Origin of the sequence: Streptomyces pyxinicus, from assembly GCF_024753135.1 — a bacterium.
Taxonomy (GTDB): Bacteria; Actinomycetota; Actinomycetes; order Streptomycetales; family Streptomycetaceae; genus Streptomyces; species Streptomyces pyxinicus.
The window spans coordinates 1-162,086 of record NZ_JANUGP010000018.1 but is presented as its reverse complement, the minus strand read 5'-3'; the positions used below and the strand labels follow the sequence as shown (position 1 = coordinate 162,086).

Genomic DNA, 162,086 nt, shown 5'->3' with positions numbered 1-162,086 from the left:
CGAGGGCATGCCGCGCCGGTACGCCGACTACCTGGCGGCCGACGGCTTCACCGCCCTGAACACGGTCTCGACCATCAGTTCCTTCCTGCTCGGCCTGTCGATCCTGCCGTTCCTCTACAACGTCTGGAAGACGGCCAAGTACGGCAAGCCGGTCGAGGTCGACGACCCGTGGGGCTGGGGCCGTTCGCTGGAGTGGGCGACCTCCTGCCCGCCGCCCCGGCACAACTTCCTCACCCTGCCGCGGATCCGCAGCGAATCCCCGGCGTTCGACCTGCACCACCCTGAGATCGCCGCGCTCGAACAGCTTGAGCACGCCGGTCACGGCACCGCCATCGCGGGCAGCAAGGAGGCCGGCAAGTGAAGATCCAGGGTCGGATGTTCATCTGGCTGAGCGTCTTCATCCTGATCATGGCCATCGTGTATGGCGTGTGGTCGAAGGAGCCGGCCGGCACCACCGCTCTCTTCCTGGCCTTCGGCCTGAGCATCATGATCGGCTTCTACCTGGGCTTCACCGCCCGGCGGGTCGACGCGGGCGCCCAGGACGACAAGGAGGCCGACGTCGCGGACGACGCGGGCGAGCTGGGCTTCTTCAGCCCGCACAGCTGGCAGCCGCTCATGCTGGGCTTCGGCGGCGCGATCGCCTTCCTCAGCATCGCGGTCGGCTGGTGGCTGATCTACTTCTCCGCGCCGTTCATCGTGATCGGCCTGTTCGGCTGGGTGTTCGAGTACTACCACGGTGAGAACCGCACCCAGTAGGACGCGCGCACCCGCACCGGAAGCCCGGACCCCTCGTCAGAAGGGTCCGGGCCTCCGTCGTTTCCGGCACCGCCAGGCGGGTCGTTCCTTTGCCGCGTGTCGGTCCCTCGTACGGATTACCTGCCGCGCCGGTACGGTCTTCCTCTCATAGCGTGATCGTATGAACCACACTCCGCGGACCCGCACCGTCGTCAGCTGCACCCTGCTGGTGACCGCCCTCGGCGCGGGCGTCACCGCTTGCGGTGCGGACGGCAACCCCCTGTCGGCCAAGCCGTACGACGCGGCGGACCTGATCTCCTTCAGCGGCCCCACCGACACCGGGAAGCAGGCCGATCCGGACAAGCCCCTGGAGGTCGACGTCAAGGACGAGGGGCGTATCACCGACGTCACCGCCCAGGACTCCACAGGGCGCTATGTGGCGGGCGAACTCGCCGCCGACGGCAGCAGGTGGCACAGCACCTCCCCGCTGGCCGCCAACGCCCACTACACGGTCACGGTGAGCACGGAGGACGACGACGGGGCGCCCGGCCGCAAGGTGCTCGTCTTCGACACCAGCAAGCCCACCAGCAAGAAGCGTCTGAACGTCACCTTCGGGCCGGACAAGGGCACCTACGGCGTCGGGCAGCCCATCACCGCCACGCTCGATCAGGACATCAGCGACAAGGCGCAGCGCGCCGTCGTGGAGCGCGCCCTGCGGGTCGACTCCGCGCCGGCCGTGCAGGGCTCCTGGTACTGGGTCAGCGGCAAGGAACTGCACTACCGGCCCAAGGAGTACTGGCCGGCCCACACCACCGTCCGGGCGTACAGCAACCTGGACGGCGTGAAGATCAGCGACCGGCTGTGGGGCGGCAGGTCCAAGGAGCTGAAGCTCACCATCGGCGACCGCGTCGAGGCGATCACGGACGCCGCCACGCACCAGCTGACGTACTACAAGAACGGCGAGCAGGTCGAGCAGATCCCGGTCACCACCGGCAAGCCGGGCTTCGAGACCCGCAACGGCGTCAAGGTGGTGCTGGAGAAGCAGTACTTCGTACGGATGCGCGGCAGCACCGTCGGTATCGCCGAGGGCAGCTCCGACTCCTACGACCTGCCGGTCTACTACGCCACCCGGGTCACCTGGTCCGGCGAGTACGTGCACGCCGCCCCCTGGTCCGTCGGCTCCCAGGGGTACGCCAACGTCAGCCACGGCTGCACCGGCATGAGCACCTCCAACGCCGAGTGGTTCTTCGACAACGTCCACGAGGGTGACGTCGTCAAGGTGATCAACTCCGACGGCGACCCGATGGAGCCCTTCGGCAACGGCTTCGGTGACTGGAACCTCGACTGGAAGAAATGGCGCGAGGGCAGCGCCCTGACCGCCGGCACCCCCGAGACCCAGCCCCAGGCCGACACGGTAAGACTCCAGCCGACGGCCGTTTAGAGCGCCCCGAAGGGGCGCGGGGAACTGCGCGACAAGCCACGAAGAACCGGCACTCGCGCACGCTCCTCGCGCCCCGAACCATTAGGCGCTCATGCCCCGATCAGCCTCTTCCGCCGCAGCAAAGACGCCAACGCGGACGCGAACTCCACCGGATCCACCGGCAAGGTGACCGCCGCGTCCGCCCGGCTCCACGTCGCCAGCCACGCGTCCTGCGGCCGGCCCATCAGCAGCAGCACCGGCGGCGCCTGGAACACCTCGTCCTTGATCTGCCGGCACATCCCCATGCCCCCCATCGGCACGGCCTCGCCGTCGAGGACACAGACGTCGATGCCGCCCTTGTCCAGCTCGGCCAGGACCGCGGCGGGCGTCGCGCACTCCACGAACTCGACCTGGGGCACGTCCGGAGCCGGTCGGCGCCCGGTGGCCAGCCGTACTTGCTCGCGGGTGCGGGAGTCGTCGCTGTAGACCAGGACCGTGGCGGTCGGCTGCATGGTTCCTCCGGGACGTCGGCGTCGTACGGACGGGACGGACAGGGCCGTTCGGGCGGGATGTTACTCCCCTGAACACCACGTCAGCACCGGTTCGGCGGGCAGCAACACTCCGAACGGCACCCCCCGGAGTGAGGGCGGGATAAGCGACCGACATAATGTCGGTCGTGGCGACAGCAACGACAGTAGAAACCGGGCACGCGCACCCGTCGGTCAACCGGCCGAACCTCACCAGCGTCGGAACCATCATCTGGCTGAGTTCCGAGCTGATGTTCTTCGCGGCCCTCTTCGCGATGTACTTCACCCTCCGGTCGGTGACCGGACCGGACCACTGGAAGGAGATGGCGCACGCCCTCAACGTGCCCTTCTCCGCGACGAACACCACGATCCTGGTGCTCTCGTCCCTCACCTGCCAGCTCGGCGTGTTCGCCGCCGAGCGCGGCGACGTGAAGAAGCTCCGTGGCTGGTTCATCCTCACCTTCATCATGGGTGCGATCTTCATCGGCGGTCAGATCTACGAGTACACGGAGCTGGTGAAGAAGGACGGCATCTCGCTGTCCTCCGACCCGTACGGCTCGGTGTTCTACCTGACCACCGGCTTCCACGGCCTGCACGTGACGGGTGGCCTCATCGCCTTCCTGCTGGTCCTCGGCCGTACCTACATGGCCAAGAGGTTCACGCACGAGCAGGCGACCGCCGCGATCGTCGTGTCCTACTACTGGCACTTCGTCGATGTGGTCTGGATCGGCCTTTTCGCCACGATCTACCTGATCAAGTAGCCGGGACCGCTCCCGCACATCCAGAAGCATCGACGCAGAAGATCCTGACACCGGGGTAATCCGTGAAAAAGCTCTCCGTACGACGACGCCATCCGCTGGCGGCGGTCGTCGTCCTACTCCTCGCGCTGGCGGCCACCGGGGGGCTGTACGCCGCGTTCGCGCCCGCGAGCAAGGCGCAGGCCGATGAAACCGCCCAGTCCCTGACCATCAAGGAGGGCAAGAAGCTCTACGAGGTCGGCTGCGCAAGCTGCCACGGCACCGGTGGCCAGGGCTCCTCCGACGGGCCGAGCCTCGTCGGCGTCGGCGCCGCCGCGGTCGACTTCCAGGTGGCCACCGGCCGTATGCCGGCCGCCACCTCGCAGGGCCCGCAGGTCGTCAAGAAGAAGAACATCTACACGCAGGCCCAGATCGACCAGCTCGCCGCGTACATCGCGTCGCTGGGCGCGGGCCCGAACGTGCCGACCGAGCAGCAGTACGGCCCGGAAGGCGCGGACATCGCCAAGGGTGGCGAGCTGTTCCGCACCAACTGCGCGCAGTGCCACAACTTCACGGGCAAGGGCGGTGCCCTGACCAAGGGCAAGTTCGCCCCGACCCTGGAGGGCGTCGCCCCCAAGCACATCTACGAGGCCATGCAGACCGGCCCGCAGAACATGCCGTCCTTCCCCGACACCACGCTGTCGGAGAAGAACAAGAAGGACATCATCGCGTACCTGCACGCGGTCAACGGCAGCGATACAGAGAACCCGGGTGGTATGGAGCTGGGCGGCCTCGGGCCGGTCAGTGAAGGCCTGTTCGCCTGGATCTTCGGACTGGGCGTGTTGATCGCGGTCGCCGTCTGGGTCGCCGCTCGGACCGCAAAGGCCAAGAAGTCATGAGTAGCCAAGACATTCCAGAAGAGAACCTGCCCGCTGAGCAGGACCACGCCCATGGCGCGGTGACGGTCGCGGACGAGGAGAACCCGTTCGCCGACCCGGGTCTGCCGCCGCACGAGCACCGGATCCAGGACATCGACGAGCAGGCCGCCCGGCGGTCCGAGCGCGCGGTCGCCCTGCTGTTCACGCTCTCGATGCTGGCCACCGTCGGCTTCATCGTCTCGTACGTCGCGATCCCGCACGACAAGTCGATCTTCGTCTTCCCGATCGGTCACATCAGCGCGCTGAACTTCGCGCTGGGCCTGACCCTCGGCACGGCCCTGTTCTGCATCGGCGCGGGCGCGGTCCACTGGGCCCGCACCCTGATGTCCGACGTCGAGGTCCCCGCCGAGCGGCACCCGATCGAGGCCCCGGCCGAGGTGCGTGCCCAGGTCCACGCGGACTTCCGCCAGGGCGCCAAGGAGTCGGCGCTCGGCCGGCGCAAGCTGATCCGCAACACGATGCTCGGCGCGCTCACCCTGGTGCCGCTGTCCGGCGTCATGCTGCTGCGCGACCTCGGCCCGCTGCCGGGCACCTCGCTGCGCCACACGCTGTGGGCCAAGGGCAAGCGCCTGGTCAACATGAACACGAACCAGCCGCTGCGTCCCGAGGACGTCGCCGTGGGCTCGCTGACCTTCGCCAAGCCCGACGGGCTGGAGGAGAAGTCCGAGGACTTCCAGAACGAGATCGCCAAGGCGGCCCTGATGATCGTCCGGCTCCAGCCGGGCAACATCAAGGACAAGCGCGAGCTCGACTGGGCGCACGAGGGCATCGTCGCCTTCTCGAAGATCTGCACCCACGTGGGCTGCCCGATCTCCCTGTACGAGCAGCAGACGCACCACGTGCTGTGCCCGTGCCACCAGTCCACCTTCGACCTCTCCGACGGTGCCCGAGTGATCTTCGGCCCCGCCGGCCACGCCCTGCCGCAACTGCGCATCGGTGTGGACAGTGAGGGTTACCTCCAGGCGCTCGGCGACTTCGAGGAGCCCGTCGGTCCTGCATTCTGGGAGCGCGGATGAGTACTGCAGACAACCAAGAGTCCCGCGCGCGCGGGAAGGCACCGGCCGGCGAGCGCGTCGCCGACTGGGCCGACGGCCGGCTCGGGATCTACTCCCTGGCCAAGGCCAACATGCGCAAGATCTTCCCCGACCACTGGTCGTTCATGTTGGGTGAGGTCTGCCTCTACAGCTTCATCATCATCATCCTGACGGGTGTCTATCTGACGCTGTTCTTCCACCCGTCGATGAACGAGGTGGAGTACCACGGCAGCTACGTCCCGCTCCAGGGACAGCTGATGTCCGAGGCGTTCAACTCGACCCTGCACATCTCCTTCGACGTGCGCGGCGGTCTGCTGGTCCGGCAGATCCACCACTGGTCGGCGCTGATCTTCCTCGCCGGCATGTTCGTGCACATGATGCGCGTGTTCTTCACCGGCGCGTTCCGCAAGCCGCGTGAGATCAACTGGCTGTTCGGCTTCCTGCTCTTCGTCCTCGGCATGTTCACCGGTTTCACCGGTTACTCGCTCCCGGACGACCTGCTCTCCGGCACCGGTGTCCGCTTCACCGAGGGCGCGATCCTGTCCATGCCGATCGTCGGCACGTACATCTCGTACTTCCTCTTCGGCGGCGAGTTCCCGGGCCACGACTTCGTGGCGCGGTTCTACTCGATCCACATCCTGCTGCTGCCGGGCATCATGCTCGGTCTGGTGGTCGGCCACCTGATCCTGGTCTTCTACCACAAGCACACGCAGTTCGCGGGCCCCGGCAAGACCGAGAAGAACGTCGTCGGCATGCCGCTGCTGCCGGTCTACATGGCCAAGGCCGGAGGCTTCTTCTTCCTGGTCTTCGGCGCCATCGCGGTCATCGCCGCGATCGCCCAGATCAACCCGATCTGGGCCATGGGCCCCTACCGTCCGGACCAGGTGTCCACCGGCGCCCAGCCCGACTGGTACATGGGCTTCGCCGAGGGTCTGGTCCGCTACATGCCGGGCTGGGAGATCAACTTCTGGGGCCACACGCTGGTCCTGGGCGTGTTCATCCCGCTGGTGCTCTTCGGTGTCGTGCTGGGCGCGATCGCGGTCTACCCGTTCATCGAGTCCTGGGTCACCGGCGACAAGAGCGAGCACCACATCCTGGACCGCCCGCGCAACGCCCCGACCCGTACCGGCTTCGGTGTCGCCTGGATCACGGTCTACATGGTGGGCCTGGTCGGCGGTGGCAACGACCTGTGGGCCACGCACTTCCACCTGTCGATCAACGCCGTCACCTGGTTCGTCCGGATCAGCTTCTTCGTCGGACCGGTCGTCGCGTTCATCGCCACCAAGCGGATCTGCCTCGGCCTGCAGCGCCGGGACCACGAGAAGGTGCTGCACGGCCGCGAGACCGGCATCATCAAGCGGCTGCCGCACGGTGAGTTCATCGAGGTGCACGAGCCGCTCAGCCAGGAGCAGCTGCACACGCTCACCGCGCACCAGCAGTACGCGCCGGCCGAGATCGGCCCGACGGTCGACGAGAACGGTGTCGAGCGCAAGGTGAAGGGCTCGGAGAAGCTGCGCGTCAAGCTCTCCAACGCCTACTACGGCGAGGACAACCAGATCCAGAAGCCGACCGTAGACGAGTACAAGGAGATCACGAGCGGCCACGGCCACCACTGATCCCCGCGTCGCCACACCACGCAGAAGGGCCCCGTCCGCACCCCGGACGGGGCCCTTCGCGCCGCCCGGGGCTGGATAGGGTGGTGCAGGACTTTCCGGAGGACTCTCCGCAGGATTTCTGTTGGACTCCCAGATCACCAGGAGCGGCTGATGAGCGCTGTGACCCCCGCTGGAGGCGACACCGCGGCGGGCCGTTCCTGGCCCGCCCTGCTGAACGGCCTGCTGGCCGGCCGGGACCTGTCCGCCGACGAGACCGCGTGGGCGATGGACCGCATCATGCGCGGCGAGGCCACCGACGCCCAGATCGCCGGCTTCATGGTCGCGCTGCGCGCCAAGGGCGAGACCGTCCAGGAGATCTCCGGACTCGTCCGCACGATGTACGAGCACGCCAACGTGATCGAGGTGCCCGGCCCGGCGGTGGACATCGTCGGCACCGGCGGCGACGGCGCCAAGACGGTGAACATCTCCACGATGTCCGCGATCGTCGTCGCCGGCACCGGGGCGAAGGTCGTCAAGCACGGCAACCGCGCCGCGTCCTCCGCCTCCGGCTCCTCCGACGTCCTGGAGAAGCTCGGCATCAACCTCGACCTGACCCCGCGCCGGGTCGCCGAGGTCGCCGAGGAGGCCGGCATCACCATGTGTTTCGCGGTGCGCTTCCACCCGTCCCTGCGGCACGTCGCCGCGGCCCGCGGCCAGCTCGGCATCCGTACCACCTTCAACGTGCTCGGCCCGCTCACCAACCCGGCCAGGGTCGGCGCCCAGGCGGTCGGGGTCGCCGACCCGCGGATGGCGCCGATCGTGGCCGGCGTGCTCGCCGAGCGCGGCAACTCCGCCCTGGTCTTCCGCGGCGACGACGGACTGGACGAGCTGACCGTCACCGCCACCTCCCGGGTGTGGGCGGTCCGCGACGGCAAGGTCACCGAGGAGACCTTCGACCCGCGGGACGTCGGCATCGACCTGGTCCCGGTGGACGCCCTGCGCGGCGCCGACGCGGCCTACAACGCCGAGGTCGCCCGCCGGCTGCTGGACGGCGAGCGGGGGCCCGTACGGGACGCCGTGCTGCTGAACTCGGCCGCCGCGCTGGTCGCGCTGCGGCCGACGGACGCCTCCCTCGCCGACCAGCTGCGCGCCGGCATGGCCAAGGCCCGGGAGTCGGTCGACTCGGGCGCGGCCAAGCGGGCCCTGGAGCGCTGGGTGGCGGCCAGCAGGGCCTGACACCGGCGGTCGTCGTCCCGCGATCCGGACAGGGGTTGCGGGGCGACGATCATTTCGCGTACGTTCCCTTCCAGGTCATGAGTGACAGTCATGAGGCCCCGGCCGACTGTCCGGCAACCCTCCGTCCGTGGCGGGGTGCCCCGGGTGAAGACCAGGCCGTGGGCAGCGAGGTCCGCGGCAAGCGCGGACCCCTCGAACCCCAGGGGTCCTGGTCGTCGAGGGAGCCTCCCGTGAGCAAGCGAATGCGATAGGGCCGCAGAGCCCCGCCTCCGCACACCCCTTTCACCTCATCTCCGTACGCCTCTTCGCGCGTACGTCCTCACGGGAGTCCACCCATGTCCGTCTCCACCGCTGCCGCCGCCCAGACCGTTTGTGCCCCGCTGCCCGTTCTGGGCGGAGATGTCACCGTGCCGCTCGTGACCGGCGGCGAGGTCGCCTACGCCGCGCTGGACTACGCGGCCAGCGCCCCCGCCCTCCAGCGCGTCTGGGACGACGTCGCCGCCTACGCCCCGTACTACGGCAGCGTCCACCGCGGTGCCGGCTACCTCTCCCAGCTCTCCACCGACCTGTTCGAGAACGCCCGCCGGACGGTCGCCGGGTTCCTCGGCTGCCGGGAGGACGACCAGGTCGTCTTCACCCGCTCCACCACCGACTCCCTGAACCTGCTGGCCCGCGCCCTGCCGGCCGGCTGCCAGGTCTTCGTCTTCGAGACCGAGCACCACGCCTCGCTGCTGCCCTGGCAGGACGCGGAGGTCACCTACCTCGACGCCCCGCGCACCCCCCGCCAGGCCGTCGAGACCCTGGAGCGCGCCCTCGCCGACCGCGACCCGTACGGGCCGGCCCTGGTCTGCGTCACCGGCGCCTCCAACGTCACCGGCGAGCTGTGGCCGGTGCGCGAGCTGGCCGCCGCCGCGCACGCCCACGGCGCCCGGATCGTCCTCGACGCGGCCCAGCTCGCCCCGCACCACCCGGTGTCCGTCACGGAGCTGGACGTCGACTGGATCGCCTTCTCCGGGCACAAGCTGTACGCCCCCTTCGGCTCGGGCGTGCTGGCCGGCCGCGCCGACTGGCTGGTGGCCGCCGAGCCGTACCTCGCGGGCGGTGGCGCCAGCCGCCGGGTGACCCGGCGCACCGACGGGGGAGTGGACGTGGAGTGGCACGAGAGCGCCGCCCGGCACGAGGCGGGCTCCCCGAACGTCATCGGCGCCTACTCCATCGCGTCGGCCTGCAAGGCCCTCACCGAGGCCGGCTGGGAGGGCCTGGTGGCCCGGGAGCGGCACCTGATCACCAAGGTCCGCGAGGGGCTCGCCGAGGTGCCCGAGGTGCGGGTCCTCTCCCTGTTCGGGGACGACGCCCCGCGCGTCGGCGTGCTCTCGTTCGTGGTCGAGGGTTGGAACAGCTCGCACTTCGCCGCCGCCCTCTCCGCCGAGTACGGCATCGGCGTCCGCGACGGCCTGTTCTGCGCCCACCCGCTGGTGCGCACCCTGCTCGGCAGCGACCCCGAGACCCAGGGCGAGTGCGGTGCCCCCGAGGCGGCGCCGGGCGAGAAGTCCCTCAACGCCATCCGGGTCAGCTTCGGCGCGGGCACCCCCGACGAGCACGTGGACCGCTTCGTCGCCGCGGTGCGCGAACTGGTCGCCGAGGGCGCCAAGTGGCGGTACCGCACGGAGGAGGGCCGCTGCGTCCCGGCGGTCTGACCGGAGCCGACCCCTGGGGGCCGCTTCGCGGAACGGCTAGTTGTCGAGGCCGATCGCGAACGCGGCCTCCAGGTCGTGCTGGGAGTAGGTGCGGAACGCGACGTGCGTGTCCGTGCCCTCCACGCCGGGGATCTTGCTGATGCGGCCCGGGATCACGTCGGCCAGGTCCTCGTGCCGGCTGACCCGCACCATGGCGATCAGGTCGTAGGTGCCGGTGACCGAGAAGACCTCGCTGACGCTCTCCAGCGCGGCGATCCGCTCCGCGATCTCGGGGATCCGGTCCACGCTGGTCTTGATGAGGACGATCGCGGTGATCACGGCTGGTTCTCTCCCTCGGGTGCCGGGGCGGGTGCGGACCTCACTCTAGTGCGCTCGTCTCCCGCCACCGTCTCCCCGAGGCCGCCCCGCGACCGCCCCGGCCGGCCGTAGCGCAGCCAGGCGTAGCCGAAGCCGAGCCCGAAGCCCACCAGGTGGGCGAGGTAGGCCACGCCGGGCCCGTCGGAGGCCTGCCCGGCGGCCAGCCATTGGAGGGCCGCCCAGAAGGGCAGCACCACCCAGGCCGGGAAGCGCAGCGGCAGAAAGAACAGGAACGGCAGGAGACTGGTGACCCGGGCGCGCGGGAACAGGTAGAGGAACGCACCGAGGACCGCGGAGATCGCCCCGGAGGCGCCCACCAGCGACTGCTGGGAGGTGGCGTTCGCGGCCGCGTAGCCGACCAGGGCCAGGTAACCGCAGCCGCCGTAGAAAAGGGTGAACCGCACCCGGCCCATCCGCTCCTCGGTCATCGCCCCGAAGACGAAGAGGAAGAGCATGTTGCCGAGCAGATGCACCCAGCTGCCGTGCACGAACAGGGCGGTGGCCGGGGTGAGCGCCTCCCGGGCCGCGCCGTCGAACAGCTCGTCCGGGACCACGCCCCAGCGGCGGAAGTACGCGCGCTGCGCGAGCGCCGGCGCGTTACCGGTGCCGTAGGCCGGGGTCAGGCCGGAGGCGGGGCCCAGGACGAAGATCAGGCCGCACAGCGCGATGAGGCCGTACGTCACCGGCGCCGAGGTTCCCCGCACCGCTCTGAGGGCTCTGCCGGCCGCCGTGCTCCAGGTACCGATCATGACTACAGAGCATGACGTAACAGGACGCAAGCTGACAGACCGCCTCGCCGCCGTGGACGGACGGGCGGCGGGCACCCGGCAGGCCGTAGGGTTACGAGCCACACGCGCCGGCCGGCGGCGCTGACCGAGACCAGAAGGAAGCGGATCACCACGATGACGGTTCCCCTGCCGACCGCCACGACCCGGTGGCGCTGCACCCTGTGCGGCAATCTGACCCGGTTCGACGTGACGCGCTCGTCCAAGGTCGTCGAGTACGTGCACCTCGACCTGGCCGGTGAGCCGGACGTGGAGGAGCGCGAGGTGGTCAGTGAGACCATCGAGTCGGTGCGCTGCCGGTGGTGCAACGCGGTGGACCAGGTCGAGCTGGTGGACAGGCCGGGCGCCGGTTCCTGAGCGGAGCCGTCCGGAGGCGACAGAGGAAGTAGTGGGGTGTGACGGATGGTGGAGACCGCGGGCGGGGGGCCGGGGGACGGCACCGCCGAGGTGCTTGACCGTCCGCTGCCCGACGGCGTGCGCCGCCGGGTCGTGCAGATCGTGGCGGACGCCTTCGGCGGCCTGACCATGGCCGAACTGCCCGCGCAGCTGCGGCAGTACGCCCGGTTCGCCCCCAATCGCCGGGCGAAGTTCGCCGGCAACGCGATGGCGGCGGCGCTGGAGACCGAGCCGGTGTTCCGGCAGCGGATCGGCGAGAAGTTCAGAGAGGCGCAGCCGGAACTCGCCGGCGCCCTCGACTCCGGCTCCCCGCCCCCGGCCGCGGACCCGCTCGACGTGGCGGCCGCGGCCTACGTACTGCGTCCGGCGGACTGGGTGAAGCTCGTCACCGCGGCCGGCGAGGAGGCCCAGCGCGCGGACGCCGAACGCGCGGACGAGGAGAGCCGGGCCGAACTGGAGCGGCTGCGCGCCGAGCTGGCCCAGGCCCGCGAGCACACCCGTGCCGAGACCGAACGGCTGCGCGCGGAACTGGAGTCGGCCAAGCGGGAGAGCGAGGCCCTGCACCGCAAGCTGCGGGCCGCGCTGAGCGACGTCCGGCGCGGTGAGGCCGCGCTGCGCAAGGCGCGGGCCGAGGCCGACGCCGCCCGCGCCGAGGCGCAGACGCGGGTGTCGGCCGCCGAGAGTGAGTCCCGGCGGCTCAAGGCGCGCCTGGGCGAGGCCGAGGCGTCCCTGGAGGCCACCCGGCGGGCCGCCCGCGAGGGCCGCAGCGTGGAGGACATGCGGGTACGGCTGCTGCTGGACACCCTGCTGGACGCCACCCAGGGCCTGCGCCGCGAACTCGCCCTGCCCCCGGTGTCGGTGCGTCCGGCGGAGACCGTGGACGCGGTCGAACCGGGCCGGATGACCCCGAAGGACATCGCCGCCCGCGCGCTGTCCGAGCACGACCCGGCGATCCTGGACCAGCTGCTCGCGCTGCCGCAGGCCCATCTGGTGGTCGACGGCTACAACGTCACCAAGACCGGCTATCCGCAGATGCCGCTGGAGAAGCAGCGCCTGCGGCTGCTCGGCCAGCTCTCCGCGCTCGCCGCGCAGACCGGCGCCGAGGTGACCTGCGTCTTCGACGGCGCCGAACTGGCCGCGCCGGTGCTGCTGGCGCCGCCGCGCGGGGTGCGGGTGCTGTTCTCCAAGCCGGGCGTGACGGCGGACGAGCTGATCCGCCAGCTGGTGCGCGCCGAGCCGCCCGGGCGTCCGGTGATCGTCGCCTCCACCGACCGCGAGGTGGCCGACGGCGTCGCCAGGGCCGGTGCCCGGCCGGTGGCCTCCGCGGTGCTCCTGAAGCGGCTGTCCTGAAGCGACTGTCCCGAAGGTCCAACGGGCATACGCATTGCCCGAATTGGCCGTATCGTCACGCAACGTAGCGTCAACCCGGCATCACTGCACGTGCGTTCTGTGCAAAGAATGCATTGCGTGACCGGGTTTTTTGTCGTGAGGATTTGAACTGATCACAACTGGGTCACTAGGGTCGGGCCTCGAACCTCCGAACGGGTGAACACTCACAAGAAGGAGTTCGTCCTCAGTGGCGTCCCACCGTCGACCCAAGCAGCCGAGCCGCACGCGTGTCACCGTGCTGACCACCGCAGCCGCCGCTGCCGTCGCGCTCAGCGCGAACGCCGCCAACGCCGCGCCCACCGAGAAGCCGGGCAAGGACGAGGTGAAGGCGAAGGTCGACAAGCTCTACGAGCAGGCCGAGCAGGCCACCGAGAAGTACAACGGGGCCAAGGAGAAGCAGCAGAAGCTGCAGAAGGAAATCTCCACGATCCAGGACAACGTCGCCCGGGGCCAGCAGGACCTCAACAAGCTGCGCGACGGCCTGGGTTCGCTGGCCACCGCCCAGTACCGCTCCGGCGGCATCGACGCCTCGATCCAGCTCTTCCTGTCCTCGGACCCGGACGACTACCTCGACAAGGCGTCCACGCTCGACCAGTTGAGCGGCCAGCAGGTCGACGCGCTGAAGAAGATCCAGGACAAACAGCGCGAACTCGCCCAGGAGCGGGCGGAAGCCACCGAGAAGCTCAAGGACCTCTCCGCCACCCGCACCCAGCTCGCGGAGAAGAAGAAGGAGGTCCAGGGCAAGCTCGGCGAGGCGCAGAAGCTCCTCAACACCCTGACCGCCAAGGAAAAGGCCGCGCTCGCCCAGAAGCAGCAGCGTGCCGACCGCTCCTCCAGCGAGCGCGTGGACCTCGGCGACGCCCCGCCCGCCTCCGGCCGTGCCTCGGCGGCGTTCTCCGCCGCCCAGAGCAAGATCGGCTCCCCGTACGTGTACGGCGCCACCGGCCCCTCCTCCTTCGACTGCTCGGGCCTGACCTCCTGGGCCTACGCCCAGGCCGGCGTCTCCATCCCGCGCACCTCCGAGGCCCAGGCCCAGACGGGTACCCGCATCTACAGCCAGGGCGACCTCAAGGTCGGCGACCTGGTGTTCTTCTACAACGACCTGCACCACGTCGGCCTCTACGCCGGCAACGGCCAGGTGCTGCACGCCCCGCACACCGGCGCCGTGGTCCGCTACGAGGCCATCGGCAACATGCCCTTCCAGTTCGGCGTCCGGGTCTGACCCACGCCCCGGCGCCCGGCGACACGGAAGCGCCCGAACGAGCGAATCCGCGAAACCGGAACTGACTCCCCGCCCCGCCGTTGACCTGCGTCAGCGGCGGGGCGTCACCGTGTGTTGACGCCGGGGTCTTTGGTCCGGACCCGTCCGCGCGGCTACTGTCTGGCCCGCTTCCCCGACGCCGGGGCCTCCCCGTCCCCAGGCGCCGGGGCGGCACTCCCGTCCGCCAGCAGAAGGACTGCCGTGGGGTCCCACCGCCGCCTTGCCCCCTCCGGATTCGACCGGGGCGCGACCGCACTGTGCGTGCTGTCCGCCGCGACCGCCGCCCTCGGTGCCGTACCGGCCCACGCGGCCCCGCACGGCCACACCCGCGCGGAGGTGGACCGGCTCTACGAGGAGGCCGAGCGCGCCACCCAGGCCTTCGACAAGGCCGCCGAGCGGGCCGGGACGCTGCGCCGCGAGGTGCGCGACGCCCAGGACCACATCGCCCGCGGGCAGTTGCGCGTCAACGACCTGCGCGAGCGGCTCGGCTCGTTGGCCGGGGCCCAGTACCGCTCCGGCGGCATCGACCCGACCGTGGCGCTGCTGTTCTCCGACGACCCGGCCGACTACCTCGACAAGGCCGCCACCCTCGACCGCATCGGCGCCCAGCAGGCCGGACAGCTCCGGGAGTTGGAGAACGCGATGCGGGAGCTGGCCCAGGAGCGCTCGGAGGCGGCCGGCAAGCTCGCGGAGCTGGAGCGCAGCCGCAAGGCCGTCGCCGCCCACAAGCGGACCGTGGAGCACAAACTCGCCCAGGCCCGCCGGCTTCTCAACGGCCTGCCCGCCGCCGACCGGGCCGCCTTCGACCGGGCCTCGCGCGGCAGCCGCCCCGACCTGACCTCCGCGGTCGCCCCCGACGGCCGCGCCGCCGCCGCGCTCGCCGCCGCCCGCACCGCCCTCGGCCGCCCCTACGTGTGGGGCGCCAACGGCCCCTCCGGATTCGACTGTTCGGGCCTGATGCAGTGGGCGTACGCGCACGCCGGCATCCACCTGCCGCGCACCTCGCAGGAACAGCGCTTCGCCGGCCACCAGGTGCCGCTGTCCCAGGCCCGCCCCGGCGACCTGGTCGTCTACCGCGCCGACGCCAGCCATGTCGCCATGTACGCCGGTAACGGCCAGGTCATCCACGCCCCCTACCCGGGCGCCGCGGTGCGCTACGACCCGGTCGGCATGATGCCCGTCTCCTCCGTCACCCGGCCCTGACCGGCCCGCGCACCGTACGATCGGGAAGTGGCCGGTCGAAGAGGGGCGTGTCGAAGCGGGGGGTGCCGGGGCGGGGCGTGGAGCGCGGGGGCCGTGGCGCTCGGTCTGCTGCTGCCGCTCGCCGGCTGCGCCGGGCACGGCACGGCGTCCGACCCCGCCCGCGCCGAGGTGCAGCGGGTCCTCGACCGGCGCGCCGGGGCGTTGCTCGGCCACGACGCGTCCGCGTACGGCGCGACCGGCACCCGCACCGGGTACACCCGGCTGCGCGCCCTGCCGCTGGCCTCCTTCGCCTACCGGGTCACCAGTGTGCGCCGCACCTCCTCGGGCGCCGTGGCCGCCGCCGACCTGCGCTACCGCGTGGCCGGCTACGACACCGCCCCCGTCGACGCCCGCCGCACCCTGACCCTCTCCCGCACCGCCGACGGCGCCTGGTACGTCAGCGCCGACCGGCCCGCCGCGCACGCCGAGCAGCAGCTGTGGGACCAGGGCACGGTGACCGCCGTCCAGGGCGCCCACAGCCTGGTTCTGGGCGCCGGGCAGCCGGCCGCCGCGCTGCGGCCCTACGCCCGGCTCGCCGACCGGGCCGTCCCGGCGGTGACCCGGCGGTGGGGCACCGGCTGGAGCCGGCGGGTCGTCGTGCTTGTCCCCCGCACCCTCGCGGGCATGGCCGCCCTGCTCGGCTCGCCCGCCGCCAACTACCGGGGCATCGCCGCCGTCACCACCGGCGAGGCCGCCGCCTCGGGGCGGGCGCCCGCGGACCGGGTGGTGGTCAACCCCGAGGCGTACAGCGGACTCGGCGACCTCGGCAGACAGGTCGTCCTCACCCACGAGACCACCCACGTGGCCACCCGCGCGCACACCACCGCCGCCACCCCGCTGTGGCTCTCCGAGGGCTGTGCCGACTGGACCGGCTACCTGGACACCGGCCGCACCCCCACCGAGATCGCCCCCGAACTGGCCCGCGCCCTCGCGGACGGGCAGACCCCGGACGCGCTCCCCACCGACAAGGACTTCGGCTTCACCAGCGACCCCACCGAACTCGCCGAGGCCTACGAGGGCGCCTGGCTGGCCTGCCGTCTGATCGCCGACCACTGGGGCCCGTCCCGGCTCATCGCCTTCTACGACGCGGTCGGCACCCACACCCGGCGCACCGGCGCCGTCGAGGACGCCCTGAAATCGGTCCTCGGCACCACCCCGGCGGACTTCACGGCCCGCTGGCGCGCCTATCTGGCGGCCCAGCTCGGCTGAGCGCCGCTCAGGACGAGACCGGGGTCTCCTCGGTCCGGGTCTGCCGGGGCGGGAAGGGGATCGCGGGCCGGGCGGGCACGGTCGCCCGCCACAGGCGCCGGCAGGCCACGAGGGCCGCCGCCAGCAGCAGGCCGTTGCGCAGGAACATCAGGGCGACGCCGTACCCGTCGCTCACCACCACGTGCGCGAAGCCGAGCGGGAACTCCAGCACCGTCACGAGGGAGGCGGCCACCACCAGCAGGGCCGGCGGCCCCATCCGGCTCGCGCGGGCGGTCAGGCAGACGGCGGCCACGCCGATCAGCCACACCAGGTACTGGGGACTGATCACCCGGCTGGTGACCGTGAACAGCAGCACCGCCGTGAAGGCCGCGTCGGCCAGGGTGTACGGCGAGACGCGCGTCGCCCGCAGCCGCCACAGCAGCAGCCAGCCGAACGCGCCCGCGGTCAGCGCCAGCGCGGCCGTGCTGACCTCGGCCACCCCCGGACCGACGAACTCGATCGAGCCGTAGTTCAGCAGCACCTGGCCGCTCCAGCCGAACTGCCGGGCCACATGGAAGACCAGGGCGCCCACCGACTCCACCTCGGTGCCCCGGTCCCGCTGGAAGGTCAGGAAGGCGAACGCGCCCGGCATCGACACCGCGAACAGCGCCGCGAGGCCCGCCGAGGTCACCGCCGCCGACGCCCACGCCCGCCGCCGCACCGCGCCCACCAGCAGCAGCGCCGGCCACACCTTCAGCAGCGCGCCGAGGGCCGTCAGCGCGCCCAGCACGCGGGGCCGCTGGACGCCGGCCAGCAGCGCCGCCACGGCCACCGCGGTCACCATCACGTCGTAGCGGGCGTACACCGTCGGGCCGAGCAGCGGCACCCCGGCCACCCACACCCACAGCCCGCGCCGCGAACCGTCGGGGCGCCGGCCCGCGTGCGCCAGCAGCGCCAGCACCACCAGGTCTGCCAGCGCGGCCAGCACGAAGAAGGCGTGCGGGTACGACAGGAAGGGCAGCGCGGCCGGGGACAGGACCGCCAGCGCCGCCGCGGGCGGGTACTGCCAGGTCACGTCGTCCAGCGGAAACGTTCCCGTGCGCAGCACCTCGTACCAGCCCCGGTAGATCACCGACACGTCGGAGGTGACGTCCGGACCCGGGAACAGCAGTACCCGGAAGACGAAGAGCAGCAGGACCGCGCGCGTGACACCCCAGGTCACCAGGGGCCCGGTCAGGGACCGCCGGACGGCCTTCGTCTCCACGTCCACCCCTGCCGTTCGTTTCCCGTCGCGTCCTGCGTGCCGTTCGATTCCGCCCGCCCATCATGTCCCGGACACCGCGCGCATGCCAGGGACCCGCCCGCGCACCAGGCCGCGGACGGCCGATTGGGTAGGGTCGGCGTCGATGCACAAGACCCTGATCGTCACCAACGACTTCCCGCCCCGCCCGGGCGGCATCCAGGCCTTCCTGCACAACATGGCGCTCCGCCTGGACCCGGACCGGCTGGTCGTCCACGCCTCCACCTGGAAGCGCGGCCGGGAGGGCGCCGAGGCCACCGCCGCGTTCGACGCCGAGCAGCCCTTCACCGTCGTACGCGACCGGACGACCATGCTGCTGCCCACCCCGGGGGCGACCCGGCGCGCGGTGGGACTGCTGCGCGAGCACGGGTGCACCTCGGTGTGGTTCGGGGCGGCGGCACCGCTCGGCCTGATGGCACCCGCGCTGCGCCGGGCCGGTGCCGAGCGGCTGGTGGCCACCACGCACGGGCACGAGGCCGGCTGGGCCCAGCTGCCCGCCGCCCGGCAACTGCTGCGCCGGATCGGGGAGTCCACGGACACGATCACCTACCTCGGCGAGTACACCCGCTCCCGGATCGCGACCGCCCTCACCCCCGAGGCGGCCGGACGGATGAGGCAACTGCCGCCCGGCGTCGACGAGAAGACCTTCCACCCGGGCTCCGGCGGCGCCGAGGTGCGCGCCCGCCTCGGCCTCACCGACCGCCCGGTCGTGGTCTGTGTCTCCCGGCTGGTCCCGCGCAAGGGCCAGGACACCCTGATCCGGGCCCTGCCCCGCATCCTGGCGGCCGAGCCCGACACCGTCCTGCTCATCGTCGGCGGCGGCCCCTACGAGTCCGACCTGCGCCGGCTGGCCCGGGAGACCGGCGTCGAGGCCTCGGTCCGCTTCACCGGCGCCGTGCCCTGGTCCGAGCTGCCCGCGCACTACGGCGCCGGCGACGTGTTCGCCATGCCGTGCCGCACCCGGCGCGGCGGCCTGGACGTCGAGGGACTCGGCATCGTCTACCTGGAGGCCTCCGCGACCGGCCTGCCCGTCGTCGCCGGCGACTCCGGCGGCGCCCCGGACGCGGTGCTGGAGGGCGAGACCGGCTGGGTCGTCCGGGGCGGCTCGGCGGAGGAGACCGCCGACCGTGTCACCGTCCTCCTCCAGGACCCCGGGCTGCGCCGCCGCATGGGCGAGCGGGGCCGCAGCTGGGTCGAGGAGAAATGGCGCTGGGACCTGCTGGCGGAGGACCTGAAAACGCTGCTGTGAAGACCGCCCCGAAAGGGGCGCGGGGAACTGCGCGAACCACCACGACGCACCCGTGGCCGGGCACGCACCCGGCGCCCCTACTTGGCGTAGATCGCCTCGATCTCGTCCGCGTAGTCCTTCGCCACCACGTTCCGCTTCAGCTTCAGCGACGGCGTCAGGTGCCCCGACTCCTCCGAGAACTGCGAGGACAGCACGCGGAACTTGCGCACCGACTCCGCCTTCGACACCGCGGCGTTGCCGTCGTCCACCGCCGCCTGGATCACCGCGCGCAGCTCCGGGTCGTCCCGCAGCGACGCGGCGGTGGAGTGCGCCGGCTTGCCGTGCTCGGCGGCCCAGCGGCCCAGGAACTCCTCGTCGAGCGTGACCAGCGCGCCCACGAACGGCCGCCCGTCGCCCACCACCATGCACTCCGCGACCAGCGCGTGCGCCCGGATGCGGTCCTCGATCACGGCCGGCGCCACGTTCTTGCCGCCCGCCGTGACGATGATCTCCTTCTTGCGGCCGGTGATCCGGAGGTAGCCGTCCTCGTCCAGGGTGCCGATGTCCCCGGTGTGGAACCAGCCGTCGGCCAGCGCCTCCGCCGTCGCGCCCGGGTTGTTCCAGTACTCCTTGAACAGGTGCTCGCCGTGCAGCAGCACCTCGCCGTCGTCCGCTATCCGCACCACCGAGCCCGGCAGCGGCTGCCCGACCGTGCCGATCTTCTGCCGGTCCCAGGGGTTGAACGCGGTCGCGGCGCAGGACTCGGTCAGGCCGTAGCCCTCCAGGACGGTGAAGCCGATGCCCCGGAAGAAGTGGCCGAGCCGCTCGCCCAGCGGGGCGCCGCCGGAGATGGCGTACTCGCCCCGGCCGCCGAGGACCGCGCGCAGCTTGCCGTAGACCAGCTTGTCGAAGACCTTGTGCTTGAGCTTCAGCCCGAAGGACGGGCCCGAGGCGGAGTCCAGCGCCTTGCTGTAGGCGATCGCGGTGTCCGCCGCCCGGTCGAAGATCGCGCCCTTGCCGTCGGCCTGCGCCTTCGCCCGCGCCGCGTTGTAGACCTTCTCGAAGACCCGCGGCACCCCGAGGATCAGCGTCGGCCGGAACGCGGCCAGTTCGTCGGTGAGGTTCTTGATGTCCGGGACGCAGCCCAGCTTGATCGGCGCCATCATCGGCGCGACCTGCACCAGCCGCCCGAACACATGGGCCAGCGGCAGGAACAGCAGCACCGAGCACTCACCGGTGCGGAACAGCGGACGCAGCCGCTCCACCACGTTCCCGCACTCGGCGAAGAAGCTGCGGTGGGTCAGCACACAGCCCTTGGGCCGGCCGGTCGTGCCGCTCGTGTAGACGATCGTCGCCGGGTCGTCGGCCTTGGCGAGCGAGCTGCGCTCCTCGACCGTCTCGTCCGACACGTCCTGGCCGAGCCGCCCCAGCTCCTCCAGCGCGCCGGCCTCGATCTGCCAGACGTTCTTCAGCGCCGGCAGCGTCTCGCGCACCGCCTCCACGGCGGCCGTGTGGGCGTCCAGCTCCACGACACAGGCCGTCGCGCCCGAGTCGGACAGGATCCACTGCACCTGCTCCGGGGAACTGGTCTCGTACACCGGCACCGTGACCGCGCCCGCGCTCCAGATCGCGAAGTCCAGCAGCGTCCACTCGTACCGGGTCCGGGACATCAGGCCCACCCGGTCGCCCGGCCGCACCCCGGCGCCGATCAGCCCTTTGGCGGCGGCGCGCACCTCGGCGAGGAACTCCCGGGCCGGCACGTCCTGCCAGACCCCGCCCACCTTGCGGGCGATGACGGCGACGTCCGGATGCTGCGCGGCGTTTCTGCGGACGATGTCGGTCAGATTCCCGTCCGCGGGGACCTCGTACAAAGCCGGAAGGCTGAACTCGCGCAAGACTGCTGCTCCTCATAGGGCGCCGGCGCCACGACACTGTGTGATGCGACGGTGCGGTCCAAGGCTCGGGCAAGTGCTCGGGGATCCCGGATGGCGAAACCCGGAGCACGACTGGACTGCCCGGACGTTACCCGCCGGTATGGCGTCTTCGACAGGGGGTTCCCGCGAGATGTTCGCTGCGTCACACAGGCTGACGTTCCTTCGCGCACAGTAGTCCACGGCCGAACCGACCGGCGAGTAACCGCAGGCCGGGCCGACACTGTTCACGCCGAGCGCACAGGCCTACGCTTGATCACCATGTCATCCACACCCTCCGGCGGCCGCAGGACGCGTGTCCACGTGGTCAGCGACGTGCACGGCAACGCCCGGGACCTGGCCCGGGCCGGCGAGGGTGCCGACGCCCTGGTCTGCCTCGGCGACCTCGTCCTCTTCCTCGACTACGCCGACCACTCGCGCGGCATCTTCCCCGACCTGTTCGGCGAGGAGAACGCCGACCGCATCGTCAAGCTGCGCACCGCCCGCCGCTTCACCGAGGCCCGTGAGTTCGGCGCCCGGCTGTGGGCCGGCGTCGGCTCCGACCGGCGGGCGGCGATCGAGGGGGCGGTGCGCAAGCAGTACGCCGAGCTGTTCGCCGCGTTCCCCACCCCGACGTACGCCACCTACGGCAATGTCGACATGCCGCCGCTGTGGCCGGAGTACGCCCGGCCCGGCACCACCGTGCTGGACGGCGAGCGGGTCGAGATCGGCGGCTGGACCTTCGGCTTCGTCGGCGGCGGCCTGCGCACCCCGATGCGCACGCCCTACGAGATCGGGGACGAGGAGTACGCGGCCAAGATCGAGGCGGTCGGCGAGGTCGACGTGCTGTGCACGCACATCCCGCCGGAGGTGCCGGAGCTGGTCTACGACACGGTGGCGCGCCGCTTCGAGCGGGGGAGCCGGGCCCTGCTGGCCGCCATCCGCCGCACCCGGCCGCGCTACTCCCTCTTCGGCCACGTCCACCAGCCGCTGGTACGGCGGATGCGGATCGGGACGACGGAATGCGTCAACGTCGGCCACTTCGCCGGGACGGGCCGGCCCTGGGTGCTGGAATGGTGACCGCCCCCGCCCGACCGCCCCCCGTGGGTCCCCGGCACCCGGGGACCTGGGGTGACGGCGGCGCGGCGGGGGCGCGGTAGCCTTCACGCTGCACCCGTGTGCGCGGCCCGGCGCACACGGGAACACCCACACGGCGCGCATCCGGAGGAGCCACGGCGATGGCGGAACACACCAGTTCGAGCATCACGATCGAGGCGGCCCCCGCCGACGTCATGGCGGTGATCGCCGACTTCGGACGCTACCCGGACTGGACCGGCGAGGTGAAGGAGGCGGAGGTCCTCGCGACCGACGCCCGGGGCCGCGCCGAGCAGGTCCGCCTCGTGATGGACGCCGGCGCCATCAAGGACGACCAGACCCTCGCCTACACCTGGACCGGCGACCACGAGGTCTCCTGGACCCTCGTCAAGTCCCAGATGCTCCGCTCCCTGGACGGCTCCTACCTGCTCAAGCCGGCCGCGTCGGGCGGCACCGAGGTCACCTACCGGCTGACCGTGGACGTCAAGATCCCCATGCTCGGCATGATCAAGCGCAAGGCCGAGAAGGTCATCATCGACCGTGCGCTGGCGGGCCTGAAGAAGCGCGTCGAGTCGGGCGAGTAGCCGCCCGGGGCGGACCCGCCCCCGCCCCCCGCCTCGGTTACCGTTCACCCTCATGCGCACCATCCTGATCACCGGCCCCGGCGGCAGCGGGCGGACGACGGTCGCCGCCGCCACCGCACAGCGTGCCGCCGCCGAGGGCAGCCGTACGCTCCTGCTCAGCGCCGACCGCGCCGACACCCCCGGCGCGGCCCTGGGCACCGGGACAGGACCCGCCCCGACCGAGGCCGCACCGGGCCTCACGGCCTGGCGCCCCGACGCCGCCGACCGCTTCCGGCAGGACCTCACCGCCTTCCAGACCCGCGCCGCGAGCGTCCTCGACCTGCTCGGCGCCGCCCGCCTGGACACCGAGGAGGTCACCCCGCTGCCCGGCGCCGGGGAACTGTCCCTCCTGCGCGCCCTGCGGGACGCCGCCCTCTCCGAGCGCTACGACCTCCTCGTCGTCGACCTGCCGCCCCTCCCGGACGCCCTCGCCCTGCTCGCCCTGCCCGAGGAACTCCGCCGCTATCTGCGCCGGCTGCTGCCGGCCGAGCGGCAGGCGGCCCGCGCCCTGCGCCCCGTCCTCGGCCGGCTGGCCGGCGTGCCCATGCCCGCCGACTGGCTCTACGACACCGCCGCCCGCTGGGACCTCGAACTCGCCGCCGTCCAGTCCGTCCTCACCGACCGCGGCACCACCGTCCGGCTGGTCGCCGAACCCGGCCCGGCCGGCGCCGAGGCCGTCCGCACCGCCGTCCTCGGCCTCGCCCTGCGCGGCCTCGGCACCGACGGCCTGATCGCCAACCGCGTCCTGCCCGACGCCCCCGCCGACGCCTGGCTCGCCGGCCTCGCCGCCCAGCAGGCCAAGGCCCTCGACGCGTGGCAGCAGCAGCCGTACCCCGTCCACCCCGTCCGCCACCTCGGCCGGGACCCGCACGGCCCGGACGACCTCGCCGCCCTCGCCGTCCCGCCCGTCAACCCGGCACCCGCCCCGGTCGAGTGGCCCGTCACCGACCGCATCGCCGAGGACGGCGTCCTGGTCTGGCACATTCCGCTGCCCGGCGCCCTGCGCGACGAACTCGACCTGGTCCGCCGCGGCGACGAACTCCTCGTCACCACCGGTCCGCACCGCCGGATCGTCCCCCTCCCCTCCGCCCTGCGCCGCTGCACGGTCGCCGGCGCCGCCCTGCGCGACGGCGAACTGCGCATCCGCTTCGCCCCGGACCCCGGTCTGTGGCCCGGCGCCGGACGCTGAACGCGGTACGCCCGTTCGGGTAACGTCGAAGGTGCGACCGGAGTCAGGAGTCCGCCATGAGTGATGAGCGTGCCGCCAACGAAGCCGCCGGGGACGAGCCGCGGACGGTCGACGCCGACGCGTGGGCCGACGCCTGCGCCGAGGACCTGGCGGGCGAGAAGGCCCGCCGCCGGACCGAGCACGGTCCGCCGCCGGGCTCGGCCGCCGAGGAGCTGAAGCGGCTCGTGGACACGGTGGCCGACCGGCTGTCCGGTCTGCAGTCGCCGCTGCTCGGCTCCCTGGGCGGGCCCGCCGCCCAGCAGGTGGTCCGGCAGGTCGTCCAGCAGGCCAAGGCCGCCGTCGAGCCGGTGATAGAGCGCAACCCGGACGTCTTCGACCATCTCGCCGCGGCCGGCGGCGAGCTGCTCGCCGCCTACCGGTCCGCCGTCCAGGCCCAGGAGCGCCGCTGGACCAAGGGGCCGGCCGACGTGTCCGGGGAGTGGCGAGAGGACCGGCACGGCCCGGATGACGGGGGCGCGGGCACCGGTCCGGGGGAGCGCATCGACCTGGACTGAAGCCCTGGCACCGCAAGGGCTCGGGTACGGTTGGCCGTAGCGGGGCTCGACCGGAACTGAGGGATTCATGGGACTCACCATCGGCGTCGACATCGGCGGCACGAAGATCGCGGCCGGCGTGGTCGACGAGGAAGGCAACATCCTCTCGACCTTCAAGGTGCCGACCCCCACCACGCCCGAGGCCATCGTGGACGCCATCGCCTCGGCCGTGGAGGGCGCGCGTGCCGGACACGAGATCGTCGGCGTGGGCATCGGTGCCGCCGGTTACGTCAACCGGCAGCGCTCGACGGTGTACTTCGCGCCGAACATCGACTGGCGCACCGAGCCGCTGAAGGAGAAGGTCGAGGCGCGCACCGGCCTCCCGGTCGTGGTCGAGAACGACGCCAACGCGGCGGCCTGGGGCGAGTACCGGTTCGGCGCGGGCAAGGGCCACCGCAACGTCATCTGCATCACCCTCGGCACCGGCCTCGGCGGCGGCATCATCATCGGCAACAAGCTGCGCCGCGGCCACTTCGGCGTGGCCGCCGAGTTCGGCCACATCCGGATGGTCCCGGACGGCCTGCTCTGCGGCTGCGGCTCGCAGGGCTGCTGGGAGCAGTACGCCTCCGGACGCGCCCTGGTCCGCTACGCCAAGCAGCGCGCCAACGCCACCCCCGAGAACGCGGAGCTGCTGCTCTCCCTCGGCGACGGCACCCCGGACGGCATCGAGGGCAAGCACATCTCCATGGCCGCCCGGCAGGGCGACCCGGTGGCCACCGACTCCTACCGCGAGCTGGCCCGCTGGGCCGGCGCGGGCCTCGCCGACCTGGCCTCCCTGTTCGACCCGTCCGCGTTCATCGTCGGTGGCGGCCTGTCCGACGAGGGCGAGCTGGTCCTGGACCCGATCCGCAAGTCCTACAAGCGCTGGCTGGTCGGCGGCAACTGGCGTCCGGTGGCCGACGTGATCGCGGCCCAGCTCGGCAACGAGGCGGGCCTGGTGGGCGCGGCCGACCTGGCCCGCGAACCCGACCCGATCATGTGACTCCGGTGCGCTGATCCCCGGCGGACGCCGCCGGACAAGGGGCGCGAGAGGGGTACGCGACCGGCTGTGGGCCGCGTACCCCTCTCGCGCCCCTGGCCGTGGGCGTACTGTGATCCACATGGCGCCGCTCCCCAAGTCCACGACAGAGCCCGACGGTTCGGCCGTCGTCCGCGTCCTGAGCTACAACATCCGCTCGATGCGCGACGACACCGACGCCCTCGCCCGGGTCATCGCCGCCTGCGCCCCCGACCTGGTCCTCGTCCAGGAGGCCCCGCGCTTCTTCCGCTGGCGCAAGAAGCTCGCCCGTCTCGCCGCGGCCTCCGGGCAGGTGCTCCTCACCGGCGGCGCGACCGCGGCGGGCCCGGCGATCCTGTGCGGTCTGCGGACCACGGTCGAGCGGACCGAGGACGTGCTGCTGCCGCTCACCCCCGGCCTGCACCGGCGCGGCTTCGCCACCGCCGTCGTCCGCTTCGGCGCCGTCCGCCTCGGCGTGCTCAGCTGCCACCTCAGCCTGCAACGCGACGAGCGGTACGAGCAGGGCGGCATGCTCCTCGACCGGCTGGCCGGCCTCGGTGTGGAGCACGCGATCGCGGGCGGCGACCTCAACGAACGGCCCGACGGCCGCACCTTCCGGCGGCTGTCCGAAACCCTCCAGGACTGCCGGGTCACCGCTCCCTGGGGCGGCGACCTCACCTCCACCCCGGCCGACCCGCACCAGCGCATCGACGCCGTCTTCGCCACCAAGGGCGTGCAGGTGCTCGGCTGCGGCGTCCCCCCGGATCTGCCGGGCGCCGATCTCATCGCGGCCACCGACCACCTCCCGGTGCTGGCCGCCGTCCGGATCCCGGCGGCCTGACCGGTCAGACCACGGCACCGCGCCCGGGGTCGTCGTCCTCGTCGTCGTCCGTGCGCATCCGCGTCACCAGCGTCGCGAAGCCGCCGAGGAAGCCGCCGACAGCCAGGGTGGTCAGCCACCAGGTCATCTGCCAGCCCAGCAGCACCGCGAGCAGCAGCAGGACCGGGCCGCCGACCACCCCGAGCCAGGCGAACCTGGCGGTGGTGTCGGTCTCCGGCAGCGGCGGCGGCTCGGGCGGCACGAAGTGGCCCTCGTCATCCTCGTCGAAGTCGTCCTCGGAGGCCTCCGGCGCCGAGTGGTCGCGGGGGCCCACACCGGGCGCGAAGGAGACCGAGCTGCCCAGGGGGCGGGCGGGCCGCTCGGCCGCGTCCTCCCGGTCGCCCTCCGCCTTCTTGGGGCCCTCGGGGTCCTTCTCCAGCAGCGCCAGGTCCTCGACCGCCTTGAAGGGCTTGGCGCCCGGCGGGTCCGGCGGCTCCTCGCCGTACCCGGCGACGATGGCACGCCAGGCGGCCGCCTCGTCGAACGGCACTCCCCGCTCGTCCGGCTCGCGCTCCTCGGGCTTGTCGCGGTCGGAGTCGTGCTCAGCCAACTGCGGCCGTCCCTTCCTCGCCGACACCAGGTGCGAGCCGGCCGATGAAACCGAGGCTCTCCTCGAAGATCCGGTCCGCGTCCTGGTCCAACGTCGCGACGTGGTAGCTGTGTTCCAGCACGCGCTCGGTCACGTCCGTGGACGACACCCGGCTCAGCACCCGCGCCGAGTCCGCCGCAGGCACCACATGGTCCCGGGCGCTGCGCAGCAGCAGCAACGGCTGGGTGACCTGGGGCAGCTCGCCGTCCAGGCGGCGCAAAAACACCCGCAGTGAGTGCGCGGCGTGCAGCGGCACCCGGTCGTAGCCCAGCTCGGCCGCGCCCTCCTTCGCGATGTCGCTGGCGATGCCCTTCGTGGTGCGCACCAGGTGCCGGGCGACGGGAAGGGCGTACGCCGACAGGCCGTGCACCTTGTTCGCCGGGTTGACCACCACCACGCCGGCCACCCGGTCGCCGTGCCGGGCCGCGAGGCGCAGCGCGAGCGCGCCGCCCATGGACAGGCCCGCGACGAACACGCGGGAGCAGCGCTCGGCCAGCAGGCGCAGCTCGCGGTCCACCTCCGCGTACCAGTCCTGCCAGCCGGTGAGCTGCATGTCCTCCCAGCGGGTGCCGTGGCCGGGCAGCAGCGGCAGCGACACGGTCAGGCCGTGTGCCGCGTGGTGCTCCGCCCACGGGCGCAGTGACTGGGGGGAACCGGTGAAGCCGTGACAGAGGAGGACGCCCACCTCCCCGCCCTCGTGGCGGTACGGCTCGGCTCCAGGGAGAACCGGCACCTTGGGACACTCCTGTCCTGGCGGGCCCCGTCCGATGTCCGGCCGGGGCGGGAGGAAACGCGCGGATGTGCCTCACCGTACGCGACCGTACTGACACCGACCAGGGTCGTCGGAGCCTTCGTCGGTCCGCCGGGTTAAGGTCTGTGCGACGGAAACGGGAGGCACACGGGTGTTGTACGGCACGATGAAGGTAGCCATCGGCGGGCCGCTGAAGGTCGCCTTCAGGCCATGGGTGGAGGGCGCGGAGAACATTCCCGCCGAGGGTCCCGCCATCCTGGCCAGCAATCACCTGTCCTTCTCGGACTCGTTCTTCCTGCCGACGATGCTGGACCGCAAGGTCACCTTCATCGCCAAGGCCGAGTACTTCACCACGCCCGGCGTGAAGGGCCGCCTGACCGCCGCCTTCTTCAAGGGCGTCGGGCAGCTCCCGGTGGACCGCTCCGGGGCACGCGGCGCCGGCGAGGCCGCGATCAAGAGCGGCATCGAGGTGCTGGAGCGCGGCGAACTGTTCGGCATCTACCCGGAGGGCACCCGCTCGCCCGACGGCCGGCTCTACCGGGGCAAGCCCGGCGGCCTGGCCCGGGTGGCGCTGGCCACCGGCGCGCCGGTGATCCCGGTCGCGATGATCGACACGGAGAAGATCCAGCCGCCCGGCAAGGTGATGCCGAAGCTGATGCGGCCCGGCATCCGGATCGGCGAGCCGATGGACTTCAGCCGCTACCAGGGCATGGAACACGACCGGTTCGTGCTGCGCGCCCTGACCGACGAGGTCATGTACGAGATCATGAAGCTCTCCGGCCAGGAGTACGTCGACGTCTACGCGACCGCGGCCAAGCGGCAGCTCGCGGAGGCGGCGAAGGCGGCCAAGGAGGCGGAGAAGAAGCAGGCCGGGGCCTGAGCGACGGCCGGGGAGGCCAAGGGGGGACCGGGGGAGATGCCGAGGCGCGAGCGCGTCCTGCGGATGTCGGTGGAGCTGCCGCTGTGGCGCGCGCTCGCCGGGTACCGCGTGCTGACCATGCTGTACGCCATCGGCCTGTGCGCCACCGCGTACGCCCACTTCGCTCGCCCCTGGGTCGCCGTCGCCTACTACGCCTTCCTGTCCGGGTGGACGCTCGCCACCCTGCCCAAGGTGTCGGGCGCCGCCGCCTGCACCAAGCGCTTCCTGGCCGCTGACCTGACCGTCGCGCTGACCGGAATCCTGCTCACCCCGCTCGCCGACAACCCCGAGCGGATCGCGAGCGGCGGCCCCACCCTGCCGTCGATATGGACCGCCGGCGCGGTGCTGGCCTTCGCCATCAAGGGCGGCTGGCGCTGGGCGGCCGTCGCCTCCACCGCCGTCGCCGTCGCCAACCTGGTCGAGCGCGGCCATCCCGCCCGCGACACCGTGCACAACGTGGTCCTGGTCTGGGTGGCCTCCATCGCCATCGGCTACGTCGTGGAGGTGGCCCGCGCCTCCGAACGCACCCTGGCCCGCGCCCTGGAGATCGAGGCCGCGACCCGGGAGCGGGAGCGGCTGGCCCGGGACATCCACGACAGCGTGCTCCAGGTGCTGGCGATGGTGAAGCGCCGGGGCACCGCGCTCGGCGGTGAGGCGGCCGAGCTGGGCCGGCTGGCCGGGGAGCAGGAGGTGGCCCTGCGCACGCTGGTCTCCGGCGGCCTGGTGCCGGTGTCCCGGGTGTCGGAGGACGCGGCCGAGGGCGCCGTCGTCCGGGTGGTGGAGGAGCCGGACGACACGGGTCCCGCCGACCTGCGGCACCTGCTCGCGCCCTACGCGAGCGGCCGGGTGAGCCTCGCCGAGCCCGGCGCGCCGGTGGAGCTGGCGCCCGCCGCGGCCCGGGAAGTCGCCGCGGCCGTCGGGGCGGCGCTGGACAACGTCCGCCGGCACGCGGGCGAACAGGCGCGGGCCTGGATCCTGTTGGAGGACGAGCCGGACGCGGTCGTCGTGACGGTACGGGACGACGGGCCCGGCATTCCCGAGGGCCGGCTCGCGCAGGCCGAGGGGGAGGGCCGGCTCGGGGTGGCCCAGTCGATCCGCGGCCGGCTGCGGGACCTCGGCGGAAGCGCCGAGCTGCTCTCCGTCCCCGGGCAGGGCACGGAGGTCGAGTTGACGATACCGAAGGGCGCCGTACGGGCGCGGGGGAAGAGAGCGGAACAGCGATGACCGAACAGCAGGCGCCGATCCGGGTCATGGTGGTCGACGACCACCCGATGTGGCGGGACGCGGTCGCCCGGGACCTCGGCGAGTCCGGCTTCGAGGTGGTCGCCACCGCCGGGGACGGCGAGCAGGCGGTCCGCCGGGCCAAGGCCGCCGCGCCCGACGTCCTGGTGCTCGACCTCAACCTGCCGGCCAAGCCCGGCGTGCTGGTCTGCAAGGAACTGGTGGCGCACAACCCGGCGTTGCGGGTGCTGGTCCTGTCGGCGAGCGGCGAGCACGCGGACGTGCTGGAGGCGGTCAAGTCCGGGGCGACCGGCTATCTGCTGAAGTCGGCGTCCACCGCGGAACTGGTGGACGCGGTGCGCCGTACGGCGGTCGGGGACCCGGTGTTCACGCCGGGCCTGGCCGGGCTGGTGCTGGGCGAGTACCGGCGGCTGGCCTCCGAGCCCGCGCCCGCGCCGGACGCCGACGAGCCCGGGGCGCCCCGGCTGACCGACCGGGAGACGGAGGTGCTGCGCCTCGTCGCCAAGGGCCTGAGCTACAAGCAGATCGCCGAGCGCCTCGTCATCTCCCACCGCACGGTGCAGAACCACGTCCAGAACACCCTCGGCAAGCTCCAGCTCCACAACCGCGTCGAGCTGGTGCGCTACGCGATCGAACGCGGACTCGACGACGAGTGACGCGGCGGGCGCGATACGGCCGGAAGGTCATTTCCGGCAACGCGTAACGGATTCACCCTTCTCGCCTCTCCCGGTGTGACGCGAATCACCATTAGCGTGACCGTGCGTCAGGCAACTGCGGCGAAGGGACATTTCCATGCGGGTCGGAGTACTGACCGGAGGCGGTGACTGCCCCGGACTCAACGCCGTCATCCGGGGCGTCGTACGCAAGGGCGTGCAGGAGTACGGCTTCGACTTCGTCGGCTTCCGGGACGGCTGGCGGGGTCCACTGGAGAACGACACCGTCCGTCTCGACATCACCGCGGTGCGCGGCATCCTGCCCCGCGGCGGCACCATCCTCGGCTCCTCCCGGACCAACCCCCTCAAGATCGAGGGCGGCATCCGCCGGATCAAGGAGAACCTCGCCAAGCAGGAGGTCGAGGCGCTCGTCGCGATCGGCGGCGAGGACACCCTGGGCGTGGCCGGGCGCCTCGCCGACGAGTACGGCGTGCCCTGCGTCGGCGTGCCCAAGACCATCGACAACGACCTGTCCGCCACCGACTACACCTTCGGCTTCGACACCGCCGTCAACATCGCCACCGAGGCCATCGACCGGCTGCACACCACCGCCGAGTCCCATATGCGGGTGCTGGTCTGCGAGGTGATGGGCCGGCACGCCGGCTGGATCGCCCTGCACTCGGGCCTGGCCGGCGGCGCCAACGTCATCCTCATCCCCGAGCAGCGCTTCGACGTCGACCGGGTGTGCGCCTGGGTCACCTCCCGGTTCAAGGCCTCCTACGCCCCGATCGTGGTCGTCGCCGAGGGCGCGACGCCCAGGGACGGCGAGATGGTCCTCAAGGACGAGTCGCTGGACTCCTTCGGGCACGTCCGGCTGTCCGGGGTCGGCGAGTGGCTGGCCAAGGAGATCGAGCGGCGCACCGGCAAGGAGTCCCGCACCACCGTCCTCGGGCACATCCAGCGCGGCGGCACCCCCACCGCCTTCGACCGCTGGCTCGCCACCCGCTTCGGACTGCACGCCGTCGACTGCGTCCACGACGGCGACTTCGGCAAGATGGTCGCCCTGCGCGGCACCGACATCGTCCGCGTCCCCATCGCCGAGGCCACCGCGAAGCTCAAGACGGTGGACCCGAAGCTCTACGAGGAGGCCGGGGTGTTCTTCGGCTGACCGGCGGCCGGGTCGCGGGGGGCCGTATATTCGGCCGGAGTACGGCCCCGGTGACCGACAGTGCGGGAGAAGCCCATGGAGATCCTCGCGTTCGGCGTCCAGGCCGACGAGAAGCCCCTCATCGAGCGCGCCTTCGCCGCCCCGCACGCCGTGCGGTGCCTGGAGGTGTTCCTCACCGAGGACACCGCGCCCATCGCCGCCGGCCACGAGGTGATCTCCAGCAGCGTCAACGACGACCTGAACGCGCGGGTGCTGCGGGCCCTGGCGGCCGGCGGCACCCGGATGGTCGCCCAGCGCTCCACCGGCTACAACAACATCGACCTGGACACCGCCGAACGCCTCGGCATCACGGTCGCCCGGGTCTCGTACTACTCGCCTCACTCGGTGGCCGAGTTCGCCTGGACCCTGGCGATGGCCGTCAACCGCCGGGTGGTGCGCGCCTCCACCCGCACCCGCGACTTCGACTTCCGGCTCGACGGGCTGATGGGCCGCGACATGCACGGCCGCACCGCCGGCGTCCTCGGCACCGGCAAGATCGGCGCCGTGTTCGCCCGGATCGCGCACGGCTTCGGCATGCGGCTGCTCGGCTGGGACGCGGCCGAGAACCCCGTATGCCTCGGACTCGGCATGGAGTACGTCCCGAAGGACCGCCTCCTCGCCGAGTCCGACCTGATCAGCCTGCACGTGCCGCTGATGCCCGAGACCCAGCACCTGATCGACGCCGCCGCGCTGAAGGCGATGAAGGACGACGCGATCCTGGTCAACTCCAGCCGGGGCGGCCTGGTCGACACCGAGGCCCTCGTCGCCGAGCTGCGCGAGGGCCGCTTCACCGGAGTCGGCCTGGACGTCTACGAGCTGGAGGCCGGGCTGTTCTTCCTGGACAAGTCCCTGGAGGCCATCGAGGACGACACCCTCGCCCGGCTGATGACCTTCCCGAACGTCCTGGTCACTTCCCACCAGGCGTACTACACCGAGGACGCCGTCACCCAGATCATCGACACCACGGTGCGCAACGTCCTGGACTACGAGGCCGGGCGCCGCTCGCAGAACACGCTCGTGCCGCGCGGCTGACCCATCAGCTCCCGCACGATCTGCGCCCCGTTCAGGGTGAGCACCGACTCCGGGTGGAACTGCGTCCCGGCGAAACCCGGCCCGCGCAGCGCGTGCACCTCCCCGTCGGCCGCCCGGCTCACCTCGATCCCGTGCGCGGCCAGCTCCCGGGCCGCGTCCTCGTCGCAGCGGGCGACGAAGCTGTTGTAGAAGCCGACGGTCTCCGGCCGCCCGAACAGGTTGACCGTGGTCTGCGCCCCCTGGTACGGCACCGCCTTGCGCACGATGTCCAGACCCAGCTCGGCCGCGATCAGCTCGTGCCCCAGGCACACCCCGAGCACCCCGTGCCGGTGCCCGGCGAGCACCTCGGCCGTCAGCGCCCGCAGGAACCGCATCCTCGGGTCGGCCAGGTCGCCGGGGTCGCCCGGACCGGGCCCGAGCACCACCGGACCTTCGTGCCCGCGCACGGCCTCGCGCAGCCCCGGCTCGTCGAAGCGCCGTACCGTCACGCCGAGCCCGGCGGAGCGCAGCACATGGGCCAGCATGGCGGTGAAGGTGTCCTCGGCGTCCACGACCAGGGCGTGCCCGGTCAGCTCCCCGGTCCGCTCCCGCATCCGCAGCCAGAACGGCGCGAGGGCCGAGCGGCGCCCGTCCAGCGCGGCCCGCACCCGGGGGTCGTCGGCCAGCCGGGGCAGGTCCCGCTCCGCGCGCGGCCGGGCCGGTCCCACCCCGAGCGCCGCCAGCACGCCCGCCGCCTTCGCGTGGGTCTCGGCGACCTCGCCGGCCGGGTCCGAGCCGCGCACCAGCGTCGCGCCGACCGGCACGCGCAGCCGGCCGCCGGCGTCGATGTCGGCGGTGCGGATCAGGATCGGGGAGTCCAGCGTCTGCGCACCCCCGGCGTCCCGGCCCAGCAGCGCCAGCGCGCCCGCGTAGTAGCCCCGGCCGCCGGTCTCGTGCCGCTGGATCACCCGGCACGCGTTCTGCACCGGCGAGCCGGTCACCGTCGCCGCGAACATCGTCTCCCTGAGCACTTCCCGGGCGTCCAGGGAGGACTTCCCGCGCAGCTCGTACTCGGTGTGCGCGAGGTGCGCCATCTCCTTGAGCCGGGGACCGACGACGACCCCGCCCATGTCGCCGACGGTGCACATCATCTTCAGCTCCTCGTCCACCACCATCGACAGCTCCTCGGTCTCCTTGCCGTCGGCGAGGAACCCGAGCAGGTGCTCCGGGGTGGGGCCCTCGGCCGGGTAGCGGTACGTCCCGCTGATCGGGTTCATCACGACCGTCCCGCCGGACATCCGGACGTGCGCCTCGGGGCTGGCGCCGACCAGCGTCCGGTCCCCGGTGTGCACCACGAACGTCCAGTACGCGCCGCGCTCGCCCGCCAGCAGCCGGCGGAACAGCGCGAGCGCGTCGGCCCGCCCGAAGCCGGGGATCTCCCCCCGGTAGGTCCGCCGGATCACGAAGTTCGCGCCCTCGCCCCGGCCGATCTCCTCCGCCAGCACCCGCCCGACGATCTCGCCGTACTCCGCGTCGCCCACGTCGAAGCCCCCGCCCTCGACCCGCACCGCGTGCCCGGGCAGCTCGGCCAGCGCCCGGCCGAGGGGGACCTCGTACGACTCCTCGGGCGTGAGGACCAGCAGCGGGGTGCCGTCGTCGCGGACGTCGAAGCCGCGCTCGCGCAGCTGCCGGAACGGCACCAGGGCCAGGCCCTCGTCGGGCAGGTCGGCCAGCCGGTCGCGGCGGGTCACCGGGCCGAGCAGGACCTCCACGGTGTGCTCGTCGCGGCCGGGGGTGCGGCGGCGCAGCAGCGCGACGGGGCGGGGGTCGGTCAGCAGGTCGTTCAGGTGCACGGGTCGGGCTCCTTCTCGGGCGTCGGACGTCGGCGGACGCGTCGGACGGAGAGGAACGGACCCCGGAAACGCCGAAGGCCGCCCTCGGGCGGCCTTCGCGAAGTCTGTGGGAGCTGCGCGCGATCAGTGGGCCGCCGAAGAAGCGGTCCACCACCAGTTCCGGATACTGGTCGGGGTCGAAGGCGCGAACATGCCGGGAACCCTACCGCACCCGCCGACCGTCCACAGGGCAGTCACCGCGTCTCACTCTTCGAGCCGGAGGAAGGGAGACCCGACCCGACCCCGTAAGGTTTACGAGGTGACCGTGAACGCTAAGACCAGCGCGAGCGCTGGCAACACCTGGCGAGACCTGCCCGCGGCGCAGCAGCCCGAGTACCCCGACACCGAGGCTCTGCGCGCAGTGATCGCGGACCTCGAGTCGTATCCGCCGCTCGTCTTCGCGGGCGAGTGCGACCAGCTGCGCGCCCGGATGGCGGCCGTCGCCAAGGGAGAGGCGTTCCTCCTCCAGGGCGGCGACTGCGCCGAGGCGTTCGACGGGGTGTCCGCCGACCACATCCGCAACAAGCTGAAGACGCTGCTCCAGATGGGCGCCGTCCTCACCTACGCCGCCTCCGTGCCGGTGGTGAAGGTCGGCCGGATCGCCGGCCAGTACTCCAAGCCGCGCTCCAAGCCCACCGAGACCCGGGACGGCGTCACCCTGCCGGTGTACCGGGGCGACTCCGTCAACGGCTTCGACTTCACCGAGGCCAGCCGCATCCCGAACCCGGAGCGGCTCAAGCGCATGTACCACGCCTCGGCGTCCACGCTGAACCTGGTGCGCGCCTTCACCACCGGCGGCTACGCCGACCTGCGCCAGGTGCACGCCTGGAACCAGGACTTCGTGCGGACCTCGCCGTCCGGGCAGCGCTACGAGCAGCTCGCCCGCGAGATCGACAACGCGCTGAACTTCATGCGGGCCTGCGGCACCGACCCGGAGGAGTTCAAGACCGTCGAGTTCTTCGCCTCCCACGAGGCGCTGCTGCTCGACTACGAGTCCGCCCTGACCCGGACCGACTCGCGCACCGGCAAGCTGTACGACGTCTCCGGGCACATGGTGTGGATCGGTGAGCGCACCCGGCAGCTGGACGGCGCGCACATCGAGTTCGCCTCCAGGATCAGCAACCCGATCGGCATCAAGCTCGGCCCGAGCACCACGGCCGAGGAGGCGCTCCAGTACATCGACCGCCTCGACCCCGAGCGGGAGCCGGGCCGGCTGACCTTCATCGTCCGCATGGGCGCCGGCAAGATCCGCGACAAGCTCCCCGAGCTGGTCGAGAAGGTCACGGCGTCCGGCGCGACGGTGGCCTGGGTGACCGACCCGATGCACGGCAACACCTTCGAGGCGGCCTCCGGGCACAAGACCCGCCGCTTCGACGACGTGCTGGACGAGGTCAAGGGCTTCTTCGAGGTCCACAAGGCGCTCGGCACCCACCCGGGCGGCATCCACGTGGAGCTGACCGGCGACGACGTCACCGAGTGCGTGGGCGGCGGCGACGAGATCTTCGTCGACGACCTGCACCAGCGCTACGAGACGGCCTGCGACCCCCGGCTGAACCGCAGCCAGTCGCTGGACCTGGCGTTCCTGGTCGCCGAGATGTACCGGGACCAGTAGCCCTCCCGGCAAGCGGTTGGGGCGCGGATCACAAGCGATCCGCGCCCCTCGCACTTTTGCGGTCTCCCCGGTATGGGTAAGGTTAGGTTTGCCTCACCGAAATACGGGATGGCAGCGAGCGATCCCGCAGGGAGGTGCGACCGCGTGTACGTGTGCAGCTGCTTCGGTGTCACCGAGGCGCAGGTCCGGCAGCACGCGGCGGACGGCGCCTGCACCCCGCGCCAGATCGCCTCGGCCTCCAAGGCGGGAACCGACTGCGGCGGCTGCGTGCGGCGCATCCAGGCCCTGCTGGGCCGCGGTACCTGCCCCCGCCGGGAGCTGATCGACCGGCACGCTCCCGCGCTGGAGCAGCTGGACGACGCCGCCTGACGCCGTTCCCCGCCCGGCTCAGTGGGTGGAGAAGCCGCCCGTGCCCGGGCCCGAGGGGTCCGGCTGGCTCTGCTCGATCACCGTCGACAGGTAGAGCGCCTCACCCAGCTTGTCCACCAGCTCCAGCTGGGTGTCCAGGTAGTCGATGTGGTGCTCCTCGTCGGCCAGGATCGCCTCGAAGATGTTGGCCGACGTGATGTCGTCCTTCTCGCGCATCACCTGCACGCCCCGGCGCAGCCGGTCGATGGCCTCGACCTCGATCTGCCGGTCCGCCCGGAACATCTCGGCCACCGTCTGGCCGACCTGCACGTGGAAGAGCCGCTGGTAGTTCGGCAGGCCGTCCAGCAGCAGGATGCGGTCGGTGAGGACCTCCGCGTGCCGCATCTCGTCGAACGACTCCCGCCGGGTGTACTCGGCGAGCTTGGTCCACCCCCGGTGGTCCTGCAGCTTGGAGTGCAGGAAGTACTGGTTGATCGCGGTCAGCTCGGCGGTCAGCTGCTCGTTGAGAAGTTCGATGACCTCGGGGTCGCCTTGCATGGGATGGCACTCCTTCCAGAGGGACCGGATGGACCAGACGGACCAGATGGACAAACCCGGCCGATAGCGCCGCATGATTGCACCGGCGGGAAAGATCGTCCAGTAAGTGCGTGCTTAGTAAGTACGCCCTGAGTAAACGCCTCTTGTCCGGTTCCCCGGAGGCTGGTCAAGGGCATCACCCGAGGTCTGTCAGGATGGATACATGGGGCATCCGGTGGAGCGAGGGTCTGGAGCGACGGCGGGGTCGGTGCTTCCACCGGGACAGCGGCTCCAGCGCGGCTGGCCGGTCACCCACTACGGGCCGGTGCCCAGGTTCCGGCCCGAGCGCTGGGAGTTCCGGGTCTTCGGCGCCACCGCCGACGGCGACAAGCGCACCTGGAACCACGAGGAATTCACGGCCCTGCCCTACACCACTGTGGTGGCCGACCTGCACTGCGTGACGAAGTTCAGCATGACCGGCGCGGAGTGGGGCGGCGTGCCGGCCGCCGCCGTCCTGGACCTGGCGCCGCCGGCCCCCGATGTCACCCATGTGATGGTGTGGGCGGAGTACGGCTTCAGCTCCAACCTGCGCCTTGCGGACTTCGCCTCCGACCGCGCGATCTTCGCCACCCACAAGGACGGCGAACTCCTCACCGCCGAACACGGCTTCCCGGTCCGTTTGGTGGTGCCCCACCTGTACGCCTGGAAGGGCCCCAAGTGGGTGCGCGGCGTGGAGTACATGACCGCCGACCGGCGCGGCTTCTGGGAGGAGCGCGGCTACCACAACGTCGGCGACCCCTGGAAGGAACAGCGCTACTCCTACCAGGAGCAGCCGGGCGACGGCCCCGAGCTGTGAGCCCTAGCCGTCCCGCAGCCGCTTGAGGCGGGCCACGTCCGCCGCGTGGCCGTCCTTGCCGCCCGGGGTCTCGATGACCAGCGGCACGCCCTCGGTCGCCGGGTGGGTCATCAGGGCGCGGAACGGGTCCTCGCCGATGTGGCCGGCGCCGATGTTCTCGTGGCGGTCCTTGTGGGCGCCGACCACGTCCTTGGAGTCGTTGGCGTGGATCAGCTTCAGCCGGCCCGGGCCGACCGTGTCCACCAGCAGGTCCAGCGTCTGGTGCATGCCGCTCGGACCGGTCAGGTCGTGCCCGGCGGCGTAGACGTGACAGGTGTCCAGGCACACGCCGAGCTTCGGGTGGGCGTCCAGCGCCTCGAAGTACGGGCCGAAGTCCCAGGTCCGCGAGCACAGCGAGGCGCCCTGCCCGGCGGTGGACTCCAGCAGCAGGAACGGGTCGTCGTCGTGGGTCAGCTCGTCCAGCAGCGGCAGCAGGTGCGCGCGCACCTGCTTCAGCGCCACCTCCCGGGTCTGCCCGCCGGTCGCGCTGCCGGTGTGCACGACCACGCCGAGCGCGCCGATCTCCCGGCCGCGCCGCAGCGAGTGCCGCAGCGACTCCGCGGACCGCTCCACGGTCGCCTCGGTGCCCGAGCCGAAGTTGATCAGGTAGGGCGCGTGCACGTACGCCGGGACGGACTCCTCGGCGCAGGCCGCGCGGAACGCCTCGTCCTGACGCGGGTTCCCGGCCGGGGTCGCCCAGCCGCGCGGGTTGGCGACGAAGACCTGCACGGTCTCCGCCCTCAGCTCACGGGCGTACGACAGCCCCACGGAGTGCAGACCGCCGGCCACCGGGACATGGCCGCCGACGGGGTTGCGGGGGAGCGGGGAGGGAACGGGACTCACCCGTTCAGGGTGTCATGTCCGCCCCGGCCCCCGGACCACGGCCCCGGGTGAGCCCGGTCACCGGATGGTGATCGTGACCGTCGACCCCTTGGGGGCGTTCTTCCCGCCTTCCACCGACTGCTTCTTCACCGTGTCGCCGAACAGCCCGAGCAGCCCGCGGTCCTCGTCCACCGTGAAGCCCGCCTTCTCCAGGGCGTCGTGCGCGTCGTCCACGCTGTCCCCGACCACGTCCGGGACCGGCACCAGCTCCGGGCCCTTGGACAGCGTCAGCGTCACCGTGTCGCCCTCGGCGGCCCGGCTGCCGTCGGCCGGGGTCTGCCGGGCGACCTTGCCCTTGTCGTACTCGGAGTTGACCCGCCCGGTGGCCACCTCGACCTTCAGGCCCGCGTCCGTCAGCTCCTCCCGGGCGCTGTCCGGGTCGTCGCCGGTCACGTCCGGCACCTCGATCGGGCTGCCCTTGCTGACGACCAGCGCGATCGCCGACCCGGCGTGCCGCTTGGTGCCGGCCGACGGTGTCGTCCGGATCACCGCGCCCTTGTCGACGTCCTCGCTGAACTGCCGGGTCACCATGCCCGGCTCCAGACCGTCCGCCTTCAGGCCCGCCCGCGCCTCGGCGAGCGGCTTGCCCGACACGTCCGGCACGTTCACCGTCTCCGGGCCGAGCGAGACGACCAGCGACACCGAGGCGTTCTCCCGGATGCGGGCGCCGGGCGCGGGGTCGGAGCCGATGACCGCGCCCCGGTCCACGGTGTCGTCGTACTTCCGCTTGACCTGCCCGACGTCCAGACCGGCCGACTCCAGCCGCTCGCGGGCCTGCGCCTCCGTCCTGGTGACCAGCGGCGGCACCTTGGTGAACTGACCCGAGTTGATGTACCAGACCCCGGCGCCGACGCCGAAGACCACGAGCACCGCCGCGAGCACCGTCAGCAGCAGCCGGCGGGAGCGGCGCGGCGGCACCGGCGGCGCCTGGAGGCGGCTGGTGTGCCCGGCGGCGTCCCCGGGACGGTCCTCGCCCACCGGCAGCGGCCGGGGCACCGTCAGGGAGCGCGGGATCACGCTCGTGCGGTCCTCCGCGTTGTCGTGGCCCGCGTCCAGCGCCCGCGGCGGCAGCGCGTCCAGCTGCTCCCCGGTCAGTGCCGCCCGCGCCGCGCGCGCCTGCCCGAGCAGCGTCACCGCGTCGTACGGGCGCAGTTCCGGGTCGCGGGCGGTGGCCGAGGCGACCAGTTCGTCCAGCTCGTACGGCAGCCCCGGGACCAGTGCCGAGGGCGGCGGCACGTCCTCGTGGACGTGCCGGTAGAGGATCTGCGCGGGGGATTCCCCGGCGTGCGGCTTGCCGCCGGTCAGCATCTCGTAGAGGACCACACCGCACGCGTACACGTCCACGCGCGCGTCCGTGGTGCCGTGCTCGACCTGCTCGGGCGCCAGGTACGACACGGTGCCGAGCACGGAACCCGTCGTACTGGTCACGGCGTCCACCGAGCGCACCAGGCCGAAGTCGGCGACCTTGACCCGCCCGTCGTCGCCTATGAGGACGTTCTCCGGCTTCATGTCCCGGTGCACGAACCCGGCCCGGTGCGCGGCGCCCAGCGCGGCCAGCACCGGCTCCAGGATGTCCAGCGCGGCCCGCGGCTGCAGCGCGCCCCGCTCGCGCAGCACGTCCCGCAGGGTGCAGCCGGCGACGTACTCCATCGCCAGGTACACGTACGACCCGTCGGTGCCCTGGTCGAAGACCTGCACCACGTTCGGGTGGTCGAGCCGGGCGACCGACTTCGCCTCCCGGATGAACCGCTCGACGAAGGACCCGTCCACCGCGAGCGCCGGGTGCATCACCTTCAGCGCGAGCACACGGTCGAGGCGGGTGTCCAGGGCCCGGTAGACCGTGGCCATCCCGCCCGCCGCGATCCGCGCGTCGACGCGATAACGGCCGTCGAGCACCTGCCCGACGAGAGGGTCCTGAAGGGTCGTATCCACGTCAGGGAGTCTACGAGGGGCCGCGGACACTCCCGTCCCCCGTGCCCGGGCCGGGGGCGGAATGCAGCAGAGCTGTGACTGTCGTATCGCCGTCCGGTCAGAAGGCGGGGCGCTCGGGGTCCAGGTGGGCGCGGCCCTGCGTGGGCGAGGAGGCCTCGGCGAAGTGGCGGCGCGGGATGCGGCCCGCCCGCCGGGCCAGCCGGCCCGCCTCCACCGCGTGCCGCATCGCCGCCGCCATGGTCTCCGGCTCCTGGGCCCGGGTGACGGCCGAGGCGAGCATCACACCCGCGCAGCCCAGCTCCATCGCCAGCGCCACGTCGGAGGCCGTGCCCGCCCCCGCGTCCAGGATCACCGGCACGCGCGCGTGCTCCGTGATCAGCTGGAAGTTGTGCGGGTTGCGGATGCCGAGCCCGGACCCGATCGGCGAGCCCAGCGGCATCACGGCCGCGCAGCCGACGTCCTCCAGCTTCCGGGCGAGCACCGGGTCGTCGTTGGTGTACGGCAGCACCGTGAACCCGTCGTCGACCAGGGTCTCCGCCGCCTCCAGGGTCTCCACCGGGTCCGGCAGCAGCGTCCGCTCGTCGGCGATGACCTCCAGCTTGACCAGGTCCGTGCCCAGCGCCTCCCGGGCCAGCCGGGCGGTCAGCACGGCCTCCCCGGCGGTGAAGCAGCCCGCGGTGTTCGGCAGCACCCGGATGCCCAGCCGCTCCAGCACGGACAGCACCGAGCCGTGCACGGAGGCGTCCACCCGGCGCATCGCGACGGTCGTCAGCTCGGTGCCGGAGGCGATCAGCGCCCGCTCCAGCACCTCCAGGCTGGGCGCGCCGCCGGTGCCCATGATCAGCCGGGAGCCGAACGGCACCCCGCCCAGCACGAAGGGATCGTCGGCCATGGTTCAGCCTCCTTGGACGGCGGTGAGGACCTCGACCCGGTCGCCCTCGGCGAGCGCGGTGGCACCCCACCGGGTGCGCGGGACGACGGTCTCGTTGACGGCCGCCGCCACCCCGGAGGGCGCCGCGGTCAGGGTCCGGACGACGGAGTCGAGGGCGGTGCCGGACGCGATGTCCCGGCGCTCGCCGTTGACGGAGATGGTGACGGTGACGGACGGGGTCATACGGGCTGCTCCGTGAGGACGGCGGCGCCGAAGCGCGCGGGGGTGAAGGTCCGGGCCAGCTCCGGGAGGTCACCGGTGGCCAGCACGTGCGCCAGCACGTCCCCGGTGACCGGGGTGAGCAGTACCCCGTTGCGGTGGTGCCCGGTGGCCAGCAGCAGCCCGTCCAGCGCGGACGGCCCGAGCAGCGGCGCGTTGTCGGGCGAGCCGGGGCGCAGCCCGGCCAGGGTCTCGGTCAGCGGCAGCTCGGTGATGCCCGGCACCAGCTCGTGGGCGTCACGCAGCAGCTCGTACACGCCGCCCGCGGTGACCGTGGTGTCCCAGCCCATCTCCTCGCTGGTGGCGCCGATCACCAGGTCGCCGTTCTCGCGGGGCACCAGGTAGACATGGCTGCCGCGCACCACGGCCCGCACGGTCCGGCTCAGGAACGGCGCCAGCGGGCCCGGCACGGTCAGCCGCACCACCTGCCCCTTCACCGGCCGCACCGGCGGCAGCGCCGCCGCCGGGACGCCCGCGAGCCGGCCGCTCATGCTGCCGGCGGCCAGCACCACCCGCTCCGCGGCCAGCGCGGTGCCGTCCGCCGCGGTGGCACCGGCGGCCCGGTCCCGTACGACGTCGAGACGCTCGGCCGGTGTCCGGTGGAACTCCACCCCGGCCCGCTCGCAGGCGGTCAGCAGGGCCGCCGCCAGCCGGCGCGGGTCGATCTGGTGGTCCCCGTCGACCCGCAGCCCGCCGCGCACCCCGGGCGCCAGCATCGGTTCGAGACGCCGGCACTCGCGCCCCGACAGCCACTCGGAGGCGAGCCCCGAGCGCTGCTGGAAGGCGTGCAGCTCGCGCAGGCCGGCGCGGTCGTCGGAGTCGAGGGCGACCGCCAGGGTGCCGCACCGGCGGTAGCCCAGGTCCTGCCCGGTGGCCTCGGTCAGCTCGGCCGCGAAGTCCGGGTAGCGGCGCGCCGACTCCAGGTTCAGCGCGAGCAGCGTCTGCTCGCCGTAGTGCAGTTCGGTGACCGCGGCCAGCATCCCGGCCGCGACCCGGGCGGCCCCGCCGCCGGGCTCGGGGTCCAGCACGGCCGTGGCGAGGCCCTGCTGCGCGGCCCGCCAGGCCGTGACCAGGCCGATGATCCCGCCCCCGATGACGAGGACGTCGGACGTACGTGACGGCATGGGCGTCCTGCCCCTCCCTTCGCCGGCATGACCCGGATCAGGTTCGTACGGTCGGAGGCCGCCAGCCTCCCTCTCAGCCCGGTGCGGCCGGGCTCCCGCGAGTGCTTGTACGGTGGCCAGCCTAGCCCGCGGCCCACGCCACCCGTAAGGGAGCCCCGCCCATGCCCCGGTCGCTCGACGGCCTCGTCCTCGCGCCCGTGGCCGGCCAGGCCCCCGGCCAGGTGGGCACCCGCGACGGAGACCGGCTGGACTTCCGGTATGTGCGGCTCAGGATCACGGAGCACACCCTCCTGACTGACGCGCTGTCACTGTCTATGGTGATCAGGTGAGCGAGCAGACAGCGGACAAGAGCCCGGCACAGGTACGGCGCGTGGTCGTGGCCGGCGCGGGCATGGCCGGGGTGCAGACCGCCGTCGCCCTGCGCGAACAGGGCTTCAAGGGCACCGTCACCGTCATCGGCGCCGAACCCCACCAGCCCTACGACCGGCCACCGCTGTCGAAGGCCGTGTTGCTCGGCAAGGCCGAGGGGTCCGCCTTCGACGTCGACTTCGAGGCGCTCGGCGTCGAACTGCGGCTCGGCTGCGAGGTGCTGGGTCTGCGCCCCGCCGCGCACGAGCTGGACACCGAGGCGGGCCCGGTGCCGTACGACGCCCTGGTCCTGGCCACCGGTGCCGAGCCGGTCACCCTGCCCGGCACCGAGGGCGTGCCCGGCGTGCACCTGCTGCGCACCCTGGACGACGCGGAACGGCTGCGGCCCGTCCTCGCCCGCCGGCACGACGTCGTGGTCGTCGGCGCCGGCTGGATCGGCGCCGAGTTCGCCACCGCCGCCCGGGAGGCCGGCTGCGCGGTGACCGTCGTGGAGGCCGCCGACCGGCCGCTCGCCGGCGCCCTGCCCGCCGAGGTCGCCGCCCCCATGACCGCCTGGTACGCCGACAGCGGTACCGAACTGCGCACCCACGCGCGCGTGGAGCGCGTCGAGCCCGGCGCGGTGGTGCTCTCCGACGGCACCCGGCTGCCCGCCGGCGCCGTCGTCGTCGGCATCGGCGCCCGCCCCGCCACCGGCTGGCTCGCCGGCTCCGGCGTCGAGCTGGGCGCGCACGGCGAGGTACTGGCCGACGCCGGGCTGCGCACCAGCGTGGCCGGCGTGTACGCCGTCGGCGACTGCGCGTCCTTCCCCTCGGCCCGCTACGGCGAACGGCTGCTCGTCCACCACTGGGACAACGCCCTGCAAGGGCCCCGCACGGTCGCCGCGAACATCCTCGACGAGACCCCCGCGGTCTACGACCCGGTGCCCTACTTCTGGTCCGAGCAGTTCGGCCGCTTCGTCCAGTACGCCGGCCACCACGCCGCCGCCGACCGGCTCGTGTGGCGCGGCGACCCGGCGGGCCCGTCCTGGTCGGTGTGCTGGCTGCGCGAGAGCCGCCTGGTGGCCCTGCTGGCGGTCGGCCGCCCGAGGGACCTGGCACAGGGCCGCAAACTGATCGAGGCCGGCCGCCGGATGGACGCCGGGGCGCTGGCCGACCCGGCCCGCCCGCTGAAGGACGCCACGTCCGACTGACCTGCGCGAGGGCGCGCGGACCGACCCGGGGAGGGGCGCGGGGCGCCGGCATGAAGCGGCACCCCCGGCCGAGCGCCTACGCTAGGACGCGTGACCGAGATTGACGCAAAGATCGATGCTCTCGTCCCCGCCTGGCTCACCCTCCCCGACATCGCCGAACAGCTCGGCGTCGAGGTGACGCGCGTGCGGCAGCTGGTCAAGGAGGGCCAGCTCATCGCCGTACGCCGGGGTGAGAACCGGGCGCTGCACGTCCCCGCCGCCTTCATCGACGGGGACAAGGTCGTCAAGGGCCTGACCGGCACCCTGACGCTCCTGCGGGACGACGGCTTCACGGACGACGAGATGATCGAATGGCTCTTCACCCCCGACCCGACCCTGCCGGGCACCCCCGCACAGGCCCTGAGTGAGAATCGGGGCACGGAGGTGAAGCGCCGAGCCCAGGCGCTGGCCGTCTGAGCCGCGCCGCACCGGCGCCGGCCCGCCGGGCCGAACTGTAGGAGACAGGGGTGGCGTGCGGCCAGGGGTGCCGCCCGCCGCCCGCCCGTGCCGTCCGGCACACCGACACCGGGGGGATCCGCCCATGCCCGACACCGCCCGCGCCGCGCTCGCCGACGCCCGCCTGTACCTGTGCACGGACGCCCGCAAGCGCCAGGGCGACCTCCCCGAGTTCCTGGACGCGGTGCTGGCCGGCGGCGTCGACATCGTGCAACTGCGCGACAAGGGCATGGAGGCCGGCGAGGAGCTGGAGCACCTGGCGGTGTTCGCCGAGGCCTGCGCCCGGCACGGCAGACTCCTCGCCGTCAACGACCGGGCGGACGTCGCGCACGCCGCCGGCGCCGACGTGCTGCACCTCGGCCAGGGCGACCTGCCGGTGGCCGCCGCCCGCGAGATCCTCGGCGACGGCGTGCTGATCGGCCGCTCCACCCACGCCGAGGCGGAGGCCGCCGACGCCGCCGTCCAGGACGGCGTGGACTACTTCTGCACCGGCCCCTGCTGGCCCACCCCCACCAAGCCCGGCCGCCCCGCGCCCGGCCTCGACCTGGTCCGGTACACCGCCGCCCTCGGCACCGAGCGCCCCTGGTTCGCGATCGGCGGCATCGACCTCGGCAACCTGGACCAGGTCCTGGACGCCGGCGCCCGCCGGGTGGTCGTGGTCCGCGCCCTCACCGAGGCCACCGACCCGGGCACCGCGGCGGCCGACCTGGCGAAGCGGCTGCGCGCGGCCCACTGAGGTCCACGAGGTGTCGCCCGTGTCCACCTACTGGACGGGAAAGCGACAAATGGGGCGATTTCCCAGTGTCCGGTTGGGAGACCGCCCACCCCTGGCTAACCTGCGGGTATGGCCCTCGGAACCGCGTCCACCCGGACGGATCACGCACGCACCGTGCGGGAGATGCTCGCGACCGGCAAGACGACGTACTCGTTCGAGTTCTCGGCGCCGAAGACCCCCAAGGGCGAGCGGAACCTGTGGAACGCGCTGCGCAGGATCGAGGCGGTCGCCCCCGACTTCGTCTCGGTGACCTACGGCGCCGGCGGCTCGACCCGCGCGGGCACGGTCAAGGAGACCCAGCAGATCGTCGCCGACACCACGCTCACCCCGGTCGCCCACCTCACCGCGGTCGACCACTCCGTCGCCGAACTGCGCAACATCATCGGCCAGTACGCGGACGCCGGGATCCGGAACATGCTCGCCGTGCGCGGCGACCCGCCCGGCGACCCCATGGGCGACTGGCCCGCGCACCCCCGGGGCCTGACCTACGCGGCCGAACTCGTGCGCCTCATCAAGGAGTCGGGCGACTTCTGCGTGGGCGTCGCCGCGTTCCCCGAGATGCATCCGCGCTCCGCCGACTGGGACACCGACGTCGCCCACTTCGTGGCCAAGTGCCGCGCGGGCGCCGACTACGCCATCACACAGATGTTCTTCCGCCCGGAGTCGTACCTGCGGCTGCGCGACCGGGTGGTGGCCGCGGGCTGCGAGACGCCGGTCATCCCCGAGATCCTGCCGGTCACCAGCGTGCGGATGCTGGAGCGGCTGCCCAAGCTGAGCAACGCCGTCTTCCCGGATGCCCTGAAAGAGCGGATCCTCGCAGCGAAGGACGATCCGGCGGCGGTACGCTCCATCGGTATCGAGTTCGCCACCGAGTTCTGCGCACGGCTGCTGGCCGAGGGAGTGCCCGGACTGCACTTCATCACGCTCAACAACTCGACGGCGACCCTGGAAATCTACGAGAACCTGGGCCTGCACCATCCCCCGCAGGCCTAGACCGGCCGCACCGCCATACGCCACACTGCGGAGCGGCCACTGGGAGAGGGGCGTACATGGGCTGGACGGTCCTCTACATCGCGTTCGGCGTCGTCGCGCTGTGGCTGCTGGGCGAGGTGCTGCTGCAGTACAAGGCGCGGCTGCGCTGGCGGCTGCTCGCCTTCGCCGGCTTCGTCGGCGTGGTGGTCGGCGTGCTGATGCCGTCCGTCATCGTGATCGGCCTGGGCGCCATCGCCTTCGCGACCGGGCAGACCTACGTCACCCTGTCGTTCCGGCGCGGCTTCGCGGCCGGCTGGGCGGTCAAGCGCCCCGAGGCCGGCACCCCGGCAGGCGGCGGCAGCAAGCGCCGGCGCGGCCGGACGGAGCGCCCCGCCCCCGCCCCCGAAGGGGCCCCCGGCCCCGCGACCGGCGAGCTGCCCGCCCACCTGGACACCGGCTACGACGACGACTACGACCGGGACGACGTCTTCACCCCGGCCCGCCCCGCCGACCCCTCCGCCGCGGAGAGCACCGCCGTCTACGCCCCCCAGCCGCTGCCCGACGACACCGGCAACTACGGCGTGTACGGCGACACCTACGCCGGCGCCGCCCCGGCGCAGGGCGCCGACCAGAACCACGCCTACGACTACCCGGCCTACGGACAGCAGGACTACGGCTACGACGCCGGCGGCCAGCAGGCCTACGCCAACTACTCGGACCCGTACATCGGCGCCCAGCCCTACGGCGACGCCTCCTACGACCCCGGCTACGGCCAGCAGCAGTACGACCGGCAGGGGTACCCGCAGGAGCCGTACACCGGCGGCTACGACGGGACCCCGGCCGGCGGGGTGTGGGTGCCGCAGCAGCGCACCGACGAGGCCCCCGGCGGCGAACTCCCGCAGGAGCAGCCCCACCCGTACCAGCAGGACGGCCGGCCGCAGCAGTCCGGCGCCGGGTACGACGAGCGGTACCGCTTCTGAGACCGGGCTCCCGTCACTGCGAGCCGCGGAACTCCGGGCCCTCCACGATCAGTCCGGCCACCAGCGCGCCCGACATGCCCGCGTGCGGCAGCCCGCCGCCCGGATGGGCCCAGCCGCCGGCCGCGAACAGGCCCGGCAGGTCCGTGGAGTTGGCCGGGTGCAGCGCGCCCCCGGGCCCGGCCAGCGCGGGCGGCGGGACCGCCCCGCCCGTCGCCCCCGTCTCCCGCTCGGTGTCCAGGGGCGTGCGCACCTCGCGCCACAGCAGCCGCTCGCCGAGCCCCGGCACGGCCCGCCCGGCGGCGGCCGTCAGCCGGTCGGCGAAGGCGTCGGCGGCGCCCGGCGCGGCCCAGTCGTACTCCGTCGCCGCCGGGACCGTGGCCGTCAGCACCACCGACTCGTGCTCCGCGTCGGGGCGCAGCGCCGGGTCGTCCGGACGGTCCACGACCACCGTCGGCCGCTCGGGGAGCAGACCCTCGCGGAACGGGCCGAGACCTCCCTCGCCGTGCACCACCGTGCGGTGCGCGGCGCCGGGTTCACGCGCCCCGCGCAGCGCCAGGCACACCACCATCCGGCCCGGCCGGCGGTCCTCCGGCACCGGCCGCACCGCCCCCGCGCCGTACAGCTCCCGGCCCGCGGCCAGGCCGGCCAGCCGGAAGGGGCCCGTGCCGACCACGAGGTCCGCCTCGGCCATGGCGCCCCCGGCCAGCTCCACCCCGGCCGCCCGGCCGTCCTTCTCCAGCACCCGGACGACCTCGGCGCCGAAGACGAACTCCACCCGCCGCTCCACACAGCGCTCGTACACCGCGCGGGCCAGCTCCCGGATTCCGCCGCGCACGTACCAGGTCCCGAAGGCGTGTTCCATGTACGGCAGCACGGCCGCGCTCGCCGGGGCCGTGCCGGGATCGAGGCCGTACGCCAGGGCGTGGCCGTCGAGCAGGGCCGCGAGGCGCGGGTCGCGCAGCTCCCAGGCGCCGATCTCGGCCAGCGTGCCCGCCCGCCGGGTGCGCAGCAGCCGCTTGTGCGGCACCGCGGGATAGGGCTCCTGGCCGGTCAGCACCTGCCAGTCGGGCCACAGCGGCTCCTCCAGCAGCGGTCTGCGGGTGCGGTCCCAGGCCTCGCGGGCCCGCACCAGGAAGTCGCCCCAGCGGGCGCCCGCGCCCGCGCCCAGCGCCTCGTCCAGCGCCGCGACCACGCCCGCGCGCGAGGCGTTCGGCAGCGCCACCTCGGTGCCGTCCGCGAACACGTGCCGCGCGGCCGGGTCGACCTGGACCAGCTCGACGCACTCCTCCAGCGGCTTCCTGCCCGTCTTGACGAACAGGTCGCGGTACACGGCGGGCAGCGTCAGCAGCCCCGGGCCGGTGTCGAAGCCGAACCCGCCCCGCTCCAAGCGGCGCACCGCACCGCCGTACGTCTCCGTACGCTCGTACACCGTCACCCGGTGGCCCGCGACGGCCAGCCGGGCGGCGGACGCCAGCGCGCCGAGCCCGGCGCCGATCACCGCAATCCGTGCCATGACCGCGACTGTATCGACCACCACCGACAGTCCGGCCGCCGGGCGGCTGCCGCGCAGGTCAGGGCAGCCGTGACGCCAGGCGCCGCTCCTCGCGCCGCTGCGCCCGGCGGCGCAGGAAGCGGCGGATCCGGGAGATCAGGAACAGCAGTATCAGCAGCCCGCCCGCCAGCAGGACGCCCGCGACGACGGCCGCCGCCACCGGGTGGAACATCGCGAACGCCACCACGGCGCCCACTCCGAGGTCCTCGGCGAGGCTCAGCACGATGTTGCTGAACGGCTCCGGGGAGGCGTTGACCGCCATCCGGGTCCCGGCCTTGACGGTGTGACTGGCCAGGGCGGTCGAGCCGCCGAGCAGGCCGGCCGCCACGTCCGACAGGGAGCCGCTCTGCCCGGCGAGCAGCGCGCCCACCCAGGCGCCCGCGAGCGGCCGGACCACCGTGTGCACCGAGTCCCACGCGGAGTCGACGTACGGGATCTTGTCGGCGACCGCCTCGCACAGGAACAGGGCGCCCGCGACGATCAGCACCTCGGGGCGCTGGAGCGTGGCCGGGACGTCGTCGCTCACCCCGGTCGCGCCGAACAGGCCGAGCAGCAGCACCACCGCGTAGGCGTTGATGCCGCTGGCCCAGCCGCTGGTGAAGACGAGGGGGAGTACGGACACGGAGGCGATCGTAGCCAGTCGGCGGCCCGCCGTCCCGGGCACGCGCGCGGGGTGGCTGAGTACCCGTACTCAGACGGCGAGATGAGTACGCGCGCGGATGGGGCGGCGGCCCCCGCCACGGGAGAGTGGAGGCACGGCAGGGGGCGTCGCCGGTACCGCCGGCACGGGGCGGCGGAACGGTGCGCGCTCACCGGCCGAGGGGGAGGCCCGTACGGGGGAGTACGGGTCGGAAAGTACGGGGGAGCACGGGGGAAACGGGGAAGGCGCCGGTCCGGCAGTGGACCGGCGCCTTCCCCGTTCCGCGCGTGGCTGGGGTCAGACCCGGCCGCTGACCCGGCCCTGGAGCAGCCGGGACAGGGCCGCGTGCACGTCGTCGAGGGAGCGCTCCGGCTGGAACGACTTCCAGTCCAGCGCGGCCACCAGCACCATCCCGACCAGCGCCGCCGCCGACAGCTGGACGTCGATCTCGTCGCTGAACTCGCCGGCCGCCACGCCCTCGCGCAGCACCCCCTCGACCACCGCGACGGCCTCCTGCCGGACCACCATCAGGGTGGACTGCCAGGCCCGGTTGGTACGCCACAGCTCGGCCACGTACAGCTGCGTGAAGGCCGGGTAGCGGTCGATGAAGACCAGGCCCGCGCGGATCATCGCGTCCAGCGCGTCCACCTTGCCGCCGCCCGCGCGGGCCGTCTCCTCGGCCGCCTCCCGCAGGGACGCGGTGAGCAGCCCCACCCCGTGCCGCAGCAACTCCTCGAAGAGGACCGACTTGCTCGCGAAGTTGTAGTACACCGTGCCCTTCGCGACCCCGGCCCGCTCGGCGATCTCGTCCACCGTGGTCGCGGAGAAGCCCTGCTCGGCGATGAGCGTGACGGCCGCCTCGTAGAGCTTCTGCCGGGTGGCCTCGCGGCGGGTGCCGCCGCCGGCCCTGGCACTGCTGCTTTCCATGGCCCCGATTCTCACAGGTACGCGCGCGTGCCGAGGACCCTTGGCGATCACAGGCTCAGCTCCGGGTGCAGCCGGTCCAGCGTCCACACCTGCCGGCGCCGGGCCGCGAGGGCGGTCAGCGCGAGGGCGCCCGCGGTGAACGCGGCCAGCACGGCGCACGCCTGCCACACCGGGCCGAGCCCGCCGCCCGTGATCAGCCGGCGCAGCGCCTCCACGATGTAGCTCATCGGCAGGAACGGGTGGATCGCGTTGAAGAACGCCGGGCTGGTCTGCACCGGGTAGGTGCCGCCCGCCGAGGTCAGCTGGAGCATCAGCAGGGCGAGCACCAGGATCCGGCCGGCCGCGCCGAAGCGGGCGTTCAGCCACTGCACGATCGCCGCGAAGCAGGCCGCGACCAGGAACAGGAAGCCGATCGTGCCGGCCGCGTGCAGCAATTGCAGCCCGATTCCCCAGTGCAGGACGGCCATCAGGGCGGCCACCTGGGCCACGCCGATCGCGACCACCGGCAGCCAGCCGGCCAGCGCGATCCGCCAGGCCGGGGAACCGGCCGCGAGGGCACGCCGGTTGAGCGGCGTGATCAGCATGTAGGCCACCATCGCGCCCACCCACAGCGAGAGCGGGATGAAGTAGGGGGCGAACCCGGTGCCGTAGTTGGGCGCCTTGTGCAGGTCGTGGGAGGCCAGTTGGACCGGGTCGGCCATCATGCCGGTGTGCTGGTCGCGGTCCTGCTTGTCGTAGTCGGGGATCTTCCGGGCGCCGTCGTGCAGCCCGCCGGCCAGCTTCTCGGAGCCGTCGGACAGCTTGAACAGGCCGCCGTTGAGCGAGTCGGCGCCGGAGCCGAGGGTGCCGATGCCCTTGTGCAGCTTGGCCGAGCCGGTGTGGGCGCTGCCGAGGCCGGTGTGGATCTTCTCGGCTCCGGTGGCGACCTGGTGCGCGCCGCTGTTCAGCTTGTTGATCTGCCGGACCGCGTCGCTGACGTCCTCGGAGAGGTGCGGCGCGCGCTGCTGGAGCGCCAGCGCCTGCGCGCGCAGGGTCTTGAGGTTGGCGCGCATGGTCCTCAGGTCGCCGCGCTGGTCGGCGATGAGCGTGTCGAGGTCGTCGCCGACGGTGGCGACGTCGTCGGCGGCCGTCTTCGCCCGCTTCAGCTCCGGGCAGGCCGGGTCGGGGACGGGCGCGTCCTCGCAGCGCGCCTGGTAGACGTGGTCCAGGGCGGCGGAGGAGGCGTGGGCGGCCTTGGCGGCGCCCGGCGCGAGCTTCATCAGGACGTCCAGGTTGTCCCCGACCGTCTTGGCCGAGTCGGCGACCAGCCTGGCGGTGTCGCCGATGGCCTTCTCGTTGGTCCGCAGGAACGGGCCGGCCTTCGCGTAGACGCCGTTGACCTTGTCGGCGAGCCGCTGGGTGCCGTCGGCCACCTGTCCGGAGCCGGTCTCCAGCTTGCCCGTGGCCGCATCGAGCTTCGCCAGCCCCTGGGTCAGCTTCCCGCTGGCGGTGTCGGCCTGCTCCAGCCCGTCGGCCAGCTTCTTGGAGCCCTGCTCCGCCTTCCCGATGCCGGAGTTGAGCTTGTCGGCGCCCTGGGCGGCGGTGACGGTCTTGTCGTGGATGCCGGAGAACGACACGAAGATCTTGTCCAGGAAGCTCCGGGACGCCTTCGTGGAGGCGGCTGTGCGCACCTCGTTGAAGACGGTGCGGGAGATCTGGCCGACGATGTAGTTGTTGGCGTCGTTGGTGCGCACGCGCAGGGCACCGGCCTCGGGGGAGTCGCCCGAACTGGACGCGATCCGCCGGCTGAGGTCGGAGGGCAGGGTCAGCGACAGGTAGTAGGTGCCGTCCTCGACGCCCTCGCGGGCCTCGGTGTCGCTCACCTCGTGCCACTCGAAGGTACGGCTGTCGCGCAGCCCGGCCACGATGTCGTCGCCGGCGTGCAGCTTCTTCCCGCCCGCCTTGGCGCCCTCGTCGTCGTTGACCAGGGCCACCGGGATCCGGTCGAGGCGGCCGTAGGGGTCCCAGAACGACCACAGGTACAGGGCGCCGTAGAGCAGGGGCAGCACGAGCAGCGCGACCAGGGCGGCGCGCGGCAGCTTCCCGCGCCCGAAGCGCCTCAGCTCAAGCGCGGCCAGCCTCGGTGAGCGCATCGCCGGCCTCCTCCTTCCGCTCGGGGACGTCCATCGGTTCGGTGGCGCCGGCCTCGGACGGCGCCGTCGACACCGTCACGCAGTCGGCGGGCGCCGAGCGGCATACGGCCAGCACGGTCGTCCCCGCGCGCGCGAGTGAGCGCAACAGGTCCCAGGTCTGGGCGCGTTCGGTGTCCGACAGCTTCATGTCGAGGTCGTCCACACCGAGCAGCCGCGGCTTGCCCATCAGGGCCAGGGCGAGCGACAGGCGCAGTTCCTCGGGCCGTTCGAGGTCGCGCACGGCGGTGCGGGAGCCCTTGGGCAGGGTCTCCGGGTCGAGCCCGGCGGCGGCCAGCGCCTCGTCGACACGCAGCCGGGCCTCGTGCGAGCGCCCGGCGCGGGGGCGCAGCACCTCGCGCAGCGAGTCGCCGAACCGGTGCTGGAGCAGGGCGCGTTCGCGCAGGTGCTCGCCCACGGTCAGGGCCGGCTCCAGGTCGGTGACGCCGGCCACGTTGGCCACGGCGCTGACGCGGCGCGCCGCGGCCATGTGCCGGGGGAGTTTGAAGCCGCCCACGGCGGCCACTCCTTCAGTGGGCTTCATCCGTCCCGTGAGCGCGAGCAGCAGACACGTGCGGCCGGAGCCGGACGGTCCCTCGATCGCGATCAGCGAGCCGGGCTCCGCGTCGAAGGTGACGCCCCGGAAGGCCCACCCCCGTGGCCCTTCGAGCCCCAGGCCCTCGGCCGTGACGTGCGCGCCGTCCACAAGCCCCCCTGCGGTATTTGAACTGACTGGTCAGTGCAAAAATACGCCCGAACCTTCGATCGAGGCAAAGCCGCAGGTCAGAATGGATTGTCAGTGGCATACCTCACGATGGGGGCATACGGCACCTGTGCCGTAACCCAGACGACAGGAGGTTCGTCATGGCCAACTCGTCCGCAGCCGCCGCCCGTCGGCGCCGCGCCACCGGCCCTGCCCCCTCACTGACCGGCCCGGCGAGCGACGTGCACCCCGTGCTCCGCCGGGCCACGGCCCCGCCCGCCGCCCTCGACCTGCTCGGCCAGGCCCGCTCCGGCCTGGAGGAGGCCTCCGCCCTCGACGCGCCGAACGAGCGCTATGCGACGGCCCACCTCGCCGCCCTGCGCACCGCCGCCGCCGTGCTCGCCGCCCGGGGCCGCCCGGAGACCTCGTCGCGTCGCCGGGCCCGCATCCGCAGCGCCTGGGAGGTGCTGCCCGAGATCGCCCCCGAGCTGACCGAGTGGAGCGCCCTGTTCGCCTCCGGCGCCGCCCGCCGGGCCCGCGCCGAGGCCGGCATCCGGGGCGCCGCGAGCCGCCGCGACGCCGACGACCTGATCAGGGACGTGGCGGTCTTCCTGCGCCTCGTGGAGCGGATGCTCGTCCTCCAGCCGGTGCTGCCCCCGCCCCGCCGGGAGGCCGGGGAGCGGGCCGGCCCGGACACGCGCGGCGACCTCCCGGACGCGGGCTGACCACCGCGTCGTCCGGTGTGCGGGACGGGGGCCGCCGCGCCCCGCGCGAGGGGCCGGCACGGCGGCGGAGGCAATAGGGTGGAGTGGCCTGAAGCCTTCCAGCCCTGCCGAGGAGTCAACTGCCGTGTCGGACCCGATGCGCCCGCCCGCCTCACCCCAGCACCCCCCGACGGCGTCGCTGCGCTCCGACTCCTCCCGGTCCCGCGCCTCCCTGCGGACCGCCGTCGTCTGGGAGGTGCTCCAGGACGCCCTGGACCGCCGGGTCAAGGCCACCGGGCGGGATGCGCTGGACGTCCTCGACACCGGCGGCGGCAGCGGCAACTTCGCCGTGCCGCTCGCCCGGCTCGGCCACCGCGTCACCGTGGTCGACCCCAGCCCCAACGCGCTGTTCGCCCTGGAGCGCCGGGCCGCCGAGGCGGGCGTCGCCGACCGCGTCAAGGGCCTGCAGGGCGACGCCCTCGGCCTGTTCGACGTCGCCGAGCGCGGCGGGTACGACGCCGTGCTGTGCCACGGCGTCCTGGAGTACGTGGACGACCCGGCCGAGGGCATCCGCAACGCGGTCGCCGCGCTGCGCCCCGAGGGCGTCCTCAGTCTGCTCGCGGCCGGCCTCGGCGGCGCCGTGCTCGCCCGCGCCCTCGCCGGTCACTTCACGGAGGCCCGGCAGGCCCTCGGCGACCCCGACGGCCGCTGGGGCGAGGGCGACCCGGTGCCGCGCCGCTTCACCGCCGAGCAGCTCACCGCGCTGGTCGAGGGCGCCGGTCTGCGGGTCGGTGCCGTGCACGGCGTGCGGGTCTTCGCCGACCTGGTGCCCGGCGTCCTGGTGGACACCGAGCCCGGTGCCCTCGACGCGCTGCTCCAGCTGGAGGCCGCCACCGCCGAGTTGCCCGCGTTCCACTCCGTGGCCACGCAGTTGCACGTGCTCGGTGAGGCGCCGGGTGCCGCCGAGGGCTGAGCGCACCCGGGGCGCCGCTGATCAGGCGCGCGGCGGCGGATGGAGTACGCCACAAGCCCCCCGAACGAGGGGTTTGCGCCGTATGATCGAGGTGCACCACCCGGCATGACGAGTCGGCCACTGGGGAATGGAAGCCTCAGCGAGCCGGGACGGCCAGGTCGGATTCCGGTTGGCTGTATGGCGTAGAGGGGCGGGTTTCACGGGGGCGATTCCCTGCCTATCCTGAAGGGACCCCCCGGGTCGCCCCGGCGACTGCACGATGAGGAGGACTCCGTGCCGCTCTCGGAGCACGAGCAGCGCATGCTCGAGCAGATGGAGCGAGCGCTGTACGCCGAAGATCCCAAGTTCGCGTCGGCGCTCGAGGGAAGCGGGCTGCGTACGTACACCCGGCGGCGGGTCTACCAGGCGGTCGCAGGCTTCCTCGTGGGTATCGCGCTCCTCATGGCCGGAATGGTCGCGCAGCTGATCTGGGTCAGTGTGGTGGGCTTCCTCGTCATGCTGGGCTGTGCCGTACTGGCCGTCACCGGCTGGCGCAAGGCCCCCAAGCCGGGCGAGCAGCCCGCGGGCGCCGTCCGCCGCCAGGCCCGGCCCAAGCGCTCCGTGATGGACCGAATCGAGGAGCGCTGGCAGCGCCGCCGCGACGAACAGGGCCACTAGGCCCTACCGGTCCTCATCGAACTCCGTGACCACCGCTCGGTGGTCACCCCTCACGCATGCCGGGGGCGTCGGGGGCGGCGGTCCATCTGGCACGGCGGGGTGCTCACCTGCCGACCGCCTCGGGGCCGCCACCACGCCACCGTCCGCAGACGGCCGGGCGCCTGTCCCGCGAGTGGTCCGCCCTGCGATCACCAGCCGCTGTCGGCGGCGGGAGTCGCGCAGCCCCGCCGGGCGTCGTCCGGCGCCATGGCCGCACGACCCCGGCGGTCGCCGCCCGACGCCCCGGCCGAACGGCCGCCACCGGCCTCGGCTCGGCGCCCGGCCGCCCGGCGCCCGGGCCCCGCTACCCCCGCTGCCCGGAAGCTCTCCGCAGGGTCGGGCGGAACGCGGTCACTCGGGTGGTGAAGGACGACCAGCGAGCGGAAGCCGTCCATAGGAGGCGGGCGGCCGAGCGGGGGAGGAAGAGGGCCCGCAGGCGGGTGCCGACGCCCGCCGAGGCACGCAGGGCCTCGATCACCCGGCGGGCGTCCCCTGCCACCCCCGTCGCCGGTCGCGGCCGGGGTGCGTACAGCACCTGCTCCACCGCGTCCGCCACCCGGTGCACCGCCTCCCCGGCCGCCGCGTCCAGGCCGCCGAGCCGTACGATCCGGGCCGCCGCCCCGCGTGGCGTCAGCGAGTCGTCGGGGGTGATGCCGTGGTCCCAGGCGCTGTCCGTCAGCTCCTGCCACACGCCCAGGGTGTGCGCCGCCGCGCCCTCCGGACTCCGTGGATGCCCGCCGAGCCGCCGCCCCCGGACCCGCGTCCGCCACAGCAGCGGTGCCAGCGGGACCGCCAGGACGACCAGCGCGCCCAGCGCGGTCAATGCGAGCCACCAGGGGCCCGGACCGTCGTCCCCGCCGGCCGGGACCACCGCGGCGGACGGGCTGTCGCAGGCTCCCGGCTCCTCGTGCGCCGCCGCGCAGCTCTCGCTCGGTGAGGCCGCCGCCGAGGGTGCCGAGGAGGTGTTCCTGGAGGGCAGGCTGTCCTCCGGCTGGGAGGTGCCGGGCGAGTCGGGCACCGTGTAGGAGGGCGTGGTGCCGCGGGTCGGTGTCGGCTCGAAGCGGGTCCAGCCCACGCCTTCGAAGTACAGCTCGGGCCAGGCGTGCGCGTCCCGCTGGTTCACCGCGATCGTGCCGTTCGCCTGCGGGGTGCCGGGCGCGAAGCCCACCGCCACCCGGGCCGGGATGCCCAGGGTGCGGGCCATCGCCGCCATCGCGAAGGAGAAGTGGACGCAGAACCCCTCCTTGTCGCGCAGGAAGTTGGCGATGGCGTTCGGACCGCGCCCCACCTCCACCTGGGTGTCGTACTGGAAGCCGCCGGTGACGGCGAAGTAGTCCTGGAGCTTGACGGCCTCCTCGTAGTGGCCGCGCGCGCCGGAGGTGACCTTCTTCGCGGTACGGGCGACGACCTTCGGCAGCGCGGCCGGCACCCGCGTGTACGCGCGCCGCAGCGCGGCCGACGGCTCCGGCGCGGAGGCCAGCTGGTCCGCGGTCGGCTGCACGTGCAGGCTCGTCACCTGGTAGGTCTGCCCGCGGGTGGTCTGCCCGTGGTCGCCGACGAGGGTCATGCCGACCGGCTCGTAGCGCCAGCGCCCGCTCACCTTCACCGCGCTGGGCGGGTAGGGCATCGGCAGCCAGTCCTGGGCGTACCAGTCCGCCGCCGTGACGGTCGTGGTGACCTTGCCGCGCTTGACGTCCGCGCGCAGTCCGGTCGGCGTCGGCAGGACGTCCGGCACGCCCACGATGTGCCGCTGGGCCGGCTTCCAGGTGGTGCCGTCGAAGTCGTCCAGGGACACTATCCGCAGGTACAGGTCGGAGATGTCGTCCGTGCTGGTCCGCAGGGACAGCACCTGCCGGTCGTTGTCGGTGTTCAGGCTGTCGCGCAGGGAGACCAGCGGGTTGACCGCCGAGATCGTGCCCCCGTCGCCGCTGCCCGCCCCCACGCCGGCGCCGGCCGCGTCCAGCAGCCCGCCCTGCATCGAGGGCAGCGCCAGCGGCACCACCAGGGCCAGGCCGAGGGCGACCGCCCCGATCCGGCGGCCGGTGCGCGCGGGTGCCGAGACCCCCGGCTCACCGGAGCCCGGCGGGCGGGGGCCGCCGCCGAACACCCGGCCCCACTGGGCGAGCCGGTCCCGGCCCTCGGCGAGCAGCAGCGTCAGATAGCCGGCCGCCGCCACCAGGAACCACAGCCAGTCGGCCCCGCCGTCGGACAGTCCTGCGGCCACCGAGTACAGCGCGAGCAGCGGCAGCCCGGCCGGGGCGGCGCTGCGGAAGGTCACCGCGAGCGTGTCCACCAGCAGCCCGATCAGCAGCACACCGCCGATCAGCATCAGCTTGATGCCCTCGGTGAGCGGCGCCGGTATGGCGTACTGGCTGACGTCGTCCGAGCCCTGCCGGAGCAGGTCGGCGAGGAAGCGGAAGGTGTCCGGGCCGGGCAGCAGGCCGGCGATCGCGTGGTCCCGGGCGAAGACCAGGGTCAGCAGCAGCAAGGTGGCCAGCACCTGGGCCGCCACCGTCAGCGGCCGGCCCAGCGGCACCCGCCGGGCGGCCACCCCCACGCCGGTCTGCACGGCCGCCAGCGGCACCAGTTGCAGCAGCCAGGTCGGCTCGGCCACCAGCGGCAGCAGCGCGCACGAGGCCATCAGCGTGGCCACGGCGGCACACAGGGCGAGGCGTGCCCGTCCGCTCATCCCCGGGCCTCCCCGCCGACGGCGGTCAGACCCGACCGCTCCCGCTCCGCCTGCCGCCACAACTCCTCCAGCGAGGCGCCGCGCGGCACGCTCAACGCCGTCCAGCCCGCCTCGCGCAGCATCCGCAGCCGCTCCGGGTGCCGGTCGCCCGCCCGGGGCACGTCGCCCGGCTCCCGGGTCCAAGTGTCCGGGTCCAGGACGAAGGCGACGGCACCGCCGCCGCGGCGGCTCATCTTGGCGGCCGTCGTGGCCTGCTCCTCGTCCAGATCGCCGAGGAAGGCGACCAGCAGGCCCTCGTTGCCGCCGCGCAGCAGGTCGTAGGCCCGGGACAGACCCGCGCCGTCGGAGTGGTCGATCACCGCCAGGGTGTCCATCATCAGCCCGGCCGCCTCCGCCGCGTCCTGCCCGGCGCCCGCGAACCCGTCGGCGCCCTCGCCGGGCACCGCAGCGCCACTGTCCGTCAGCAGCCGTACGGTGAAGCCGCGTTCGAGCATGTGCACCAGCACCGAGGCGGCGCCCGCGACCGCCCACTCGAAGGCCGCGTCGGGGCCCGCGCCCTCGAAGGCGCCGCCCCGGGTGTCCAGCAGCACCGTGCACCGCGAACGCCGGGGCTGCTCCTCGCGGCGCACCATCAGCTCGCCGTAGCGCGCGGTGGACCGCCAGTGCACGCGGCGCAGATCGTCGCCGTACCGGTAGCCGCGCGGGATGACGTCGTCGTCGCCGGCCAGGGCCAGTGAGCGCTGCCGTCCGTCGCCGGGGCCCTTGGCCTCGCCGCCGAACCGCACCGGGGCCAGCGGTGTCACGCGCGGGACGACGGTCAGTGTGTCGTGCGTCGAGAAGGAGCGGGTCAGCTCGCACATCCCGAACGGGTCCGTCAGCCGCAGCTGGAGCGGGCCCAGCGGATAGCGGCCGCGCAGGTCGGAGCGGACCCGGTAGGACACCTCGCGGTGCCCGCCCGGCTCGACCCGGTCCAGCACGAAACGGGGCCGGGGCCCCAGGACGTAGGGCACCCGGTCCTGGAGCATCAGCAGACCGGTGGGCAGCCGGGAGACGTTCTCCATGCGCAGCTGGACCCGGGCCTCGCTGCCGGCCGCCGCGCGCGCGGGGGAGAGCCGGCGGGTCGCCGCCACCCGGTAGCGGGTGCGGTACAGCACGAGCGCGCAGACCAGCGGCAGCGCGGCCAGCAGCAGCCCGACCCGCAGCAGGTCGCTCTGGCCGAGGACGTAGGCGCAGACCGCGGCGGCGATCCCGGCCGCCAGGAAGGACCGGCCGCGGGTGGTGAGCCCCGCCAGGGCCGTACGGACACCGCCCGCCTCTCCGCGGTCGGGCTCCGGCTGCCCCGCCCCCCCGGCGCTCATCACAGACTCCGCGGGGGGTGCTGGGGATAGGCGGGCACGCCCCGGCCGACTCCGCCGAACCCGCTCTGCCGGCCGGGTGCGGCGGGCACCGGGGTGCCCGCCAGGATCTCGCGCACCACCTGCTCGGCCGTGCGCCGGCCCAGCTGCGCCTGCGCGGTGGGCAGCAGGCGGTGGGCGAGGACGGCGACGGCGAGCGCCTGGACGTCGTCCGGCAGCGCGTACTCCCGGCCGGCCAGGGCCGCGGTCGCCTTCGCCGCGCGCAGCAGGTGCAGGGTGGCGCGCGGGGAGGCGCCCAGCCTCAGGTCGGGGTGGGCGCGGGTGGCGGCGACCACCTCGACCGCGTACCGCCGCACCGCTTCGGAGACGTGCACGCCGCGCACCGCCTCGACGAGCTTGACGATCTCGTGCGCGTGCGCCACCGGCTGGAGGTCCTCCAGTGGGCTCACCCCGCCGTGCACGTCGAGCATCTGGAGTTCGGCCTCCACGCTCGGATAGCCGACGGAGACGCGGGCCATGAAGCGGTCGCGCTGGGCCTCGGGCAGCGGGTAGGTGCCCTCCATCTCCACCGGGTTCTGCGTCGCCACCACCATGAACGGCGAGGGCAGTTCGTAGGTCTGCCCGTCGAAGGTGACCTGCCGCTCCTCCATGGACTCCAGCAGCGCGGACTGGGTCTTCGGCGAGGCGCGGTTGATCTCGTCGCCGATCACGATCTGCGCGAAGATCGCGCCGGGCTTGAACTCGAAGTCGCGGCGCTGCTGGTCCCAGATGGAGACACCCGTGATGTCCGAGGGCAGCAGGTCGGGCGTGAACTGGATGCGCCGCACCGAGCAGTCGATGGACCGGGCGAGCGCCTTGGCGAGCATCGTCTTGCCCACCCCGGGGACGTCCTCGATCAGGAGGTGGCCCTCGGCGAGCAGCACGGTCAGGGCGAGCCGTACGACCTCGGGCTTCCCCTCGATCACGCCCTCCACCGAACCGCGCACCCGCTCCACCGTGGCGGTCAGTTCAGTGAGGCTCGCTCGATCGTCATAGGTCGTCACCCGGCCCTCCTCGGCCCGTTCTTTCCGGGCCGACGCTCTGCGATGCGAAACCGGCCCACCCCGAAACACGGACACCACGCGGCAACGGTTCCGCGTGACGTCACACCCGCATTCTTGCCGCCGTTACCGATTCGTGTCACCGCCTGTGGACAACTGCCCGCACGAAGTCGGCCTTACGTGCTTTTCGACCGTGTTTTCGATATAGGGAGGGTGGAGTCCGGAGTGGGCGGCCGGCCGGACCGGGGCGGACGGCCGGACCGGGACGGCCGGTGAGGTCGCGACGGCCGGTGAGGTCGCGGCGACCGGTCAGGCCGGGTCGACCTCGCGCAGCAGACCGGTGCGCACGTCGAAGACGAATCCGCGCACGTCCTCCTTGTGCAGCAGGAACGGCGAGGTGCGCACCCGCTGCATGGACTGCCGGACGTCCTGGTCCACGTCCCGGAAGGACTCCACCGCCCATGCCGGACGCTGGCCGACCTCCATCTCCAGCTCGCTGCGGAAGTCCTCGGTGAGAGCCTCCAGACCGCAGTTCGTGTGGTGGATCAGCACCACGCTGCGGGTGCCGAGCTTGCGCTGGCTGATGGTCAGCGAGCGGATCACGTCGTCGGTCACCACCCCGCCGGCGTTGCGGATGGTGTGACAGTCGCCCAGCTCAAGGCCCAGCGCGGCGTGCAGGTCGAGACGGGCGTCCATGCAGGCCACGACGGCGACGTGGAGGACCGGACGGGCGTCCATGCCGGGGTCGGTGAAGGCCTCGGCGTAGTGCTCGTTCGCCTCCACCAGCCGGTCGGTCACGGCGCCGCCTACCGTTATGGCGCCTTCGGAACCAGTGGGTGCCGCTGCAGAAGTCGTCATACCGACGACGTTACTGGTCACCGGGCAGCCCGGCCTGCTGTGAGAGCGGACAAAGAACGTCATCGTGGCTTGTTGTGAGCTAACCCACACGGGGGCGAACCCGGGCCGGACGAGTGAAACGAGACGAATCGCGGCGTCCACCGCGCGGCGGTGCGCGACGCGCAGGCCGGTTGATTGACCGCGAGACAGGGTGGACTAAAGTGACGCGAAGCGGGAGGCGCGGCGCTCCCTGCTGGTGAAACCCCCGGAGACCCCGGCATCCGCCCGGACAAGTCTCCCCACGTGCGCGGCGCGCACGTACGGCTCGGCCTCCTCCCGCTCCCGGTCGGCTGACGCTTCCGGCGCCGGCGGCCCGCCTCCTCACGAGCGAGCGGGGACCCGGCGGTGCGTGTGCTCCACGCCGGATCCTGAGAGGCCTCCTTGAGCCAGAGTCGACACGTCCCGGTGATGCTCCAGCGGTGCCTGGACCTGCTGGCACCCGCACTGGAGCGCCCGGGAGCGGTGGTCGTCGACTGCACCCTCGGCCTCGGCGGCCACAGCGAGGCGCTGCTCGACCGGTTCCCCGAGGCCCGGCTCATCGGCCTCGACCGGGACAAGGAGGCACTGCGCCTGTCCGGTGAGCGCCTCGCGCCCCACGGTGAGCGCGCCACCCTGGTACACGCCGTCTACGACGAGCTGCCCGACGTCCTCGACCGGCTCGGCGTCCCCCATGTGCAGGGCGTCCTCTTCGACCTCGGCGTCTCCTCCATGCAACTGGACGAGGCCGACCGCGGCTTCGCCTACGCCCAGGACGCCCCCCTGGACATGCGCATGGACCAGACGACCGGCATCAGCGCCGCCGAGGTCCTCAACACCTATCCCGCCGGCGAACTCGTGCGCATCCTGCGCGCGTACGGCGAGGAGAAGCAGGCCAAGCGGATCGTCTCCGCCGTCGTCCGCGAGCGCGAGAAGGAGCCGTTCTCGAACAGCGCCCGACTGGTCGAGCTGATCCGGGACTCGCTGCCGCAGGCCGCCAAGCGCACCGGCGGCAACCCGGCCAAGCGCACCTTCCAGGCGCTGCGCATCGAGGTCAACGGCGAGCTGTCCGTCCTGGAGCGGGCGATCCCGGCCGCCGTGAAGGCGCTCGACGTCGGCGGACGCGTCGCGGTGCTGTCGTACCACTCGCTCGAAGACCGCCTGGTGAAGCAGGTGTTCGCGGCCGGGGCCGCCTCCACCGCGCCGCCCGGGCTGCCGGTCGTGCCCGAGCGCTACCAGCCGAGACTCAAGCTGCTCACCCGTGGTGCCGAACTTCCCACCGAGGAAGAGATCGCCGAGAACCGCCGGGCCGCGCCGGCCCGGCTGCGCGGCGCCGAACGCATCAGGAGGGACGCCGAGTGAGCCACAGGGGTCGGCCGGCCTGTCCAGGCCACGGGAGGAGCGGTGGGTAGGAAACCGCAGCCGAGGAGCGGGAAACCCGAGCTGAGGGGCAGGGCGGCCCGGCTCGCCCGACTTCTCCCGGCCGGCCGCGCGAAGGCGGCCCGCACCCCCTTCGTCCTGCTCGTCGTCCTGCTCCTGGGCGGCGGCCTCATCGGACTGCTGGTGCTGAACTCCGCCCTCAGCGAAGGCTCGTTCAAGCTCGCCGACCTGGAGAAGCGGACGAAGAACCTCACCGACCAGGAACAGGCGCTCCAGCGGGACATCGACGCCTACTCGGCCCCCGACGCCCTCCAGCGCCGCGCCCGGCAGCTCGGCATGGTCCCCGGCGGCGACCCTGCCTTCCTCGGCCCCGACGGCTCCGTCAAGGGCGTCCCGAGCCCGGCCGCCGCCGACCCGGCCGCCCTCACCACCCCGGCGGACCCGCTCGCCGCACCGCCCCCGGCCACCCCCGGGGCCGTACCGCCCGCCGCGACGCCGGCCCCGCCCCAGACCGCGCCCGCCCAGCCGATGCCGGTCACGGCGGCGCCGCTCGCCCCAGTCCAGCCCGCGTCCACCCCGACCCCCGGCAGGTGACGGAAGTGTCCGACAGGGAACCGCCGCGCCGTCGGGTGCCCGCGCCCGCCAAGCCGCCCCGGCCGCGTGGGGCCGTACGGGGGCGGCCCGGGCCCGGTGCCCGGCCGGTTCGCCGGCCGAGTGGCGCCCGGCCCATGCCCCCGCCCCCGTTGCGCCTCGGCAGCCCCCGGCCCCGGCTGCGTCTGGTCGGCCTCGGGCTGACCCTGGTGATGCTCGCCTTCGTCGTCAGGCTGCTCCAGGTGCAGGCCGTCGACGCCGGCGCCTACGCGGCCCGCGCCGAGCAGAACCGCTACGTGGTGCACACCCTGGCCGCCGAGCGCGGTGGCATCAGCGACCGCAACGGCGTGGCCCTGGCCGTCAGCGAGGACGCCTACGACATCACGGCCGACCCGACGATGTTCAGCCGCGAGGAGCTGAAGATCGGCAACGGCCCCGAACAGGCCGCCGCGCTGCTCGCGCCGATCCTCCGCCAGGACCGGGCCGCCCTGGTCAAGAAGCTGCGCCCGGCCAACAAGGACTCCCGCTACGCCCGGCTCGCCAACCGGCAGACCCCGCAGGTCTGGAAGCAGATCAAGGACCTGCGCAGCGCGCTCGCCAAGAAGGCCGAGACCGACCGGACGACCGTCAACGTGCTCGGCGGCGTCTTCGCCGACCCCAGCAGCCAGCGCGTGTACCCCAACAAGGACCTCGCCGCCGGGATACTGGGCTGGGTCAACGCCGACGGCAAGGGCGGCGGCGGCATCGAGCAGGCGCTGAACAAGCAGCTCTCCGGCAAGGACGGCAAGGTCCGCTACGCCCAGTCCGGCGGCCGGCAGGTGCCCACCGCCGGGTCGACGGAGACGCCCGCGGAGCCCGGCGCCGACGTGGAGCTGACCATCGACCGCGACATCCAGTGGGCCGCGCAGAACGCGATCAGCGAGCAGGTCAAGGAGTCCAGGGCGGACCGCGGGTACGTCATCGTCCAGGACACCCGTACCGGACAGATCCTGGCCATGGCCAACTCACCCGGCTTCGACCCCAACGACCTCTCGAAGGCCGACGGCGACGCCATGGGCAACGCGGCCGTGCAGGACGCCTACGAGCCCGGCTCCACGGCGAAGGTGATGTCGATGGCGGCCGTGCTGGAGCAGAACGCGGCCACCCCGCTCACCCACGTCGTCGTACCCAACCGGCTGCACCGCGGCGACCGGCTCTTCCAGGACGACGTCGACCACGCCACCTGGAACCTCACGCTCAACGGCGTCCTGGCCAAGTCCAGCAACATCGGCACCATCCTGGCCACCGGCGAACTCGGCAAGACCCAGCCCGAGGCCAACAAGGTCCTCTACTCCTACCTGCGCAAGTTCGGCATCGGCGAGGACACTGGGCTCGGCTTCCCGGGCGAGACCCGGGGCATCCTCGCACCGCCGCAGAAGTGGTCCACCTCGCAGCAGTACACGATCCCTTTCGGCCAGGGCTTCTCCATCAACGCCATGCAGGCCGCCTCCGTGTACTCGACCATCGCCAACGGCGGAGTGCGGGTCGAGCCGACCCTGGTGCGCGGCACCAAGGGCGCCGACGGACGCTTCACCCCGGCCAAGAAGCCCGAGGAGAACAGGGTCGTCAGCGCCAAGACCGCCAAGACGCTGGCCCAGATGCTGGAGTCCGTGGTGGACGACGAGCAGGGCACCGGCATCAAGGCCCGCATCCCCGGGTACCGGGTCGCGGGCAAGACCGGCACGGCCAACCGCGTGGATCCGGCCACCGGCCGCTACCGCGGCTACACCTCCTCCTTCGCCGGTTTCGCGCCCGCGGACAAGCCGCGGATCACCGTCTACTGCGCCATCCAGAACGCCACCAGCGGCAGCTACTTCGGCGGCCAGATCTGCGGGCCGATCTACAAGCAGGTGATGGAGTTCGCGCTGAAGACCCTCCAGGTCCCGCCGACCGGCGCGAAGGCCGCCAACCTGCCCGTCAGCTACAAGCCCTGATCAGCACCTCGGAAACACCAGGAACCGCCCGTGACAACGATCACTCCCGGCCCCGGGAACCACGGGGACGCCAGTCCCTCACTTCGCTCCGGAGCCCGCACGCCCGGTACGCTCACCGCCGTGCCACATGCTGATCAGTCCCAAACCACCCAGAAGGGCGCTTCCGTGACCTACCCGGGGCCGCCACGACCGGTTCACGTCTCCGCCACCCCCCTCGCGGAACTGGCCGATCAGCTGGGTACCGCCGCTCCGGCCGGCGCCGCCGAGGTCACGGGCATCACCCACGACTCGCGCGCCGTCCGCCCCGGCGACCTGTACGCCGCCCTCCCGGGCGCCCGCCTGCACGGCGCCGACTTCGCCACCCAGGCCGCGAGCCTGGGCGCCGCCGCCGTGCTCACCGATCCGGCCGGCGCCGAGCGCGCCACGGCCACCGGACTGCCGGTGCTGGTCGTGGACGACCCGCGCGCGCGGATGGGCGAACTGGCCGCCACCATCTACGGCCACCCCGGGCGCGACCTGCTCCAGATCGGCATCACCGGCACCTCCGGCAAGACCACCACCGCCTACCTGGTCGAGGGCGGTCTCAAGGCCGTCCGCAGCACCGGGCTGATCGGCACGGTGGAGATGCGCATCGGCGAGGAGCGCATCAAGTCCGAGCGCACCACCCCCGAGGCCACCGATCTCCAGGCCCTGTTCGCCGTCATGCGCGAACGCGGCGTCGAGGCGGTCGCCATGGAGGTCTCCAGCCACGCGCTGGTCCTCGGCCGGGTCGACGGCTGCGTCTTCGACATCGCCGTCTTCACCAACCTGAGCCCGGAACACATGGAGTTCCACTCCGGCATGGAGGACTACTTCCGGGCCAAGGCGCAGCTCTTCACGCCCCGGCGCAGCAGGCTCGGCGTCGTCAACGCCGACGACGAGTACGGCCGCCGGCTCGCCGCCGAGGCGACCGTGCCGGTCGTCACCTACTCCGCCGAGGGACACCCGGACGCCGACTGGCGCGCCGCGGACGTCCAGGTCGGCCCGATGGACTCGACGTTCACCGTGCTCGGCCCGAACGGCGAGCGGGTGCACGCCAGGTCGCCGCTCGCGGGCCCGTTCAACGTGGCGAACACCCTCGCCGCCGTCGTCGCCCTCACCGCGGCCGGCCTCGACCCGCAGACCGCCGCCGACGGCATCGCCGCCGTCCCGGGCGTCCCGGGCCGCCTGGAGCGCGTCGACGCCGGGCAGCCGTACCTCGCGGTCGTGGACTACGCCCACAAGACCGACGCGGTCGAATCGGTGCTCAAGGCCCTGCGCAAGGTCACCAAGGGCCGGCTGCACGTCGTCCTCGGCTGCGGCGGCGACCGGGACAGGACCAAGCGGGCCCCGATGGGCGCCGCCGTCGCCCGGCTCTCCGACACGGCCGTGCTGACCTCCGACAACCCCCGCTCCGAGGACCCCCTCGCGATCCTCGCGACCATGCTCCAGGGCGCGGCCTCCGTGCCCGCGCACGAGCGCGGCGAGGTACTCCTGTTCGAGGACCGGGCCGCCGCGATCGCCGCCGCCGTCGGCCGCGCGCAGCCCGGGGACACCGTCCTGGTCGCCGGCAAGGGCCACGAGCAGGGCCAGGACATCGCCGGTGTGATCCGTCCCTTCGACGACCGCCAGGTGCTCCGCGAAGCCGTCCAGAACGCCCAGGGATGAAAATCCAGAAGACCCACGGGATGAACTTGTGATCGCCCTCTCCCTCGCCGAGATCGCAGCAGTCGTCGGCGGGCAGACGCACGACATACCGGATCCGTCCGTCCAGGTCACGGGCCCGGTCGTCCGGGACTCCCGCGAGGTGGTGCCCGGCAGCCTGTTCGCCGCGTTCGTCGGCGAACGCGTCGACGGCCACGACTACGCGGCGCGGGTCGTCGAGGCCGGCGCGGTCGCCGTCCTGGCGTCCCGCCCGGTCGGGGCGCCCGCGATCGTCGTCGAGGACGTGCAGAACGCCCTCGGCGCCCTCGCCCGGCACGTCGTGGCCCGCCTCGGCGCGACCCTCGTCGCCCTGACCGGTTCGGCCGGCAAGACCAGCACCAAGGACCTCATCGCCCAGGTGCTCCGGCGCCAGGCGCCGACCGTGTTCACGCCCGGCTCGTTCAACAACGAGATCGGGCTGCCGCTGACCGCGCTGTCCGCGACCGCGGAAACCCGTTTCCTGGTCCTGGAGATGGGCGCCCGGGGCATCGGCCACATCCGCTACCTCACCGGTCTCACCCCGCCGCGGATCGGCCTGGTGCTCAACGTCGGCACCGCCCACATCGGCGAGTTCGGCGGCCGCGAGCAGATCGCCCAGGCCAAGGGCGAACTCGTGGAGGCCCTGCCGGCCGCCGAGGACGGCGGCGTGGCGGTCCTCAACGCCGACGACCCGTTGGTCCGGGCCATGGCCTCCCGTACCCAGGCGAAGGTGGTCCTTTTCGGAGAGTCGGCCGAAGCGGACGTACGGGCCGAGAACGTACGACTCACGGACAGCGGACAGCCCGCCTTCAGGCTTCACACACCCTCCGGTGCATGCGATGTGACCATGCGCCTGTACGGTGAGCACCACGTGTCGAACGCGCTCGCCGCGGCCGCCGTCGCCCATGAGCTGGGCATGTCCGCGCAGGAGATCGCCACCGCGCTCTCCGAGGCGGGCTCCCTCTCCCGCTGGCGCATGGAGGTCACCGAGCGCCCGGACGGCGTGACCATCGTCAACGACGCCTACAACGCCAACCCCGAGTCCATGCGGGCCGCCCTCCGGGCGCTCGCGGCCATGGGCCGGGGGCGGCGGACCTGGGCGGTGCTCGGCAAGATGGCCGAGTTGGGGGACGAGGAGCTCGCCGAGCACGACGCCGTCGGACGGCTCGCCGTCCGGCTCAACGTCAGCAAGCTCGTCGCCGTCGGGGGGGTTGAGGCCTCCTGGCTGCAACTGGGCGCATATAACGAGGGTTCGTGGGGTGAGGAGTCGGTGCACGTGTCCGACGCACAGGCGGCGATCGACCTGTTGCGCAGCGAGTTGCGCCCGGGGGACGTCGTCCTCGTGAAGGCGTCCCGTTCGGTGGGGCTGGAGAGCGTCGCCCAGGCGCTCGTCGAGACCGGTGCCGAGGGTGAGGTCGCGGCCCGATGATGAACCAGGTGCTGTTCTCGGGAGTCATCGGCCTCTTCCTGACGCTGATCGGCACCCCGCTGCTGATCAAGCTGCTGGCCCGCAAGGGCTACGGCCAGTACATCCGTGACGACGGCCCGCGCGAGCACGCCAGCAAGCGCGGTACGCCGACCATGGGCGGTATCGCCTTCATCCTGGCGACGATCGCGGCGTACTTCCTGAGCAAGGTCATCACCGGCAAGTCGCCGACCTACTCCGGACTGCTGGTCCTCGGCCTGATGTTCGGCATGGGCCTGGTCGGCTTCCTGGACGACTACATCAAGATCGTCAAGCGGCGTTCGCTCGGTCTGCGGGCCAAGGCCAAGATGGCCGGTCAGCTGATCGTCGGCATCTCCTTCGCGGTGCTGTCGCTGATGTTCTCCGACGCGCGCGGCAACACCCCGGCGTCCACCAAGCTGTCGTTCATCACCGACTTCGGCTGGTCGATCGGCCCGGTGCTGTTCGTGGTCTGGGCGCTGTTCATGATCCTCGCCATGTCCAACGGCGTGAACCTGACCGACGGTCTGGACGGCCTGGCCACCGGCGCCTCCGTGCTGGTCTTCGGCGCCTACACGTTCATCGGTGTGTGGCAGTTCCAGGAGTCCTGCGCCAACGCGCAGACCCTGACCAACCCGGGCGCCTGCTACGAGGTGCGCGACCCGCTGGACCTCGCGGTCATCGCCTCCGCCCTGATGGGCGCCTGCCTCGGCTTCCTGTGGTGGAACACCTCGCCGGCCAAGATCTTCATGGGCGACACCGGTTCGCTCGCGCTCGGCGGTGTCCTCACCGGCCTGGCCATCCTCTCCCGCACGGAGCTGCTGGTGGCCATCATGGGCGGCCTGTTCGTCCTCATCACCATGTCGGTCGTCATCCAGGTCGGCTCCTTCCGGCTCACCGGCAAGCGCGTCTTCCGGATGGCACCGCTCCAGCACCACTTCGAACTCAAGGGCTGGTCCGAGGTCCTGGTCGTGGTCCGTTTCTGGATCATCCAGGGCATCTGTGTGATCGTCGGACTGGGCCTCTTCTACGCGGGATGGGCAGCGGACAAGTGACCTCCACCTCGGCGCCCTTGGACCTCCGGGGCACGCACGTCACCGTCGCCGGGCTCGGCGTCTCCGGGATCCCGGCGGCCAAGGTGCTGCACGCGCGCGGAGCGGTCGTCACGGTCGTCAACGACGGCGACGACGACCGCGCCCGGGAGCAGGCCGCACCGCTTGAGGCGCTCGGCATCACCGTGCGCCTGGGCGACGGGGCCACCCTGCCGGAGGGCACCGAGCTGATCGTCACCGCGCCCGGCTGGCAGCCGGACAAGCCGCTCTTCCGCGCGGCCGAACAGGCGGGCGTGCCCGTCTGGGGCGACGTCGAACTGGCCTGGCGGCTCAGGGGACCGGGCGCGGCCCCCTGGCTCGCCGTCACCGGCACCAACGGCAAGACCACCACCGTCCAGATGCTCGCCGCCATCCTGAAGGCGGCCGGCCTGCGCACGGCCGCCGTCGGCAACATCGGCGTCTCCCTGCTGGACGCGGTCCTCGGCGAGGAGGAGTACGACGTGCTCGCCGTCGAACTGTCCAGCTACCAGCTGCACTGGGCGCCCTCCCTGCGCGCCCACTCCGCGGCGGTGCTGAACCTCGCCCCGGACCACCTGGACTGGCACGGCTCCATGGCCGCCTACGCCGCCGACAAGGGCCGGATCTACGAGGGCAACCAGGTCGCCTGCGTCTACAACGTCGCCGACCGGCGCACCGAGGACCTGGTCCGGGAGGCCGACGTCGAGGAGGGCTGCCGCGCCGTCGGCTTCACCCTCGGCACCCCCGCGCCCTCCCAACTCGGCGTCGTGGAGGGCATCCTGGTCGACCGCGCGTTCGTCGCGGACCGGCACAAGAACGCCCAGGAGCTGGCCGAGGTCGCCGACGTCGACCCGCCGGCCCCGCACAACATCGCCAACGCCCTCGCCGCCGCGGCCCTCGCGCGCGCCTTCGGCGTGCCCGCCGCCGCCGTACGCGAGGGGCTGCGGAACTTCCGCCCCGACGCGCACCGCATCGCGCACGTCGCCGACCTCGACGGGGTCGCGTACGTCGACGACTCCAAGGCGACCAACACGCATGCCGCGGAAGCGTCATTGGCGTCATATGAACCGATCGTATGGATCGCGGGCGGTCTGGCGAAGGGCGCGACCTTCGGCGAACTCGTCACCAGGTCGGCCAAGCGGCTGCGCGGCGCCGTCCTGATCGGCGCCGACCGGGCGCTGATCCGCGAGGCCCTCGCGCGACACGCCCCGGAAGTACCCGTGGTGGACCTCGACCGGACCGACACTGGGGCGATGCTCCAGGCGGTGACGGAGGCGAAGCGGCTCGCGCAGCCCGGCGACACGGTGCTGCTGGCCCCGGCCTGCGCCTCCATGGACATGTTCACCAACTACAACCAGCGCGGCGACGCGTTCGCGGCTGCGGTCCGCGAACTCGGCGCCTGACCCCGGCCGCCTGCCGGGCGGATCTTGGGAGGGACGCGTGGGACGGTCGACGTTCAGTGGAGGCGCCGATGCCCGGTAGCCGTACCGGCCGCCCGCCCGTACAGCGGGCGTCCCGGCGCCCCGTCCTCCCGCGCCCTGCCCGCGAGAACCCCGTACGGCGGTCGTACACCCGCGCGCGCAAGGCCTGGGACCGCCCGCTGACCGCCTACTACCTGATCGTCGGCGCCAGCGTGCTGATCACCGTGCTGGGCCTGGTGATGGTCTACTCGGCCTCCCAGATCACCGCGCTGCAACTCTCGCTGCCCGGCTCCTACTTCTTCCGCAAGCAGTTCCTCGCCGCGGCCATCGGCGGCGGCCTGCTCCTCACCGCCTCCCGGATGCCGGTCCGGCTGCACCGGGCGCTGGCCTACCCGATCCTGGCCGGTGCCGTCTTCCTGATGGCCCTGGTGCAGGTGCCGGGGATAGGGATGGCGGTCAACGGCAACCAGAACTGGATCTCCCTCGGCGGCTCCTTCCAGATCCAGCCCAGCGAGTTCGGCAAGCTGGCCCTGGTGCTGTGGGGCGCGGACCTGATCGCGCGCAAGCAGGAGCGGAAGCTGCTCACCCAGTGGAAGCACATGCTGGTGCCGCTGGTGCCGGTCGCCTTCCTGCTGCTCGGCCTGATCATGCTCGGCGGCGACATGGGCACCGCGATCATTCTCACAGCGATCCTCTTCGGCCTGCTGTGGCTCGCGGGGGCGCCGACCCGGCTGTTCGCGGGGGTGCTGTCGGTGGCCGGCCTGATCGGCGTGGTCCTGATCAAGACCAGCCCCAACCGGATGGCCCGCCTGGCCTGCATCGGCGCCACCGAGCCCAAGTCCGGGGTGGCCGACTGCTGGCAGGCCGTGCACGGCATCTACGCGCTGGCCTCCGGCGGGATCTTCGGCTCGGGGCTCGGCGCGAGTGTGGAAAAATGGGGCCAACTCCCCGAGGCGCACACGGACTTCATCTTCGCCGTCACCGGTGAGGAACTGGGCCTGGCGGGGACGCTGTCGGTGCTCGCCCTGTTCGCGGCTCTAGGCTATGCGGGTATCCGCGTGGCCGGACGCACGGAGGACCCCTTCGTCAGGTATGCCGCGGGAGGCGTGACCACCTGGATCACCGCCCAGGCGGTGATCAACATCGGTGCGGTGCTCGGTCTGCTGCCGATCGCCGGCGTCCCGCTCCCGCTGTTCTCCTACGGAGGGTCCGCCCTGCTGCCGACCATGTTCGCCATCGGGCTGCTGATCGCCTTCGCGCGCGACGAGCCCGCTACCCGGGCGGCGCTCGCGGTGCGGCAACCTCGCTTTGGTAGAAAGCGGGCGGGAGGCTCCGGTGCCGAGCGGGGGCCTCGGAGATGGAACACGATGCGACGGCGTGCCTCGGCGGCGCGTCCGTCCGGAGAGCGGTGAATTTCGGTGCATGTCGTACTCGCCGGTGGGGGGACCGCCGGCCACATCGAGCCCGCGCTCGCCCTCGCGGACGCCCTGCGCAGGCAGGACCCGACCGTGGGGATCACGGCCCTGGGCACGGAACGCGGTCTGGAGACCCGGCTCGTCCCGGAACGCGGCTATGAGCTGGGGCTGATCCCGGCGGTGCCGCTGCCCCGCAAGCCGACCCCCGAGCTGATCACCGTGCCGGGCCGGCTGCGCGGCACCATCAAGGCCGCCGAGCAGATCCTGGAGCGCACCAAGGCCGACTGCGTGGTCGGCTTCGGCGGCTACGTGGCGCTGCCCGGCTACCTGGCCGCCAAGCGGCTCGGCGTGCCGATCGTGATCCACGAGGCCAACGCCCGCCCCGGCCTGGCCAACAAGATCGGTTCGCGGTACGCGGCCCGGGTCGCCGTCTCCACGCCCGACAGCAAGCTGCGCGACGCCCGCTACATCGGCATCCCGCTGCGCCGCTCCATCGCCACCCTGGACCGGGCGGCGGCCCGCCCCGAGGCCCGGCACCGCTTCGGCCTCGACCCCAACCTGCCCACGCTGCTCGTCTCCGGCGGCTCCCAGGGCGCCCGCCGGCTCAACGAGGTGGTCCAGCAGGTCGCCCCCTGGCTCCAGCAGGCCGGCATCCAGATCCTGCACGCGGTCGGACCGAAGAACGAACTGCCGCAGGTGCACCAGATGCCGGGGATGCCCCCATACATCCCGGTAAGTTACCTGGACCGGATGGACCTCGCGTACGCCGCGGCCGACATGATGCTCTGCCGCGCGGGCGCGATGACCGTCGCCGAACTCTCCGCCGTCGGACTCCCGGCCGCCTACGTCCCGCTGCCCATCGGCAACGGCGAACAGCGGCTGAACGCCCAGCCGGTGGTCAAGGCCGGCGGCGGACTCCTCGTCGACGACGCGGAGCTGACGCCCGAGTGGGTGCAGCAGAACGTGCTGCCCGTGCTCGCCGATCCGCACCGGCTGTACGAGATGTCCCGCGCGGCGAGCGAGTTCGGCCGCCGGGACGCCGACGAACTCCTCGTCGGCATGGTGTACGAGGCGATCGCCTCACGCCGTTAGGACCATATGACGAAAGGGTAGTGAGCGTGGCCGGACCGACGACCGCCGAGCGCGGTGAACGCCAGCAGGAGTCGTCCGGCCCGCCCCCCGCCCGGGGCCGCGCACGTCTGCGACTTCGTACGATCGTCATCCTGGCCGTGGCCCTCGTCCTCCTCGGGGCGGGCGGTGCTTGGGCGTTGTACGGCTCCCAGTGGCTGCGTGTCCGGCACGTCTCGGTGTCCGGCACGCTCGTGTTGACCCCCGCCGAGGTGCGCGAGGCGGCGGCCGTCCCCGTCGGGTCGCCGATGGCCTCCGTCGACACCGACGGCATCGAGGCCCGGCTCGCCAGGAAACTCCCGCGCATCGACACGGTCGACGTGGTCCGCGCCTGGCCGCACGGCATCGGGCTGAAGGTGGTCGAGCGCACCCCGGTCCTGCTGGCCCGAAAAGGCGGGAAGTTCACCGAGATCGACGACGAGGGCGTCCGGTTCGCCACCGTCGCGCGGGCGCCGCACGGCGTCCCGACGCTCGAACTCTCCGTCTCCCGCACCGGTTCCGGCGCCGCCGCCCTCCGGCGGTTCGGTACCGGCCGGCTGGTGCGCGAGTCGGTGCGGATCGCCGGCGCGCTGCCGGCCGCCGTGGCCCGCGACACCCGCACCGTACGGGTGCGCTCCTACGACGACATCACGCTGGAGTTGAGCGGCGGCCGCACCGTCGCCTGGGGCAGCGACGAGAACGGGCGCGCCAAGGCACGGACCCTCACCGCTCTCATGAAAGCAGCCCCCGGCGCACGGCACTTCGACGTCAGCGTCCCCACCGCCCCTGCGTCATCGGCGAGTTGACGCACATCAGCGCAGGCCAGCACCCTGGTTGGGCACCGCTATGGCTGATCACATAGGGTGAAAAGAAAAACGGGAGGTTCGGCGTGTTCGTTGAACGGGCGCCACTTGTCGACTTAGTGTCCTGTTCAGAAGACTTAAGGGAACAGACACACTGGTAACCCTAAACTTCAACGTTAGGGTTCGGGTCGGCGCTACGGACCGTCCCATTCGGCATCCGTCGTCCCGGCGCGGGGCAACCGCACCGCGGCGACAACGTAATTCGAGGCGAGAGGCCTTCGACGTGGCAGCACCGCAGAACTACCTCGCAGTCATCAAGGTCATCGGTGTCGGCGGCGGTGGTGTCAATGCCATCAACCGGATGATCGAGGTCGGTCTCAAGGGCGTCGAGTTCATCGCCATCAACACCGACGCACAGGCGCTGTTGATGAGTGACGCCGACGTCAAGCTCGACGTGGGCCGTGAACTGACCCGCGGACTCGGCGCCGGCGCCAACCCGGCCGTCGGCCGCAAGGCCGCCGAGGATCACCGCGAGGAGATCGAGGAGGTCCTCAAGGGGGCCGACATGGTCTTCGTCACGGCCGGTGAAGGCGGCGGCACCGGCACCGGCGGCGCGCCCGTCGTGGCCAACATCGCGCGTTCGCTCGGCGCCCTCACCATCGGCGTGGTCACGCGCCCGTTCACCTTCGAGGGACGGCGCCGCGCCAACCAGGCCGAGGACGGCATCGCCGAACTCCGCGAAGAGGTCGACACCCTCATCGTGATCCCCAACGACCGGCTGCTGTCCATCTCGGACCGCCAGGTCTCGGTCCTGGACGCCTTCAAGTCCGCGGACCAGGTCCTGCTCTCCGGCGTGCAGGGCATCACCGACCTCATCACCACCCCCGGTCTGATCAACCTCGACTTCGCCGACGTCAAGTCGGTCATGTCCGAGGCCGGTTCGGCCCTCATGGGCATCGGCTCCGCCCGCGGCGACGACCGCGCGGTGGCCGCGGCCGAGATGGCGATCTCCTCGCCGCTGCTGGAGGCGTCCATCGACGGCGCCCGCGGCGTGCTGCTCTCCATCTCCGGCGGCTCCGACCTCGGCCTGTTCGAGATCAACGAGGCCGCCCAGCTGGTCAGCGAGGCCGCGCACCCGGAGGCCAACATCATCTTCGGCGCCGTCATCGACGACGCCCTCGGTGACGAGGTCCGGGTCACCGTGATCGCGGCCGGCTTCGACGGCGGCCAGCCCCCGGCCCGCCGGGACAACGTCCTCGGCTCGGCCTCCACCGGCTCCGCCCCCGCCCGCCGCGAGGAGCCCGCCCCGGCCCGGCCGGCCGAGCCCAGCCGGCCGTCCTTCGGCTCGCTCGGCAGCGTCAAGCCGAAGGAGGAGCCGGAGCCGGCGCCCGAGCCGGTCGCCGAGATCCCGGTCGCCCCGCCGGTCACCCCGGCACCGCGCCCCCCCTACTCGGACAGCGCGGCGGAGGAACTGGACGTCCCGGACTTCCTCAAGTGATAGGACGGCGCGAGAGCGTGAGCGGCGCGCACTTCGCCTTCACCGACCGGTGGGGCGGGGTGAGCGCCGCTCCGTATGAGGAGCTGAATCTCGGGGGTGCCGTCGGGGACGTTCCCGAGGCGGTGCGCGCCAACCGGGAGCTGGCGGCGAAGTCGCTCGGCCTCGACGCGGCCCGGGTAGTCTGGATGAACCAGGTGCACGGTGCCGACGCCGAGGTGGTCGAGGAGCCGTGGGGCGAGGGCCCGGTGCCGGCGGCCGACGCCGTCGTCACCGTCCGCCGCGGACTCGCCCTCGCCGTCCTCACCGCCGACTGCGTGCCGGTCCTGCTGGCCGACCCGGTCGCCGGGGTCGTCGCGGCGGCCCACGCGGGACGGCCCGGGATGGTCAAGGGCGTCGTCCCGGCCGCCGTACGGGCCATGACCGCGCTCGGCGCCGAGCCGGACCGGATCGTCGCCCGCACCGGACCCGCCGTGTGCGGCCGGTGCTACGAGGTGCCCGAGCCGATGCGCGCCGAGGTGGCCGCCGTCGAGCCGGCGGCGCACGCTGAGACCAGTTGGGGCACACCGGCGGTCGACGTGAGCGCCGGCGTGCACGCGCAGCTCGACCGGCTCGGGGTGCGCGACCGGGCGCAGTCGCCGGTGTGCACGCTGGAGTCGCACGACCACTTCTCGTACCGACGGGACCGCACCACCGGGCGGCTCGCCGGCTATGTCTGGCTGGACTGATGGGGCATGACGGACCGTAGAGACGAACTCGCCGCGAACCTCGCGAAGGTGGAGGAGCGCATCACGGCCGCGTGCGTGGCGGCCGGGCGCGAGCGGGCGGAGGTGACGCTGATCGTGGTCACCAAGACCTACCCGGCGAGCGATGTACGCATCCTCTCGGAGCTCGGCGTGCGCCTCGTCGCCGAGAACCGCGACCAGGACGCGGCGCCCAAGGCCGCCGTGTGCGCGGATCTGCCGCTTTCCTGGCATTTCGTCGGCCAGTTGCAGACCAACAAGGTGCGTTCCGTGGTCGGTTATGCCGATGTGGTGCAGTCCGTCGACCGGGCCCGGCTGGTGACGGCCCTGTCGAAGGAGGCGGTGCGGACCGGCCGCGAGGTCGGCTGCCTGATCCAGGTCGCGCTCGACGCGGGCGCCGACGGCCGGGGTGAGCGCGGTGGCGTCGCCCCGGCGGGGATCGAGGAGTTGGCCGGCCTGGTGGCGGACTCCCCGGGGCTGCGGATCGACGGCCTGATGACTGTCGCGCCGCTCACCGGGGAATACGCGGGACGCGAACAGGCGGCGTTCGAGCGGCTCATGGTTTTGTCGACCCACCTGCGCCGAACCCATCCGGCTGCGACCATGGTGTCCGCGGGGATGAGTGCGGACCTCGAACAGGCCGTGGCCGCCGGAGCGACACATGTGCGCGTCGGCAGCGCGGTACTCGGTGTCCGCTCCAGGCTCGGGTAACGTCGCCAGGAAGTCGGACCACAGCAGAAAATATGGTCAATGCCCAGGAAGACGGGCACAACGACCACGTGGATCGCGGGCACTTGGCAGTCGTCAGTCGATCCACCACAGAGCGGAGGACTCAGAGCATGGCCGGCGCGATGCGCAAGATGGCGGTCTACCTCGGCCTCGTGGAGGACGATGGTTACGACGGCCGCGGATTCGACCCCGACGACGACTTCGAGCCCGAACTGGACCCGGAGCCGGAGCGGGACCACCGACGGCACGAGCCGTCACACCAGTCACACGGTGCACACCAGTCCCAAAGGGACGAAGAGGTGCGAATCACGCAACCGCCCGCGCCCCGCGAGCCGGTGGCCCGCGCGACTTCGCTCGCCGCGGAATCGGGCCGCCCCGCGCGGATCGCGCCCGTGGCATCCATCACACAAGAACGCCAGTCCCTGGAGAAGAACGCACCGGTGATCATGCCCAAGGTCGTGTCGGAACGAGAGCCGTACCGGATCACCACGCTGCACCCGCGGACCTACAACGAAGCCCGTACCATCGGGGAACACTTCCGTGAGGGCACCCCGGTGATCATGAATCTGACTGAGATGGATGACACAGACGCCAAGCGACTTGTCGACTTTGCGGCCGGTTTGGTGTTTGGTCTTCACGGCAGCATCGAGCGGGTGACGCAGAAGGTGTTCCTGTTGTCTCCTGCTAACGTCGATGTCACGGCGGAGGACAAGGCCCGCATCGCAGAGGGCGGGTTCTTCAACCAGAGCTGAGACGCATCCACCGGATCGAAGTACGGAACAGCACGGAACAGGGGAGAGGGAAGTCCAAGCCATGAGCGTGTTCGCGCAGGTGATCTACATCGCGCTGATGGTGTTCCTCGTCGTGCTGATCTTCCGGCTGGTCATGGACTACGTGTTCCAGTTCGCCCGCTCGTGGCAACCCGGCAAGGCGATGGTGGTCGTACTGGAGGCCACCTACACTGTCACCGATCCACCGCTGAAGCTTCTGCGGCGGTTCATCCCGCCGCTGCGTCTCGGGGGCGTGGCGCTCGACCTGTCCTTCTTCGTACTGATGATCATCGTTTACATCCTCATCTCGCTTACGAACCTCGCGAGATGAGAAGAATATGGACGATACGGTCTTGCCGACTGCCGATGACTACGTTGAGGTGAAGAGATGCCGTTGACCCCCGAGGACGTGCGGAACAAGCAGTTCACGACCGTCCGCCTCCGAGAAGGCTATGACGAGGACGAGGTCGATGCCTTCCTCGACGAGGTCGAAGCCGAACTGACCCGTCTGCTCCGCGAGAACGAGGACCTGCGCGCCAAGCTGGCCGCCGCCACGCGCGCGGCCGCGCAGAACCAGCAGAACATGCGCAAGGGTCCCCCGGAGCAGGAACAGCAGCAGCAGGGCATGCGCGGTCCCGGCGCTCCGGTACCCGCCGGGATATCGGGCCCGCCGCAGCAGCAGATGGGCGGCCCCATGGGTGGCCCGCCCCAGCTGCCGAGCGGTGCCCCGCAGCTCCCCGCCGGCCCCGGCGGTCAGGGCGGTCCGCAGGGTCCCGGCCCGATGGGTCAGGGCGCCATGGGTCAGGGCGGTATGGGCCAGGGGTCCATGGGCCAGGGCGGCATGGGTCAGGGTTCCATGGGTCAGGGCGGCATGGGCCAGGGTCCGATGGGTCAGGGTCCGATGGGCCAGGGCGGCATGGGACAGGGCCCGATGGGCGGCCAGCCGCCCATGCAGCAGCAGATGGGTGGCCCGATGGGCGGCCCCATGGGCGGTCCGATGGGCGGCCCCGGTCAGGGTCCCGGTGGCGACAGCGCCGCCCGCGTCCTCTCGCTGGCCCAGCAGACCGCCGACCAGGCGATCGCCGAGGCCCGTTCCGAGGCCAACAAGATCGTCGGCGAGGCCCGCAGCCGCGCCGAGGGTCTGGAGCGGGACGCCCGTGCCAAGGCCGACGCCCTGGAGCGGGACGCGCAGGAGAAGCACCGCGTCGCGATGGGCTCCCTGGAGTCCGCCCGCGCCACGCTGGAGCGCAAGGTCGAGGACCTGCGCGGCTTCGAGCGCGAGTACCGCACGCGTCTGAAGTCGTACCTGGAGTCCCAGCTGCGCCAGCTGGAGACGCAGGCCGACGACTCGCTGGCCCCGCCGCGCACCCCGGCCACCGCGTCGCTGCCGCCGTCCCCGGCGCCCTCCATGGCCCCGGCCGGCGCGAGCGCCCCGTCCTACGGCGGCAACCCGTCGATGGGCGGCCCGTCCGCTCCGGCCGCGCCGTCCTACGGCGGTCAGCAGCAGATGACGCCGGCCATGACCCAGCCGATGGCTCCGGTCCGTCCGCAGGGTCCGTCCCCGATGGGCCAGGCGCCCTCGCCGATGCGCGGGTTCCTGATCGACGAGGACGACAACTGAGCACCGGGCACGGTGTGTAGTACGCCATAGGCGTCGGCAGCGTTCAGGGCGGGACCCCGGATCATCCGATCCGGGGTCCCGCCCTTTTTACGCGCGTTGCTCCGGTTCTCCCCACGCGAAAGGGCCCGGCCTCCGGGAGCGGAGGCCGGGCCCTTCACCGGAACCGCCGGTCTACGAGGCCTTGCGCAGCCGGAACGTGAGGGCCAGCCCCTCGTCGGTGAACGGCTCCCCGTAGCTGTCGTCGGCCTCGCCCTGGGCGAAGTCGGTCGCCAGGACCTCGTCGGCGATCAGCCCGGCGTGCTCACCGAGCGCCGCGATCACCGCCGGGTCCGCGGAAGTCCACCGCAGCGCGATCCGGTCGGCCACGTCCAGGCCGCTGTTCTTGCGGGCCTCCTGGATCAGCCGGATCGCGTCCCGGGCCAGGCCCGCCTGCCGCAGCTCCTCGGTGATCTCCAGGTCCAGCGCGACCGTGGCACCGGAGTCGGAGGCCACCGACCAGCCCTCGCGCGGGGTCTCGGTGATGATCACCTCGTCCGGGGCGAGCGTGACCGTCTCCCCGTCGACCTCCACCGACGCCGTGCCCTCGCGCAGCGCCAGCGACAGCGCCGCCGCGTCCGCCTGCGCGACCGCCTTGGCCACGTCCTGCACCCGCTTGCCGAACCGCTTGCCGAGCGCGCGGAAGTTGGCCTTGGCGGTGGTGTCCACCAGCGAGCCGCCGACCTCGGCCAGCGACGCCAGCGCGGAGACGTTCAGCTCCTCGGTGATCTGGGCGTGCAGTTCGCGGTCGAGGGAGTCGAAACCGGTGGCCGCGATCAGCGCGCGGGACAGCGGCTGACGCGTCTTCACACCCGACTCCGCGCGCGTGGCCCGCCCCAGCTCCACCAGCCGGCGCACCAGCACCATCTGCCGCGACAGGTCCGGGTCGATCGCCGACAGGTCCGCCTCCGGCCAGGACGCCAGGTGCACCGACTCCGGGGCGCCCGGGGTGACCGGCACGACCAGGTCCTGCCACACCCGCTCGGTGATGAACGGGGTGATGGGCGCCATCAGCTTGGTGACCGTCTCCAGCACCTCGTGCAGCGTGCGCAGCGCGGCCTTGTCGCCCTGCCAGAAGCGGCGCCGCGAACGGCGGACGTACCAGTTGGACAGGTCGTCGACGAACGCGGACAGCAGCTTGCCGGCGCGCTGGGTGTCGTACGCCTCCAGGGACCGCGTCACCTGGTCGGTGAGCGCGTGCAGCTCGGACAGCAGCCAGCGGTCCAGCAGCGGGCGGTCGGCCGGGGCCGGGTCCGCCGCGCTCGGCGCCCACTGCGAGGTACGGGCGTACAGGGCCTGGAAGGCGACCGTGTTCCAGTACGTCAGCAGGGTCTTGCGGACGACCTCCTGGATGGTGCCGTGTCCGACCCGGCGCGCGGCCCACGGGGAGCCGCCGGCGGCCATGAACCAGCGCACCGCGTCCGCGCCGTGCTGGTCCATGAGCGGGATCGGCTGGAGGATGTTGCCCAGGTGCTTGGACATCTTGCGGCCGTCCTCGGCCAGGATGTGGCCCAGGCAGACGACGTTCTCGTACGACGACTTGTCGAACACCAGGGTGCCGACGGCCATCAGCGTGTAGAACCAGCCGCGGGTCTGGTCGATCGCCTCGGAGATGAACTGCGCCGGGTAGCGGCTCTCGAACAGCTCCTTGTTCTTGTACGGGTAGCCCCACTGCGCGAACGGCATCGAACCCGAGTCGTACCAGGCGTCGATCACCTCGGGCACGCGCGTGGCGGTCTTGCCGCAAGCCTCCTGCGGGCAGGCGAAGGTGACCTCGTCGATGTACGGGCGGTGCGGGTCGAGGTCCGACTGGTCGGTGCCGGTCAGCTCGGACAGCTCCGCGCGGGAGCCTGCGCAGGTGAGGTGGTCGTCCTCGCAGCGCCAGATCGGCAGCGGGGTGCCCCAGTAGCGGTTGCGGGACAGCGCCCAGTCGATGTTGTTGTTCAGCCAGTCGCCGAAGCGGCCGTGCTTGACCGTCTCCGGGAACCAGTTGGTCTTCTCGTTCTCCTGGACGAGACGGTCCTTGACCGCCGTCGTGCGGATGTACCAGGAGGGCTGCGCGTAGTAGAGCAGCGCGGTGTGGCAGCGCCAGCAGTGCGGGTAGCTGTGCTCGTAGGGCAGATGCCGGAAGAGCAGGCCGCGCTGCTTCAGGTCCTCGGTGAGCAGTTCGTCGGCCTTCTTGAAGAAGACGCCGCTGACGAGGGGGACGTCCTCCTCGAACGTGCCGTCCGGGCGGACCGGGTTGACCACCGGCAGGCCGTAGGCGCGGCAGACCTTGAGGTCGTCCTCACCGAAGGCGGGGGACTGGTGGACCAGACCCGTGCCGTCCTCGGTGGTCACGTACTCGGCGTTCACCACGTAGTGCGCCGGCTCCGGGAACTCCACCAGCTCGAAGGGGCGCTGGTACGTCCAGCGCTCCATCTCGGCACCCGTGAAGGTCTGCCCAGTGGCCTCCCAGCCCTCGCCGAGCGCCTTGCCGAGCAGCGGCTCGGCGACGACCAGCTTCTCCTCGCCGTCCGTGGCGACCACGTAGGTGACGTCGGGGTGCGCGGCGACCGCCGTGTTGGACACCAGGGTCCACGGGGTGGTCGTCCACACCAGCAGCGCGGCCTCGCCGGCCAGCGGTCCTGAGGTGAGCGGGAAGCGGACGTACACGGAGGGGTCCACGACCGTCTCGTAGCCCTGCGCCAGCTCGTGGTCGGACAGGCCGGTGCCGCAGCGCGGGCACCAGGGGGCGACGCGGTGGTCCTGGACCAGCAGGCCCTTGCCGAAGATCTCCTTCAGCGACCACCAGACCGACTCGACGTACTCGGGGTCCATGGTGCGGTAGGCGTCGTCCAGGTCGACCCAGTAGCCCATGCGGGTCGTCAGCTCGGCGAAGGCGTCGGTGTGCCGGGTCACCGACTCGCGGCACCGGGCGTTGAACGCGGCGATGCCGTACGCCTCGATGTCCTTCTTGCCGGAGAAGCCCAGCTCCTTCTCGACGGCCAGCTCGACGGGCAGGCCGTGGCAGTCCCAGCCGGCCTTGCGGGCGACGTGGTAGCCGCGCATGGTGCGGAAGCGGGGGAAGACGTCCTTGAAGACGCGCGCCTCGATGTGGTGCGCGCCCGGCATGCCGTTGGCGGTGGGCGGGCCCTCGTAGAACACCCATTCGGGGCGGCCCTCGGACCGCTCCAGGCTCTTGGCGAAGACCTTCTGGTCGCGCCAGAAGTCGAGCACCGCGTGCTCAAGCGCGGGCAGGTCGACCTGGGCGGGCACCTGGCGGTACGTCGGCGCTGTCATCTGCGAGCATCCTCCAACGGAACTTGCTGCCTTCCGTCGGAGGGACGAGAGCTGTCCGCGCCGTGTGCGGCGCGCTCCCGCGGTACCACCCTCCTTGGCCCCCGCCGCGCCCTACGCGGTGGTGAGCCCCCTCATTGGGGTCGCGAAACCGGTTCTACTGGCCCTGGCCCTTCGGCCGGGGGCGTTCTTCCGGCGGCTCCGGGGTGATCTTCACGTCGCGCTCGCCCCCGGGCTCACACCGTCCCCGGGTCGCTCTGGGCTGCGTACGCCGCTACTCGTCCCCATCCACGCTTCTCGCTCCGCCCAGTGTACGGCGCCGCGCGGACAGCGGCGGACCGGTTTTCCGGGGGCGCGCGTGACCCGAACGGGCCGGGGCGCGCGCCGGGGCCCGCGCGGGGCGGGCCCCGGCGGATTACCCGGCGGGGAGCTGGGCACAACGGATGCAGGCTCACAGCGTGGGGGGTGCGGGCGGGCGAATCGGGCGGTGTGCCCCGTTGCCGCGGGACTCAAGTCGATTTATCGTCCCAGCACGATTCGCGCGCAAGATCACAATGTGTGAAGGGGCCGCGGCCATGGTGGCGAAGAAGACCGAGGCGGACCGGACCGCGCGGCAGACCGCTGCCGGGACGGCACGGGCGAAGAAAGCACCGGCCCGGCCGGCCGCGGCCGGGCAGGCACCGGCGAAGAAGGCGGCGAAGCACGTGAAGGCAGCCACGGAGGAACCGGCCGCGCGGACGACGGCGGTGAAGAAGACGGCCGTGAAGAAGACCGCTGCCGAGAAGACGGCCGCCGACGGGAAGCCCGTGAGGGACGTCCCGGCGAAGAAGGCCCCGGCGAAGAAGGCGCCGGTGAAGCGGGCCGAGACCGGGAAGACGCAGGCGAGGAAGGCGGCCGCCGGGAAGGCGGCCGCCGCGAGCACGGCCAAGAAGGCGGGCGCGGCGCGGGCCGCGGAGCAGACGGGAGCCACGACGGTGGTTGCGAAGAAGACTCCTGGCACGGCCACGGCGGAGACCGGCGTCCCGAAGGCGCGGGCGGGGGCCGTGGAACCCGGCGAGCTGGCGGTGCGCCCCGGGGAGGACCCCTGGACCCCCGAGGAGGTCGCCGAGGCCCGCGCGGAGCTGGAGTCCGAGGCGGCGCGGCTGTCGGCGGAGATCAGCTCCTCGGAGGCCGCCCTCGTCGGACTGATGCGGGACTCCGGGGACGGCGCGGGCGACGACGAGGCCGACACCGGCACCAAGAACATCACGCGCGAGCACGAGATGGCGCTGGCCGCCAACGCGCGCGAGATGCTCGACCAGACGGAGCGGGCCCTGCAACGGCTGGAGGCGGGCACCTACGGCCTGTGCGAGAACTGCGGCAACCCCATCGGCAAGGCCAGGATGCAGGCCTTCCCGCGCGCCACCCTGTGCGTGGAGTGCAAGCAGAAGCAGGAACGCCGATCCTGAGCGTGGGTCCCCGCCGGGGCGTGCCGTAGTCTCGTCCTCAGTCAGGCACCTAGGCTGAGGGACTCACGTGACAGAGGCGGAGCGCATCATCGGTACGCCGGACACCCCGGACGGCGGCGAGCGGGCGGTACCGGTGCGGCGGCCGGCCGGGCGTGGCCGCCGGATCGCCGTGCTGTTCGCGGTGGCGGCCTTCGCCTACGCCCTCGACCTGGGCAGCAAGCTGCTCGTGGTGGCCAAGCTGGAGCACCGCGCGCCGATCCGGGTGGTCGGGGACTGGCTGGAGCTGCACGCCATCCGCAACCCCGGCGCGGCCTTCGGGTTCGGCGCCGCTTTCACGATCATCTTCACGCTCATCGCGGCCGCCGTGATCGTGGTGATCATCCGGCTCGCCCGCAAGCTGTACAGCTTCCCCTGGGCCGTCGCGCTCGGCCTGCTGCTCGGCGGCGCCCTCGGCAACCTCACCGACCGCGTCTTCCGGGCCCCCGGGATCTTCGAGGGCGAGGTCGTGGACTTCATCGCGCCCAAGGGGTTCGCGGTGTTCAACCTCGCCGACTCGGCGATCGTGTGCGGCGGCATCCTGATCGTGCTGCTCTCCTTCCGGGGCCTCGACCCGGACGGCACCGTCCACAAGGACTGAGCACCGGCGGGGACCTGCCTCGGGCCGGTTTTCCACAGGCTCGTGCGGGGGCGTCCGGCCCGTCCGGCATACTCGACGGGTGAGCACGATTCCCGAGATCCGAACCCTGCCCGTGCCCGACGGCCTGGAGGGCGAGCGCGTCGACGCCGCCATCTCCCGCATGTTCGGCTTCTCCCGCACCAAGGCGGCGGAGCTGGCCGCGGCCGGCAAGGTCCAGGTCGACGGCGCGGTGGTCGGCAAGTCCGAGCGGGTGAGCGGCGGCGCCTGGCTCGAGGTCGAGATGCCGGGGGCGCCCGCACCGGTGCAGGTGGTCGCCGAGCCCGTCGAGGGCATGGAGATCGTGCACGACGACGATGACGTGGTCGTGATCGTCAAGCCGGTCGGCGTGGCCGCGCACCCCTCCCCGGGCTGGTCGGGCCCGACCGTCATCGGCGGTCTCGCCGCCGCGGGCTATCGGATCTCCACCTCGGGCGCCGCCGAGCGCCAGGGCATCGTGCACCGCCTCGACGTCGGCACCTCCGGCCTGATGGTGGTCGCCAAGTCCGAGTACGCGTACACCTCGCTCAAGCGCCAGTTCAAGGAGCGCACGGTCGACAAGCGCTACCACACCCTGGTCCAGGGCCACCCGGACCCGACGAGCGGCACCATCGACGCGCCCATCGGCCGGCACCCGAACCACGACTACAAGTGGGCGGTCACGGCCGAGGGCAAGCCCTCCGTGACGCACTACGACCTGGTGGAGGCCTTCCGCGCCGCCTCGCTGCTGGACGTGAAGCTGGAGACCGGCCGCACCCACCAGATCCGCGTCCACATGTCCGCCCACCGCCACCCGTGCGTCGGTGACCTCACCTACGGCGCCGACCCGACCCTGGCCAAGCGGCTGGGCCTGACCCGGCAGTGGCTGCACGCCGTGCGACTCGGCTTCGAACACCCCGGGGACGGCACCTGGGCCGAGTTCGAGAGCACCTACCCCGAAGACCTCCAGCGGGCCCTGGACCGGGTCCGCGAGGAGACGTACGCGTGAGCGCGGCGTACGGCGTCCGCGTCGCCGAGGACCCCGCCGACCGCGAGGCGTGCTTCGCGGTCCGCAAAGAGGTCTTCGTGGTGGAGCAGAGCGTCCCCGAGGACATCGAGTACGACGCGCACGACGCCGGCGCCCTGCACGTGCTGGCGGTCCGCGCGGACGGCGTGCCGCTCGGCACCGGGCGGCTGCTGTCCGGCGCGGCGGCGGCCGGCAAGACCGGCGGTGACCCGGCGGTCGGCGTGCTCGGCCGGCTCGCCGTCACCCGCGAGGCGCGCGGGCTCGGGGTCGGCGCGGCCCTGGTGCGGGCGATCGAGGACGCGGCCCGCGCGCGCGGCCTGACGGCGGTGGACCTGCACGCCCAGACCCAGGCCCTCGGCTTCTACGAACGGCTGGGCTACGTGGCCTACGGCCCGGAGTTCCCGGACGCGGGCATACCCCACCGGGCGATGCGCCGCGCGCTGTAGCGCCACGCGCTCTCGCCGGGTGAATGGCAGTCTTGAGGCCTGCCGTGTGATCGTCGACCTCCGGAGCCTTGGCCGTGGACCAGTTGGCCCTGCTGTTCGTCCTGCTGCTCGGGGCCCTGGTGAGCGTCCCCGTCGGTGACCGGCTCAAGGTGCCGGCGCCGGTGCTGATGACCGTCTTCGGCGGTGTCCTCGCCGTCGTCGCCTTCGTGCCCAACGTGGACATCTCGCCCGAGCTGATCCTGCCCGGACTGCTGCCGCCGCTGCTCTACGCGGCCGTGCGCCGCACCTCCTGGCGGCAGTTCGCGGCCAACGTCCGTCCGATCTTCCTGCTCGCCGTCGCGCTGGTGTTCGTGACGACGGTGTGCGTGGCCGCCGTAGCCAGCACGATCGTGCCCGGGCTGCCCATCGCCGCGGCCGTCGCGCTCGGCGCCCTGATCGCGCCGCCCGACCCGGTCGCCGCGACCAGCGTCGCCGGACAGCTCGGGCTGCCCCGGCGCCTGGTGTCGATCCTGGAGGGCGAGGGGCTGTTCAACGACGTCACGGCCATCGTGCTCTACCACGTGGCGATCGCCGCCGCCGTGAGCGGGACGTTCTCGCCCTGGCGGGCCGGTCTCGACCTGGTGCTGTCCGCGGTCGTCGCGGTGGCCGTGGGCCTGGTGCTGGGCTGGGGCGCGAACAAGCTGATGGATCTGCTCGGCGACCCGACGCTCCAGATCGGCATGACCCTGCTGGTGCCGTACGCGTCCTATGTGCTCGCCGAGAAGCTGCACGGCTCCGGGGTGCTCGCCGTGCTCACCACGGCGCTCTTCCTCTCCGAGTACGCCACCGACGCCGACGACGTGATGACGCGGCTGGCCGGGCACACCTTCTGGGACATCATCGACACGCTGGTCACCGGCGTGGCGTTCGGGCTCATCGGCCTGGAGCTGCACAACGCCGTCCGCACCGCGCAGGGGCGCTGGGGCGAGCTGCTGGGCTGGGCCGCCGCGGTGGCGGGTGTGGTCGTCGTCGTACGGCTGCTGTGGCTGCTGCCGGCGACCTGGCTGACCAAACGGCTGCACGCCCGCCGGGACTACGACGAGGAGATCCCGGTCAGCTGGCGGGAGACCGTCGTGATGTGGTGGTCCGGGATGCGCGGGGTGGCGTCCGTGGCGCTGGCGCTGGCCGTGCCGCTGGAGACGGACGCCGGGAGGCCGTTCCCGGACCGGGACGTGATCATCTTCATCGCGTTCGGGGTGATCGTCGCCACGCTGGTCCTGCAGGGGCTGACCCTGCCCTGGCTGGTGCGGCGGCTGGGGGTGCGGGCCGACTCCGAGCGGGAGAAGGAGGTCGAGAAGGAACTGGCGGTGCGGGCGGCCAAGGCCGCGCGGGCGCGGTTGCGGGAGATCGAGCAGGTGGAGGACCTGCCCGAGGAACTGTCCGAGCAGATGCTGCGGCGGGCCTTCGACATCGGGATCCGGATCAGCCCGGACATGGGGGAGGAGGAGCGGCGGGAGGCGCAGGTGCAGCGGGCGAAGCGGCTGAAGCGGGTGCGGCGGATCCAGAACGAGATGCTGAGCGCGGCGCGGCACGAGGTGCTGGCGGCGCGCAGCGAGCCGGGCGCGGATCCCGAGGTCGTGGACCGGGTGCTTCGGCATCTGGATGTACGCAGCCTGCGGTGACCTGCGGTCGCTTGCCGGTGCTGGGTCCGTGCTCGGCGTGTGGTGATCTCCCACCCGCGCACCACCCGTTTCCATCGGCTGGGAGGTGGGCGCTCCCCTGCGGCCCCGGCCCGCCGTCGGCGGCTGACCGTGGTCGGCGGGCCGGGTATGGCCGCGCCCCGCGTGCCGAGGTGAGCGGCAGGCGGGGCGCGGGGATCGGGGGCGGGCGGGGGTCAGCCGCGGCCCGTGCGCGGGAAGTCGTAGGCCTTGCGGAGGGAGGCCCGGTCGGGGGGCGGTATGCGGGTCGGGGGGAGGACCGCGTCGGAGGTGTTGACGCGGGGGAGGGCGTAGGGGTGCTCCGCCGAGAGCCAGGTGATCATCTGCTCGCGGACCGCGACCCGGACCGTCCAGATGTCGTCGGCGTCCTTCGCCGTCACCAGCGCCCGGACCTGGATGGAGTTGGGTGTGGTGTCGGTCACCTGGAGGCTGTAGGCGCGGCCGTCCCAGGCGGTGCAGTTCCGCAGGATGTCGCGCAGCTTCTCGCGCATCGCCTCGATCGGCGCGCTGTGGTCGAGGTGCCAGTAGACGATGCCGGTCATCTGCGGGGTGCCCCGGGACCAGTTCTCGAACGGCTTGGACGTGAAGTACGACACCGGCATGGTGATCCGCCGCTCGTCCCAGGTCCGTACCGTCAGGAAGGTCAGGGTGATCTCGTCGACCGTGCCCCACTCGCCGTCCACGACCACCGTGTCCCCGATGCGCACCATGTCGCCGAAGGCGATCTGGAGGCCGGCGAAGAGGTTGGACAGCGTCGACTGGGCCGCGACACCGGCCACGATGCCCAGGATGCCCGCGGAGGCCAGCAGCGACGCACCGGCCGCTCGCATCGCCGGGAACGTCAGCAGCATCGAGGCGATCGCCACGACGATGACGATCGCCGACACCACTCGCATGATCAGCTCGACCTGTGTCCGCACCCGGCGCACCCGCGCCGCGTCCCGGTGGGCGCGCGCGTAGCGGGAGTAGGAGGTCTCCACGATCGCCGCGGCGATCCGGATCGCCAGCCAGGCCGCCGACCCGATGAGGGTCAGGGTCAGGGTACGGCCGACGCCGACCTTGTGCTCCTGGAGCAGTTCCGCCTGGTCGTAGGAGCCTCTCAGGAGTGCGGTGCAGATCACGAGCTGGTACGGGATGCGGCCCCGCCGCAGGAGTTCCCACAGCGGGGTTTCGGGGTTGCGTTCGTCGGCCTTTCGCAGCAGCAGATCGGTGGCCCACCCGATGGCCAGGGTGAGCAGCACCGAGCCGCCGATCACGAGCAGGGGACGGAGTACGGTCTCCATGACTGCGCGCCTAACCCGGCTCGCGGTGCGATGAACATGTGAGTTCTCGGCTCACCTGGGTATGAGCGCGCTGCGGACGGCCGCGCCCGGCTGGCACCATGGCCTCATGAACATCATGCTCTTTCACTCGACCAACGGCCTCAGGCCCGCCGTACGCGCGGCGGCGGACCGGCTGCGCGCCGCGGGCCACGAGGTGTGGACGCCGGACCTCTTCGAGGGGCGCACGTTCGACACCGTTGAGGAGGGCATGGCGTACAAGGACGAGCTGGGCAAGGAGGAGCTGCTCAAGCGCGCCGTGCTGGCCGCCGCGCCCTACTCGGACCGGGGCCTGGTGTACGCCGGGTTCTCGCTCGGCGCGTCCATCGCGCAGACCCTCGCCCTCGGCGACGCCAAGGCGCGCGGCCTGCTGCTCCTGCACGGCACCTCCGACCTCGCGCCCACCGCGGAGGTGGACGAGCTGCCGGTGCAACTGCACGTCGCCGAGCCGGACCCGTTCGAGACGGACGACTGGCTGAGCGCCTGGTACCTCCAGATGGGCCGGGCCGGCGCCGACGTGGAGATCTACCGCTACCCCGGGGCCGGCCACCTCTACACCGACCCCGGACTCCCCGACTACGACGCGGAGGCCGCCGAGGCCACCTGGCGGGTGGCGCTCGGCTTCCTCGACGGTCTCGGCTGAGCGGCCACACCGGTTACACCGGGTCGTAGGTCCGCTCGATCTTCTGGGTGCCGTTGCGGGTGCGGTAGGAGCGGACCCACTTCGAGGTGGCGTCGGCCTTGGTGCGGTCGGACAGCACGTAGTAGTCCATCTGCGCGTGGTCGGCCGTGATGTCCAGCACGCCGTAGCCGTGCCGGTCGGTGTCCAGCCAGTGCACGTGCCGGTTGGCGGCCTGGATGACCGGCGCGGCGATCGCCGAGACCGTGCCCTCGGGGACCTTCACCACGTCGTCGAGGTTGTCGGAGGTCACCGAGGTCACCACGAACTCGGTGGCCGCGGAGGCCGACAGCGGATAGGTGCCCGCGTCCATCGGCACGTCGTTCGCCCACGCCATGTGGATGTCACCGGTCAGGAAGACGGTGTTGCCGATCGCGTTCGCGCGCAGGTGGCCCAGGAGTTCGCGCCGGTCGTCGGTGTAGCCGTCCCACTGGTCGGTGTTGGCGGCTATGCCCTCCTGCGGCAGCCCGAGCAGCTTGGCCAGCGGCTTGAACAGGTCGGCGGAGAGCGAGCCGAAGGAGAACGGCGAGATCATCACGGAGTTGCCGACCAGCCGCCACCTGGTGTCGGAGGCCTTCAGCCCCGCCTTCAGCCAGTCGAGCTGGGCGCGCCCGGTGATCGTACGGTCCGGGTCGTCCACCGAGCCGCTCGCGGTGCCCGCCTGCTGGGAGCGGAACGAGCGCAGGTCCAGCAGGGACAGGTCGGCGAGCTTGCCGAAGCGCAGCCGGCGGTAGGTGGTGCCCTCGATCGCCGGGCGCACCGGCATCCACTCGAAGTAGGCCTGCTTGGCGGCGGCCTGACGGGACGTCCAGGTGCCCTCGGCGCCCTCGGTGTGGTTGACCGCGCCGCCCGACCAGGCGTTGTCGGCGAACTCGTGGTCGTCCCAGATCGCGATGACCGGCGCCTTCACGTGCAGCGCCTGGAGGTCGGGGTCGGTCTTGTACTTCGCGTGCCGGATCCGGTAGTCGGCGAGGGTGAGGATCTCGTTCGCGGGCGCGTGCGGCCGTACGACCTTGCCGCGGGCCGCGTACTCACCGGACTTGTACTCGTAGATGTAGTCGCCGAGATGCAGCCAGGCGTCCAGGTCGGTGCGGGCCGCGAGATGGCGGTAGGCCGAGAAGTAGCCGGCCTCCCAGTTGGCGCAGGAGACCACGCCGAAGCGCAGGCCGGCGACCGGGGCGTCCGCCGCCGGCGCGGTGCGGGTGCGCGCCGCCGGGGAGTCGGTGCCGCCGGCCGAGAAGCGGAACCAGTAGTCGGTGGCCGGTTCGAGGCCGCGGATGTCGGCCTTCACGGTGTGGTCGGAGGCGGCGCGCGCGGTGAGGGACCCCTTGGCGACGATGTCCGTCAGCGCCCGGTCCCTGGCGACGATCCAGCTCACCTCGGTGTCCGGGCCCACTCCGGAGCCGGGCAGGGACTCGGGGGTGGGGGTCACCCGGGTCCACAGCAGGACACCGTCGGGCAGCGGATCGCCGGAGGCGACGCCGTGCAGGAAGGCGGGGGCGTCCGTGGCGGCACGGGCCGGCAGCGCGGCGGCCAGCGGGCCGGCCAGGACAGCGGTCGCCGCCGCGGCCTTGACGACCGTACGGCGGCTGGGGGTGAGGGAGTCGAGGCGCTGCGCGGCCTCGGACGATCTGTAAGGACTGGTCACGGCCGATCAGGTTACTGGCCGGTATGCCGAAAGGGCGGGCGAACCCGGAAAGTTCGCCCGCCCTTCACGTCGCCGCCCGATTCAGGCCGGCTGAGGGGGTGTCAGCCCTTGAGGGCCGCGTCCACCGCCTTGTTGAAGTTCTCCACCGTCATCGGCGCGCCGCCGTCGGGACCGGTGAGCTTCTTGCCGTCCATGATGAAGCTGGGCGTGCCCGTCACGCTGTCCTTGTTCTCGTCGAACGTCTTGGACATGGCCATCGCCCAGGCGTCGTAGGTGCCGTTCTTCACGGCCTTCTCGAACGTGGCGTTGCCCTTCAGCGCGGGGACGGTGTCCGCGACCTTCAGCAGGTAGGCGTCGTCCTTGAACTTGTCGTCCGTCTCCTCGGGGTGCCACTTCGTGGAGTACAGCGCGGCCTTGAAGTCCAGGAAGGCCTCCGGGGAGACGTTCAGCGCGGCGCCGAGGGCGCTGAGCGCGTTCTTGGAGCCCTGGCCGTCGGTGCGGTCGATGAACGTCGCACCCACGAACTGGATCTTGAACTTGCCGTCGTCGATGTCCTTCTTCACGGTCGAGCCGACGGTCTGCTCGAACTGGGCGCAGACCGGGCAGCGCGCGTCCTCGTAGACCTTGAGGGTCTTCTTGGCGGTGTCCTTGCCTATGACGACCGTGGTGCCCTTCGTGCCCGTGGTGTGGGCCGGGGCGGTGACCTTGGCGTCCTTCAGGCCCTCCCAGTAGCTGGGCTTGTTGGCCTGGACGACGGCGTAGCCGATGCCGCCGGCCGCGGCCAGCACGGCCACCACCGAGGCGGCCACGATGACCTGCCGCCTGACCTTGTCGCGCTTGGCCTGCCGCTCGCGCTCCAGGCGCAGCCGCTCCCGGGCCGCCGTCTTCGCCGTCTGGCTGTTCCGCTTGCTCATACCGGTGTTCTCCCTGTGGGACGCGCACGTGCCGTACGCGGGGTAGGTGTGGGGACCGCTGGTGCTCGGTGGCCGCTCAGGCGAGGGCCGCCGGGGAGCACGGCGGCCCGCGCCGTCCCAGGGAGTGCACGAAGAGCCCGTCGCGGACGAGGGCGAGGCGCGGGGCCGGGCGCGGCGGCAGTCGCCGCAGGGCCGGCCGGACGGTGACCGCGGCCACCGCCAGCAGCAGCGGCCGGAACGTGCCCGCGGCGACCGCGCGCAACAGCTGGGCCAGCGCCCGCTCGCCCCGGTGCAGCCAGGCGGCGGCCAGCAGGCCCACGCCCACGTGCGCGGCGAGCAGCAGCCAGGCCGTCGCCGGACCGGCCCCGGCCAGCAGCGCCGGCGCCCGGTCCGCCCCGCCGGCCACCCGGGCCAGCGGGGAGCCCATCCGCCCGTCGCACAGCACGTCCAGGCCGAAGGCGTGCAGGGGGCCCGCCACCGGGCCGCCCGCCCGCCCGTAGCAGGCGCGCTGGCCGGTGGTGAACACGGTGTCGGCCGCCAGCTCCAGCGGGATCAGCAGGGCCGCGATCCGGCCGAAGCCGCGCTCGCGGCCCGCCAGCGCGAACGCGGCGGCGAACACGCCGGCGGCGACCGCGGCCACGGTCGCCGACGGCAGCGGAGCCCGGGACAGCAGCACGTGCGACGCGGTGCCGAGCGTCACGACGAAGGCCGTGAACAGCGCCGCGCGCACGGCTCTGAGGCGGGTCCCGGATATGTCCATAGCGAGAGCAGAGTCTGTCACGTCGGCCGGTAAGGGACCCCTAAAGGGTGCCTGTGAGACCGGTCCGTCACAGCCCCGGGATCCGGCCGTTGCGGAACAGGTCGAGGAAGATCTGGTGATCGGCACGCGCGCGTGCGCCGTAGTCGTGCGCGAAGTCCACCAGGAGCGGCGCGAAGCCCTCCTCGTCGGCCGCGAGCGCCGCGTCGATGGCCCGTTCGGTGGAGAACGGCACCAGGGACTCCCCGGAGGTGTCGTCCGCCGCCGCGTGCATCGTGGCCGTGGCCCGGCCCAGGTCGGCGACGACGGCCGCGATCTCCTCCGGGTCGTCGATGTCGCCCCAGTCCAGGTCCACCGCGTACGGCGAGATCTCGGCGACCAGCTGGCCCGCGCCGTCCAGCTCGGTCCAGCCCAGCCACGGGTCGGCGTGCGCCTGGAGGGCGCGCTGGCTGATCACCGTGCGGTGGCCCTCGTGCTGGAAGTACCCGGCGATCGCCGGGTCCGTGATGTGCCGGGAGACGGCCGGGGTCTGCGCCTGCTTGATGTAGATCACCACATCGTTCTCCAGGGCGTCGCTGTGCCCCTCCAGCAGGATGTTGTACGACGGCAGCCCCGCCGAGCCGATGCCGATGCCCCGGCGGCCGACCACGTCCTTGACCCGGTACGAGTCCGGGCGGGCCAGCGAGGAGTCCGGCAGCGTCTCCAGGTACCCGTCGAAGGCGGCCAGCACCTTGTACCGGGTCGCCGCGTCCAGCTCGACGGAGCCGCCGTCCGGCGCGAAGCGGCGCTCGAACTCGCGGATCTCGGTCATCGAGTCCAGCAGTCCGAAGCGGGTCAGCGAGCGGGCGTCACGCAGCGCGTCCAGCAGCGGACCCTGCGCGGTGTCCAGCGTGAACGGCGGCACCTCGTCGCTCTTGACGCCCGTCGACAGCGCGTGGATCCGCTCCCGGTAGGCCAGCGCGTACACCGTCACCAGCTCGGTGATCTGGTCGTCGCTGAGCGCCTTCGCGTACCCGATCAGGGCGATCGAGGCCGCGAAGCGCTTCAGGTCCCAGGTGAAGGGGCCGACGTACGCCTCGTCGAAGTCGTTGACGTTGAAGACCAGGCGGCCGTTGGAATCCATGTACGTGCCGAAGTTCTCGGCGTGCAGGTCGCCGTGGATCCACACGCGCGAGGTGCGGTCGTCCAGGAACGGGCCGCCCCGCTTCTCCGCGTGCAGGTCCTGGTAGAAGAGGCACGCCGTGCCCCGGTAGAACGCGAAGGCGGAGGCCGCCATCTTCCGGAACTTCACGCGGAACGCGGCCGGGTCGGCGGCCAGGAGCCGGCCGAAGGCGGTGTCGAAGACGGCGAGGATCTCCTCGCCGCGCTGCTCGTCACTGAGCTGGGGTACCGACATCGCGGGGTGCCTCCTGGTGCGTCACACGTACGACAGCTGTTCTGCCGTTCCAACGCATGAAGGTACGCGGGAGTGCCCGGCGCGTGTCAGTGGCGGGGCATAGACTTCGACGCTGTCCCCCAGAGTGTCCGTCCACCCGTCGCCGAGCGTTTCCGTTGGAGGCCGTACCGTGTCCAAGCCGCCGTTCACGCACCTGCACGTCCACACCCAGTACTCGCTGCTGGACGGTGCCGCGCGGCTGAAGGACATGTTCAACGCGTGCAATGAGATGGGCATGACGCACATCGCCATGTCCGACCACGGCAACCTGCACGGCGCGTACGACTTCTTCCACACCGCGCAGAAGGCCGGAATCACCCCGATCATCGGGATCGAGGCGTATGTCGCCCCCGAGTCCCGGCGCAACAAGCGCAAGATCCAGTGGGGCCAGCCGCACCAGAAGCGCGACGACGTCTCCGGCTCCGGCGGCTACACCCACAAGACGATGTGGGCGGTGAACAGGACCGGTCTGCACAACATCTTCCGCCTCTCCTCCGACGCCTACGCCGAGGGCTGGCTCCAGAAGTGGCCGCGGATGGACAAGGAGACGATCTCCCAGTGGTCGGAGGGCATCGTCGCCTCCACCGGCTGCCCCTCCGGCGAGGTGCAGACCCGGCTGCGCCTCGGCCAGTTCGACGAGGCCATCAAGGCCGCCTCCGACTACCAGGACATCTTCGGCAAGGACCGGTACTTCCTGGAGCTGATGGACCACGGCATCGACATCGAGCACCGGGTCCGCGACGGCCTGCTGGAGATCGGCAGGAAGCTCGGCATCCCCCCGCTGGTCACCAACGACTCGCACTACACGTACGCGCACGAGGCGACCGCCCACGACGCCCTGCTGTGCATCCAGACCGGCAAGAACCTCTCCGACCCGGGCCGCTTCAAGTTCGACGGCACCGGCTACTACCTGAAGTCCACGGACGAGATGTACGCCATCGACTCCTCGGACGCCTGGCAGGAAGGCTGCGCCAACACGCTGCTGGTGGCCGAGATGGTCGACACCACCGGCATGTTCGAGAAGCGCGACCTCATGCCCAAGTTCGACATCCCCGAGGGGTACACCGAGGTCACCTGGTTCAAGGAGGAGGTCCGCCGCGGCATGGAGCGCCGCTTCCCGGACGGCATCCCCGAGGACCGCCAGAAGCAGGCCGACTACGAGATGGATGTCATCATCTCGATGGGCTTCCCCGGCTACTTCCTCGTGGTCGCCGACTTCATCATGTGGGCCAAGAACAACGGCATCGCGGTCGGCCCCGGCCGAGGTTCCGCGGCCGGCTCGATCGTCGCCTACGCCATGGGCATCACCGACCTCGACCCGATCCCGCACGGCCTGATCTTCGAGCGGTTCCTCAACCCCGAGCGCATCTCCATGCCCGACGTCGACATCGACTTCGACGAGCGCCGGCGCGTCGAGGTGATCCGCTACGTCACCGAGAAGTACGGCGCCGACAAGGTCGCCATGATCGGCACCTACGGCACCATCAAGGCCAAGAACGCGATCAAGGACTCCGCGCGCGTGCTGGGCTACCCGTACGCGATGGGCGACCGCATCACCAAGGCCATGCCCGCCGACGTCCTCGGCAAGGGCATCAACATCGACGGCATCACCAACCCCGAGCACCCCCGGTACTCGGAGGCGGGCGAGGTCCGGTCGATGTACGAGAACGAGCCGGACGTGAAGAAGGTCATCGACACCGCGCGCGGCGTGGAGGGCCTGGTCCGGCAGATGGGCGTGCACGCCGCCGGCGTGATCATGTCCAGCGAGACCATCACCGAGCACGTCCCGGTCTGGGTGCGGCACACCGACGGCGTCACCATCACGCAGTGGGACTACCCGAGCTGCGAGTCGCTCGGCCTGCTGAAGATGGACTTCCTGGGCCTGCGCAACCTCACGATCATGGACGACGCGGTCAAGATGGTGAAGGCCAACAAGGGCCTCGACATCGACCTGCTGTCCCTGCCGCTGGACGACCCGACGACCTTCGAACTCCTCCAGCGCGGCGACACCCTCGGCGTCTTCCAGTTCGACGGTGGCCCCATGCGGTCCCTGCTGCGGCTGATGAAGCCCGACAACTTCGAGGACATCTCCGCCGTGTCGGCCCTGTACCGGCCGGGCCCGATGGGCATGAACTCGCACACGAACTACGCGCTGCGCAAGAACAAGCAGCAGGAGATCACGCCGATCCACAAGGAGCTGGAGGAGCCCCTCGAAGAGGTCCTCGCGGTCACCTACGGCCTGATCGTCTACCAGGAGCAGGTCCAGAAGGCCGCCCAGATCATCGCCGGCTACTCGCTCGGCGAGGCCGACATCCTGCGCCGCGTCATGGGCAAGAAGAAGCCCGACGAACTGGCCAAGAACTTCACCATCTTCCAGACCGGTGCCCGCAAGAACGGCTACAGCGACGAGGCCATCCAGGCCCTGTGGGACGTGCTGGTCCCGTTCGCCGGCTACGCGTTCAACAAGGCCCACTCCGCCGCGTACGGCCTGGTGTCGTACTGGACCGCCTACCTCAAGGCGAACTACCCCGCCGAGTACATGGCCGCGCTGCTCACCTCCGTCAAGGACGACAAGGACAAGTCGGCGATCTACCTCAACGAGTGCCGCCGCATGGGCATCCGGGTGCTCCCGCCGAACGTCAACGAGTCCGAGTCGAACTTCGCCGCCCAGGGCGACGAGGTGATCCTCTTCGGCCTCTCCGCCGTCCGCAACGTCGGCACCAACGTCGTCGAGTCGATCATCAAGTGCCGCAAGGCCAAGGGGAAGTACGCCTCCTTCCCCGACTACCTCGACAAGGTCGAGGCGGTGGTCTGCAACAAGCGCACCACCGAGTCGCTGATCAAGGCCGGCGCCTTCGACGAGATGGGCCACACCCGCAAGGGCCTCACCGCGCAGTACGAACCGATGATCGACAACGTGGTCGCGGTCAAGCGCAAGGAGGCCGAGGGGCAGTTCGACCTCTTCGGCGGCATGGGGGAGGAGACCACCAGCGAGCCCGGCTTCGGACTCGACGTGCAGTTCTCCACCGACGAGTGGGAGAAGACGTATCTCCTCGCCCAGGAGCGGGAGATGCTCGGTCTCTACGTCTCCGACCACCCGCTCTTCGGCCTGGAGCACGTCCTCGCGGACAAGGCCGACGCGGGCATCTCCCAGCTCACCGGCGGCGAGCACGGCGACGGCGCGGTCGTCACCATCGGCGGCATCATCTCGGGCCTCCAGCGCAAGATGACCAAGCAGGGCAACGCCTGGGCGATCGCCACCGTCGAGGACCTGGCCGGCTCCATCGAGTGCATGTTCTTCCCGGCGACCTACCAGCTGGTGTCCACCCAACTCGTCGAGGACGCCGTGGTGTTCGTCAAGGGCCGGCTCGACAAGCGCGAGGACGTGCCCCGGCTCGTCGCCATGGAGCTGATGGTCCCGGACCTGTCCAACGCGGGCACCAACGCGCCCGTGATCCTCACCATCCCGGCCACCCGGGTCACTCCGCCCATGGTCAGCCGCCTCGGCGAGATCCTCAGCCACCACAAGGGCGACAGCGAGGTCCGGATCAAGCTCCAAGGCCCGCGCAAGACCACCGTGCTGCGCCTGGACCGGCACCGGGTCAAGCCCGATCCGGCCCTGTTCGGCGACCTGAAGGTGCTCCTCGGCCCGTCCTGCCTGGCCGGCTGAGCGGACAGCCGGACAGCCGGACGGCCGGGCGGCCGGCGAGCGACGAAGGGGCGCACCCTCTGCGGGCGCGCCCCTTCTCTGTGCCTGGGCTTCAACTGCCCTTTAGTTGTGGCCGAAGCTCTTACGCTTCTTCGGCTGGTGCACATCATCCGCGGGGCCGCCCGCGACGCCCGCCAGCGAGGAGTCCTGCTCCTCGGCCGACGGACGCTGAGCGCGCTCCTGGGCGCGCTCGTTCTGCTGGGCGCGGTTCTGCGGGCCGGCCTGCTTGCGGTTCTTGTTCTTGGCCATGGTGATCTGCCTCCTGAAGGGGATCTAGGGGCCAGGGCCGGATCCAGATTCACATACGCTGATATCGGGCGCATGTCGGATAATTACCGTGTGTGACAGGGGAGGTGGGCGAGCGGGACCCGGAAACGCCACGCCGAAGATCGAGTTCGGGCCGTTAACCCCCGTGCGGTCGGGCAGACTCGAAGGAAGCCGAAACACAACCTCCCGGGAAGAGGGTGAGTCGCGTGGACCGCTGCATCGTCCTGGTGGACGCCGGGTATCTGCTGGGTGCCGCCGCCAGCCTCCTCGCGGGTGAGCCGTCGCGATCCCGGATCACCGTCGACCACGCCGCACTGATCCAGGCCCTGCGCGAGCGCGCGGAGCTGGAGACCGAGCGGCCGCTGCTGCGCATCTACTGGTTCGACGGCGCCCCCGACCGGGTTCCCCAGCCCGAGCACCGCCGGCTGCGCGTGATGCCCCGGGTCACCGTCCGGCTGGGCGCCCTGACCCGCAGCGACGGACGCTGGGCGCAGAAGGGCGTGGACGCCGCCATGCACGCCGAGCTGACCGAACTGGCCCGCAACCGGGCCTGTTCCGACATCGTCCTCGTCACCGGCGACGGCGACCTGCTGCCCGGCATGATGGCCGCCAAGGAGCACGGCGTCGCCGTACACCTGTGGGCCGTCCAGGCCGCCGACGGGGACTACAACCAGTCCGAGGACCTGGTCGCCGAGGCCGACGAGCGGCGCGTGCTGGACCGCGCCTGGATCACCCAGGCCGTCCGCGTCAAAGAGCTGACCGGCGTCTGCGCGCCCCCGCCCGTGCCCCGGCCGGAGATCGCCGCCATCCTCTCCGCCCCGCTGCCCGAGTCCGCGCCCGGCGCGGCGGCCGAGCGGGCCCCCGAGCAAAGCCCGCACGCCCCGGTCGGTGCCCCGGCCGAGAACGGCGCCCAGGAACGCGCCACCGCGCCCAAGGGCGTCCCCACCCCGAAGGACCTCGCCGCCCTGCGCGCGCCCGGCGTCCAGCCCGACCGGCAGCCCCCGACGGCGACCCTGCGGTGGTCCTCCGACAAGGGCTGGGTCGACCGGCCCGGCACGGTCCCCGAGCCGCCCGAGGTAGCCGCCATGCCCACGCTGGCCCAGCTCACCACCGCCGAGCAGCGCTGGGCCGACCGCGAGGAGGACATCACCACCGTCGGCGGCGATCCCTACGAGGTGGGCCAGGTCTTCGCCCGCCGCTGGATGTCCCGGCTCGGCGACCAGACCCATCTCCAGCGGCTGTCGCAGATGTACCCGCGCATCCCGCACCGCATCGACGGGGAGCTGCTGCGCTACGCGGCCCGGTTCGGACTGCTGGCCCACAAGGACGACCAGATCGACGAGCACGACCGTTACGCCATCCGGGCGGGGTTCTGGCGGGAGTTCGACGTGCCGGCCGCCGCGGAGCACGCGGGGGCGGGGGAGTGACCCGACGGGCGTGACGGGCCGCGGGCCCGGCCCCGCACGGACGGGACAGCGGACCCGAGGACGAGTGAAGGCCCTCGACCCCGTAGTCTCGTCCCTTGTGATGACGCGCGCGGCACAGGCACCTCGACGGGACGAGGCCGTACGCGTGCGCGGGCTCAGCAAGACCTACCCGGCCGTCCGCGGGCGGCGCGGGGCGCCCGGCACCCCGGAGGTGCGGGCCACCGACGGCGTCGAGCTGGACGTGCGGCGCGGCGAGGTCTTCGGCCTGCTCGGGCCGAACGGCGCCGGCAAGTCCACCCTCGTACGACAGCTCACCGGACTGCTGCGGCCGGACGCCGGTCGCGTCGAGATCCTCGGCCACGACATCGTCCGGCACCCCGAGCGGGCCGCGCGGATCCTCGCCTACCTGGGCCAGGAGTCCTCCGCCCTGGACGAACTGACGGTCTCCCTGGCCGCCGAGACCACCGGCCGGCTGCGCGGTCTGGACGTGCGGCGGGCCCGGGCCGAGCGGGACGCCGTCCTGGAGGAGCTGGGGCTCACCCCGCTCGCCGGACGGGCGCTGAAGAAGCTGTCCGGCGGTCAGCGCCGGCTCGCCTGCCTCGCCGCCGCCCTCGTCGGCGAGCGGCCCCTGCTCGTGCTGGACGAGCCGACCACCGGCATGGACCCGGTGGCCCGGCGCGCGGTCTGGGCGGCCGTGGACCGGCGCCGTGCCGAGCACGGTACGACGGTGCTGCTGGTCACCCACAACGTCATCGAGGCCGAGACCGTGCTCGACCGGGTCGCCGTGCTCGACCAGGGCCGGGTCATCGCCTGCGACACCCCGGCCGGGCTCAAGGAGCGGGTCGCCGGCGAGGTGCGGGTGGAGCTGGTGTGGCGGGAGCGGGCGCCGCTGGAGGTGCCCGAGGTCGCCGTGCTGCGCGAGCGGGCCGTCGAGTCCGGGCGGCGCTGGACGCTCCGGCTCGCCCCCGAGGAGGCGCGTGCCGTCGTCGCCACGGTCACCGGCGGTGCCGCCTTCGCCGCCCTGGACGACTTCACGCTCGCCACGCCCAGCCTGGAGGACGTCTACCTGGCGCTGGGCGGCGCGGCGCGGCAGGGGCTGGTGAGGGCGTGAGCGCGCGAACCGTGAACGCGCGGCCGCCGGGGCGCGTAGGGATGTATGCGACTGCCGTAGCGAAGAGGAGCAGTTCGTCGTGAGTGTCGTACCCGCCGAGGTTCTGCCGGGCGCCGTCCGTACCCTGCCGCAGACGGCGGCGCCGGGTGCGGCCGAGCTGGGTCCGCCCGCCCGGCTGTGGCCCTCGCTGGTCGCCGTCTACCGGGCGCAGCTGTCCCGGGCCCGGGTGGCCCGCATCCCGCTGCTGTTCGTCGCGACCTTCCAGTCCGTCGGCATCACCGTGATGATGCGGGGTGTCGTCGACAGCGGCGGTGAGGCGCAGTCCGTGGTGGCCGGCTCGTCCGTGCTGGTCGTCGCGTACGTGGCGCTGAACCTGCTCTCGCAGTACTTCGGGCAGCTGCGGTCCAGCGGCGGGCTCGACCACTACGCCACCCTGCCGGTGCCGCCTGCCGCGGTGGTGCTCGGCGCGGCGGCGGCGTACGCCTCCTTCACCGTGCCGGGGACGCTGGTGACCGCCGTCTTCGGGTGCGTGCTGTTCGGGCTGCCGCTGGCCAACCTGTGGATCCTGCTCGCCGTGATCCCGCTCGCCGGGGCCGCGCTGGCCGGGCTGGGCGCGGCCTGCGGGCTGCTGGCGCCCCGGCCGGAACTGGCCACGCTGCTCGGGCAGCTGGGCATGTCGGCGGCGCTGCTGCTGGGCGTGCTGCCGGCCGACCGGATGCCGGGGATCATCCGGCTGGCCCGTGATCTGCTGCCGTCCACGTACGGCGTGGAGGCGTACGCGCGGACCTTCGGGGCGGATCCGGACTGGGCCGTCGTCCTGGTCGACCTGGGCGTGTGCGCGGGGGTGGGCGTGGTCTCGCTGGCCGTGGCGACCTGGGCGTACCGCAGGGCGGCCGTCCGGTGACGCGGCCCACAGGACGACCTGGCACGATGGCAGGGTGACCGCACCGCTGACTCCGCCTCCGCCGCCGCACGACGACTCCGCGCACCAGGCCTGGGGGGCCGCGCCGCCCGCCGAGGGGGCGGGTGACGGCTCGTACGCGCAGGGTGGTCCCGGGATGAGGACCGAACTGCGGGAGGCCGCCGTGATCACGGTCGCGGTGGCGCTCGGCGGGGTGCTGCTGGGGCTGCTGTGGTGGTGGCTGGCGCCGCATGTGCCGCTGATCGGTGACCAGGTCGACAAGAACTGGGCGGTCTACCTCAAGGACAGCGAGGGGGAGCAGGCGGCGGGGGTCGACGGAACGTTCACTCTGCTCGGTCTGGCGTTCGGGGTGATCAGCGGGGTCGTGGTGTTCCTGCTGCGCAAGCGCGGGGGTGTGCCGCAGGTCGTGGCACTCGGCCTCGGCGGGCTGCTCGCGTCGCTGCTGGCCTGGCGGCTGGGGGTGTGGCTGGGGCCCGAGTCGGACGTGCTCGCGCACGCGCGGGCCGTGGGCAAGGGGGTGACGTTCTCGGCACCGCTGAAGCTCGGGGCGAAGGGGGCGTTGCTGGCCTGGCCACTGGGCGCGTTGCTGGTGCACCTGGGACTGACGGCGCTGTTCGCCCCCCGGGACCCGGAGCTGCCGTGACCGCCCCAGGGGGCTCCGCCCCCTGGGGCCCCGTTTTCCCACCCACCCGCCCGTCTCGGTCGGCTGCGAAGGCACCGTGACGGCACCGGGCCCGGCCCCCGCCGAATCCGCGCCGTCGGCCCGGCTCGGTCGGCCGCGAGACCGCCGTGACGGGGCCGCCTCGACCCCGCCGAGCCCGCACGATACGTCCGCCCGCCCGCGCCACGGCTCCCGCCCCGCTGCCGCCGACAGGGGCCCGCCCGGCGGACGTCGGCTGAATCCTGCCGGGGCGGATGACGGTCGGCCTCGCCCGGTTGATGTGGCTGAGCCTGCTCGGCAGCCGCCGGGTGAGTGCCGCCCGGCGGGCGTCGGCTGAATCCTGCCGGGGCGGATGACGGTCAGCCTTGCCCGGTTGATGTGGCTGAGTCCGCTCGGTAGCTACCGGGTGAGTGCCGCCCGGCGGGCGTCGGCTGAGCCCTGCGGGGCAGATGAGGGGTCAGCCCGGCCCAGCAGATCCGGCTGAGCCCCGCTCGACAACTGTGGCTGGGGCCCGCTCGGCAGCCACCGGGTCGGCCCCGCCCGACGTGCCGGGTCGGCCCCGCCCGGCACGCCGGCTTGGCCCCGCTCGGCTCACGCCGGGTCGGTCCCGCTCGGCTCACGCCGGGTCGGTCCCGCTCGGCTCACGCCGGCTTGGCCCCGCTCAGCTCACGCCGGGTCGGCTCCGCTCGGCGTCCACCGGCACCGGCTCGGCCTCGCCCAGCCGGTGCCGGTGGAGCCCCGCCCGACAGATGCCGACGCGGCCTTGCCCCGTGGAGACCGGGGGGCCTTGCCTCGTGGAGACCGGCGCGGCCTTGCCCCGTGCAGACCGGCGCGGCCCTGCTCCGTGGAGACCGGCGTGGCCCTGCCCCGTGGAGACCGGGCTCGGCCCCCTCAGAGATCGGCGCAGCCCCCAGAGGTCCCCTCAGCCTCGCCCGATAGGCGCCAGCACCGCCCCCGTCAATCTCGCCAAGTCGTCCGGGGACACCTCCACCTCCAGGCCTCGGCGGCCCGCTGAGACGCAGATGGTGGGGTGGGTGGGGGCTGAGGTGTCCAGGACCGTGGGGAGGGGGCGGCGTTGGCCGAGGGGGGAGATGCCGCCTCGGACGTAGCCCGTGGTGCGTTCCGCCAGGGTCGGGTCGGCCATCGTGGCCTTCTTGCCGCCGACCGCCGCCGCGAGGGCCTTCAGGTCCAGGGAGCCGGCGACCGGGACCACGCCGACGACGAGTGCGCCGTCCACGTCGGCGACCAGGGTCTTGAAGACGCGGTCGGGGGAGACGCCCATCGCCTCGGCCGCCTCCTCGCCGTAGGAGGGGTGGGCGGGGTCGTGCTCGTAGGCGTGGACGGTGAAGTCCACGCCCGCCGCCGTCAGCGCCGCCGTCGCGGGCGTGCCGCCGGACTGCTGCTTCTTCGACTTCTTGGCCATCGGTGGGTACGAGTCCTCGGGCTCAGTTCAGGCTGGTCGGCGTCCGCGTCAGCTCGAACGCGGGCAACGACGGCAGCGTACGGATGATGGCCGTCTCGGCGCGCAGGAGTTTCAGTTCGTCCCGCAGCCGCGACGCGGTGTCGGGGGCCTGGAGCAGCCGCTGCTTGGTCGGCGTGTCGTGCACCATCGCCGCGGCCACCAGGTACGACACCACACCCGGGTCGTCCGGCAGCTCGGCACCGGTGGACAGCGAGCGCTCCCGGGCCCCCGCCAGCCGCTTCTGGTACTGCCGGAACGACCGCAGCACCCCCTCGGCCAGCGCCCCCGCCTCGTCCCCGGGGTCCTCGGCCAGCTCCTCCAGCTCCGCCGTCAGGAACGGCCCCGAGGCGTCCACGGAGAGCAGCCGCACCCGGGTGGTCCCGGTGGCCAGCACCTCGAAGGAGCCGTCGGGCCGCTCCCGGATCGTCGCCGCGTCCGCCACGCAGCCCACCGCGTGGAGGGCCTTGAGCGGGTCGGGGCCGAAGCCCTCGGCCGGGCTCCGCTCGGGCTGTGCCGTGGGATCCGGCATGCCCAGGGAGCTGGGCGCCACCTCGTAGCCGTCGCGGATGGCCACGACGGCGAAGCGGCGCGGTTCGTCCTCGGGGGTCTTCAGAAGCTCGCGCATCATGGCGCGATACCGCTCCTCGAACACGTTCAGCGGGAGCACGAGCCCCGGGAACAGCACCGAGTTCAGCGGAAAGAGCGGGAGACGGGCGGTGGTCACGGCGCCCCAGCCTAGTGCTCAACGCCGCGGACGTGCCCGCGGTGCTCGCCGAGGAGCCGTGGCGGTTCGGGTATCAGCCCGGCCGGAACCGGCCCCGGGACCCCCGTCAGCAGGTGCTCGCGCAGCCGCAGGAAGTGGCCGAGCGGGTCGTCCGAGAACCGGTCCCACGGGAAGGACGTGGCGTAGGGGCCGATCAGCCGCAGCTGTACGCGCGCGTCCTCCCGGCGGTCCAGCCGCAGCAGGACGTACAGCAGCTTGTTGCGCAGGGCGGCCGACCACGGGTCGGCCGCCGGGAACCGGCCGGACAGCTCGACCGCCCGGTCCGCCGCCGCGTCCAGCCGCGGGCGCGGCACCTCGGGCCCGCAGCCGTCGGTGAGGTACCCGTAGGCCGCCCGGGCCGGCAGGGCCTGGACGAGCGAGTCGGCCGGCGCGTCCTGCGCGGCCCGGTCGGCGAAGTCGAGGCACTCCCGGTGGGCGCCGTGCCACAGCGCGGCCAGATAGCGCAGCGCGGCCACATGGCAGCCGTAGTGGTGCGGGGCACGCCGGACCGCCGCCTCCCACAGTTCCTCGAAGTAGCGGTGCCCGGCCCGCGAGCCGCGCGCGTGGTCGAGCGCGATCCGCCAGGGCACCGGGTCGCGGACGTCGGCGCGGGCGGCGGCCGTGATCAGCGGGCTGACCTCGCGCAGCAGTTCGGCGCGGGCCGGGGAGTGCCAGACCCGGTCCACGGCCAGCTGCGCGCTCAGCAGCAGCACGTCGGGGTCGTCGGGGGCGGCCGTACGCCACTGCTCCAGCCACTCGGAACGGGAGCGCGCGAAGCCGGCGAGGAGGACCGCGTACCGGTCGCGGTCCTCCCACTCGGCCGCGGCGCGGGTGGCGGCCAGCAGCTCGGCCGCGGCGCCGTACTCGCCCCGGCCGGCCGCGACCAGCGCGGGCGAGAGACGGTCGTCGGGCGCGTCGAGGACGGCCTCGTCCCCGGCCGGCGGCCGGCCGGACGGGTGTGCGACGCGTTTGGCCATCCGGGTGGGGCGGATGAACGAGGGCAGCAGAGCCATGGTGTCGACCATTGAAAGACCGCAGGTCCGAAGCGCGCCAGAGCACCCGGAGAAGTCGCGGAAGGTTGTACGGCCCATGGTCAAGGAAGGGTAAAAGGTGGTTATCGGATCTTCGACCTTCGAGTCCGGCGGAACGGCACTCGCCTCAATTGCGCCGCAGCAATCGCGTCGCCCCCGCCGCCACCGTCGTCGCCAGGACCCAGCCCAGCAGCACCATCGCCGTCGCCAGCCACTGCCAGCCGCCCCGCAACTGCCACTGGCCCACCTGGCCCAGGTCGATCACCGGCAGCAGCAGGTCCAGGGTGAACAGCGCCGGGCTCCAGCCCGGGTGGCCGTCGTGGTTGACCGGTGGATGGGCCGCGTGCGCGAACGCCAGCGTGCCCGCCGCCCACAGCACCGCCATCCACACCGCCGCCCGGCCCGGCCGGTAGCCGTAGGCGACCGTCCAGTCCTGTGCGAAGCCCCAGAACTTGCCGGCCAGCGGCAGCGTCTCGCGCCGCCGGCGCTGCTTGGCGAGCAGCACCTCGCGCGCGTCCTCGTCCTCGCCGGCCGCCCGCAGCACCGAGGCCAGCCGCTCGTACGGCTCCGGCGCGTACTCGGCGGTGGCCGCCCCCACCCACTCCAGCCGCCGGGTCAGCGGGAACGGGCCCCGCGGCACCAGGTTCTCGTAGGCGAACCCGGCCATGTGCAGATTGCCGGGGTCCGGCCAACTGCCCGCGCGGTCCACCAGGTTGACGATCCGCGCGCCGGAGAGCACCACCTTGCCGCGCCCCGGCCGGTCCCCGAGGAAGCGCAGCTCCGGTGTCTGCACCCGGCGCAGCGACAGCTCCTGGTCGTCGGTGAAGACGAACCGCGCCCGCTCCAGGTCGACGGCGTCCCCGAACCGCCCGTCGTCCAGCCGCACCCCGCCCCGGCACTCGAAGCGCTGGACGCGGGTCCCGCGCGCGGGGGTGATGCCGCTCAGCAGCGGACTGCCCACGCCGGCCGGGGTCAGATAGAGGGTGCGCTCCACCGTCAGCTGGGGTGCGTTCAGCGCGAGCCGGGCGTAGGGATTGGCGAGTCTCGCCCCCCGCAGGCTGAGCGAGACGCCGATCTTCGCGCCGCGCAGGCTCAGCTCGCCGTGCGACTCCAGCAGCTCGGCCTGGAGGTCCTGGCCGACCGTCAGGCCGTCCGCCGTGATGGACCGGCCGCCGCGGTCCCGGTAGGCGACCGCCTGGTTGAGCAGCAGGTCGGTGCCTATGTGCGCGTCGGTCAGCCGCACCCCGCCGCGGAACCGGCAGCGCGGCAGATGCAGATCGCCCTCGGTGTGCACCCGGGCCGCCTCCAGACGCGGCACCGAGCAGTCCACCAGGCGCGCGGTGGTGAACCGGGCCTCCGGCAGCCGCACCTCCTCGTCGAACCGGCAGCCGCGCAGCTCCAGGTAGGGCGTGACCGTGCCGCCCGCCAGGTCGACCGTGCCGGTGATCCGCACGCCGACGAGCTTCAGGGCGGCCACCCGGCCCGCGAGCGCCGGCGGGCCGTCCAGCAGCAGCCAGCACACGACCCGCGCCCGCACCGACCGCTCCGGCCCCCAGGGATGGCTGCCGTGCGGATCGTCCACGACCGCGTCCCCGCGGCTCAGGTCGTACACACTGCCGTCCCGGAAGGCCTGCCACATGCCCGCCTCGACCGCGGTCAGGTCCTCCGGCAGGTACCCGGCGCCCCGGCCGGCCCCATCGGTCACCGTTCTCCCGCCTCCCTCCGACTCCTCCGGTGTGCACAGCTTTCGTACAGCCGTTCATGCCCGTGTGTGACGGATCGAACACTCGCGGTGAGGATGACGTGAAGGGGACCTTCCGGATTCCGGCCACGTTCTGTATCAGCCATTGATACGCGCGGACGGCTCCCGACGCCGGTCTGAGAGAATTGGAACCGTGATCTCCCGAATCGATCTGCGCGGCGACGCCCTCCCCGAGGGACCCGCCCTGCGCGACCTGCTGCCCCGAGCCGACTTCGACGTCTCGGCCGCCCTGGAGAAGGTGCGTCCGATCTGCGAGGCCGTGCATCATCGGGGCGACGCGGCGCTGATCGACTTCGCCGAGAAGTTCGACGGAGTACGGCTGGAATCCGTCCGTGTCCCGGCCCGCGCGCTCGCCGACGCGCTGGCCGCCCTCGACCCCGAGGTGCGCGCCGCGCTGGAGGAGTCCATCCGCCGTGCCCGCCTGGTCCACCGCGCGCAGCGCCGCTCGGCGCACACCACGCAGGTCGTGCCCGGCGGCTCGGTCACCGAGAAGTGGGTGCCGGTCGAGCGGGTCGGGCTGTACGCGCCGGGCGGCCGGTCGGTCTACCCGTCCTCCGTGATCATGAACGTGGTCCCGGCGCAAGAGGCCGGAGTGGCCTCCCTCGCGCTCGCCTCCCCGCCCCAGGCCGAGTTCGGCGGGCTGCCGCACCCCACCATCCTCGCCGCCTGCGCCCTGCTCGGCGTGGACGAGGTGTACGCGGCCGGCGGCGCCACCGCCGTCGCGATGTTCGCCTACGGCACCGAGTCCTGCCCGCCCGCGAACATGGTGACCGGCCCCGGCAACATCTGGGTCGCCGCCGCCAAGCGCTACTTCACCGGCCGGATCGGCATCGACGCCGAGGCCGGCCCCACCGAGATCGCCGTCCTCGCCGACGACAGCGCCGACCCGGTGCACGTCGCCTCGGACCTGATCAGCCAGGCCGAGCACGACCCGCTGGCCGCCGCCGTCCTCGTCACCGACTCCGTCGAGCTGGCCGACGCGGTGGCGAAGGAGCTGGAGCCGCAGGTCGCGGCCACCAAGCACGTCGAGGACCGGATCCGCCCCGCCCTCGCGGGCCGGCAGTCCGCGATCGTCCTGGTCGACGGGATCGAGGAGGGCCTGAAGGTGGTCGACGCCTACGGCGCCGAGCACCTGGAGATCCAGACCGCCGACGCCGCCGCGGTGGCCGACCGGGTCAAGAACGCCGGCGCGGTCTTCGTCGGCCCCTGGGCGCCGGTCTCGCTCGGCGACTACGCGGCCGGCTCCAACCACGTGCTGCCCACCGGCGGCTGCGCCTGCCACTCCTCCGGCCTGTCCGTGCAGTCCTTCCTGCGCGGCATCCACATCGTGGACTACGGCAGGGACGCCCTGGCCGAGGTCGCCCATCACGTCGTGACGCTGGCCGAGGCGGAGGACCTGCCGGCGCACGGCGCGGCGATCAAGGCCCGGTTCGGCTGGAAGGTGCCGGAGAGCAAGTGAGCGACACCAGGATCGACGACCTTCCCGTACGGGACGAGCTGCGCGGCAAGTCCCCCTACGGCGCGCCCCAGTTGGACGTACCCGTCCGGCTGAACACCAACGAGAACCCCTACCCGCTGCCCGAGCCGCTGGTCGAGCGGATCGCGGAGCGGGTGCGTCAGGCCGCGCGCGACCTGAACCGCTACCCCGACCGGGACGCGGTCCAGCTGCGCACGGAACTGGCCGGATACCTCACCCGGACCGGCAGGCATCCGCTCGGCACCGAGAACGTGTGGGCGGCCAACGGCTCCAACGAGGTCATCCAGCAACTGCTCCAGACCTTCGGCGGACCGGGCCGTACCGCCCTCGGCTTCGAGCCGTCGTACTCGATGCACGCCCTCATCGCGCGCGGCACCGGCACCGGCTGGCTCTCGGGCCCGCGCACCGAGGACTTCGCCATCGACGTCGCCGCCGCCGAGCGGGCCATCGCCGGGCACCGGCCCGACGTCGTCTTCATCACCACCCCCAACAACCCCACCGGCAACGCGGTCCCGGCGGAGACCGTCCGCGCCCTGTACGACGCGGCCCAGGCGGCCAAGCCGTCGATGGTGATCGTGGACGAGGCGTACGTCGAGTTCAGCCACGGCGAGTCGCTGCTGCCGCTGCTGGCGGGCCGCCCGCACCTGGTGATCTCCCGCACCATGTCGAAGGCGTTCGGCGCGGCCGGCCTGCGCCTCGGCTACCTCGCCGCCGACCCGGCGGTGGTGGACGCCGTCCAGCTCGTCCGGCTGCCGTACCACCTGTCGGCCATCACCCAGGCCACCGCGCTGGCCGCCCTGGAGCACACCGACACCCTGCTCGGCTACGTCGAGCAGCTCAAGGCCGAGCGCGACCGGCTGGTCGGCGAACTGCGCGCCATCGGCTACGACGTCACCGAGTCCGACGCCAACTTCGTGCAGTTCGGCCGGTTCCCGGACGCCCACGAGGCCTGGCGGAAGATCCTCGACCGGGGCGTCCTGGTCCGGGACAACGGCGTACCGGGCTGGCTGCGGGTCTCCGCCGGCACCCCCGAAGAGAACGACGCGTTCCTCGACGCGGTCCGTGAGTTGAAGAAGGAGCAGGGTTCATGAACCGCACCGGACGCGTGGAGCGCACCACGAAGGAGACCTCGGTCCTGGTCGAGATCGACCTCGACGGCACCGGGCGCACCGACATCGCCACCGGCGTCGGCTTCTACGACCACATGCTCGACCAACTCGGCCGGCACGGCCTGTTCGACCTCACCGTGAAGACCGACGGCGACCTGCACATCGACTCCCACCACACCATCGAGGACACCGCCCTCGCGCTCGGCGCCGCCTTCAAGCAGGCCCTCGGCGACAAGGTGGGCATCTACCGCTTCGGCAACTGCACGGTCCCGCTGGACGAGTCCCTCGCCCAGGTCACCGTCGACCTGTCCGGCCGCCCCTACCTCGTGCACACCGAGCCCGAGAAGATGGCGCCGATGATCGGCGAGTACGACACCACGATGACCCGGCACATCCTGGAGTCCTTCGTCGCCCAGGCGCAGATCGCGCTGCACGTGCGCGTACCCTACGGACGCAACGCGCACCACATCGTGGAGTGCCAGTTCAAGGCGCTGGCCCGGGCGCTGCGCTACGCCTCCGAGCGCGACCCGCGCGCGGCCGGCATCCTCCCGTCGACGAAGGGCGCGCTGTAACCCATGACCGGTCTGTCGACCCTCCTGATCGTCGTCGGCCTCTTCCTGGTCGGCGGGATCATCTCCTTCGCCAAGCAGAAGATGCCCGCGAGCCTGATCGTGCTGCTCTCCATCGGCGCGGGCCTGTGCCTGGTCGCGGGCGTGATGCGGCTGGAGGTCTGGAATTGAGCATCCCCGAGGCGGCCGGGAGGGCCCCGAAGGCCGCCAAGAAGGTCGTGGTCTTCGACTACGGCTTCGGCAACGTCCGCTCCGCCGAGCGCGCCCTCGCCCGCGTCGGCGCCGACGTCGAGATCACCCGCGACTTCGACCGGGCGATGAACGCCGACGGCCTGCTCGTGCCCGGCGTCGGCGCCTTCGCCGCCTGTATGAAGGGCCTGCGCGACGCCCGCGGCGACTGGGTGGTGGACCGCCGGCTGTCCGGTGGGCGCCCGGTCATGGGCATCTGCGTCGGCATGCAGATCCTCTTCGCGCGCGGCATCGAGCACGGCGTGGCGGCCGAGGGCCTGGACGAGTGGCCCGGCACGGTCGCCCCGCTGCAGGCCGACGTCGTGCCCCACATGGGCTGGAACACCGTCGAGGCCCCGGCCGGCTCCCGGCTCTTCGCCGGCCTGGACGCGGACGCCCGCTACTACTTCGTGCACTCCTACGCCGTCCACGACTGGACCCTGGAGTCGCACAACCCGCTGATCGAGGCCCCCAAGGTCACCTGGTCGACACACGGGAAGCCCTTCGTGGCCGCCGTGGAGAACGGCGCCCTGTGGGCCACCCAGTTCCACCCCGAGAAGTCCGGCGACGCCGGCGCCCAGCTCCTCACCAACTGGATCGGAACCCTCTAGACCATGGCCAAGCTCGAACTCCTCCCCGCCGTCGACGTCCGCGACGGCCAGGCCGTACGCCTCGTGCACGGCGAGTCCGGGACCGAGACCTCCTACGGCTCCCCGCTGGAGGCCGCCCTCGCCTGGCAGCGCTCCGGTGCCGAGTGGCTGCACCTGGTCGACCTGGACGCCGCGTTCGGCACGGGGGACAACCGGGACCTGATCTCCGAGGTCACCGGGGCGATGGACATCAAGGTGGAGCTGTCCGGCGGCATCCGGGACGACGACACCCTCGCCGCCGCCCTGGCCACCGGCTGCACCCGGGTGAACCTCGGCACCGCCGCCCTGGAGACCCCCGAGTGGGTCGCCAAGGTCATCGCGGAGCACGGGGACCGGATCGCCGTCGGCCTGGACGTGCGCGGCACGACCCTGCGCGGGCGCGGCTGGACCCGGGACGGCGGCGACCTCTACGAGACGCTGGAGCGCCTGAACCAGGAGGGCTGCGCCCGTTACGTCGTCACCGACATCGCCAAGGACGGCACCCTCCAGGGCCCCAACCTGGAGCTGCTGCGCACCGTGTGCGCCGCGACCGACCGGCCGGTCGTCGCCTCCGGCGGCGTGTCCTCCCTGGCCGACCTGCGGGCCCTCGCCGATCTCGTGCCGCTCGGTGTCGAGGGCTCCATCGTCGGGAAGGCCCTCTACGCGAAGGCGTTCACCCTCGAAGAGGCCCTGGAGGCGGTAGCCAAGTGAGCGATGTACGCCGTGTGTCGACCGGAGCGCCCTGGGAGGAGCAGTTCGGCTACTCCCGCGCGGTGGAGCTGCCCAACGGCCTGGTGCTGGTATCGGGGTGCACGTCCGTGGTGGACGGGCAGATCGCCGGGGGCGGCCCCTACGACCAGGCGGTCAACTCCTTCACCGTCGCGCTGGACGCGCTCGCCCAGCTGGGCCTCGGCCGCGAGGACGTCGTCCGCACCCGCATGTACCTCACGCACGCCCGGGACGTGGAGGACGTCGGCCGCGCCCACAAGGAGCTGTTCGACACCGTCCGGCCCGCCGCGTCCATGATCATCGTCTCCGGTTTCGTCGACCCCGGCCTGGTCGTCGAGGTCGAGGTGGAGGCGTTCCGAGGAGTCCCCGCATGACCCTGGCCGTACGCGTCATCCCCTGCCTGGACGTGGACGCCGGGCGGGTCGTCAAGGGCGTCAACTTCCAGAACCTGCGCGACGCGGGCGACCCCGTCGAGATGGCCAAGGTCTACGACGCCGAGGGCGCCGACGAGCTGACCTTCCTGGACATCACCGCCTCCTCGGGCGACCGGGAGACCACCTACGACGTGGTCCGCCGCACCGCCGAGCAGGTGTTCATCCCGCTCACCGTCGGCGGCGGCGTCCGCACCGCCGAGGACGTGGACAAACTGCTGCGGGCCGGCGCCGACAAGGTGGGCGTGAACACCGCGGCCATCGCCCGGCCCGACCTGATCCGCGAGATCGCCGAACGCTTCGGCCGCCAGGTGCTGGTGCTCTCGGTGGACGCCCGCCGCACCGAGTCCGGCTCCTTCGAGGTCACCACGCACGGCGGCCGCAAGGGCACCGGCATCGACGCGGTCGAGTGGGCCCACCGGGCCGCCGAGCTGGGCGCCGGCGAGATCCTGCTCAACTCCATGGACGCCGACGGCACCAAGGACGGCTACGACCTGGAGATGATCGCCGCCGTCCGCAAGCACGTCACCGTCCCGGTGATCGCCTCCGGCGGCGCCGGCCGCCTCGGCCACTTCCCGCCGGCCGTCGCGGCGGGCGCGGACGCGGTCCTGGCCGCCTCCGTCTTCCACTTCGGCGACCTGCGCATCGACCAGGTGAAACAGACCCTGCGGGAGGCGGGACACCCGGTCAGGTAGGCACCGGGGGAGCGGTTCACCCGACCGGCTGCACCAGCTGCACCAGGTTGCCCACCGTGTCGTCGAGGACCGCCGCCAGTACCGGGCCCTGTTCCTGGGGCTTGTGCGGGAAGTGGACGCCGAGGGTGCGCAGGCGGCGGTGTTCGGCGCGCAGGTCGTCCACCGCGAACACGATGCAGGGCAGCCCCGCCTCGTACAGCGCCCGGCGGTACGGCTCGGCGATCGGGCCCCGGCCGGGCTCCAGGAGGAGCTGGAGGTCCGGCTGGGCGCCCTCGGGCGCGCCGACCGTCACGAAGAGGGCGCCGTGTCCGAGATCGCGGTGGACGCGGGTCTCGAAGCCGAGGATGCCGGTGTAGAAGGCGTGCGCCCTCGCCACGTCGTCCACGTAGACGCCCGTCATCGCCACCCGGATCACGGCGGCGCCCCGCTCACATGCCCAGGCGCTTGGACTCGTGCAGCGTCTCGATCGCCGCCGCGTCGCCCGCCAGGTCCACCCGGGCCGCGTCCTGCCGGCCGTACGCGAACAGCAGCAGCTCCGAGGGCTCACCGGTCGCCGTGACCACCGGGGTGCCCTTGTGCGCCACGGCCGTCTGCCCGTCCGGGCGGCGCAGCACCAGGCCCGTCGGCACGCCCCGGCCCATCAGCCGCGCGGTGCGCTCCAGACGCGACCACAGCGCGTCCTGGAACACCGTGTCCAGCTCGCGCGGCGACCAGTCCGGCTGGGCCCGGCGCACGTCCTCGGTGTGGACGTAGAACTCCACCGTGTTGGCGGCCTCGTCCACCTGCTTCAGCTGGAACGGCGAGAACCGCGGCGGACCGGTCCGGATCAGCCGGACCAGTTCCTCGTAGGGCTTGGCCGTGTACTCGCCCATCACCTTCTCCAGCCGCGGCGCGAGCTGCTTGAGCAGCGCGCCGCCGGCCGCGTCCGGGCGCCGCTCCCGCACGATCACGTGGGCGGCCAGGTCCCGGGTGCGCCAGCCCTCGCAGAGGGTCTCGGCGTCCGGTCCCACGGTTTCCAAGAGGTCGGCGAGAAGGAGCCGTTCACGCTTGGCGAAGGTCGACATACGGACAGCGTACGGCCAGGAACCGCGTCCGCGCAGTGGACACCCGCCCGGACCGGCCCGCGTCGCGCGGCACAATGGCACCCATGACCCGTACGACCGGCACCCCCCGGCCCAGCAGCCTCGACCCGGAGATCGCCGCCCGCCTCAAGCGCAGCGCCGACGGCCTCCTGCCCGCCATCGCCCAGCAGTACGACACCAAAGAGGTGCTCATGCTGGGCTGGATGGACGACGAGGCGCTGCACCGGACCCTGACCACCGGCCGCTGCACCTACTGGTCGCGCAGCCGCCAGGAGTACTGGGTCAAGGGCGACACCTCCGGGCACGTCCAGCGGGTGAAGTCGGTCGCCCTCGACTGCGACGCCGACACCCTGCTCGTCCGGGTCGACCAGACCGGCGCCGCCTGCCACACCGGCGCGCGCACCTGCTTCGACGCGGACGTCCTGCTCACGGACGCCGGTTCCGGCGCGTCCGCCGGCGATCAGTAAGGTCAGCGGCCATGGACCTAGAGACCTTCCGCAAGCTGGCCGCCGACCGGCGCGTCATCCCGGTCACGCGCAAGCTCCTCGCCGACGGTGACACCCCGGTCGCGCTCTACCGCAAGCTCGCCGCCGAACGCCCCGGCACCTTCCTGCTGGAGTCCGCCGAGAACGGCCGCTCCTGGTCCCGCTACTCCTTCGTCGGCGTCCGCAGCGCCGCCACCCTCACCGCACGGGACGGCCAGGCGCACTGGCTCGGCACCCCGCCGGTCGGCGTTCCCACCGACGGCGACCCGCTGGCCGCCCTGCGCGCCACCATCCAGGCCCTGCACACCCCGAACCAGGAGGGCCTGCCGCCCTTCACCGGCGGCATGGTCGGCTACCTCGGCTACGACATCGTCCGCCGCCTGGAGAAGATCGGCCCCGGCGACCACGACGACCTGCGGCTGCCCGAGCTGACCATGCTCCTGACCAGCGACCTCGCCGTCATGGACCACTGGGAGGGCTCGGTCCTGCTGATCGCCAACGCGATCAACCACAACGACCTCGACACCGGCGTGGACGAGGCCCACGCCGACGCGGTGGCCCGCCTCGACGCCATGGAGGCCGACCTCACCCGCGCGGTGCCCCAGCCCCCCGCCGTGCTGCCGCCCTCCGAACTGCCCGAGTACACCGCCCGCTGGGGCGGCCCGGACTTCCGGGCGGCCGTCGAGGACGTCAAGGAACGCATCCGCGCGGGCGAGGCCTTCCAGGTGGTGCCCTCCCAGCGCTTCGAGACGCCCTGCGCCGCGAGCGCCCTGGACGTCTACCGGGTCCTCCGGGCCACCAACCCCTCGCCGTACATGTACCTCTTCCGCTTCGACGGCTTCGACGTCGTCGGCTCCTCCCCGGAAGCCCTGGTCAAGGTCGAGGACGGGCGTGCGCTGGTCCACCCCATCGCCGGCACCCGGCCGCGCGGCGCCACCCCGCGCGAGGACCAGGCCCTCGCCGACGAACTGCTCGCCGACCCCAAGGAGCGCGCCGAGCACCTCATGCTCGTCGACCTCGGCCGCAACGACCTCGGCCGGGTCTGCGAGCCCGGCTCGGTCGAGGTGGTCGACTTCATGTCCATCGAGCGGTACTCGCACGTGATGCACATCGTCTCCACCGTCACCGGCAAGGTGGCCGCCGGCCGCACCGCCTTCGACGTGCTCACCGCATGCTTCCCGGCCGGCACCCTCTCCGGCGCCCCCAAGCCCCGCGCCATGCAGATCATCGACGCACTGGAGCCCGCCCGCCGCGGCCTGTACGGCGGCTGCGTCGGCTACCTGGACTTCGCCGGCGACTCCGACACCGCCATCGCCATCCGTACCGCCCTGCTGCGCGACGGCACGGCCTACGTCCAGGCGGGCGCCGGCATCGTCGCCGACTCCGATCCGGTCGCCGAGGACCAGGAGTGCCGCAACAAGGCCGCCGCCGTGCTCCGCGCGGTGCACACCGCCAACCGGCTGGGCACACCGGGGGCCTCGCACCGGTAGGGCGCTTCTCATACGAACCCCGGGTGACGGATCACCCGGGGTTCAGGCGATAGTGGAGTACGTGACTGCTGCCGTTCCCCACCCCCGTTCCGAAGCCGCCGAGGCCGCCGCACCCGCCCGGTCAGGCCGGCGCAGCCTCGCCGTGGCCCTCCTGTGCGGCGCCCTCGGCGCGGCCGTGGCGCTGCTCGCCTCCCGGCAACGCTGGGCGGAGGGCACCGCGTCGGTGGCCGGCGGCGCGTTCCCGCTGACCGTGAAGGGCAGCGACGTCACCGGCGTCCCCGCCGCCCTCGCCATAGTGGGCCTCGCCGCGCTGGTCGCCGTCTTCGCCGTCCGCCGGGCCGGCCGCCTGCTGGTCGCCGCCCTGCTCGCCCTCTCCGGGGCCGGCATCGTCGTCGCCGCGCTCGTCTCCGCCACCGACGACTCGGTGCTGGACGAGAAGGCGGCCCAGGCCAGCGGCGACACCTCCGCCGCCGTCGGCGCCCTCAGCCACACCGGCTGGCCCTACGTCGCCGCGGCCGGGGGCGCCCTCATCCTGCTCGCCGGGCTGCTCGCCCTGCGCTACGGCTCCCGGTGGCCCGCCATGTCCGGCCGCTACGAACGCGGCGAGGACCGGCCCCGGCGCGCGGCGCGACCGGTCGACCCGGAGCGCCCCGAGGAGATCTGGAAGGCCCTGGACCGCGGCGAGGACCCGACCGGCACCTGACCCGCCCCCTGGGTGCGGCGGACCCGCCCACCGGGTGTGGCGAACCAGACGCCACCCCCGCGTCCGCCACGCGCGCGCGTACGGGACAATGGTCGCCGAGCGTCCGGCTCGGACAGTGACGAGCGGGCTCGCAGCCGTACGACACGTACGACGCCTACTGGGCCACGAACACAGCAACGAGGAGCAAGTCATGGCGGGCAGCAGCCACGGTCACACCCCGGCCGCCTGGACCGGTGTCATCATCGCCTTCATCGGTTTCTGCGTCTCGGGCGCGTTCATGGTGATGGCCCAGCCGCTCGGCTTCTGGGCCGGCATGGTGATCGTGGTCCTCGGCGGCGTCGTCGGCGCCATCATGAGCGCGATGGGCCTCGGCATGCCCAAGCAGGCCCCCCTCGCGGTCTCGAACACCCCGGCCGCCACGCGCGAGCCGGCGACCGCCGAGAGCTGAGACCCCGGGGAAGGGGCGGCCGGCATCCCGTGACGGGTGCGGGCCGCCCCTTTCGACGTACGCGGGCGGGCGCCGCACGCGCGCGTGCCCGTGAGGCCGGGCAGAATGCCCCCTGTGAACGACGACAGCCCTGTGGCCCGCTTCGCGTCCTCCGCGCCGGACGCCCCCGTGTGGCGGCGGCTCGCCGTGCCCGCCGGGCTGCTCGCGGCCGTCGCCGGAGCCGTCGCCTATGTGGGCGCCGTCGACCCCAACCAGCCCGGCCACTACCCCGTCTGCCCGCTGTACGGCCTCACCGGCCTGTACTGCCCCGGCTGCGGCGGGCTGCGGAGCGCGCACGCCTTCGTGCACGGCGACCTCCTCGGCGCGCTGCGGGACAACGCGCTGGGCGTCGCCGCCTACCTGGCCTTCGCCGTGCTGTGGACCGTCTGGGCGGTCCGCACCGTGCGCGGCGGACCGTTCCGGCTCGGCCTGGGGCGCGCCCAGCTCTGGGCGGCCGGGGGACTGCTGCTCGCCTTCACGGTGCTGCGCAACCTGCCCTTCGGAGGCTGGCTGCGGCCCTGACGACGCGGCGAAATGTCCAGGTGGTGGGACCGCCCACCACCGGATGCGAGGCCTTCGGGCCTCGGCGGATACCATCGAGTGACGACGGGTTCACCGAACCTGGGGAACCCGAGGGAACCACCGCCAGGAAGGGGGCCGCTCGCGTGAGTGTGCTCGACGAGATCATCGACGGAGTCCGTGCCGACCTCGCGGAGCGGCAGGCGCGCGTCAGCCTCGACGAGCTCAAGGAGCGCGCGGCCAAGGCCCCCGCCGCCAAGGACGGGGTGGCCGCGCTCAAGGGCGACGGCGTGAAGGTGATCTGCGAGGTCAAGCGCTCCAGCCCCTCCAAGGGCGCGCTGGCCGCGATCGCCGACCCGGCCGGGCTGGCCGCGGACTACGAGGCGGGCGGCGCGGCCGTCATCTCCGTCCTCACCGAACAGCGCCGCTTCGGCGGCTCCCTCGCCGACCTGGAGGCCGTCCGCGCGCGGGTGGACATCCCGGTGCTGCGCAAGGACTTCATCGTCACCTCGTACCAGCTGTGGGAGGCCCGCGCGTACGGCGCCGACCTCGCCCTGCTGATCGTGGCCGCCCTCGACCAGTCGGCCCTGGAGTCGCTGATCGAGCGGGCCGTCTCCATCGGCCTCACCCCCCTCGTCGAGGTGCACGACGAGGACGAGATCGAGCGCGCCGTCGACGCGGGCGCGAAGATCATCGGCGTGAATGCGCGCAACCTGAAGACGCTGGAGGTCGACCGCGGCACCTTCGAGCGGATCGCCCCCGAGATCCCGGACACCTGCGTGAAGGTGGCCGAGTCCGGCGTGCGCGGCCCGCACGACCTGATCGCCTACGCCAACGCCGGCGCCGACGCGGTGCTGGTGGGCGAGTCCCTGGTCACCGGGCGCGACCCGAAGACCGCCGTGTCCGACCTGGTCGCGGCGGGGGAGCACCCCGCACTGCGCCACGGACGCGGCTGACCACCCGCTAGGCTGAGCCCGATGACCCCCGCCATGACGACCCTGGACCGCTACGCCGGCCTGGCGCGCGGCTGCCGCCCGAGGGGCTGCCGCGCCCCCGCCCGGCGCGTCCACGGCCGCCGCGTGCGATACGTCATCGGCGACGAACCCGGCCAGGTCAACGGCATGCGATGGCAGCGCGCCCGGAGGGGCGCGGAGAACTGAGCGGTCGGCCGGTTCCGGCCTGAGGCCGCCCGACAGGCTCCGCCCCCACGGCGCGACGTGTCTTTCCCGCACTCACCGTGAGGTTTCCGCATGCCCAGCGAGTTCTTCATTCCCGACCCCACCGGCCAGGTGCCGAGCGCCGAGGGCTACTTCGGCGCGTTCGGCGGCAAGTTCATCCCGGAGGCCCTCGTCGCCGCCGTGGACGAGGTCGCCGTCGAGTACGACAAGGCCAAGGCCGACCCCGAGTTCGCCCGCGAACTGGACGACCTGCTGCTGATCTACACCGGCCGCCCCAGCGCCCTCACCGAGGTGCCGAGGTTCGCCGAACACGCCGGCGGCGCCCGGGTGTTCCTCAAGCGCGAGGACCTGAACCACACCGGCTCGCACAAGATCAACAACGTCCTCGGCCAGGCCCTGCTCACCAAGCGGATGGGCAAGACCCGGGTCATCGCCGAGACCGGCGCCGGCCAGCACGGTGTCGCCACCGCCACCGCCTGCGCCCTGTTCGGCCTCGACTGCACGATCTACATGGGTGAGGTCGACACCGAGCGCCAGGCCCTCAACGTGGCCCGGATGCGCATGCTCGGCGCCGAGGTCGTCGCCGTGAAGTCCGGCAGCCGCACCCTCAAGGACGCCATCAACGAGGCGTTCCGGGACTGGGTCGCCAACGTCGACCACACGCACTACCTCTTCGGCACCGTCGCCGGCCCCCACCCCTTCCCGGCCATGGTCCGCGACTTCCACCGGGTGATCGGCGTCGAGGCCCGCCGCCAGCTCCTGGAGCGCGCCGGCCGGCTGCCGGACGCCGCCATCGCCTGCGTCGGCGGCGGCTCCAACGCCATCGGCCTCTTCCACGCCTTCATCCCCGACGAGGGTGTCCGCCTCGTCGGCTGCGAGCCGGCCGGCCACGGCATCGAGAGCGGCGAGCACGCGGCCACCCTCACCGCCGGCGAGCCCGGCATCCTGCACGGCTCCCGGTCCTACGTCCTCCAAGACGAGGAGGGCCAGATCACCGAGCCGTACTCGATCTCGGCCGGTCTCGACTACCCGGGCATCGGCCCCGAGCACTCCTACCTGAAGGACTCCGGCCGCGGCGAGTACCGCGCGGTCACCGACGACGCGGCCATGCGGGCCCTGCGCCTGCTGTCCCGCACCGAGGGCATCATCCCGGCCATCGAGAGCGCCCACGCCCTCGCCGGCGCCCTGGAGATCGGCCGCGAACTGGGCCCGGACGGGCTGATCGTCGTCAACCTCTCCGGCCGCGGCGACAAGGACATGGACACCGCGGCGCGCTACTTCGGCCTCTACGACACCGACGCCGAGGTCGCCGCCGACGAAGCCCACACCGCCGAGATCGAGGGGGACGCCAAGTGAGCGGGAACATCCAGCTGTTGAGCGACACCCTCGCCGCCGCCAGGGCCGAGGACCGCTCCGCGCTCATCGCCTACCTGCCGGCCGGTTTCCCGACCGTGGACGGGGGCATCGAGGCCGTCAAGGCCGTCTTCGACGGCGGCGCCGACGTCGTGGAGGTCGGTCTGCCGCACAGCGACCCGGTCCTCGACGGCCCGGTCATCCAGACCGCCGACGACATCGCCCTGCGCGGCGGCGTGCGGATCGCCGACGTGCTGCGCACGGTCCGGGAGGCGTTCGCCGCGACCGGCAAGCCCGTCCTGGTCATGACCTACTGGAACCCCGTCGACCGCTACGGCGTGGAGCGCTTCACCGCCGAGCTGGCCGAGGCGGGCGGCGCGGGCTGCATCCTGCCCGACCTGCCGGTCCAGGAGTCGGCGCTGTGGCGGGAGCACGCCGAGAAGCACGGCCTCGCGACCGTCTTCGTGGTGGCGCCCAGCAGCCGGGACGAGCGGCTCGCGCAGATCACCGCGGCGGGCAGCGGCTTCGTCTACGCCGCCTCGCTGATGGGCGTCACCGGCACCCGGGAGTCGGTCGGCTCGCAGGCCCGGGACCTGGTCGAGCGCACCCGCGCCACCGGCACCGGCCTGCCCGTCTGCGTCGGGCTCGGCGTCTCCGACGCGGCCCAGGCCGCCGAGGTGGCCGGTTTCGCCGACGGCGTCATCGTCGGCTCGGCGTTCGTCAAGCGGATGCTGGACGCCCCCGACCACGCGGCCGGGGTGGCGGCGGTCCGCGAGCTGGCCGGAGACCTGGCCAAGGGCGTGCGCCGCCGGGCGTAACGGCGGCAACCTGGAACATTCGGTCACTCGAACGGGTGGACCTGGGACCGGGGAGGCGCGCTGCGCCTCCCCGGTTCGTTCTGGGGGTGTGAGCGAGAAGAACCGTGACGGAAAGCGCACGGCCCGGGAGCGGCTGGCGGCCGACCGCGAGAAGCAGAAGACCACGGAGAAGCGGCGGCGGACGCTGATCGTGGGCGCGAGCGTCCTCTGCGTCCTGGGCCTCGCGGCGGTGATCGGCGTGGTCGCCGCCAACTCGGGCAAGGACAAGGGCGGCAAGGCGGGCCCGGCGGTCGCGCCCTCCGGGGCGCAGGGCAAGGACGGCCTCGCCATCCCGGTCGGCAAGGACGGCGCCAAGGCGACGCTCACCGTCTGGGAGGACTTCCGCTGCCCGGCCTGCCAGGCCTTCGAGACGGCGTACCGGCCGACGCTGCACGAACTGGCCGACACCGGAAAGCTCAGAATCGACTACCACCTGGTCCGCCTGATCGACGGCAATCTCGGCGGCTCCGGCTCGCTGCGCGCCGCCAACGCCGCCGCCTGCGCCCAGGACGCCGGGAAGTTCCGCGACTTCCACGACGTGCTGTACGCGAACCAGCCCAAGGAGTCCGACGACGCCTTCGGCAGCGACGCCAAGCTGATCGAGCTGGCCGGGAAGGTCCCCGGACTGGACACGCCCGCCTTCCGCTCGTGCGTGCGGAAGGGCACCCACAACAGCTGGGTGGACAAGTCCCACAAGGCCTTCGCCGCCGGCGGGTACAACGGCACGCCGACGGTCCTCTTCGACGGCAAGAACATCTACGCGGACCAGACGATGACCCCGGACAAGCTCAAGAAGAGGGTGGAGGACGCGAACAAGGGGTGAGGATTCCTCCTCGCCTCCCGTTATGGAGCCGTTGCCGGACCGCTTGCCGTCCCCACGGCCCGGCACGGTAGCGTCGGACCTGCCATGGAACTTGCCTACATTCCCAGCCCGTCGCACGGGGTGCTGTACCTCGGCCCCATCCCGCTGCGCGGCTACGCCTTCTGCATCATCATCGGCGTCTTCGTCGCCGTCTGGCTCGGCAACAAGCGCTGGATCGCCCGCGGCGGCACGTCCGGCACGGTCGCCGACATCGCCGTCTGGGCCGTCCCGTTCGGCCTGGTCGGCGGCCGGCTCTACCACGTGATCACGGACTACGAGCTGTACTTCAGCGAGGGCCGGGACTGGGTGGACGCCTTCAAGGTGTGGGAGGGCGGTCTCGGGATCTGGGGCGCGATCGCGCTCGGCGCGCTGGGCGCGTGGATCGGGGCGCGGCGCCGGGGCGTGCCGATGCCCGCGTACGCCGACGCGGTGGCGCCGGGCATCGCGGTCGCGCAGGCCATCGGCCGCTGGGGCAACTGGTTCAACCAGGAGCTGTACGGACGCGAGACGCATGTGCCGTGGGCGCTGCACATCACCTCCTCCGAGGGCGGCCGGGTGCCCGGGTACTACCACCCGACGTTCCTCTACGAGTCCCTGTGGTGCGTCGGCGTCGCCCTGCTCGTCATCTGGGCCGACCGCCGCTTCACGCTGGGACACGGCCGGGCCTTCGCGCTCTATGTCGCCGCGTACTGCGTGGGCCGGGGCTGGATCGAGTACATGCGGGTGGACGACGCCCACCACATCCTGGGGCTGCGCCTGAACGACTGGACGGCGCTGATCGTCTTCCTGCTGGCCGTCGCGTACATCGTGATCTCCGCGAAGAAGCGGCCGGGCCGCGAGGCCGTGGTCGAGCGGGGTCTCCCCGAGACGCCGGCCGACGACACGGACCCGGCCCCCGCCGGCCAGGAGACCGCGCCCACGGTCGAGAAGCCCGCGGAACCGGAGAACGCGGAGAAGCAGGAGACTCCGGAGGCCGAGCCCGCCGAACCGGCCCCGAAGAAGAGCTGAGCCACGGCGGTACGACGCCGAGGGCGCCCGGAGCATTCCGGGCGCCCTCGGCGCGTGCGCACCACCACGGGACCGGTGGCGGCCGTCATTCCCGGTGGACCAGGGACAGGGTCCGGTGGGCCATGGCCACCACCGCCGCGTCGATGAAACGGCCGTCGGGCAGGGCCTGGGCGCCGGGATCGGTGGCCGCCGCCTTGAGGACCGTCTCGGCCTGTTCCAGTTCGGCGGGGGTGGGCAGATAGGCCCGCTCGATGACCGGGAGCTGGCGGGGGTGGATCGCCGCCCGGCCCAGGAAGCCCAGGGCGCGGCCGTGGGCGCAGGACGCGGCGAGGCCGTCCAGGTCCCGGATGTCGGGGTGGACGGACTGCGCCGGCGGGGCGAGCCCGGCGGCGCGGGCGGCGACGACCAGCCGGGAGCGCGGCCAGTCCAGGCCCGCGTCGGCCCGTACCCCCAGGTCGGCCCGGAGGTCGGCCTCGCCCAGCGAGACGCCCCGCAGCGCCGGATGCGCCCCGGCGATGGCGTACGCGTGCTCGATGGCGAGCGCCGATTCCAGTAGTGCGTACAGCGGCACCGGCGTGGCCACGGCGACCCGCCGGATCTGCTCGGGCGAGGTCACCTTCGGCAGCCGTAGCCCGCACAGGCCCGGCAGGGTCGCCAGGGCCCTCAGATCGGCCGCCGCCCAGGGCCCGTCCAGGGCGTTGACGCGGACGTGCACCGGAACCGGCCGGCTGGCCGAGAGCAGGTCGGCCGTGGCGTCGCGGGCGTACGCCTTGCGGTCCGGGGCGACCGCGTCCTCCAGGTCGACCACCACCACGTCGGCGCCCGCCGCCAGCGCCTTGGCCACCACATGCGGGCGGTCGCCGGGGACGTAGAGCCAGGTCAGCGGGAACCGGGTCACAGGGCGCCCGCCTCGCGCAGGGCGGCGATCTCGGCCGCCCCGAGGCCCAGCTCGGTGAGGACCGCCTCGGTGTCGGCACCGTGCCGGCGCCCCGCCCAGCGGATCGCGCCGGGGGTCGCGGAGAGCCGGAAGAGCACGTTCTGCATGCGCAGCGGCCCCAGCTCCGGGTCGGCGACGGTGGTGACCGTGTCCAGCGCCTGGTACTGGGGGTCGGCCAGCACGTCCCGGACGTCCTGCACCGGGGCCACCGCGGCCTCCGCCTTCTCGAAGGCCGCCAGCACCTCGTCCCGGGGCCGGGCGGCGATCCAGGCGCCGACCGCCTCGTCCAGCACGTCGGCGTGCGCCGCCCGGTCGGCACCGGTGGCGAACCACGGCTCCTCGATCAGGTCCGGGCGGCCGACCAGCCGCATGACGCGCTCGGCGACCGACTGCGCGGAGGTGGAGACGGCGAGCCAGGTGCCGTCGGCCGTGCGGTAGGTGTTGCGCGGGGCGTTGTTCGCGGAGCGGTTGCCGGTGCGCTCCTGGACGTAGCCGAGCTGGTCGTACCAGGTGGGCTGGGGGCCGAGGACCGCGAGGATCGGCTCGATGATGGCCATGTCGACGACCTGCCCGGCACCGGTGCGCTCGCGCGCGGCCAGTGCCGTCAGCACCGCGCAGGCGGTGGCCAGGCCCGCGACCGAGTCCGCGAGGCCGAACGGCGGCAGTGTCGGCGGCGCGTCCGGCTCGCCGGTGATCGCGGCGAACCCGCTCATGGCCTCGGCCAGGGTGCCGAACCCGGGCCGGTGCGCGTAGGGGCCGTACTGGCCGAAGGCGGTGACGCGGGCCAGCACCAGCCGGGGGTTGGCGGCGGACAGCTCGGCCCAGCCCAGGTGCCACTTCTCCAGGGTGCCGGGGCGGAAGTTCTCGATCACCACGTCGGCCGTGGCGGCGAGCCGCAGCAGGACGTCCCGGCCGCCGGGCGTGGACAGGTCCAGGGTGAGGGTGCGCTTGTTGCGGCCGAGCACCTTCCACCACAGCCCGACCCCGTGCTTGGCGGGCCCGTGCCCGCGTGAGGGGTCGGGCCGCCGGGGATGCTCCACCTTGATCACCTCGGCGCCGAAGTCACCGAGCAGGGTGGCGGCCAGCGGGCCGGCGAACAGGGTCGCGAGGTCCAGGATCCGCAGACCGTCCAGGGCGGGGGCGGCCGGAGCCGTCGGGTCGGGGCCGCTCACGCGGCTCGGGTCCGGGCCGCTCACGCGGTGAACCCGGCGTCGATCTCCGGGCGGTACGGCATCGACGCCGACGCCCCTTCCCGCTGCACCGAGATGGCCGCCGCGGCCGCCGCCCAGGACAGCGCCTCCCGCACCGGCTTCTCCTCGGCGAGGGCCACCGCGAGCGTCCCCGCGAAGGTGTCGCCGGCGCCCGTGGAGTCGACGGCGGTCACCGCGGGCGCGGGCACCACCAGTGGCTCGACGCCCCGGGCCACGTACAGGCAGCCGGTCGCGCCCAGGGTCACGACGACCTCCGGGACCAGCTCCAGCAGGGCGGCGGCGGCCTCGCGCGGGTCGGTGCGGCCGGTGAGGGTGACCGCCTCGTACTCGTTCGGCACCAGCAGGTCGGTCGCCTCCAGCAGGTCGGGCGGCAGCGGCTGGGCGGGCGCCGGCGTGAGGACCGTACGCACCCCGTGCCGGCGGGCGGCCTGCGCGCCCGCGAGGACCGCGTCGAGCGGGATCTCCAGTTGGAGCAGCAGGGCGTCGGCGGAGGCGATCACCCCCTCGTCGCCGGGGGCGAGGTGGTCGACGGTGCCGTTCGCGCCGGGGACGACGACGATGGAGTTGCCGCCCTCGTCGTCCACGACGATGTGCGCGGTGCCGGAGGGGCCCTCGACCGTGCGCAGGAAGTCGGTGTCCACACCGGAGTGTTCGAGGGTCTCGCGCAGCCGCGTGCCGTCCGCGTCGGTGCCGACCGCGCCGATCATCGACACGGTGGCGCCGGCGCGGGCCGCGGCGATCGCCTGGTTGGCGCCCTTGCCGCCGGGGACCGTGCGGAACTCCCGTCCGGTCACGGTCTCGCCGCGCTGCGGGGCCCTGCCGACATAGGTGACGAGGTCCATGTTGGTGCTGCCGAGGACGGCGATATGGGTCATGGGCGGGTCGCCTCCGGGTGCGTGACCTGGTCGGGGAGCTGGTGGGTGAGCTGATGGGTGAGCTGGGCGAGGGAGTCGAAGCCGACGCCGTCGAAGTCGGCGACGCTGCTGGCGAGCCGGTTCTTCAGCGGGGCCCGCCAGTGCTCGGGCAGGGCGGCCGGGTCGCCCGCGAGCAGTCCGGCGACGGAGCCGGCGGTGGCGCCGTTGGAGTCGGTGTCCCAGCCGCCGGACACGGCACGGCGGACGGCGCCCGTGAAGTCACCGTCGGCGTGGGCGAGGGCCGCGACGGTCAGCGCGGTGTTGGGCACGGCGTGCACCCAGTGGTGGCCGGCGCCGTGGGCGGCGTGCAGCGCGTCCACGACGTCGTCGAAGTCCTCGTGCCCGGCCGCCAGCCGCAGGGCGTGGTCGATGGCCCCCGCGAGCCGGGAGCGCGGCGGGACGACCGCCCGGCCGGTGCGCAGACAGGCGTGCGCGTCCTGGCTGCCGGTGGCCGCGGCGGCGATCACGGCGGCCGTGAACATCGCCGCGTAGACACCGTTGCCGGTGTGCGTCAACACCGCGTCCCGGTGGGCCTGTTCGGCCGCCGCTCCGGGGTCGCCGGGGTTGGTCCAGCCGTGCACGTCGGCGCGGATCAGGGCGCCGATCCACTCGCGGAACGGGTTGCGGTGCCGGGCGGTGTGCGGGGGCTCGATGCCGCAGAGCAGGTTGCGGAAGGCGATGCGCTCGGCGGTGAAGGTACGGCCCGGCGGAAGTTCGTCCAGCCAGAGCCGGGCCACGTCCGCGGTGCCGAAGGACCTGCCGTGGCGCTGGAGCAACAGGAGGTTGAGCAGGGGGTAGTTGAGGTCGTCGTCCTCGGGCATGCCGTCGATGTTCTCGGCGAGGGAGTTCGTGGCCGAACGCCGGTTCCACGGGTACCGGTCGAGCAGTTCGGGCGGGACGCCCCGAGCGGTGAAGTACCCGGCGAGGGGCCAGTTGCCGGTGGCCTTCGCGAGGGCGCGGATGCCGGCCAGGGGCAGCTTCTCCACGGGTTTGCCGAGCAGGCAGCCGACCGCCCGGCCGAGCCAGGCGGCCTCCAGCGCGGCCGGCTGCCGGCCCTCGCCGCGCTCGCCGCCCACGGGCGCGGGCCAGTCGGGGCACAGCGCCCTGATGGCGGCGAGGTCGGTCGGCTCGTCCTCGGCCAATCGGCTGGGCAGGTCGGCGAGTTCGTCCAGCAGGTCGTCCGCGAGCAGCCGCAGGTAGCGGGAGACGCGGTGCGCGGAGGCGCCCGCCCGCTCCGGCGCGTCCGGGCCGCCCGCGGCCCGCCACCGCCGCTCGATCGCCCGGGGCTCACGCCCGTCCAGGCGCGCCTGGCGCAGCTCGTGGCCGAGCAGGTCCTCGGGCTGGACCCAGGTCAGTCGGAGCACGGGGAGCCTCCCAGCGCGGCGAACGCCCGCTCGTGCGCGCGCCGGCGCCGGACATCCTTGCCGAAGACCTCCCGGGTGACCGAGGTGAGAACGCGGCCCGGCTCCCACAGGTCGAGGCGGCTGGACTCCGCGACCGTCTTCGCCCACTCCTCGGGCACCGGCGAGCCGAGCGCGCCCGCGACGGCGCCGGCCATCGTGGCGATCGAGTCGCAGTCGCGGCCGTAGTTCACCGCGCCGAGCACCGCGTGCCGGAAGTCGCCGCCCGCGACCAGCACCATGCCGAGCGCGACCGGGAGTTCCTCGACGGAGTGCAGCCGGGAGGGGCGGCGGGCGGCCAGGGAGGGGGCGCGGTAGTCGGGGCCGACCGTGTCGTACGGGGCGACCGCCGCGCGCAGCGGCTCCAACGCCGACTCGAAGTCCGTGTGCCGGGCGGCGACTTCGCAGACCTGCTCGATGGCGGTACGGGTGCCGTCCTTGGCCAGGGCGAGGCAGGCGGCGACGACCGAGTCCGGGGTGGCGCCGGGCGCGGTGGCGGCGGCGACGGCCGCGGCGAGGACACCGGCCGCCTCCCGGCCGTACGACGACTGGTGCGCGCCCGCGATGTCCAGGGCCTCGGCGTAGGCGGCGGCCGGATGCGCCGCGTTGACCAGGCCGACGGGTGCCATGTACATCGCCGCACCGCAGTTGACGATGTTGCCGGTGCCCGCCTCGCGGGGGTCGGCGTGGCCGTAGGCGAGCCGGGCCACCAGCCACTTCTCGGCGAGGAAGACCCGGTGCAGCGGCAGCGCCTCGGCCTCCAGCTCCGGGATCCAGCGGGGGTTGGTCATCAGGTCCGGGACCAGGTGCTCGGCGACCGCGTAGGCGTCCAGGTGGTCGCGGACGGTGTCGTAGACCCGGACCAGCGCGTGCGTCATCAGGGTGTCGTCGGTGACGTGTCCGTCGCCCTTGTGGTACGGCGCGATGGGGCGGGCGGTGCGCCAGTCGTCGCCGTACCAGGGGCCGACGATGCCGTGGATCCGGCCGCCGTGGCGCTCGGCGATCTGGTCCGGGGACCAGCCCTCGACGGGGCCGCCGAGCGCGTCGCCGACGGCGGCACCGACGAGTGCGGCGCTGATCCGCTCGTCGAGGCCGGGCCCGTGGTTTTCCTGCTCCCTGTGGTTTTCCTGTTCTTTGGGCGTCATGCCCCGAATCATCCCCCTGGACGGGCCGGTCGCACCGCTTCCAGGAGTCCGGCGAGTTCCACCAGGTCGGTGCCGGTGAGGCAGGGCAGGGCGCAGCCGGACAGCAGACGGCAGGCGTCCCGCCAGGCGGCGGGGACGGCCGCGCCGCCGCCGAGGGCACCGGTGAGGGCGCCCGCGAGGGCGGGGGCGGAGTCGGCGACTCGGGACAGGCAGGCGGCGGCGGGTACGGCCTCGGCGAGGCGGCCGCGGGCGGCGGTGGCCAGCGCGAGGGCGACGGGGACGGTCTCGGCGGCGGCGATGCCGTAGCTGTAGACGTGGTCGACGATCTGGTGTTCCAGGAGCGGGACCAGGGCGAAGGCGGAGTCGGTGTCCTCGGCGAGGGCCAGGGCGTGGCGGGTGTTGCGGCCGATCTCCGTGTCGGCGGGCAGTTCGGCGAGGGCGGCGGTGACGCAGGTGTCGGTTCCGGCGCCGATGAGGGCGAGGGAGAGGGCCGCGCCCATCGCGCGGGCGCCGTGCACGCCGTCGCCGTCCTGGGTGTAGCGGGCGTCGAACTCCGCCAGGGCGGCCGCGCGTTCCGGGTCGCCGGGGTGGGCGGTGGCGAGGACACAGGCGCGGACGCAGGCGGCGTCGTCGAAGTAGTGCGGGTTGTCGTGGCCGGTGGCGGGCGGGCGCAGGCCGGCGGCGAGGTTGCCGAGGCCGGCGCGGACGGAGATACGGGCACGCAGGGGGAGGACGGCCGACTCGATCTCGGGGGCGCGGTCCGCCGCGGCGGCGACCTCGGAGGCGACGGCGGTCCAGGTGAGGTCGATGGCGGCGCGCATACGGCGGTCCCGGCTGAGGTCGCCGAGGACGTCGTCGTCGCCGGCCCGCAGCACCGCCTCGGCCGCGAACACCGCCCACTCGGCGTCGTCGGAGGGGCCGAGCCGGAGGGGCTCGGGGGGCTGGTTCAGGGCGATCGGCACGGGGAGGGTGGTGGTGGCGTTCTGCTCCGCGAAGGTGTCCAGTTCCCGGGTGAGGCGGCGGGTCCACTCGGGCATACGGGCGGCCCGGTGCCGGGCGGCCGGCCAGCCGGCGGCGTCGCCCGCGGCCAGGCCCAGCAGCAGCCCCTCGATACGACGCGGCTCCTCAGGGCGGCCCGTCACAGCCGACCCTCGCTGCCGGGGTGCCCGGTGTTGCTCGCTTCGACCAGGTGCCCTTCGCCGTGGGGGTACCCGGCGCTGCCCGCCCCGTCCAAGGGGCTCCGCCCCCTGGACCCCCGCTCCTTCGCCCACCCACCACCCGACTCGGTGGGCCGGAGAGTGGACGTGGGAGGCGGCTCCTGGGCAGAACCGGCCGTCCAGGCCTGCGCTGCCCCCGGCTCCTCCTCCCTCACACCCCCGGCCAGGCACTCCTCCTCCACAGCGGGCCGAGCCCCCGGCAAGGCGTCCCCGGCCGCAGCCACCGCGTCGGGGATCGTTGCCGGTGGACACTCAGGCAGAGCCTCCGAACCACCCGCCCGTACGGCCGCCCCCGACGGCTCCGCCACAGCCCCCGGGACGGCCTCCGCTCCCGGCACGGGCACAGCGTCCGGTAGCAGCGCTGCCGTCGTCACGGGCACCACCCCCGGCAGCACCACCCCCGCCCCCCACTTCCCGCCCTCCTCCGGGACCAGGAGTTCGGCCACGTCCAGGATGTGGTGGCCGGCCATCGCGGGGAGGCAGCGGCCGCGGGCGGGGCCGATGGGGGTGGTCCAGGCCGGCGGGATGGCCGCGAGGCCCTGCGTCGCGCCGGACAGCGCGCCCGCCACCGCCGCCGTGGTGTCCGCGTCGCGGCCCATGTTGACCGCCGTCAGCACCGCCTCGCGGAAGTCGCCGTCGGCCGCCGCGTACGCCCCGAAGGCGAGGGCCACCGCCTCCGGGGCCAGGTCGGTCCACGGGTAGCCGCCGATCACGACCGCGGAGCGCACCGCGCGCTCGCCCCGGTGGGCCACCGTCACCGCCCGGCGCAGCGAGCGGGCCGTCCAGGAGTCGTCCGGGATGGCCGCGAGGGCCGCGGCCACCACCACCGGGACCGGCGCCCCCGCCATCGCCGCCGCCACGCCCGCCGCGACCGCCTGGCCGCCGTAGATGCCCTCGCCCTCGTGGCTGACCGAGCCGTCGACCGCCACCAGCCGTGCCGCCTCGCCGGGGCGCCCGGCGGCGAAGACCCCGAACGGCGCCGCCCGCATCGCCAGCCCGTCGCTCCAGGCGTGCCGGTGCTGGGCCGAGATCGGCGCGGCGAGGCCCCGGCGCAGGTTCTCCAGCGTGCCGCGCTCGCTGAAGCCCGCGCCCCGGAAGGGGCCCTCGGCCCGGTCCGCGATCCACTCGTGCCAGGCCGCCTCCACGTGCGCCGGCGTCAGGGCCGAGCCGTGCCGGGCCAGCAGCAGACCGGAGAAGATCGCGTACTCGGTGTCGTCCGTGCCGCACGGCCGCTCGGCGACGTAACCGGTGATGCGGCCCCAGCGGGCGCGGATCTCGGAGGGCCGCAGGTTCTCCGCCGGCGCCCCCAGCGCGTCGCCGACCGCGAGTCCGAGCAGCGCGCCACGCGCCCGTTCCCGCAGTCCGACGGCGTCCCCGATCCTTGCCATGGGTGGCCTCCTTCCGCGCCTTTGCGGATGTGTCCCACGGGAAGGCTTCCGGCGTGCCTCCCGGGCACGTCCATCACCCACTCGGCATCCGAGTAGATAGTGGCTCAAATGAGCAATGAGCCATAAAGCCGCAGGTTAGCCCAGGCTCTCCTTGCTGGCGGGGCGGGAATGATCGGCGTAGATTCTGGGTTGTCAAAAGATAGAACTCGTCCAAAGTTAGCTTCGGCTAACCTTCCCGGGGGTCCGCATGGCGATCATCGACACCGAGGCCGCGCTGCACGAGGCGCACCGCGACAACCACACCCACCGCGACGTCAACGGCGGCTGGCTGCGCCCGGCCGTGTTCGGCGCGATGGACGGCCTCGTCTCCAACCTGGCGCTGATGACCGGCGTGGCCGGCGGTTCCGTCGGGCAGCACACGATCGTCATCACCGGGCTCGCCGGCCTCGCCGCCGGCGCCTTCTCCATGGCCGCCGGCGAGTACACCTCCGTCGCCTCCCAGCGTGAGCTGGTCCAGGCCGAGCTGGACGTCGAGCGCCGTGAGCTGCGCAAGCACCCCCAGGACGAGGAGGACGAGCTGGCCGCGCTGTACGTGGCGCGGGGCGTGGAGCCGGAGCTGGCCCGGCAGGTCGCCCGGCAGCTGTCCGAGGATCCCGAACAGGCCCTGGAGATCCACGCCCGCGAGGAGTTGGGCATCGACCCCGGCGACCTGCCCTCCCCGCTGGTCGCCGCCGTGTCCTCCTTCGGCTCCTTCGCCCTCGGCGCCCTGCTGCCCGTGCTGCCGTACCTGCTCGGCGCGACCGTCCTGTGGCCCGCCGTGCTGCTCGCCCTCGCCGGGCTCTTCGGCTGCGGTGCCGTGGTGGCCCGGGTGACCGCGCGCACCTGGTGGTTCAGCGGTCTGCGGCAGCTCGCGCTCGGCGGTGCGGCGGCCGGTGTGACGTACGCCCTGGGCGTCCTGTTCGGAACGGCCGTAGGATAAGCGAGACGGTACTTATGCAAGGGACTGTATAAGTAGTTGTTACTTGCTGGTTTCGAGGGCCCGCCCATCGGGCATGAGCCGTAAGCACCGCGGGCAATGACGCCTGCCGTATCTCGCAGCACCTCCCGCGGAGGGGGCCGACGACGCCCTCCCCGCCCCCCGGGTCCGACGGACACCGATCCGACCGATCTCGTCCGCGACGCCCCCGTACCTGTTTCGCCGCCGCCGCGCGGCACCCGCGCCGCCCCGTGCGCCACACGGTCACCGACCTTGTGGTGTCCGCATGTTGGAATGCAGTATCCGGTTCCCGAGAACCGACCCATCATGTAACCTGCACGAAATTTTGCACTCCGCAGAGGGCCAACGTCGTCCCTCGGCACCTGCCACATGCCACATGACGACGACGGGAGAGCCGATGCGTACGCCGCGCCAGCCGTCCCAGCAGACCACGAATGGCCAGAACTGGTCGTTCATGGATGCTCGCCCTGCTGCGCAGGGTATGTACGACCCCCGTGACGAACACGACGCCTGCGGTGTCGGTTTCGTCGCCACTCTCACCGGCGAGGCGTCCCACACCCTGGTGGACCAGGCACTCACCGTGCTGCGCAACCTGGAGCACCGCGGTGCCACCGGCTCCGAGCCCGATTCGGGTGACGGCGCGGGCATCCTGTCCCAGGTTCCGGACGCCTTCTTCCGCGAGGTGGCCGGATTCGAGCTGCCCGCCGCCGGCTCCTACGCCGTCGGCATCGCCTTCCTGCCCGAGGACGGGACCGCGGACGCCGTCGCCGCCATCGAGGCGATCGCCGGCGAGGCGGGCCTGACCGTCCTCGGCTGGCGCGAGGTCCCCGTCGCCCCCAGCCTGCTGGGCGCCACCGCCCGCTCCACCATGCCGGCCTTCCGGCAGCTCTTCGTCACGGACGGCGCCGCCGAGGGCATCGCGCTGGACCGCAAGGCGTTCGTGCTGCGCAAGCGCGCCGAGCGCGAGGCGGGCGTGTACTTCCCGTCGCTGTCCGCCCGCACCATCGTCTACAAGGGCATGCTGACCACCGGCCAGCTGGAGCCCTTCTTCCCGGACCTGTCCGACCGCCGCTTCGCCTCCGCGATCGCGCTCGTGCACTCCCGGTTCTCCACGAACACCTTCCCGTCGTGGCCGCTCGCGCACCCGTACCGCTTCGTCGCGCACAACGGTGAGATCAACACCGTCAAGGGCAACCGCAACTGGATGCGCGCCCGCGAGTCCCAGCTCGCCTCCGACCTGTTCGGCCCCCAGGAGAACCTGGACCGCGTCTTCCCGGTGTGTACGCCGGACGCCTCCGACTCCGCCTCCTTCGACGAGGTGCTGGAGCTGCTCCACCTGGGCGGGCGCTCGCTGCCGCACTCCGTGCTGATGATGATCCCGGAGGCCTGGGAGAACCACGCCGCCATGGACGAGGACCGGCGCGCCTTCTACCAGTTCCACTCCACGATGATGGAGCCCTGGGACGGCCCCGCCTGTGTCACCTTCACCGACGGCACCCAGGTCGGCGCCGTCCTCGACCGCAACGGCCTGCGCCCCGGCCGCTACTGGGTGACCGACGAGGGCCTGGTCGTCCTCGGCTCCGAGGTCGGCGTCCTCGACATCGACCCGGCCCGGGTGGTCCGCAAGGGCCGCCTCCAGCCCGGCCGCATGTTCCTGGTGGACACCGCCGAGCACCGCATCATCGAGGACGACGAGATCAAGGCGTCCCTCGCCGCCGAGCAGCCGTACGCCGAATGGCTGGAGGCCGGCGAGATCGAACTGGGCGACCTGCCCGAGCGCGAGCACATCGTGCACACCCACGCCTCGGTCACCCGCCGCCAGCAGACCTTCGGGTACACCGAGGAGGAGCTGCGCGTCATCCTCGCCCCGATGGCCCGCACCGGCGCCGAGCCGATCGGCTCCATGGGCACCGACTCGCCCATCGCCGCCCTCTCCGAGCGCCCCCGGCTGCTCTTCGACTACTTCACCCAGCTGTTCGCGCAGGTCACCAACCCGCCGCTGGACGCCATCCGCGAGGAACTGGTCACCTCCCTGCGTTCCTCGCTGGGCCCGCAGGGCAACCTGCTCGACCCGGGCGCCGCGTCCTGCCGGTCCGTCGTGCTGCCCTTCCCGGTGATCGACAACGACGAACTGGCCAAGCTCATCCACATCAACGCCGACGGCGACATGCCCGGCTTCAAGGCCGCGACCCTCTCCGGTCTGTACCGGGTCTCCGGCGGCGGCGACTCCCTCGCCGCCCGTATCGAGGAGATCTGCGCCGAGGCCGACGCGGCCATCGACAACGGCGCCCGCCTGATCGTCCTGTCCGACCGGCACTCCGACGCCGAGCACGCGCCGATCCCCTCGCTGCTGCTCACCGCGGCCGTCCACCACCACCTCATCCGCACCAAGCAGCGCACCCACGTGGGCCTGCTGGTCGAGGCCGGCGACGTCCGCGAGGTCCACCACGTCGCCCTGCTGATCGGCTTCGGCGCCGCCGCCGTCAACCCGTACCTGGCGATGGAGTCCGTCGAGGACCTGCTGCGCGCCGGCACCTTCATCACCGGCGTCGAGCCCGAGAAGGGCATCCAGAACCTGATCTACGCCCTCGGCAAGGGTGTCCTGAAGGTCATGTCCAAGATGGGCATCTCCACCGTCGCCTCCTACCGCGGCGCCCAGGTCTTCGAGGCCGTCGGCCTGGACGACGCCTTCGTCGCGAAGTACTTCGACGGCACCGCCACCAAGATCGGCGGCGTCGGCATCGACGTCATCGCCCGGGAGGTCGCCGCCCGCCACGCCAAGGCCTACCCGGCCTCCGGCATCGCCCCGGCGCACCGCGCCCTGGAGATCGGCGGCGAGTACCAGTGGCGCCGCGAGGGCGAACCGCACCTGTTCGACCCGGAGACCGTCTTCCGCCTCCAGCACTCCACCCGCTCCGGCCGCTTCGACATCTTCAAGAAGTACACCGACCGGGTGAACGAGCAGTCCGAGCGCCTGATGACGCTGCGCGGCCTGTTCGGCTTCAGGTCCGACCGCGCCGCCATCCCGGTCGACGAGGTCGAGCCGGTCGAGGAGATCGTCAAGCGGTTCTCCACCGGCGCCATGTCGTACGGCTCCATCTCCAAGGAGGCGCACGAGACCCTCGCCATCGCCATGAACCAGCTCGGCGGCAAGTCGAACACCGGCGAGGGCGGCGAGGACCCCGAGCGCCTGTACGACCCCGCGCGGCGCTCGGCAATCAAGCAGGTCGCCTCCGGCCGCTTCGGCGTCACCTCCGAGTACCTGGTCAACGCGGACGACATCCAGATCAAGATGGCCCAGGGCGCCAAGCCCGGCGAGGGTGGCCAGCTGCCCGGCCACAAGGTCTACCCCTGGGTCGCCAAGACCCGGCACTCCACGCCGGGCGTCGGCCTGATCTCCCCGCCGCCGCACCACGACATCTACTCCATCGAGGACCTGGCGCAGCTCATCCATGACCTGAAGAACGCCAACCCCGGCGCCCGCATCCACGTGAAGCTGGTCTCCGAGGTCGGCGTCGGCACGGTCGCGGCCGGCGTGTCCAAGGCCCACGCGGACGTCGTCCTGATCTCCGGCCACGACGGCGGCACCGGCGCCTCCCCGCTCACCTCGCTCAAGCACGCGGGCGGTCCCTGGGAGCTGGGTCTGGCCGAGACGCAGCAGACCCTGCTGCTCAACGGACTGCGCGACCGCATCGTGGTGCAGACCGACGGCCAGCTCAAGACCGGCCGGGACGTGGTCGTCGCCGCGCTGCTCGGCGCCGAGGAGTTCGGTTTCGCGACCGCGCCGCTCGTCGTCGCCGGCTGCGTCATGATGCGCGTCTGCCACCTGGACACCTGCCCGGTCGGCATCGCCACCCAGAACCCGGTGCTGCGCGAGCGCTTCGCCGGCCAGGCCGAGCACGTCGTCAACTTCTTCCGGTTCATCGCCGAGGAGGTCCGCGAACTCCTCGCCGAGCTGGGCTTCCGCTCCATCGAGGAGGCCGTCGGCCACGCCGAGATGCTGGACGTCGAGCGCGCCGTCGACCACTGGAAGGCGCAGGGCCTTGACCTGGAGCCGCTGTTCCACGTGCCGGACCTGCCCGAGGGCGCCGTCCGCCACCAGCTCATCGCCCAGGACCACGGTCTGGAGAAGGCGCTGGACAACGAGCTGATCAAGCTCGCCGCCGACGCCCTCGCCGTGAACGACGCCACCGAGGCGCACCCGGTGCGCGCCCAGGTCGCCATCCGCAACATCAACCGCACGGTCGGCACCATGCTCGGCCACGAGGTGACCAAGCGGTTCGGCGGCGCGGGCCTGCCCGAGGACACCATCGACATCACCTTCACCGGCAGCGCCGGCCAGTCCTTCGGCGCGTTCCTGCCGCACGGCGTCACGCTGCGCCTGGAGGGCGACGCCAACGACTACGTCGGCAAGGGCCTCTCCGGCGGCCGGATCGTCGTCCGCCCGGACCGCGCGGCCGACCACCTCGCCGAGTACTCGACCATCGCGGGCAACACCATCGGCTACGGCGCCACCGGCGGGGAGCTGTTCCTGCGCGGCCGTACCGGAGAGCGGTTCTGCGTGCGCAACTCCGGGGCGCTGGTCGTCTCCGAGGGCGTGGGCGACCACGGCTGCGAGTACATGACCGGCGGCCACGCGGTCGTCCTCGGCCCGACCGGCCGCAACTTCGCGGCGGGCATGTCGGGCGGTATCGCGTACGTCATCGACCTGGACCGCGACAACGTCAACGCCGGCAACGCCGGCGCGGTCGAGGCGCTGGACGCGACGGACCGGCAGTGGCTGCACGACGTGGTGCGCCGGCACGCCGAGGAGACAGGTTCGACTGTCGCGGGCAAGCTGCTCGCCGACTGGGACAACGCCGTGGAGCGCTTCAGCAAGATCATCCCCAGCACGTACAAGGCAGTGCTCGCCGCCAAGGACGCCGCCGAGCGAGCCGGTCTCTCCGAGACCGAGATCACCGAGAAGATGATGGAGGCGGCGATCAATGGCTGACCCGAAGGGCTTCCTGAACCACGGCCGCGAGGTCGCCAAGACCCGTCCCGTCGGTGAGCGCGTCAAGGACTGGAACGAGGTCTACGCCCCCGGCGCCCTGCTGCCGATCATCGGCAAGCAGGCCGGCCGGTGCATGGACTGCGGCATCCCGTTCTGCCACAACGGCTGTCCGCTCGGGAACCTCATCCCCGAGTGGAACGACTACGCCTACCGCGAGGACTGGGCCGCCGCCCAGGAGCGCCTGCACGCGACCAACAATTTCCCGGAGTTCACCGGCCGGCTGTGCCCGGCGCCGTGCGAGTCCGCGTGCGTGCTCGGCATCAACCAGCAGCCGGTGACCATCAAGAACGTCGAGGTCTCGATCATCGACAAGGCCTGGGAGACCGGGGACGTCGCCCCGCAGATCCCCGAGCGCCTGTCCGGCAAGACGGTCGCGGTCATCGGCTCGGGACCGGCCGGTCTCGCCGCCGCCCAGCAGCTCACCCGGGCCGGCCACACGGTCGCCGTCTACGAGCGCGCGGACCGCATCGGCGGCCTGCTGCGGTACGGCATCCCCGAGTTCAAGATGGAGAAGCGGCACATCAACCGCCGTATCGAGCAGATGCGCGCGGAGGGCACCCGCTTCCGTACGGGTGTCGAGATCGGCCGGGACCTGGGCGCCCGCGACCTGAAGAAGCGGTACGACGCGATCGTGATCGCCGCCGGTGCCACCACCGCCCGCGACCTGCAGGTGCCCGGTCGCGAGCTGAAGGGGGTCTACCAGGCGATGGAGTACCTGCCCCTGTCCAACAAGGTGCAGGAGGGCGACTTCGTCAGCCCGCCGATCTCGGCCGAGGGCAAGCACGTCGTCGTCATCGGCGGCGGTGACACCGGCGCGGACTGCGTGGGCACCGCCCACCGGCAGGGCGCGGCCTCCGTCACCCAGCTGGAGATCATGCCCCGCCCGAACGACGAGCGGCACCCGATCGGCCAGCCCTGGCCGACCTTCCCGATCCTCTACAAGGTCACCTCGGCCCACGAGGAGGGCGGCGAGCGGATCTACTCCGCCTCCACCACCCACTTCGAGGGCGACGAGGACGGCAACGTGCAGTGGCTGCACCTGGCCGAAGTCGAGTTCGTGGACGGCAAGTTGACCCAGAAGCCGGGCAGCGAACGCAAGATCCCGGCCCAGCTGGTCACCCTCGCGATGGGCTTCACCGGCACCGACCGGGACAACGGCCTGGTGGACCAGTTCGGCCTCGACCTGGACGAACGCGGTAACATCGCCCGCGACGCCGACTTCCAGACCAACGTCCCGGGTGTGTTCGTCGCCGGTGACGCCGGCCGCGGCCAGTCCCTCATCGTCTGGGCGATCGCGGAGGGCCGCTCGGCCGCCCGCGGAGTCGACCGCCACCTGACCGGAGCCAGCGACCTGCCGGCCCCGATCCGCCCGACAGACCGCGCCCTCGCGGTCTGACGGCCCCCAGAACGTCCCGTACAAAGGCGTACGGGCGGGTCCTCCAGGGGACACCCCCGGACCCCCGCCGACGGCGCCTGCCCACTCGTCCCCGACCGGACACCAGGGCGGGCGCCGCCGCATGTCCGGGTTCGAGGACCACGGCGTAGGCTCGCCCCCTGGACAGCCGTAGGGGGGACACCATGGCCGCGATCAGTCTGGACAAGGTGCTGGAGGCCGCGCCCGCCCTCGTGGGCGCCTACCGATCCGCCGGGGTGTCGCTGCGCAAGCACGGCCTGGACGGACTGCGCGCCGCCGTCTACCTGGTCGTCGACCACTCCGGCTCGATGCGGCCGTACTACCGGGACGGCACCGTGCAGGCACTCGCCGAGCGGGTGCTCGGGCTGTCGGCGCACCTGGACGACGACGGCCGGGTGCCCGTGGTGTTCTTCTCCACCGACGTCGACGCGGTCGCCGACATCGAGCTGGGCGCTCACGAGGGCCGCATGGAGCGGATCGCCGCCGGGCTCGGGCACATGGGACGCACCAACTACCACCTGGCGATGGACGCCGTCATCGACCACTACCTCGACAGCGGCGCCACCGACCCCGCCTTCGTGGTCTTCCAGACCGACGGCGGCCCCACCAGCCGGGCCGCCGCCGAACGCTATCTGTGCAAGGCGGCCAGGCTGCCGCTGTTCTGGCAGTTCGTCGGCTTCGGCGATCCGGACGGCGCGCAGTTCGACTTCCTGCGCCGTCTGGACGAACTGCCGGTGCCCGCCACCCGGGTCGTGGACAACGCCGGCTTCTTCCACGCCGGCCGGGACCCGCGCCGAGTCTCCGACGACGCGCTGTACGACCGGCTCGTCGCGGAGTTCCCGCACTGGCTCATGGCCGCGCGGGCCGCGGGAATCGTGGGCGGTGACCCGGAAAGAGCGGGGTGACCCCTAGGTGTCGCACTCCAGCACCGTCCGGCACAACCCGCACCGTGCCCTGACCCGGCCCCGTACCGGGACCCTGATGCGCTGGTGGCAGGTGGGGCAGGGGAAGGAGACGCGGAGGTGGCCGGAGTCGGGGTCGGGGGAGAAGGTGTAGGGGGCCGTCGGCTGGGTGGCGGGGGAGTGCCGGCGGTCGTGGGCGTAGCGGCGCCGGGCCGCCCAGCCGGCCGCGGTCAGGGGTGGCTGCCGGGTGTCCTGGCGGGCCCGGGCCAGGCCCTTGGTGTAGGCGGTGCAAGCCTCCGCGCTGGTGAACCACACCGCCGGGTCCTCGCCGAAGAGCAGCGCCCGCTTGGCCAGGACGTAGCCGAACTCCTCCGGGGTGAGATAGCCGAGCTTCTGCGAGGAGACCCCGTCCTGCCGGAACGCGTCCAGCAGCAGCCAGCCCGCGCCCAGATATGTCGTCACCGTGTCCGTGAGGATCTCGTTCTCCGCCGTCGTCGGGAAGGCGAGGTCCAGGCGGTGCAGGTAGACGTGGGCCACCTCGTGCGCGAGGGCCGCGCCGATGTCCCGGCGGTGGGTGCGGAAACGGTCGTTCAGCTCCACGAAGTACTCGGGGCCCGCCGTCAGTTCGACGTTCGCCGCGTGCGTCATCTCCCGGAAGCCGACGATCAGCCGGGCGTCCGGCAGCCGGAAGTGCCGCACGACCTCCCGGGCCACCCGCTGCGCGCCCAGGTGCAGGTCGTCGATGTCGCGGAACGCCACGTCGGCCGGGGCCAGGCTGGCCGAGAACGTGCTGACGGTGTCGTAGGACAGCCGCCGGTACAGCGCGGTGATCGCGGCCCGTACCGTCTCCAGGTGCGGGAAGCCGTGCTCGACCGGTCCGCCGTCGGCCACGTCCGCACCCCCAAAGACGCTGGAACACCCCCTCCACTGTAGGCGGGACCCGCTCACACCGGCAGCAGTCGCGGCGGCCGGTCCGCCTCGGTCTCCGCCAGGTCGAGGAGCCACAGCTCGTTCGCGCCCTCGCGCAGCACCGGTCCCGGCACGTACAGGGACCGCTGGGGCCCCGCGGACCAGTAGCGGCCCAGGTTGAAGCCGTTGAGCCAGGCGAAGCCCCGGGTCCGGCCGGGCAGCTCCAGCCGCGCGTCCCCGGCGCCGCGCACGGTCAGCGTGCCCCGGTACAGGCCGGGCCCGCCCCCCTCGGGGAGATCCCGGAAGGGTACCCGCGCCACGCCCTCCTCGAAGGCGTCCAGGTCCAGGCCCCGCGCGCGCACCCGGTGCAGGTACTGCCGCTCGTGCAGGATGCCGCCGGTCAGGCCCTTCGGCTCGCCACCGCGCGGCCCGTAGTTCACCCGCCCCAGCGACTCGACCCACAGCTCCACGCGCGCGGGGCCCGCGACCGGCGCCTTCAGCCCCGGCTCCGCCTCGGTCAGCACCCCGGCCGGCTCGCCGTCGACGTACACCGTGGCGAGGTCCCGGAGCCCGCGCACGCTCAGCGGGTACGGCTGCCGGGGCCCGGGCACGTCCACCGCGTACCGCACCAGGCCCCGGGTGACCCCGAGGTCCTCGAAGGCCGGTGGCATCGGGGTCACGGTCTCCGGGCCGCCCAGCGCCTCCAGTACGGCGTCCAGGGGCGCCCAGCCGGTGAGCGCAGCCTCGGCCGGTGCCTCCAGGACGGCGAGCGGTGGGGGCGGGTCCGGCAGCGGTCCGTCGGCATAGTCCGCCAGCACCTCGCGGAAGCGGTGGAACTTCTCCGTCGGGCGGCCGTACTCGTCCACCGGCGCGTCGTAGTCGTACGACGTCACGTCCGGCCGGAACTCCCCCTCGTGCAGCTCCCCGCCCCGGTTGGCCCCCGCCCAGCCCCCGAAACTGGTGCCGCCGTGCGCCATGTAGAGGTTCACCGACGCGCCGCACTCCAGGATCTCCCGCAGCGCCCCGGCGGCCTCGCCCGGGTCCCGCGCGACATGCTCGCCGCCCCAGTGGTCGAACCAGCCGCACCAGAACTCCATACACATCAGCGGCCCCCCGGGTCGGTGCCGGCGCAGCGTCCCGAACGCCGCGCGCGCGTGGGAGCCGAAGTTCACCGTGGCGAGCACCCCGGGCAGCGAGCCGCCGGTCAGCATGTGGTCCTCGGGGCCGTCCGAGGTGAACAGCGGCACCGTCACCCCCTCCGCGCGCAGCAGCGCGGCCAGCTCCGCCAGATAGCCGGTGTCGCTGCCGTAGCTGCCGTACTCGTTCTCCACCTGCACCATCAGCACCGGCCCGCCCCGGTCGGCCTGCCGGGGGACGATCTCGGGCAGCAGCCGGCCGAACCAGTCCCGCACCGGGGACATCCAGCGGGCGTCCCGGGTACGCGCGCGGGGGCCCGCCTCGCCCGTCAGCCAGGCCGGCACCCCGCCGTTCTCCCACTCGGCGCAGATGTACGGCCCCGGCCGCACGATCGCCCACAGGCCCGCCGCCCGCACCGCGTCCAGGAACCGGCCCACCGCCCCGACGTCCCGGTGCCGCCCCCGGACCGGCTCGTGCAGGTTCCACGGGACGTACGTCTCCACGCAGTTCAGGCCCATCGCCCGCAGCGTCGCCAGCCGGTGTCCCCACTGGTCCTCGTGCACCCGGAAGTAGTGCAACGCGCCGGACAGCAGCCGCACCGGCCGCCCGTCCAGCCGGAACTCCGATTCCCCCACCGTGAACTCGCTCATGCGCCCAGCCTCACCCCTGGCGGTGGCCCGGCGCCATGGACGAAGATCGGCACCGCTTGGACAAACGCACCCGCGCGCACCGGCCCCCCACCGGCGCCCGCGCCCACCCCTTGGATTCAGCAACGGCCCCGGGAGGAGCACCGGTGTACCAGACCTGGATGCGGTTCCTCAGCCCCGGCCCCGCCCACCACCGGCTGGGCCTGGCCTGTCTCGGCGTCGGCCTCCAGCACGGCGCGCTGCCCACGGTCGGCCCCCGCACCCTCGGCCACCACGTGGCCGTCGTCATCAGCGCCGGCCGCGGCTGGTACCGGGGCGCCGACGGCCGCCGGGCGACCGTCACGGCGCCCGCCCTGCTCTGGCTCACCCCCGGCGTGCCCCACCACTACGGGCCCGACCCGGACACCGGCTGGGACGAGGGCTTCGTCGACTTCGCCGGCCCCGCCACCGCCACCTACACCGAACTCGGCTACATCGAACCCGAGCGGCCCGTCGTCCCGCTCTCCGACGCCGCCGCCCCGCGCGCGGTGATCGCCCGCATCGCCCGCGCCGCCCGTCGCGGCAACCCCCTGCTGGAGGTGGAGACCGGCGCCGCCGTGCACGAACTCCTCGTCGCCCTGCGCCGGGCCCGCGCCGACCTCGCCCCCGACGGCGACCAGGTGCTCGAAGCCCTCGCCCGGGACGCCTGCACCCCGATGAGCGTCGCCGACCACGCCGCCCGGCACGGCATGACCCCCGCCGAACTGCGCGGCGCCGTCCGCCGGGCCGCCGGGTGCAGCCCCAAGGACTACCTGCTCGGCATCCGCCTCGGCCGCGCCAAGGACCTGCTCGCCGGCACCGACCTGCCCGTCGCCGCCGTCGCCCGCCGCGTCGGCTACGACGACCCCGCCTACTTCTCCCGCCTGTTCACCCGCCGCGTCGGCCTCGCCCCGGTCCGCTTCCGCGCCCAGCAGGGCCGCACCGTCCCCGGCGGCTGGAGCGACCGCGTCCCCGACCCCGCGCACCCGCCGATGATCCACTCCCCGGACACCCGGTAGCCGGCGCCCGGCGAACCCCTAGGGTTGACCCCTATGACCACCAGCAACACCGGAAGCGGTGACATGGCCTCCGAGGTCCGCCAGGAACTGGAGCGGCTGCGCGACAGCATCGACAACATCGACGCCGCCGTCGTCCACATGCTCGCCGAACGCTTCAAGGCCACCCAGCAGGTCGGCAGGCTCAAGGCCGTGCACCAGCTGCCGCCCGCCGACCCCGCGCGCGAGGGCCGCCAGATCGAGCGGCTGCGGCGCCTCGCCGAGAACGCCAAGCTCGACCCGGCCTTCGCCGAGAAGTTCCTGAACTTCATCATCGCCGAGGTCATCCGGCACCACGAGCGCATCGCCGAGGACACCAACGGCGACTGACCGGCCGGACAAAGGCCGTATACCGGCCCGCCCCTGTGCGCTGTCGGTCCGATCAGGCAGCATGGCCCGCATGTCCGTACTCACGCGCGATGAGGCGCAGCTCCGAGCACAGTTCCTCGCCGTCCACCGCTACACGGTCGAACTGGATCTCACCACCGGTGAGGAGACCTTCGGCTCCCGCACCGCGATCCGCTTCACCGCGCGGTCGGCCGGGGACACCTTCGTCGAGCTGAAGCCCACCGAGCTGCGCGCCGTCACGCTCGACGGCCGGCCCCTCGACCCCGAGACGCTCGCCGAGGGCCGGCTGCCGCTGCGCGGCCTCAGCGCCGGCGAGCACGAACTGCGGGTCGACGCGGTCATGCGCTACTCGCGCACCGGTGAGGGCATGCACCGCTTCACCGACCCCAGCGACGGCGAGACCTACGTCTACACGCAGATGTTCATGGACGACGTCCAGCGGGTCTTCGCCGCCTTCGACCAGCCCGACCTGAAGGCCGTCTTCGAGATCTCCGTGCGGGCGCCCCAGGGCTGGACCGTCCTCGCCAACGGCGTCACCGAGCAGCGCCCCGACGGCGTCTGGCAGGCCGCGCCCACCCCGCTGATCTCCACCTACCTCGCCGCCGTCGCCGCCGGCCCCTGGCACTCGGTGCGCACCGAGCACCGCGGACTGCCCTTCGGCATCCACTGCCGCCGCTCCCTCGCGCCCCACCTCGACACCGACGCCGACGAGATCTTCGACATCACGCGCGCGTGCTTCGACCGCTACCACGAGAAGTTCGAGGAGCCCTACCCCTTCGACTCCTACGACCAGGCGTTCGTCCCCGAGTTCAACGCGGGCGCCATGGAGAACCCGGGCCTGGTCACCTTCCGCGACGAGTTCGTCTTCCGCTCCGCCGTCACCGACACCGAGCGGCAGACCCGCGCCATGGTCATCGCCCACGAGATGGCCCACATGTGGTTCGGCGACCTCGTCACCCTCAAGTGGTGGGACGACATCTGGCTGAACGAGTCCTTCGCCGAGTACATGGGCTACCAGACCACCGCCGAGGCCACCCGCTTCACCGGCCCCTGGACCGAGTTCGCCGTCACCCGCAAGGCCTGGGGCTACGACGCCGACCAGCGCCCCAGCACCCACCCGGTCGCCCCCGAGAACGTCGACGACACCGCCTCCGCGCTGCTCAACTTCGACGGCATCTCCTACGCCAAGGGCGCCTCCGCGCTGCGCCAGCTCGCCGCCTGGCTCGGCGAGAAGGACTTCCTCGCCGGCATCAACACCCACTTCCAGCGCCACAAGTTCGGCAACGCCACCCTGGCCGACTTCATCGACTCCCTCGCCTCGGCCACCGACCGCGACGTGCCCGCCTGGGCCGACGCCTGGCTGCGCACCACCGGCGTCGACACCCTCACCCCCGTGATCGCCGCCGACGCCGGCACCCGCGCGCTCACCGTCGACCGCGCGGGCAGCCGCCCGCACCGCCTCACCGCCGGCCTGTACGACCACGACCTCGCCGACGAGGGCGGCCTGGTGCTGCGCGAACGCGTCGACCTGGACGTCCCGGGAGCCGCCCCGCACCCCCTCGGCAAGCGCCCCGCGCTGCTCCTGCTCAACGACGGCGACCTCACCTACGCCAAGGTCCGCTTCGACCCCGAGTCCTTCGAGGCGCTGCGCACCGGCCTCTCCGGCCTGCCCGACCCGCTCACCCGCGCGATCGTCTGGAACGCCCTGCGGGACGCCGTACGCGACGGCGAACTCCCGCCCGACGCCTACCTGGAGACGGCCCGCGCCCACCTCCCGCGCGAGAGCGACCTCGCCGTCGTCCAAGGCGTCCTCGCCTTCGCCTCCGGGCAGATCGCCGACCAGTACCTGCCGGCCGGGGAGCGCCCGGCCGCGTTGGCCACGCTCACCTCCCTCTGCCGCGACCTGCTGCGCCGCACCGAGGACGGCGACCACCCCGGCCTGCGCCTGATCGCCGTACGGCACCTGATCGCGGTGGCCGCCCACCCGGACACCATCGCCGCCTGGCTCGCCGACGGCACCGTCCCCGGCGGGCCGGAACTCGACCCCGAGTTGCGCTGGCGCATCCTGGGCCGGCTCGCCGTGCTCGGCGCCACCGACGCGGCCGCGATCGCCGCCGAGCTGGAGCGCGACCCGAGCGCCGCGGGCCAGGAGGGCGCCGCCCGCTGCCGGGCCGCCCTGCCCGACGCGGACGCCAAGCGCACCGCCTGGGACGCCATGTTCACCGGCGACGACCTGTCCAACTACCTCTTCACGGCCACCGCCCAGGGCTTCTGGCAGCCCGAACAGGCCGAGCTGGTACGGGAGTACGTGCCGCGCTTCTACGAGGACGCCGTCGCCGTCGCCGCCCGGCGCGGCCCCGCCATCGCCGTCGCCGCCGGCCGCTGGGCCTTCCCGGCCCACGCCGTCGACCCGGAGAACCTCCGCCTCGGCGAGGCCTGCCTCCACGACACCGACCTCACCCCGGCCCTCCACCGCACCCTCGCCGACCGCCTCGACGACCTGTCACGGGCGTTGCGGGTACGGGGGGACGGCGAGTAACTCCGCCGGTTCCGGGGAGGGTTGCCTACCCTCCGGGCCTCCGCAGCACCGCCCGCCGTACCCCGCCCTCCCGCGGGCCCGGTCGGCGGTCGGCCGCGGAGGCGGTCGGGACGTCGGAGTCCAGGGTGAAGCCCAGGGCGCGCAGGAAGTGTTCGCCGGGGGGCCAGCCGGGCGGGACCGTGGCCGTCACGAGGGTGGTGTCCGGCACGCGGGAGAGCAGCGAGGCGGCCAGGGCGCGGCCGAGACCCCGTCCGCGGGCCCAGGGCGCGAGCAGGAACACGCCCACCGCCACGGCCCCCGGCTCCGGGTGGTCCCGCACGGCGTCCACCACGCCGGCCACCACCCCGTCCCGCTCCAGCACCAGCAGCACCTTGTCTCCGGCATCCGCGCCCTCCGGCAGCGCGTAGCACAGGCTCTGCACGTCACCGGGGCCCGAGGGCAGCCCCGTCGCCGCCACGAACCAGTCCTCGCACTCCTCGAACAGGGTCAGCAGCGCTTCCTCGTCGCCCGGGGCGAGGTCGCGTACGAGCACCCGCTCCCCGGGCACGTCGATCCTCCACGCGTCAGCCATTCGAGCGAGGTTAGCGCGCACGGCCCCGCACCCGACATGTTTTCCTCGCACGGCAGTACCCACTTTCGGGTACTCCTTCCCGGCCTTCCGGGACACGCGGCCCGCTTCCCGTACAAGCTGGAAGCCCCGGACAGAAACGTCGGCACGCCGCGGAGGAACCCCATGAGCACGCCGCCGCCCCTCGCCTCAGGGCCCGAAGGCCCCGCCGCCCTGCGGCCGTTGCTCGACACCGTCCTCGACGCGCTCGCGGCCGGCACCCGGGCCCGCCGCGGCCCGCTGCCCGCCGGCGGCCCGGAGGAGGTCGCCGCGCGCCTCGCCCTCGCCACCGGCGACATCCTGCCGGCCACCGGCGACCCCGACGCCCTGCGGATCCTCGTGCACGCCCTCGCCGCGGGCGCCGCCGACCCCGCCGACCCGCTGTGCGCGGCCCATCTGCACTGCCCGCCGCTCGCCGTGGCCACCGCCGCCGACCTCGCCGTCAGCGCCCTCAACCCGTCCCTGGACTCCTGGGACCAGGCCCCGGCCGCCGCCGCCCTGGAAGCCCGGGTCACCCGCACCCTCGCCCGCGCCGCCGGACTCGCCGACGCCCTCGTCACCACCGGCGGCACCGAGTCCAACCAACTCGCCCTGCTGCTCGCCCGCGAGACGCACGGCGCCGGTGTCCGCCTGGTCTGCGGCGCCAACGCCCACCACTCCCTGCCCCGCGCCGCCTGGCTGCTCGGCCTGCCCGAACCGGTCGTCGTCCCGGCACCGAGCGGCACCCTCGACCCGGCCGCCCTCGACCAGGCCCTCACCACCCTGTCCGGACCCCTGCTGGTCGCCGCCACCGCCGGCACCACCGACGCCGGCCTGATCGACCCGCTGCCCGAGATCGCCGCCCTGTGCGCCGCCCACCGCACCCGTCTGCACATCGACGCGGCGTACGGCGGTGGGCTGCTGTTCAGCGACCGCCACCGCGACCAGCTCGCCGGCCTCGAAGCCGCCGACACCGTCACCCTCGACCTGCACAAGCTCGGCTGGCAGCCGGTCGCCGCCGGCCTCCTCGCCCTCGCCGACCCCGGCGAACCCGCCGCGCTCCACCAGAGCGCCGACTACCTGAACGCCGACGACGACACCGAGGCCGGCCTCCCCGACCTGCTCGGCCGCTCCCTGCGCACCACCCGCCGCCCCGACATCCTCAAGATCGCCGTCACCCTCAAGACCCTCGGCCGCACCGGACTCGGCGCCCTGGTCGACCAGGTCTGCGCCCGCGCCCGCGAGTTCGCCGCCCTGATCGCCGCGCACCCCGGCTTCGAGCTGTACGACCGCCCCGCCATCAGCACCGTCCTGTTCCGGCCCACCGACGCCACCGACGCCGAGGTGGCCGCCGTCCGCCGGACCCTGCTGCACGAGGGCCGGGCCGTCCTGGGCCGCGCCCGGCTCGACGGCCGGCTCTGGCTCAAGGCCACCCTCCTCAACCCCCGCACCGGGCCCGACGACCTGGCCCAGCTGCTGAAACTCGTAGAAGGAACGACCACCGGATGACCATCCCCCCACCCGCCGAGCCCGCCTCCCCCCGCGACCTCGTCGGCATCGGCATCGGCCCCTGCAACCTCTCCCTGGCCGCGCTCGCCCACCCGCTCGCCGAACTCGACGCGGTCTTCTACGAGCAGCGCCCCGGCTTCGACTGGCACCCCGGCCTGCTCATCGAGGGCGCCACCATCCAGGTCCCGTTCCTCGCCGACCTGGTGACCCTCGCCGATCCCACCAGCCCCTGGAGCTTCCTGAACTACCTCAGGACCCGCCAGCGGATCTTCCCCTTCTACTTCGCCGAGCGCTTCCACATCCAGCGCGCCGAGTACGACGCCTACTGCCGCTGGGTCACCGAGAACCTCCCCGGGCTGCGCTTCCGCCACCAGGTCGACGCCGTCCGCTGGAACCCCGAGCGGGACGTCTTCGAGGTCGACCACACCCAGCTCGACCCCGCCGGCGAGGCCGAGGCCCTCGGCCGCACCTACACCCGCAACATCGTCCTCGGCGTCGGCACCGCCCCCCACGTGCCCGACCCGCTGCGGCCCCTCGTGGACGCGCCCGGCGTCCCGGTCGTGCACGCCGCCGACTACCTCGCCCACCGCGCCACCGTCCTCGCCGCCGGACACGTCACCGTCGTCGGCTCGGGGCAGTCGGGCGCCGAGATCTTCCTCGACCTGCTCCGGCACCGCCCCGACGGCCAGGAGAAGCTGCACTGGATCGGCCGCACCGAGGCGTTCGCGCCGATGGAGTACTCCAAACTCGGCCTGGAGCACTTCACCCCCGACTACACCCGCTACTTCCACGCCCTCGCCGAACCGGTCCGCGACCGCCTCGTCGCCGCCCAGTGGCAGCTGCACAAGGGCATCGACGCCGGCACCCTCGCCGCCATCCACGACGAGCTGTATCGGCGCACCCTGAACGGCGGCTGGCCCGACGCCGTCCTCACCCCCGGCGTCCGGGTCCGCACCGCCGGCCGGATCGCCACCAGCAAGATCGAGCTGCATCTGGAGCACCTCCAGCAGGGCAGCCGCTCCCGGCTCAGCACTGACGCGGTCGTCCTCGCCACCGGCTACCGCGAGCGCCCCCTCGGCCGCCTGCTCGCCGGCCTCGACCCCTATCTGCGCCGCGACAGCAGCGAACGCCCGCGCATCGACGAGGACTTCCGGCTGGTCCTCGACCCCTCCGTCACCGGCTCGGTGTACGTGCAGAACGCCGAGCTGCACACCCACGGCGTCGGCGCCCCGGACCTGGGCCTCGCCGCCTGGCGCAGCGCCACCATCCTCAACTCCCTGACCGGCAAGGACCCCTACCCGCTGCCGACCCGCACCGCCTTCACCAGCTTCGGTCTGGAAGAGGCCCGGGTGCCGGGATCCCGGCAGGAGAAACGGCTGACCCCGCTCGTCGACGAACGGTGACGAGCGGGGCGGCGGCTCAGAACACGGGGGTGCCGTCCCGCGTCAGCTTCCAGTCCACCGAGGCGAAGTCCTTCGGGTCCAGCACGCCCTTGGCGGTGACCCACTCGGCGATCCGGGTGCGGATCTCCGTCGACTCCGACCACAGCTCCTTCGCCGTGGCGACACCCGGGAAGGCGCCGCCGCCGTTGGCCCGGTAGTTGTTCACGGCGAACACGAACTGCGCCGCGTCGTCCAGCGGGGCACCGCCGCGGGTCAGGTTCCTGATCCGCGAACCGGCCGGCTGGGCGATGTCGATGTCGTACGACAGACCGGAGACGTAGTCGTAGTTGTAGTCCGGGCGGTCCCCGGCGTTGGTCAGCTTGTCCACGTCGACGGGTGCGCCGGCCGCCGTCTGCGTGAAGTACCCCGCCGAGTACTCCAGGTAGGCCCGCACCTGGGCGCCCGTCATCAGCTTGGCGACCAGCGTGTTGTCGTACACGTACAGGCTCGACAGGTCCCGGATCGTCACGTCGCCGGCCGGGATCTGCGAGGTCCGGGAGAACGGCGAGGCCTGCGCGAGCACCGGCAGCGAGGCGTACTCGGTGCCCGCCAGCGCGGCCTTGACCACGTCCTCCTGCACCTTGGTGATCAGGTCGATGATCGGGGCGTCCTTGTACCGCGCCTCGACCGTGGTCAGCGTCTCGGTCGCCCGGCCCACCACCTGGTTGACGTACGCCACCACCTTGGCGTGCTCGTCCTTCAACAGCCGGGTGATCTTCGGGTCGTCGGCGACGGAGTTGGAGTTGCGCAGCGAGGCGGAGACCGACTCCACCTCCCAGCGGCCCCGCTTGTACACCAGCTCGATGTCGAACAGGGTCAGCCGCTCGGCGTAGCACAGCGGCTCCGACAGCACGACCGTCTTCCCGGTCTTCTCGTTGACGACCTTCAGCTCCGGGATCTCCACGTGCGCGTGGCCGACCAGGATCGCGTCGATACCGGGCACCTGCCGCGCCACGTTGGCCGCCGCGTTCTCCACGTACGGCACCTGGTCGCCGTACGAGGAGGTGCCGGACGTGCCCGAGTGCGCGGAGACCACGACCACGTCGGCGCCGAGCGCCCGCAGCCTCGGCACCCACTTCGCGGCCTGCTCCTCAAGCCCCTCGAACTTCAGCTTGCCCTGGACGTAGGCCTTGTCCCAGATGGCGATGCCCGGGTTGGTGAGCCCGAGGACCCCGACCTTGACCGGCCGCGCGCCGGGCACGTGGAAGGTCTTGACGAAGTACGGCGGGAACGCCGGCCGCAGCGTCTTGGCGTCGACCGCGTTGGCGCCGAGCAGCGGGAAGTCGAGCTGGTCCTCGAACGTGCGCAGGGTCTCGATGCCGTAGTTGAACTCGTGGTTGCCGAGGGCCGCCGCGTCGTAGCCGATCGCGTTCATCGCCTGCGCCATCGGGTGCACCGGGCCGCCCTTGGCGGTGATCGGGTCGACCTTGGCGTAGTAGTAGGTCAGCGGGGTGCCCTGGATGGTGTCGCCGGCGTCCAGCAGCAGGGTGTTGCGGCGGCCCTTCTCGGCGCGCACCTGGTTCACCAGGGTGGAGATGCGGGCGAGGCCGGTGGCGTTGCCGGCCGGGTCGGTGTACTCGGCGTCCTTGAAGTAGTCCCAGTTGAAGACGTGGCCGTGCAGGTCGGTCGTGCCCATGACGGTCAGCGAGTGCCGCTTCACGTGGTGTCCCGGGCGCTCGTGCCGCTCGGCCGCCTCGGCCGTTGGGGCCGCCGCCGCGCCGGCGACCGCCACTCCCGCTCCGGTGACGGCGGACTTCTTCAGGAACTTCCGGCGGTTCAACGGCATCTCGGGCTCTCCTCGGGGGTTCGGGGCGGGGTTCGGGGTGGCGGCGCGCGGTGACGACGCGCGTAGATTCTGACCTGAACATGACCCTGAACGCCAGGGTTCCCGGACCGGGAATTCGCTCATCGGAGCGAGTGGTCGCACACTTCAACACTTGTCAATAACGCTTCACGCAAAGGTTGTTGAGTCGTCATGCCGCCCGGATTCTCTACCGACGGGTAAGGCCTAGGCTCGAACCATGCGCCGAGCAAAGATCGTCTGTACTCTGGGGCCCGCCACCGACTCGTACGACCAGATCAAGGCACTGGTCGAGGCCGGAATGGACGTGGCCCGGTTCAACCTCAGCCACGGCACCCACGCCGAGCACGAGGAGCGCTACCAGCGGGTGCGCAAGGCCGCCGACGAGACCGGCCGCAGCGTCGGACTGCTCGCCGACCTTCAAGGCCCGAAGATCCGGCTCGGCCGGTTCGCCGAGGGCCCGGTACTCCTTGAACGCGGCGACAGCTTCACCATCACCGTCGAGGAGGGCGTCGCGGGCGACCGCCACCGGTGCGGGACGACCTACGGCGGACTCGCCGCCGACGTCGCACCCGGCGAACGCGTCCTCGTCGACGACGGCAAGGTCTGCCTGGAGGTCACCGCCGTCGACGGCCCCCGCGTCCGCACCCGGGTGGTCGAGGGCGGTCTGGTCTCCGACCACAAGGGCCTCAACCTCCCCGGCGTCGCCGTCTCCGTCCCCGCCCTCTCCCCGAAGGACGAGGAGGACCTGCGCTGGGCGCTGCGCACCGGGTTCGACGTCATCGCCCTCTCCTTCGTCCGCAGCGGCGACGACATCCGGGGCGTGCACCGCATCATGGCCGAGGAGGGCCGGCGGCTCCCGGTGATCGCGAAGATCGAGAAGCCGCAGGCCGTGCAGAACATCGACGACATCGTGGCCGCCTTCGACGGCATCATGGTGGCCCGCGGCGACCTCGGCGTGGAGATGCCGCTGGAGCAGGTGCCGATCGTCCAGAAGCGCGCCGTCAAGCTCGCCCGGCGCAACGCCAAGCCGGTCATCGTCGCCACCCAGATGCTCGACTCCATGGTCGACAACTCCCGGCCCACCCGCGCCGAGGCCTCCGACGTCGCCAACGCGGTCCTGGACGGCACGGACGCGGTGATGCTCTCCGGCGAGACCAGCGTCGGCAGGTACGCCATCGAGACCGTGCGCACCATGGCGAAGATCGTCGCCGCGGCCGAGGAGGACATGCTGGCGCAGGGGCTGCCGCCGCTGACCGAGCGGAACAAACCGCGCACCCAGGCCGGCGCGGTCGCGCGGGCCGCGGCCGAGATGGGCGACTTCCTCGGCGCGAAGTTCCTGGTCGCGTTCACCCAGTCCGGGGACACCGCCCGCCGGCTGTCCCGCTACCGCTCGCCGATCCCGCTGCTCGCCTTCACCCCCGAGCCCGCCACCCGCTCCCAGCTCAGCCTCACCTGGGGCGCCGAGACCTTCCTCGGCCCGCACGTCGACTCCACGGACGCCATGGTCGACCAGGTCGACGAACTCCTCCTGCGCTACGGCCGCTGCGCCAAGGGCGACACCGTGGTGATCACCGCCGGCTCCCCACCCGGAATCTCCGGCTCCACCAACCTGGTCCGCGTCCACCACATCGGCGAGGACGACACCTCGGGGGCGTGACACCGGGGTACGAGAAAGGGCCCCTACCCGAGGGGCCCTGCAAAGTCCTGACCTTCGGATCCCAGGAAAAGTGCCCCGAGTCGGACTCGAACCGACACTGTACGGGTTTTGAATCCGTTGCCTGCTGCCAATTGGGCTACCGGGGCTCGCAGAATCCAAGGCTTCCCCCGACCCTCCGCGCGTCCACCATACCGTAGCTAGGTAGGCTCTTGTCAGCAGTGCCCCTGCCCTGAACGAGGAGCCACCCGTGACCGCCGAGTCGCCCCAGCCCGTAGACGTGCCCGACGACGACAAGTCGCACGTGCCTCCGCTGACGACCCGTGTCGTCATCGCCGAGGACGAGGCCCTGATCCGGCTGGACCTGAAAGAGATGCTGGAGGAGGAGGGGTACACCGTCGTCGGTGAGGCGGGGGACGGCGAGCAGGCCGTGGAGCTGGCCCGTGAGCACAAGCCGGACCTGGTCATCCTGGACGTGAAGATGCCCAAGCTGGACGGCATCTCCGCGGCCGAGAAGATCGCCGAGGAGTCCATCGCGCCGGTCCTCATGCTCACCGCCTTCTCGCAGCGCGACCTGGTCGAGCGCGCCCGGGACGCCGGTGCCATGGCGTACCTGGTCAAGCCGTTCAGCAAGAGCGACGTGGTGCCCGCCATCGAGATGGCCGTCTCCCGCTTCACCGAGCTGAAGCAGCTGGAGCAGGAGGTCGCCGACCTCACCCAGCGCCTGGAGACCCGCAAGCTGGTCGACCGCGCCAAGTCGATCCTCCAGACCGAGTACGGCCTGAGCGAGCCGGCCGCCTTCCGCTGGATCCAGAAGACCTCCATGGACCGCCGCATGTCGATGCAGCAGGTCGCGGAGGCGGTCATCACGGACAGCGACGAGAAGAAATCCGCGAAGAAGGGCTGAGCGTCCCCGCGTACGGCTGAGGCCCGCGCCCCGGAAGGGGACGCGGGCCTCACCGCCGTGGCCAGGCGATCAGTCCTCGCCGAGGTACGCCTTCCGCACCGACTCGTCGTGCAGCAGGTTCTGCCCGCTGCCCGACAGGACGATGTTGCCGATCTCCATGACATGACCCTGGTCGGCCAGCGAGAGCGCGGCCTGCGCGTTCTGCTCGACCAGCAGGATCGTGGTGCCCTGGGACTTCAGCTCGGCGATCGTCGCCATGATCTTCTGCATCATGATCGGCGACAGCCCCATCGACGGCTCGTCCAGCATCAGCAGCTTCGGCTGGGACATCAGCGCCCGGCCCATCGCCAGCATCTGCTGCTCACCGCCCGAGAGGGTGCCCGCGGCCTGCTTGCGCCGCTCCCCGAGGATCGGGAAGAGGTCGTAGGCGCGCTGGATGTCCTTCTCGATGCCCGGCTTGTCGGTGCGCAGGAACGCGCCGAGTCGCAGGTTGTCCTCGATGGTCATGCGCGGGAAGATGTGCCGCCCCTCGGGGGAGTGGGCGAGCCCCAGCGACACGATCTGGTGCGCCGGCACCTTCTTCAGCGACTTGCCGTTGAACCGGATCTGTCCGCCGACCGGCTTCAGCAGCCCGGACAGCGTGCGCAGGGTGGTGGTCTTGCCGGCGCCGTTGGTGCCGATGAGGGTGACCACCTGACCGGCGTCGACCTTGAACGAGATGCCCTTGACGGCCTCGATCTTGCCGTAGGCGACCCGCAGGTCCTCCACTTCCAGCAGTGCGGTCATCAGTCGTTCTCCTTGCCGGGCGCGGCGTGCGCGGTGGTCTCGGCCCCTGCCTCGGCGGCCTCCACCTCGGCCACCTCCTCGGCGCCGGGCGCGTCCTCGTAGGGCTCGCCCAGGTAGGCGGCGACCACCCGCTCGTCGCCCTGGACGGTGGCGCTGTCGCCCTCGACCAGCTTCTCGCCCTGCACGAGGACGGCGACCCGGTCGCACAGGTTGAAGATGAAGCGCATGTCGTGCTCGATGACGAGGACGGCGATGCCCATGTCCCGGATGGCGAAGACGAGTTCCTCGGTGGTCCGGGTCTCCTGCGGGTTCATGCCGGCGGTCGGCTCGTCCAGCAGCAGCAGTCCGGGCTCGCTGGCCAGGGCGCGGGCGATCTCCAGCTTGCGCTGCTCGCCGTAGGGGAGGTTGCGGGCGAGGTGTTCGGCCTTGTGGTCGAGGCCGACGAACGCCAGCAGTTCCATGGCCCGGTCCCGGGAGGCCTTCTCGGCCCGGTGGAAGCCGGGGCCGCGCAGGACGGCGGACCAGAAGCCCTCCTTGGTGCGGGTGTGCCGGCCGACCAGGACGTTCTCCAGGACGGTCATGTTGGCGAACAGCCGGATGTTCTGGAAGGTGCGGGCGATGCCGGCCGCGGTGACCTTGAAGGACTTGGGCGGCAGGACGGCGCCCTTGTAGCGGACCTCGCCCTCGGTGGGGACGTAGAGGCCGGTCAGGCAGTTGAAGAAGGTCGTCTTGCCGGCGCCGTTGGGGCCGATGAGTCCGACGATCTCGCCGGCGTTGACGGTGAGGTCGACGTCGCGTACGGCGGTCAGGCCGCCGAAGCGCATGGTCACGCCGCGGGCGTCGAGGACGGTCTCGCCGGGCGCCGGCGCCACGGCCGCGCCGCCCTGGGTGGTGGTGTCGGTGGTCATGGTGGTCAGGCCCCCGCCTTCGTCAGGGAGGTGGGCGCTTCCGCGTCCTCGTGGAACTCCAGCTGGCGGCGCCGGTTGGGGATGAGGCCCTCGGGGCGGAACCGCATCAGCAGGATGAGCGCGACTCCGAAGGCGAAGAGCTGGTAGTTGCCCAGGAACTGGAGCTTGTTCGGGATCAGGAAGAGCAGGGCCGCGCCGATCAGCGGGCCGCTGATGGTGCCCATGCCGCCGAGGACGACCGCGGCCAGCAGGAAGGCCGAGTTCGGCGGGATGGCGCCGGCGAACAGGTACTGCTCGGGCGTCACGGTGTAGGTGACGTGGGCCTGGACGGTGCCGGCGAGACCGGCCAGCGAGGCGCCGACGGCGAAGGCGATGAGCTTGACCCGGAAGCCGTTGATGCCCATGGCGAGCGCGGCGGTCTCGTCCTCGCGGATGGCGACCCAGGCGCGGCCGATGCGGGAGTTGCCGCTGCGGCGGAAGACCAGCACCACGACCGCGGTGATGATCAGCATCAGGAAGAAGTAGTTCGCGAACCGTCCGATGGTGAAGCCGCCGACGTCGTGCTGGTTGCCGAAGTCGAAGCCGAGGACGTTGATGTTCGGGATCGAGGAGATGCCGTTGGAGCCGTTGGTGATGTCCGGTCCTGAGGTGCCGTCCAGGTTGTTGGCCGTGATCCGGAAGATCTCACCGAAGCCGAGGGTGACGATGGCCAGGTAGTCGCCGCGCAGCCGCAGGGTCGGGGCGCCGATGAGGACGCCGAAGACCAGCGAGGCGGCGGCGCCGACCAGGACGGCGGCCCAGAACGGGAAGTGCACGTCGAAGGGGGAGCTGGGGGAGCCGGAGACCAGGGCCGCCGCGTAGGCGCCGACGCCGAGGAAGGCGACGTAGCCGAGGTCGAGCAGGCCGGCGAGGCCGACGACGATGTTCAGGCCGAGGGCGACGGTGGCGAAGATCAGGATGTAGACGCCGAGGGTCGCGTACTGGTCGTCGGTCTGGGTGAAGGGGAACAGCGCCGCCGCGACGAAGGCGCCGCAGACGGTGATGTTCTGGTGCCGGGCGGTGATCTGCGAGGCCTGCGCGATCAGTCCCGCCTTGTTGAGGGCGGCGAACGCGAAGCCGGCGGTGATCAGGAAGCCGATGAACAGCTCGTCGTACTCGGTGCCGATGCCGTAGGTGAAGACGGTCAGGCCGAGCGCGAGGACCGCGACGATGATGAGGATCTCGGCGTACGACGGCAGCTTGCCCACGGGACGCGGGGCCCCGCCGGCGAACACGGCCTTGGTCGTCTGCCACGTGTGCCCGAGGCTGTGCTTGGTCTTCTCCCAGCCCGTGTCGTCCGGGTCGATCGGGTCGGGCTCGGGCCGCTGGAACGGCAGGGCGAGCGCGCCGGCGAAGGCGGCGAGGCTGGCCACGGCGGCCAGGATGCCGCCGGGCTCCAGGTTGACGAGCCCGCCGAGTTCGCTGCTGATCGACAGGACCGTGTACCAGGTGGTGGCGAAGGCGGCCAGGGTGGCGAACCGCAGGGCCGCGTCGGGGCCGGCGGGCACCAGCCGGCCGAGGCCGCGCACGCCGTAGGAGGCGACGGCGAGGAGGGTGGCGAGCAGGGCGCCGATGAGGACGAGGACCTGGAGTCCGCCCGGGTAGCCGTAGACGGTGAGGTCACCGGGGAAGTCGGCGGTCCACGTCCAGGCGAGGAAGGTGGAGAGGACGGTCAGCGCGCTGCCGCCGAGGGCGAGGCCGCGGGCGGCCTTCTCGGGCAGGGGCAGCAGGCCGGCCGGGGCTTTGGCGGCGGGGGCGCTGGGGGTCTCGGGTGCGGTGGTCTGTGTGGTCATCGAAGTCACGCCCTGTCCGCGACGCGCTCGCCGAGCAGGCCCTGCGGCCTGAACAGCAGTACGAGGATGAGGAGTACGAAGGCCCAGACGTCGGCCCAGGTCTGGCTGCCGAACTTGTCCATGCCCGGGATGTCGGCGATGTAGGCGGTGGCGAGGGTCTCGGCCACACCGAGGACCACGCCGCCGATCATGGCGCCGTAGATGTTGCCGATGCCGCCGAGGACGGCCGCGGTGAACGCCTTCAGGCCGAGGATGAAGCCCATGCGGAAGTTGATCTCGCCGTACTTCAGGCCGTAGGCGACGGCTCCGACGGCGGCGAACGCGGCGCCGAGGGCGAACGCGATCACGATGATGCGGTCGGTGTTGACGCCCATCAGCTTGGCGGTGTCCGGGTCCTGGGCGGTGGCCTGCATACCGCGTCCGGTCCGGGTCTTCATCACGAAGTAGGCGAGGATCGCCATGCTGATCGGGGCGGCGGCGACCAGGAAGATGTCGCCGGTCTGGATGGTGACACTGCCGATCTCGAAGGGGCCGCCGGAGATCTGCGGGAAGGTGCGCGCGGACTTGGCCTCCGGGTACCAGGCCCACACCGCCTGCTGGAGCGCGAGCGAGAGACCGATGGCCGTGATGAGCGGCGCGAGGCGGGGCGCGGTGCGCAGGGGCCGGTAGGCGAACCGTTCCGCCCCGACGGCGATGGCGACCGAGACGACGACGGCGCCGACGATCATCAGGGGCAGCGCGATCCACATGGTGGTGCCGCCGGGAAGCCAGAGCCAAACGGTGAGAGCGCCGAACGCTCCCGTCATGAATATCTCGCCGTGGGCGAAGTTGATGAGCTGGACAATGCCATAGACCATCGTGTAGCCGATGGCGACCAGCCCGTACATGGATCCCAGTAGCAGGCCGTTGACCAGCTGCTGCGGCAGTTCGTTCACCGCATGTCCTCCGAGACGTTCGGAAAGTGTGACGGATGTAGGCCGGATGCGAGTCCGCGCGGGGCGCCAGTGGAACAGCGCCCCGCGCGGCTCATGGAGTGGTGCGGGCGGTGGATCAGCCGGTGAAGGTACCGGACTTGACGGGCGCCCAGGCACCGTTCTTCACGGCGTACACCGTGAGCTGCTTGTTGGTCGCGTCGCCGAACTCGTCGAAGGAGACCTTGCCGGTCACACCGTCGAAGGAGACGTTCTGCACGGCCTCGGTGACCTTGGCGCGGGCGTCGGAGGGCAGCTTGCCGCCGTTGTCGTCGACGACCTTCTTCACAGCCTCGATGACCGCCCAGGCGGAGTCGTAGGAGTAGCCGCCGTAGGCCGAGTACTCCTCCTTGTAGCCGGCGTCCTTGTAGTCGGAGACGAACTGCTTGGCCGAGGGCAGGTCCTCGACCGGGGCGCCGACCGAGGTGGCGAGGTCGCCGGTGCTGTCGGCGCCGGCCAGCTTCATGAAGGTGTCGTCCTTGATGCCGTCACCGCCGACCAGCGGGATCTTCGCGCCGGCGGCCTTGATCTGCTTGCTCAGCGGGCCGGCCTGCGGGTACTCGCCGCCGTAGTAGACGACCTCGGCGCCCGAGTTCTTCACCTTGGTGGCGATCGCGGAGAAGTCCTTGGCGTCCGGGTTGATGTGCTCGGTGCCGACCACCTTGCCGCCGAGCTTCTTGAACTCGTCCGTGAAGGTGGCGGCCAGGCCCGCGCCGTAGGTCTTCTTGTCGTCGATGACGAAGACCTTCTTCTTCTTGGCCGTGTTGTAGACGTACTGCGCGGCGAACGGGCCCTGGATGGCGTCCGTGGTCGCGGTGCGGAAGTACGCCTTGTACGGGCGGACCTTCTTGTTCTGCCAGTCCGCGCCCTGGGTCAGGGCGGGGCCGGTGTTGGCCGGGGACACCTGGACCAGCTTGGCGTCGTCGAAGACCTTCTGCATCGACTCGGCGACCGAGGAGTTCAGCGGGCCGACGACACCCAGCGTGTCCTTGTCCGAGACGAACGAGGACGCGTTCTGCTGGCCGGCGGACGGCTGCGCCTGGTCGTCGAGGGCCTTGATCTTGAAGGTGACGCCCTTGACGTAGTTCTTCTTGTTGGCGTTCTTGGCGGCGAGGTCCGCGGAGTTCTTGATCCCGAGGCCCATGGCGGACAGGTCGCCGGTCAGCGGGGCGTCGACACCGATGACGACGGTGGTGCCGCCGCTGCCGGAGTCCGAGCCCTTGTCGCCGCTGTCGCGCGAACCGCAGGCGGTGAGGGTGAGCGCTCCCGCCGCCAGCGCGGCGGTGATGGCGATAAGCGAACGTTGACGCACGATCAGTCCTTTCCCCGGAACAACCGCATCCCCATGGAAGCGGTCGAGTCGCGCGCCGCGCTGAAGTGTTAATCCGATGGCGCGGTGACTGGCCGTGACTCTAAGCGTGTGTGGGGAACGTGGAGGAGTGTCTGACCGAGGCTGTGACGCTCTTGTTATGACACGACGTATTGCGGAGCGGTGCGCGAAGGGAAGAACGGTGGAATTCAGGGGGATTCGCGGTGTCCGCATTCTGAGAACTCCCAGCACCGGCCATGATCATTCCAGGTGTCTCAGGCGTTTTGCTGATTACCTTCAGCCGTTGCCGCAAGCTACTTTCAGGGCTTCGGAGAGGCGGTGGGC

General features: G+C 72.6%; 146 protein-coding genes, 1 tRNA gene, 2 pseudogenes and 2 riboswitches. Of the genes and pseudogenes, 95 read left to right on the top strand and 54 right to left on the bottom strand.

Annotated features, from left to right (window positions below; genetic code table 11):
- From NX794_RS23025 to NX794_RS23015, 3 genes and pseudogenes are all read left to right on the top strand, one after another.
- A pseudogene (locus NX794_RS23025) lies at positions 1–361 on the top strand (aa3-type cytochrome oxidase subunit I); the annotation flags it as partial.
- Positions 358–756 (top strand): cytochrome c oxidase subunit 4, encoded by a 399-nt coding sequence (locus NX794_RS23020; protein ID WP_258780642.1) that lies wholly within the window; start codon positions 358–360, stop codon positions 754–756. The pseudogene NX794_RS23025 and the gene NX794_RS23020, both read left to right, overlap by 4 nt.
- 160 nt (positions 757–916) lie before the next feature.
- The gene (locus tag NX794_RS23015) at positions 917–2,176 is read left to right on the top strand and encodes a L,D-transpeptidase (RefSeq protein ID WP_258780641.1); all 1,260 of its coding nucleotides are present in this window, start codon (positions 917–919) and stop codon (positions 2,174–2,176) included.
- An 89-nt stretch (positions 2,177–2,265) separates the two neighbouring features.
- On the opposite strand, the gene NX794_RS23010 is transcribed toward NX794_RS23015, so the two are convergent.
- Entirely contained in the window at positions 2,266–2,667 is a 402-nt protein-coding gene (locus NX794_RS23010) for a response regulator (RefSeq protein WP_258780640.1), read from the bottom strand.
- 155 nt (positions 2,668–2,822) lie between these two features.
- On the opposite strand from NX794_RS23010, the gene ctaE reads away from it, so the two are divergent.
- The 6 genes from ctaE (at position 2,823) to NX794_RS22980 (ending at position 9,919) form a co-directional block, all read left to right on the top strand.
- Positions 2,823–3,443 carry an aa3-type cytochrome oxidase subunit III gene (gene ctaE / locus NX794_RS23005; protein WP_030616646.1) on the top strand — a complete coding sequence of 207 codons (621 nt, stop codon included), beginning with the start codon at positions 2,823–2,825 and terminating at the stop codon, positions 3,441–3,443.
- A 62-nt stretch (positions 3,444–3,505) separates the two neighbouring features.
- On the top strand, positions 3,506–4,318 hold the full coding sequence (gene qcrC / locus NX794_RS23000; protein WP_258780638.1) for a cytochrome bc1 complex diheme cytochrome c subunit: 813 nt from the start codon (positions 3,506–3,508) through the stop codon (positions 4,316–4,318).
- Positions 4,315–5,373, top strand: coding sequence for a cytochrome bc1 complex Rieske iron-sulfur subunit (qcrA, locus tag NX794_RS22995; RefSeq protein WP_258780637.1), 1,059 nt, complete (start codon positions 4,315–4,317; stop codon positions 5,371–5,373). The genes qcrC and qcrA overlap by 4 nt, the downstream gene beginning before the upstream one ends.
- Positions 5,370–7,007, top strand: coding sequence for a cytochrome bc1 complex cytochrome b subunit (gene qcrB, locus NX794_RS22990; protein WP_258780636.1), 1,638 nt, complete (start codon positions 5,370–5,372; stop codon positions 7,005–7,007). Before qcrA ends, qcrB begins: the two co-directional genes overlap by 4 nt.
- Before the next feature lie 150 nt (positions 7,008–7,157).
- Positions 7,158–8,222, top strand: a complete 1,065-nt coding sequence (gene trpD / locus NX794_RS22985; RefSeq protein ID WP_258780635.1) for an anthranilate phosphoribosyltransferase — start codon at positions 7,158–7,160, stop codon at positions 8,220–8,222.
- Between the two features lie 73 nt (positions 8,223–8,295).
- A riboswitch (SAM riboswitch) is annotated at positions 8,296–8,412 on the top strand.
- A gap of 145 nt (positions 8,413–8,557) precedes the next feature.
- Positions 8,558–9,919, top strand: coding sequence for an aminotransferase class V-fold PLP-dependent enzyme (locus NX794_RS22980; RefSeq protein WP_258780634.1), 1,362 nt, complete (start codon positions 8,558–8,560; stop codon positions 9,917–9,919).
- 36 nt (positions 9,920–9,955) lie between these two features.
- On the opposite strand, the gene NX794_RS22975 is transcribed toward NX794_RS22980, so the two are convergent.
- Entirely contained in the window at positions 9,956–10,237 is a 282-nt protein-coding gene (locus NX794_RS22975; RefSeq protein WP_258780632.1) for an Lrp/AsnC family transcriptional regulator, read from the bottom strand.
- Positions 10,234–11,025, bottom strand: a complete 792-nt coding sequence (locus NX794_RS22970) for a rhomboid family intramembrane serine protease (protein ID WP_258780631.1) — start codon at positions 11,023–11,025, stop codon at positions 10,234–10,236. Before NX794_RS22970 ends, NX794_RS22975 begins: the two co-directional genes overlap by 4 nt.
- Positions 11,026–11,178: 153 nt before the next feature.
- On the opposite strand from NX794_RS22970, the gene NX794_RS22965 reads away from it, so the two are divergent.
- From NX794_RS22965 to NX794_RS22945, 5 genes are all read left to right on the top strand, one after another.
- Positions 11,179–11,418, top strand: coding sequence for a hypothetical protein (locus NX794_RS22965; protein WP_258780630.1), 240 nt, complete (start codon positions 11,179–11,181; stop codon positions 11,416–11,418).
- 45 nt (positions 11,419–11,463) lie between these two features.
- Entirely contained in the window at positions 11,464–12,807 is a 1,344-nt protein-coding gene (locus tag NX794_RS22960) for an NYN domain-containing protein (RefSeq protein WP_258780628.1), read from the top strand.
- Between the two features lie 226 nt (positions 12,808–13,033).
- Positions 13,034–14,068 carry a C40 family peptidase gene (locus NX794_RS22955; RefSeq protein WP_258780627.1) on the top strand — a complete coding sequence of 345 codons (1,035 nt, stop codon included), beginning with the start codon at positions 13,034–13,036 and terminating at the stop codon, positions 14,066–14,068.
- 240 nt (positions 14,069–14,308) lie between these two features.
- Positions 14,309–15,310, top strand: coding sequence for a C40 family peptidase (locus NX794_RS22950; protein WP_258780626.1), 1,002 nt, complete (start codon positions 14,309–14,311; stop codon positions 15,308–15,310).
- A 93-nt stretch (positions 15,311–15,403) separates the two neighbouring features.
- Positions 15,404–16,558 (top strand): hypothetical protein, encoded by a 1,155-nt coding sequence (locus NX794_RS22945; RefSeq protein WP_258780625.1) that lies wholly within the window; start codon positions 15,404–15,406, stop codon positions 16,556–16,558.
- Between the two features lie 7 nt (positions 16,559–16,565).
- On the opposite strand, the gene NX794_RS22940 is transcribed toward NX794_RS22945, so the two are convergent.
- A complete protein-coding gene (locus NX794_RS22940; protein ID WP_258780624.1) occupies positions 16,566–17,801 on the bottom strand; it encodes a glycosyltransferase family 87 protein in 1,236 nt (411 codons plus the stop codon).
- Positions 17,802–17,943: 142 nt separating this feature from the next.
- Between NX794_RS22940 and NX794_RS22935 the strand changes: the two genes are divergently transcribed.
- Positions 17,944–19,086 (top strand): glycosyltransferase family 4 protein, encoded by a 1,143-nt coding sequence (locus NX794_RS22935; RefSeq protein ID WP_258780622.1) that lies wholly within the window; start codon positions 17,944–17,946, stop codon positions 19,084–19,086.
- A gap of 77 nt (positions 19,087–19,163) precedes the next feature.
- Here NX794_RS22935 and NX794_RS22930 read toward each other — a convergent pair whose 3' ends face one another.
- Positions 19,164–20,960 carry an AMP-dependent synthetase/ligase gene (locus tag NX794_RS22930; RefSeq protein ID WP_258780621.1) on the bottom strand — a complete coding sequence of 599 codons (1,797 nt, stop codon included), beginning with the start codon at positions 20,958–20,960 and terminating at the stop codon, positions 19,164–19,166.
- A 297-nt stretch (positions 20,961–21,257) separates the two neighbouring features.
- Here NX794_RS22930 and NX794_RS22925 point away from each other — a divergent pair, with 297 nt between their 5' ends.
- The 6 genes from NX794_RS22925 to NX794_RS22900 all read left to right on the top strand — a co-directional run bounded on the left by NX794_RS22925 (position 21,258) and on the right by NX794_RS22900 (position 26,313).
- Positions 21,258–22,055: a metallophosphoesterase family protein gene (locus NX794_RS22925; protein ID WP_258780619.1), complete on the top strand. Its 798-nt coding sequence runs from the start codon at positions 21,258–21,260 to the stop codon at positions 22,053–22,055.
- A 158-nt stretch (positions 22,056–22,213) separates the two neighbouring features.
- Positions 22,214–22,654: an SRPBCC family protein gene (locus NX794_RS22920; RefSeq protein ID WP_258780618.1), complete on the top strand. Its 441-nt coding sequence runs from the start codon at positions 22,214–22,216 to the stop codon at positions 22,652–22,654.
- Positions 22,655–22,706: 52 nt separating this feature from the next.
- The gene (locus tag NX794_RS22915; protein ID WP_258780617.1) at positions 22,707–23,882 is read left to right on the top strand and encodes an ArsA family ATPase; all 1,176 of its coding nucleotides are present in this window, start codon (positions 22,707–22,709) and stop codon (positions 23,880–23,882) included.
- Between the two features lie 56 nt (positions 23,883–23,938).
- The gene (locus NX794_RS22910; RefSeq protein WP_258780616.1) at positions 23,939–24,436 is read left to right on the top strand and encodes a DUF5304 domain-containing protein; all 498 of its coding nucleotides are present in this window, start codon (positions 23,939–23,941) and stop codon (positions 24,434–24,436) included.
- Positions 24,437–24,503: 67 nt separating this feature from the next.
- A complete protein-coding gene (locus NX794_RS22905; RefSeq protein ID WP_258780615.1) occupies positions 24,504–25,457 on the top strand; it encodes an ROK family glucokinase in 954 nt (317 codons plus the stop codon).
- A 118-nt stretch (positions 25,458–25,575) separates the two neighbouring features.
- Positions 25,576–26,313, top strand: a complete 738-nt coding sequence (locus NX794_RS22900) for an endonuclease/exonuclease/phosphatase family protein (RefSeq protein WP_258780614.1) — start codon at positions 25,576–25,578, stop codon at positions 26,311–26,313.
- A gap of 4 nt (positions 26,314–26,317) precedes the next feature.
- Here NX794_RS22900 and NX794_RS22895 read toward each other — a convergent pair whose 3' ends face one another.
- Together NX794_RS22895 and NX794_RS22890 are read right to left on the bottom strand one after the other, a co-directional pair.
- Complete coding sequence (locus NX794_RS22895; protein ID WP_258780612.1) at positions 26,318–26,902, bottom strand: hypothetical protein; 585 nt, start codon at positions 26,900–26,902, stop codon at positions 26,318–26,320.
- Positions 26,895–27,674, bottom strand: a complete 780-nt coding sequence (locus NX794_RS22890; protein WP_258780610.1) for an alpha/beta hydrolase — start codon at positions 27,672–27,674, stop codon at positions 26,895–26,897. The genes NX794_RS22895 and NX794_RS22890 overlap by 8 nt, the downstream gene beginning before the upstream one ends.
- A gap of 169 nt (positions 27,675–27,843) precedes the next feature.
- On the opposite strand from NX794_RS22890, the gene NX794_RS22885 reads away from it, so the two are divergent.
- From NX794_RS22885 to NX794_RS22865, 5 genes are all read left to right on the top strand, one after another.
- A complete protein-coding gene (locus tag NX794_RS22885) occupies positions 27,844–28,572 on the top strand; it encodes a lysophospholipid acyltransferase family protein (RefSeq protein WP_258780608.1) in 729 nt (242 codons plus the stop codon).
- A 36-nt stretch (positions 28,573–28,608) separates the two neighbouring features.
- Positions 28,609–29,835, top strand: coding sequence for a MacS family sensor histidine kinase (gene macS / locus NX794_RS22880; protein ID WP_258780607.1), 1,227 nt, complete (start codon positions 28,609–28,611; stop codon positions 29,833–29,835).
- On the top strand, positions 29,832–30,509 hold the full coding sequence (locus tag NX794_RS22875; protein WP_258780606.1) for a response regulator: 678 nt from the start codon (positions 29,832–29,834) through the stop codon (positions 30,507–30,509). Before macS ends, NX794_RS22875 begins: the two co-directional genes overlap by 4 nt.
- A gap of 136 nt (positions 30,510–30,645) precedes the next feature.
- Positions 30,646–31,674: a 6-phosphofructokinase gene (locus tag NX794_RS22870; RefSeq protein ID WP_258780605.1), complete on the top strand. Its 1,029-nt coding sequence runs from the start codon at positions 30,646–30,648 to the stop codon at positions 31,672–31,674.
- A gap of 75 nt (positions 31,675–31,749) precedes the next feature.
- Entirely contained in the window at positions 31,750–32,745 is a 996-nt protein-coding gene (locus NX794_RS22865) for a 2-hydroxyacid dehydrogenase (RefSeq protein WP_258780604.1), read from the top strand.
- Here NX794_RS22865 and NX794_RS22860 read toward each other — a convergent pair.
- Together NX794_RS22860 and NX794_RS36115 are read right to left on the bottom strand one after the other, a co-directional pair.
- Positions 32,697–34,577 carry an anthranilate synthase family protein gene (locus tag NX794_RS22860; RefSeq protein ID WP_258780603.1) on the bottom strand — a complete coding sequence of 627 codons (1,881 nt, stop codon included), beginning with the start codon at positions 34,575–34,577 and terminating at the stop codon, positions 32,697–32,699. The two genes, NX794_RS22865 and NX794_RS22860, sit on opposite strands and share 49 nt — an antisense overlap.
- A gap of 123 nt (positions 34,578–34,700) precedes the next feature.
- Positions 34,701–34,769 carry a trp operon leader peptide gene (locus NX794_RS36115; protein ID WP_428985947.1) on the bottom strand — a complete coding sequence of 23 codons (69 nt, stop codon included), beginning with the start codon at positions 34,767–34,769 and terminating at the stop codon, positions 34,701–34,703.
- Positions 34,770–34,875: 106 nt separating this feature from the next.
- Here NX794_RS36115 and NX794_RS22855 point away from each other — a divergent pair, with 106 nt between their 5' ends.
- Positions 34,876–36,228: a class II 3-deoxy-7-phosphoheptulonate synthase gene (locus NX794_RS22855; protein ID WP_258780602.1), complete on the top strand. Its 1,353-nt coding sequence runs from the start codon at positions 34,876–34,878 to the stop codon at positions 36,226–36,228.
- Positions 36,229–36,372: 144 nt separating this feature from the next.
- Entirely contained in the window at positions 36,373–36,597 is a 225-nt protein-coding gene (locus NX794_RS22850) for a (2Fe-2S)-binding protein (protein ID WP_258780601.1), read from the top strand.
- An 18-nt stretch (positions 36,598–36,615) separates the two neighbouring features.
- On the opposite strand, the gene bfr is transcribed toward NX794_RS22850, so the two are convergent.
- Positions 36,616–37,134 (bottom strand): bacterioferritin, encoded by a 519-nt coding sequence (bfr, locus tag NX794_RS22845; RefSeq protein ID WP_258780600.1) that lies wholly within the window; start codon positions 37,132–37,134, stop codon positions 36,616–36,618.
- Positions 37,135–37,336: 202 nt separating this feature from the next.
- Here bfr and NX794_RS22840 point away from each other — a divergent pair, with 202 nt between their 5' ends.
- A complete protein-coding gene (locus tag NX794_RS22840) occupies positions 37,337–37,969 on the top strand; it encodes a sulfite oxidase-like oxidoreductase (RefSeq protein ID WP_258780599.1) in 633 nt (210 codons plus the stop codon).
- Between the two features lie 3 nt (positions 37,970–37,972).
- Here the strand turns inward: NX794_RS22840 and NX794_RS22835 are convergent, their stop codons facing one another.
- The 5 genes from NX794_RS22835 to thiO form a co-directional block, all read right to left on the bottom strand.
- Positions 37,973–38,851, bottom strand: coding sequence for a deoxyribonuclease IV (locus NX794_RS22835; RefSeq protein ID WP_258780598.1), 879 nt, complete (start codon positions 38,849–38,851; stop codon positions 37,973–37,975).
- Positions 38,852–38,908: 57 nt separating this feature from the next.
- A complete protein-coding gene (pknB, locus tag NX794_RS22830; protein ID WP_258780597.1) occupies positions 38,909–40,822 on the bottom strand; it encodes a Stk1 family PASTA domain-containing Ser/Thr kinase in 1,914 nt (637 codons plus the stop codon).
- A gap of 97 nt (positions 40,823–40,919) precedes the next feature.
- On the bottom strand, positions 40,920–41,714 hold the full coding sequence (locus tag NX794_RS22825; RefSeq protein ID WP_258780596.1) for a thiazole synthase: 795 nt from the start codon (positions 41,712–41,714) through the stop codon (positions 40,920–40,922).
- A gap of 3 nt (positions 41,715–41,717) precedes the next feature.
- Positions 41,718–41,936, bottom strand: coding sequence for a sulfur carrier protein ThiS (thiS, locus tag NX794_RS22820; protein ID WP_258780595.1), 219 nt, complete (start codon positions 41,934–41,936; stop codon positions 41,718–41,720).
- Positions 41,933–43,096 (bottom strand): glycine oxidase ThiO, encoded by a 1,164-nt coding sequence (thiO, locus tag NX794_RS22815; RefSeq protein ID WP_258780594.1) that lies wholly within the window; start codon positions 43,094–43,096, stop codon positions 41,933–41,935. Before thiO ends, thiS begins: the two co-directional genes overlap by 4 nt.
- Positions 43,094–43,205: riboswitch (TPP riboswitch) on the bottom strand. Its footprint overlaps the gene before it by 3 nt.
- Before the next feature lie 52 nt (positions 43,206–43,257).
- On the opposite strand from thiO, the gene NX794_RS22810 reads away from it, so the two are divergent.
- The 6 genes from NX794_RS22810 to NX794_RS22785 all read left to right on the top strand — a co-directional run bounded on the left by NX794_RS22810 (position 43,258) and on the right by NX794_RS22785 (position 47,876).
- The gene (locus tag NX794_RS22810) at positions 43,258–43,425 is read left to right on the top strand and encodes a hypothetical protein (protein ID WP_258780646.1); all 168 of its coding nucleotides are present in this window, start codon (positions 43,258–43,260) and stop codon (positions 43,423–43,425) included.
- On the top strand, positions 43,422–44,654 hold the full coding sequence (locus NX794_RS22805; RefSeq protein ID WP_258780593.1) for an NAD(P)/FAD-dependent oxidoreductase: 1,233 nt from the start codon (positions 43,422–43,424) through the stop codon (positions 44,652–44,654). The genes NX794_RS22810 and NX794_RS22805 overlap by 4 nt, the downstream gene beginning before the upstream one ends.
- 90 nt (positions 44,655–44,744) lie before the next feature.
- Complete coding sequence (locus tag NX794_RS22800; RefSeq protein ID WP_258780592.1) at positions 44,745–45,110, top strand: Rv2175c family DNA-binding protein; 366 nt, start codon at positions 44,745–44,747, stop codon at positions 45,108–45,110.
- Between the two features lie 124 nt (positions 45,111–45,234).
- Positions 45,235–45,885: a thiamine phosphate synthase gene (thiE, locus tag NX794_RS22795; protein WP_258780591.1), complete on the top strand. Its 651-nt coding sequence runs from the start codon at positions 45,235–45,237 to the stop codon at positions 45,883–45,885.
- 108 nt (positions 45,886–45,993) lie between these two features.
- On the top strand, positions 45,994–46,917 hold the full coding sequence (gene metF, locus NX794_RS22790; RefSeq protein ID WP_258780590.1) for a methylenetetrahydrofolate reductase [NAD(P)H]: 924 nt from the start codon (positions 45,994–45,996) through the stop codon (positions 46,915–46,917).
- A 56-nt stretch (positions 46,918–46,973) separates the two neighbouring features.
- Complete coding sequence (locus NX794_RS22785; RefSeq protein ID WP_258780589.1) at positions 46,974–47,876, top strand: SCO2102 family sporulation regulator; 903 nt, start codon at positions 46,974–46,976, stop codon at positions 47,874–47,876.
- Positions 47,877–47,889: 13 nt separating this feature from the next.
- Here the strand turns inward: NX794_RS22785 and NX794_RS22780 are convergent, their stop codons facing one another.
- The 5 genes from NX794_RS22780 to NX794_RS22760 form a co-directional block, all read right to left on the bottom strand.
- Positions 47,890–49,389, bottom strand: coding sequence for a phytoene desaturase family protein (locus NX794_RS22780; protein WP_258780588.1), 1,500 nt, complete (start codon positions 49,387–49,389; stop codon positions 47,890–47,892).
- Positions 49,390–49,447: 58 nt separating this feature from the next.
- On the bottom strand, positions 49,448–50,050 hold the full coding sequence (locus NX794_RS22775; protein ID WP_258780587.1) for a DUF4126 domain-containing protein: 603 nt from the start codon (positions 50,048–50,050) through the stop codon (positions 49,448–49,450).
- Positions 50,051–50,365: 315 nt separating this feature from the next.
- Positions 50,366–50,995 (bottom strand): TetR/AcrR family transcriptional regulator, encoded by a 630-nt coding sequence (locus NX794_RS22770; RefSeq protein ID WP_258780586.1) that lies wholly within the window; start codon positions 50,993–50,995, stop codon positions 50,366–50,368.
- Between the two features lie 47 nt (positions 50,996–51,042).
- A complete protein-coding gene (locus NX794_RS22765) occupies positions 51,043–53,127 on the bottom strand; it encodes a YhgE/Pip domain-containing protein (RefSeq protein WP_258780585.1) in 2,085 nt (694 codons plus the stop codon).
- Complete coding sequence (locus NX794_RS22760) at positions 53,099–53,869, bottom strand: ATP-binding cassette domain-containing protein (RefSeq protein WP_258780584.1); 771 nt, start codon at positions 53,867–53,869, stop codon at positions 53,099–53,101. Before NX794_RS22760 ends, NX794_RS22765 begins: the two co-directional genes overlap by 29 nt.
- Positions 53,870–54,027: 158 nt before the next feature.
- On the opposite strand from NX794_RS22760, the gene NX794_RS22755 reads away from it, so the two are divergent.
- From NX794_RS22755 to NX794_RS22745, 3 genes are all read left to right on the top strand, one after another.
- Positions 54,028–54,591: an SAV_6107 family HEPN domain-containing protein gene (locus NX794_RS22755; RefSeq protein WP_258780583.1), complete on the top strand. Its 564-nt coding sequence runs from the start codon at positions 54,028–54,030 to the stop codon at positions 54,589–54,591.
- Between the two features lie 124 nt (positions 54,592–54,715).
- Positions 54,716–55,543: a class I SAM-dependent methyltransferase gene (locus tag NX794_RS22750; RefSeq protein ID WP_258780582.1), complete on the top strand. Its 828-nt coding sequence runs from the start codon at positions 54,716–54,718 to the stop codon at positions 55,541–55,543.
- Between the two features lie 273 nt (positions 55,544–55,816).
- Positions 55,817–56,200: a DUF3040 domain-containing protein gene (locus tag NX794_RS22745; RefSeq protein WP_258780581.1), complete on the top strand. Its 384-nt coding sequence runs from the start codon at positions 55,817–55,819 to the stop codon at positions 56,198–56,200.
- A 343-nt stretch (positions 56,201–56,543) separates the two neighbouring features.
- Here the strand turns inward: NX794_RS22745 and NX794_RS22740 are convergent, their stop codons facing one another.
- The 4 genes from NX794_RS22740 to NX794_RS22725 form a co-directional block, all read right to left on the bottom strand.
- Positions 56,544–58,928: a transglutaminase TgpA family protein gene (locus NX794_RS22740; RefSeq protein WP_258780580.1), complete on the bottom strand. Its 2,385-nt coding sequence runs from the start codon at positions 58,926–58,928 to the stop codon at positions 56,544–56,546.
- A complete protein-coding gene (locus NX794_RS22735; RefSeq protein ID WP_258780579.1) occupies positions 58,925–60,286 on the bottom strand; it encodes a DUF58 domain-containing protein in 1,362 nt (453 codons plus the stop codon). Before NX794_RS22735 ends, NX794_RS22740 begins: the two co-directional genes overlap by 4 nt.
- The gene (locus NX794_RS22730) at positions 60,286–61,326 is read right to left on the bottom strand and encodes an AAA family ATPase (protein WP_258780578.1); all 1,041 of its coding nucleotides are present in this window, start codon (positions 61,324–61,326) and stop codon (positions 60,286–60,288) included. The genes NX794_RS22735 and NX794_RS22730 overlap by 1 nt, the downstream gene beginning before the upstream one ends.
- Positions 61,327–61,632: 306 nt before the next feature.
- On the bottom strand, positions 61,633–62,181 hold the full coding sequence (locus tag NX794_RS22725) for a beta-class carbonic anhydrase (RefSeq protein WP_428985946.1): 549 nt from the start codon (positions 62,179–62,181) through the stop codon (positions 61,633–61,635).
- A gap of 420 nt (positions 62,182–62,601) precedes the next feature.
- On the opposite strand from NX794_RS22725, the gene rsmH reads away from it, so the two are divergent.
- The 16 genes from rsmH (at position 62,602) to NX794_RS22645 (ending at position 80,459) form a co-directional block, all read left to right on the top strand.
- Entirely contained in the window at positions 62,602–63,558 is a 957-nt protein-coding gene (gene rsmH / locus NX794_RS22720) for a 16S rRNA (cytosine(1402)-N(4))-methyltransferase RsmH (RefSeq protein ID WP_258780576.1), read from the top strand.
- Positions 63,559–63,600: 42 nt separating this feature from the next.
- Positions 63,601–64,170: a cell division protein FtsL gene (ftsL, locus tag NX794_RS22715; protein ID WP_258780575.1), complete on the top strand. Its 570-nt coding sequence runs from the start codon at positions 63,601–63,603 to the stop codon at positions 64,168–64,170.
- A 5-nt stretch (positions 64,171–64,175) separates the two neighbouring features.
- Positions 64,176–66,140: a peptidoglycan D,D-transpeptidase FtsI family protein gene (locus NX794_RS22710; RefSeq protein WP_309506016.1), complete on the top strand. Its 1,965-nt coding sequence runs from the start codon at positions 64,176–64,178 to the stop codon at positions 66,138–66,140.
- 165 nt (positions 66,141–66,305) lie between these two features.
- On the top strand, positions 66,306–67,826 hold the full coding sequence (locus NX794_RS22705) for a UDP-N-acetylmuramoyl-L-alanyl-D-glutamate--2,6-diaminopimelate ligase (RefSeq protein ID WP_258780573.1): 1,521 nt from the start codon (positions 66,306–66,308) through the stop codon (positions 67,824–67,826).
- A 28-nt stretch (positions 67,827–67,854) separates the two neighbouring features.
- On the top strand, positions 67,855–69,270 hold the full coding sequence (locus NX794_RS22700) for a UDP-N-acetylmuramoyl-tripeptide--D-alanyl-D-alanine ligase (protein WP_258780572.1): 1,416 nt from the start codon (positions 67,855–67,857) through the stop codon (positions 69,268–69,270).
- Positions 69,267–70,340 (top strand): phospho-N-acetylmuramoyl-pentapeptide-transferase, encoded by a 1,074-nt coding sequence (gene mraY, locus NX794_RS22695; protein WP_258780571.1) that lies wholly within the window; start codon positions 69,267–69,269, stop codon positions 70,338–70,340. The genes NX794_RS22700 and mraY overlap by 4 nt, the downstream gene beginning before the upstream one ends.
- Complete coding sequence (gene murD, locus NX794_RS22690) at positions 70,322–71,758, top strand: UDP-N-acetylmuramoyl-L-alanine--D-glutamate ligase (RefSeq protein WP_258780570.1); 1,437 nt, start codon at positions 70,322–70,324, stop codon at positions 71,756–71,758. The genes mraY and murD overlap by 19 nt, the downstream gene beginning before the upstream one ends.
- 68 nt (positions 71,759–71,826) lie before the next feature.
- Positions 71,827–73,188, top strand: coding sequence for a putative lipid II flippase FtsW (gene ftsW / locus NX794_RS22685; RefSeq protein WP_258780569.1), 1,362 nt, complete (start codon positions 71,827–71,829; stop codon positions 73,186–73,188).
- A gap of 6 nt (positions 73,189–73,194) precedes the next feature.
- Positions 73,195–74,283, top strand: coding sequence for an undecaprenyldiphospho-muramoylpentapeptide beta-N-acetylglucosaminyltransferase (gene murG, locus NX794_RS22680; protein WP_258780568.1), 1,089 nt, complete (start codon positions 73,195–73,197; stop codon positions 74,281–74,283).
- Positions 74,284–74,309: 26 nt separating this feature from the next.
- The gene (locus NX794_RS22675; RefSeq protein WP_258780566.1) at positions 74,310–75,104 is read left to right on the top strand and encodes a cell division protein FtsQ/DivIB; all 795 of its coding nucleotides are present in this window, start codon (positions 74,310–74,312) and stop codon (positions 75,102–75,104) included.
- A 280-nt stretch (positions 75,105–75,384) separates the two neighbouring features.
- On the top strand, positions 75,385–76,599 hold the full coding sequence (ftsZ, locus tag NX794_RS22670; protein WP_258780565.1) for a cell division protein FtsZ: 1,215 nt from the start codon (positions 75,385–75,387) through the stop codon (positions 76,597–76,599).
- Complete coding sequence (gene pgeF, locus NX794_RS22665) at positions 76,596–77,324, top strand: peptidoglycan editing factor PgeF (RefSeq protein ID WP_258780564.1); 729 nt, start codon at positions 76,596–76,598, stop codon at positions 77,322–77,324. Before ftsZ ends, pgeF begins: the two co-directional genes overlap by 4 nt.
- Positions 77,325–77,330: 6 nt before the next feature.
- The gene (locus NX794_RS22660) at positions 77,331–78,050 is read left to right on the top strand and encodes a YggS family pyridoxal phosphate-dependent enzyme (protein WP_258780562.1); all 720 of its coding nucleotides are present in this window, start codon (positions 77,331–77,333) and stop codon (positions 78,048–78,050) included.
- Between the two features lie 128 nt (positions 78,051–78,178).
- Positions 78,179–78,820, top strand: a complete 642-nt coding sequence (locus NX794_RS22655; RefSeq protein WP_258780560.1) for a cell division protein SepF — start codon at positions 78,179–78,181, stop codon at positions 78,818–78,820.
- A gap of 61 nt (positions 78,821–78,881) precedes the next feature.
- On the top strand, positions 78,882–79,169 hold the full coding sequence (locus NX794_RS22650; protein WP_190017683.1) for a YggT family protein: 288 nt from the start codon (positions 78,882–78,884) through the stop codon (positions 79,167–79,169).
- A gap of 57 nt (positions 79,170–79,226) precedes the next feature.
- The gene (locus tag NX794_RS22645) at positions 79,227–80,459 is read left to right on the top strand and encodes a DivIVA domain-containing protein (protein ID WP_258780559.1); all 1,233 of its coding nucleotides are present in this window, start codon (positions 79,227–79,229) and stop codon (positions 80,457–80,459) included.
- Positions 80,460–80,630: 171 nt separating this feature from the next.
- Here the strand turns inward: NX794_RS22645 and ileS are convergent, their stop codons facing one another.
- Positions 80,631–83,777 carry an isoleucine--tRNA ligase gene (gene ileS, locus NX794_RS22640; protein WP_258780558.1) on the bottom strand — a complete coding sequence of 1,049 codons (3,147 nt, stop codon included), beginning with the start codon at positions 83,775–83,777 and terminating at the stop codon, positions 80,631–80,633.
- 572 nt (positions 83,778–84,349) lie between these two features.
- Here ileS and NX794_RS22635 point away from each other — a divergent pair.
- From NX794_RS22635 to NX794_RS22615, 5 genes are all read left to right on the top strand, one after another.
- Complete coding sequence (locus NX794_RS22635; protein ID WP_258780557.1) at positions 84,350–85,222, top strand: TraR/DksA family transcriptional regulator; 873 nt, start codon at positions 84,350–84,352, stop codon at positions 85,220–85,222.
- A 67-nt stretch (positions 85,223–85,289) separates the two neighbouring features.
- Positions 85,290–85,859, top strand: a complete 570-nt coding sequence (gene lspA / locus NX794_RS22630) for a signal peptidase II (protein WP_258780556.1) — start codon at positions 85,290–85,292, stop codon at positions 85,857–85,859.
- A gap of 79 nt (positions 85,860–85,938) precedes the next feature.
- Positions 85,939–86,883 carry an RluA family pseudouridine synthase gene (locus NX794_RS22625; protein ID WP_258780554.1) on the top strand — a complete coding sequence of 315 codons (945 nt, stop codon included), beginning with the start codon at positions 85,939–85,941 and terminating at the stop codon, positions 86,881–86,883.
- A complete protein-coding gene (locus NX794_RS22620; protein WP_258780553.1) occupies positions 86,880–87,347 on the top strand; it encodes a GNAT family N-acetyltransferase in 468 nt (155 codons plus the stop codon). The genes NX794_RS22625 and NX794_RS22620 overlap by 4 nt, the downstream gene beginning before the upstream one ends.
- Before the next feature lie 74 nt (positions 87,348–87,421).
- Positions 87,422–89,008, top strand: a complete 1,587-nt coding sequence (locus NX794_RS22615; protein ID WP_258780552.1) for a Na+/H+ antiporter — start codon at positions 87,422–87,424, stop codon at positions 89,006–89,008.
- 212 nt (positions 89,009–89,220) lie between these two features.
- Here NX794_RS22615 and NX794_RS22610 read toward each other — a convergent pair whose 3' ends face one another.
- A complete protein-coding gene (locus tag NX794_RS22610) occupies positions 89,221–90,327 on the bottom strand; it encodes a mechanosensitive ion channel family protein (protein ID WP_258780550.1) in 1,107 nt (368 codons plus the stop codon).
- A 106-nt stretch (positions 90,328–90,433) separates the two neighbouring features.
- Between NX794_RS22610 and NX794_RS22605 the strand changes: the two genes are divergently transcribed.
- The gene (locus NX794_RS22605; RefSeq protein ID WP_258780549.1) at positions 90,434–91,006 is read left to right on the top strand and encodes a dienelactone hydrolase family protein; all 573 of its coding nucleotides are present in this window, start codon (positions 90,434–90,436) and stop codon (positions 91,004–91,006) included.
- Between the two features lie 13 nt (positions 91,007–91,019).
- Here NX794_RS22605 and NX794_RS22600 read toward each other — a convergent pair whose 3' ends face one another.
- From NX794_RS22600 to NX794_RS22585, 4 genes are all read right to left on the bottom strand, one after another.
- On the bottom strand, positions 91,020–92,690 hold the full coding sequence (locus NX794_RS22600) for an alkaline phosphatase D family protein (RefSeq protein WP_258780548.1): 1,671 nt from the start codon (positions 92,688–92,690) through the stop codon (positions 91,020–91,022).
- A gap of 101 nt (positions 92,691–92,791) precedes the next feature.
- Complete coding sequence (locus tag NX794_RS22595; RefSeq protein ID WP_258780547.1) at positions 92,792–93,604, bottom strand: thioredoxin domain-containing protein; 813 nt, start codon at positions 93,602–93,604, stop codon at positions 92,792–92,794.
- 76 nt (positions 93,605–93,680) lie between these two features.
- Positions 93,681–94,364 (bottom strand): hypothetical protein, encoded by a 684-nt coding sequence (locus NX794_RS22590; protein ID WP_258780546.1) that lies wholly within the window; start codon positions 94,362–94,364, stop codon positions 93,681–93,683.
- 67 nt (positions 94,365–94,431) lie between these two features.
- Entirely contained in the window at positions 94,432–95,757 is a 1,326-nt protein-coding gene (locus NX794_RS22585; RefSeq protein WP_258780545.1) for a DUF2252 domain-containing protein, read from the bottom strand.
- A gap of 169 nt (positions 95,758–95,926) precedes the next feature.
- Between NX794_RS22585 and dnaE the strand changes: the two genes are divergently transcribed.
- Complete coding sequence (dnaE, locus tag NX794_RS22580; RefSeq protein ID WP_258780544.1) at positions 95,927–99,466, top strand: DNA polymerase III subunit alpha; 3,540 nt, start codon at positions 95,927–95,929, stop codon at positions 99,464–99,466.
- 102 nt (positions 99,467–99,568) lie between these two features.
- On the opposite strand, the gene NX794_RS22575 is transcribed toward dnaE, so the two are convergent.
- On the bottom strand, positions 99,569–99,754 hold the full coding sequence (locus tag NX794_RS22575; protein ID WP_258780543.1) for a hypothetical protein: 186 nt from the start codon (positions 99,752–99,754) through the stop codon (positions 99,569–99,571).
- Positions 99,755–99,978: 224 nt separating this feature from the next.
- Between NX794_RS22575 and NX794_RS22570 the strand changes: the two genes are divergently transcribed.
- From NX794_RS22570 to NX794_RS22555, 4 genes are all read left to right on the top strand, one after another.
- Positions 99,979–101,199, top strand: a complete 1,221-nt coding sequence (locus NX794_RS22570) for an NYN domain-containing protein (RefSeq protein ID WP_258780541.1) — start codon at positions 99,979–99,981, stop codon at positions 101,197–101,199.
- Between the two features lie 100 nt (positions 101,200–101,299).
- Positions 101,300–102,310: an ABC transporter ATP-binding protein gene (locus tag NX794_RS22565; protein ID WP_258780540.1), complete on the top strand. Its 1,011-nt coding sequence runs from the start codon at positions 101,300–101,302 to the stop codon at positions 102,308–102,310.
- 79 nt (positions 102,311–102,389) lie between these two features.
- Positions 102,390–103,214: an ABC transporter permease gene (locus tag NX794_RS22560; protein WP_258780539.1), complete on the top strand. Its 825-nt coding sequence runs from the start codon at positions 102,390–102,392 to the stop codon at positions 103,212–103,214.
- Between the two features lie 34 nt (positions 103,215–103,248).
- Entirely contained in the window at positions 103,249–103,875 is a 627-nt protein-coding gene (locus NX794_RS22555) for an AAA family ATPase (protein ID WP_258780538.1), read from the top strand.
- 940 nt (positions 103,876–104,815) lie between these two features.
- Here NX794_RS22555 and ybaK read toward each other — a convergent pair.
- The 4 genes from ybaK to NX794_RS22535 form a co-directional block, all read right to left on the bottom strand.
- Entirely contained in the window at positions 104,816–105,316 is a 501-nt protein-coding gene (gene ybaK, locus NX794_RS22550) for a Cys-tRNA(Pro) deacylase (protein WP_258780537.1), read from the bottom strand.
- A gap of 22 nt (positions 105,317–105,338) precedes the next feature.
- Positions 105,339–106,079, bottom strand: a complete 741-nt coding sequence (locus NX794_RS22545) for an LON peptidase substrate-binding domain-containing protein (RefSeq protein WP_258780535.1) — start codon at positions 106,077–106,079, stop codon at positions 105,339–105,341.
- A gap of 11 nt (positions 106,080–106,090) precedes the next feature.
- Positions 106,091–107,143, bottom strand: a complete 1,053-nt coding sequence (locus tag NX794_RS22540; RefSeq protein WP_258780533.1) for a hypothetical protein — start codon at positions 107,141–107,143, stop codon at positions 106,091–106,093.
- A gap of 133 nt (positions 107,144–107,276) precedes the next feature.
- A complete protein-coding gene (locus NX794_RS22535) occupies positions 107,277–108,854 on the bottom strand; it encodes an oxidoreductase (protein ID WP_258780532.1) in 1,578 nt (525 codons plus the stop codon).
- A 190-nt stretch (positions 108,855–109,044) separates the two neighbouring features.
- Here NX794_RS22535 and hisD point away from each other — a divergent pair, with 190 nt between their 5' ends.
- The 8 genes from hisD to hisF are packed head-to-tail and all read left to right on the top strand — an operon-like array spanning position 109,045 to position 114,778.
- The gene (gene hisD, locus NX794_RS22530; protein WP_258780531.1) at positions 109,045–110,370 is read left to right on the top strand and encodes a histidinol dehydrogenase; all 1,326 of its coding nucleotides are present in this window, start codon (positions 109,045–109,047) and stop codon (positions 110,368–110,370) included.
- Positions 110,367–111,479, top strand: a complete 1,113-nt coding sequence (locus NX794_RS22525) for a histidinol-phosphate transaminase (protein WP_258780530.1) — start codon at positions 110,367–110,369, stop codon at positions 111,477–111,479. Before hisD ends, NX794_RS22525 begins: the two co-directional genes overlap by 4 nt.
- Positions 111,476–112,069 carry an imidazoleglycerol-phosphate dehydratase HisB gene (gene hisB / locus NX794_RS22520; RefSeq protein WP_258780529.1) on the top strand — a complete coding sequence of 198 codons (594 nt, stop codon included), beginning with the start codon at positions 111,476–111,478 and terminating at the stop codon, positions 112,067–112,069. Before NX794_RS22525 ends, hisB begins: the two co-directional genes overlap by 4 nt.
- A 3-nt stretch (positions 112,070–112,072) precedes the next feature.
- Entirely contained in the window at positions 112,073–112,237 is a 165-nt protein-coding gene (locus tag NX794_RS22515) for a hypothetical protein (protein ID WP_258780527.1), read from the top strand.
- 2 nt (positions 112,238–112,239) lie between these two features.
- Positions 112,240–112,905, top strand: a complete 666-nt coding sequence (hisH, locus tag NX794_RS22510) for an imidazole glycerol phosphate synthase subunit HisH (protein ID WP_258780645.1) — start codon at positions 112,240–112,242, stop codon at positions 112,903–112,905.
- Between the two features lie 3 nt (positions 112,906–112,908).
- Positions 112,909–113,634, top strand: coding sequence for a bifunctional 1-(5-phosphoribosyl)-5-((5-phosphoribosylamino)methylideneamino)imidazole-4-carboxamide isomerase/phosphoribosylanthranilate isomerase PriA (gene priA, locus NX794_RS22505; RefSeq protein ID WP_258780526.1), 726 nt, complete (start codon positions 112,909–112,911; stop codon positions 113,632–113,634).
- Entirely contained in the window at positions 113,631–114,026 is a 396-nt protein-coding gene (locus NX794_RS22500) for a RidA family protein (RefSeq protein ID WP_258780524.1), read from the top strand. Before priA ends, NX794_RS22500 begins: the two co-directional genes overlap by 4 nt.
- The gene (gene hisF / locus NX794_RS22495) at positions 114,023–114,778 is read left to right on the top strand and encodes an imidazole glycerol phosphate synthase subunit HisF (RefSeq protein WP_258780523.1); all 756 of its coding nucleotides are present in this window, start codon (positions 114,023–114,025) and stop codon (positions 114,776–114,778) included. Before NX794_RS22500 ends, hisF begins: the two co-directional genes overlap by 4 nt.
- 16 nt (positions 114,779–114,794) lie before the next feature.
- Here hisF and NX794_RS22490 read toward each other — a convergent pair whose 3' ends face one another.
- Positions 114,795–115,193 (bottom strand): VOC family protein, encoded by a 399-nt coding sequence (locus NX794_RS22490; protein ID WP_258780522.1) that lies wholly within the window; start codon positions 115,191–115,193, stop codon positions 114,795–114,797.
- Between the two features lie 13 nt (positions 115,194–115,206).
- Positions 115,207–115,842, bottom strand: coding sequence for a TIGR03085 family metal-binding protein (locus tag NX794_RS22485; protein WP_258780521.1), 636 nt, complete (start codon positions 115,840–115,842; stop codon positions 115,207–115,209).
- A gap of 83 nt (positions 115,843–115,925) precedes the next feature.
- Here NX794_RS22485 and hisI point away from each other — a divergent pair, with 83 nt between their 5' ends.
- The 11 genes from hisI (at position 115,926) to lgt (ending at position 124,802) form a co-directional block, all read left to right on the top strand.
- Positions 115,926–116,327: a phosphoribosyl-AMP cyclohydrolase gene (gene hisI, locus NX794_RS22480; protein ID WP_258780520.1), complete on the top strand. Its 402-nt coding sequence runs from the start codon at positions 115,926–115,928 to the stop codon at positions 116,325–116,327.
- 11 nt (positions 116,328–116,338) lie between these two features.
- A complete protein-coding gene (locus NX794_RS22475; RefSeq protein ID WP_258780519.1) occupies positions 116,339–117,835 on the top strand; it encodes an anthranilate synthase component I in 1,497 nt (498 codons plus the stop codon).
- 52 nt (positions 117,836–117,887) lie between these two features.
- On the top strand, positions 117,888–118,538 hold the full coding sequence (locus NX794_RS22470) for a TIGR02234 family membrane protein (RefSeq protein ID WP_258780518.1): 651 nt from the start codon (positions 117,888–117,890) through the stop codon (positions 118,536–118,538).
- Positions 118,539–118,728: 190 nt separating this feature from the next.
- The gene (locus NX794_RS22465) at positions 118,729–118,986 is read left to right on the top strand and encodes an HGxxPAAW family protein (protein ID WP_258780517.1); all 258 of its coding nucleotides are present in this window, start codon (positions 118,729–118,731) and stop codon (positions 118,984–118,986) included.
- Between the two features lie 105 nt (positions 118,987–119,091).
- Complete coding sequence (locus NX794_RS22460; protein WP_428985945.1) at positions 119,092–119,547, top strand: DUF2752 domain-containing protein; 456 nt, start codon at positions 119,092–119,094, stop codon at positions 119,545–119,547.
- A gap of 143 nt (positions 119,548–119,690) precedes the next feature.
- On the top strand, positions 119,691–120,500 hold the full coding sequence (trpC, locus tag NX794_RS22455) for an indole-3-glycerol phosphate synthase TrpC (RefSeq protein ID WP_258780516.1): 810 nt from the start codon (positions 119,691–119,693) through the stop codon (positions 120,498–120,500).
- 21 nt (positions 120,501–120,521) lie between these two features.
- Positions 120,522–120,704 carry a tryptophan biosynthesis modulator TrpM gene (gene trpM / locus NX794_RS22450; RefSeq protein ID WP_258780515.1) on the top strand — a complete coding sequence of 61 codons (183 nt, stop codon included), beginning with the start codon at positions 120,522–120,524 and terminating at the stop codon, positions 120,702–120,704.
- Between the two features lie 90 nt (positions 120,705–120,794).
- Positions 120,795–122,078 carry a tryptophan synthase subunit beta gene (gene trpB, locus NX794_RS22445; RefSeq protein ID WP_258780514.1) on the top strand — a complete coding sequence of 428 codons (1,284 nt, stop codon included), beginning with the start codon at positions 120,795–120,797 and terminating at the stop codon, positions 122,076–122,078.
- On the top strand, positions 122,075–122,893 hold the full coding sequence (trpA, locus tag NX794_RS22440) for a tryptophan synthase subunit alpha (RefSeq protein WP_258780513.1): 819 nt from the start codon (positions 122,075–122,077) through the stop codon (positions 122,891–122,893). Before trpB ends, trpA begins: the two co-directional genes overlap by 4 nt.
- A gap of 88 nt (positions 122,894–122,981) precedes the next feature.
- Complete coding sequence (locus NX794_RS22435) at positions 122,982–123,755, top strand: DsbA family protein (RefSeq protein ID WP_258780511.1); 774 nt, start codon at positions 122,982–122,984, stop codon at positions 123,753–123,755.
- 84 nt (positions 123,756–123,839) lie between these two features.
- Positions 123,840–124,802: a prolipoprotein diacylglyceryl transferase gene (gene lgt / locus NX794_RS22430; RefSeq protein WP_258780510.1), complete on the top strand. Its 963-nt coding sequence runs from the start codon at positions 123,840–123,842 to the stop codon at positions 124,800–124,802.
- 85 nt (positions 124,803–124,887) lie between these two features.
- Here lgt and NX794_RS22425 read toward each other — a convergent pair whose 3' ends face one another.
- From NX794_RS22425 to NX794_RS22395, 7 genes and pseudogenes are all read right to left on the bottom strand, one after another.
- Positions 124,888–125,700, bottom strand: a complete 813-nt coding sequence (locus NX794_RS22425) for an HpcH/HpaI aldolase/citrate lyase family protein (protein ID WP_258780509.1) — start codon at positions 125,698–125,700, stop codon at positions 124,888–124,890.
- The gene (locus NX794_RS22420) at positions 125,697–126,911 is read right to left on the bottom strand and encodes a CaiB/BaiF CoA transferase family protein (RefSeq protein ID WP_258780508.1); all 1,215 of its coding nucleotides are present in this window, start codon (positions 126,909–126,911) and stop codon (positions 125,697–125,699) included. The genes NX794_RS22425 and NX794_RS22420 overlap by 4 nt, the downstream gene beginning before the upstream one ends.
- 20 nt (positions 126,912–126,931) lie before the next feature.
- On the bottom strand, positions 126,932–127,825 hold the full coding sequence (gene rbsK, locus NX794_RS22415) for a ribokinase (protein ID WP_258780507.1): 894 nt from the start codon (positions 127,823–127,825) through the stop codon (positions 126,932–126,934).
- Complete coding sequence (locus NX794_RS22410) at positions 127,822–129,228, bottom strand: ADP-ribosylglycohydrolase family protein (RefSeq protein ID WP_258780505.1); 1,407 nt, start codon at positions 129,226–129,228, stop codon at positions 127,822–127,824. The genes rbsK and NX794_RS22410 overlap by 4 nt, the downstream gene beginning before the upstream one ends.
- Positions 129,216–130,409 (bottom strand): ADP-ribosylglycohydrolase family protein, encoded by a 1,194-nt coding sequence (locus tag NX794_RS22405; RefSeq protein ID WP_258780503.1) that lies wholly within the window; start codon positions 130,407–130,409, stop codon positions 129,216–129,218. Before NX794_RS22405 ends, NX794_RS22410 begins: the two co-directional genes overlap by 13 nt.
- Positions 130,410–130,417: 8 nt before the next feature.
- Positions 130,418–131,551, bottom strand: a complete 1,134-nt coding sequence (locus NX794_RS22400) for an ADP-ribosylglycohydrolase family protein (protein ID WP_258780502.1) — start codon at positions 131,549–131,551, stop codon at positions 130,418–130,420.
- A gap of 284 nt (positions 131,552–131,835) precedes the next feature.
- A pseudogene (locus NX794_RS22395) lies at positions 131,836–133,014 on the bottom strand (ADP-ribosylglycohydrolase family protein); the annotation flags it as partial.
- A gap of 247 nt (positions 133,015–133,261) precedes the next feature.
- On the opposite strand from NX794_RS22395, the gene NX794_RS22390 reads away from it, so the two are divergent.
- From NX794_RS22390 to NX794_RS22375, 4 genes are all read left to right on the top strand, one after another.
- Entirely contained in the window at positions 133,262–133,993 is a 732-nt protein-coding gene (locus tag NX794_RS22390) for a VIT1/CCC1 transporter family protein (RefSeq protein ID WP_258780501.1), read from the top strand.
- 499 nt (positions 133,994–134,492) lie between these two features.
- Positions 134,493–139,004: a glutamate synthase large subunit gene (gene gltB, locus NX794_RS22385; RefSeq protein ID WP_258780643.1), complete on the top strand. Its 4,512-nt coding sequence runs from the start codon at positions 134,493–134,495 to the stop codon at positions 139,002–139,004.
- Positions 138,997–140,460, top strand: coding sequence for a glutamate synthase subunit beta (locus NX794_RS22380; protein WP_258780500.1), 1,464 nt, complete (start codon positions 138,997–138,999; stop codon positions 140,458–140,460). The genes gltB and NX794_RS22380 overlap by 8 nt, the downstream gene beginning before the upstream one ends.
- A gap of 182 nt (positions 140,461–140,642) precedes the next feature.
- Positions 140,643–141,383, top strand: coding sequence for a vWA domain-containing protein (locus NX794_RS22375; RefSeq protein WP_258780499.1), 741 nt, complete (start codon positions 140,643–140,645; stop codon positions 141,381–141,383).
- Between the two features lie 3 nt (positions 141,384–141,386).
- Here NX794_RS22375 and NX794_RS22370 read toward each other — a convergent pair whose 3' ends face one another.
- Positions 141,387–142,271 (bottom strand): hypothetical protein, encoded by an 885-nt coding sequence (locus NX794_RS22370; protein ID WP_258780498.1) that lies wholly within the window; start codon positions 142,269–142,271, stop codon positions 141,387–141,389.
- Between the two features lie 53 nt (positions 142,272–142,324).
- On the bottom strand, positions 142,325–144,076 hold the full coding sequence (locus NX794_RS22365) for a glycoside hydrolase family 35 protein (protein ID WP_258780496.1): 1,752 nt from the start codon (positions 144,074–144,076) through the stop codon (positions 142,325–142,327).
- Between the two features lie 143 nt (positions 144,077–144,219).
- Between NX794_RS22365 and NX794_RS22360 the strand changes: the two genes are divergently transcribed.
- The 3 genes from NX794_RS22360 (at position 144,220) to pepN (ending at position 148,033) form a co-directional block, all read left to right on the top strand.
- Positions 144,220–145,110: a helix-turn-helix domain-containing protein gene (locus NX794_RS22360; RefSeq protein WP_258780495.1), complete on the top strand. Its 891-nt coding sequence runs from the start codon at positions 144,220–144,222 to the stop codon at positions 145,108–145,110.
- Between the two features lie 33 nt (positions 145,111–145,143).
- Positions 145,144–145,476 carry a chorismate mutase gene (locus tag NX794_RS22355; RefSeq protein WP_258780494.1) on the top strand — a complete coding sequence of 111 codons (333 nt, stop codon included), beginning with the start codon at positions 145,144–145,146 and terminating at the stop codon, positions 145,474–145,476.
- A gap of 70 nt (positions 145,477–145,546) precedes the next feature.
- A complete protein-coding gene (gene pepN / locus NX794_RS22350) occupies positions 145,547–148,033 on the top strand; it encodes an aminopeptidase N (RefSeq protein ID WP_258780493.1) in 2,487 nt (828 codons plus the stop codon).
- A gap of 25 nt (positions 148,034–148,058) precedes the next feature.
- Here the strand turns inward: pepN and NX794_RS22345 are convergent, their stop codons facing one another.
- Complete coding sequence (locus NX794_RS22345) at positions 148,059–148,604, bottom strand: GNAT family N-acetyltransferase (RefSeq protein WP_258780492.1); 546 nt, start codon at positions 148,602–148,604, stop codon at positions 148,059–148,061.
- 162 nt (positions 148,605–148,766) lie between these two features.
- Between NX794_RS22345 and NX794_RS22340 the strand changes: the two genes are divergently transcribed.
- Complete coding sequence (locus NX794_RS22340; RefSeq protein ID WP_258780491.1) at positions 148,767–150,128, top strand: pyridoxal phosphate-dependent decarboxylase family protein; 1,362 nt, start codon at positions 148,767–148,769, stop codon at positions 150,126–150,128.
- Positions 150,125–151,531 (top strand): lysine N(6)-hydroxylase/L-ornithine N(5)-oxygenase family protein, encoded by a 1,407-nt coding sequence (locus NX794_RS22335; protein WP_258780490.1) that lies wholly within the window; start codon positions 150,125–150,127, stop codon positions 151,529–151,531. Before NX794_RS22340 ends, NX794_RS22335 begins: the two co-directional genes overlap by 4 nt.
- Positions 151,532–151,547: 16 nt before the next feature.
- Here the strand turns inward: NX794_RS22335 and NX794_RS22330 are convergent, their stop codons facing one another.
- Entirely contained in the window at positions 151,548–153,356 is a 1,809-nt protein-coding gene (locus NX794_RS22330; RefSeq protein ID WP_258780489.1) for a bifunctional metallophosphatase/5'-nucleotidase, read from the bottom strand.
- 235 nt (positions 153,357–153,591) lie between these two features.
- Here NX794_RS22330 and pyk point away from each other — a divergent pair, with 235 nt between their 5' ends.
- Complete coding sequence (gene pyk, locus NX794_RS22325) at positions 153,592–155,031, top strand: pyruvate kinase (protein ID WP_258780488.1); 1,440 nt, start codon at positions 153,592–153,594, stop codon at positions 155,029–155,031.
- 71 nt (positions 155,032–155,102) lie between these two features.
- Here pyk and NX794_RS22320 read toward each other — a convergent pair.
- Positions 155,103–155,177 (bottom strand) — tRNA-Leu (locus NX794_RS22320).
- 101 nt (positions 155,178–155,278) lie between these two features.
- Here NX794_RS22320 and NX794_RS22315 point away from each other — a divergent pair.
- Positions 155,279–155,935 (top strand): ANTAR domain-containing response regulator, encoded by a 657-nt coding sequence (locus tag NX794_RS22315; RefSeq protein WP_258780486.1) that lies wholly within the window; start codon positions 155,279–155,281, stop codon positions 155,933–155,935.
- 69 nt (positions 155,936–156,004) lie between these two features.
- Here NX794_RS22315 and NX794_RS22310 read toward each other — a convergent pair whose 3' ends face one another.
- The 5 genes from NX794_RS22310 to NX794_RS22290 form a co-directional block, all read right to left on the bottom strand.
- Complete coding sequence (locus NX794_RS22310) at positions 156,005–156,721, bottom strand: ABC transporter ATP-binding protein (protein WP_258780484.1); 717 nt, start codon at positions 156,719–156,721, stop codon at positions 156,005–156,007.
- Positions 156,721–157,629 carry an ABC transporter ATP-binding protein gene (locus tag NX794_RS22305; protein WP_258780483.1) on the bottom strand — a complete coding sequence of 303 codons (909 nt, stop codon included), beginning with the start codon at positions 157,627–157,629 and terminating at the stop codon, positions 156,721–156,723. Before NX794_RS22305 ends, NX794_RS22310 begins: the two co-directional genes overlap by 1 nt.
- A 5-nt stretch (positions 157,630–157,634) precedes the next feature.
- Complete coding sequence (locus tag NX794_RS22300; RefSeq protein ID WP_258780482.1) at positions 157,635–159,461, bottom strand: branched-chain amino acid ABC transporter permease; 1,827 nt, start codon at positions 159,459–159,461, stop codon at positions 157,635–157,637.
- A 5-nt stretch (positions 159,462–159,466) separates the two neighbouring features.
- Entirely contained in the window at positions 159,467–160,396 is a 930-nt protein-coding gene (locus NX794_RS22295) for a branched-chain amino acid ABC transporter permease (RefSeq protein ID WP_258780480.1), read from the bottom strand.
- Positions 160,397–160,511: 115 nt separating this feature from the next.
- Positions 160,512–161,744, bottom strand: a complete 1,233-nt coding sequence (locus NX794_RS22290) for a branched-chain amino acid ABC transporter substrate-binding protein (protein ID WP_258780479.1) — start codon at positions 161,742–161,744, stop codon at positions 160,512–160,514.
- Positions 161,745–162,086 lie beyond the last annotated feature (342 nt).

Coding starts and splice junctions, on each gene's coding strand:
- NX794_RS22935 (WP_258780622.1), top strand. CDS start 17,944: ATGCACAAGACCCTGATCGTCACCAACGACTTCCCGCCCCGCCCGGGC.
- pepN (WP_258780493.1), top strand. CDS start 145,547: ATGTCCGTACTCACGCGCGATGAGGCGCAGCTCCGAGCACAGTTCCTC.
- hisB (WP_258780529.1), top strand. CDS start 111,476: ATGAACCGCACCGGACGCGTGGAGCGCACCACGAAGGAGACCTCGGTC.
- thiE (WP_258780591.1), top strand. CDS start 45,235: ATGCCCGACACCGCCCGCGCCGCGCTCGCCGACGCCCGCCTGTACCTG.
- qcrA (WP_258780637.1), top strand. CDS start 4,315: ATGAGTAGCCAAGACATTCCAGAAGAGAACCTGCCCGCTGAGCAGGAC.
- NX794_RS22330 (WP_258780489.1), bottom strand. CDS start 153,356: ATGCCGTTGAACCGCCGGAAGTTCCTGAAGAAGTCCGCCGTCACCGGA.
- NX794_RS22605 (WP_258780549.1), top strand. CDS start 90,434: ATGAACATCATGCTCTTTCACTCGACCAACGGCCTCAGGCCCGCCGTA.
- NX794_RS22380 (WP_258780500.1), top strand. CDS start 138,997: ATGGCTGACCCGAAGGGCTTCCTGAACCACGGCCGCGAGGTCGCCAAG.
- qcrB (WP_258780636.1), top strand. CDS start 5,370: ATGAGTACTGCAGACAACCAAGAGTCCCGCGCGCGCGGGAAGGCACCG.
- murD (WP_258780570.1), top strand. CDS start 70,322: ATGGGCAGCGGACAAGTGACCTCCACCTCGGCGCCCTTGGACCTCCGG.
- NX794_RS22340 (WP_258780491.1), top strand. CDS start 148,767: ATGAGCACGCCGCCGCCCCTCGCCTCAGGGCCCGAAGGCCCCGCCGCC.
- NX794_RS22960 (WP_258780628.1), top strand. CDS start 11,464: ATGGTGGAGACCGCGGGCGGGGGGCCGGGGGACGGCACCGCCGAGGTG.
- NX794_RS22405 (WP_258780503.1), bottom strand. CDS start 130,409: ATGACGCCCAAAGAACAGGAAAACCACAGGGAGCAGGAAAACCACGGG.
- NX794_RS22515 (WP_258780527.1), top strand. CDS start 112,073: ATGACCGGTCTGTCGACCCTCCTGATCGTCGTCGGCCTCTTCCTGGTC.
- NX794_RS23015 (WP_258780641.1), top strand. CDS start 917: ATGAACCACACTCCGCGGACCCGCACCGTCGTCAGCTGCACCCTGCTG.
- hisF (WP_258780523.1), top strand. CDS start 114,023: ATGACCCTGGCCGTACGCGTCATCCCCTGCCTGGACGTGGACGCCGGG.
- pyk (WP_258780488.1), top strand. CDS start 153,592: ATGCGCCGAGCAAAGATCGTCTGTACTCTGGGGCCCGCCACCGACTCG.
- NX794_RS22335 (WP_258780490.1), top strand. CDS start 150,125: ATGACCATCCCCCCACCCGCCGAGCCCGCCTCCCCCCGCGACCTCGTC.
- ybaK (WP_258780537.1), bottom strand. CDS start 105,316: ATGGCCAAGAAGTCGAAGAAGCAGCAGTCCGGCGGCACGCCCGCGACG.
- NX794_RS22310 (WP_258780484.1), bottom strand. CDS start 156,721: ATGACCGCACTGCTGGAAGTGGAGGACCTGCGGGTCGCCTACGGCAAG.
- ileS (WP_258780558.1), bottom strand. CDS start 83,777: ATGACAGCGCCGACGTACCGCCAGGTGCCCGCCCAGGTCGACCTGCCC.
- gltB (WP_258780643.1), top strand. CDS start 134,493: ATGTACGACCCCCGTGACGAACACGACGCCTGCGGTGTCGGTTTCGTC.
- NX794_RS22660 (WP_258780562.1), top strand. CDS start 77,331: ATGACGGACCGTAGAGACGAACTCGCCGCGAACCTCGCGAAGGTGGAG.
- NX794_RS22355 (WP_258780494.1), top strand. CDS start 145,144: ATGACCACCAGCAACACCGGAAGCGGTGACATGGCCTCCGAGGTCCGC.
- NX794_RS22475 (WP_258780519.1), top strand. CDS start 116,339: ATGGACCTAGAGACCTTCCGCAAGCTGGCCGCCGACCGGCGCGTCATC.
- NX794_RS22905 (WP_258780615.1), top strand. CDS start 24,504: ATGGGACTCACCATCGGCGTCGACATCGGCGGCACGAAGATCGCGGCC.
- NX794_RS22585 (WP_258780545.1), bottom strand. CDS start 95,757: ATGTCGGTACCCCAGCTCAGTGACGAGCAGCGCGGCGAGGAGATCCTC.
- NX794_RS22725 (WP_428985946.1), bottom strand. CDS start 62,181: ATGACGACTTCTGCAGCGGCACCCACTGGTTCCGAAGGCGCCATAACG.
- NX794_RS22540 (WP_258780533.1), bottom strand. CDS start 107,143: ATGGTCGACACCATGGCTCTGCTGCCCTCGTTCATCCGCCCCACCCGG.
- trpD (WP_258780635.1), top strand. CDS start 7,158: ATGAGCGCTGTGACCCCCGCTGGAGGCGACACCGCGGCGGGCCGTTCC.
- NX794_RS22740 (WP_258780580.1), bottom strand. CDS start 58,928: ATGAGCGGACGGGCACGCCTCGCCCTGTGTGCCGCCGTGGCCACGCTG.
- thiS (WP_258780595.1), bottom strand. CDS start 41,936: ATGACCCCGTCCGTCACCGTCACCATCTCCGTCAACGGCGAGCGCCGG.
- NX794_RS22465 (WP_258780517.1), top strand. CDS start 118,729: ATGGCGGGCAGCAGCCACGGTCACACCCCGGCCGCCTGGACCGGTGTC.
- NX794_RS22755 (WP_258780583.1), top strand. CDS start 54,028: ATGGCCAACTCGTCCGCAGCCGCCGCCCGTCGGCGCCGCGCCACCGGC.
- mraY (WP_258780571.1), top strand. CDS start 69,267: ATGATGAACCAGGTGCTGTTCTCGGGAGTCATCGGCCTCTTCCTGACG.
- NX794_RS22910 (WP_258780616.1), top strand. CDS start 23,939: ATGAGTGATGAGCGTGCCGCCAACGAAGCCGCCGGGGACGAGCCGCGG.
- priA (WP_258780526.1), top strand. CDS start 112,909: ATGGCCAAGCTCGAACTCCTCCCCGCCGTCGACGTCCGCGACGGCCAG.
- NX794_RS22595 (WP_258780547.1), bottom strand. CDS start 93,604: ATGAGCAAGCGGAACAGCCAGACGGCGAAGACGGCGGCCCGGGAGCGG.
- NX794_RS22365 (WP_258780496.1), bottom strand. CDS start 144,076: ATGAGCGAGTTCACGGTGGGGGAATCGGAGTTCCGGCTGGACGGGCGG.
- NX794_RS22735 (WP_258780579.1), bottom strand. CDS start 60,286: ATGAGCGCCGGGGGGGCGGGGCAGCCGGAGCCCGACCGCGGAGAGGCG.
- NX794_RS22650 (WP_190017683.1), top strand. CDS start 78,882: ATGAGCGTGTTCGCGCAGGTGATCTACATCGCGCTGATGGTGTTCCTC.
- NX794_RS22785 (WP_258780589.1), top strand. CDS start 46,974: ATGGGCTGGACGGTCCTCTACATCGCGTTCGGCGTCGTCGCGCTGTGG.
- NX794_RS22345 (WP_258780492.1), bottom strand. CDS start 148,604: ATGGCTGACGCGTGGAGGATCGACGTGCCCGGGGAGCGGGTGCTCGTA.
- NX794_RS22460 (WP_428985945.1), top strand. CDS start 119,092: ATGCCCCCTGTGAACGACGACAGCCCTGTGGCCCGCTTCGCGTCCTCC.
- NX794_RS22485 (WP_258780521.1), bottom strand. CDS start 115,842: ATGTCGACCTTCGCCAAGCGTGAACGGCTCCTTCTCGCCGACCTCTTG.
- hisI (WP_258780520.1), top strand. CDS start 115,926: ATGACCCGTACGACCGGCACCCCCCGGCCCAGCAGCCTCGACCCGGAG.
- NX794_RS22305 (WP_258780483.1), bottom strand. CDS start 157,629: ATGACCACCGACACCACCACCCAGGGCGGCGCGGCCGTGGCGCCGGCG.
- NX794_RS22865 (WP_258780604.1), top strand. CDS start 31,750: ATGGAGATCCTCGCGTTCGGCGTCCAGGCCGACGAGAAGCCCCTCATC.
- ftsW (WP_258780569.1), top strand. CDS start 71,827: ATGCCCGGTAGCCGTACCGGCCGCCCGCCCGTACAGCGGGCGTCCCGG.
- NX794_RS22645 (WP_258780559.1), top strand. CDS start 79,227: ATGCCGTTGACCCCCGAGGACGTGCGGAACAAGCAGTTCACGACCGTC.
- NX794_RS22965 (WP_258780630.1), top strand. CDS start 11,179: ATGACGGTTCCCCTGCCGACCGCCACGACCCGGTGGCGCTGCACCCTG.
- NX794_RS22970 (WP_258780631.1), bottom strand. CDS start 11,025: ATGATCGGTACCTGGAGCACGGCGGCCGGCAGAGCCCTCAGAGCGGTG.
- NX794_RS22590 (WP_258780546.1), bottom strand. CDS start 94,364: ATGGACATATCCGGGACCCGCCTCAGAGCCGTGCGCGCGGCGCTGTTC.
- ctaE (WP_030616646.1), top strand. CDS start 2,823: ATGTCGGTCGTGGCGACAGCAACGACAGTAGAAACCGGGCACGCGCAC.
- NX794_RS22635 (WP_258780557.1), top strand. CDS start 84,350: ATGGTGGCGAAGAAGACCGAGGCGGACCGGACCGCGCGGCAGACCGCT.
- NX794_RS22780 (WP_258780588.1), bottom strand. CDS start 49,389: ATGGCACGGATTGCGGTGATCGGCGCCGGGCTCGGCGCGCTGGCGTCC.
- NX794_RS22770 (WP_258780586.1), bottom strand. CDS start 50,995: ATGGAAAGCAGCAGTGCCAGGGCCGGCGGCGGCACCCGCCGCGAGGCC.
- NX794_RS23010 (WP_258780640.1), bottom strand. CDS start 2,667: ATGCAGCCGACCGCCACGGTCCTGGTCTACAGCGACGACTCCCGCACC.
- NX794_RS22610 (WP_258780550.1), bottom strand. CDS start 90,327: ATGGAGACCGTACTCCGTCCCCTGCTCGTGATCGGCGGCTCGGTGCTG.
- trpB (WP_258780514.1), top strand. CDS start 120,795: ATGCCCAGCGAGTTCTTCATTCCCGACCCCACCGGCCAGGTGCCGAGC.
- NX794_RS22565 (WP_258780540.1), top strand. CDS start 101,300: ATGACGCGCGCGGCACAGGCACCTCGACGGGACGAGGCCGTACGCGTG.
- NX794_RS22810 (WP_258780646.1), top strand. CDS start 43,258: ATGCCCCGGTCGCTCGACGGCCTCGTCCTCGCGCCCGTGGCCGGCCAG.
- NX794_RS22870 (WP_258780605.1), top strand. CDS start 30,646: ATGCGGGTCGGAGTACTGACCGGAGGCGGTGACTGCCCCGGACTCAAC.
- NX794_RS22655 (WP_258780560.1), top strand. CDS start 78,179: ATGGCCGGCGCGATGCGCAAGATGGCGGTCTACCTCGGCCTCGTGGAG.
- NX794_RS22980 (WP_258780634.1), top strand. CDS start 8,558: ATGTCCGTCTCCACCGCTGCCGCCGCCCAGACCGTTTGTGCCCCGCTG.
- NX794_RS22390 (WP_258780501.1), top strand. CDS start 133,262: ATGGCGATCATCGACACCGAGGCCGCGCTGCACGAGGCGCACCGCGAC.
- NX794_RS22300 (WP_258780482.1), bottom strand. CDS start 159,461: ATGACCACACAGACCACCGCACCCGAGACCCCCAGCGCCCCCGCCGCC.
- metF (WP_258780590.1), top strand. CDS start 45,994: ATGGCCCTCGGAACCGCGTCCACCCGGACGGATCACGCACGCACCGTG.
- NX794_RS22920 (WP_258780618.1), top strand. CDS start 22,214: ATGGCGGAACACACCAGTTCGAGCATCACGATCGAGGCGGCCCCCGCC.
- macS (WP_258780607.1), top strand. CDS start 28,609: ATGCCGAGGCGCGAGCGCGTCCTGCGGATGTCGGTGGAGCTGCCGCTG.
- rbsK (WP_258780507.1), bottom strand. CDS start 127,825: ATGACCCATATCGCCGTCCTCGGCAGCACCAACATGGACCTCGTCACC.
- NX794_RS22575 (WP_258780543.1), bottom strand. CDS start 99,754: ATGGCCAAGAACAAGAACCGCAAGCAGGCCGGCCCGCAGAACCGCGCC.
- NX794_RS22825 (WP_258780596.1), bottom strand. CDS start 41,714: ATGGCCGACGATCCCTTCGTGCTGGGCGGGGTGCCGTTCGGCTCCCGG.
- NX794_RS22875 (WP_258780606.1), top strand. CDS start 29,832: ATGACCGAACAGCAGGCGCCGATCCGGGTCATGGTGGTCGACGACCAC.
- trpM (WP_258780515.1), top strand. CDS start 120,522: ATGACCCCCGCCATGACGACCCTGGACCGCTACGCCGGCCTGGCGCGC.
- NX794_RS22915 (WP_258780617.1), top strand. CDS start 22,707: ATGCGCACCATCCTGATCACCGGCCCCGGCGGCAGCGGGCGGACGACG.
- NX794_RS22900 (WP_258780614.1), top strand. CDS start 25,576: ATGGCGCCGCTCCCCAAGTCCACGACAGAGCCCGACGGTTCGGCCGTC.
- NX794_RS22375 (WP_258780499.1), top strand. CDS start 140,643: ATGGCCGCGATCAGTCTGGACAAGGTGCTGGAGGCCGCGCCCGCCCTC.
- NX794_RS22925 (WP_258780619.1), top strand. CDS start 21,258: ATGTCATCCACACCCTCCGGCGGCCGCAGGACGCGTGTCCACGTGGTC.
- thiO (WP_258780594.1), bottom strand. CDS start 43,096: ATGCCGTCACGTACGTCCGACGTCCTCGTCATCGGGGGCGGGATCATC.
- bfr (WP_258780600.1), bottom strand. CDS start 37,134: ATGCAAGGCGACCCCGAGGTCATCGAACTTCTCAACGAGCAGCTGACC.
- NX794_RS22765 (WP_258780585.1), bottom strand. CDS start 53,127: ATGCGCTCACCGAGGCTGGCCGCGCTTGAGCTGAGGCGCTTCGGGCGC.
- NX794_RS22840 (WP_258780599.1), top strand. CDS start 37,337: ATGGGGCATCCGGTGGAGCGAGGGTCTGGAGCGACGGCGGGGTCGGTG.
- lgt (WP_258780510.1), top strand. CDS start 123,840: ATGGAACTTGCCTACATTCCCAGCCCGTCGCACGGGGTGCTGTACCTC.